213 protein-coding genes, 1 pseudogene, 1 riboswitch and 1 other annotated feature (1 of these 216 only partly in view) are annotated in these 230,686 nt (G+C 43.0%); of the genes and pseudogenes, 167 read left to right on the forward strand and 47 right to left on the reverse strand.

Annotated features, from left to right (window positions below; genetic code table 11):
• Positions 1-53 precede the first annotated feature (53 nt).
• Entirely contained in the window at positions 54-1,076 is a 1,023-nt protein-coding gene (locus ABFV83_RS03075) for an ABC transporter ATP-binding protein (protein WP_349947476.1), read from the forward strand.
• A gap of 97 nt (positions 1,077-1,173) precedes the next feature.
• Here ABFV83_RS03075 and ABFV83_RS03080 read toward each other — a convergent pair whose 3' ends face one another.
• The 5 genes from ABFV83_RS03080 to fixA are packed head-to-tail and all read right to left on the reverse strand — an operon-like array spanning position 1,174 to position 6,324.
• On the reverse strand, positions 1,174-2,178 hold the full coding sequence (locus ABFV83_RS03080; protein ID WP_349947477.1) for an electron transfer flavoprotein subunit alpha/FixB family protein: 1,005 nt from the start codon (positions 2,176-2,178) through the stop codon (positions 1,174-1,176).
• Positions 2,179-2,191: 13 nt separating this feature from the next.
• Positions 2,192-2,995, reverse strand: a complete 804-nt coding sequence (locus ABFV83_RS03085; RefSeq protein WP_349947478.1) for an electron transfer flavoprotein subunit beta/FixA family protein — start codon at positions 2,993-2,995, stop codon at positions 2,192-2,194.
• 14 nt (positions 2,996-3,009) lie between these two features.
• On the reverse strand, positions 3,010-4,575 hold the full coding sequence (locus tag ABFV83_RS03090; protein ID WP_349947479.1) for an AMP-binding protein: 1,566 nt from the start codon (positions 4,573-4,575) through the stop codon (positions 3,010-3,012).
• 31 nt (positions 4,576-4,606) lie between these two features.
• Positions 4,607-5,533, reverse strand: coding sequence for an FAD-binding protein (locus tag ABFV83_RS03095; RefSeq protein WP_349947480.1), 927 nt, complete (start codon positions 5,531-5,533; stop codon positions 4,607-4,609).
• A gap of 29 nt (positions 5,534-5,562) precedes the next feature.
• Positions 5,563-6,324: a putative electron transfer flavoprotein FixA gene (gene fixA, locus ABFV83_RS03100; protein ID WP_349947481.1), complete on the reverse strand. Its 762-nt coding sequence runs from the start codon at positions 6,322-6,324 to the stop codon at positions 5,563-5,565.
• A gap of 363 nt (positions 6,325-6,687) precedes the next feature.
• On the opposite strand from fixA, the gene ABFV83_RS03105 reads away from it, so the two are divergent.
• The 10 genes from ABFV83_RS03105 (at position 6,688) to ABFV83_RS03150 (ending at position 17,406) form a co-directional block, all read left to right on the forward strand.
• Positions 6,688-7,872: a CoA transferase gene (locus ABFV83_RS03105; protein WP_349947482.1), complete on the forward strand. Its 1,185-nt coding sequence runs from the start codon at positions 6,688-6,690 to the stop codon at positions 7,870-7,872.
• Positions 7,873-7,905: 33 nt separating this feature from the next.
• A complete protein-coding gene (locus ABFV83_RS03110) occupies positions 7,906-9,120 on the forward strand; it encodes a CaiB/BaiF CoA-transferase family protein (RefSeq protein ID WP_349947483.1) in 1,215 nt (404 codons plus the stop codon).
• 33 nt (positions 9,121-9,153) lie between these two features.
• Positions 9,154-9,801, forward strand: coding sequence for an MBL fold metallo-hydrolase (locus tag ABFV83_RS03115; RefSeq protein WP_349947484.1), 648 nt, complete (start codon positions 9,154-9,156; stop codon positions 9,799-9,801).
• A gap of 16 nt (positions 9,802-9,817) precedes the next feature.
• Positions 9,818-10,591: an enoyl-CoA hydratase-related protein gene (locus tag ABFV83_RS03120; protein WP_349947485.1), complete on the forward strand. Its 774-nt coding sequence runs from the start codon at positions 9,818-9,820 to the stop codon at positions 10,589-10,591.
• 61 nt (positions 10,592-10,652) lie between these two features.
• Positions 10,653-11,789, forward strand: a complete 1,137-nt coding sequence (locus ABFV83_RS03125) for an acyl-CoA dehydrogenase family protein (protein ID WP_349947486.1) — start codon at positions 10,653-10,655, stop codon at positions 11,787-11,789.
• 34 nt (positions 11,790-11,823) lie between these two features.
• Positions 11,824-12,966 carry an acyl-CoA dehydrogenase gene (locus ABFV83_RS03130; RefSeq protein WP_349947487.1) on the forward strand — a complete coding sequence of 381 codons (1,143 nt, stop codon included), beginning with the start codon at positions 11,824-11,826 and terminating at the stop codon, positions 12,964-12,966.
• A 208-nt stretch (positions 12,967-13,174) separates the two neighbouring features.
• A complete protein-coding gene (locus ABFV83_RS03135; protein WP_349947488.1) occupies positions 13,175-14,788 on the forward strand; it encodes a sodium:solute symporter family protein in 1,614 nt (537 codons plus the stop codon).
• 106 nt (positions 14,789-14,894) lie between these two features.
• On the forward strand, positions 14,895-16,181 hold the full coding sequence (locus ABFV83_RS03140; protein ID WP_349947489.1) for an MFS transporter: 1,287 nt from the start codon (positions 14,895-14,897) through the stop codon (positions 16,179-16,181).
• A gap of 183 nt (positions 16,182-16,364) precedes the next feature.
• The gene (locus ABFV83_RS03145; RefSeq protein WP_349947490.1) at positions 16,365-16,799 is read left to right on the forward strand and encodes a LacI family DNA-binding transcriptional regulator; all 435 of its coding nucleotides are present in this window, start codon (positions 16,365-16,367) and stop codon (positions 16,797-16,799) included.
• The gene (locus tag ABFV83_RS03150; protein ID WP_349947491.1) at positions 16,783-17,406 is read left to right on the forward strand and encodes a hypothetical protein; all 624 of its coding nucleotides are present in this window, start codon (positions 16,783-16,785) and stop codon (positions 17,404-17,406) included. Before ABFV83_RS03145 ends, ABFV83_RS03150 begins: the two co-directional genes overlap by 17 nt.
• Positions 17,407-17,514: 108 nt before the next feature.
• Here the strand turns inward: ABFV83_RS03150 and ABFV83_RS03155 are convergent, their stop codons facing one another.
• Both ABFV83_RS03155 and ABFV83_RS03160 read right to left on the reverse strand, forming a co-directional pair.
• Positions 17,515-18,315 carry an alpha/beta hydrolase fold domain-containing protein gene (locus ABFV83_RS03155; protein ID WP_349948851.1) on the reverse strand — a complete coding sequence of 267 codons (801 nt, stop codon included), beginning with the start codon at positions 18,313-18,315 and terminating at the stop codon, positions 17,515-17,517.
• Positions 18,222-18,521: a hypothetical protein gene (locus tag ABFV83_RS03160; protein WP_349947492.1), complete on the reverse strand. Its 300-nt coding sequence runs from the start codon at positions 18,519-18,521 to the stop codon at positions 18,222-18,224. The genes ABFV83_RS03155 and ABFV83_RS03160 overlap by 94 nt, the downstream gene beginning before the upstream one ends.
• A 1,001-nt stretch (positions 18,522-19,522) precedes the next feature.
• On the opposite strand from ABFV83_RS03160, the gene ABFV83_RS03165 reads away from it, so the two are divergent.
• The 16 genes and pseudogenes from ABFV83_RS03165 (at position 19,523) to ABFV83_RS03240 (ending at position 33,655) form a co-directional block, all read left to right on the forward strand.
• Positions 19,523-20,017, forward strand: coding sequence for a hypothetical protein (locus tag ABFV83_RS03165; RefSeq protein ID WP_349947493.1), 495 nt, complete (start codon positions 19,523-19,525; stop codon positions 20,015-20,017).
• Between the two features lie 266 nt (positions 20,018-20,283).
• On the forward strand, positions 20,284-21,180 hold the full coding sequence (locus tag ABFV83_RS03170; RefSeq protein WP_349947494.1) for a DUF4304 domain-containing protein: 897 nt from the start codon (positions 20,284-20,286) through the stop codon (positions 21,178-21,180).
• A 120-nt stretch (positions 21,181-21,300) separates the two neighbouring features.
• On the forward strand, positions 21,301-21,690 hold the full coding sequence (locus ABFV83_RS03175) for a hypothetical protein (protein WP_349947495.1): 390 nt from the start codon (positions 21,301-21,303) through the stop codon (positions 21,688-21,690).
• A gap of 343 nt (positions 21,691-22,033) precedes the next feature.
• Positions 22,034-22,708 carry a CPCC family cysteine-rich protein gene (locus ABFV83_RS03180; protein ID WP_349947496.1) on the forward strand — a complete coding sequence of 225 codons (675 nt, stop codon included), beginning with the start codon at positions 22,034-22,036 and terminating at the stop codon, positions 22,706-22,708.
• A gap of 62 nt (positions 22,709-22,770) precedes the next feature.
• On the forward strand, positions 22,771-24,186 hold the full coding sequence (locus tag ABFV83_RS03185) for a DEAD/DEAH box helicase (RefSeq protein WP_349947497.1): 1,416 nt from the start codon (positions 22,771-22,773) through the stop codon (positions 24,184-24,186).
• Between the two features lie 219 nt (positions 24,187-24,405).
• Positions 24,406-24,744 carry an AraC family transcriptional regulator gene (locus tag ABFV83_RS03190; protein WP_349947498.1) on the forward strand — a complete coding sequence of 113 codons (339 nt, stop codon included), beginning with the start codon at positions 24,406-24,408 and terminating at the stop codon, positions 24,742-24,744.
• Positions 24,745-24,827: 83 nt separating this feature from the next.
• The gene (locus ABFV83_RS03195) at positions 24,828-25,364 is read left to right on the forward strand and encodes an RNA 2'-phosphotransferase (RefSeq protein WP_349948852.1); all 537 of its coding nucleotides are present in this window, start codon (positions 24,828-24,830) and stop codon (positions 25,362-25,364) included.
• A 37-nt stretch (positions 25,365-25,401) separates the two neighbouring features.
• The gene (locus ABFV83_RS03200; RefSeq protein ID WP_349947499.1) at positions 25,402-25,851 is read left to right on the forward strand and encodes a YaiI/YqxD family protein; all 450 of its coding nucleotides are present in this window, start codon (positions 25,402-25,404) and stop codon (positions 25,849-25,851) included.
• 311 nt (positions 25,852-26,162) lie between these two features.
• Positions 26,163-27,029 carry an AraC family transcriptional regulator gene (locus tag ABFV83_RS03205; RefSeq protein WP_349947500.1) on the forward strand — a complete coding sequence of 289 codons (867 nt, stop codon included), beginning with the start codon at positions 26,163-26,165 and terminating at the stop codon, positions 27,027-27,029.
• Between the two features lie 3 nt (positions 27,030-27,032).
• A complete protein-coding gene (locus ABFV83_RS03210) occupies positions 27,033-27,509 on the forward strand; it encodes a GyrI-like domain-containing protein (protein ID WP_349947501.1) in 477 nt (158 codons plus the stop codon).
• Positions 27,490-28,440: an ABC transporter ATP-binding protein gene (locus ABFV83_RS03215; RefSeq protein WP_349947502.1), complete on the forward strand. Its 951-nt coding sequence runs from the start codon at positions 27,490-27,492 to the stop codon at positions 28,438-28,440. Before ABFV83_RS03210 ends, ABFV83_RS03215 begins: the two co-directional genes overlap by 20 nt.
• Entirely contained in the window at positions 28,440-29,177 is a 738-nt protein-coding gene (locus ABFV83_RS03220; protein ID WP_349947503.1) for an ABC transporter permease, read from the forward strand. Before ABFV83_RS03215 ends, ABFV83_RS03220 begins: the two co-directional genes overlap by 1 nt.
• A gap of 378 nt (positions 29,178-29,555) precedes the next feature.
• Complete coding sequence (locus tag ABFV83_RS03225) at positions 29,556-29,993, forward strand: MarR family transcriptional regulator (protein ID WP_349947504.1); 438 nt, start codon at positions 29,556-29,558, stop codon at positions 29,991-29,993.
• Positions 29,994-30,010: 17 nt separating this feature from the next.
• Entirely contained in the window at positions 30,011-31,384 is a 1,374-nt protein-coding gene (locus ABFV83_RS03230; protein ID WP_349947505.1) for an MATE family efflux transporter, read from the forward strand.
• Between the two features lie 703 nt (positions 31,385-32,087).
• A pseudogene (locus ABFV83_RS03235) lies at positions 32,088-33,053 on the forward strand (collagen-binding domain-containing protein); the annotation flags it as partial.
• Between the two features lie 20 nt (positions 33,054-33,073).
• The gene (locus ABFV83_RS03240) at positions 33,074-33,655 is read left to right on the forward strand and encodes a hypothetical protein (RefSeq protein ID WP_349948966.1); all 582 of its coding nucleotides are present in this window, start codon (positions 33,074-33,076) and stop codon (positions 33,653-33,655) included.
• A 346-nt stretch (positions 33,656-34,001) separates the two neighbouring features.
• Here the strand turns inward: ABFV83_RS03240 and rsmH are convergent, their stop codons facing one another.
• Positions 34,002-35,051, reverse strand: a complete 1,050-nt coding sequence (gene rsmH, locus ABFV83_RS03245) for a 16S rRNA (cytosine(1402)-N(4))-methyltransferase RsmH (protein WP_349947506.1) — start codon at positions 35,049-35,051, stop codon at positions 34,002-34,004.
• 236 nt (positions 35,052-35,287) lie between these two features.
• On the opposite strand from rsmH, the gene ABFV83_RS03250 reads away from it, so the two are divergent.
• The 6 genes from ABFV83_RS03250 (at position 35,288) to ABFV83_RS03275 (ending at position 39,966) form a co-directional block, all read left to right on the forward strand.
• Positions 35,288-36,733, forward strand: a complete 1,446-nt coding sequence (locus ABFV83_RS03250; protein ID WP_349947507.1) for a DEAD/DEAH box helicase — start codon at positions 35,288-35,290, stop codon at positions 36,731-36,733.
• 119 nt (positions 36,734-36,852) lie between these two features.
• The gene (locus ABFV83_RS03255) at positions 36,853-37,467 is read left to right on the forward strand and encodes a helix-turn-helix transcriptional regulator (protein ID WP_349947508.1); all 615 of its coding nucleotides are present in this window, start codon (positions 36,853-36,855) and stop codon (positions 37,465-37,467) included.
• A gap of 152 nt (positions 37,468-37,619) precedes the next feature.
• The gene (locus ABFV83_RS03260; protein ID WP_349947509.1) at positions 37,620-37,907 is read left to right on the forward strand and encodes an ATP-binding cassette domain-containing protein; all 288 of its coding nucleotides are present in this window, start codon (positions 37,620-37,622) and stop codon (positions 37,905-37,907) included.
• Between the two features lie 16 nt (positions 37,908-37,923).
• A complete protein-coding gene (locus tag ABFV83_RS03265; RefSeq protein ID WP_349948853.1) occupies positions 37,924-38,394 on the forward strand; it encodes an ATP-binding cassette domain-containing protein in 471 nt (156 codons plus the stop codon).
• Positions 38,357-39,136 (forward strand): ABC transporter permease, encoded by a 780-nt coding sequence (locus tag ABFV83_RS03270; RefSeq protein ID WP_349947510.1) that lies wholly within the window; start codon positions 38,357-38,359, stop codon positions 39,134-39,136. Before ABFV83_RS03265 ends, ABFV83_RS03270 begins: the two co-directional genes overlap by 38 nt.
• Positions 39,136-39,966, forward strand: coding sequence for an undecaprenyl-diphosphate phosphatase (locus tag ABFV83_RS03275; protein ID WP_349947511.1), 831 nt, complete (start codon positions 39,136-39,138; stop codon positions 39,964-39,966). Before ABFV83_RS03270 ends, ABFV83_RS03275 begins: the two co-directional genes overlap by 1 nt.
• Here the strand turns inward: ABFV83_RS03275 and ABFV83_RS03280 are convergent.
• Both ABFV83_RS03280 and ABFV83_RS03285 read right to left on the reverse strand, forming a co-directional pair.
• Positions 39,946-40,254, reverse strand: coding sequence for a GNAT family N-acetyltransferase (locus ABFV83_RS03280; RefSeq protein ID WP_349947512.1), 309 nt, complete (start codon positions 40,252-40,254; stop codon positions 39,946-39,948). The genes ABFV83_RS03275 and ABFV83_RS03280 overlap by 21 nt on opposite strands.
• 2 nt (positions 40,255-40,256) lie before the next feature.
• A complete protein-coding gene (locus ABFV83_RS03285; protein ID WP_349947513.1) occupies positions 40,257-40,565 on the reverse strand; it encodes a hypothetical protein in 309 nt (102 codons plus the stop codon).
• Between the two features lie 102 nt (positions 40,566-40,667).
• On the opposite strand from ABFV83_RS03285, the gene ABFV83_RS03290 reads away from it, so the two are divergent.
• The 7 genes from ABFV83_RS03290 (at position 40,668) to ABFV83_RS03320 (ending at position 47,016) form a co-directional block, all read left to right on the forward strand.
• On the forward strand, positions 40,668-40,826 hold the full coding sequence (locus tag ABFV83_RS03290) for a MerR family transcriptional regulator (RefSeq protein ID WP_349947514.1): 159 nt from the start codon (positions 40,668-40,670) through the stop codon (positions 40,824-40,826).
• A gap of 115 nt (positions 40,827-40,941) precedes the next feature.
• Positions 40,942-41,280, forward strand: a complete 339-nt coding sequence (locus tag ABFV83_RS03295) for a GNAT family N-acetyltransferase (RefSeq protein ID WP_349947515.1) — start codon at positions 40,942-40,944, stop codon at positions 41,278-41,280.
• A gap of 230 nt (positions 41,281-41,510) precedes the next feature.
• A complete protein-coding gene (locus ABFV83_RS03300; protein ID WP_349947516.1) occupies positions 41,511-42,551 on the forward strand; it encodes an AraC family transcriptional regulator in 1,041 nt (346 codons plus the stop codon).
• A 191-nt stretch (positions 42,552-42,742) separates the two neighbouring features.
• Positions 42,743-43,777 (forward strand): ABC transporter substrate-binding protein, encoded by a 1,035-nt coding sequence (locus tag ABFV83_RS03305; RefSeq protein WP_349947517.1) that lies wholly within the window; start codon positions 42,743-42,745, stop codon positions 43,775-43,777.
• A 2-nt stretch (positions 43,778-43,779) separates the two neighbouring features.
• The gene (locus tag ABFV83_RS03310; RefSeq protein ID WP_349947518.1) at positions 43,780-44,895 is read left to right on the forward strand and encodes an iron ABC transporter permease; all 1,116 of its coding nucleotides are present in this window, start codon (positions 43,780-43,782) and stop codon (positions 44,893-44,895) included.
• 1 nt (position 44,896) lies between these two features.
• A complete protein-coding gene (locus tag ABFV83_RS03315; RefSeq protein WP_349947519.1) occupies positions 44,897-45,703 on the forward strand; it encodes an ABC transporter ATP-binding protein in 807 nt (268 codons plus the stop codon).
• Positions 45,688-47,016: an MATE family efflux transporter gene (locus ABFV83_RS03320; RefSeq protein ID WP_349947520.1), complete on the forward strand. Its 1,329-nt coding sequence runs from the start codon at positions 45,688-45,690 to the stop codon at positions 47,014-47,016. Before ABFV83_RS03315 ends, ABFV83_RS03320 begins: the two co-directional genes overlap by 16 nt.
• A gap of 208 nt (positions 47,017-47,224) precedes the next feature.
• Here the strand turns inward: ABFV83_RS03320 and ABFV83_RS03325 are convergent, their stop codons facing one another.
• Together ABFV83_RS03325 and ABFV83_RS03330 are read right to left on the reverse strand one after the other, a co-directional pair.
• On the reverse strand, positions 47,225-47,725 hold the full coding sequence (locus ABFV83_RS03325) for a cupin domain-containing protein (RefSeq protein WP_349947521.1): 501 nt from the start codon (positions 47,723-47,725) through the stop codon (positions 47,225-47,227).
• A gap of 404 nt (positions 47,726-48,129) precedes the next feature.
• Complete coding sequence (locus ABFV83_RS03330) at positions 48,130-49,020, reverse strand: AraC family transcriptional regulator (protein WP_349947522.1); 891 nt, start codon at positions 49,018-49,020, stop codon at positions 48,130-48,132.
• A gap of 129 nt (positions 49,021-49,149) precedes the next feature.
• On the opposite strand from ABFV83_RS03330, the gene ABFV83_RS03335 reads away from it, so the two are divergent.
• Entirely contained in the window at positions 49,150-49,671 is a 522-nt protein-coding gene (locus ABFV83_RS03335; protein ID WP_349947523.1) for a nitroreductase family protein, read from the forward strand.
• 210 nt (positions 49,672-49,881) lie between these two features.
• Here ABFV83_RS03335 and ribE read toward each other — a convergent pair whose 3' ends face one another.
• The 4 genes from ribE to ribD are packed head-to-tail and all read right to left on the reverse strand — an operon-like array spanning position 49,882 to position 53,308.
• Positions 49,882-50,352 (reverse strand): 6,7-dimethyl-8-ribityllumazine synthase, encoded by a 471-nt coding sequence (gene ribE / locus ABFV83_RS03340; RefSeq protein WP_349947524.1) that lies wholly within the window; start codon positions 50,350-50,352, stop codon positions 49,882-49,884.
• 24 nt (positions 50,353-50,376) lie between these two features.
• Positions 50,377-51,576, reverse strand: coding sequence for a bifunctional 3,4-dihydroxy-2-butanone-4-phosphate synthase/GTP cyclohydrolase II (locus tag ABFV83_RS03345; protein ID WP_349947525.1), 1,200 nt, complete (start codon positions 51,574-51,576; stop codon positions 50,377-50,379).
• Between the two features lie 11 nt (positions 51,577-51,587).
• The gene (locus ABFV83_RS03350) at positions 51,588-52,226 is read right to left on the reverse strand and encodes a riboflavin synthase (RefSeq protein ID WP_349947526.1); all 639 of its coding nucleotides are present in this window, start codon (positions 52,224-52,226) and stop codon (positions 51,588-51,590) included.
• The gene (ribD, locus tag ABFV83_RS03355) at positions 52,208-53,308 is read right to left on the reverse strand and encodes a bifunctional diaminohydroxyphosphoribosylaminopyrimidine deaminase/5-amino-6-(5-phosphoribosylamino)uracil reductase RibD (RefSeq protein WP_349947527.1); all 1,101 of its coding nucleotides are present in this window, start codon (positions 53,306-53,308) and stop codon (positions 52,208-52,210) included. The genes ABFV83_RS03350 and ribD overlap by 19 nt, the downstream gene beginning before the upstream one ends.
• Before the next feature lie 154 nt (positions 53,309-53,462).
• Positions 53,463-53,577: riboswitch (FMN riboswitch) on the reverse strand.
• 417 nt (positions 53,578-53,994) lie between these two features.
• Between ribD and ABFV83_RS03360 the strand changes: the two genes are divergently transcribed.
• The 3 genes from ABFV83_RS03360 (at position 53,995) to ABFV83_RS03370 (ending at position 56,522) form a co-directional block, all read left to right on the forward strand.
• The gene (locus ABFV83_RS03360) at positions 53,995-54,393 is read left to right on the forward strand and encodes a GNAT family N-acetyltransferase (RefSeq protein ID WP_349948854.1); all 399 of its coding nucleotides are present in this window, start codon (positions 53,995-53,997) and stop codon (positions 54,391-54,393) included.
• A 115-nt stretch (positions 54,394-54,508) separates the two neighbouring features.
• Positions 54,509-55,678 (forward strand): GGDEF domain-containing protein, encoded by a 1,170-nt coding sequence (locus ABFV83_RS03365; protein WP_349947528.1) that lies wholly within the window; start codon positions 54,509-54,511, stop codon positions 55,676-55,678.
• Positions 55,679-55,895: 217 nt separating this feature from the next.
• Positions 55,896-56,522, forward strand: coding sequence for a type 1 glutamine amidotransferase family protein (locus tag ABFV83_RS03370; protein ID WP_349947529.1), 627 nt, complete (start codon positions 55,896-55,898; stop codon positions 56,520-56,522).
• Positions 56,523-56,611: 89 nt separating this feature from the next.
• On the opposite strand, the gene ABFV83_RS03375 is transcribed toward ABFV83_RS03370, so the two are convergent.
• Positions 56,612-57,541, reverse strand: a complete 930-nt coding sequence (locus ABFV83_RS03375; RefSeq protein WP_349947530.1) for a LysR family transcriptional regulator — start codon at positions 57,539-57,541, stop codon at positions 56,612-56,614.
• Between the two features lie 686 nt (positions 57,542-58,227).
• Between ABFV83_RS03375 and ABFV83_RS03380 the strand changes: the two genes are divergently transcribed.
• The 3 genes from ABFV83_RS03380 to ABFV83_RS03390 are packed head-to-tail and all read left to right on the forward strand — an operon-like array spanning position 58,228 to position 67,640.
• Entirely contained in the window at positions 58,228-64,146 is a 5,919-nt protein-coding gene (locus ABFV83_RS03380; protein WP_349947531.1) for a glucoamylase family protein, read from the forward strand.
• A 19-nt stretch (positions 64,147-64,165) separates the two neighbouring features.
• Positions 64,166-66,598 (forward strand): hypothetical protein, encoded by a 2,433-nt coding sequence (locus ABFV83_RS03385; protein ID WP_349947532.1) that lies wholly within the window; start codon positions 64,166-64,168, stop codon positions 66,596-66,598.
• A 34-nt stretch (positions 66,599-66,632) separates the two neighbouring features.
• Entirely contained in the window at positions 66,633-67,640 is a 1,008-nt protein-coding gene (locus tag ABFV83_RS03390) for a metallophosphoesterase (RefSeq protein WP_349947533.1), read from the forward strand.
• A 143-nt stretch (positions 67,641-67,783) separates the two neighbouring features.
• Here the strand turns inward: ABFV83_RS03390 and ABFV83_RS03395 are convergent, their stop codons facing one another.
• Together ABFV83_RS03395 and ABFV83_RS03400 are read right to left on the reverse strand one after the other, a co-directional pair.
• Entirely contained in the window at positions 67,784-68,023 is a 240-nt protein-coding gene (locus ABFV83_RS03395; protein WP_349947534.1) for a hypothetical protein, read from the reverse strand.
• A gap of 30 nt (positions 68,024-68,053) precedes the next feature.
• A complete protein-coding gene (locus tag ABFV83_RS03400) occupies positions 68,054-68,203 on the reverse strand; it encodes a hypothetical protein (RefSeq protein WP_349947535.1) in 150 nt (49 codons plus the stop codon).
• 356 nt (positions 68,204-68,559) lie between these two features.
• On the opposite strand from ABFV83_RS03400, the gene ABFV83_RS03405 reads away from it, so the two are divergent.
• The gene (locus tag ABFV83_RS03405; RefSeq protein WP_349947536.1) at positions 68,560-68,706 is read left to right on the forward strand and encodes a hypothetical protein; all 147 of its coding nucleotides are present in this window, start codon (positions 68,560-68,562) and stop codon (positions 68,704-68,706) included.
• 126 nt (positions 68,707-68,832) lie between these two features.
• On the opposite strand, the gene ABFV83_RS03410 is transcribed toward ABFV83_RS03405, so the two are convergent.
• A complete protein-coding gene (locus ABFV83_RS03410) occupies positions 68,833-69,219 on the reverse strand; it encodes a MerR family transcriptional regulator (RefSeq protein WP_349947537.1) in 387 nt (128 codons plus the stop codon).
• A 156-nt stretch (positions 69,220-69,375) separates the two neighbouring features.
• Between ABFV83_RS03410 and ABFV83_RS03415 the strand changes: the two genes are divergently transcribed.
• The 3 genes from ABFV83_RS03415 (at position 69,376) to ABFV83_RS03425 (ending at position 71,825) form a co-directional block, all read left to right on the forward strand.
• Positions 69,376-69,537, forward strand: a complete 162-nt coding sequence (locus ABFV83_RS03415) for a hypothetical protein (protein ID WP_349947538.1) — start codon at positions 69,376-69,378, stop codon at positions 69,535-69,537.
• Positions 69,538-69,584: 47 nt separating this feature from the next.
• Complete coding sequence (locus ABFV83_RS03420) at positions 69,585-70,763, forward strand: iron-containing alcohol dehydrogenase (RefSeq protein WP_349947539.1); 1,179 nt, start codon at positions 69,585-69,587, stop codon at positions 70,761-70,763.
• Between the two features lie 147 nt (positions 70,764-70,910).
• Positions 70,911-71,825 carry an aldo/keto reductase gene (locus ABFV83_RS03425; RefSeq protein ID WP_349947540.1) on the forward strand — a complete coding sequence of 305 codons (915 nt, stop codon included), beginning with the start codon at positions 70,911-70,913 and terminating at the stop codon, positions 71,823-71,825.
• Positions 71,826-71,940: 115 nt separating this feature from the next.
• On the opposite strand, the gene ABFV83_RS03430 is transcribed toward ABFV83_RS03425, so the two are convergent.
• A complete protein-coding gene (locus ABFV83_RS03430; RefSeq protein WP_349947541.1) occupies positions 71,941-72,771 on the reverse strand; it encodes a class I SAM-dependent methyltransferase in 831 nt (276 codons plus the stop codon).
• 444 nt (positions 72,772-73,215) lie between these two features.
• On the opposite strand from ABFV83_RS03430, the gene ABFV83_RS03435 reads away from it, so the two are divergent.
• The 4 genes from ABFV83_RS03435 to ABFV83_RS03450 all read left to right on the forward strand — a co-directional run bounded on the left by ABFV83_RS03435 (position 73,216) and on the right by ABFV83_RS03450 (position 76,280).
• Positions 73,216-73,971, forward strand: coding sequence for a MerR family transcriptional regulator (locus ABFV83_RS03435; protein WP_349947542.1), 756 nt, complete (start codon positions 73,216-73,218; stop codon positions 73,969-73,971).
• A gap of 175 nt (positions 73,972-74,146) precedes the next feature.
• On the forward strand, positions 74,147-74,710 hold the full coding sequence (locus tag ABFV83_RS03440) for a PadR family transcriptional regulator (RefSeq protein ID WP_349947543.1): 564 nt from the start codon (positions 74,147-74,149) through the stop codon (positions 74,708-74,710).
• Between the two features lie 164 nt (positions 74,711-74,874).
• A complete protein-coding gene (locus ABFV83_RS03445) occupies positions 74,875-75,354 on the forward strand; it encodes a flavodoxin (RefSeq protein ID WP_349947544.1) in 480 nt (159 codons plus the stop codon).
• A gap of 464 nt (positions 75,355-75,818) precedes the next feature.
• Positions 75,819-76,280, forward strand: coding sequence for a GNAT family N-acetyltransferase (locus ABFV83_RS03450; protein ID WP_349947545.1), 462 nt, complete (start codon positions 75,819-75,821; stop codon positions 76,278-76,280).
• A 323-nt stretch (positions 76,281-76,603) separates the two neighbouring features.
• On the opposite strand, the gene ABFV83_RS03455 is transcribed toward ABFV83_RS03450, so the two are convergent.
• From ABFV83_RS03455 to ABFV83_RS03475, 5 genes are all read right to left on the reverse strand, one after another.
• Positions 76,604-78,103, reverse strand: coding sequence for an energy-coupling factor ABC transporter ATP-binding protein (locus ABFV83_RS03455; protein WP_349947546.1), 1,500 nt, complete (start codon positions 78,101-78,103; stop codon positions 76,604-76,606).
• A 12-nt stretch (positions 78,104-78,115) separates the two neighbouring features.
• A complete protein-coding gene (locus ABFV83_RS03460) occupies positions 78,116-78,847 on the reverse strand; it encodes an energy-coupling factor transporter transmembrane component T (RefSeq protein WP_349947547.1) in 732 nt (243 codons plus the stop codon).
• Positions 78,847-79,434 (reverse strand): MptD family putative ECF transporter S component, encoded by a 588-nt coding sequence (locus ABFV83_RS03465; protein ID WP_349947548.1) that lies wholly within the window; start codon positions 79,432-79,434, stop codon positions 78,847-78,849. The genes ABFV83_RS03460 and ABFV83_RS03465 overlap by 1 nt, the downstream gene beginning before the upstream one ends.
• 121 nt (positions 79,435-79,555) lie before the next feature.
• Positions 79,556-80,173, reverse strand: coding sequence for a TetR/AcrR family transcriptional regulator (locus ABFV83_RS03470; protein WP_349947549.1), 618 nt, complete (start codon positions 80,171-80,173; stop codon positions 79,556-79,558).
• A gap of 261 nt (positions 80,174-80,434) precedes the next feature.
• Complete coding sequence (locus tag ABFV83_RS03475; RefSeq protein ID WP_349947550.1) at positions 80,435-81,625, reverse strand: coenzyme F420-0:L-glutamate ligase; 1,191 nt, start codon at positions 81,623-81,625, stop codon at positions 80,435-80,437.
• Positions 81,626-81,919: 294 nt separating this feature from the next.
• Here ABFV83_RS03475 and ABFV83_RS03480 point away from each other — a divergent pair, with 294 nt between their 5' ends.
• The 12 genes from ABFV83_RS03480 (at position 81,920) to ABFV83_RS03535 (ending at position 92,300) form a co-directional block, all read left to right on the forward strand.
• Positions 81,920-82,738, forward strand: coding sequence for an effector binding domain-containing protein (locus ABFV83_RS03480; protein ID WP_349947551.1), 819 nt, complete (start codon positions 81,920-81,922; stop codon positions 82,736-82,738).
• A 23-nt stretch (positions 82,739-82,761) separates the two neighbouring features.
• Entirely contained in the window at positions 82,762-83,520 is a 759-nt protein-coding gene (locus ABFV83_RS03485) for a class I SAM-dependent methyltransferase (RefSeq protein ID WP_349947552.1), read from the forward strand.
• Between the two features lie 248 nt (positions 83,521-83,768).
• Positions 83,769-84,026 (forward strand): DUF6506 family protein, encoded by a 258-nt coding sequence (locus tag ABFV83_RS03490; protein WP_349948855.1) that lies wholly within the window; start codon positions 83,769-83,771, stop codon positions 84,024-84,026.
• A 70-nt stretch (positions 84,027-84,096) separates the two neighbouring features.
• Entirely contained in the window at positions 84,097-84,597 is a 501-nt protein-coding gene (locus tag ABFV83_RS03495) for a GNAT family protein (protein ID WP_349947553.1), read from the forward strand.
• Positions 84,598-84,650: 53 nt separating this feature from the next.
• Positions 84,651-85,313, forward strand: a complete 663-nt coding sequence (locus tag ABFV83_RS03500) for a response regulator transcription factor (protein ID WP_349947554.1) — start codon at positions 84,651-84,653, stop codon at positions 85,311-85,313.
• The gene (locus tag ABFV83_RS03505) at positions 85,310-86,320 is read left to right on the forward strand and encodes a sensor histidine kinase (RefSeq protein WP_349947555.1); all 1,011 of its coding nucleotides are present in this window, start codon (positions 85,310-85,312) and stop codon (positions 86,318-86,320) included. The genes ABFV83_RS03500 and ABFV83_RS03505 overlap by 4 nt, the downstream gene beginning before the upstream one ends.
• A 131-nt stretch (positions 86,321-86,451) precedes the next feature.
• Positions 86,452-87,081: a biosynthetic peptidoglycan transglycosylase gene (locus tag ABFV83_RS03510; protein ID WP_349947556.1), complete on the forward strand. Its 630-nt coding sequence runs from the start codon at positions 86,452-86,454 to the stop codon at positions 87,079-87,081.
• A gap of 185 nt (positions 87,082-87,266) precedes the next feature.
• On the forward strand, positions 87,267-88,073 hold the full coding sequence (locus ABFV83_RS03515) for a TraX family protein (RefSeq protein ID WP_349947557.1): 807 nt from the start codon (positions 87,267-87,269) through the stop codon (positions 88,071-88,073).
• A 24-nt stretch (positions 88,074-88,097) separates the two neighbouring features.
• On the forward strand, positions 88,098-88,862 hold the full coding sequence (locus ABFV83_RS03520) for an ABC transporter ATP-binding protein (RefSeq protein ID WP_349947558.1): 765 nt from the start codon (positions 88,098-88,100) through the stop codon (positions 88,860-88,862).
• A complete protein-coding gene (locus ABFV83_RS03525) occupies positions 88,852-90,828 on the forward strand; it encodes an FtsX-like permease family protein (RefSeq protein WP_349947559.1) in 1,977 nt (658 codons plus the stop codon). The genes ABFV83_RS03520 and ABFV83_RS03525 overlap by 11 nt, the downstream gene beginning before the upstream one ends.
• A 191-nt stretch (positions 90,829-91,019) precedes the next feature.
• Positions 91,020-91,499, forward strand: a complete 480-nt coding sequence (locus ABFV83_RS03530; RefSeq protein ID WP_349947560.1) for a hypothetical protein — start codon at positions 91,020-91,022, stop codon at positions 91,497-91,499.
• A gap of 276 nt (positions 91,500-91,775) precedes the next feature.
• Positions 91,776-92,300, forward strand: a complete 525-nt coding sequence (locus tag ABFV83_RS03535; protein WP_349947561.1) for a GNAT family N-acetyltransferase — start codon at positions 91,776-91,778, stop codon at positions 92,298-92,300.
• 90 nt (positions 92,301-92,390) lie between these two features.
• Here the strand turns inward: ABFV83_RS03535 and ABFV83_RS03540 are convergent, their stop codons facing one another.
• Complete coding sequence (locus ABFV83_RS03540; protein WP_349947562.1) at positions 92,391-94,073, reverse strand: FAD-dependent oxidoreductase; 1,683 nt, start codon at positions 94,071-94,073, stop codon at positions 92,391-92,393.
• A gap of 217 nt (positions 94,074-94,290) precedes the next feature.
• On the opposite strand from ABFV83_RS03540, the gene ABFV83_RS03545 reads away from it, so the two are divergent.
• From ABFV83_RS03545 to ABFV83_RS03615, 15 genes are all read left to right on the forward strand, one after another.
• On the forward strand, positions 94,291-95,268 hold the full coding sequence (locus tag ABFV83_RS03545) for a YafY family protein (protein ID WP_349947563.1): 978 nt from the start codon (positions 94,291-94,293) through the stop codon (positions 95,266-95,268).
• A gap of 47 nt (positions 95,269-95,315) precedes the next feature.
• Complete coding sequence (locus tag ABFV83_RS03550; protein ID WP_349947564.1) at positions 95,316-95,615, forward strand: GNAT family N-acetyltransferase; 300 nt, start codon at positions 95,316-95,318, stop codon at positions 95,613-95,615.
• Between the two features lie 127 nt (positions 95,616-95,742).
• Entirely contained in the window at positions 95,743-96,102 is a 360-nt protein-coding gene (locus ABFV83_RS03555; protein WP_349947565.1) for a hypothetical protein, read from the forward strand.
• A 76-nt stretch (positions 96,103-96,178) separates the two neighbouring features.
• On the forward strand, positions 96,179-96,934 hold the full coding sequence (locus tag ABFV83_RS03560; RefSeq protein WP_349947566.1) for a FlxA-like family protein: 756 nt from the start codon (positions 96,179-96,181) through the stop codon (positions 96,932-96,934).
• A 16-nt stretch (positions 96,935-96,950) separates the two neighbouring features.
• Positions 96,951-97,679: an MBL fold metallo-hydrolase gene (locus ABFV83_RS03565; RefSeq protein ID WP_349947567.1), complete on the forward strand. Its 729-nt coding sequence runs from the start codon at positions 96,951-96,953 to the stop codon at positions 97,677-97,679.
• Positions 97,680-97,850: 171 nt separating this feature from the next.
• Positions 97,851-98,255 (forward strand): VOC family protein, encoded by a 405-nt coding sequence (locus ABFV83_RS03570; protein WP_349947568.1) that lies wholly within the window; start codon positions 97,851-97,853, stop codon positions 98,253-98,255.
• 238 nt (positions 98,256-98,493) lie between these two features.
• Positions 98,494-99,036: a hypothetical protein gene (locus ABFV83_RS03575; protein ID WP_349947569.1), complete on the forward strand. Its 543-nt coding sequence runs from the start codon at positions 98,494-98,496 to the stop codon at positions 99,034-99,036.
• Between the two features lie 174 nt (positions 99,037-99,210).
• Complete coding sequence (locus ABFV83_RS03580; protein ID WP_349947570.1) at positions 99,211-100,536, forward strand: MBOAT family O-acyltransferase; 1,326 nt, start codon at positions 99,211-99,213, stop codon at positions 100,534-100,536.
• 11 nt (positions 100,537-100,547) lie between these two features.
• Positions 100,548-101,654 (forward strand): DHHW family protein, encoded by a 1,107-nt coding sequence (locus tag ABFV83_RS03585; RefSeq protein ID WP_349947571.1) that lies wholly within the window; start codon positions 100,548-100,550, stop codon positions 101,652-101,654.
• Positions 101,655-101,715: 61 nt separating this feature from the next.
• Positions 101,716-102,312 carry a DNA-3-methyladenine glycosylase gene (locus tag ABFV83_RS03590; RefSeq protein ID WP_349947572.1) on the forward strand — a complete coding sequence of 199 codons (597 nt, stop codon included), beginning with the start codon at positions 101,716-101,718 and terminating at the stop codon, positions 102,310-102,312.
• Between the two features lie 190 nt (positions 102,313-102,502).
• A complete protein-coding gene (locus tag ABFV83_RS03595) occupies positions 102,503-103,114 on the forward strand; it encodes a CoA pyrophosphatase (protein ID WP_349947573.1) in 612 nt (203 codons plus the stop codon).
• Positions 103,115-103,168: 54 nt separating this feature from the next.
• Complete coding sequence (gene msrB / locus ABFV83_RS03600; protein ID WP_349947574.1) at positions 103,169-104,131, forward strand: peptide-methionine (R)-S-oxide reductase MsrB; 963 nt, start codon at positions 103,169-103,171, stop codon at positions 104,129-104,131.
• 27 nt (positions 104,132-104,158) lie between these two features.
• Entirely contained in the window at positions 104,159-104,701 is a 543-nt protein-coding gene (locus tag ABFV83_RS03605) for a carbonic anhydrase (protein ID WP_349947575.1), read from the forward strand.
• A 95-nt stretch (positions 104,702-104,796) separates the two neighbouring features.
• Positions 104,797-105,786, forward strand: a complete 990-nt coding sequence (locus ABFV83_RS03610; protein ID WP_349947576.1) for a Gfo/Idh/MocA family oxidoreductase — start codon at positions 104,797-104,799, stop codon at positions 105,784-105,786.
• 81 nt (positions 105,787-105,867) lie between these two features.
• Positions 105,868-106,122 (forward strand) — a binding site (T-box leader).
• Between the two features lie 68 nt (positions 106,123-106,190).
• A complete protein-coding gene (locus ABFV83_RS03615; protein WP_349947577.1) occupies positions 106,191-107,408 on the forward strand; it encodes a pyridoxal phosphate-dependent aminotransferase in 1,218 nt (405 codons plus the stop codon).
• A 56-nt stretch (positions 107,409-107,464) separates the two neighbouring features.
• Here ABFV83_RS03615 and ABFV83_RS03620 read toward each other — a convergent pair whose 3' ends face one another.
• The 8 genes from ABFV83_RS03620 to ABFV83_RS03655 all read right to left on the reverse strand — a co-directional run bounded on the left by ABFV83_RS03620 (position 107,465) and on the right by ABFV83_RS03655 (position 115,757).
• Positions 107,465-108,430, reverse strand: a complete 966-nt coding sequence (locus ABFV83_RS03620; protein ID WP_349947578.1) for a hypothetical protein — start codon at positions 108,428-108,430, stop codon at positions 107,465-107,467.
• Positions 108,431-108,441: 11 nt separating this feature from the next.
• Positions 108,442-110,028 carry an MBOAT family O-acyltransferase gene (locus ABFV83_RS03625; protein ID WP_349947579.1) on the reverse strand — a complete coding sequence of 529 codons (1,587 nt, stop codon included), beginning with the start codon at positions 110,026-110,028 and terminating at the stop codon, positions 108,442-108,444.
• Entirely contained in the window at positions 110,029-110,256 is a 228-nt protein-coding gene (locus tag ABFV83_RS03630) for a phosphopantetheine-binding protein (RefSeq protein ID WP_349947580.1), read from the reverse strand.
• On the reverse strand, positions 110,241-111,440 hold the full coding sequence (locus tag ABFV83_RS03635) for an alanine racemase (RefSeq protein ID WP_349947581.1): 1,200 nt from the start codon (positions 111,438-111,440) through the stop codon (positions 110,241-110,243). Before ABFV83_RS03635 ends, ABFV83_RS03630 begins: the two co-directional genes overlap by 16 nt.
• Positions 111,437-112,954 carry an amino acid adenylation domain-containing protein gene (locus ABFV83_RS03640; RefSeq protein WP_349947582.1) on the reverse strand — a complete coding sequence of 506 codons (1,518 nt, stop codon included), beginning with the start codon at positions 112,952-112,954 and terminating at the stop codon, positions 111,437-111,439. The genes ABFV83_RS03635 and ABFV83_RS03640 overlap by 4 nt, the downstream gene beginning before the upstream one ends.
• Before the next feature lie 15 nt (positions 112,955-112,969).
• On the reverse strand, positions 112,970-114,289 hold the full coding sequence (locus ABFV83_RS03645) for a HAMP domain-containing sensor histidine kinase (protein WP_349947583.1): 1,320 nt from the start codon (positions 114,287-114,289) through the stop codon (positions 112,970-112,972).
• On the reverse strand, positions 114,279-114,992 hold the full coding sequence (locus ABFV83_RS03650; protein WP_349947584.1) for a response regulator transcription factor: 714 nt from the start codon (positions 114,990-114,992) through the stop codon (positions 114,279-114,281). The genes ABFV83_RS03645 and ABFV83_RS03650 overlap by 11 nt, the downstream gene beginning before the upstream one ends.
• Before the next feature lie 126 nt (positions 114,993-115,118).
• Positions 115,119-115,757, reverse strand: a complete 639-nt coding sequence (locus ABFV83_RS03655) for a DUF1801 domain-containing protein (RefSeq protein ID WP_349947585.1) — start codon at positions 115,755-115,757, stop codon at positions 115,119-115,121.
• Positions 115,758-116,037: 280 nt separating this feature from the next.
• Between ABFV83_RS03655 and ABFV83_RS03660 the strand changes: the two genes are divergently transcribed.
• The 6 genes from ABFV83_RS03660 (at position 116,038) to ABFV83_RS03685 (ending at position 121,473) form a co-directional block, all read left to right on the forward strand.
• Positions 116,038-116,223, forward strand: coding sequence for a hypothetical protein (locus ABFV83_RS03660; RefSeq protein ID WP_349947586.1), 186 nt, complete (start codon positions 116,038-116,040; stop codon positions 116,221-116,223).
• Positions 116,184-118,556, forward strand: a complete 2,373-nt coding sequence (hypF, locus tag ABFV83_RS03665; RefSeq protein WP_349947587.1) for a carbamoyltransferase HypF — start codon at positions 116,184-116,186, stop codon at positions 118,554-118,556. The genes ABFV83_RS03660 and hypF overlap by 40 nt, the downstream gene beginning before the upstream one ends.
• Positions 118,513-118,728, forward strand: a complete 216-nt coding sequence (locus ABFV83_RS03670) for a HypC/HybG/HupF family hydrogenase formation chaperone (RefSeq protein ID WP_349947588.1) — start codon at positions 118,513-118,515, stop codon at positions 118,726-118,728. The genes hypF and ABFV83_RS03670 overlap by 44 nt, the downstream gene beginning before the upstream one ends.
• A 3-nt stretch (positions 118,729-118,731) precedes the next feature.
• Positions 118,732-119,769 (forward strand): hydrogenase formation protein HypD, encoded by a 1,038-nt coding sequence (gene hypD, locus ABFV83_RS03675; protein WP_349947589.1) that lies wholly within the window; start codon positions 118,732-118,734, stop codon positions 119,767-119,769.
• A 45-nt stretch (positions 119,770-119,814) separates the two neighbouring features.
• Positions 119,815-120,792, forward strand: coding sequence for a hydrogenase expression/formation protein HypE (hypE, locus tag ABFV83_RS03680; RefSeq protein WP_349947590.1), 978 nt, complete (start codon positions 119,815-119,817; stop codon positions 120,790-120,792).
• Between the two features lie 111 nt (positions 120,793-120,903).
• Complete coding sequence (locus tag ABFV83_RS03685; protein WP_349947591.1) at positions 120,904-121,473, forward strand: N-acetylmuramoyl-L-alanine amidase; 570 nt, start codon at positions 120,904-120,906, stop codon at positions 121,471-121,473.
• Positions 121,474-121,597: 124 nt separating this feature from the next.
• Here ABFV83_RS03685 and ABFV83_RS03690 read toward each other — a convergent pair whose 3' ends face one another.
• Complete coding sequence (locus tag ABFV83_RS03690; RefSeq protein ID WP_349947592.1) at positions 121,598-122,560, reverse strand: aromatic acid exporter family protein; 963 nt, start codon at positions 122,558-122,560, stop codon at positions 121,598-121,600.
• A 129-nt stretch (positions 122,561-122,689) separates the two neighbouring features.
• On the opposite strand from ABFV83_RS03690, the gene ABFV83_RS03695 reads away from it, so the two are divergent.
• The 17 genes from ABFV83_RS03695 to ABFV83_RS03775 all read left to right on the forward strand — a co-directional run bounded on the left by ABFV83_RS03695 (position 122,690) and on the right by ABFV83_RS03775 (position 148,749).
• On the forward strand, positions 122,690-123,241 hold the full coding sequence (locus ABFV83_RS03695) for a DUF1456 family protein (RefSeq protein WP_349947593.1): 552 nt from the start codon (positions 122,690-122,692) through the stop codon (positions 123,239-123,241).
• A 230-nt stretch (positions 123,242-123,471) separates the two neighbouring features.
• On the forward strand, positions 123,472-124,251 hold the full coding sequence (locus ABFV83_RS03700) for a hypothetical protein (RefSeq protein WP_349947594.1): 780 nt from the start codon (positions 123,472-123,474) through the stop codon (positions 124,249-124,251).
• Positions 124,252-124,409: 158 nt separating this feature from the next.
• The gene (locus ABFV83_RS03705; RefSeq protein ID WP_349947595.1) at positions 124,410-124,733 is read left to right on the forward strand and encodes an RNHCP domain-containing protein; all 324 of its coding nucleotides are present in this window, start codon (positions 124,410-124,412) and stop codon (positions 124,731-124,733) included.
• A gap of 14 nt (positions 124,734-124,747) precedes the next feature.
• Positions 124,748-125,434, forward strand: a complete 687-nt coding sequence (locus tag ABFV83_RS03710; RefSeq protein ID WP_349947596.1) for an MgtC/SapB family protein — start codon at positions 124,748-124,750, stop codon at positions 125,432-125,434.
• A gap of 129 nt (positions 125,435-125,563) precedes the next feature.
• The gene (locus tag ABFV83_RS03715; RefSeq protein ID WP_349947597.1) at positions 125,564-126,241 is read left to right on the forward strand and encodes a DUF554 domain-containing protein; all 678 of its coding nucleotides are present in this window, start codon (positions 125,564-125,566) and stop codon (positions 126,239-126,241) included.
• Positions 126,214-126,402, forward strand: coding sequence for a hypothetical protein (locus ABFV83_RS03720; protein ID WP_349947598.1), 189 nt, complete (start codon positions 126,214-126,216; stop codon positions 126,400-126,402). Before ABFV83_RS03715 ends, ABFV83_RS03720 begins: the two co-directional genes overlap by 28 nt.
• A 15-nt stretch (positions 126,403-126,417) precedes the next feature.
• On the forward strand, positions 126,418-127,287 hold the full coding sequence (locus ABFV83_RS03725; protein WP_349947599.1) for a shikimate dehydrogenase: 870 nt from the start codon (positions 126,418-126,420) through the stop codon (positions 127,285-127,287).
• Between the two features lie 195 nt (positions 127,288-127,482).
• On the forward strand, positions 127,483-128,472 hold the full coding sequence (locus tag ABFV83_RS03730; protein WP_349947600.1) for a LacI family DNA-binding transcriptional regulator: 990 nt from the start codon (positions 127,483-127,485) through the stop codon (positions 128,470-128,472).
• 328 nt (positions 128,473-128,800) lie between these two features.
• Entirely contained in the window at positions 128,801-129,808 is a 1,008-nt protein-coding gene (gene yiaK / locus ABFV83_RS03735; protein ID WP_349948856.1) for a 3-dehydro-L-gulonate 2-dehydrogenase, read from the forward strand.
• Positions 129,809-129,859: 51 nt separating this feature from the next.
• Entirely contained in the window at positions 129,860-131,206 is a 1,347-nt protein-coding gene (locus ABFV83_RS03740) for a citrate transporter (protein WP_349947601.1), read from the forward strand.
• A gap of 16 nt (positions 131,207-131,222) precedes the next feature.
• A complete protein-coding gene (locus ABFV83_RS03745) occupies positions 131,223-133,352 on the forward strand; it encodes a hydantoinase/oxoprolinase family protein (RefSeq protein ID WP_349947602.1) in 2,130 nt (709 codons plus the stop codon).
• A 52-nt stretch (positions 133,353-133,404) separates the two neighbouring features.
• The gene (locus tag ABFV83_RS03750) at positions 133,405-134,160 is read left to right on the forward strand and encodes a hypothetical protein (protein ID WP_349947603.1); all 756 of its coding nucleotides are present in this window, start codon (positions 133,405-133,407) and stop codon (positions 134,158-134,160) included.
• Between the two features lie 462 nt (positions 134,161-134,622).
• Positions 134,623-134,841, forward strand: coding sequence for a hypothetical protein (locus tag ABFV83_RS03755; protein WP_349947604.1), 219 nt, complete (start codon positions 134,623-134,625; stop codon positions 134,839-134,841).
• Between the two features lie 163 nt (positions 134,842-135,004).
• On the forward strand, positions 135,005-139,720 hold the full coding sequence (locus ABFV83_RS03760; RefSeq protein WP_349947605.1) for an Ig-like domain-containing protein: 4,716 nt from the start codon (positions 135,005-135,007) through the stop codon (positions 139,718-139,720).
• Positions 139,721-139,792: 72 nt separating this feature from the next.
• Entirely contained in the window at positions 139,793-145,864 is a 6,072-nt protein-coding gene (locus tag ABFV83_RS03765) for a polysaccharide lyase family 8 super-sandwich domain-containing protein (RefSeq protein WP_349947606.1), read from the forward strand.
• Between the two features lie 16 nt (positions 145,865-145,880).
• Positions 145,881-146,906 (forward strand): hypothetical protein, encoded by a 1,026-nt coding sequence (locus ABFV83_RS03770; RefSeq protein ID WP_349947607.1) that lies wholly within the window; start codon positions 145,881-145,883, stop codon positions 146,904-146,906.
• A gap of 232 nt (positions 146,907-147,138) precedes the next feature.
• Positions 147,139-148,749 (forward strand): response regulator, encoded by a 1,611-nt coding sequence (locus ABFV83_RS03775; RefSeq protein ID WP_349947608.1) that lies wholly within the window; start codon positions 147,139-147,141, stop codon positions 148,747-148,749.
• A 134-nt stretch (positions 148,750-148,883) separates the two neighbouring features.
• Here ABFV83_RS03775 and ABFV83_RS03780 read toward each other — a convergent pair whose 3' ends face one another.
• Together ABFV83_RS03780 and ABFV83_RS03785 are read right to left on the reverse strand one after the other, a co-directional pair.
• Positions 148,884-149,468 (reverse strand): methyltransferase domain-containing protein, encoded by a 585-nt coding sequence (locus tag ABFV83_RS03780; protein ID WP_349947609.1) that lies wholly within the window; start codon positions 149,466-149,468, stop codon positions 148,884-148,886.
• A gap of 84 nt (positions 149,469-149,552) precedes the next feature.
• Positions 149,553-151,361: an aminotransferase class I/II-fold pyridoxal phosphate-dependent enzyme gene (locus ABFV83_RS03785; RefSeq protein WP_349947610.1), complete on the reverse strand. Its 1,809-nt coding sequence runs from the start codon at positions 151,359-151,361 to the stop codon at positions 149,553-149,555.
• A gap of 203 nt (positions 151,362-151,564) precedes the next feature.
• Here ABFV83_RS03785 and ABFV83_RS03790 point away from each other — a divergent pair, with 203 nt between their 5' ends.
• The 9 genes from ABFV83_RS03790 (at position 151,565) to ABFV83_RS03830 (ending at position 162,885) form a co-directional block, all read left to right on the forward strand.
• The gene (locus tag ABFV83_RS03790) at positions 151,565-152,176 is read left to right on the forward strand and encodes a sugar O-acetyltransferase (RefSeq protein ID WP_349947611.1); all 612 of its coding nucleotides are present in this window, start codon (positions 151,565-151,567) and stop codon (positions 152,174-152,176) included.
• Positions 152,177-152,305: 129 nt separating this feature from the next.
• On the forward strand, positions 152,306-152,527 hold the full coding sequence (locus ABFV83_RS03795) for a permease of phosphate ABC transporter (protein WP_349947612.1): 222 nt from the start codon (positions 152,306-152,308) through the stop codon (positions 152,525-152,527).
• Between the two features lie 319 nt (positions 152,528-152,846).
• Entirely contained in the window at positions 152,847-154,478 is a 1,632-nt protein-coding gene (hcp, locus tag ABFV83_RS03800; protein WP_349947613.1) for a hydroxylamine reductase, read from the forward strand.
• Between the two features lie 348 nt (positions 154,479-154,826).
• Positions 154,827-155,015, forward strand: a complete 189-nt coding sequence (locus ABFV83_RS03805) for a ferredoxin (RefSeq protein ID WP_054738812.1) — start codon at positions 154,827-154,829, stop codon at positions 155,013-155,015.
• 173 nt (positions 155,016-155,188) lie between these two features.
• Positions 155,189-156,403, forward strand: coding sequence for a DUF438 domain-containing protein (locus ABFV83_RS03810; RefSeq protein WP_349947614.1), 1,215 nt, complete (start codon positions 155,189-155,191; stop codon positions 156,401-156,403).
• An 870-nt stretch (positions 156,404-157,273) separates the two neighbouring features.
• On the forward strand, positions 157,274-158,980 hold the full coding sequence (locus ABFV83_RS03815) for a HAMP domain-containing methyl-accepting chemotaxis protein (protein ID WP_349947615.1): 1,707 nt from the start codon (positions 157,274-157,276) through the stop codon (positions 158,978-158,980).
• A gap of 145 nt (positions 158,981-159,125) precedes the next feature.
• Entirely contained in the window at positions 159,126-159,905 is a 780-nt protein-coding gene (locus tag ABFV83_RS03820; RefSeq protein WP_349947616.1) for a shikimate kinase, read from the forward strand.
• Between the two features lie 337 nt (positions 159,906-160,242).
• Positions 160,243-162,120 (forward strand): sulfite exporter TauE/SafE family protein, encoded by a 1,878-nt coding sequence (locus ABFV83_RS03825; RefSeq protein WP_349947617.1) that lies wholly within the window; start codon positions 160,243-160,245, stop codon positions 162,118-162,120.
• 210 nt (positions 162,121-162,330) lie between these two features.
• Positions 162,331-162,885: a DUF2318 domain-containing protein gene (locus ABFV83_RS03830; RefSeq protein ID WP_349947618.1), complete on the forward strand. Its 555-nt coding sequence runs from the start codon at positions 162,331-162,333 to the stop codon at positions 162,883-162,885.
• Here ABFV83_RS03830 and ABFV83_RS03835 read toward each other — a convergent pair whose 3' ends face one another.
• The gene (locus ABFV83_RS03835) at positions 162,886-163,254 is read right to left on the reverse strand and encodes a helix-turn-helix domain-containing protein (protein WP_349947619.1); all 369 of its coding nucleotides are present in this window, start codon (positions 163,252-163,254) and stop codon (positions 162,886-162,888) included.
• A gap of 230 nt (positions 163,255-163,484) precedes the next feature.
• Here ABFV83_RS03835 and ABFV83_RS03840 point away from each other — a divergent pair, with 230 nt between their 5' ends.
• From ABFV83_RS03840 to ABFV83_RS03875, 8 genes are all read left to right on the forward strand, one after another.
• Entirely contained in the window at positions 163,485-165,965 is a 2,481-nt protein-coding gene (locus tag ABFV83_RS03840) for a heavy metal translocating P-type ATPase (RefSeq protein WP_349947620.1), read from the forward strand.
• Between the two features lie 7 nt (positions 165,966-165,972).
• The gene (locus tag ABFV83_RS03845) at positions 165,973-166,695 is read left to right on the forward strand and encodes a hypothetical protein (RefSeq protein WP_349947621.1); all 723 of its coding nucleotides are present in this window, start codon (positions 165,973-165,975) and stop codon (positions 166,693-166,695) included.
• A 24-nt stretch (positions 166,696-166,719) separates the two neighbouring features.
• Positions 166,720-166,929, forward strand: a complete 210-nt coding sequence (gene copZ, locus ABFV83_RS03850) for a copper chaperone CopZ (RefSeq protein ID WP_349947622.1) — start codon at positions 166,720-166,722, stop codon at positions 166,927-166,929.
• Between the two features lie 159 nt (positions 166,930-167,088).
• The gene (locus ABFV83_RS03855) at positions 167,089-167,796 is read left to right on the forward strand and encodes a response regulator transcription factor (protein ID WP_349947623.1); all 708 of its coding nucleotides are present in this window, start codon (positions 167,089-167,091) and stop codon (positions 167,794-167,796) included.
• Positions 167,793-169,178 (forward strand): HAMP domain-containing sensor histidine kinase, encoded by a 1,386-nt coding sequence (locus ABFV83_RS03860; RefSeq protein WP_349947624.1) that lies wholly within the window; start codon positions 167,793-167,795, stop codon positions 169,176-169,178. The genes ABFV83_RS03855 and ABFV83_RS03860 overlap by 4 nt, the downstream gene beginning before the upstream one ends.
• Before the next feature lie 174 nt (positions 169,179-169,352).
• Entirely contained in the window at positions 169,353-170,330 is a 978-nt protein-coding gene (gene pta / locus ABFV83_RS03865) for a phosphate acetyltransferase (RefSeq protein WP_349947625.1), read from the forward strand.
• A 247-nt stretch (positions 170,331-170,577) separates the two neighbouring features.
• Positions 170,578-170,994, forward strand: coding sequence for a YbaN family protein (locus tag ABFV83_RS03870; RefSeq protein WP_349947626.1), 417 nt, complete (start codon positions 170,578-170,580; stop codon positions 170,992-170,994).
• Positions 170,984-171,268, forward strand: coding sequence for a DUF4491 family protein (locus tag ABFV83_RS03875; protein WP_349947627.1), 285 nt, complete (start codon positions 170,984-170,986; stop codon positions 171,266-171,268). The genes ABFV83_RS03870 and ABFV83_RS03875 overlap by 11 nt, the downstream gene beginning before the upstream one ends.
• A 698-nt stretch (positions 171,269-171,966) precedes the next feature.
• On the opposite strand, the gene ABFV83_RS03880 is transcribed toward ABFV83_RS03875, so the two are convergent.
• Positions 171,967-172,641, reverse strand: coding sequence for a DUF5680 domain-containing protein (locus ABFV83_RS03880; RefSeq protein ID WP_349947628.1), 675 nt, complete (start codon positions 172,639-172,641; stop codon positions 171,967-171,969).
• Between the two features lie 124 nt (positions 172,642-172,765).
• Here ABFV83_RS03880 and ABFV83_RS03885 point away from each other — a divergent pair, with 124 nt between their 5' ends.
• The 5 genes from ABFV83_RS03885 (at position 172,766) to ABFV83_RS03905 (ending at position 176,086) form a co-directional block, all read left to right on the forward strand.
• Complete coding sequence (locus tag ABFV83_RS03885; protein WP_349947629.1) at positions 172,766-172,912, forward strand: hypothetical protein; 147 nt, start codon at positions 172,766-172,768, stop codon at positions 172,910-172,912.
• A 121-nt stretch (positions 172,913-173,033) separates the two neighbouring features.
• Positions 173,034-173,687: a class I SAM-dependent methyltransferase gene (locus ABFV83_RS03890; RefSeq protein WP_349947630.1), complete on the forward strand. Its 654-nt coding sequence runs from the start codon at positions 173,034-173,036 to the stop codon at positions 173,685-173,687.
• Positions 173,688-173,989: 302 nt separating this feature from the next.
• Positions 173,990-174,256, forward strand: coding sequence for a zinc ribbon domain-containing protein (locus tag ABFV83_RS03895; protein ID WP_349947631.1), 267 nt, complete (start codon positions 173,990-173,992; stop codon positions 174,254-174,256).
• 60 nt (positions 174,257-174,316) lie between these two features.
• Positions 174,317-174,871, forward strand: coding sequence for a ClbS/DfsB family four-helix bundle protein (locus ABFV83_RS03900; protein WP_349947632.1), 555 nt, complete (start codon positions 174,317-174,319; stop codon positions 174,869-174,871).
• Between the two features lie 276 nt (positions 174,872-175,147).
• On the forward strand, positions 175,148-176,086 hold the full coding sequence (locus tag ABFV83_RS03905) for a UbiA family prenyltransferase (RefSeq protein WP_349947633.1): 939 nt from the start codon (positions 175,148-175,150) through the stop codon (positions 176,084-176,086).
• A gap of 187 nt (positions 176,087-176,273) precedes the next feature.
• Here the strand turns inward: ABFV83_RS03905 and ABFV83_RS03910 are convergent, their stop codons facing one another.
• The gene (locus ABFV83_RS03910; protein WP_349947634.1) at positions 176,274-176,813 is read right to left on the reverse strand and encodes a methyltransferase domain-containing protein; all 540 of its coding nucleotides are present in this window, start codon (positions 176,811-176,813) and stop codon (positions 176,274-176,276) included.
• Positions 176,814-177,139: 326 nt separating this feature from the next.
• On the opposite strand from ABFV83_RS03910, the gene ABFV83_RS03915 reads away from it, so the two are divergent.
• The 9 genes from ABFV83_RS03915 to ABFV83_RS03955 all read left to right on the forward strand — a co-directional run bounded on the left by ABFV83_RS03915 (position 177,140) and on the right by ABFV83_RS03955 (position 189,618).
• Positions 177,140-179,176: a PTS sugar transporter subunit IIA gene (locus ABFV83_RS03915; protein ID WP_349947635.1), complete on the forward strand. Its 2,037-nt coding sequence runs from the start codon at positions 177,140-177,142 to the stop codon at positions 179,174-179,176.
• Positions 179,170-179,445 carry a PTS sugar transporter subunit IIB gene (locus ABFV83_RS03920; protein WP_349947636.1) on the forward strand — a complete coding sequence of 92 codons (276 nt, stop codon included), beginning with the start codon at positions 179,170-179,172 and terminating at the stop codon, positions 179,443-179,445. Before ABFV83_RS03915 ends, ABFV83_RS03920 begins: the two co-directional genes overlap by 7 nt.
• 37 nt (positions 179,446-179,482) lie before the next feature.
• The gene (locus ABFV83_RS03925; RefSeq protein ID WP_349947637.1) at positions 179,483-180,763 is read left to right on the forward strand and encodes a PTS ascorbate transporter subunit IIC; all 1,281 of its coding nucleotides are present in this window, start codon (positions 179,483-179,485) and stop codon (positions 180,761-180,763) included.
• The gene (locus tag ABFV83_RS03930; RefSeq protein ID WP_349947638.1) at positions 180,763-181,461 is read left to right on the forward strand and encodes a tryptophan synthase subunit alpha; all 699 of its coding nucleotides are present in this window, start codon (positions 180,763-180,765) and stop codon (positions 181,459-181,461) included. The genes ABFV83_RS03925 and ABFV83_RS03930 overlap by 1 nt, the downstream gene beginning before the upstream one ends.
• 466 nt (positions 181,462-181,927) lie before the next feature.
• Entirely contained in the window at positions 181,928-182,941 is a 1,014-nt protein-coding gene (locus ABFV83_RS03935) for a LacI family DNA-binding transcriptional regulator (RefSeq protein ID WP_349947639.1), read from the forward strand.
• 38 nt (positions 182,942-182,979) lie between these two features.
• The gene (locus ABFV83_RS03940) at positions 182,980-183,939 is read left to right on the forward strand and encodes an ABC transporter permease subunit (protein WP_349947640.1); all 960 of its coding nucleotides are present in this window, start codon (positions 182,980-182,982) and stop codon (positions 183,937-183,939) included.
• Positions 183,940-184,045: 106 nt separating this feature from the next.
• Positions 184,046-184,972, forward strand: coding sequence for a carbohydrate ABC transporter permease (locus tag ABFV83_RS03945; RefSeq protein ID WP_349947641.1), 927 nt, complete (start codon positions 184,046-184,048; stop codon positions 184,970-184,972).
• A 41-nt stretch (positions 184,973-185,013) separates the two neighbouring features.
• Positions 185,014-186,474, forward strand: coding sequence for an ABC transporter substrate-binding protein (locus ABFV83_RS03950; protein WP_349947642.1), 1,461 nt, complete (start codon positions 185,014-185,016; stop codon positions 186,472-186,474).
• A 15-nt stretch (positions 186,475-186,489) separates the two neighbouring features.
• Positions 186,490-189,618 carry an alpha-mannosidase gene (locus ABFV83_RS03955; protein WP_349947643.1) on the forward strand — a complete coding sequence of 1,043 codons (3,129 nt, stop codon included), beginning with the start codon at positions 186,490-186,492 and terminating at the stop codon, positions 189,616-189,618.
• 154 nt (positions 189,619-189,772) lie between these two features.
• On the opposite strand, the gene ABFV83_RS03960 is transcribed toward ABFV83_RS03955, so the two are convergent.
• Positions 189,773-190,156, reverse strand: a complete 384-nt coding sequence (locus ABFV83_RS03960; protein ID WP_349947644.1) for a DUF6483 family protein — start codon at positions 190,154-190,156, stop codon at positions 189,773-189,775.
• 277 nt (positions 190,157-190,433) lie between these two features.
• Between ABFV83_RS03960 and ABFV83_RS03965 the strand changes: the two genes are divergently transcribed.
• The 3 genes from ABFV83_RS03965 to ABFV83_RS03975 all read left to right on the forward strand — a co-directional run bounded on the left by ABFV83_RS03965 (position 190,434) and on the right by ABFV83_RS03975 (position 194,286).
• Positions 190,434-191,558: a sugar diacid recognition domain-containing protein gene (locus tag ABFV83_RS03965; RefSeq protein WP_349947645.1), complete on the forward strand. Its 1,125-nt coding sequence runs from the start codon at positions 190,434-190,436 to the stop codon at positions 191,556-191,558.
• A 128-nt stretch (positions 191,559-191,686) separates the two neighbouring features.
• Positions 191,687-193,078: a GntP family permease gene (locus tag ABFV83_RS03970; protein ID WP_349947646.1), complete on the forward strand. Its 1,392-nt coding sequence runs from the start codon at positions 191,687-191,689 to the stop codon at positions 193,076-193,078.
• 50 nt (positions 193,079-193,128) lie between these two features.
• Positions 193,129-194,286, forward strand: a complete 1,158-nt coding sequence (locus ABFV83_RS03975; protein ID WP_349947647.1) for a glycerate kinase — start codon at positions 193,129-193,131, stop codon at positions 194,284-194,286.
• A gap of 52 nt (positions 194,287-194,338) precedes the next feature.
• Here ABFV83_RS03975 and ABFV83_RS03980 read toward each other — a convergent pair whose 3' ends face one another.
• Entirely contained in the window at positions 194,339-196,540 is a 2,202-nt protein-coding gene (locus ABFV83_RS03980; protein ID WP_349947648.1) for a methyl-accepting chemotaxis protein, read from the reverse strand.
• 405 nt (positions 196,541-196,945) lie between these two features.
• On the opposite strand from ABFV83_RS03980, the gene ABFV83_RS03985 reads away from it, so the two are divergent.
• Entirely contained in the window at positions 196,946-197,647 is a 702-nt protein-coding gene (locus ABFV83_RS03985; protein ID WP_349947649.1) for a 4Fe-4S binding protein, read from the forward strand.
• A gap of 87 nt (positions 197,648-197,734) precedes the next feature.
• Here ABFV83_RS03985 and ABFV83_RS03990 read toward each other — a convergent pair whose 3' ends face one another.
• Positions 197,735-198,412 carry a Crp/Fnr family transcriptional regulator gene (locus tag ABFV83_RS03990; RefSeq protein ID WP_349947650.1) on the reverse strand — a complete coding sequence of 226 codons (678 nt, stop codon included), beginning with the start codon at positions 198,410-198,412 and terminating at the stop codon, positions 197,735-197,737.
• 112 nt (positions 198,413-198,524) lie between these two features.
• Here ABFV83_RS03990 and ABFV83_RS03995 point away from each other — a divergent pair, with 112 nt between their 5' ends.
• The 11 genes from ABFV83_RS03995 to ABFV83_RS04045 all read left to right on the forward strand — a co-directional run bounded on the left by ABFV83_RS03995 (position 198,525) and on the right by ABFV83_RS04045 (position 209,082).
• Complete coding sequence (locus tag ABFV83_RS03995) at positions 198,525-198,860, forward strand: cupin domain-containing protein (protein WP_349947651.1); 336 nt, start codon at positions 198,525-198,527, stop codon at positions 198,858-198,860.
• Positions 198,861-198,904: 44 nt separating this feature from the next.
• Positions 198,905-200,497, forward strand: a complete 1,593-nt coding sequence (gene hcp, locus ABFV83_RS04000) for a hydroxylamine reductase (RefSeq protein WP_349947652.1) — start codon at positions 198,905-198,907, stop codon at positions 200,495-200,497.
• A 36-nt stretch (positions 200,498-200,533) separates the two neighbouring features.
• Positions 200,534-200,716: a DUF1858 domain-containing protein gene (locus ABFV83_RS04005; protein ID WP_349947653.1), complete on the forward strand. Its 183-nt coding sequence runs from the start codon at positions 200,534-200,536 to the stop codon at positions 200,714-200,716.
• 79 nt (positions 200,717-200,795) lie between these two features.
• The gene (locus ABFV83_RS04010; RefSeq protein ID WP_349947654.1) at positions 200,796-201,341 is read left to right on the forward strand and encodes a hypothetical protein; all 546 of its coding nucleotides are present in this window, start codon (positions 200,796-200,798) and stop codon (positions 201,339-201,341) included.
• A complete protein-coding gene (locus tag ABFV83_RS04015; protein ID WP_349947655.1) occupies positions 201,341-201,889 on the forward strand; it encodes a hemerythrin domain-containing protein in 549 nt (182 codons plus the stop codon). The genes ABFV83_RS04010 and ABFV83_RS04015 overlap by 1 nt, the downstream gene beginning before the upstream one ends.
• Positions 201,890-201,968: 79 nt before the next feature.
• Positions 201,969-202,376 carry a hemerythrin domain-containing protein gene (locus ABFV83_RS04020; protein WP_349947656.1) on the forward strand — a complete coding sequence of 136 codons (408 nt, stop codon included), beginning with the start codon at positions 201,969-201,971 and terminating at the stop codon, positions 202,374-202,376.
• A gap of 437 nt (positions 202,377-202,813) precedes the next feature.
• Positions 202,814-205,513, forward strand: a complete 2,700-nt coding sequence (locus tag ABFV83_RS04025) for a cation-translocating P-type ATPase (protein WP_349947657.1) — start codon at positions 202,814-202,816, stop codon at positions 205,511-205,513.
• A 248-nt stretch (positions 205,514-205,761) separates the two neighbouring features.
• Positions 205,762-206,532, forward strand: a complete 771-nt coding sequence (locus ABFV83_RS04030) for a ThiF family adenylyltransferase (protein WP_054738491.1) — start codon at positions 205,762-205,764, stop codon at positions 206,530-206,532.
• A gap of 4 nt (positions 206,533-206,536) precedes the next feature.
• Positions 206,537-207,709 carry a rhodanese-like domain-containing protein gene (locus ABFV83_RS04035; protein WP_349947658.1) on the forward strand — a complete coding sequence of 391 codons (1,173 nt, stop codon included), beginning with the start codon at positions 206,537-206,539 and terminating at the stop codon, positions 207,707-207,709.
• A gap of 21 nt (positions 207,710-207,730) precedes the next feature.
• The gene (locus ABFV83_RS04040) at positions 207,731-208,162 is read left to right on the forward strand and encodes an RrF2 family transcriptional regulator (protein ID WP_349947659.1); all 432 of its coding nucleotides are present in this window, start codon (positions 207,731-207,733) and stop codon (positions 208,160-208,162) included.
• A gap of 128 nt (positions 208,163-208,290) precedes the next feature.
• Positions 208,291-209,082, forward strand: a complete 792-nt coding sequence (locus ABFV83_RS04045) for a CAP domain-containing protein (RefSeq protein WP_349947660.1) — start codon at positions 208,291-208,293, stop codon at positions 209,080-209,082.
• A 185-nt stretch (positions 209,083-209,267) separates the two neighbouring features.
• Here the strand turns inward: ABFV83_RS04045 and ABFV83_RS04050 are convergent, their stop codons facing one another.
• Positions 209,268-210,281 (reverse strand): DUF4489 domain-containing protein, encoded by a 1,014-nt coding sequence (locus ABFV83_RS04050; RefSeq protein WP_349947661.1) that lies wholly within the window; start codon positions 210,279-210,281, stop codon positions 209,268-209,270.
• Positions 210,282-210,595: 314 nt separating this feature from the next.
• Here ABFV83_RS04050 and ABFV83_RS04055 point away from each other — a divergent pair, with 314 nt between their 5' ends.
• A complete protein-coding gene (locus tag ABFV83_RS04055; RefSeq protein ID WP_349947662.1) occupies positions 210,596-210,856 on the forward strand; it encodes a hypothetical protein in 261 nt (86 codons plus the stop codon).
• Between the two features lie 102 nt (positions 210,857-210,958).
• Here the strand turns inward: ABFV83_RS04055 and ABFV83_RS04060 are convergent, their stop codons facing one another.
• Entirely contained in the window at positions 210,959-212,257 is a 1,299-nt protein-coding gene (locus ABFV83_RS04060; RefSeq protein ID WP_349947663.1) for a LysM peptidoglycan-binding domain-containing protein, read from the reverse strand.
• Positions 212,258-212,628: 371 nt separating this feature from the next.
• Here ABFV83_RS04060 and ABFV83_RS04065 point away from each other — a divergent pair, with 371 nt between their 5' ends.
• From ABFV83_RS04065 to ABFV83_RS04115, 11 genes are all read left to right on the forward strand, one after another.
• Entirely contained in the window at positions 212,629-215,265 is a 2,637-nt protein-coding gene (locus ABFV83_RS04065) for a diguanylate cyclase (protein WP_349947664.1), read from the forward strand.
• Positions 215,266-215,272: 7 nt separating this feature from the next.
• Positions 215,273-215,470, forward strand: a complete 198-nt coding sequence (locus ABFV83_RS04070) for a hypothetical protein (RefSeq protein ID WP_349947665.1) — start codon at positions 215,273-215,275, stop codon at positions 215,468-215,470.
• 409 nt (positions 215,471-215,879) lie between these two features.
• On the forward strand, positions 215,880-216,539 hold the full coding sequence (locus ABFV83_RS04075; RefSeq protein ID WP_349947666.1) for an amino acid ABC transporter permease: 660 nt from the start codon (positions 215,880-215,882) through the stop codon (positions 216,537-216,539).
• Positions 216,520-217,197, forward strand: a complete 678-nt coding sequence (locus tag ABFV83_RS04080; protein ID WP_349947667.1) for an amino acid ABC transporter permease — start codon at positions 216,520-216,522, stop codon at positions 217,195-217,197. The genes ABFV83_RS04075 and ABFV83_RS04080 overlap by 20 nt, the downstream gene beginning before the upstream one ends.
• Before the next feature lie 5 nt (positions 217,198-217,202).
• On the forward strand, positions 217,203-217,955 hold the full coding sequence (locus ABFV83_RS04085; protein ID WP_349947668.1) for an amino acid ABC transporter ATP-binding protein: 753 nt from the start codon (positions 217,203-217,205) through the stop codon (positions 217,953-217,955).
• 28 nt (positions 217,956-217,983) lie between these two features.
• Positions 217,984-218,853, forward strand: a complete 870-nt coding sequence (locus tag ABFV83_RS04090; protein ID WP_349947669.1) for a cysteine ABC transporter substrate-binding protein — start codon at positions 217,984-217,986, stop codon at positions 218,851-218,853.
• A 238-nt stretch (positions 218,854-219,091) separates the two neighbouring features.
• Positions 219,092-219,913: a class I SAM-dependent methyltransferase gene (locus ABFV83_RS04095; RefSeq protein ID WP_349947670.1), complete on the forward strand. Its 822-nt coding sequence runs from the start codon at positions 219,092-219,094 to the stop codon at positions 219,911-219,913.
• Between the two features lie 452 nt (positions 219,914-220,365).
• Entirely contained in the window at positions 220,366-221,484 is a 1,119-nt protein-coding gene (locus ABFV83_RS04100) for an ABC transporter substrate-binding protein (RefSeq protein ID WP_349947671.1), read from the forward strand.
• A 114-nt stretch (positions 221,485-221,598) separates the two neighbouring features.
• Positions 221,599-222,678, forward strand: coding sequence for an ABC transporter ATP-binding protein (locus ABFV83_RS04105; protein ID WP_349947672.1), 1,080 nt, complete (start codon positions 221,599-221,601; stop codon positions 222,676-222,678).
• A complete protein-coding gene (locus tag ABFV83_RS04110; RefSeq protein WP_349947673.1) occupies positions 222,672-224,324 on the forward strand; it encodes an iron ABC transporter permease in 1,653 nt (550 codons plus the stop codon). Before ABFV83_RS04105 ends, ABFV83_RS04110 begins: the two co-directional genes overlap by 7 nt.
• A gap of 91 nt (positions 224,325-224,415) precedes the next feature.
• A complete protein-coding gene (locus ABFV83_RS04115) occupies positions 224,416-225,864 on the forward strand; it encodes a phosphoglucomutase/phosphomannomutase family protein (RefSeq protein ID WP_349947674.1) in 1,449 nt (482 codons plus the stop codon).
• Between the two features lie 63 nt (positions 225,865-225,927).
• On the opposite strand, the gene ABFV83_RS04120 is transcribed toward ABFV83_RS04115, so the two are convergent.
• The gene (locus ABFV83_RS04120; protein WP_349947675.1) at positions 225,928-226,773 is read right to left on the reverse strand and encodes a hypothetical protein; all 846 of its coding nucleotides are present in this window, start codon (positions 226,771-226,773) and stop codon (positions 225,928-225,930) included.
• A 130-nt stretch (positions 226,774-226,903) separates the two neighbouring features.
• Here ABFV83_RS04120 and ABFV83_RS04125 point away from each other — a divergent pair, with 130 nt between their 5' ends.
• The 4 genes from ABFV83_RS04125 to ABFV83_RS04140 form a co-directional block, all read left to right on the forward strand.
• A complete protein-coding gene (locus ABFV83_RS04125) occupies positions 226,904-227,965 on the forward strand; it encodes an extracellular solute-binding protein (RefSeq protein ID WP_349947676.1) in 1,062 nt (353 codons plus the stop codon).
• Positions 227,962-229,680: a histidine kinase gene (locus ABFV83_RS04130; protein ID WP_349947677.1), complete on the forward strand. Its 1,719-nt coding sequence runs from the start codon at positions 227,962-227,964 to the stop codon at positions 229,678-229,680. The genes ABFV83_RS04125 and ABFV83_RS04130 overlap by 4 nt, the downstream gene beginning before the upstream one ends.
• A complete protein-coding gene (locus ABFV83_RS04135) occupies positions 229,673-230,428 on the forward strand; it encodes a response regulator (protein WP_349947678.1) in 756 nt (251 codons plus the stop codon). The genes ABFV83_RS04130 and ABFV83_RS04135 overlap by 8 nt, the downstream gene beginning before the upstream one ends.
• A 104-nt stretch (positions 230,429-230,532) precedes the next feature.
• On the forward strand, positions 230,533-230,686 hold the beginning of the coding sequence (locus tag ABFV83_RS04140) for a desulfoferrodoxin family protein (protein ID WP_349947679.1). 221 nt of this gene lie beyond the right edge of the window; the window shows 154 of its 375 coding nt (coding positions 1-154); its start codon is at positions 230,533-230,535; its stop codon lies beyond the right edge, outside the window.

Genomic DNA, 230,686 nt, shown 5'->3' on the forward strand with positions numbered 1-230,686 from the left:
ACATTATACGAGGGTATATACTGATGCCATCTTATAAGAATGGAGGTATAAAAATGAACGCTATATCAATTAAAAACTTAACCAAAGCATATAAAGACGGTAAAATAGCGCTTAATGAGATGTCTCTTGATATTAAAAAGGGAGAAATATTCTCTTTGTTAGGAACAAATGGAGCAGGTAAAACCACACTTATTAATATCTTAACTACCTTTTCGGAGCCAACGTCCGGTACAATAAATATTTTGGACAAGGATATAAAAAAGGATAGAGACTTTGTACGTTCAAAAATTGCTTGTGTTGCACAATCACTTTCTATTGATGATTATTTAACATTAAAAGAAAATATGATTTTTCAAAGCCGATTGTATGGTATCGATAAAACAACAGCGCTCCAAAGAATTGATACCCTTATTACAATATTCGATTTAAAAGATTATATAAATAAGAAGGTAGCGTTATGTTCTGGAGGAATAAAACGGCGATTAGATATTGCAATGAGTATGATACCCTTTCCACAAATACTTTTCCTTGATGAACCAACAGTAGGCATGGATATCCAGTCTCGTATGGCTATGTGGGAAATGTTAAAGAGAATAAAAAAAGAGTTGCATACAACAATTATCTTAACAACACATTATCTTGAGGAAGCTGATATATTAAGTGATACCATCTGTTTTATAAAAGATGGAAATAGGATACTTCAAGATTCTCCATCAAATTTAAAACATTACACAAAGCAGAATCTGATTAAAATTTATTTGGGCAATCAAAATGATACGGAAAAAATACAGAAAAATTTGGCAAGTGTGGAGTGTGTAGATTCAAGTTCTCTGGAAGGAAATGTTATAAATCTATATGTAGCAGATTGTCATAAGAACCTGCCCGAAATCAATCCATCTTTAGCTTTTGGAACGTTTAATAAGCTATCTATATGCATTATAAAAGTCCCCCACTTCAAATGCGAAAGCAGTAAGTGGGGGACTTGCTTGTGTCAGGGTGGTTTTAAAACGATTTTGAGGCTTAAAAACAGGGGGAAAAGTGCTGTTTTTGAGCCTCAAAAAATAGCAAAAAATTAGATGACATAAATTGGCTTATCTAAAAGATATTGGTTCAAAACTCCTTCACTGCATAAAACTGATTTACTTTTTCTATGATAATTTGTTAAAAATAAAATTATGCCTTAGCCTTACGGATTTCTTCGGTGAGCACAGGAAGAACCTCAAATAAATCTCCAACAATGCCATAATCAGCAACACCAAAGATCGGTGCATCAGGGTCTTTGTTGATGGCAATCACGACATCCGAACTGCTCATTCCGGCAAGATGCTGAATTGCGCCGGAGATACCACAAGCAATATAAAGTTTGGGCCCAACCGTTTTTCCGGTCTGTCCTACCTGATGCGGGTGAGAAATCCAGCCTGCGTCAACTGCTGCACGGGAAGCACCGACTGTGGCACCGAGAACTTCGGCAAGCGCTTTAATTGGAGCAAACCCTTCCGGTCCTTTCACACCGCGTCCACCGGATACAATAATCTGTGCACCTTCTAAGTCGATTGTTTCTGCATCCATTTCTTTGATCAGTTCAAGAATCTGTGTGCGGATATCAGATTTGGGGATATGGATATTTTCCCGGATAATTTCGGCATGAGAGATTGCCTCGTCGGGCATTTTAAACACACCGGGCCGTACGGTACCAAGCTGAGGACGGTGGTCCGGACACATGATCGTGGCCATTAAGTTCCCGCCAAATGCAGGACGTGTCCATGCAACGTTTCCGGTTTGTTCATCAATATCCAATGAAGTACAGTCTGCGGTCAGACCGGTTTTTAAACGGCATGCAATACGTGGACCGAGATCGCGTCCATTGTTTGTGGCTCCAATCAGCATACTGGTCGGACCATATTTTTTCACTAATTGTTCTATAACGGCGGTGTAGGCGTCCGTAGAGTAATTCTGATATTCTTCTCCCTCGACCACAATGATTTTATCGGCACCGTGTGCGGAGACGGCTTCAATAGCCGGGGTGACATGATTGCCAATAATGATGGCAGCAAGGTTGCCGCCCTGTTTTCCGGCCATGTCTTTACCCGGACTTAAGAGCTCAAGACCGACTTTTTTTGCGGAACCATCCTCTTTTGTTTCGATAAATACCCAAAGATCTTTGCTTTTGACTTCCATGAATGTTTCCTCCTTAAATGATACCAGCGTCGCTCATAAGAGAGAACAGCTTTTTAGCTGCATCTGCGCCGGATTCTTCTTCGATTTTGACACCGCCGCTTTTTCTGGGCGGCACGAAAGTTTTCTTGACTTTTGTAGGAGAACCTTTTAGACCGGCGTGCTCCAGATTGAGGTCAGGAAGATCTGCTGCTGTGATATTTGGAATCTCAGCTTTGTTTGCTGCCATTTTACGCTTAATGGTAGGATGTCTTAAATCCCAGGAAGGCTTTGTATATGTGACGACGCAGGGAAGGGCAGAAGCAATAATCTGAATGCCTTCTTCGGTTTCCTTTTTAACTTTAATCCGGTCGCCGTCAAGTTCTGCTTCCAGGGCATAAGTAATCTGCGAATAGCCAAGATGCTCCGCAATTTCAGGACCTACCTGTGCAGTATCGCCATCAATTGCCTGCTTGCCGCAGAAGATAAGATCAAAAGCTCCTTCGGTTTCTTCGATTTTTTTTATGGCCTCAGAAAGAATGTAGCTTGTGGCAAGGGTATCGGAACCGCCGAATGCACGGTCAGTTACCAGATAGGCGGTGTCAGCGGCAATGGACAGACATTCTTTCAGTGCATTCTTTGCCTGTTCCGGTCCCATGGAAAGAACGGTGATCTTGGTGTCAGGATTGGCATCTTTTATTCGTGCAGCCGCCTCTAAGGCATATCCGTCAAATGGATTAACGATGGATGGCACACCTTCGCGGATCAGTGTATTTTTTACGGGATCAATCTTGATCTCGGTAGTATCGGGTACTTGTTTTACGCATACAAGTATATTCATGGTCATTCCTCCTGTTATTGTTTGTCTGCTGCTTGCAGCTCTCTTTTCTTTATTTTACCTGTGGCAGTGCGGGGGAAATCCTTTACGAATGCCACAAATTCGGGGACTTTAAAGCAAGCAAGGCGGCTTTGGCAATAAGCGGTGATTTCATTCGCTGTCAATGCGGCGCCATCTGCCAACTTCACGTACGCTTTTACTGCCTGATTCCGGATGGAATCAGGTACCCCGATCACAGCGGCATCCTCAATCAGAGGGTGGGAGGTGAGGACACATTCCACTTCCGCACAACTGATATTTTCGCCGGAACGTTTGATCATATCTCCGCAGCGGCCAAGAAAGAAGAGCCAGCCATCATTGTCTAAATACCCCCAGTCCCCGGAATGAAGCCAGTTGTCTTTATCAATGAGCCGCTTGGTAGCCTCTTCGTCCTTAAAGTATCCGGGTATGATGGAGCGTCCGGGAGTGCCATGTATGCAAATTTCACCCTCCGAACCGGCGGGGAGTGTATTGCCGTTTTCGTCTACGATTTTTATTTCATAGGAGACGGCTGGGCGGCCAACGGAGGGCCAATGCTGGTCTCCGTACAGTGGAACGCAGGTTACGGCGGAAACAGTTTCTGTCATGCCATAGGAGTTTAGCAGCCGTACATGGAAACGTTCCTCAAAAGCTTCTTTTTCCTCCGTTCTTAAACCCATGGAAAAGTAGATTTCCTTTAGATGATGGTTCTTTTCCCAGGGCTGCACGGGTTGCAGCAGCATAGTCCGGTTCATGATGGACATGGTATCTGTAAAGTTTGCTTTATGGTCACAAATCTGACGCCAGAATCGGCGTGCACTGTAATGCTCTACCATAACAAGAGTTGCACCGGCGCAGATAACGGGAGCCGCAGCCATTTCCTGAAAATCCATATGATAACATGGCATAGAAGTTAAAAAGATATCTCCTGTGCGCATGCCTATTTGTGCACAGTGGAAGAGTCCGCCATAAATGACATTGCAGTGGGTGTAAAGTGCGCCTTTGGGATGTTTTGTGGTGCCGGAAGTAAATAGTATCACAGCGGTTTCTTCGGCAGAGACGGAAACTTGTGCCTTTAATGAAACCGGCTGAAGCGCCATCTCTTTTTCCAGAAGATGAACGCGGGAATCTTCGCTGAAACCATCGGTTAAAATAAGAGTGTCAAGTTTCAGCTCGTTATAGTGCTCTGTGTAAATATTCAAACAGCATGGTTCTGTAATCACACGGGAAATATCGCCTTTTTGAAGTATGTATCTGCACTCATCAATTTGAAAGTGTTCATTTATAGGGACGGATACAGCCCCGATTTGAGCCAGAGCCAGCCAGCAGATCAAATACTCAGGTTTATTGTGAAGATGAAGGGCAACTAATTCCTGTTTACGAATGCCCAAAGCCAAAAAAACATTGGCAGCCTGTTTTACCTTCAGGTCAAATTCATGATAGGTAAAGCAGCTTACCTCGTCATTGACAGAAATATACTTTAAAAAAGTGTGGTCTCCGTAATAAGAAACTGTTTCATTCCATTGGCTTTGTACCGTTTTACTACCTACCATATCTGCGACCATAGTGACACTCCTTGCGTTTGTCAAATGTTATTTAGGAAAGTTTATCGATTAATGCCGGAACAATTTTGTACATGTCCCCTACAAGTCCAAAATCTGCATTCTTAAAGATCGGTGCAGCTTTGTCCTTGTTGATGGCAATGATGACCTTGGATTTATTAATGCCGCCAATGTGCTGCACCTGCCCGGATAAACCTAAGGTTACGATTAAGTCCGGTTTTACCTGTACACCGGTAATTCCCAGGTAGCATGCTTTTGGCATCCATTTATTATTTTCGGCTATTGGACGGGAACATCCAACCTCTGCATCGAGTAATTTAGCCAGCTTGCGGCACATGTCCAAATCTTCTTCAGCAGCAAGTCCGCGGCCTATATCTATAATCCGTTTTGCGGCTGCCAGATTCACGGCACCTTCCTTTTTTTCATTGCGGGAGATACGTGGGATGGAACCTTCCGGTGCGCCTTCAATGGCCCTTATATCTGTGGTTTCCCCTCCGGCAGGCGCCACATCGAAGATACCGCCTGCGATGGTCACTATGCCGTAAGGCTTTGTAAATATCTCTTTACGCTGTGCGGTGCCGCCATACACCATGCGGCTGCAGATAAATTTATCTTCTTCGACGGAAAGATTATTGGCACCGCTGATGACAGCGGTATCTAAATATACGGAAATTTTTCCGGCTAACAGGTGTCCGCGTATGCTGTTGTTCACCAGCACAATGGCATTTGGAACCGCCTTTATTTCGGCAGCGATGGCAGACGCGTAATCCTCCGGTGCACCTTCTTCGGCAACGGGACAGAAAATGATTTTGTCCGCCGAGCAGTTTGCAGCAGCTTTTGCAGCAGTCTCATCGCCGAAAACAATGGCAGTAACACTGTCAGCCAGAGTTTTTGCTCCGCAGCAGAACTCGGGAAGCACAGAGTAATTATCACTTACAATAAAAATAGATGGAATAGCCATATCAATGATCCTCCTTTACTAGATTGATTTTAGAAACCTTCTTTCTTTAAGAACTGAACCAGTGCGCTCACTGCTTCCTCACCATCTCCCTCAATAATCTCCTGGCGGCGGTCCTGCGCGGCAGGAGCCAGCTGTTCTAATGTCTGGGTCGATGCATCGGTTTTTGCTTCAATGGTCAACTCATTAACAGGCTTTTTGCCAGCTTTCATAATGTCACGCATACTCGGTACGGCCGGGATGTTGATTTCAGAAGAAACGGATAATACTGCGGGAAGGGGAATTTCCAATGCCTCCACCCCGTTTTCTAAGGTGCGTTCCACTAAAAGCGTGGACTCTGATAATACTTTAATGCCGGTGATATTGTTCATAACAGGAATACCAAGCAAAGTGCCGGCCTGGATGCCGACTTCCTGCGCATAGAGATCACTGGAACCTGCTCCGCATATTACAACATCGTATTCCATGAGCTTTAATGCCCCGGCGATTGCCTTGGCAGTCTGCAGAGAATCAAAACATTCATCGGAGTCATCCGGTACAAGGCTTAATTCGTCTGCGCCTCTGGATAAAATATCTTTTCGGATTTTTGAATTTGCTAAAGAGGCTGCCGGACCAATGCTGAGTGCAGTCATAGTTCCGTTAGTTTCTGATGCTAACTGCTTTCCGGTTTCAAGGGCATTCAAATCATACTGGCTGATTTTTAAGGAAGCGCCAGTCATGGACAATTCACGATTTGGAAGGATGCTGATTTCTTCTTCGTTTGGAACAATTTTACAACATGCAATTATTTTCATAGTAATCACCCATCTGTCCTTTCTTTACATTGTAATTTATTTTGTCTGTAAGAACAAGTACTTTCTCGTGAAAGCAATGTGCTTGTTTTTATATTAACAAAAAGATTTATTTTGTCAACAGGTGAAAAGAAAAAATGTTAACTTTTGTGAGAAATATTAAAAAAAGCGTTGGGTAAAAATGCGAAAAAAAAGTGGTTTATAACCTAAAAATGTAAAATGTGCATGAAAAACATAGTTAAAAATTAGACGAAATATAGTTTGACTTATGATTTATGTGCATGTTATACTAAAACACACAACTTGAAAAGGATGTCGATTTTCCTTGATTTCACGTAAAAGTAAAACGGAAAGGGAGTGCAGATCATGAAGCCACTTTGTTCATTGAAGGTTTTGGATATGACAGATGGTAACCCGTATACAGGCAGCATGTTTGCTGATTATGGTGCGGAGGTTCTAAAGATTGAGAAACCGGATGGAGGAGATTCTGTTCGCAGACGCGGTGCAGCTGATGCTGGTGAGGGAATTTACCAGGCTTTTTACAATCGCGGCAAAAAGAGCATGACGCTGGATATCAATAAGGAGGCAGGTCAGGAGATTATAAGGCGTCTGATACCACAATTTGATATGCTGATTGTCAATAAAAAAGAAGAGGATATGAAAGCACTGGGACTTGGATTTGAATCGTTAAAAGAAAAAAACCCTAAATTGATTTACGGAGTTCTCACACCGTATGGAGAAAGCGGGCCGTGGAAGGATATGCCGGATTATGATTTGCTGATTAATTCCCGTTCCGGTTTACAGGAAAAGACGGGATTTCCTGAAAAGCCTACGAAATTTGGTTTCCCCTTGGGATATATTTATGCAGGCTGGCATTTAAGTGCCGGAATGCTGGCGGCTTATATGAACATGCAGAAAACAGGGGAAGGGATAAAGGTTTCTGTCAGCGTGTGGCATACGCTGATGTCACTGGATGATACGTTTGCAGAAGGCCTTCTTGGCATGAATGCACTGCCAAAGAGAATTGGAAATGGTTTCCCAACGACTAATCCCACCGATACATTCCGGTGTAAGGATGGCTGGTTTTCTTTGAGTATCGGCAGCGATGCACAGTGGATCTCTTTTGCACAGTGTGCGGGCCGAAAGGACTGGGCGGAAGATCCCCGTTATGCACATGATCCTGCCCGTTCCATGGAAAATTATTTTGGAGATCTGGACCAGCAGTTAAAAGATTATTTTGCCACAATTACCATCCAGGAGGCAGACATGATTTGCCGGGAGGCAATGGTACCAGGTGGTCCGTGCAATACGGTGATGGAACTGGCACATGATGAACAGGTTGCAGACAGAGAGATGCTGCTTCATATTCAGGATAAAAAGCTTGGCGATACGCTGCAGATTGGAAAAGCGGCAAAGTTTTCATGGGATGGAAAAGAGGACCATGTGATTGATTCCGCACCGTTGCTTGGAGAAGATACCGATGATTATCTGGCGGGAATTAATATAGAGCAGGTTGAGATTGCACGTTTGCGGGCAGACGGCGTGATCTGACAGGAATGAAATATATGGAAAGGGGTAGAAAAAATGGCCAAATGGGAATCAAAGGGCGTATTTAAGGGCATGAAAGTTTTAGACTTTACCATTGCATTGGCGGGAGTCTTTACGGCGTGGCAGTTTGCTGATTTAGGAGCAGAGGTGTGGAAGGTAGAGAGATACAACGCCGGTGATCAATCCAGAACATGGGATCCATTTGTAAATGGCATGAGTACGCTTTACTGCGCCTATAACAAAAATAAGCAAAGCATTGAACTGGATCTTTCCTCAGAGGAAGGGAAAAACGTCATTTATGAGATGGTAAAACAATGCGATGTGGTATTGGAAAATTTTAAGAGCGGTTCGATCGACCGGCTGGGACTTGGGTATGACAAATTAAAGGAAATCAATCCCGGGATTGTGTTTATGTCGCTGAGCGGTTTTGGTGCCAGCGGGCCGCTGATGAAATATCCCTGCTATGATGCGATCGCGGCTGCGCGTGGTGGTTTTGCGGCCAGCAATGGTGAGGCAGAGGGGGCTCCGGTGAAAGCGGGAAATGCAAACTGTGATACGCTTACCGGAATCTATGGGTTTAATGCGGTGCTTATGGCATTGATCGAAGCCCGCAGGACTGGAAAGGGATGCAGAATTGACATTGGAATGTCGGATGTTGTAATGGAGGCATGTGCAGAAACAGTAATGGATTACGGTATGGAAGGAAAGGCCCAGGCACGTTTTGGGAATCATGATCGTTTTACTGCACCCTATGGGATCTTTGAGGCAAGGGATGGCTGGGTATCCATCATTGCCGATACCCAGGAAAAGTGGAAAGCCCTTGCCAATACTTTGGAGCTGACAGACTTGCTTTCAGACTCCCGGTTTGCAACAAATGAAGCACGCATTGCAAACAGGGAAGTACTTATCGAAAAGATAGAAGGGGTGACCCGTACCATGTTCCGCAAAGAAGCAGAAGAAAAGCTTTTGGCGGTGAACGTCGGAGCATCGGAGGTTCTGCCATTTATTGAAGCTTATACATCGGACCATGCGAACCAGACAGATGTCACGGCTCTGGCATGGCAGGACAACATTGGTTCCATCCGCTTTTACAATAATCCCATCCGGTTCAATGATGAGATATGCCCGATTCACAGGGGCTCGCCGCTGCTGGGGCAGGATTCAAGGGATATACTGGAGAAAGCAGGATATTCAAGGGAAGGGATTCAAAAATTAATTGATGATGGCGTTGTTGGTGAACACATGTTTTAAAAAACAACGAAAGAGAATGCAGGGAGGTGAGTGATGGAAGTACAGAGATTTGTTTTGGGAATATTTAAGACAAATTGTTATATTATTTCAGGCAAGAGTTTGGGCAAATGTATTTTAATTGATCCGGCAGATGATGCAGAGATAATCAGGAAATGGCTTATGCAGCAGAATCTGGTTCCGGAGGCCATTCTTCTTACCCATGGACATTATGACCACTTTCTGGCAGTTCCCAAGCTGCAGGCGTTGTGGAAGGAACTTCCTGTGTACTGTCATTTGCTGGACTGCCCCAAGGAAAAAGAGGAGCATGACATGGGCATGGTGTTTCCCACTGTAGCTGCGTTTTCAAATGTCAAAGGAATCAAAGAAGGTCAGAAGCTTTGGTTGGCGGGTTTTGAGATTACCGTGTACCACACGCCGGGGCATACAAAAGGGTCTGTACTGTTTTTGGTGGAGGATGGACTATTTACGGGAGATACACTGTTTTGCAATAGCATTGGACGTACGGACTTTCCAGGAGGTGATGATGCCCAGATGCATTTGTCATTGCGCCGGATTTCAGAAATGAAAGGAGGTTATAACGTGTATCCGGGGCATGATGGGCTTACGACACTTTCGGCAGAAAAAAGAAATAACCCGTATTTACAATGTTTCTGCAAAGATTCAGGCAGATTACATAAATAACAGGAGGTAAAGAAGCATGGAGAATCAAAAGGTACTTACAGAATTAAGGGATGAGGTGTTGATTGTAACGATCAACCGCAACGAGAAGAGGAATGCCATTGATCCGGAAACATCTGAAAGGCTGGAAGAAATTTTTAATGATGCGGAAAATGATTCAAAGGTACGCTGTATTATCATAACAGGCGCCGGAGAAAGAAGCTTCTGTGCGGGAGAAGATTTAAGTGCATACGATGAAAATGGCGGTTGTCAGACGATTATGGCCCATGGTTTCGCTGGAATCACAGAAAGGGTGTCCACAAAACCGATTATCTGCGCGGCAAATGGAACAGCAGTTGCAGGGGGACTTGAAATTGCAGTGTCATGTGATCTGATCGTGGCGGCAGAACATGCAAAATTTGGACTTTCTGAGGTGAAGGTAGGTCTTTTGGCAACCAGCGGCGGACTGATTCGCCTTCCCAAGCTGGTGCCGCCTAAAATTGCGGCGGAGATGTGCCTGACTGGAAAATTAATTTCGGCGTCCCGCGCATATGAGATTGGCCTGGTGAATTATGTGGTGCCTTCAGACCAGGTACTTGAAAAGGCATTGGAGCTTGCCCATATTATCGCTGCAAATGCGCCGATTTCTCTGAAGCTGACGAAAGAAATTTTACACATTGCTCCCCAGGTATCGCAGGAGGATGCGCAGCGCTTCTGTAACCGCTGCTGGGATTATATAGAAAAAACAGAAGATTCAGTAGAAGGACCAAGAGCATTTCTGGAAAAACGAAAACCTGACTGGCAGGGAAAATGATTGAAAACCGGGGAGTCTCCCGTAAGGGATAATAATAGATAGAATAATGGAGGAAAGAAATATGGATTTTAGAATTACAGAGGAACAGGAATTAATGGTACAGGCAATTGAAGAGGCATTGGCACGTGAAAATTTAGAAAGCTATTTTCAGGAATGTGATAAGAATCACGAGCATCCCCACAAGTTCTGGGATATTTTAAAAGAATTGGGATGCTTTAGCATGTTCTTGCCGGAGGAGGCAGGCGGAGACGGTGAGGGTGCGATTACCATGCTCCTTGTGATGGAAGCCCTGGGAAGATGCGGAACGCCGGTATACTTATTCTGGGATCATGTGAAAGCAGATGCATTACTGGAGAACGGAACAAAAGAGCAGATTGAAAAATTCATGCCATTGTTTTTTGAGGGGAATCCGGCATATGCACAGGGCTTTTCGGAACCGACTGCAGGTACGGATCTTTCCAGTGGCACAATTTTGACCACCTATACACGCAGAAATGGAAAAGTATATATCAATGGACACAAGCACTTTATCTCCGGTGCGCAGGGAAGTGATTACTGCCTGACACTTGCAAAGAACAGTGAAAACCCAGAGCAGCTGACCTTATGGTTTGTTCCTACCAATGGCCCCGGCTGTAAGAAGGAGCCTATGGAGACCATGGGTCTGAATATGGAGAATGTAAATGATATCTGGTTTGACGATGTAGAAATCGAAGAAAAGGATATGTTCAGCACAGAAGGAAACGGTCTGCTGGCGACCTCAAAGGGATTTGATTATGAGCGTCTCATTGATGCGTTTAACGCATACGCACAGGCTTTGTGTGCATACGAAGATGCATGCAGATATGCAAACCAGAGAATCGCTTTTGGCAAAGAAATCGGAAGATTACAGCTGATTCAAAACCATATTATGGAGATGGCAATGAGAATTGAAGCAATGCGTGATATGCTGCTGCACTTTGCATGGAATAAGGATAATGGCATCCTAAGAAGAGAAGAAGCATCCATTGCAAAGCAGTTCTGCTCCGAATCTGCCAACATTGTGGTAGATCACGCCATGCAGGTAATGGCAGGCATCGGATTCTGCGGAAGCCGTGTAAGCCGTATTTACCGTGATCTTAGAATCACACGTATCTCTGGAGGTACTGGCGAGATTCAGACAGTGATAGCAAGCAGGCAGATTTTGAAAAAATATCGATAAGGCCGGCAGATACTAGAGGTAAAAGGAGATAATTATGGAATTTAAGTTAAATGATGAGCAGGAGTTATTGCGTGACACAATTCGGGAATTTGTAGAAGCGGAAATTGCGCCCATTGCAGCAGAACTTGACAGGGAGGAGAGATTTCCAGAAGAGTTGATACCGCAGCTTGGGGAAATCGGCGTAATGGGTATTCCGATTCCGGAGGAGTATGGCGGAGTCGGAATGGGAGACTTAGAATGTGCCATGGCGGTGGAAGAGATTTCAAAAGCATGTGCAAGCACAGGTGTTACCGTATCGATCCATACCTCTTTTTGCTGCTGGCCCATTCTTGCTTTTGGGACAGAAGAGCAGAAGCAGAAGTATCTGCCGGATTTGGCCGCAGGCGAAAAGCTTGGTGCCTTTGGCCTGACCGAGCCGAACGCCGGTACGGATGCTGCCATGCAGGCAACAACGGCTTCCGATGAAGGGGATCATTATCTGTTAAATGGAAGTAAGATTTTTATTACCAATGGGTCTTACGCTGATGTATATATCATCTTTGCAGTGACAGATAAGAAATTGGGAAAGAAAGGGATCAGCGCATTCATTCTTGAAAAAGGGATGGACGGATTTACCTTTGGAAGCAAGGAGCATAAAATGGGAATCCGCGGCTCAGCTACCTATGAGCTGGTATTTGACAACGTTAAGGTTCCAAAGGAAAATTTACTTGGTGAAGCCGGAAAAGGCTTCAAGATTGCCATGGCCACACTTGATGGGGGCCGTATTGGGATTGCAGCACAGGCACTTGGCATTGCCCAGGGGGCAATTGACGCAGCCACGGCATATGTAAAAGAGCGTGTCCAGTTCGGAAAGCCGATTTCTGCTTTCCAGAACACACAGTTTACGTTGGCGGATATGCAGACACGTGTCGACGCGGCTCGTTTGCTGGTCTACCGTGCCGCATGTATGAAGACGGCAGGAGAAAAATATACTGCACAGGCATCAATGGCAAAATTATATGCGTCTGAAACTGCCGGGTATGTGACCAGCAAAGCGGTTCAGATGTTTGGAGGATACGGCTATACCAGAGAGTATCCGGTGGAAAGAATGATGCGTGATGCAAAGATTACGGAAATCTATGGCGGGACCAGCGAGGTTCAGAAGATAGTTATAGCCGCGGATATGGGAATGAAATAGTCCTGTGAAAGGAGTGCTTGTGTCCGAATCTGCATGAGGCGAAAGGAGCATATTTTACCATGGGAGAAATCATTTTTTCAATTTGCGTTGGCGGATGTCTGGTTGCATCAGGTATCATCATGATTGTTGTTCTGAAAAAGGAAGAGAAACGAAATGATATACGATAAAAATACCGTTTTGTTTTTGCAAAGTGGAGAGGGGTGACCCGGTGAGCATTTATTTTTGGGGTGTTATTATAAGTATTATAATATATATGGCGGTTGGCTTATATGCCGGCCGCCAGGTAAAAGATGCCAATGACTACTATGTCAGTGGAAGAAATGCTCCCACTTTTTTGATTACTGGTACATTGATTGCCTCCATGTTGTCTGTAAACGGATTTATGGGGGATCAGGGCTGGTGTTACACTGGAAATATTACTTCTTTAGTGCTTTTAAATTCCATGTGCGCCTGCGGTTATGTGTTTGGTCCTCTTGTGTTTGGAAGATATTTAAGACGCTCTGAATGTACTACGATGCCAGAGTATTTTGGCGTGCGCTATCATGACCGGAAAATCAGACGTGTGGCAGGAATCATTACCATTATTTCCTTGACGGCATATCTGTTGGCATGTATTACGGGTGTAGGTATTCTGATACAGGAACTGACCGGACTGCCTCATGAATTGACATTGTTTTTGGCATGGCTTTGTTTTACGGTATTCACCTTTTACTCTGGCTCAAAAGGAGTGGTTTTAACAGATACGCTGATGTTTTTAGTATTTCTGTTTGGGGTAATCCTTGCAGGACCGGTTATTTTCAAAGCTCAAGGCGGGATTGGTGAACTACTGACGAATCTGATGAACAATCCGGCCGCGCCCCAGGGACTGTTGGATTATCATGGAAATATTGCCGGTACGGGAGCGAAGGATGTGTTTGGAGCGGTGATGTATGCGGTTACCATGGGCATTATCTGGTTAATCACTGTGGCGGTATCACCGTGGCAGGCGGGACGAAATCTTATGGCTAAAAGTGAACATGTGACATTCCGTTCCGGTGCTGTCGCAGCAATCTGTACGGTCGTATTTCTGCTGTTTCTGAATTTGCAGTCGGTGGCTGTGCTAAATTTAAATGGAGCCCTGGAAGATCCGCAGCGTGTATTGATATGGGCATCCTTTGAAGTGCTTCCCAAACTGATTGGGACATTAATGCTGGCCGGCATTACAGCCGCAGGCCTGTCAAGTGCCTCCACGTTCCTGTCGGTCATCGGGTTTTCGGTAACGTCGGATATTATTGACAGGAAATTTAATTCGGAAGCAGAAAAGCTTAAGCACAGCCGTATCATGATGCTGACGGTAGGGATTCTGGCACTTGTGCTGGCTTATCTTGGAATGGGCGGCGTGCGTGTGATTTCCTGGTTTGCATCCACAATTATTGCAGCCAGCTGGGTAGTGCCGGGGGTTGGCGGCATTGTGTGCAAAAAGTTATCTGCAACCGGTGCCAGATGGGCGATGATTTCCGGCTTTTTGGGATTTGTCATTCCAAAATGTCTTGTAGGGCTTGGGATCAGTCCTTTTGCAGGTGTTTTTGTGAATTTCCTGGATCCGTTTTTTATCGGAATCTATTTAAGCTTATTCTTTGCGCTGATTGGCACAAAACTGCACCAGGCAGGAACAGAGGAGATGGAATACCACCAGAAATTAATGATATTGCCGGAAAAAGAAAAAGTGGTGTCCGAATATAAGCAGGATCTCCGCTATGGATATATTCTGATTATTGCAGGCGTCATAACGACGCTGGTGCTGCTGTTTGGCTGGGCGCTGCCTTATAATGGTATTATATAATAAAAAATGTGGACAAATGAAAACCTTGTTATACATATGCGGCGGAAATTCCAAATGCATTTGTTATTGTTGCTACTGAAAAAAATAAAACAAAAGAGGTAGAAAAATGGGGAAAGAAAAAAAAACCGGAAAAGTTATAACCCTTATTTTGATGATGTTGTCGTTGAACACGATTTATGTTTTGCCATATCTGATGTATACATATTATGCACCGCTTCAGGAAGCAATGGGGCTGGTCGGAAGGGATGCGGATTATGGTAAATTGTTGAATGTGTATGGCATTGCCAATATTATTCTTTATATTCCCGGAGGGATGATTGCGGATAAGTTTGATGCAAAAAAGCTTTTGATTTTTTCCATGATAGGAACAGGAGCCCTTGGATTATGGGAAGCAACATGGCCAAGCTACACAATACTGATGATCATCCATGTTGCATGGGCATTTACGACAGTACTGACTTACTGGTCGGCATCGATTAAATGTATCAACGTGATTGCTGGGGCAGATGAGCAGGGGAGTATGTATGGCTCACTGGAAGCAGGGCGCGGGATTGTAGGTATTATTCTTACGACCATTTTTGTAGGCATATTTACAAAATTTTCAGCCGATAGTTCAAAGGCAATGAGTTATGTAGTTATCACCTGCAGCGTGGTTATGATTCTGGTTGGTATTGCAATGGTTTTCCTGATGCCTGTAACAAATGTTGAGGGCGCTACAAATAAAGGATTGCTTGACAGTGTCAAAGCAATGGGCCAGGCGCTTAGGAGGCCGGTTACCTATTTGCTTTCCGGAATGATTTTTGGCGCTTGTATTGCACAGGCAGGAATCTCTTATCTGGCGCCATATCTGGCGAATGTATGTGGTATGGATCAGAATATGACCGTTATTTTTGCGAATTATAACCGGACAATCTGTACGTTAATCGGTGCTTCAATCGCAGCGTTTGCCGCGAAAAAGATGGGACGCTCAAGTAAGTTTATGATTTATGCGGGATTTGGTTCTATAGTCAGTTACGTATTGCTGGTGCTGATACCAGGATCTGCGGCAATGATGTTTCCGATTCTGGTTATTATGGTTTTCTCTACCTTGTGCTATCCGGTATTCCGCGCATTATACTATGCAGTTGTGGATGAACTTGGAACACAGAAAAATGTGGTGGGAAGTGTTATCGGAATTGCATCTATTTTGGGATTCCTTCCGGATACCTTTTACACTTCCATGTGCGGTGCAAGATTAGAGGCAGACCCGGTTGGCGGATACAAATTCGTATTTATTACTTGTATGGCGGCTATGGCCCTCGGTTTAATCTGTGCCTTTATCAGTGACCGTAAAATTTTAAAATACAGGGAAACGGATGAGTACAAAGCTTCGATAAAGCAGGCAGATATGTAAAATCCCGGAACGGGGAAAGGCGGCACCTTGATAGAAAATAGCGGGCAGTACTTTTGTTTTATATTATAGGAAATTATGCTATTTACATAAGAGGAATAGTTTAGTATAATTCAGACAAATGCAAATTTTTCAGAGAAGAGACCGATACCTACTGCATGATGCAATGATAAGGAGAATGTTTTTATGCAAAGAATAACAATTAAAGATATTGCAGCAGAGGTAGGGGTTTCACATACCACAGTATCTTATGTCCTAAATAATAATATAAATCAGAGAATATCAGATAAAACACGTGAAGCGGTGTTAGACGCAGCGAGGCGTTTGAAGTATATACCGAATGAAACTGCACGTTCTCTTCGTAAGGACAGTACGGAATGTATCGCAGTGGCATTGGAAAAATCTGTGGCTCAGAGCCGGTTCGGCAGGCTGCTGCAGGGAATACGGGAAGAGCTTGGGGCAGAAGGATATGGTCTTATGCTGATGGATTTCCAGATGAAGAAAGAAAGCAAGTGTCCGGAGTATGTGGAAAGCGTGCTGCAGCGGCGGACGGATGGGGGTTATTTTTATTTCTTCAGATGGTCTGCCGCCGGTCTGCAGCAGGATGATCGACAACTATAAAATTCCCTTTGTTGCCTGTGACTGCTGTCCTGATGAAGAGGGGCTGGCTTCTGTAAGCTTTGATTATGAAGATGGGGCTTTTGAAGTAGCATGTTGTCTTTTGGGAGAGGGCGCAAAGCGGATTCTGTACTGGCAGCCGGGCGTAGACAGTCTGCAGGAGGAATATCGGTTATGCGGATTGAAAAAAGCCATGGAGTTGTATCCGGATGCTGAGCTTACCGTGTGCAAGGTCCCCGTTATGCAAGGTACATCTTCGAACGACCGGCATACGGCATTTGATGATATGTGCAAGCGCTCTCTTACCCAGAATGTTCTGCCAAGACTCAGAGTATTTGAACAGAATGACGCTGTGATTTGTGGCTGGGGAGTGATGATAAAGTATTTATGTGCTGCTTTATATCAGAGAAAAGAATTAGAGATCAAGATTGCCGTGCTTTCTGATTCAGATGTTCCGGTGGTTCCTGGCATGAATATCATGGTCAGCAGACCGGAATATATACGAGGGGGGATGGAGAGTGCAAGACTGCTTCTTTCCCAGATTCATAAAGAACCCTACGAGAGCAGAATTGTAATTGCACCGACACCGCCTACTTATGTAAAAATATGAAACCTGAATGCAAATAACGAAAAGGAGTGCCGTACCTGTGATTTATATTCGCAGGTGCGGCATTCTTTATAAATATATTCGGCAGGTGGTCATAGCCGGCGAGTTTTTTTATTCTTCTAAGATGGAAGCATAAAATTCACCGCTATGCTTTAAACAGTCAAGGGCTTCGTCCATCATACGCCCGTAATGCATGAATGCATGCAGTACACCAGGAACCAGCTCAAATTCCGTGTGTACGCCATGGAGAGCTAATATGTTATGTAAGGCCTGAGAATCGCCTAAGAGTGGATCCAGGCTGCCACAGCATAAATAAACAGCAGGTATTCCGTGGGTCAGGTCATTATTTAAGGTAGCAAAATATGGATTTTCTCCATCTAATGAGGGATTTTCCAGATAATAGCTGATGTAAGCAGACATATCACTTTTGCGCATACCGTCTAATGCGGTTCCGTTCAAACGCCAGGAAGGACCGTCCATCAGACCGTAGGAACCATAATAGAGCAGTAGTGCGCAGATATAATCGTTATCGCCAAATACGTCACGCAGGTAAAGCGTTGTCCCCAAAGCCAGATTTGCTCCGCCGGAGTCGCCGCCAATTGCCATCTTATCCGGAAGAATACCATATTTAGATCCATGCTCATGGAAATAACGGATGACGGCAGTGCATTCAAACAGGGGAACCGGGAATTTCGTTTCCGGAGCAAGATGATAATCCACACCGATTACGGCACATTTGCTGGAAGCCATGACACTTCGCATCATGCGGTCGTGAGTATCAATACTTCCTACGGTAAATCCGCCGCCGTGAATGAATACTAAAGCATGATGCTGTGGTTTATCATCAGGGTAATAAATGCGTACAGGGATGGGCCGATCGGACCTTCGACCGTTAATTCCACTGTTTTGCAGGGATTTGGCCCTCCCTCATTCCAAAAACGGCGTTCTTTTATATATTTCGTTCTCAATTCATCCCAAGAACAATTGGTATCAAAGGCATCGGCAGAGTGTTCTGCCTGATAATCAATGACCTTCTTCATTCCCTCAGAAAGAAGTGGATATGGATCGGGCTTGTTTACTTCGTGGTCGATTTTGTATTCTGGCATGTAAAATTTCATTTAGTTTACCTCCTGATCTGGGATTGGTTCTCGTTTCGTGCCGCGGATTGTACCATGCTCTTCTGAGCGGAAGGACGTATGTTAAATTGTAATAATAGTGAGAACTGCGCTGTAATATTACTGTCAGAGCGCATATATTATGACTAAACCTAAGGCTCAGTCAGTAATTCAAACCGATGATGACGGGGGATACTAGGAGCGCTTATTATTCGGCTTTACGGCTTCATAATAATCAAATCCCTATTTTCAATTCTACATCAAATTCCTATTTTTTGAAACCGGAAATTCTATCTTTTTCTAATAAAATTTCCAACCCTGACAGAAAATTTTCCACTGACATGATTTGTGGGCTCCCGGGTTTTGGACCAGTCCTTCATTCTTTTCAGAAAAACGATTCCTTGCGGACACCTTTTACACTTCCATATCTTTATCAGTGACCGCAAGATTTTAAAATACAGAGAAACGGCTGAGTACAAAGCTTTGTTAAAGCAGGCAGATATGTAAAAAGTCCTGAAATTAGGAACGGCGCCACCTTGATAGAAACTGGTGGGCGGTACTTTTGTTTTATATTATATGAAATTATGCTATTTACATAAGAGGAATAGTTCAGTATAATCAGACGAATGCAATTTTTTCAGAGGAGAAACCGATACCTGCTGCATGAGGCAAGTGCAATGATATGTAATTTAAGAAATCGGAATCCAGTTTAGTCGTTGTAACATTAATTTAAAGGCTGTGGTGATAGTTATGTTATTTAGACAAATAAGACATGCAACATGCATAATAGAATTTGAGAGAATACGTTTCCTAGTAGATCCTATATTGTATAAAAGGAATACATTAGACCCTGTTAAGGGTGGGGTGAACATCAAGAATCCTTTAGTTGATATTAATGTACCAGAAGAGATTTTAAAGAATATAGATGTGATACTTTTGACCCATACCCATCGTGACCATTTTGATCCGAGTATAATTGCGTTTTGGGGCAAAATATTCCAATTGTGTGTAGCAGTGAATACGAAAAACAATTACTGGAGTCAGGTTTCAGTCAGTTATATTTAATAACGGACAAAATACAATTCAACAATATTGAAATCATTTTGGTTAAAGGGCAGTATGGAACGGGTATTGTAGGAAAAATGATGGGCAATTCTCATGGATTTATATTGAAAAATCAAAAAAAGGGTGTGGTCTATATTACGGGCGATAAGGTCTGGTGCAAATGCGTTGATAAAGCAATGGAGCAATATAATCCTAATTATGTCATTGCTTTTGCAGGTTCGGCTATGATAAATAATAAACATATCACGCTAGATGCAAATGACCTAAATAAAATATTGAGTAAAAATGCGGCCACCAAAGTTATCGCTATTCACATGGAAGCCTGGAACCATTGTCTGCTTACACGCTCTAATTTAAAAGAAGCGATTGACAATGATAATTTGTTTATACCTGATGATGGTGAGGTCATAACATTAGAAGATATATATAATTGATTTTACCCCACTTGTGACTGAAAGGAACCCTTTTGCTATGTAGTATAAAATTTCCGTCCAGGGGAACGTTGAACCCGTTTGTCTGCTTTCCAGGAAACCTTGATGTAGTGCAGGTTATGAGGACTATCTTGCAATTATGTACCTGTGTTATTTTAATATATTTTTGTCAAATATCCTAATGTACATTGCAGAGGATGAAAATACGAAAGTTGCATTAGATAATCTCTATGATATCAACGGTGACAAAAAAATGGAGGAATTCGAACATGGAAAGAGATTGGGATAAAAATAGTAATGAGTTAAAGGCGCTGCGAGAACAGTCTCAAGATATGCGCCTGGAATATTATTTTAAAGCGGCGGCGCAGCCCAATGGTCCGAGTGCTGAGAAATTGCGTGAAATGCTGGATATAACTGAAGAAGATGGGCGTGAATATCAGATCAGGAAAGAAAAAGAAGTCAATATGAAGCCAGTAAAAAAGCGTGACTGCGTCGTTCGTGAAGTCGTGAAACCACTGTTAAAAGCCTCGGGGTTTAAAACCAGGCGGCAAGACTGGTGGAAGGAGTTGGAGGATTCCTGGCTGTTGATTCATATGCAGTATTCGCAGTGGAACAGCAGTTTAACAGGTGCTTGCTTTGGTTTTTATATCAGCGTTACTGCGAAAGCTGATATCAGAACGGAAATAGCAGAGCAGTGGATCTATAATCGGGTCGAGGATTTAAACCAGTTTGATTTTCTACCCCATTGGGGGCTGCTTTCACCCTATTGCAGTGGCGATATGTATAAGATTGACGGGTATCAGAATTATTTGCCGACTGATGAACCAGTTAAGAACATATTGGCTCAGATTAGGGGGGATTTCGAAGACTATGTGATTCCTGCACTTTTAGATGTACATAATATCGATGAATGGAAATTGCTGTACCAAAGGAAAAAGAATCGTTATGCGCAGAAGGAAAATTATATTCTGAGATTTTTTAGTATAGCAATTTTGATGCAGTCAGCAGTGGAATGGCCGCGATGGCAGGAGAAATACGGTTTGACTCAGGAGGATATTCTGGCGCACTTAGACTGGCTTGCTATTATGGAACAGCATTCGGCATTTCCGGATGGCGATATGAGGTCGCGGATCGTCCGCTATTTTACGCCAGCAGATAGTGATTAATGTTTAAACACGAAATGCTGCTTGATTTGGTTAATTGACGGCTGTATGGAAGGGAGATATTTGAATTTTTTTGATTGAGTGGTAATTTGGAAGTTTTATATTTTCGGGAGGTGGGTATTAATGAATAACGATAGGGGCTTTTTGAAATTTGATTTTTGTTTTTCATTGGTCCTTGCTTTTGTGGAATGTGCAGTCATCACTGCACTTATGTATGCCGGTTTTAATGGCTTTGGTGGAGTGGCTATGGAGTATACAAAGAACGGGGAGGCCGCCGTTACTGCGATGCTAACCTCTACTATCTCCAGACCTAAAAAGGTCGATGACTTCACTGCTGATAGACATTATAAGAGGTTTTGGCTGGGTCGACTATCCTATCAGTTAAATCTTATATTAAAAAAGGCAGAAATAATGAGCATTCGTTCCTGCAGGCGATTTAAAACAAAGCTACTGGGAAATTATATAACATGTAGATTAGCAAAAATTTGTAGTACATATATTTGTATTTTTTAGGGTGTGAGTAAAATGAAAAACAAAAACAAGATTACAGCAGTCTGTTGAAATATAAATTATTGCCGTTACATTATCAACATAACGCGAAGCAGAAAAAAACAATTTACAAAGAGAAATGATTAGTAGGAACTTTATTTAATGGTGGATCACATCAAACAACTACTATTCCGATGCGCCCATTCAGTATAAGCTTTATGGGATGCTTGCAGAAATAAAAGACAAAGAAGTTGAAAATTTCTTTATAGATTATCTTATAGAGGACGATAAAGAGCATCTAGAGATTAAGAAGAATATCGATAAGTGTTTTTCGACATGACCATATATGGACTTTGTGAGGTGAAAAATGAAATATAAATGCCCGTGTTGCGGCTGCTATACTTTTGATAATAAACCAGATGGCAGCTATGACATTTGTCAAGTCTGTTTCTGGGAAGATGATCCGATTCAGTTGGAAGATCCAACCTGTGAAGGCGGAGCCAATAAGGTCAGCTTAATCCAAGCACAAAAGAATTATAAAAAATTTGGTGCATGTGAGCGTGAAATGATTCCGCATGTAAGAAAGCCGACTGAGAATGAGTATTTAATCAAATACTTCTATGAAGAACTGATAATGTCATTAATAACAATGTCATTACCAGCCGAAGAGCAAAATGATATGATAGGAATAGGATGCACAGGCGACGAGATTCTCCAAGACTTTAGCAATTCCTACATTGATAGGAAGCAGTTTTATTTAGATAACAATGTATTTGACGATAAGCGAATACAGATATTAGACGAATTTGATAGATTCCTTAACAAGTATGATGGGCATGATGAGAATTTTTATTGGGATATCGAGCAATTAAAGAGTAATCCACTTTGGGAAGAATTAAGGGTACAAGCTAAAATAGTTATATCCCAGGTATTTGGTATGATTTACAGGATTGAAATAGAAAGAAAGAACGAATTGGTTGACGGTAAACTCATAGAGCATACCAGGCGGAAACTGATAGAAGTAAAGGATGAAGTCCCTTGACAGTTTTGGCTAAACATCAGATAAGACATAAAATTAAACAATACAGATTAATAGGAGAGCTTATGCAATTTAAAGATTTAGATATTATGCCTGATATCATAAAGGCATTGGAAAAAGAAAGTTACGATATTCCTACACCGATACAGGAAGAGGCAATACCTGTTATATTAAGCGGCAGGGATTTACTTGGTTGTGCCCAGACTGGTACCGGAAAAACAGCAGCATTTGCCATACCAACGATTCAGTTGCTCAGCGAAGAAAAAGTGCCTCATCGGGCAAAACAAAATATAAGGGCTCTAATCGTAACGCCAACTAGAGAGCTGGCTCTACAAATTTATGAAAGTTTTAACACCTATGGGAAATTTACTGATTTAAAATGTTGTGTAGTCTTTGGGGGAGTATCTCAAAAGCCGCAGGAGGAAAATTTAAAGCAAAAGGTAGATATACTTGTGGCAACACCAGGAAGACTACTGGCTTTAATTGATCAAAAAATTATAAATATAGAACATATTAAAATATTTATATTGGACGAAGCTGACCGTATGCTGGATATGGGATTTATTCATGATGTTAGAAAGATCATTGCTAAAACACCTTTAAAAAAGCAAACATTACTTTTCTCGGCTACGATGCCGCCAGACATCGCCAAGCTGGCGAGTACGATTCTGAAGACTCCTGCGAAAATAGAAATCACTCCGGTATCATCAACAGTGGATACCATTGATCAGTATCTGTACTTTGTTGATAAAAGTAATAAAAAGGATTTGCTTCTGCACATTCTAAAAGATAAGAACATAGTTTCAGCACTGGTATTTATTCGTACCAAGCATGGGGCGGATCGACTTATTAAGCAATTATCAAAGAATAACGTAATTGCCCAGGCAATCCATGGTGATAAATCACAAGGAGCACGTCAGAAGGCATTAAACAATTTTAAAAACAAAACATTGCGAATATTGCTTGCAACAGATATCGCGGCAAGAGGAATAGACATAGATGAACTGACCCATGTTATTAATTATGACCTGCCAGATACACCAGAGACGTATGTACATCGTATTGGTCGAACAGGCAGGGCAGGACTTGGCGGAACAGCAATATCTTTCTGCGATTTTGATGAAAAGGGACAACTAAATGATATTGAAAAGTTGATTGGGAAGAAATTAACAGAAATAAAAGATCATCCCTACCCATTAAAGAACAACTTTCCGGCGATAAAGGCTGTGCAGCCAAGAAGAGATACAGCAAAAACAGCGAAATCTCAAGCCAAACATCCGAAGAAAGCAATTTTAAGGTCAAAAACATCACCTCAAACTACCTTACAAAAATCGAGTGTATCATCTAAGAGAGAGTCATTGCATACAGCTTCCATAGATGGCATTTCATCAACAAAGAAAAAGTATCGAATGACAGCAGATGGAACATTGAAAGAAAAACGGAGTTTTAATAAAATCTCAATGAAGGACAAAAAACGGTAAATTTTGACTTGCTGCCAAGGGACCACCAGATCCCGACGGTATCATTATTATCGGCTCAAGTCCTGTAGAGATGATTTGTCTGCTTGAATATGGTAAAAGAATTGAAAAACAGATAGTAATATATTTCAAAAGAGCATTGTGTGACAAGCGGTCAGATTATATCTGTGCTATTCTTTTATCCAGGAGGTGTAATATGCATGGGAAGCAATACAAAATTCATTGAATTATATTGAAGACCATTTGTCAGAAAATATAAAGATGGAAGCTCTTGCAAATGTAGCGTCATTATCACCGTATTATTATCAGCGCTTGTTTGGGCGTTTAGTGAAAAAATCAGTAAATGAATATGTGAGGCTGCGCAGGCTGGCAAAAGCTTCAGAAGTTCTTAAATGCAAGAAAAAGCGAATCATTGATGTGACAATTGATTATGGATTTTCAGATCATGCCAACTTTACTCGTACATTTAAAGATGCATATAGCATTACGCCAGATGAATATCGTGCTTGTCCTGTTATGCTCAATCCCATCAGTCGCACCAGTCACACAGTATATAAATGAAATAGAGTATCTGCTGGCTTCTTCGGACCTCCTGAAGTTCAAGCCAGTAAAGATTTTGAATTTGATAAGGATGTGATATTAGAATAAATTTAACTGATACAAGCAGATACATTAGCCTGATCCTAAGGCATAAGCCGGACGTCATAGACATTACAGTGGATGAGCATGGATGGGCAAATGTAAATGAATTAATTGAGGGTGTGAACAGGACGCATCCTATAAATATGGAAATACTGAAAAAAATTGTACGGACGGACAACAAGAAGCGGTATTCTTTCAATGATGATATGTCCCTGATTCGTGCAAATCAGGGCCATTCCATTCCTGTTGATGTAGAATTGAAAGAAAAAGTCCCACCTGAATATTTATGGCATGGAACAGGTGAAAAATATGTGGAATCCATTGATAAAATAGGGCTAATACCAAAGAGTCGGCTATATGTTCATTTATCAACAGATATAGAAACTGCCGTTAAAGTAGGTAACAGACATGGAAGGTCCGTTGTATATCAGGTTAATGCCGGTGCCATGGCAAAGGCTGGTTATAAATTCTATTGTTCTGTAAACAATGTGTGGCTTATAAAAAAGGTGCCTGCAGAATTCCTTGAGAAAGTAGAATGATTCTTTTTTTGCCGGCATAATGAGGAGGAAAAAGTAAATGAAGATTTATGTGGATGCAGACGCCTGTCCGGTAGTTCGTATCGTTGAAAGGGTAGCTAAAGAATATAAGATAAAGGTATGTCTCCTATGTGATACAAATCATGTGTTACAGTCTGATTACAGCGAAATAAAGATTATCGGTGCAGGAGCAGATGCAGTTGATTTTGCATTGGTAAATCTGTGTAAATCTGGAGATATTGTAGTGACACAGGATTATGGTGTGGCAGCAATGGCACTGGGGAAAAATGCATATGCAATTCATCAATCTGGAAAATGGTATACCAATGACAACATAAATCAGCTTCTCATGGAGCGGCACATTGCAAAAGCCGCAAGGAGAGCAAAATCTAAAAATCATCTAAGCGGACCAAGAAAAAGAACTCTGGAAGATGACAAGCATTTTGAAGAATCGTTCCGAAAATTAATTACCCATGCTGAAGAAAAATAACGATCAGATTTTTGATTAAAAAGAATTTAAAAAAGTTTCTGCTACAAAAGTAGAGGTTACGTGTTTCAGGATTGAAGGCGTAACCTTTTTATTAGTATGGCAGGCTTCCCCAAATTCTTTCCAAGCTAAAAAGCTCAATAAAGATACAGCCCAGCAGCAAGCAGCGCCCACACTTATATTATAAAAAAGTGTGGGCGTTTATTGTTGATATATAAATTATATTACGGTAAAGTAGAGTTTACAAAAGAGGACATAAAAAGCGAGGAATAAATTTATTTTAAATCGTATGATTTATACATGGAGGTGAAGAAATGGAGTGGCTAAAGAAGTTAAGCAGTGCGATTGACTATATCGAAAAGAACCTGGATAACGAGCTTTCATGTGAGGAAGCGGCAAACATAGCGTGTTGTTCGCCTTATTATTTCGGACGTATGTTCGCCTATGTAGCCGGTATTCCTTTGTCTGAATATATACGCCGCCGGAGAATGACACAGGCCGCTTTTGAATTGCAGTCCACAGATACAAAGGTATTGGATGTTGCACTGAAATACGGATATAATTCTCCCACATCTTTTAACCGGGCGTTTCAGAGCGTTCATGGAATTTCCCCTTCAGCCGCTAAATTCAGGGGGAATGTGCTCCATGCGTATCCGCCCATTAAATTTTCCGTTAAAGTTACAGGAGGTGATGCTATGCCATATCGTATGGAAGAAAAAGAGTCTATGAGAATTGTAGGTATCCGCATTCCATTAACAGAGGACATGGAGGAAAACCAAAAGCTGGTTCCGCCTTTTTGGAACAGAGCTTTACAGGATAACCGATTCACAGAAATCTGTGAACTGTCGGATAAAATCCCAGGTACAGTGCTGGGAGTCACTATTTATCAAAATCCAGATGCTATTTATTATTATATTGCGGCTGCAACAGATCAGCCTGTTCCAGCGGGAATGTTTGAGTATGAAATTCCGGCAGCAACATGGGTGGTATTTGAAAGTGACGGACATTTCAAAGAATCCATTCAAAATATTTTCAAACGTTTTCTTACAGAATGGCTTCCGTTCTCAGGGTACGCTTATGCAGAATTGCCGGATATAGAAGTATATCCGATCAGTGAGGAAAAGCCGCAAGAGGGGCATTCCGAAGTATGGATTGCTGTAAAAAGGGAAAAGGGGAATTAAAAAATGGAATACCAAATTGAAATCAGAGATATTGAACCGATTCGGGTTGCTTTTCTTAGTTACAAGGGAATTGTAACCGGAGCCAACAAGGTTTTTCCCAGCGTTTTTCAGTCTATTAAGGGAAAAACAAACGGAGCACCGTTCTTTTGCTATTATGTGATGGACCCGGAAACAAAAATGGGCGAAATGGATTTGTGCGTACCCACCGAGGAAGTACCCATAAAAAATGGAATTGAAATAAAAGAAATTCCGCGAATCAAAGCAGTCAGCGTTACCCATATTGGCCCTTATGAAACCTTGCATAATGCTTATTCAGCAATTGACCGGTATGCTGCTGAGCATCATCTGCAGCTTAGTCCCCCATTTAGGGAGGTTTTCATCAAAGGTCCCGGAATGTTCTTAAAAGGGAATCCTGCCGGATATGTTACGGAAGTTCTGTTCCCGATCAAGGAGGAATCATATGACTGCTATTCGAACTGAAAATTTAATCAAAAAGTATAAGAACGGCGTACAGGCATTAAATGGCCTGAACTTAGAAGTAAAGGAGGGGGAAATTTTCTCCCTCTTAGGACATAATGGTGCAGGGAAATCAACCCTTATTCATATACTAACCACTTATCTGGCTCCTACCTCCGGTCTTGTTACCATGTTCGGAAAAGATATTTACCGGGAAACGTCTGAAATTCGCAGACAAATATCCTGTGTGGCACAGCAGACATCCATTGATACACACTTGTCTCTTACGGAAAATATGATGTTTCAAAGCAAGCTCTATAAGGTGCCTAAACTGGAAGCGCAAAAACGTATGAAAACACTAATTTCCTGCTTTGGGTTAGATCGATACTTGAAATATCCTGTTTCATCCTATTCCGGCGGGGTAAAGAGGCGGCTTGATATTGCACTTAATATGATGTCAAATCCCAAAGTATTATTCCTGGATGAGCCAACTGTTGGTATGGACATTCAATCCCGCATGGCGATGTGGGACATGATGAGAAAAATCAGAAATGATTTTGGAACCACGATTTTTTTGACAACTCATTATTTAGAGGAAGCTGACCAGTTAAGCGATACCATATGTATTATGAAAAGTGGGAAAGAGATACTTCAAGGTACGCCTCATGCTCTCAGAGAATACCTGCGGCAGGATATGCTTAAAATCAGCTTTGCATCAAAAGAACAGGCCCAAAATTGTTTTGAGCCGTTAAAAAGTATTGTTGGGCTGAAAGAATCTGACTTGTGCCATGATAAAATCATTACAGACTTAAAAAATGGACATATAGATTTAGAAAAAGCGAATCGCTGGCTTCTGGAACATGAAATTCCATTCCTGGGGATAGAAATTATGCAGCCTACCTTAGAAGACGTTTTTATCAGGCTCACAAATGAAAATGGAAAGGAGGCGTGCTAATGGAAGTTCTTACTTTGCTTCAGCGGAATATAAAGTGGCGTTTTCATAATGCTTTCACGATTGTAATGACAATTCTACAGCCTATACTTTGGCTGGTTTTATATAGTGCCGTTGCCGGACAGTCCATGCAGGGCATTGGGATTGAAAACTATACGGCCTTTATTCTTCCCGGACTTGTTGTCCTTGTAAGCTTTGGAGCCTGCAGCAGCAGCGGTATTATGAATTATCTGATGAAAACCGATGGGAGTTTTTACAGGGTGTTGATTGCCCCGGTTCGAAGAAGCTCAATTGTACTTGGCCAGGTATTAGAAGCAGTATTATGTACTTTTATTGAAGTTGCAATCATGTGCATTGTCAGCCTGTTCTTTTCTGTAAAAATTACTTCCGGGTTTATAGGAGGGCTTCTGATTGCTTTGCTGATATTCATGACTGCATTTTTTATGGCAGGGCTTACTTATGCGATTAGCCTTTGCCTTCCCAATGAGGTCATTTACGAAACTGTGATGAACGCAATTGTTCTGCCGGTCTTCTTTCTGAGCACGGCATTATTTCCGGCAGAAAGATTATCCGGGGGATTGGCAATTGCAGTTAATCTAAACCCGTTTACTCATGTAATTAACACCTTACGGGCTTTGATTTTACAGGGAAATATTGCTGCCCGTGATGTTACGCTTGTTTTTCTTTTACTGGCGGTTATGTGTTTTATCAGTTTTTCGTGGGCACTGCGCAGATTATAAAAAGAAATAAGCTTATTTACCCAGAGCAGCTGCAGGCTAAAAAAATCTGCCTAAGCAAAAACTTTATGAAAATTAGTTTCAGTGTATAGCCCCCTCACTTTTTCTTTTATAGAAGTGAGGGGGATTTTTCTAATTCACTTGTGTATCCTGACAACATCGATATCATTCGTTCATATCCAGCAGCTTAAATACGTTAGCGTCCTTATCCTTGTTGTATAATAACAAGTTTACGTAAAGGAGGAATATGAAATGCTTATTTGCAAATTTATGAACTCATTATCAACGTTTTTTTATAACTTGACATTTTAACTGGATTCCTATAATATAGTTCTTTATAGAACTGTTCTGAAATGGAACTAAAGGAAGGTGGATGAATTTATGAATAAACGGGCTGCAATGCTGATTAATGGACAACGCGTGAAACGACTCTATGAAAAGCAGTTTGAAGAAACTCGTATGAAGTACCAAATCAGTCAGTCTGAACTTGATATTCTTGCATTTCTTGCAAACAATCCAGAGTATGATACGGCAAGCGATATCGTCGAAATCAGAATGATTGCAAAAAGCTATGTCTCAACATCCGTTGAAAGCCTTATCACGAAAGGCCTTCTGGAAAGAGTCCAGGATCAAAATGACAGGCGGGTCATTCATCTTAATTTGACAGAGAAAACCACTCCTATCATTACAGATATCAGGCTTGGACAGGCGCAGGTATTGAAATTGCTTTTTGCCGGAATGACAAATGACGAAATCGAATTATTTGAAAAGCTGCTTGAGAGAATTTTTGATAATGCCGATGCAGCGTTAGAAAGATAGACAAAAGGAGTTTGGATATGGAAAAAGATACTGCCTTTTTAGGTGAAGAAAAAATAGGAAAATTAATTTTTAAACTCTCATTGCCTGCTATTACAGCACAACTTGTGAATATGTTCTACAACCTTGTTGACCGTATTTATATTGGACATATACCTGAAGTAGGACCACTGGCGCTGACAGGCGTAGGTGTGTGTATGCCCATTATCATGATTATAACGGCTTTTGCAGCTTTTGTCAGTATGGGTAGTGCGCCTCGTGCCTCTATTTATATGGGAAAAGACGATAACAAAACTGCTGAACAAATACTTGGCAATTCATTTGCCCTGCTTTTGATCATAAGCGCTATTTTGACTTTGGTTGTTTACATTTGGCAAAAGGATCTTTTAATGCTCTTCGGTGCGAGCGAAAATACGATTGGATATTCAATTAGTTATATGGGTATCTATGCAATCGGTACGATATTTGTTCAGCTTACAGTCGGCCTTAACGCTTTTATTTCAGCACAGGGCTTTGCCAAAACCAGTATGTATTCCGTTCTGATTGGTGCGGTTTTTAATACTATACTTGATCCGATCTTCATTTTCGGATTGAATATGGGGGTTGCCGGTGCGGCGTTGGCGACGGTCTTGTCACAGGCTATTTCCGCAGTTTGGGTCATACATTTCCTTTGCGGCAAAAAAACGATACTGAAACTGAAAAAAGAAAATTGTCGAATTGAGGTAAAAGTGATATTGCCCTGTATTGCACTTGGGCTTGCTCCGTTTATCATGTATGCTACGGAAAGTCTGATTGCTGTTTGTTTTAATGCGTCACTTCTGAGATATGGCGGAGATATTGCTGTCGGTGCCATGACAATTCTCACAAGCGTCATGCAATTTTCAATGCTGCCGCTTTTGGGTCTTACCCAGGGGACACAGCCTATTATCAGTTATAATTTTGGCGCGAAAAACGTTCAGCGTGTTAAGGAAGCCTTTTTTATACTGCTGAAATTTAGTGTGATATTTTCAGTTTCATTATGGCTTTTTATCATGCTTTTCCCGCAATGGTTCGCCGGTATTTTTACGTCTGATGCCTCACTCATCCAGTTTACGGCAGGTGCTATGCGTATTTATTTTTCAGTATCGCTTGTGTTTGGAGTTCAGGTTGCTTGTCAACAAACTTTTATTGCAATTGGAGACGCCAAAACCTCGCTTTTCCTTGCGCTGCTTAGAAAAGTGATCCTTCTGATTCCGTTAATTTACATTCTGCCTTTGATACTTACAAATCAAACAATGGCAATCTATCTGGCTGAACCAATTGCCGATATTATAGCTGTGACCGTAACAGGGACGATGTTTGTTGTTCAATTTAGGAAAACGTTGAAACGCTTGATTGACCCGAAGTCTAATTAGAATTAAGGTAATAAATTCTATAGAGTTAACTGAAAAGTTTATCAACCGTTTGAACGACCTATAGAATTTAATGATTTTTTAAAATAAAGAAATATCATTAAGAAAATAAGCTTATAACCATGGAACTTTTACTCAGTTTAGGACTAGATGGTAATTAACAATAGATAGTACTGGCGTTATGATCATTTATCCAGGGTTTGTAAGAACCGGGTTATTAATGAAGTCAGCAAAATCCGTTAGATAATAATTTTCTTAATAAAATCATCAATTTGTTATACCTATCGTTGATTATGCAGAAGAAATAGAAGAATTATGGTTGTCTGACATGATTCTTGATAATACGGATTTCAGGGCTATAGGAATACAGAAATCAGTAATTTATTCCTTAGATTTTAATGCAATAATTAATATTATTGATAAATTCACAAGGAGTAATGAAAAGCTCATTAAACCAAGAAATACTTTAGGGATATTCTTACGGAATATGATGACGATGAAAGACAGAAATGCTTAATTTGTCCAATACTTTGGAAGATAATTTATATGAATTTCAAAAAAAATTCATATAAATTTAGTCTGATTGCATAAAAAACTGCACAGAACTATTTCCATTAGAATAAACTGAATTGAGAATAAAAATGCGTTGCAATTCAAGCAATTGGCAGGAGTTTATATGGACAATATCAGTTATAATGAGGAAGCAATGGCAAGTGCAGGATTACCTTATGATGATATTAACTGGTATACGATTGCAGGTCAGCCTTTTGGTGCTGCATCCAGATTCAATGTTATTGTATTTAACGATGCCAATAACATTATAGATATTGAAGGGCCTGTAGCTATAGGTGGAAGTTTTTACAGTCCGAGGGGGTTGAGTGTTGGCTTTGTCAATAGAGGTAATGGCGAAGTCGGCTACTCACCGGATTTAGTACGCTTTTTAGTTGGCGGTAATGTATCTATGGCCGGCCCTTTGGTTGTTATCGGTCATGTGGTTGTCGGCGGTGGATTCCGTGCAGCCAAGGGAAGTACTTATTTCATTGGAAAAGATGGGCTGACTGATGGGATACAAGAACTAAAATTTTTGTACCAGGCCAATGGGGGCAGTCAATATTGGACGCCATCGGATAAAGGTGATCATTATTTGATCCCCAGTTATGATGTACCAAGATATATACCTGCAAGCAGGATAGGCGCTGACATACCTGGATTTTTTAATGATGCAAGGGAAAGCATCGGATATTACAAAGATTGTATTGAAACTTTAACTCCCAATGGAATTATAGTGGATAATAATTACGAATGGATTTTAAGGGGAAATGATCCTGTACAGAATGTATTTCTTATTGATGTAAGGCCAAATGGTTTGATCAACAAAGGAATACGTGCAGAAGTTCCACAAGGAAGTACAGTTATTGTAAGGCTGAGAACGGGAGCCAATGCTCATTTGCAATACGGTGTTTATGGGGAAAGAAGTAAGGCTAACCAGACATTGTATGTGTTTGAGGATGCAACTAATATCTATATGGAAAAGTCTTCCGATATCTGGGGAAGTATTCTGGCGCCGCAGGCTATGTACCATGCACATCCTACAGGCGGCCATGTAAGCGGTAATGCGGCCTTGAGAGCTTTTGCTGTAAATGCTAACAGCGGCTTTGAATTTCATTATTTTCCATTTGTTGGAGGAGTGACATGTCAAGCCATAGCACCAGCCCCCGTGGTTCCGGCTCCGGAAGTACCTCAAATATCACCGGGAGAGGAGGAACAGCCTGCTCAGGTGTGCCCGGAATGCCCAACGTGTCCGGCACCAACACCTTGCCCTCCGCAGGAACCGTGTCCGGCACCAACACCGTGCCCTCCGCAGGAACCATGCCCGGCGTGCCCGGAACCAAGACCTTGTCCTCCGCAGGAACCATGCCCGGCGTGCCCGGAACCAAGGCCGTGTCCTCCGCAGGAACCATGCCCGGCGTGCCCGGAACCAAGGCCGTGTCCTCCGCAGGAACCGTGCCCGGCGTACCCGGAACCAAGGCCGTGTCCTCCACAGAAACCCTGTCCGGCGTGCCCGGAATGCCCAAAACCGGAAAAAGAGTATATTCCCATTCCAATACCAATTCCAGCAGAATGCCCAAAACCGAAGCCATGCCCGGCCTGTCCAGAATGCCCCGTGTGCCCGGAATCGGAAAAGGAATACATTCCCATTCCTATTCCAATACCAATTCCTGCAGAGTGCCCGGAACCGGAACCCTGCCCTGTTTGCCAGGACTGCCTGATTAAACCCTGTATAATAATGGGTTGTATCTGGGGCTGCCGATGCCAGGATTTCCATGATTGGGATGTGAAATTATACCAGAGATGCAACGACACCGATACTTTTCTGTTCTGTATACAGATTAATGGTTGTGGCTGTTTTGAATTTACAGTTCCTTATGAAGGCCATTATATCTTAAAAGTAAGGATGTCTGATAGCTGCTGTAAGACATTCTGGTGCAAACCAATCATTACTTTGAATAATATTGGCGTAGCCAGTTTTATGGTTGAATAATTTCAGATCGATTTGCCATGTACTAATTTTATCAGGGCTGCTGCAAGTAGGGGATACCTTAATTGTAGCAGCTTTTTATTAAGCTTTTACAGCCCAGCGTAATTTTGCACATCGGGCCCGGCCATTGGAATTACATTCGGCTGCTGATGGGCGAATCGCCTCAGGCGCTATTTCTTTGTAGATTCCTTCACGATGGAAGCGTTGAAAAGACTTTTTCACGAGACGATCTTCACCAGAATGAAAAGTAAGGATAGCAACTCGTCCGCCCTCAGCCAGGGCAGCAGGAAGTTTTTCTAAAAACTCATATAGCACTTCAAATTCATTATTTACATCAATCCGCAACGCCTGAAAGCATCTTTGACAGGACTTCTTGATTTCATTATTTCTATCTTTTTCCGGAATGAATTTCAGAGTATCTTTGATAATTTGCTGAAGCTGATTTGTTGTTGTAATGTCTGTTCCTTTTTTTATTGTAGAAATAATGGCATGAGCGATTTCTGCGGAATGAGGCTCGTCCGCATTTTCTAACAACATACCGCATAATTCATTCTGCGAAATAGTTTTAAGACGATCAGCGGCAGAGATGCCTTTTAGTGGATTCAGCCGTAAGTCTAATGGTCCTTCTGCCTTAAAGGAAAATCCTCTTTCAGGATTGTCTATTTGCATGGAAGAAACACCCAAATCCGCCAATATAAAATCTAATGGTCCTGATTCGGAAGTGATTTGATCTATATTGGAAAAGTTTGTTTGCTTAATCGTTAAAATTTCGGGGCCATAACCTAAGCGCTCTAAACGTTCCCTTGTCCGAGGTAATTCGATAGAATCTACATCAGTAGCATACAAGTGCCCCTTTGAATTTAAACATTTAAGCATCTCTAAAGTATGACCACCATAGCCTAGAGTTGCATCTAATCCAGTTTGTCCAGGGGTAATTTGTAAGAATTCCAATATTTCTTTCACGCAAATGGAACGATGCATACCAGCAGGAGTATTGCCCTTTTGAATAACCTTTGCCACAGCATCAGCATATAGTTCTGGCTGCAGTTCTTTATATTTATCTTTAAAAGCTTTTGGGTGAGTACCTTTATACCTGGTACGACGCTGATGTTTTTGTTCTTGATTATCCATTCTTGCTACCACCTTTTTAAATATCTATTTTTTATATGATTCAAAGTGTCTGCGAAGCTGACGGTTTTGAATATTTCTATATAACATGATATCAAAAGCATGTCATAATAGCAAATGAAACCGTTTTTATTGCATTGAACGGTATCCTCATGTAAAATGGGTTAGTACGTGATTTATAAAAAATAAGTAATTCATTTTATAATTATACATTTTTTCAATTAATGAGAGGTTTAGATATGGATATTAAAGGTTTTCACAATTATACAATCAGCGAGGATATCGTAAAGGCACTTAATGGTCTGGAATATGATATACCTACAGAAGTACAGGCTAAAGTCATTCCAGCCGCTTTAGAAAAAAATGATCTTATCGTCAAAGCGAAGACGGGCAGCGGCAAGACGGCTGCATACGCAATTCCCATATGTGAATTAGTTGAATGGCTTGAAAATAAACCACAAGCACTAATCCTGACTCCTACAAGGGAACTTGCTGTTCAAGTAAAAGAGGATTTTACCAATATAGGAAGATTTAAACGAATAAAGGCAGCGGCAATCTATGGGGGACACCAGTTTTCTATTGAGAAAGCAGAGTTAAAGCAGAAAACACATGTAGTCGTTGGTACGCCGGGGCGTGTTATGGATCACATAAAGAAAGGTACGTTGACCTTAAATAAAATTAACTGCTTGGTAATTGATGAAGCAGACAGAATGCTGGATATGGGGTTTATTGAACAGGTAGAAACAATTATAAAAGAACTGCCCGGGGAACGGATGACAATGTTATTTTCTGCGACCATGTCCGATGAAGTAAAAAGTATATCATCGAATTATATGAGAGACCCTGTCAATATAGATGTCAGCGAGGCCAGTATCATGACAGCTGATATTAATCATTTTCTTTATATTACAAATGAAGAAGATAAGTTTGGACTGCTTACCGATGTTATGATTATTGAAAAACCGGATAGCGGTATCATCTTTTGCAGTACAAAGGATCGGGTGGATATGGTATGTGATAGCCTGAATGATTTAGGCTATCCCTGTATTAAAATGCATGGAGGTATGGAACAGGCTGATCGATTATCTGCAATGATGCGTTTTAGAAGGGGAGAGTACCGCTATTTAATTGCTACAGATGTAGCGGCAAGAGGTATCGATATAGAGAACATTTCTCTGGTCATTAACTATGACATTCCCCTGGATGAGGAAAACTATGTCCATCGTACCGGAAGAACAGGGCGTGCAGGGCAAAAAGGGAAAGCCATCTCCTTTGTGGTTTCCACACAAACCAGATATTTACATGACATCGAAGAACTGATCGGGTTTAAAATTCAGGAAATAACGAAACCTGCCAAAGAGGAAGTGGCCAGGCTGAAACCTTCTTTTGATAAAAAAATGAATATGGTTCCTCAGATTAAAAAGCTGAAAAGTGATCAGTTAAATAAGGATATAATGAAATTGCGTTTCAATGGCGGAAAGAAAAAGAAGCTTAGGGCAACTAATTTTGTTGGAGTCATATCCAATCTGGAAGGTGTGGGAGCAGAGGACATCGGAATAATAACTATACAAGATACCCTTACCTATATAGAAATACTAAACGGTAAAGGCCCATTGGTACTGGAAGCAATGAAACATACAATGGTCTGCGGTAAGCAATTGAAGGTGACGGAGGCGAGAATTTAAACGTATGGGAATAAATGATATTATCATGAATGTCCGTTTTACAGGCTGAGGAGAAGACAAAACAAGCCAGATTAGTACTTGTAGATTTGGTACAAAGTCTAATGGAGAGGAGTTTTAAGTTGGAATTCAATGAAAAATTACAACAACTTAGAAAACAAAGGAATCTGACTCAGGAACAACTTGCAGAACAATTATACGTTTCAAGAACTGCAATCTCAAAATGGGAAAGTGGTAAGGGTTATCCCAATATTGAGTCACTAAAAGGTATATCAAAGCTTTTTGATGTTTCTATTGATGAGCTGCTTTCTGGTGATGAACTCATTAGTATAGCAGCAACTGAAAATCGTTCTAATTTGAGTAAAGTCTTCGGATTCATCTATGCGGTGCTGGATATAATGGCAATTGCCTTTATCCTTTTACCTCTTTACGGACAACCGGTGGGGACTCATATCCAGGCGGTTAATCTGCTTATGTACACTAATAATACTCAGGCAATTCTTACATGTTATTGGGTCATTTTTATTACCTTGACAGGGCTTGGGATCACGCAGTTTGTTTTTTCATATTTAGAAAAAGAAAAATTAAGGGGTATCATTTCCAAGACTTCCTTTGCCATAGATGCAATAGCGATTATTTCCTTTTTTGCAACAAGAGAGCCATATGCAGGGGCCTTGCTGTTTTTCTTTTTTGTTATTAAGGTATTCACCTTGTTAAAAGAAAAACAAATCAAATAAATACTGAAAAGCTTGAAAACAGGCCTTTGACACGAAACGTGTCGGGGCTTTTTTCCATTGTGACGACAGGTTTCTTGTTCAACTCATGTTAGATATGAATAATAAAGCTATCATTCATACAGGACTTGAATGAAAAGAAAGGACATATGGAGATGGAATATCTTATTGAAACAAGAAATCTGAAAAAACAGTATGGAAAATCAATTGTGGTAAACGATGTCAGCGTCCATGTACCGAAAGGGAAAATCTACGCCTTGCTCGGCAGAAATGGTGCAGGAAAAACAACCTTAATGAAAATGCTTCTTAAACTCATTCAATCAACAAGCGGAGAAATTTATTTGTTTGGTACAAGGTGTGAGAAGACAGACCGCAGCATTTACCGGCAAATCGGATCTATCATTGAGACGCCTGGTATTTTACGAAAATCTTACCGCGTCTGACAACTTAAACCTTTTGATGCGCTTGCGTGGTCAGGGAAAAAAGGAGGACATAATGAAGGCTTTGGAAATGGTCGGTCTGCATCATGAATTTTCAAAGCCCTTTTCGGATTATTCATTAGGTATGAAACAACGGCTTGGAATTGCAGCGGCACTGATGCATGAACCCAAATTGCTCATACTGGATGAGCAGATCAACGGACTTGATCCAATCGGAATCTCAGAAATCCGCACATTACTTACATCACTTTGCCGGGACAAAGGAACGACTATATTTGTATCCAGCCATGTGCTTAGTGAAATTGAGCAAATTGCGGATGTCATTGGAGTGATGCATGAGGGACAGTTGATTGAAGAAATCAAAATGGAGGACCTTCAAAATCGCAGACATGAGTATATTGAATTTGAAGTTTCAGATATGACGAAAGCATTGGAAATTCTGGAAAAAAGCTATGGGATTACAGACTTCCAGGTACAGGGCATTGCTTAATCTGGTTTACTGTGAAATCTTAAAATTGAAACGCTCTAAAATCGTCTTATTCAGTATCTTAGGCGTTTTGTCCACTCCTTTTATGATGTTAGTCGAAGCGTTGCAAACCCATTTTGACCATCCGGAGCAGGTTTTTACATTAAATGACATATTCGACAGCAGCTTGTTATATGTCATGTTATTGATGAATATGATGGTTTATGTGGCGATTACCTCTTACTTATTCAGCAGGGAGTATACGGAAAAGACATTGAAAATGATATTGCCTGCACCTGTTTCGCGAATTGACTTTATAACTGGCAAGTTTCTCATGCTGTATATTTGGACTACGGTACTGACTGTTTTGACCTGGGCAGCAATCTTTGTTTTAATGTCAGTTTATCATGTCATCTTTGGTTTAGATGGGTTTCGTTTTAATGTTGCAGGCGAATGGCTGATCAAGTTTTTATTGGGGCGTGTATTAATGTTTTTGACCATATCTCCATTTGCATATATAGCCGAAAAAACAAAAGGATTTGTTATACCTGTGATTGTGTCAGCAGCCGTTGTTATGGGGAGTGCAGCAATTAGTAATCATAAATTTGGCGCTTTCTATCCTTGGACAGCTAACTTATTTTTAGTAAATGGCAGAATTCAAAGTAGGGATTATCCAATTTCCGTAGTCATAGGGATCATTTTATTTGTTTCACTCTCAGGCTTTTATTCAACATTTAGATATTTTTATAAGGAGGATTTAAAATAATGCCATTTGATTTCATGGAAGTTATAAAAGTTATAATTCTTGGTATTGTAGAGGGCATTACAGAGTGGCTGCCCATCAGCAGCACAGGCCATATGCTCTTGGTCGATGAGTTCTTACAGCTTAATATGAGCGAATCATTTAAAGAAATGTTTTTTGTTGTTATTCAGCTTGGCGCAATCTTAGCGGTGGTGGTGATATTTTGGAACAGAATGATTCCTATTACATTCAAAGAAAACAGGCAGGTGGTTGTCGATAAGGATATTCTTTCCCTATGGTTTAAGGTTGTAATTGCCTGTATTCCGGGTGCTGTCGTGACAGTTTTCTTCGATGATTATATTGAAGCACATTTGCATACCCCTGTTGTCATTGCAATTACATTGATTTTTTATGGTATTGCATTTATTCTAATTGAAAATTGGAATCAAAAACGGCCCTCTGAGGAGTGTGGGGTGTTGGACATCACTTATAAAACAGCATTGATGATTGGCTTCTTTCAGGTACTGTCTATTATACCTGGTACATCGCGTTCCGGTTCAACAATTATCGGAGCTTTATTGATCGGAGTACCCAGGCTTGCAGCAGCGGAGTTTACATTCTTTCTTGCTGTACCGGTCATGTTCGGATTAAGCGCATTAAAGCTTTTAAAGTTCGGTATTGCTTTTACAGGGCTGGAATTAATGACGTTAGGGATTGGAATGGCGGCAGCATTTATTGTGTCATTGCTCGTTATTAAGTTCTTGATGAGCTATATTAAAAAACATGATTTTAAAATATTCGGCTGGTATCGCATTGCACTGGGCATCCTTGTGTTACTCTATTTTTCCATATAACCTTTGGGATAAAAAAAATTGCATAAAGGTCCACTGAAATGTTCCGACAAAAAATCCTTTTAAGAGACTTTTTATCTTTTTTATTTCTTTAAATCTTAACTTGGAATAAAGGTGTTTTGCAGAGTTTTCTTCAGCAACCGCTAATGACCAGGAGGTATAACCCTGATCCAATAAGGCTTGTTCGGCATGCTGAAGCAGCATGCCAATTCCTTTTCCACGTAATGCTTCATTAATTGCGATATGTTCTATATAGCATTCATTTGGCGTGTTAACATCTAACAGCAACATTTTTAAAAACAGCGGTAAGATGTTAATGACGCCATACCTTTGGCATAAGGAAATAATTGGTATTCTTTCATTTCTTTTTTACTGCAGTGTATTAAAATTACTCCAACTATATTCTGATTTTGTTTTGCAACAAAATGGATATAGGCGGGGGCACCGGCTTTCAAATCCCAGGAAGCAGATATAATATCTTTTATATCATGAACGCTTAAATTCTGACGATGGCAAAACTTACTTTTAAAAGAATGCACTAATAAAGCTATTACGCTTTCAAAATCTTTGTTTTGATACTCTTCAATCGTAATATGGTCCATGGCAAGCCTTCCTTTACAAACTATTATTTAGGTTCTATACTTACAATAAACCCTTGAGCAGCTCAAGAGTCAATGGTTCGATTTTATTTTTGGGAGGATCAAATGCACGGATTGTTACGGATTGGACAAGTAAGCAAATGGTATGGAATATCCTTGGATACTTTACGGCACTATGATAGAAAGGGGCTGCTTGAACCAATCGTTGATGCACAAGTGGTTATCGGTATTATTCCCTGGAACATCTGGACATTCTGGAAATGATTCTGGTAGGAAAATTTACTGAGATTCCTCTGGATCAAATGAAGGAAAAAATAAGAAGAGTTCATAATGGAGTATCTTTTCTAGGATGAGTTCCAATTTGACGGGAGGTATTTAAGTGGGGTGTAAAATACGGGAATGGCAGGTAGAGGATGCTGAAAATTTAGCATTAGCGATAAATAACAAGAAAATCCAGGATAATTTAAGAGATGGATTGCCTTATCCCTACACAGTTGAAGATGCAAAAGAATATATTACCTCTATGTTGTCAGCGAACAAGGATGTGACATATGCTTTTGCTGTTACGGTATATGATAAAGTGATTGGAAGCATTGGAGTGTTCCGCTGTAACAACATTCATTTCAGAAGTGCTGAAATGGGTTATTATATAGCGGAATCATATTGGGGAAAAGGAATTGGAACAAGTGCAGTGAAACAGACTTGCTACCGCTTTTAAAGCAGATGATGGCCAGCAAACAGTTTAAATCTACATATTTGGATAAATTGCTGTTAAATAAAAAATCTAAAAAACAATAAAAGGTTTGCAGCCCCGCCAGGTTCAATCAGCCTCTTTTTTGGCTGTTTGAAACTTGACTGGTAATAAACAAGGCAGTATAGTATAGCTTATACTAACAGCTTGCTGAACTATATTTTTTGATAGTATTAAGACGAGAGAGGAGCTTGTAAATGGAGCATAAATTCTATATAAATTCAAGAAATGGATATGCCGCTATGTTAGAGCAATATAGAGCTATGCATGAGCAAATTGGGGAAGCTCGTTTCTTGCCTAACCACGATAAGAGTAAGGGCATCGTTTATGATATAAAGCCGGAGTATGGCAAAGGCACCATACAAATATATAATTTGCTCGGCAATGTTATGCTGCTCATCTATAACTTTGTGTTTTATAAGGATATGGTGACAGTATTTGATTTAGCAGGCAATTATTTTGAAATTGAATACTGCATCGATGGATGCATGTATATAGAAGAAGAAAAAGCAGGAGATACCTGTTTTGAAGCAAACAATTTATCCCTCTCTTTATCCCAGGATATGAAAGGCATCATCAGGCGCTTTGCGGGGCAAAAGTATCAGGGAGTTTCTATAACAGCAGACAGGCAAGCACTTTCCTCTTATTTTGGAAGTACCGGAGCCGGTTTATGGAATGATACAATAGAAAAACTGGAAGATCAGTTCCGCTCAGAGTACTATTTAGGTTTAAACGCTCCCCCTGAAATAGCTGCTGCTTTTCTGCAAATATTTAATTGCCGCCTTCCTGAAAAGACCCGTACTTTATTTTACGAGAGTAAGGTTATGGAAACATTATCAATGATTATATCCAACGAAGTTATGAAGCGTGAAACATGTGAGCTGACAGCACTCACTCCTTATGAATTGCAAAAAATCAAGGAAATTCCTCAAATCTTACTTGAACAGCCATTTGAATTACCAAGTATCCTTTCCCTGTCTAAAAGGTTGGTCATTAATCCTAAAAAACTTACAAAGGGTTTCAAGCTGGTCTATGGAGATACTATTTTTAGCTATCACAGGAAATTTTCATTACAGCGGGCATCTTCCATGTTGCTGAATACGGAGAAATCAATTAACGAAATCGCCTATGAGATTGGCTATTCAAGCTCCAGCAATTTTTGTGCAGCATTTAAAAAGCAATATGGTATTACCCCATTAAAATATCGGGAGTCCTCTGTGCTGCGTAATGCAGAATAAGTTCTCCTTATAAAATTTTTTTGAATTTCGTATTTAACCACAGGCTGATACCTGTGGTTTTTTATTTATTAATATAGGCATTCTCTCAACATAAATCGGCATCGTAAGCAGTATAGTCCTTAAGCATTTATGATGTACAATACACTGTGAGTTAGCAATGACTAACTAATTATAATACAGGAGTGATCTATATGCTTAAAAAAACAACATCTATTTTATTGGCAATCATCTTTTGCCTTACCGCATTGACTGCTTGTTCACAACCATCAACAAAAGAAAATGGGGATTCCAACCAAGTATCAGCCAGCCAGACCAGCCCCACGCAACAGGCCGGTTATTATCCTTTAAAATTTACTGTTTATGATGATAAAGGAAATGAAGTCCAGCAGACCGTTCCTGAGGAGCCAAAGAGAGTTGTCGTAATTGGGCAGGGCCTTGCAGAGTTGATGATTCATTTTGGGGAAAAAGAAAAGATTGTGGGACTGGCCTATTTAGACAAATCTTATTCCAAATATGAGGAGCAGGTGGAACAGCTTCCACTGCTCACGGATACTTGGCCCTCAAAGGAGTCTGTTATCGCTCTAAAGCCTGATTTAATTGTTGCGATGTCTTCAGCATTTACCGACGAACGCCTTGGCGATATTTCATTTTGGAATAAAAGGGGAATTCCTGTACTTCCAGGTATTAACTACACCATGGGCCGTACAATTGACAGTTTTTTTGACGACATCAATAATTTGGGAGTAGTACTAAATATGAAAGATAAAACAGATGCTTTTGTAGAGGATCAGAAAGCACGAATTAAAGGTATTCAGGACAAAGCTTCCCGGGCAACTAATAAACCAAGGGTTTTGCTGTTTGCCGGCGGTCAGAATGATACTTATTATTATTATGGTCCCAGCCTCTGTGTCATTGATGAAATGGTGGAAGGCGCAGGCGGTGAGTACATAGAAGTATCACAGGATACTTATGTGGAAATGTCGGCCGAATCCATTCTTTCCATTAATCCTGACAAAATGATTGTCACTGAGTTCCAAAAATCCGATAGCAATGCGGCAGAGCATTTGTTGTTTGAGAATTCAAGCCTGAAAAATGTTACCGCAATTAAAAAAGGGAATGTAATGGTGGTTGATTATACGAATGCAATTCGCGGAAGCCTTGATCTTGCGGACTTATATGAGGATGTTGCCGAGTTTGTTCATCCCGAACTGTTTAAGGAGGGATGAGCATGGTTTCAACATACAAAGAAGAACAAAAGAACCCCTCCCGAATGTTTAACGGCAGTTTACAAAAGCGGCCTGCATTCTCAATTATTCTTGCAATTTTACTCGTCGCTGTCGTTATGTCAGTTGTAATTTCACTATCCATTGGACAGGTAAATATACCCTTTCAACAATCCTTTCAAATATTGGTACATCAACTGACCGGGTATCAGATCCATGATGCCGGTGAGCAGCTAAACGGTATGTTTGTGGATATTATCTGGCAAATCCGTTTTCCAAGGGTTTTGCTGGCAATGATTACGGGGGCTGGGCTGGCACTTTGCGGAGTAGTAATGCAGGCTTCCGTACAAAACCCATTGGCAGACCCCTATATTTTAGGAATTTCATCTGGAGGTGTCTTAGGAGCAACCTTTTCAATTATGCTTGGGTTTGGGGCCGGAGGAATACTCGGAGAATTCGGAGTAGCATCATGGGCATTTATTGGTGCGCTGATTGCGGCAGCACTTGTCCTGGTCCTTGCCAGTATTGGGGAAAAAACATCTTCTGTCAAGCTGGTTTTAGCGGGAACTATAATTAATGCCATATGCAGTGCATCTTCAAACTTTATCATTTATTTTGCTAAAAACTCAGAGGGTATCCGTTCCGTATCCTTTTGGACAATGGGAAGTCTGGCATCAGCAGAGTGGGATACTTTGCCTCTTGTGACTGCGTCGGTAGTTATGGCAACAGCCTTTTTCCTGTCTCAATCAAGAGTGATGAACACGATGTTAATGGGAGAAGAAGCCGCAATCACCCTGGGTGTTAATTTGAATTTTTACAGACGGTTATACATGGTGATTTCTTCCGTAGTAACAGGCGTTTTAGTTTCCACTTGTGGAATTATTGGGTTTGTAGGCCTTATTATTCCTCATATTGTCCGAGGTGTCGTGGGAGCGGATCATAAACGGCTGGTCCCTGCGTCGATTCTTTCCGGATCTTTATTTATGATGTGGACAGATGTTTTTGCACGGACAGTAATTCCAAATGGAGAACTGCCAATTGGCATCGTTACTTCACTTCTTGGTGCACCTGTGTTTATGTATATGCTGATTAAAAAAGGCTACAGGTTTGGAGGGAGATAAATTGAATTTAAAAGCAGATCACATATCAGTCACCTTATCGGGGACAGATATTGTAAAAAATATCAGCATTCAAGTGGATCATAAACAGTTTGTTGGGATCATTGGACCCAATGGATGCGGAAAGTCCACTTTGCTGAAAAGTATTTATAAAGTTATCAAACCGCAAGAGGGAACTGTCTTTTTAGGGGATAAGGATGTTTTAAAATCATCTGCGCGTGCCATTTCAAAAGATATGGGTGTGGTAGGCCAATTTAATGAATTGGATTTCGATTTTACTGTCCATGAGATGGTAATGATGGGGAGAACGCCCCATAAACACTTAATGGAATCTGACAATATGGAGGATTATAAAATCGCAGCCAATGCCTTAGAACGAGTTAACTTGACAGAGTATGGGGACAGAAGCTATTTAACATTATCTGGCGGTGAAAAACAACGGGTAATATTGGCAAGAGCAATCGCTCAACAGCCTGAATTCCTGATTCTTGATGAGCCGACCAACCATTTGGACATTAAATACCAGCTTCAGATTTTATCAGTTGTCAAATCATTAAATATTGGTGTTCTTGCAGCTCTCCATGATCTTTCCATGGCATCTGTTTACTGCGATTTTCTTTATGTAGTGAAAGACGGACGGATCATAGCTTCAGGAAGTCCAAAAGCAGTGCTGACAAAGGAGCTTATAAGGCAGGTTTATGAAATCGATTGTGAAATTTACTCTAATCCGGTTACCGGAGATTTAGCAATTGCATATCTGTCTCAAAATAACAGGCGTCAGGAGGGAAGAAATACATGGAACTTGATATGACCAAAGGAAATCCTTCAAGGATTATTCTGAAATTTTTCATTCCGTTGTTTATAGGAGACTTGCTTCAACAATTTTATGGGATTATTGATGCAATTGTAATAGGAAAATTCGTAGGCACAGATGCATTTGCAGCAGTTGGCTCCTCGGGTGCTGTAATTGTGTTTATTACTTCTATTTTAATAGGACTTGCTATGGGAGCTTCGGCAATTTTCTCTCAACTCTATGGCGGCAGGCAGTACGATGAACTGAAACAAACGATTTCTACTGCTTTAATATTTTTATTTTGTATCAGTGTGTTGATTACAATTGTAACATCAGTCTTTTTACCGCAGATCATTAACCTTTATCAAATGCCAAAGGAAACTGCTGCCTATGCTGCAGACTATTTAAAATATGTTTTTTACGGTTTTATTTTTGTTGGTATGTATAATGCATTTGCTTTTTTATTACGGGCATTCGGAGATTCAAGAACACCGTTGTACTTTTTGATCCTCTCATGTATATCAAATCTCATTTTAGACTTGCTCTTTATTGTGGTACTGCACATGGGGACTGCCGGCGCAGCCATTGCCACCCTCCTTACGCAAGCTTTCGCTGCGGTAGGATGCGGCATTTATACAATAAAACGAATGCAATTTTTGAATTTTCAGAGGAAAGACTTTCGATTCAGCGCCTCTGTTTTTAATAAAATCGCTGCGTTTTCCGTATTGACAGCGCTGCAACAGTCAATTTCCAGCTTTGGAATGATGCTTATTCAAGGGTTAGTCAATACCTTTGGCTCAACTGTTATGGCTGCATTTGCAGCCTGCTCCAAAATCGACTCTGTTGCCAATGCTCCTTTGCAGGATCTGGGTAATTCTTTTTCTACTTATACTGCGCAGAATGAAGGTGCTGGAGAAATAAAAAGAATCCGGCAGGGATTTCGGTCGACTTCAAGGATTATCATAATCCTGTCGGCAGTAATCAGCATTACCGCATTTGTTTTCGCCCCAAATTTAATAACACTCTTCGTAAATAAAGATGCAACAGAGGTAATAGCAGTCGGTGTTGGTTATCTTAGAATTGTCTCCGTATTTTATGTATTGCTGGGCTTTATCGTTATGTTTTATGGTTTTTTCAGGGGCCTTGGAACCATTAAAATATCAATCCTTCTGACCATAGTGTCACAGGGATTAAGAGTAGTGCTGGCCTATTCATTTGCTCCTGTTAAAGGATTTTCGGGTATTTGCTGGGCGATTGTTGTGGGATGGTTTTTGTCAGACTTATTAGGATTTTACATGTACAAAAAAGTTATGCCGCAGAAGGCGGCTTAGATGAATCAAAAGTATTTTGTATGCAAACCAAGGCTTCACCAGCATCAAACGGCATGGTTCAGCCACCAGAATCTAAAAGTTGAAAGCTGCAGCGTATTGCCGGGTCAGAACATTAAGTCTGAATCAGAGGTGCAGCCTTGGTAAGCAAATGAAATCGTATATAAAGTGGCTTTAAATCAATAAATATGATTATCAAGACAGATGTTTACTAATTGGAAGTCAATTTTTGAATGATCTGCTGATGCTGAGGATATTTTTCTAATAAATCATTTCTTTTAAATAACTCAAAGTCTCTGAATTCAAATCCTGGCGATACCATGCAGCCAACTAATGCATAGCCTTTATTATTCATAGCGGAACCAAATATATAATCTTTTGGCACCAATACTTGAGGTTTCTCGCCATTTTCAATATCAAGTCCAAGCTGTTCCGTGATAAATTCCCCTTTTGGGCTAATCATATAAATAGTCAGGGGAGAACCTGAATGATAGTACCACATTTCATCAGATTTCAATCTGTGGAAATTAGATACTTCTCCGTCCCTAAGTAAAAAGTAGATACTTGTCCAAAGGATTCGTGAACCTTCAAAGTCAACCTTTAAATCGTTTGAGGTTATATTTTCTTCAGACGCATAAATCTCCTTATAAAATCCACCTTCCGGATGGGGTGTCATGTCCAAGTTTTTAATAAAGTAATCTGCTGTATTCATTGTGATACTCCTTTCAATTTTTCCTTATTTTATTATATCTTATTATTTGGATATGTAAATTTAATTCCACAAATTTCATACAATTTAAAGTATTTTTTTATTTCGCTGCACCAGTATTTAAAAGGTGGCTGATACTTTTTATGAAAAAACATGGTATAATAAGGACAAATCGTTAATCTGCGACCCGATTTTAATTCTTGATGAAGCAACATGCAGTGTTGATACAAAGATGGAGAAAGAGATACAAAAGGCTTTGGTCAGACTCATGCAGACCACATTATGGCGATCGGTGACGGGCAGATCCTTGAAAATGGAAATCACCAAAGCCAGATGAAAGAGGGGGCGGTTATTATGAAATGGCCATGAGCCAGAAGGGAAGGGCATTCCAGGAAATAAGTATAATGTTACTTAACCGCCTTATCCATAAGCTTTGATTGAATGTATTCGCTGGGAGTCAGAGTCGTATATTTTTTAAAAACAGTGGAGAAATAGCTGCTGGTATTAAAATTGAGCTTCATGGCCACCTCTGTTACAGGAATATTCTGGAGAAGCAGTAATTTTGAACATTTCACTTTTTTCTTGTTGATGTAATTCCGCGGAGAGACGCCTACGATCCGCCTGAATTTCTGCTTAAACTGTGAAACGGACAGATTACAGATCCCGGCCAGGGTATGAAGCGATAATTCTTCCGTGACATGTTCCTCAATGTACTGGACTGCTGCTTCAATATCATTGGTCAGATAATATCTCTCCTCTTTGGCGGCTGCGATCATCAATTGGAAGAAGATAATCAGATATCCGGCAATCAACAGGCGGTTTCCATTGGATAAGGCCAGCTCAAAGGCTTTTTCAATCACAGGACGGGTTTCCTTGATATCTGTTGATACAATATGTCTTTTTATGCTTTTTAAATCTTCAATCAGTTGTTTGGCAGTCTCTTCATTTAAAAATAACAGGTTTTTCGGATCGCTGATATCGACCTGGAACCAGTACTGTTCATTGAGGGTAATGGGAGCTTCGTTTGTGCTGTGTACCTCGTCAGGAAAAGAGACAAAGATATTCCCTCCGGAAACTTCATATTCCGTTTCCTGGGTATAGAAGGAAATGGTTCCCTTGGATACAAAGGTAAATTCAAACGTATTTTCATGATAATGGGGTATATGAGGAAAGATTGCGTTGCGGATATTATGAGTGGCAAACAGACGTATGCCCGGTAAGTCCAGTTCCTGTTTTGTCAGAACGATGCGGTCTTTTGAATGAAAATATTCATCATACCAGTTGATTGGTGAATCCATGGTTATACCTCCCGGTAATTTAAAATTGTACAGTGTATAAATTAAATTGTAATATAAAACTGCAATTGTTACAATACCGATATGGAAGAATAGGGATGGAATGCAATGGAAATCAGAAAGGAGCAATTTATGTTATTTAATCTTTTAAAATCCAGAAGAAGCATTAGAAAGTTTCAAACCAGAGAAGTTGAAAAAGAGAAGATGGATGTAATTCTTAAAAGTGCCCTGCTATCACCTTCATCAAAGTCCATAAGACCCTGGCAGTTTATTGCCGTCACCGATAGGGAACTGATTCAGCGGCTCTCTCTGTGCCGGGAACCTGCTTCTAAATTTTTAGCAGGTGCTCCTTTTGCAATTGTAGTAATAGCGGATAAAGATTCAAGTGATGTATGGGTTGAGGATGCATCCATAGCGGCGACCATGATTCAATTGGCGGCGCAGGATTTAAGCCTTGGGTCATGCTGGATTCAGGTAAGAGAAAGATTTCATACCGGGCAAGAGACTGCGGGGGAATATATTAGAGAAGTTCTGGAGATACCGGAGCAATACAGTGTTGAATGTATGATTGCCATTGGTTATCCTGCAGAGGAAAAAAAGCCGTATGAAGAAGATGCGCTGCCATATCAAAAGCTCCATTACAACAAATTTTGAATTTAACCGAATCGAGCAGGGGGCGGATCATTGTAAGAAAAGACCTCTTGCCGCAGGACTAAAATGATGTGCCCCTAATAAGTTAGACTTTATTAGGGGCACATCGTAGGCTTGTATACATCTTCCTTTTTATATGACTGCCCTGACAATGATAGGAATCAGTGCTTTTACCCGCCGCATTTTCTATGAAATGGATCATTTACTCTTGGCTTAAATACTTTCAATTTCACGGATCAGGTTGACCATTTCAATGGCCCCCACAGCGCAGTCAAAGCCTTTGTTGCCGGCCTTGGTGCCTGCTCGTTCAATGGCCTGCTCAATATTTTCTGTGGTCAGTACGCCAAACATAACCGGAATATCACTGTTTAAGGATATACTGGCAATGCCTTTGGATACCTCATTGCACACATAATCGTAGTGGGTTGTGCTGCCGCGAATGACTGCACCAAGGCAGATCACCGCATCGTATTTTCCGCTTTTTGCCATTTTAGAGGCAATCAGAGGAATTTCAAATGCTCCGGGAACCCATGCAATGTCTATGCAGTCATCCCTGACCTCATGACGCCTTAGTCCGTCCAAGGCGCCGCTTAGCAGTTTGGAAGTTATAAATTCATTGAATCGTGCGGCGACAATGCCGATTTTAATATCCTTTGATACGAGCTTTCCTTCAAATGTTTTCATTGTAAATTCTCCTTTAAAAATATGTTAATAATTCAAAATATGGCCCATTTTTCTTTGCTTGGTTTTTAGGTAAAACAGATCATGTGCAGTAGCATCCATCTGGATTGGAATTCTCTCTGTAATCTCAATACCAAAACCAGAAAGCTGATAGACTTTATCCGGGTTGTTCGTGAGCAGATGCAATGTTTTTACCCCAAGGTCACGGAGAATCTGGGCACCGATAAAATACTCCCGCATATCCCCGTCAAAGCCAAGGGCGAGATTAGCCTCTAAAGTATCCAGCCCTTTATCTTGAAGGGCATAGGCACGCAGTTTATTGATCAGGCCGATTCCGCGGCCTTCCTGACGCATATATAGCAGGATCCCGCGGCCTTCTTTCTCGATTTGTGTCATTGCTGCCGCAAACTGCTGCCCGCAATCACAGCGCTCTGAGCCGAAAGCGTCTCCGGTAAGGCACTCGGAATGAACCCGGCATAAAAGATTTTGACCATCACCGATCTCACCCTTTACCAACGCCACATGATGTTCCACGTTTAGCTTGCTGATATATCCATAAACCTTGAAATCACCGTATTTTGTCGGAAGATCTGTGCAGGTAACCTGTTCAACAAGCTTATCATTTCTTTTGCGGTATTCCTGTAAGTCTTTTATGGTGATTATCTTAAGCTCCCATTTCTTCGCCAGTTCCATTAATTCCGTGGTGCGCATCATGGTTCCGTCCTCCCGCATAATCTCGCAGCACAGGCCGCATTCCTTTAAGCCGGCCAGCCGCATCAGATCCACAGTGGCTTCCGTATGTCCGTTGCGTTCCAGTACGCCGTTTTTTCTTGCCAGCAGAGGAAACATATGACCGGGCCGGCGGAAATCCTCTGGCCTTGCATTTTCCTCCACACATTTCATGGCAGTGAGACTGCGTTCTGCTGCTGAGATTCCGGTGGTGGTATCCACATGATCAATGGATACAGTAAAGGCTGTTTCGTGGTTATCGCTGTTATCAGAGACCATCTGAGGGAGCCTCAGCTTTTTGCAAAACTCTGCGCTCATTGGCATGCAGATGAGACCTTTGCCGTACATTGCCATAAAATTAACATTTTCCGTGGTAGCAAACTCAGCGGCACAAATAAAATCCCCTTCATTTTCACGGTCTTTATCGTCTGTCACAAGAACAATTCTTCCTTGCTGCAGCTCATTCAGTGCTTCTTCAATGGTGTTGTATTGAAACATATCGATTCCTCCTAAAAGCCGTATTTCTTAAGAAAGCCGGCTGTGATATTATTTTCAGGCTGCTGAATGGCCATCAGCCGTTCCACGTATTTACCGATACAGTCGTTTTCAAGATTGACCGTATCTCCAATGCGTCTGCCTGGCAAAATGGTCATTGATGCTGTGTGGGGGATGACAGAAACGCTGAAGCTATCCCTTTTAACTTTTGCTACAGTAAGGCTGATTCCGTCAATAGCGACAGATCCTTTTTCAATGATATATCTCAGAATATCAGGGGTGGTTTTAATCGTGTACCAAACGGCATTATCGTCCTTTTGAACGGCAGATACCGTTCCGGTGCCATCGATATGGCCTGAAACAATATGTCCCCCGAATCTTCCGTTTGCCGGCATTGCCCGTTCTAAATTGACAGGACTCCCCGTTGATAAATTTCCAAGAGAGGAACGGTTAAAGGTCTCGTTCATAACATCGGCAGTAAATCCGCCTTGAGAAAAGGCTGTAACCGTGAGACAGACACCGTTCACAGCGATACTGTCTCCCAGGCGGACATCCTCCATGATTTTCTTTGCCTGAACAGAGATAAAAGAAGATTCTGGGCCTTTGCGGATGGTTTGAATTTTGCCGATTTCTTCTATGATTCCTGTGAACACCGGATCACCTCGCTTTCCAATAGAATATCCTCCTCAACCCATGAAATAGTCGGTTTGCCCAGATGAAACGCCTGATCAGGGCTATCTACGCCAATGCCCATTACCGGAGTTTTTCCGCTGCCGCCAAATAGCTTAGGGGCAATGTAGGTCTGTACTTTGTGGACGATTCCGCTTTGCAGGGCAGACCAGTTTAAGGTGCCGCCGCCCTCCAGCAAAACACTGTCGATTTTTCTTTCACCAAGAGCTGTCATAAGGCAGTTCAGATCCATATGACCTTCTTTCGGGGGAAGTACCAAAATGCCGCAGCCTGCTTCCAGATAAGGGCGGTGTTTGTCTTTGTCCGTAATTACCGTTGCAAGGAGGGTGGAGGCAGTACCGGTGGTAGTAACAATCCTTGCGCTTAAAGGCGTTTTAAGATGGGTATCGCAGACAATACGGAGCGGATTTTTGCTGTTTTCCAGCCGGCAGGTCAGCAGCGGGTCGTCCGCAAGGACAGTGCCAACCCCCACCATAATGGCAGAATAGCGGTGCCGGTCCTCATGAACACGGTGACGCGCCGCTTCACCGGTTATCCATTGGGATTTTCCAGTGTGTGTCGCAATTTTTCCGTCCAAAGTCATGGCGTACTTCATGATCACATAGGGTGTTTTGTTTTGGATGTAGTGAAAGAAACTCTGGTTCAGTGCGTCACATTCCTCTTTTAAAACTCCTTTTGTCACCTCGATTCCACAGGAACGTAACAGCTCAATGCCTTTTCCTGCTACCAACGGGTTCGGGTCACAAGAACCGATTACCACATGGCGGATCCCGCGTTCCAGGATCGCGTCAGTGCAGGGGGGTGTCTTGCCGGAATGGCAGCAAGGTTCCAGTGTCACATACATGGTTGCTCCCTCTGGCGATGTGTGACAGCTTGCCAGGGCGTTGCGTTCCGCATGGAGCTCCCCGTATTTCCGGTGATATCCATGTCCGATAATCTTACCGTCTTTTACGATAACCGCTCCAACCATGGGATTTGGATTTGTCCAGCCACAGCCTTTCTTTGCAAGCTGTAAAGCAAATCTCATATATTCTGTGTCAGTCATGCAGCACCTCCTAAAAAACAAAATACCTTGAACAAAGTCGTTCAAGGCATTTAAGGTATCACACGTATTGACAGGTATGTACTGCAATAAAAAAAACTCCGGAACAAAAAATAGTTCCAGAGCAAATTTACATATACAAAGAAATACTGTGACTTATCATCTTCTTTTATCCAGACTATACTGTCGGCTTCGGAATTGCACCGAATCATGCCTTGCGGCTCGTGGGCTTTACCACCGGTAGGGAATTTAACCCTGCCCTGAAGATATTATTCAATTAAAATCATTATACTCCTTGTTTTGTATTTGTCAACTAAAAATATTGTGTTTACAATAAAAAGGATATAATGGCTGTTTTTTGGTTCATATGATAAGCGCAGCTAAACTGTTTTTACAGGCAGTAATGGACATCAGGGGTAAAATAGCCTTCTTAATATTTGGTGGTTTCATGCATAAGCCGGATACATGAATGCTTTTATTGCAATAGAATGTTGACACCAACCGTTATGTCTGCTTTAATTTTATTATAAACAAGTTGTTATTCAGGTAAAGTATGTACATTGTGCATAAAATTAGAGGAGCGGGTTATTTATTCAGTGAAGTGAAGGGGTGGAGTGGTGGATATTCAATTTAAAGAAGGGACTGTAGAATATTTAGACTGTTGTATGAAGGCAATGGAAAATTCGGCAATGTGTACGTCTTATTTTCAATCGGAGAAAAGCAGAAAAAATGCAGTGATGGAAGGAATAAATAAAGGAACTCTGTATGTTGCTTTGTGTGATGGTGAATGCGCTGGTTTTGCATATTTTATTTCAGAAGGCGCCTTTCACGCATATCATTATCTGCATTTAATTGCTGTTAAAGAGGAATACAGGGGGAATGGGGTAGGAAAGAAATTACTGGAATTTATAGAAGATATGCTTTTTAAAACCAGAGATAAAATATTTTTAGTGGTTGGAGATTACAATCCGGGTGCAAAGATTTTTTATGAGAAATCAGGATATAAGTACATAGGAACGATTCCAGGCCTTTATCGCAAAGGAATTGATGAATATTTAATGATGAAGGTATATGATGGGGGAGATTAGTTTAGGCAGAACCGCTCACCATAGAAACCCACTTTAACTTTTAGTAAATGCATTTATAGATTGATAGCTTATAATTTCACCATGGAACATCACCATGAAGTTGGGGAGTAATAAAATGAGTTTAGATTTCAACATAAAGACCCTTATATTCACAGTTGTTATAGGGCATCTTTTTTCTGGAATATTAGGTATCGCCTACATGGTCCAACATAAAAAGGATTCTTCTTTATATATTTTTTTATTTGCAAGGCTGTTTGATACCTTAGCATGGGTTTTTCTTGGGTTACGGGGCATCATCAATTCATTTATTTCAATATCGGTGGGTAATTCCTTTTTAATTATTGCCCATACCACGCAGATTATTGCCTTTTTAATTATTAAAGAATGCTATAACAAATTGATAAGACGGGCGTATTTTATTGCTGCCGCCATTTCTATTGTTATGATCCATCTGGCCTTATTTTTGCATAATGTGGAGGGTGTGCGGGTTTCAATTATGTCCATCAGCATGATTATACTGTGGTGCTTCCCAATTTATGTATTATTAATGGATAAAAATTCCTCGGTTTTACAGAAGACGGTTGCTTTTATTTATTTAACAGAATTCGTTTTGCTTATTTTAAGAGCTTTTGTGGGAATAAGTTTAAGGGAATCCATGTCTTTGACATCAAATAATATATATAATGTTTTGTTTTTCGTTTGCTTATATCTGATTATGTTGATCGGGAATATTGGTTTTATCCTTATGGCAAAGGAAAAGTCGGATTTGGAATTAACTAAGGTTGCTGCATATGACGAACTGACTGATATATTTAACCGCAGAGCGTTCTTATTGCGGGCAAAAGAAAACATTTCATTATTTACGAGAAGAAAGGAGCCTGTTTCATTCTTTCTTATTGATCTGGATAACTTTAAAAAGATAAATGATGTTCATGGCCATTATGCAGGAGATATGGTACTTAAAGATTTTGCAGTGAATATAAAAAGTCAATTACGGGATTATGACCTGTTCGGCAGAATTGGCGGCGAAGAGTTTACGGTGCTGCTTCCAGGAACCAATGAAAAGGAGGCTTTAGAAGTTGCAGAAAGATTAAGAAGGATTGCAGAGAATGCTTCTGTTAACGTTGGCAGAGATCATGCTGTAAAATATACTATTAGCATAGGAATCATTACAGTTATTCCAGATGAAAACACTTCCATATACACACTGTATAAAATAAGTGATGATGCTTTGTATGCGGCGAAAAGGAATGGGCGAAACCGGATAGAAGTAATTAAATTATGACAGTACATTGGATATTATAAATGTAATATTCAATGTAGAAGAAAAGCTAAACTGCTTCCTTAAAATAGATAAGGAATTAATAGAATATCATTATTTATAATAGCTTCACTGACAGTAGTTGTCAGTGAAGTTGTTTTATTATAAAGATAAGATCACTTTTTCTCGCGGCTGGTTATTTAATCAACGCTTGAAAAATTAACAAATGGAGGATATGTGTATGAATAAAAACGTTGTATATCTTTATGTGTTTGATACAATGGCTGATTGGGAAATAGGTTATTTAACTGGGGAACTGAACTCGGGAAGATATTATAAAAAAGGCTTAGCCCCATCTAAAATCGTTACGGTGGGAATTAAAAAGACTCCTGTTATTACAATGGGAGGCCTGAAAATATTACCGGATATAGAACTTGATGAGTGCACCATGGAAAACGCAGACGCTTTGATTTTGCCTGGCGGAGATACATGGACAGAAACGGTCCATGATCCCATTTTGTCTATGGCAGAACAGTGCTTAAAGGAAGGTATTGCTGTAGCGGCGATTTGTGGAGCTACAATAGGTCTTGCCCGGAAAGGATTGCTGGATTCAAACTGGCATACAAGCAATGACCTGGAATACCTTAAAATGATCTGCCCAGGCTATAGGGGAGAACAGTATTATAAGCAGGAATCTGCCGTAACTGACGGGAACTTGATAACTGCTTCCGGAATAGCCCCGTTGGAATTTTCCCTGCATGTCCTTAAAGCTCTGAATGTGTTTTCTGTAAAGACATTAGATGCCTGGTATAATCTTTATAGGACACGTAAATCTGAATATTTTTATGAGTTAATGTGCGAAAGATGAATACCGGTATAAAATGATTCAGAGTATCAGGAACCGACAGAAAAATATTCCGGTTCCTGATATTCCTATGTCTGTTCAGCTAAGAATTGCTATAGCTCATTTTTAAGGTCAACCCCATATTCAGCCACAACCGTTTTCAATTCCTCAAGGTACATTGCTGCCTGCCTTGTCAACTGAATATCCTTATGGGAGATCCAGCCAACCTCAATCGAATCGTTAACGCGGAGGGGGATTGCCGTGATATTATTACCGTTTAAGTCTGCGCTCACAATTCCAGTGGAAATTGTATAACCGTTAAGCCCGATCATAAGGTTAAATATCGTGGCCCTGTCACCGACATGAATATCTTTTTTGGCGTATTCCGTGCTGAGTATTTCCTCTGAAAAATAGAAAGAGTTGTAATCCCCCTGTTCAAAGGACAAGCGTGGGTAATCGGCCAGATCTTTAAGTGTCACATATTTTTTCCTGGCAAGAGGATTGGAGGTACTTATAAAAACATGAGGAACGGCGGAGAAGAGCGGATGAAATGTCAGATTGTTTTCCCTCAGCAGCTTTTCTAACACCTGGCGGTTAAAAGTGTTCATGTAGAGTATGCCGAGTTCGCTGCGCAGGTTTTTAACATCCTCCACAATCTCAAAAGTCCTTGCTTCCCGTAATGTGTACTCGTATTCATCGGCATCGGTTTTTTTCACCATATTAACAAACGCATTCACAGCAAACGCGTAGTGCTGGGTAGATATGGAGCACAGCCGACGGGAAGGTTTCTTGTTCAGCCATCGTTGCTCTAAGAGGCTGGCTTGTTCAACCACCTGACGGGCGTAGCCCAGAAACTCCGTACCGTCAGTGGTCAGAGATATGCCTTTCGGAGTCCGGGTGACAAGTTCGTGTCCAATTTCCGTTTCCAAGTCCCGAAGAGCGTTTGAAAGGCTTGGCTGGGCAATAAACAATCGTTCGGCGGCTTTGTTAATGGAACCGCAATTTGCTGCTTCGATGAAATATTTTAACTGTTGTAATGTCATTTCATTTTCCTCTCTTACACAACCGGCTGTATCAACGCCCAAGAAATATTCTGGGCTGGAACAGTTCTCCGTTCTCACAGGTCAAAAGGATCATCATCATCCGGCTCATGTTGGCCTCATCATAATTTCCCGAACTGTAATTTGCCAATAGCTGTAGTGAATTTATTGTACTGAAAAATGTTGAAAGAATCAAGGGACAATCAAGGAGGGCAGATCATGTTAAAGAATATAAGTGACTTATTTGCCGGAATTGTAATGACCATTTTTTCGCTGGTTTTATGGATAGATAGTTAGGATAAGGAAAAAATTACCAATTAAGAACAGGAAATTCCTATAAATTTTATAAATCTGACAGGAAATTAATAAAAAGGCATAAAAAGTGCTACAATATAATATTGCGCTATTTTTTATAGAAAAACAGACAAACTATCTGTAAAGAGATTTCGTTATGTCGGAAGGATTTCTTAAATAAGGAGGAGCTTCAATTGCAGAGCTTGTTGGAAAAAACTAATTTTTATATAAATTCACCTTTTCTTCTGAATATTTTATTGATCCTGGCTGTATTGATCTGTTTTGTACTATCCTTGTTGTATTACCGGCGTTATCATTTTAGTAAGAAAGTGCATTTCCCAGCCTGTTTTCAGGGAGAAGAAAATAAACTTGATCCAAGTGAGTGGGAGAAGCAGATGCTTGATCTGGCAGAAAGCCATAGCCAGGTCAAGTTGGTGGGACATAGCTTTGTTCTTAATGATTATAATCAGGCCGCCTACAAAAAGCTGAATAAAATAAGAGACAGCATCTCTTCCGTATCCACCGATATCATTTCCCTGATTCCGGCAGCGCGATGGCTCTTTGACAATTTCCAGATGCTGTACCGGGAAATTAAAAAGGTCCGTACCTCGGGAACCAGCTATGCCGTATTGCCGGTCCTGGAGTCAAAAGAATACCGGAACTTTCCACGAATTTATGTTGTGGCAAAAAAAATGGTGGCTCTTTCCGGCGGCCACTTAAGTGAAGAAAACATTTCTGTGATGTTGAATGCTTATCAGCAGAAAATTCCGCTTACGGATAAGGAGATCTGGGTTTTGCCGGAAGTGCTGGGCTTTTGTATTCTTGAAGAAATTATTGTTATTGCGGATGAAATACTTCATATGATTGATGTGAAGTCAAAGGCAGAAAGGTTTCTCCGGGATAAGCTGGCAGATAAGAAGGGACCGGCCGATATATCAGCGCTCCTTTGTAAAACAGAGGATAACTTAAGGCAGAACTACTCCTTCCATGCTCATGTAATATACCTGTTAAGAAACATGTCTTTTGATGAGGCTTCCATTCAAAAATACCTGGAGCATCATTTTTCTTCCCTGGAAAGGCAGGTGAAGACCTCCGGCATATTCATGGAGGAAGGTAAAATTGAATCATTTCTTGAGACAAATATCAGGACTTTGATTGTCAGCCTGAGGGATATCAATGAAGTGGATGAGGAAAAATTCTTTGAGGAATATTCTTGTCTGGAGCAGATTTTATCACAGGATCCGGATGGGATATATCCAAAGATGGATTTGGAATCCAGGGGAATGTACCGTGGGGTCATTGTTAAATTATCCCACCGTTATCATCTGCCGGAGGAAAAGATAGCTAAAGACTGTCTGGAGTTGGCAGTTCAGGGAAGGGATGACCTTCATTGCTCTCATCATGTGGGAGCCTGGCTTTTGGGTAAGGGTTATCCGGTTTTAAAAGCAAAGACGTTAGGAAAACCGGTCTCTCAAAAAATAAAGAAAAGGCTGAATGTAAATGGCTTCCTTTATTTCCTTACCCTGTTCCTTATTATTCCGGCACTTTGTGCCTGCCTGCTCTATGCTTTCCGGACCCTTGGCGGACTTGAGAATACCAGCCGGCAAGTAATGATCCTTTTGGCAGCAATGCCGCTTTTAATGGGTATTTCCATAGAGATTACAAATTTTATATTTACCAGAAGAATTAAGGTCAGGAAGATTCCTTCCCTCAACTATTTAGAGGAAATACGGCCGGAAGCAAGAACCTTTGTGGTCATGCCGGTTATTGTCTCCTCAAAGGAACAGGGCCTGGGGTACATGGACCGCCTTCAAAAGCATTATCTGGCAAACCGGCAGTCCAACCTTTTTTTTGCACTGCTTCTTGATTTTGAGGATTCTAAAGAACAGTTCATGGCAAAGGACCAGGTAATTGAAAGCGCCCTTGTTGCCCGTATGAAGGAACTCAATGAGCTCTATCCGTCGGAACACCAACGTTTTTCTCTGTTCTTCCGCTGCCGCAAATGGAATAAAGCGGAGAATTGTTATATGGGCTGGGAGCGTAAAAGAGGAAAGCTGGAAGAGTTTAATAACCTTTTAAATGGAGCGGGAAAGGAGAATACCACCTTTTCCTCTATTTACTGCGACGAAAAGCTTCTTACCACCTTCCAGTACGTGATTACACTGGATGCGGATACAAACCTGCTTCGTGACAATGCCGCAAAACTGGTGGGACTGATCGATCATCCCTTAAACAAACCGATTCTGGATTCCGCAGGTCAAAAGGTAGAAGAGGGCTATGTCATTATTCAGCCCTCGGTAAGAAATCATATTGTGGATAAGAACGGCAGCAGGTTTACGAAAATCTTCGGAGGGGAATCAGGCCTTGCTCATTATGGGACTGTAATATCAGATATTTACCAGGATATTTTTAATAAAGGAATCTATACCGGGAAGGGCATTTATGATAGGAAAGCCTTCCATAAGGTGCTGCAAAACAAGGTGCCGGAAAACAGGATTCTCAGCCATGACCTTTTTGAAAGCTGCTATGCACGAACGGCTTTTTCCAGTACAGTTAAGATTATGGACAATTTTCCAACCAGTGTTTTATCCTTTACCAAAAGGGAGCACCGATGGCTGCGGGGGGACTGGCAGCTTTTACCCTGGCTGTTTTTAAAAAAGACCAGGGGCGGAAAGAACTTATGCGCGCTGTCAAAATGGAAGATCTTTGACAACTTAAGAAGAAGCATGGTTCCTTTAAGTAAGACACTGTTTGTACTGTTAAATCTGGCATGGATGCCAAAGGCATATTATCTTTGGTTACCCATTGTTTTCTTTAATGATATATTTACCCTGGTGATCCTGTTACTTGCAGTGATTACCCAGAAGCTGATCCGTCCAAAGCTTGCCCTTGTTTATAAAAGCTTTTTTAGGGAGCTTGCTGCCATGCTTTATAGGGCATTTCTGGAGTTTACAATCACTCCTTACCGTGCCTATGTGGCATGTGATGCAATGATCAGGACTCTGTACCGGATCTTTATCAGCAAGAAAAACCTGCTAAGGTGGAATACGGCGGAAGCAGTGGACGCCTCCATTGTCAACACCAGAAGAGGATATTTTCTTACGATGTGGAGTTCTCTTCTTCCGGCCATTGCCCTTTTAATCATTTTATTTATGGGATATTTAAACCCGGCAGGAATGGTTTTGACGGCAGTCGTAATTGCTGACTGGTGCTTTGCCTCCCAAATCGCTTACCAAATCAGCCAGCCGGAAAAGAAGCATCAGCTAAGCAATAAAGCCCAGGATAAAGAACTGCTTCTGGATACTGCACGCAGAACTTGGCAGTTTTTTAAGGAGCTTTCCACTAAGGAAAACAACTGGCTCTGTCCGGATAATTACCAGATCGGGGTGGTCGAAAAAATCAGCGATAAAACATCGCCCACCAATATGGGACTTCAGTTTCTGGCAACCCTGTCAGCCCGGGATTTTGGATTTGAGACTTTAAGCTCTACGGTTGAAGCCGTAGAAAACCTGATGGAAACGGTTCAGAAAATGCAGAAGTTTAATGGGCATCTCTATAACTGGTATCACATTCAGACCCTGGAGGTATTAAATCCTGCCTATATATCAACCGTTGACAGCGGCAATTTCCTGGGACATCTGGTTGCTTTGAAAAACGGCCTTTTAGAGCAGATCGACAAGCCGGTTTATCCGGAGAACTTTCTGTCTGAACTTAAGATCGCGGTTGAAAACAGCAATGAAGAAATTCAAATGAGGACAGGAAGTCCTGCCGGAAATGAACTTAAGACTAGCTACCAAAGGATAGGGGAACTGATCGATGATATTGGGGTAATCCGGGAAGACTTAAACGAGAGGAACCTTACACCGCTTAAAGATTACCCCTGGACCAGACAGCTAAAGAATCTCATTGACAGCACGGTAAAGGAAGCCGAGGCATTAAATTTGAAGGAAGAGGCATTGTCTTCTTATCCTTCCCTTCGCAGTATTGGGCTGGGGGACAATAAATTTGCGGATAGCATGATGGAACGGATCGGAGCCATCAGTAATAAGATAGACAGTATTTTAACAAATGTTGATTTCCGTTTTTTATTTAATGAAAAGAGAATGCTGTTTCATATCGGATATCATGTTTCATCCCATACACTGGATGAAGGCTGTTATGACCTGATGGCGTCAGAATCAGCACTTACAAGCCTTCTTGCCATAGCCATGGGAGAAGTGCCGTTAAAGCACTGGCATAAACTGGGAAGACCGCTGACCATTGTGGGGGGAATTCCCTGCTTTGTGTCTTGGAGCGGTACGATGTTTGAATATCTGATGCCAAATCTGGTATTCAAGGAATACGAAGACTCCGTCTACGCCCAGACCTCCAGGGCAGCGGTACTCCAGCATATGAAGTATGCAAAGGAGTCGGAGATACCCTGGGGAATATCGGAATCCCAGTATTACCGGTTTGACTTAAACTCGAATTACCAGTACAAAGCCTTTGGTGTTCCAAAGATAAGACTCCAGCCGGTCCGTAAAAATTCCCTGGTGGTTGCGCCCTATGCAACCATGCTGGCACTGGATATTGCAGAAGAGGAGTGCCTTAATAATTTAAAACGGCTGAAGGAATTAGGGGCTTACGGCATTTACGGTTTCTATGAGTCCGTTGATTTTAACGTACCGAATTCTGTGGATCTGACCCCTTATTGTATTGTGAAATCCTATATGGCCCATCATCAGGGGATGAATCTGGCTGCAATTAATAATTACCTGAATGAGGGGATTCTTCGGGAGAGGTTCCACGGGGAGATGATGATAAAAGCCACAGAAGTACTGCTGGAGGAAAAACGCCAGTCCTATTTGATTTCCATTGCCAAGCAGGGATATACAATAAAGATCGGAAAGCCGCTTTTTAAAGAAGACAGTTACAGTAACCGGTATATTAACCATACCGGCGTCAATTCACCAGTTGTGAATTATTTATCAAATGGCAAGTATTCCCTGATGATAACCACCGATGGGGATGGCTTCAGCAAATATGAGGACCGGATGCTTTACCGTTTCCGGTCGGATATTTATGCGAATACAGGTAATTATATCTATATCAAAGACATGAAAAAGGGGAAGGTCTGGAGTGCCGCCTACCATCCGACCAAAAAGCCGCCGGAGGATTACCAGGTGGTGTTCAGTCCCCACCAGGCGGAATTTAAACGAAGAGATGGGGATATTTCATCACACATGATTGTCAGTTTGAATGCGGACCATAACTATGAGATACGCAAGATCACTTTTACCAATCATGGAAATGAGGAAAAGCAGCTGGAAGTGACCAGCTATTTGGAGGTGGTGGATGATACCCATCTGGCGGAGTTAAGCCATCCGGCATTTAATAAGCTCTTTCTGGAAAGCGAGTACCTGGAAGAGCAGGATATCTTCCTTGCAAAAAGGCGGCGTAAGAAGGAGGATGATAATCCTTATGTAATGCACATGGTAAGAACAGGTACAAAGCTATGCAAAAAATTAGAATATGAAAACGACAGAAAACGTTTTATCGGAAGAAACAACACCCTGGAGAATCCGGATTCTGTGGTTAACAGCATTGCATTTTTAAATAATTCAGGCTTTTGTAATGATCCGATTATGAGCCTCCGGGCGCAGCTCAGCATAGGCGCTGGTGAAACCGCCTGCATTTCTTTCATAACCGGAGTGTGCAGCAGTAAGGAGGAAGCAATAAAAATTGCAGGGGAATTGAATGTAAGCTACCGGATCGATGATATCCTGGAGAAATTCCGGCTTCAAACCAATCTGGAGCTAAAGTATCTGGAGATTACAAGAACCCAGTTAAACGCCTTTCAGGATTTAATCAGCCCGGTCTTCTATTCTTCGTATATTTACAGGGGGCCGGATGAAAATATAAGGCGGAATTTTATGAATCAGAGCTTTTTATGGAAATTCGGAATATCCGGCGATAATCCTATTCTGCTTTTAATGGTCCGGTCCATGAAAGAGGAGAGAATTGTAAAGGATGCACTAAAGGCTTACGAATATATGAGAATCAACCGTGTTATGGTAGATTTAATCATCCTGATTGATTCCAGGCCTGGTTATCTGCAGGAGGTGGATGAACTCATCAACGATATGACAAGCTCTCTTCGAATTTATGATTCCAGAAGTGAGAAGCCAAGCTTTTTTACGCTGCATACCTATGAGCTGAAACCGGCAGAGCTTGATTTGCTGTACACGGTAGCACGGGTTGTATTTTCAGAGAAGACGGGGATTTATTTTACCAATGTTAAAGAAAACCAGTATGAATTACTTGAGGAATATTAGGCTTTAAGGAGGAAGGGCTTTGGACACAGCATATGCACCAACAACACAGGAGAAGGAAACAGAGAATTATGAATTTTTTAACGGCTTCGGGGCATTTGCCTGTGAAGGCAGGGAATATGAAATTCTGCTGGAAGGTAATAACAGGCCGCCGGTACCCTGGATTAATGTTGTCTCAAACAAGAACTTTGGATTCCAGATATCGGAGTCAGGTGCCGGCTTTACCTGGAGTATCAACAGCAGGGAGAATAAGCTGACTCCCTGGTCCAATGACCCTGTAAGTGACAGAGCTTCTGAGGTTATCTATGTTCTGGATGAAATGACCGGTGAGGTAATGACTCCCATGTCTTTAGGAAGGTCTGACCGGGGCACTTACCGGGTAAGGCATGGTTTTGGTTACAGCAGGTTCCTTCATGAGGAGTCGCTGGTTGACCAGGAGCTGACTGTTTTTACTCCTTTGGATGAGTCATTGAAGCTATGGAGCCTTACTCTAACAAACCGTTCGGATAAAGTGAAATATTTAAGCCTGACCTATTATGTGGAATGGGTTCTGGGCACCCAGGGGGAGCAGACCAATCCTTATATTCTGACCACCTACGACAATGAGCATGAATGTTTATATGCAAAGAACATCTATACCATGAACTTTCAAAACACCTATTCCTATTTGTTTTCCAGTGAAACCATAATCGGTTATACCGGCGACAGGAAGGAGTTTCTGGGGCAGAAGGGCAGTGTCCGGGAGCCCCGGGGAGCGGAGGTCAAGCTATCCTGCAATACGGGGGTATGCTATGATCCCTGCGGAGCGATCCAGGTATCCGTTGCATTACAGCCCCAAGAGAGCAAGACGGTGCTGTTCGGGATGGGGCAGAGCACCAGCCTTGAAGAGATATATAAGATCAGAAATAAATACAGGGAGGCCGCCGCTTCTAATAAGGAGCTTGACAGGGTGAGAGGCTATTGGGACGGATTATTGGGAACGGTACAGGTAAAGACAAAGGACAGGGCGGTGGATATCCTTGTCAATGGCTGGCTGCTCTATCAGACCGTGTCCTGCCGCATTCAGGCAAGAGCAGGCTTTTATCAGTGCGGCGGAGCTTATGGATACCGGGACCAGCTTCAGGATGCGCTTTCCCTTCTCTTTGCAGATTCAAGCATTCTGCGAAGGCAGATTATGATTGCCTGCAGCAGGCAGTTTGAAGAAGGAGATGTCCAGCATTGGTGGCATCCTCCCATGGGGATCGGAGTAAGGACCAGAATATCCGATGATTTACTGTGGCTGCCTTATTGCACTGCTGCCTACCTAAAAAGCACCGGAGATACCACGATTTTAAAAGAGCAGGTCCCTTATATCAAGGGTCCGGTGCTAAAGCCGGATGAGCATGATGTGATGTTTACCCCGGAAATATCCCAGATCTGCGAGACGGTTTATGAGCATTGCAAAAAAGCCATTGACAGGACCGGCTTCGGAGAACACGGACTTCCCCTTATGGGCGGAGGCGACTGGAATGACGGTATGAATGAGGTAGGAATGATGGGAAAGGGGGAGAGTGTTTGGCTGGCCTGGTTTTTGTATACTGTAATGGGTGACTTCATTCCCTTGTGCCGTCAGGCAGGCGATGAAGCTTATGGCCGGGAGCTGGAGCAGAAACGGGAAAACCTGCTTCAAAGCATCGAAGAGCACGCCTGGGATGGGGAGTGGTATCTTCGAGCCTTTTACGATGACGGTTCCAAACTGGGATCAAAGGAAAATGATGAATGCAGGATCGATTCCATCAGCCAGTCCTGGAGCGTGATATCAAAGGGGGCGAAAGAGGAGCGGGCAAAAACAGCCATGCAGTCAGCATGGCGTTATCTGGTAAGAGAAGAGGATGCTCTTTCCCTTCTTTTAACGCCTCCCTTTAATAAGACAAGCAAAAACCCAGGTTATATTAAAAATTATATCCCCGGCATGAGGGAAAACGGAGGCCAGTATACCCATGCAGCGGTCTGGCTGGCAATCGCCACATCAATGCTCGGTGACTATCACATGACCCAGACCCTGTTCACCATACTTAACCCGATTCACGTGACGCAAAACAGGAAGGATGTGCTTAAGTACGAGAAGGAGCCCTATGTAATGACAGCGGATATATCCTTAAGCCCGCCCTATACGGGAAGAGGCGGCTGGAGCTGGTATACCGGTTCTGCAGGCTGGATGTACCAGGGGCTGTTAAGCTGGTTTCTGGGTATCCGGAAGGAGGGGAATGAGCTGGTCATTGATCCGGCCACACCGGCAAGCTTCGGCGATTTTTCCATTGAATATAAGTATGGGAGGTCCCTCTATGAAATCAGGGTTGAAAGCAGAAGCAAGGGACCCCTGACAACCGATGGGATCACAGTGGATGACAGGTCCATTGAGGGGAACAGGGTTTTGCTTTCGGATGATGGGGAAAAGCATCTGATTATCGTATAGTACCTTGTTTGCTGCTCAAGAGAAACAGGGTACTATGGCAAAAGAATGGAAAAATCGGACAGCAGTTAACGGTAAAATTACAGTAATAGATTATAAGTTTGATAGGAATGGAGGTAAAATGAAGATTGACAGACGATTGAATCATGCTTATAAAAATGCTGATACTGTATATTTTGATGATAATTCAAAATATATATTTTTTAGTGATATCCATAGGGGTGATGACAGCATTTCAGATGAATTCACCAGAAATCAGAATCTTTTTTTGCATGCATTAAATTACTATTATAAAGAAGGATATGAATATATAGAAGTCGGGGATGGAGACGAGCTTTGGGAATACAAGAATTTTAGTGTTATTCGTTTAGCCCATAGTGACGTTTTTACAGTAATAAAAAAGTTCTATGATGAAGGCCGCTTTATTATGTTATATGGGAATCATAATATTTATTTAAAATCAAAGCGATTTATCAAAGAGAATTATTATCAGTATTATGATGAATACAATCAAATACGAGTGGACCTATATAGGGGATTAAAGCCAAAGGAGGCTATTATTCTTAAGCATAAGGAAACGAAGCAGAAGATTTTTGTGCTCCATGGCCATCAGGGTGACATTATTAATGATCAGTTATGGTTTTTTTCTATGCTATTGCTTCGATATTTTTGGAGGTATCTGCATATTGTTGGATTCGGTAATCCAACCAGCCCGGCTCGCAATTTATATAAAAGGCATAAAGTGGAAAAGGTTTATGACAGGTGGATAGAAAAAAATAAAATGATGCTCATCTGCGGACATACTCACAGACCAAAGTTTCCGAAAGCAAATGACCTTCCATACTTTAATACTGGATGCTGTATACGTACTCGTGGGCTTAATGGAATTGAAATTGTTAATGGTAAAATACAAATGGTTGACTGGAGAATTGCCGCCAATGAAGATGGAGATTTGCGTGTTCACAGGACAGTAGTCAGGGGACCGGTACCGCTTGAAAATTATGATTTTAAGAAAAATCCATATTCGACTCATTATAATAACTAAGAAGGGATAAAATCCCTGAACTGTCGTAAAGGCCGGAACCTTGCCTTGATTACATTTCAGGGGTTTTTCATTTATAGCTTTAATGTTATATTGAAAACCGCAATCCTCTTATGAAGGACTGCGGTTTTCATTTGCGGTTAAAGTTACTTCCAATCAGAAAGCCAGGACTTGTCATTTGCAATAGCATTTACTATTTCTTCCCCTGACTTAAAATTGTCAAAGGTTCCTCTGCCGATTTCACTGATGGCTTTGCTTAACAGATTTTCATAGTATGCTTCCGGTGTTAATTCGGTTGTGGTCTGATGGAAATGCTGTTGGGATTCAGCAGAGGCGATTCGTGCATATTCATTTTTTACCTGGGAGATGAGCTCGTCACGGTTCATATCATTTGCTCCTTTGCATAAAAAAGTAGATTATTTATCATTGCCGGGTTTGTGACGGCTGCCGGACTGCTTTTTCGTATTTCGGCTTTCTCCATCTAATGCGCTCTCAGCCATGGTAGGGCCTCCATTGGCTTTTTTCTTACGGACCGATTTTGGGTCAAGTTGTGAATCTTTTGCCATAATTATTCTCCTTAATGTTAATAGCATTATTATTTGCAGGTAAATGGATATTATTCGCTTTTGGATTTTGCATCCGGCAAAATTCCGGTTGAATCAGCGAAAGCCTTAAGAAACGTCCAGATGAGGCATGAATGAAAACTTATTTCGGTAGAGTGCAGCAAAGAAATGTACCGGGCCATATCGATTATTTTAAATATACGAAATCACCCAAAAAACGTTTATTATTTAACAGAAAATACAATATGAACTTTATGATTTCTTTATGTTTATAATATTTTCATTACAATTTGTTTATGTTATCCTCGGTTTGTAGCAAAAACAACCAAAGGAAGTATTGAAAGGGAAGGGGATTCATAATGAATTATTTTGAAGAAAGCTTAAAATTACATGAACGTCATGCAGGAAAAATTGAAATCAGGTCTAAGATTTCTGTAGTTACCAGAGAGGATCTAAGCCTTGCTTATACTCCGGGAGTAGCTAAAGCATTTATGCCAAAAAGATAGGGAATAGTTATCAGCGGCCGCAAGTTTAGAATCTAAGGCGCTTATATACGATGCCAATCTGTCTTTCAGACTGCAAGAGCCTGTCCCGTATAAAAAGGGCAGGCTCTTGCTATAAAAATGTCATGGTCATTGCTGAGATTCGTCATGGTTATATTTATTATACTGCTTTGTATAATAGTCAATTTTATGGGATACCTTTTCAAGATGTTTATTCATTTCCTGAATCTGGGCTTCCACATTCTTTTTATGTTCGATCAAAATATGGCACCGCTGTTTGAGTGTGTCTCTGCCTTCTGCACTTAGCTCCACAAATTCCTTGATTTGTTTTAAGGACATGCCCGTGTTCTTAAGACAGCAAATAAGTCCCAGCCATTCCAGATCATCTTCGGTATAACTGCGGATACCGCTTTTGCTTCTGTTGATGTTGAATAAAAGACCTTCTTTTTCATAATAACGCAGTACGTGTGCGCTTAGATTTGTGCGTTCCGATACCTGCTTGATTGTATAACCCATGTGGATTTCCTCTCCTTATTTTGGAATTGCCTGTTATTGTTTAAAATAGTGAAATTATTGCATTTTCATATTGACTTAGAGTTAAGGTTAAGGTTTATGATACCAATATACTATCAAAGCAGCAGTTTGTCAAATTGCAGATTGGGGGAGAATATAGTGAAAACATTAACAGATTATTATGAACTTTCAGACGGTGTTAAAATTCCATGCATTGGCTTTGGAACTTGGCAGATACATAACGGAGATATGGCTGCTGCATCGGTGAAGGAAGCTCTGAAATGCGGATATTCGGCTGATCCTGATACGACCACATGGTAAAGCAAAAAACGAAGTTAAAAGAAACCCAATAGAAAGGAAGAAAACAAATGCTTAATTTTGACTTTTATTCACCGGCACGTATACTCTTTGGAAAAGGTATGGAAAATCGGATTGGCAGGCTTTTAAAACCCCATGCAGGCAAGGTCCTGCTGCATTACGGCGGAGGAAGCATCAAAAAGAGCGGGCTATATGATACCGTGATCACTTCACTGAAGGAGAGAGGACTCTCTTATGTAGAGCTTGGGGGCGTGATGCCAAATCCCCGTCTTTCCCTGGTTCAGGAAGGAATTGCCCTGTGCAGAGAAGAAAAGGTGGATTTAGTCCTGGCTGTGGGCGGAGGAAGCGTTATTGATTCTGCCAAGGCCATTGCAATGGGAGTATATTATGATGGTGATGTCTGGGAGATTTATGAACAGGGCAAAACAATTAAAAAGGCGCTGCCGGTAGCCACGATTCTTACCATTCCTGCAGCCGGAAGCGAAGCAAGCGGCGATACCGTGATCACCAATGAGGAAAAACAATTGAAATACGGCTATGGCAGCCCCCACCTTCGGCCTTTGCTCAGTGTTGTGAATCCGGAATTGTTCTATACTCTGCCAAAGAATCAGATCGCCAATGGTGTGGCTGACATGATGAGCCATGTCTTTGAACGCTATTTTACCAATACGACGCATACCGATTTAACAGATGGCTTATGCGAAACAGTATTAAGAACCATCATAAAGAACGCCCCTCTTGTCCTTGAAAATCCGCAAAACTATAATGCCTGGTGCGAGGTGGGTTTCGGAGGTACCGTTGCCCATAACGGTTTAGTGGGTATGGGCCGTGAACAGGACTGGGCCTGCCATGGCATGGAGCATGAGCTCAGTGCCATCTACGACGTGGCCCACGGAGCCGGTCTGGCCGTGCTGACACCTGCGTGGATGCAGTATGTTTATAAGGACAATACTAACATGTTCGTGCAGTTTGCAGTCAATGTCATGGGTGTGAAGGGCAGCTACCGGGATCCGGATGCAATGATTCAGGAAGCCATTTTGCGTCTGAGGGAGTTTTTCAACAAGATGGGGCTTCCGGCAACCCTTGGAGAGCTTGGCATCGACGCCGGCCAGCTTGAATTAATGGCCAAAAAGGCCACAGGGGCTGCATTTGGAAATGAGCAGCCAATTGGCGGATTGAAAAAGCTGTACTGGCAGGATGTGCTGGAGATTTACAGACTGGCGCAATAGAAAAAAGTCTGAAATGATATGTGAGGACCCGGGAAGAGAGTGTTTGATCGGTCCTGACGAAGCGGTTATCGGTTATTTTCAGACAAAGTAATAGTTATAGTGGGATTTGTTTTATAGAATTTAAATCTGTTAAGGAGGTTCAATGTCATGAGAACAGTTAAGTTAGGGAATTTGCAGGTACCGTCGATTGCGGTCGGCTGCATGCGCATCAATAAACTGGATAAGTCCGGAGCGGAGCGTTTCGTAAAGGCAGCACTGGATATGGGTACTAATTTTTTTGATCATGCGGATATATATGGCGGCGGCGTTTGTGAGGAGATATTTGCAGATGCAGTACAAATGAACGCTGCCGTGCGTGAAAAAATGTTCCTGCAATCCAAATGCGGTATCCGTCCAGGGATTGCTTTCGATTTCTCTAAAAAGCATATTTTAGAAGCAGTGGATGGCAGCTTAAAAAGGCTTAAAACGGATTATCTGGATGCATTATTGCTCCATCGCCCGGATGCGCTGATGGAGCCGGAAGAGGTTGCCCAGGCCTTTGACATCCTGCAAAGCACAGGTAAGGTGCGTAATTTTGGCGTTTCCAACCAAAACCCCATGCAGATACAGCTGCTGAAGAAATTTGTTAAACAGCCGATTGTCGCGAATCAGCTTCAGTTAAGCATTACTAACGCCAACATGATCTCCCAGGGGCTTCATGTCAATATGCTTGATGAACCGGCAGTGAACCGGGATGGCAGCATAATTGATTTCTGCCGTATCAATGATATCACCATTCAGCCCTGGTCTCCGTTCCAGTACGGATTTTTTGAGGGTGTATTCCTGGGCAATGAAAAGTTCCCAAAACTCAATGCCAAGATTGATGAAATAGCCGCTAACTATGAGGTTAGCAATACGACCATCGCAATGGCGTGGCTGCTGCGCCATCCAGCCCATATGCAGCCTGTGACCGGGACCATGAATATAGAGCGTTTAAAAGATTGTGCCAAGGCTGTTGATATTCAGTTGACCCGGGAGGAATGGTACGGGATTTATCTTAGTGCCGGGAATATTTTACCTTAAGCAAACAGATGCATATATATGCGGTTATCTTCAGGCCGCCATTCATAAATCACCCTGCCGATTCACAGTTTTTTTGCTCGGCAGGGTGCCGCTTAAGAAATGATGGGATAGGATATTATTTTTCCAGCAGTATAGAAATAGTTGTGTTATCTGTATGATAAGTGCTGCCTGCAACATCTCCAAACACTTCACATACTTTAAAACCTGCATTTATTGCTTCTTTAATCAGTGCTTCCCTGGTAAAGTAGGTATTCCATAAATAGTAAGAGATAGCCCCTGCATCATAAACAATAGAAGTTTGTTCTAATGTTACATTATCCGGATACTTATAGCAGCCGTTAAATGCAATATATTTTTCTTTACGCCAAAATCCGCCGTTTTGACAAATCTCCCATGTTTGTTTTTCGTCAAAATTGTTATACTTAACCATTGAAAAGACATCCAATAAGAACCTTCCCCCGGATTTTAGATGATGATATACCGTAGTCATTACAATTTGCCTATCTACTGTTGACAGCGCACCGTAGTCACAATAAATCATTATCGAAAAATCATATTTACTATTTAAATTCATGTTTAAATAATTTTGATACAAGTATCGAATATCTAAATCTCTTTTTTTCGCAGACTCAATGGCGTAATTTATAGATCGTTTGGAAAAATCAATTCCCGTCACCTGATAGCCCATTTGTGTAAATTTTTCAGCATATATTCCAGGACCACAGCCCAGGTCAAGAAGCTGCCTGTATCTTGACGGAGGTGCAATCCCTTTTATCCAAGCAGCAGATTTATCTATGAACGCTAACTTCCTGCTTGCACCTTCAAAGATAGGATCTAGATGGGCTTTGAGCATTTGTTTCGATATATGTTCATCATCCCAAAAAGGAACCTCTGTTTTAGTGTATAGTGGCGGCCTTTCTAAAATTGGAATTAAGCTTTTGAACATAATGTTATCTCCTTTCGAAATTGAGCAAAAGAAATAGCCCTAGATTTTACTCTACGACTAATCTTCCTAAGATAGAAGAGAAGCAGAGAGTAAAATAAAATCAAAAATCAGGCACAAAAACAAAACTGTGAAGACAGCCTGTTCTTAAACCTGTTGAATTGATTTTATCTACTCTTTTCCAGTTATATCCATGCCACCGATTATGTGGCATCAGATATGCCGGACTTCCATCACCTTTTCTGTTAAATTTTATGTTATCATTTTATAGTGCAGAGTCTATTTTGTCAACAGTGTCTGTCAGACGCATAGGCTCTCAAAGAGGTACTAAACCAGGTAAAGAAAGTTTGAACATCAGCCTGAATCTTTTATAGGAATTTTTTTATAAAACGGTTGACATTAACGCGGCGTAATAGTTTATAGTTGTTTTTGCAAGGGGGTGAAAAGATGGAATACACCATCAACAAGCTGGCGAAATTGGCGGGTGTCAGTACAAGAACTCTGCGGTATTATGATGAGTTGGGATTGCTTTCCCCCGCCCGTGTCAGCTCCAATGGATACCGGATTTACGGACAAAAGGAGATCGATCGGCTGCAGCAAATCCTTTTTTACCGTGAATTGGGCGTATCGCTGGAAGAAATCCGAAATATTCTTGCTTCAAAGGATTTTGACGGGCTTTTGGCGCTGGAGAGCCATTTATCTGCCCTGCTTGCCAGGCGGGAGCAATTAAATTTGCTGGTCGCCAATGTCGAGAAGACCATCAAGACCATGAAAGGAGAAATGATAATGAGTGATCAGGAGAAGTTTGAAGGCTTTCTTCAAAAACTGGTAGACAATAACGAGCGTCAATATGGAGAGGAGGCCCGGGCAAAATACGGGGATGAAACCATTGACCGCTCCAACACCAGGGTTTTAAACATGAGCAAGGAACAGTATATTGAATTGGAAGAGCTGACAGAAGATTTGAATCAAACATTAAAGGCAGCTATTGAGCAAGGCGACCCTGCCGACGAATTGGCGCAGAAAGCCTGCGGGCTGCATAAAAAATGGCTCTGCTTTTATTGGGAGGCTTACAGCGAAGAAGCCCATAAAGGCGTAACCCAGATGTATGTAGATGATCCGCGCTTTACTGCTTATTACGATAAGATCGCACCTGGCTGTGCAGTATTTCTGCGGGATGCGGTAGAAATATACTGCAAATAATTCTATGTGATGTCTGAAGGATAAAAAGCTCACTTGCTTTTCTGCAAGTGGGCTTTTTCAGTTGACTGGAGGCTGATTAGAGAACAGCAATAAATTTTTACAATCAAAAAGTCTTGACACAACATATCATAATGATATATTATTATAATATGTTAAGCAGACAGAAGGTGTACAGATGAAAGAAAATACAGGAAAATCAAAATATGTAATGCTGGGTATGCTTGCACGCATGCCTCAGACCGGTTATACCATTAAGAAATGGATAGAGAACGAATACAGCCATTTCTGGCAGGAGAGCTACGGTCAGATCTATCCGACTCTCAAGAAACTGGTGGCTGAGGGGCTCGCCGTCACCTCTAAGAATACGCAGACTGGTAATGGGCGTGGACAGATCCTATACAGCATCACTGACGCAGGCAGGAAAGAGCTTTCTGATTGGCTCCGGGAAGAGCCGGAGATCGAGAAGATAAGGTACGAATTATTGCTCAAGGTTTCCTTTGGTGAGAACACAGAACCAGAGGTGCTGCTTGGTCATCTGGACAATTTTATCAGAAGGAATGATAAGCTGGTCAAAGAAATGAACGGCTATATTGAACTTTGCGGGCAGCTAAAGGAGCAGGATATTGACTGTTCCTACAGCCGGCTGACCGCACTTTGCGGCGTTTACATTTATTCTGCAATGAGGGATTGGGCTGTTGAGGCAAAGAAAATTATAAATGAGAAAGAAGATGATAAATAACAGGACAATTTTAAATTTTATTTGATAGGTAACTATTAACCGCATAGATGAGATAAGGGAGAAAGTTGTACCTCATGAAGCTGCCCATTCATCTATATCACAAGAAGAATAAGCCTATAACCAATATTTCCTGGTTATAAACTTATTATATAAGGAGAATAGCTATGAGCACTCTGGTTGTATATTTTTCGTTTACCGGGAGCACGAAATTCATTGCAGAAAAGATTGCAGAAACAACAGGCGCCGACATTACGGAGTTAAGAATAAGCAAGAACTATCCGGCAGAAGGATTTGGAAAGTACTTCTGGGGAGGAAAGAGCGTTATTTTTGGTGAGAAGCCAAAACTGATAAATAAACCCATTGATTTAAACAAGTATGATACGATTATAATCGGCACCCCTATCTGGGCCGGGTCGTTTACGCCGCCGATAAAAAGCCTGATCAGCCAATATAAAATCCAGGGCAAACGGATCGCGCTGTTTGCCAGCCATGGAGGAGGCGGAGCTCAAAAGTGCTTTACAAAACTAAAGAAAGAGCTTTCCGGGAATGAGTTCCTCAGTGAAATAGATTTTGTAGAACCTAAGAAAAGCTTAGAGGAGAACTTGTCTAAAGCAGTGAAATGGTCTCAAAACCTGGCCATCTGATAAACCATGCGCTGCTGCCCGCCATAGATCTGACGGATCCTGTGACAAAAAATATCTTGCAAAGTTTAGAAAAATTCGTTATGCTGATCTTAATTATGGAAAGGGAGGTGGCTTGATGTCGTCTATTCGCTAAGATAATGAACAATAAAATTTAGCTCTCATATCACGAGGGTTTTTTTGCTGTACTTATTTTGCGGATATATGAAGCTCAGGCTGCCTTTAATTTGATTGAAAAAAATTATAGGTTTTATTTACGCAGGCGATGAGTCAGATGAACATAAATCCATGTTCACCTGGTGACTGCCGCAATAACCAGGGAAACCAGCAAAGCTTGTTTCTTTGTGTTAGTGTAAAATAAGTAAGCAGATATCTCTAAGTGACAGAGTTACCTGCTTTTTTATTGTTCAGAATATTACACTGTTAAAATAAATTATTTTGATCAAAAGGAGAAAGCATATTTTATTATGATCAGAGATTTTAAAGAAACCGATATCGGACAAATTATGAAAATATGGCTTAATACCAATATCAATGCCCATCATTTCATTGACAGCAGCTATTGGATAAACAGCTATGCTGCAGTAGGGAAAATTCTGCCTCAGGCAACCGTTTATGTGTATGATTCCAATGATCAGATCCAGGGGTTCCTTGGAATGAATGGAGATTACATTGAGGGGATTTTTGTAGATGCCAAATATCAATCCAAAGGAATTGGCAGTGAACTGCTTGGTTATGCCAAAGAGAGACATAACAGACTTTTTTTAAATGTTTATAAAAGAAATGAGCGGGCAGTCAGATTTTATTTGAGAGAGGGATTCGCGGTCCTGACAGAGCAGATTGAAGAGGAAACAAAAGAAAGTGAGCTTACGATGGCATGGGAGCCCCTTACTATGACCCCATTTCCATTCAGCAAAGGCCGGGCATAAAGTTGATGCGATCACAAAATATCCAAAGGTATCTTTTTCGGTATTTGATGAAGATACGATTGTAAGTAAGTATTCAGGCGATCAGCCGGAAGATGCCGGGAACAAGGAAATAGCCGGATGCACACATGCTTATATTATTGCTATTGACATTGAACATATAACCGGTAAGGAAGCAATGGCGTATGCCAAAGCAAAATCCGAACTACCTGTTTGAACAGAAACCGCATGCACAGATGATTGCAGATGATATTTGTTACAGACCAATTAATCGGTAGAGAAACAAAGAACGCCGGCCACAGTCAAGTGTCTGGCGTTCTCCTTGTTTAGACGGGCGGGAGCGGCGGGTTAGCTTCATGGGAAAAGAAGGTTTGCAAAAGTGTAACCGCTTCATGATCCATGGTCCGGTGCCACAGCACCTTGCCATTCTCAATAAACAACAAATAGGTACAACATTTATAAATCAGTTCCGGATCATGGGTAATCAAAAACAGACTTTTCCCCATTGCTTTCAAGCGATTCAGATTTTCGGAAACCTCAATCATGTGCCGATAATCAAGGCCGCTGGTAGGCTCGTCAAACACCATAACTTCTTTGCTGGAGGCGATGGCACTGCCAATAGCTACCCGCTGTTTTTCACCGCCAGACAAAGACATAGGATGCAGCTTTACTTTATCCAGCAAATCGAGACTGGATAAAATCTTATTGGCTTGTGCAGTGTCCCTTTCCTCATCTTTACCATCCATGCTCAACAACAGTTCGTCCAGCACATCCTCTGTGAACAGTTGGTGGTTCACATCCTGCATAACCATATAGGAAGCATGGAGGCGCTTTTTCCTGTCATACACAGTGCCGTTTAGTTCCAGAGTTCCTTTCGCCTTTTTATCCAGGCCGCATAAGCACCGGGCAAAGGTTGATTTGCCCGCACCGTTGTTCCCAATGATGCCGATAATCTCGCCTTGGGGCAGGATTAAAGCGGGAATATCTACATTAGCAGGGCTATGCTTTTCATAAGTAAAAAAGAAATTCCTGATGAGCAGAGTTGGCGCATCTGGTTTTGCAGCAGCTTCAGGTTGAAGGTGAAATGGATCAAGCGCCCGCAGCCCCATCGCCTGCAATTCCTCTGGTCTTAATGTCTGGAGTTCCTGCCGGGTGAACTCCCGGCAGATGGTCCCATGTTTCATGTAAATAATGCGGTCAGCATATGGGACAAGGTAATATAGGCGGTGTTCTGCCACGATGATCGTCTTTTTCTTAGCTTGCCAATGCTGAATAACACCAATTAAATCTTCTATGGCACCAATATCCAAATTGGAAGATGGTTCATCCAAAACAAAAATTTCAGGGTGAATTGTGTCTGCTGATGCACAAGCGATTTTTTGCTTTTCGCCACCGGAAAGGGCAAACAGGCTCCGATCTAATAGTTTCTCCAGCTTGAGGTTTCTCGTGGTTTCTTTCAGCCTCTTTAGCATATCCGAAACTGGCAAAGCCATGTTCTCGCAGCCGAACACGATTTCATTGGTAGTCTCCACATTGTAAAACTGGGTCCGGGGATTTTGAAATACCGACCCCACCCGCTTGGCAATTTCATACAGAGGATATTCTTTTAATTCCTGTCCATCCAGCAGCACTTCCCCGATTAGGTTTCCCTGGTAGTAATGTGGAATTAACCCGTTTACCAGCCGGGTCAGGGTCGTTTTACCGCAGCCGGATTCCCCGCAGAGCAGGATTGTTTCCCCGTCCTTGACCGTCAAGTCGATATTTTGGAGGCTGTTTCCAGATTCTCCATTTTCGTATGTAAAAGAAACATTCTTTAGTTCTATCATCTTCTGGCCTCCTTACCACTTGATTACAAAAAATGTGAGAAACAACATAACAGCAACCATCAATAGGGTAAGTACATCCCAGAGTGTAAAGCCGATTTTTGTGATGTTTGTCCGTTTTACCGGATTGTCCAGCCCACGCGTCAATGCTGCCGCTGAAAGATCTTCTCCTATTTTAACTACAGAAATCATCAGCGGGATAAAGCGGTACTCGATTAGGGCAGTTGGGTTATTCCAGAATTTTTGAGTGCCAAACTGTACCTCCCGCATTCGCATGGCATCCTTGATGGCTGCGGATTCTTCCTGCATGGTGGGGATAAAACGGAACAGAACAGACAGTGGAATGGTAATCTGCCGTCCGATGTGCATCCGGCCCAGCGATGCAACGCATTCGCTGGCTGTGGTGGATTTTATGAAATACGCCCCCATCATAAAGGCAGGAAATAGCCGTAGAACCAGTCCAACCAGAAGCACAATGATCATATTGATGACCATAGGAAATTGGATGTTATTTTGAACCGCCTGCACCACCAGTCCCGTAGTGAACAGGACAAAAAAGGTAATAGCGGTCTTATACTGCCGGTTTGTAAGTAAAAGCACAAAAGGAATTAATGCCACCGCAATCATAAAGGCGGTATGATTATACAAAAATTCAGCGGTAGCAACGACGGCCATCAGCAGCAGCTTCGTCCGGGGATCAAGGTAAAGGCCTTTTTTTGTGCTTGCAACTGCTTGAAGCTGTTCCATCAGACAATCCCAGCTCTCTCAAAATGCTTTTTCAGCATTTTGCGTCCAAGTAATGCGCCCAGGATACCGCCCACAAACAACAGCGCAAAACCTACATACAACATCCAGGAGGGCATCAGCGACTGTAAGGTACTTGCATACTGATCCCCCATAGAGCTGTGAATGTTCTCCCAATATGACTCACCGGCAAGCCAGAGGTTAGCAGGGCAGCCCATGATTCCAAGACAAAAGCACGCATAGCTCAGTGCGGTAACCTTAAAGCTCTGATAGTGACCGGCTTTCAGAACAAGATCGCTTAGAATGCCGCCCAAAATCCAGCCAACCAAGCCAATCCAACCGTAGCCAATAAGGTAAAAGAAAATTCCACTTATAATTCCGGTGATGGTCAACATACCAATTTTTTTGATTTTAGTATAGTACAGCATCATTGGAATACCACAAACAACCGGCCAAATGATAAACAGGAACGGGTAGACTACCGGTAGAGCTGTCAGTAGTCCAATAACAAAGAATATTACAAGGGTCATTGCGGTATAAATACCGACATTGATTAAATCCTTACCTGTAAGTTTGTTGCTTTTTTCCATTTTAATTTTGTCCTCTCTTTTGAAAAATTTATATCCCTGGCAAGGGGAGAATAGAGCCGATATTACTTCTGTTACATCACACAGTTAGGATAAACTAACTTGTGGCCAAAAATTTTGGGGATCAGATCCCCAAAACGGTTTGCCAGCCGGAACTGAAAAATGCAGCTAAGGTATGAGCGTATTTAAGGGCTGCCGGCATTGGGTAGTTGTGCATAACGACTTCAGCGATGGAAGAATAGTAAGAGTGAATCAGCATATGCCACTCATCTTCCTCCAAGTCATGGATTGGAACACCTCTTGCTTTTAGCTCATCAACCAATTTCCTTGTTTCCCGCACTTCAGCACGCACCATATTGTCCAAAAAATCCGCATATTTTGTGCCATCTGAACACATCAGCAACAACTGAAAGACATCAAAATGAGTATAGATATACTCAATAATTTCCAGAATCGTTTCTTCTGATAATTTCCACAGTTGTTTCAACTCATCAGTTCTTGCCATTTCAAAATGCTTTTCCACAGAATCAGAATAGATTTTGGAAACGGCCAGGACGACCGGGTCTACCAGAGCGCCGAACAACGCCTCCTTATCTGCGAAGTGATTGTAGAAAGCCCCGTTGGTCACATGGGCATCTTTGCAGATCTCCCGGATGCTGGCTCGCTCAAAGCCAAACTCTAAGAAGTGTTTCTTTGCACAAACCAATAGATTTTCGTGAGTTTGCTGAAAGTCCCTTGACATGTTCTATCACCTCACTTATGTTAAATTACAGTGTAATATTACAGCGTAATTTAAATTTTATCACGACACGAATCAAAATGCAATACCGCGTCTGCATTTTTTGAAGCATGGTAAGGAGACTCATTATGAAAACAAAAGAACCTAGTGATTGGGGCAGGGTATAAGGCAAAAGAAAAGCCGCAGGACGTAAAATCCTGCGGCAAATCTCAAAAACTAAAAATATCCATATTAGACCGGGGCATTGAGCCACTGCCTTTTGATTTATTTGGTGTAATTATCGAAGTAGCCCTGCACTAATACGATAGGTGTTCCTTTGTCACCGCTTCCGGAAGTAAGGTCACAGAGGGAGCCGATTAAGTCAGTTAAGCGGCGGGGGGTAGTTCCCTGAGATACCATGCTGCCGACTAAATTGTTGTCCTTGCTCTGAATATAATTTGAAATGGCAGCCTTTAATTCCGCTCCGCTTAAATCAGCAAAATCGTTATCAGCAAGATATTTTAATTTCACTTCATTGGGCTGGCCTTCCAGACCTTCTGTATATGCCGGAGAAACCACCGGATCAGCCAATTCCCAAATTTTACCCATAGGATCTTTGAAAGCGCCGTCACCATAAATCATAACTTCAATATGCCTTCCAGTCCTTTCAAGAAGGCCATCCTGAATCCTTTTAACAATTGGGTCGCAATTGCGGGGGAACAGCTTAACAGTGTCTTCGGTCGCTTTATTGCTGCCAAGCAAGCCATAATTTTCATTGTATCCACTGCCATCAACAGATGCGGTTAAGATATCATCAAGACCAAACACGGTCTCTGCATTGGCAGCTTTTAATAAACGTTTTGTTCTAAAACGGGTATGAATATCGCAGCTAAGAACATGCTTTGTATAATTTAAGATTGTCCGGCAGTCATTTGCAAGAATAACTTCTACCTCGCAGCCTTCCTTTTGGATAAGCTCCTTATAGTATTCAATATAATCAACTCCGGTAAAGGTGTGCTTACGGTAGCCAAAAAGTTCACGGTATTGTGCCTCTGTTAAAATATCAGTCCAGGGATTAATGCCCTTTTCATCCAAAGCATCAAGATCGATCAGGTGATTGCCTACCTCATCGGAAGGATAGCTTAACATGATCACGATCTTTTTAGCCCCTCTTGCAATGCCCTTAAGACAAATGGAAAAACGGTTACGGCTTAAAATAGGGAATACAATACCAATGGTTTCATTACCGAATTTATTTTTAATATCAGCAGCTATTTGATCAACAGTAGCATAGTTTCCCTGAGCGCGGGCAACAATGGCCTCGGTAGCAGCGACAACATCTCGGTCACGCAATTCAAAATTTTCACTTTTTGCTGCATTAATTACACTTGAAATAACTATTTCAGCAATGTCGTCTCCCTGCCGGATAATGGGAGCACGTACACCTCTTGAAACAGTTCCTATTAATCTTTCCATATGCATGATTCTCCTTTAAACCCATGACAAATACTGATGGGATGTATTTAATTCACTTTATTATAACATGATAATTGGTATTGGTAAACTTAATGCTTTTTATATATAACATAACTTCTACTTATATTAGTTGTGATTATTAATCGAATCTATATTGATATTCAGCAATGCAGGAACATCTTTCTTTAAAAATTAATGCTATAATAAAATCATGATCAAATAAATGTCAGGTAGGGTTAAGCATTGAATTACAGAGAACATATAGAAAAAAGTATTCAGTTCATGGAAGACCATATGAAAGAAAATATTACTATAGAAGAAATTGCGAATCAATCCGGATACTCTCTTTACCATTTTTGCAGGGTTTTCAATCTGTGCATGGGTGTATCTGTCATGGAATATATACGAGAGCGCAGGTTGTCCTTAGCAGCCACGGAACTATTTAAGGGAAGGAAAGTCGTTGATGTTGCTGTGGATTATGGGTTTGAGACCTCCAGCGGCTTTACAAAAGCTTTCCGTAAAGCGTTTGGCTATACTCCCACACAGTATGTGGAACGGAGGTCAGGATATTCTGATGCAAAAGGCGGGGGTCCTGTTATTGTAAAAAAACCTGGATTTAAGGTTGCAGGCTATGGAATTAAAACGGATATTACCGGAGCAGCTTATACAAAGGATATTGCTTCTTTCTGGAGCAACTATAACGGTGAAAATTTAGAAAGTAAAATGTACAAAATTTTAAATCCTGCAAAGCACGGGGAAGTGGGGGTGTATGTTCCTTTATCAGAAGATGGCAAAGCAATCTATCTGTTGGGTGTGATTGTAGATGATTTTTCAAATGCCGGGGAAGATATGCTGACAGTAGAAATTCCAAGTGCCGAGTACGCTGTTTTTACAACCAATCCTGTGGATACTACCGGTGATTGGGAGCAGAAGGAATTTGCAAAGGTTATCGCAGGAACGTGGAAATATATTTTTGAAGATTGGTTTAGAGACAGCGGTTATGTTTACGATGAAAGGAAACTTGATTTTGAATTCTACGATGAACGCTGTCATCATAGGCAGGATACGGTCATGGATATTTATATCCCTGTTAAAAATATAATAACAGAATAATCAGGAAGGAAAGGTGATAAAGAATGTTAAGCTATTATGGAAGATTGTCTTCAGAAGTGTATGATATGGATAAGCCTGTGGGCCGATCTTTTGGAGATATAGAATTTTATGCGGATAGGTTAAAGTCGTGTAGGGGGCCGGTTCTTGAACCTGCAACCGGAACCGGACGCATATTGATTCCTCTTTTGGAAAAAGGCTTCCATGTTGAAGGCTTTGACAGTTCAAAGGATATGCTGCGTATCTGTCATGAGAACTGTAAAAAAAGGGGCCTGAATCCTAAACTTTTTGAGGCAAAGATGGAATCTTTTTCACTGGATACAAAATATGGGGCTATTATTGTGCCGACGGGAACATTTCTGTTATTATATAAAAGGGAAGACTCCATAAAAGCGTTACAAAACTTTTATGAGCATCTATCCGACGGCGGCCGTTTAATCGTTGATATCTTTTTGCAAAAGGATATCTCAACAGAGATTGTTTCCACAAGAACCTGGGAGTGCCCCAGTGGAGACATCATTACATTAGAAAATAAAATTGTAGAGGTTGATTATATCAATCAATATACAATTTCCCATGGACGATATGAAAAGTGGCGTGAGGGTACCCTTGTACAGACGGAATTAGAGTGTTTTCCGTTACGGTGGTATGGAGTAGAAGAGTTTCGATTAGTACTTGAAAGCATTGGATTTAAAGATATTGTGATTTCTTCTGATTATAAATTGGGAACATATCCATCAGCTTCCGAAGAAATCATCACTTTTGAGGCTGCAGTTGCTAAATAAAAATAAACGGATTATAAATAAAAGTTGTGTTGGAAACAAAGAGACTGATTGTTAAAGAATAAACAATGAAGAATATGCCTTATAAAAGGGTGTTTGCCAGAACTATATCCAAAGAATATTGACGAATAACCTAAGAAAATATATAATAATAACCAGTTTAAAATGTTAACCGGTCTATGACCAGGTGAGAACTCACATTTTTATAATTGGGTGCGGAAGGATGAAAGCCTGGGAGATATCAAGATGATATCTTTCAGGCTTGTTTTGAAACAGAGAAACAAATCAGCTATGTTTTTACAGTTGGAAATTTTAAAGAGGCATGCGATAAAATTACTTTCTTAGAAAGTGAAGGTGTTGGAGCAGTTGAATTATGCGGAGCCTTTGGTGAAGAAGGCGCGCAAAAATTAATAGAACTGACAAACAATAAAATCGCAATAGGCTATGTTACCCATAAGCCTGAACAGGATCAGTTGTTTTCTGATTTCTTTTCAAGCTTTGGTTCATGAAACGGAGGCTGTGGTAAGGGTATCTGTAGGAACGCAATGTGCAATAACAAAACAGGAGGTGTAAAGCTTTATGAATGTTATCATCAGACCGATTGAAGCAAAGGACGCAGAATCCCTTTGGCAAATGATGTCCGCACTTGATGCTGAGACGAAATTTATGATGTACGAGCCAAATGAACGAAAGAAAAATATAGATAGAATAAAATCCACCATCAATGATGCCATAACAGAGGATAATCTGTTTTTAGCTGCCGAAGCAGATCATGAAATTGTTGGATATATATCTGCACAAAAAGGCATTTTAAGAAGGGTAAAACATTCTGCTTATATCGTTGTTGGGATTCGTGCATCCTATCAACGGCAGGGGATCGGTACCTCATTTTTCAAGCAGCTTGATAAGTGGGCCAATGAGAAAGGGGTCACCAGACTTCAATTAACGGTAATGTGTAACAATGATGCTGCGAAACACCTTTACGAAAAAAATGGATTTACAGTTGAAGGAATAAAGAAAAATTCCATGATTGTGGATGGAACATATGTAGACGAATATTATATGGCTAAACTATTATAAGCAACGGGTATAATACCAATAAGATAAATAGGAGTTTGGGAGGTAAATTCAATTTGAAGCTGTTTATCATAGAAGATGATATCGTTCTGAGAACAGAATTGATTTCGCTGCTTGAAAGCTATAATTATTCTTGTGAAACAAGCGATAACTTTAAAGATATTATTTCGGAAGCAACGGGATCCAATGCTGATTTGATTCTGCTTGATATCAATCTTCCTTATTATGATGGGTATCACGTGTGCCGGGAGATCCGCAAGATATCAGACGTGCCGATCATGGTTGTGACAAGCCGTAACAATGATATGGATGAACTGATGAGCATGAACCTGGGGGCAGATGATTTTATTACAAAGCCCTATAACATTCAGATCCTGCTTGCCAGGATCGGGGCAATACTCAAACGCACCAACCGGATAAATAATTCATCAGAAATAGAATATAAGGGTTTCACATTGTCAATGGCAAAAAGTACAGTTTATTACGAAACCAAAGAGGCCGAGCTTACGAAAAATGAATTGCGTATTCTCTCTGTTTTAATGCAAAACGCAAACAGCATCATTTCACGGGATGAATTGATGGATGAGCTCTGGCAGTCGGATGAATTTGTGGATGACAATACACTGACGGTTAATGTCAACCGTCTGCGCAAAAAACTGGAAGAAATAGGCGCTGCAGATTTAATAAAGACCAAACGTGGTCAAGGGTATATGATATGAAGTTTTCAGGCTTTTTAAAAGATAAGATTTTGTTTTTACTGGCGCAAGGCTTTATCATTGTTTTTTTAGTGCTGCTGTTAGATATCTACCATATCAGCCATTATGCCATTATACTTATCAGCATGACCGTTGTTATAATTTCCATCGGTGCGCTGGCATACGAATACCTGGTCCGCAGCAGATATTACAATAGATTAAATAAAACACTGGAGTCAATGGATCAGAAGCAGTATATTGCCTCCCTGTTAGAAGTACCTAATTTTGCTGAAGCAGAAGTACTATGTGCGGTTCTTAAACAGGTTACAAAAGCCATGAACGATGAGCTTGCCTCCTATAAGATATCCCAGGATGAATACCGGGAATATATTGAAACATGGATCCACGAGATAAAGATTCCAATTTCCTGCATTGATCTTATCTGTAAAAATAACCGCAATGACATAACAAAGAGAATATCCGAGGAAACGGTACGGGTGGACTCTTATATAGAACAGGCACTTTATTATGCCCGAAGCAAAAATGTAGCGTCCGACTACAGCATTAAAAGGCTTTCCCTTGATAGCTTGGTGAAGGCTGCTGTAAAGAAACATTCCAAACAACTGATAGGGTGCGGCGCACAGGTGAAACTGGACAATCTTGATCATACGGTTTATGCCGATGAAAAGTGGCTTGATTTCATTATTGGACAGATTATTGCAAACAGTATCAAATATAAAAAGGATGCTTTGACTCTATGTTTTTTTGCTTCAGAAAACCAGGAAAATATTATTCTTTTTATCCGGGATAACGGAATTGGTATTTCTGAAAGCGACCTTTTAAGGGTATTTGAAAAGGGATTTACGGGAGAAAACGGAAGAGCATTCGCAAAGTCTACGGGGATCGGGCTATATCTGTGCAGGGAACTCTGTAAAAAGATGTATCTGGGATTAGAAGCCCAGTCATCCGTTGGCTGCGGTACAACAATTAAAATAACATTTCCAAAAGACAGACAGTCTTTCCTGCAGTAAAGGGTTCCGCTTTTTTTGAAGCGGAGCCCTTTTATCTTACAAATTTGTTCGTTTACCGTAAGTAAAATCTATGGTTCCATAATTCTTTCCCTGCTATACTGAGGAAGCAAACCAAGAAAGGAGTAATTTTGATGAAAAATAAAATAATCATGATCAGTATATTGTCACTTGCTGTCATCAGCTTCCTTATGGGTATTGTAAAAATATCTCCTATGGTTTCTGCCGGATATGAAATGTACAAGGCTGCAACTGAAACCATAAGTGTGCCAGATAGAATTGAGGAACTTAAACAGCAGGATGGTTATATCACATTTGATGAGATACCGGAAGAATACAAAGCGCAGGTGTTACAATCCGAAGACAAACGTTTTTATTATCATTTTGGCTTTGATCCCATTGCCACGGCAAGGGCCATGGCAAATAATATAATTGCGGGAAGCTTTGTGCAAGGGGGGAGCACCATTACCCAGCAGCTTGCAAAAAATATGTACTTTTCTTTTGAAAAGAAATATGAACGGAAGGTGGCAGAGCTATTTGTTTCTGTTCATCTTGAAAGAGAACTTACAAAAGATGAAATTCTGGAACTCTATTGTAATATCGCTTACTATGGGGAGGGTTGTTATGGACTGAAACAGGCGGCCAATCATTATTACGGTGTTGAGCCTTTCGAGCTGACAAACACCCAGATCAAAGCACTTGTATGGACGATTAAAAGTCCAAATAACTACAACCCTAATGCTTATAAAGGAATCCCGGTATAATGGAAGTAAGGGTCTGTTATCGTGGGGCATTGGCCAAATGCCGCTTTACGGCGCCTTGCTCATTGCTTTTATGGAATAATGAAAAGTGACAAAAATGTTCGTTTCCTGTAAGCAAAATCAATGGCGCTGCAGCGGCGGATGAAATTATAATAAATATAAGTTAAACAAAGAAAAGGAGATCATAAATGATACAAAAAGGATTCAATAGTTTTCAGATTAAAATAATAGCTTTGGTGCTGATGGTATTCGACCATATTCACTATACTTTTGTAGGTGTTTTACCCATTCCCATGTGGTTTACAATACTGGGCAGACTATCAGCCCCTCTGTTTATTTTTGCCACGGCCAATGGTATGAGGTATACAAGAAATCCGGTAAAATATTTAATGCGTTTGTGGGCCGGATCTGTATTTATGATTTTTGGCAATACGCTGATTGAGAGTTACTTCCCATTGCCAAATGGCGGGGCTATCATGAATAATATTTTTTCTACGTTATTTATAATATGCCTGATCATATTCAGTATTCAGCGGATTTCCATATGCAGGAAAGAGAACCGTCCGTTTTTGCAATATATATTTTTAATGCTTGTTCCTGTTTTCAGCAGTATCATAATTTTTATGACCATATCTAATCCAGACTTATTCTTTATAGGAAAATGGATAATGACCTTTGTTCCCTCCATCGTATTCTGTGAAGGCGGTTTTGTGCTGGTAGGTTTAGGCGTTGGATTATATTTATGCAACCAGGATAAAAAGAAAATAGGTATCTTTTATTTTCTGCTCAGCCTTTTGCTCTTTGTAATGGGATATAATCCCGAGGTCGGTGTGGAAAGTATGTTTTTGCATAATATTCAGTGGTATATGGTATTTGCTTTGCCGTTTATGCTGCTTTACAATAAGCAGAAGGGCCGTGGAATGAAATATTTCTTTTATGGCTTTTATCCGGCCCATATTTATATTTTAGCGATTTTAGCCAATATTATTTTTTAAATACCAGAGGAGAGGATGGACACTATGAATACAATCTTAAAGGTTCAAAACCTTCAGAAATATTACGGTAACAAAGGGAATGTTACAAAGGCTGTTGACAATATCAGCTTTACTGTTACGGAAGGGGAGTATATCGGGATCATGGGGGCGTCGGGAAGCGGAAAAACCACCATTCTTAATTGCGTTTCCACCATTGATGATGCGACTTCCGGTCATATTTATATTGACGGAACGGATGTGACTGAGATGAAAGCGGAAGCCTTGTCAAAGTTCAGACGTGAAAAGCTTGGCTTTATTTTTCAGGACTTTAATCTTCTGGACACCTTAACTGCCCATGAAAACATTGCCCTGGCCCTGGCAATAATGAAAGCTCCGGCAGGAGATATGGATGAGCGGATCCACCAGGCTGCCTCCCTTTTAAACATCACAGAGGTATTGCATAAATATCCGTATCAGATGTCAGGAGGCCAAAAGCAGCGTGTAGCCGCAGCAAGAGCCATCATTACCAATCCAAGCCTGATTCTTGCTGATGAACCTACCGGGGCCTTGGACTCCAGGTCAGCTAAGATGCTTTTGGAAAGCTTTAAAAATCTTAATGAACAGATCAATGCCGCTATTTTGATGGTGACCCATGATGCTTTTACCGCCAGCTATTGCAAACGCATTTTGTTCATCAAAGACGGCAGGCTGTTTAATGAGCTGATCCGGGGAAAGGAATCGCGCAAGGAATTTTTTGACCGGATTATGGAGGTTATGGCCCTTCTTGGAGGTGATTTAAGTGCTGAGTAAGCTTGTTTTTAAAAATGTCGGAAAAAGCATGCAGGATTACACGGTATATTTTTTTACTCTTGTATTTGGCGTTTCTATTTTTTATATGTTTAACTCCATCTATGCACAGCAGGAGATTATGGTAGTGACGGAAATAGTGACCGATTCCATGGTTGCACTTAGAAAGATATTATCCGTCATTTCCGTATTCGTTGCAGTAATCCTGGGTTTTTTGATCGTGTATGCAAATAGTTTTTTCATCAGGCGCCGTAAAAAGGAAATGGGTATTTACATGACCCTGGGCATGAGCAAAAGTAAAATATCTTCCATTTTTGTATTTGAAACATTTCTCATGGGACTCCTTGCTTTAATTGCCGGCCTGGTAATTGGTGTTTTCGGCTCCCAGTTTATGTCTGTGTTTACTGCTAAAATATTTGAGGCGGATATGACCGCCTATAAATTCATATTTTCACCAGATGCAGCGGTAAAAAGCACCCTTTACTTCGCAGTTATTTTTTTAACGGTAATTATTTTCAATACAATTGCAGTAAGCAAGTATAAACTGATTGACTTAATTTATGGCGGACGAAAAAATGAAAGCTTTAAAATCAGAAGTACCAGAGTATCTGTGCTGGTTTTCCTGGTATCCATTGTTTTCTTAGGAACCGCATATGTACTGGTTTTGAAAAATGGAATTATCAATATTAACCGTATTTTCCTTTGCTCTATCATTTTAGGAACGGTTGGTTCGTTACTGTTTTTCTTTTCTCTTTCGGGAATCCTTACAAAGCTGGTACAATCAAATAAGAAGCTGTATTATAAAGACCTGACCATGTTTGTGACCCGTCAGCTTACCAGTAAGATCAACACAAATTTCATATCCATATCCGTGGTCAGCATTGTATTGCTTTTGGTAATCGGTATTTTTTCAACCGGTTACAGCATGAAAAATATTCTGTCGGCAGATTTAAAAAATACTGCGCCTTATGATGTCAGCTTTTATGGCAGCAATGAGGAAGGGAATCATGGGACCATATATGAAAGCCTGCCTTGGGAAATAAAAGATATTGATGCAATTAGCCATGAATATAGTATTTACCGCGGTGACCTTCGTTTCAGGGATCTTCCGGTAGATTTTTCTTCCCTGTCCTTTGATATGGGCAAGCGTGCTCTTAATTTTGTTACGTTTTCTGATTATCAGAAGTTTTTAGAAATGCAGGGAAAGGAAAAAAACGATCTTCCTGGAAATGAGTATTTCATCATTGCTTCCGGTGACATTTACCAGCATATTGCACAGGAATTTCTTGATAAAAATGTAACAATTACTCTTGGAGATAAAACTCTCCAGCCAAAGGGGGAAGTACAAAACATAAAGCTTTCCAACAGTGATTCCGGTATCACATTTGTTGTAAACGATGCGTTCTCTGAAATCCTTGAAAAGTCTGAGGAGCAAGTGCTTAACATGACATGCAAAACAGGGGAAGGATCAAAGGAACTTCAGGAAAAGCTAAATCAATATAGTAACAGCGAGGATTATCAGGAAAAAGGCTTTTGGTACTATTCAAGCAGGGAAGAAATCTACGCCTCATCCATTGCCATGAAAGCCATTATATCCTTTTTAGCCATTTATCTTGGCATTGTGTTTATGGTTGCCTGCGCGGCAATTCTTGCAATCCAGCAGCTTGCCCAGGCAGCGGATAATAAGGAACGTTATGCATTGTTAAGGAAGCTGGGGGCTGAAAAGAAAATGCTGGACAGAGCATTGTTTGTACAAATACTAAGTTACTTTTTACTGCCTCTTATGCTTGGCATAGCTCATTCCATTGTTGGGCTTACGGCTGTAAATGATTTAATGAAGGGCTTCGAACATGTGAATGTGATGGACAGCGTCCTTATTCCGGCAATATTTGTCCTTGTCATCTATGGCGTTTATTTTGGATTGACTTATATCGGGTGTAAACATATTTTAAGAAGGGATCATTATTAAATGTGTTTTTCCTTTGATAAACATGGACTTTTTATATTGCCTGGAATATCAACTGCATGTCCCATGTAGTCTGCAATGCTGCTATTTCCGCAGTCTGTGCAGTGATTTATCTGTAAAACATTGTTTTTCTTTACGAAACATAATACTGGTACTATAATTCTTCTATAGTATAAATTAAGTAAGGAGAAAAGATGAAGAAAGAATTGCCCTATTTTAGAGTCGGAGATTCCTTTGGCGGAAATCAGGATTGGTTCCGGGACCCAATGATGCATCTGGGAGGCTGTGGGGCTGCGGCAGCATGCGATGCCTGCATCAATATGGCACTCCATGACAATAAAGCCCATCTGTATCCCTATGATATACAAAGACTTGATAAAGAAGATTATATAAATTTTTCCAAGCAAATGAAGCCCTATCTAAAGCCCCGCTTTAAGGGAATCAATACGCTGGAATTGTTTATGGACGGGTTTAATAAATATTTAAAAGATGTGGCTGATCAGGATATACAGCTGACAGGCTGCCCGGGAAAGGTTCCTGCAAAGGAAGCAGCCATGGAGATCATAAACCGGATTGACAAGGGAGTCCCAATCCCTTTCTTGCTGCTGCGGCATAAAAATGTTAATTTTAAGGATCTGGTCTGGCATTGGTTCATGCTTGTGGGGTATGAGTAATTCGAAGATGAATTTTATGTAAAAATTGCAACCTATGGAGGATTTCGCTGGCTCTCTTTTTATGAGCTTTGGGAGACTGGTTTTGAGCACAAAGGTGGAATGGTACTGATAAAGGCTTCATGCCGGCAGTTTTGACCGGCATGATACTGCCTGATCAATGCACATGGAATGCTGTGCCCTGCCTTCGGATGCTTCCAATAAAATGCACATTTTTTATATCCCTGAAACATAACAAAGACCTGTTTTTTGTTGAAATATAGGAAAGGATGGTTACTTTTGATAGGAAATAAAATAATAGGACAACATGAATACAATATCCGTTTATTGACGGGAAAGGATGAGTCTGAAGTACAAGATTTTTGCGAAAGATGTTCGGATTTCTTTGAATTAACGGAAGGCAGGCCTCCTGAAAAAGATGCAGGAAACAGCATTTTGTTTGATTTGCCGCCGGGTAAAACACCAAAGGATAAGTATGATTTTGGAGTTTATAATAAGAATGGTGTTTTAATTGCGGTAATTGATATAGTTAAAGATTATAAAGCAGCCGGGGAATGGATCATAGGTTTACTTATGCTGGACCCAAATGTAAGAGAAAGCGGTTTGGGAAGAAGATTGCATGATTTTATAAAAGACTGGGTTTTAGAAGAACATGGCAGAGCGTTACGGATTGGGGTGGTAGAAGAGAACCACAGAGGATATAAGTTTTGGTGTAAGATGGGATATATTGAAGTAAACAGGGTAAAAATGACCTATGGAAATAAAGAACAAACGGTAAAAGTTATGATTCTGTTTCTTAAGTGACAACTTAATCGTTCGATGGAGCAGGGAAAGGTTGTGCTGCAAAACAAACTCACCCTGGTTTTGCAGCATGACCTCTGCCAATTCATAATTTTATGAAAACTGGCTATGAAACGAATTTGCCAGCTGATTAGCGGCTTCCTTACCGGTATACAATGCCCCCTGCATCCAGCCATGCTTTGTGGACAGGTGTTCACCGGCAAAGTAGATCCTTTGATTGAATTCAGGTTTCAGCATTTCATAGGCAAATAATTTTTTCTGACCTGGAAGCGTAGCGGCAAAAGCGCCCCGGTTATAGGGCTGATTATCCCACACCACTGTCTTATGGTCTTCTACAATGGAATCTAAGAATCCCCTTGGCACTCCGTGAACTTCTTCCACATTTTCCTTTATAAGTTCATACCGGAGTGATTCTTCCATGTTCCCCACTCTTGTTGCATTTAAATGATAATTATAGGAAGCTGCCAGCACCCCGGGTTCATATGGCGAGCAGGAGGAAGCATCGGGGCAGAGAATATGATCTCCCGGATAGAAGATGGCCTGAATCGGCAGGTCTGTCTGGGAAAAGCCTCCCACCATTCGTCCGTAATCCGTATCCTGTTCCCAAAAACGTTTGTTACACATGAAAAGTGTTTTTTGTGAATTAATATAGTTGAACTCTAAAATGGCCTGCATCTTAGGGTTACTGAAAAATGGCTTGATTTCAACTTCCCTCAGGGTGGAGTAGGGAATCGTACATACAACGTAATCAAAAGCATCGGCAGTTCTCTTAAGACTCCTCACATTACGGTGTGCCAGGATTATTTGACTGCTGTTCAGTGGCTGATAAATGCCTGTAACCGTCTGGCCGGGACGATAAGTAACCGTGCCAAGCTGGGAAACCGGAATATCCTGATACTGGGGCGGATTGTCTGCCAGAAAGGATTGGAGAAAGGCATATGGCAGGTTTACGATTCCGCCTTCAATGGTATAGGTGTTGCGGTAATCAAGGGTGTATTCCTCTTGGGTGATTTCATCATAACTGATATTCAGCAGAGCACCGGTACCTGGACTGACCCCTGAAATCAGATTGATGGCTCCCTGGCTTAATCCCAGATTTTCTAAAGTCTGCCGGACCGTATAGTTTGTGAGAGCCAGATATTCCGGAGAATATTCCGGTAAAATCTGTATCAGCTCTGATCTGATATCAGGCGGGAGCTGCATCATCAGATACAAAAAGGCATAATCATCAAGCTCTGCCCAGGGAGTGCTTCTTTCCTGAGGAGTCAAGTCATATAAGGGATAAAGCATCTGCTGGATGGAGTCTGATGTTCTCAAACGGGTATTATGTACGTATAAAAAATTGTTGCGCTGCCTTACAGACAGAGGCAGGGTGTTAAGTCCAAACAAATTCATATAGTGCCAGGTTGTTTCATGAGTTACCGGAATTCTGTGAGCACCGAATTCATTGTAGTATTTTCCTTCCACATCAAAATAATAGGTATAAACTCTTCCTCCGATTCTATTGTCATTGGCTTCCAGAATTGTAATGTCGGCTCCCAGCTTACGAAGCTCGAATGCAGCGGATAAGCCGGCAAGACCTCCTCCCATGACGCCGATTCTTACTCCTTTCAGTTCTCCCGGCGCTGCATAGCTTGTGATATCCGAGGGAGGACTCAGTAAATTAACAATATATTCGTAATCTTCCGGCCGGCCAGCCGTTTTTAATGAATTTCTGATCATTTCGTGCCTTTGTTCATTCGTAGGGTTTACTACTTGATTTAATGGAACAGCCATTGATTATACCTCGTGATATCATTACAGTAGTAATATATTGGAAACCTTCCCTTAATATAACAAAATAGGGCGGCCATGAGCTGTAAGCCGGGGCAAAGATCATTGATTTTCTATTTGTAATTTTAATATTTATTGTGTAAATTAATAACAGAGGATAAATACCGGGGCTGTGATTCTAATGACGAATTGTAAAAAAGGGAGTAGAAGAGGTTAGGTTATGTCTAAAAACGATAATATGCTGGCAATTCTCTGGATGCTGAATTCAGGAGCAAAAATTACTGCAAAACAAATAGCGGAAAGGCTGGAGATCAATATACGGACTGTTTACCGTTATATTGACTCGCTTTGTGCCAGCGGAGTACCGATTGTATCCGATGCAGGTCAGAATGGCGGGTATAGCCTGCTCAATGATTTTATCAATGCGCCTTTATTTTTTGATGTTGAAGAACAAAAGGCAATTCTCCATGCCGCCGTATTTGCAAAAGAAGCGGGATACCCTTTCAATGAGGCATTAAGCAGGGCAACCGAAAAACTGAAAATGTATTCAAACCGGGAACAGGAAAGTATTCTCAAGCGGCATTTAACCGGTTTTGAAGTGATAAACCGTGATATCGATTCTTCTGTTAAGCTGAAATTGGTAGAATTGGAGAGGGCTGTGGCAAACGAGTATTCCGTGGAAATTGAATATCGTACAAGCCGTGAGGAAAAATCCAGGCAAAGGGTGATTGATCCTTACGGCATGATCTATTGGAACAATAAATGGTATACCATCGGATTTTGCCACTTAAGGAATGAAATCCGCAGCTTCCGGGCTGAACGGATTTTGCAGATAAAGGGGACGGAAATGACTTTTAAACGGCCGGAAGGCTTTTCCGCCAGGGAATTCTTTTTACGGAATCTTCTGCCTGACCTGGCGGATAAGGACAAGGCAGTTTCAGTCGTGATCAAGGGCAGGTCAGAGGCCCTGGACGATTTGTGCATTCACTGGTTTTTAGGCCATCATCTGAAAGAGAGGACTTCAAATCAGGCTGTTTTTTTATTTGATGACAGAGTAATGAATGGATATGTGCCATATTTTCTTTTATCCTATGGGAAGGCCATTCAGGTCATAGAACCTGAGAGCCTGAAAAAAAGACTGGCAGCCATTGCGTCGGAGCTAATGGAGTATTATCAAATTATACCTAAAATGGAATAAATCGGGGAGTGCAAACTGCAGGCAAAGTTAAATGATATCTTGCAGCAATGTTTATGAAGAGAATAATCGTTTGGGACCCACGCAATATGCCTGCATATGCAGAAATCGGCCATAACTGCATCAGAACAAAACACAAAGGAAATGGCTATGGAAAGCTGCAACTTGAGGAAGCAATAAACAGGATATGTAAAATAGGAGCAAAGAAAATCATTGTCACGACCAATGAAAGTCTGATTCCAGCACAGAAAAATTATGAAAGTTTGGGTTTTCAACTTATACGAAAAAGGATTAATCCTGATAATCCTGAAGTGGCAGGAGAATATATGGATTATGAATTTATGGCCTAGCTATGTATTAAGTTCTAATTTATCGGTGGGGTTACGCGCATTCGTTTTTTATTAGAAACAAAACAAAGACATAAGAAGGTTATATTATAAAAAAGAAAGCCGATATTGGTTTAGAGGTATATATATTATGGGATTATTTGATAGATTTAAACAGAAAAGGAATGCAAAACCGGATTTTTCAGAAATTGATTCTAATGAAAAAGCAATAGAATTAACAAACCAGGGAGTTTTACGGCCACTGTATTTAATGCCATTGCGTTTTAATGGAGAAGAATCTGCAAGAAACAGACTTTTTGTGCCGCCCGTTGTAGTAGAAATAAAAGATAGATACGACAATATGGTTGAAGATTTATTGAGACAACATAAGATAAATGGATATGCCTGTACCCCTGAATATAAAGGGAAAAGTTTTATTCCATCAAAGCTGACGATTGTAGCGGGAAAAGACGGAAATGATGTTTTCACAGAGAACATAAACATTTGGTAAACGATGGAGTTTTACAAGCCGGCAGGGATTAATTAATGAGCAATACTTACAAAAGAATATATAGGGGGATTTTATCATGACAGTTACAAACATTACATCAGGTTATTCAGCCAATTATGGTCAGGTGCAGAAGATCAATAGCGGAAATCAGGACAGCAGGCTGAAGTCCATTCAGGATCAAATTGATGAGGTGCAAAAGCAGCTACAAAGCCTGTCCAATAATGAAAAAATATCTGTGGAACAGAAAATGACCAGACAAAAGGAATTGCAGCAGCAGCTTCAGGATTTGAATAAACAGCTATCCCAAAGAAAAGTGGAAATTCAACAGGAAAAGCGGGAAAAGGCAACTGCTAAGGTTAATAAGCAGGAAACGGTTTCTCCCAATATGGATAAGCAGGATTTCCAGATGGTGGGAGCCGATTTCATGCAAAGCATGGTTCGTGCTGATACTTCAATAAAGCAGGCAAACGTAACTCAATCCGTGAAAAACGGTATGGAAGGCAGAGCCGGTGTATTGGAGAGAGAAATAATAACGGATCGAGGAAGAGGCTCTACAGAAAAAAAAGAGGCTGAACTTGCAAAGGTGAATGAACACATAAAAGATGCCTCTTATAATATGTTGAAGCGGGCTTCTGATATTAATACAACATTGGAAAAAACAAAAGAAAAGGAAACAAAGGCCGAAGAAAATGAACAGGGGACGGAAGAAGTAAATCATGGAGTTTTCATAGAGGAGGCAAATGGCGAAAAGCCGTTGGATAACACAAACTCAATGTATTTACAATCGTCTGAATATCAGGTGAAAGGCCAGTACATAGATGTAAGGCGTTGATGCTCAGGAGGATTTTATGGAGTTCAGACAACTGACAAATCGTGTTTTTTACAGCATATTTGATAAAGAGGCCGACAGGCCGGTTCTTGGATATATAAATGGACAAAAATATTCTTTCATGATAGACGCAGGCAATTCCCAAAAACATGTTGAATTATTTTATGAAGCTCTGTGTAAGGAAGGCTTAAAAAAACCAGGCATTACAGCAGTTACCCATTGGCATTGGGATCATACATTTGGTATGCATGCAGTGGAAGGGATCACGATTGCTCATAAAAACACAAATGTTAAATTAGAGGAAATGGCAAAGTGGGGATGGACGGATACTGAAATGAAAAAAAGACTGGAAGAAAAGGTTGAGATAGAATTTGCTGATACCTGTATCCGCAAAGAATATCCACAGCTTTCGGATATACGTGTGGTAACCTCCGATTTTTCATTTGGTGAATCCATGGAAATAGATCTGGGAGATGTAACTGCAGAGCTTCATTATGTGGAATCTCCCCATAGTGAGGATTGCGTATGTATATTGATTCCTCAGGAAAGAGTATTATTTATTGGAGATGCGGTCGGGGTGGATTATTACAATAACTGCTGCTTAGATAAAGAGAAACTTCGTTCCTTAATTACGTCGATGGAAGGATTTGATTTTGATATTTGCGTGATGGGACATGCTGAACCAATGAGTAAACAAAATATCCTTAATATCATGCATTCTCTTATGGACCGCCAGGAGAACCAATGATCATAGAACCCAGCATATGAACCGCATATGCTGGGTTTTTCATATCAAGGGAAATCCGGCCGGAAAATTTTTTGCTATGCTGGATTCTGCTTTCATGGTATATTTAAAGCGGGAAAGTAAAAAATAACAAGGATTAAAGTTGCATGATGCAGATAAAACAGGAGGTTTTTTATGATAGGTCATTATCTGATGTTTAACAGAAACTGTGATGAGGCAGTTAAAACTTATGAAAAAGCTTTTAACGGTAAAATTGTTGAGATGAGAAAATATAGTGACATGCCGCCAAATCCCGCCTTTCCTATTCCCGATGAAGATAAAAATCTGGTTCTCCATGCCCGTCTGCAGATTGACGGTATGGAAATCATGTGTGCCGACAGCTCTGAGAAAAGCACAAAAGGCGATAATATGTATGTTTCCATTACAACAAAGGATGGGGAGCTTGTGGAAAAAGCCTGGAATCTTCTAAAGCAAGATGGTGAAGTCTATATGGACCTTAGCCCGTCATTTTTTGCAGCACTCCACGGATCCTTGCGGGATAAATATGGCATTAACTGGATGTTTACGGCATTGAAGTAGAGGGCTTTGTTATGGAAAAACAGTCTTCTGAGGACATGAGATTCCCATCCCGGCTCACCGTGTTATCTGAGCCGATGAGGAGGTAAGAGTTTCTGGTGCAGTGCTTTTTAAAAAAATCAGGTTCGTCCTCAAAAGGGATGATTTTCATTTAAGGGAAATAGAATTTAATCTGCAATGGAGTTTATGGGGACTTGATGAGAAATTCATACTAATTTAATGTTAGATAAAGGAGATAATTATGAAGACGAGAATTAAGATATCAGCAATTTTTATATTAGCGGCCATGCTTATGGTTTTAGTTACCGGATGCAAGAAGTCAGAGGGAAGCGGCAAGGAGCCGGAGGCCCTGAAAGGAGATTTGACCTCAATCATTGAAACGATTTACGAAAAAGCAAAGGTTGATCTGAATGTGGAAAATACGGCCATTGATTTAACAAACAAGGACATGGTGAAATACAACATGGGCCTGGAGGATGCTTCTAAAGTAAAGGAAGCCGTTGTATCCGAGGCGCTTATCAGTTCACAGGCATATTCCCTGGTGCTCGTCCGTGTAAATGATGCTGCAGATGCGGAAGCTGTTGCAAAGGGAATGCGGGATGGAATTGATCAGAGAAAGTGGATTTGTGTCATGGCAGATGACCTTCAGATTGTTACCCACAATGATCTGGTAATGCTTGTTATGGTCGCTTCCACTATGAAGGATACCGTAACCTCCCAGCAGATTGTGGATGCCTTCAGGGAAATGTGCGGTACGGATTTTGGTTTAACATTAACAAAATAATATCAGTTAAAATAAAGCAGTGTGATTAACAGTGTGATCAGCCGCAGAAGAAGTATTGAAAGACAAAAGAAATTAGAAGGGCCGCCGGGTGAGAGCATGGTATTTTCAAGCATAACATTTTTATATTATTTTTTGCCTTTGGTCATAGGTGTGTACTTTGTATGCCCGAAGAAGATGAAAAACGGTGTGTTGCTTTTTTCTTCCCTCATATTTTACGGCTGGGGAGAGCCGGAATACATTATATGTATGGTCATATCCATACTGGTGAATTACATTCTTGGTTTGCTCATAGAGCGGTACTCCGGTTCGGTATGGGGAAGGAGATGGCTGATTGTTTCAGTGGTCTTTTCTCTGGGAATGCTGGGGTATTTTAAATATGCCGATTTTTTTATTGCAAACGTCAATTCCCTGACCGGATTTTCGGCCCCAATGTTAAAAGTTGTTCTTCCTATTGGCATCAGCTTTTATACTTTTCAAATTCTTAGCTATACCATAGATGTTTACCGTAAAGACACAAAAGCCCAGAAGAACCTGTTATCATTGGCTACCTATGTGGCATTTTTTCCTCAACTGATCGCAGGCCCCATTGTAAGATATACTGATATAGCACAGGCTCTTGATAAAAGGGAACACAGCCTTTTAAAAGTTCGCATAGGAATCCGCAGGTTTTTATTTGGAATTTCAAAAAAGGTCCTGATCGCAAATTCCCTTGGAGAATTGTGCAAAATCTTTGCAGATTCCCAGGAACGAAACGTTTTATTTTACTGGCTTTATGCAGGAGCCTTTACCTTACAGATTTATTTTGATTTTTCCGGATACAGTGATATGGCAATTGGCTTAGGCAAGGTGTTTGGCTTTGATTTTCAGGAAAATTTCAATTATCCGTTTATTTCCAAAAGTATTACTGAATTCTGGCGCAGGTGGCATATGTCTCTGGGAACCTGGTTTAGGGATTATCTGTATATTCCCTTAGGGGGAAACCGTGTTGGCAGAATGCGCTGGCTCTTTAATATCTTTCTGGTATGGATGCTGACCGGTTTATGGCACGGTGCCGCATGGAATTTTGTCATATGGGGATTGTTCTTTGCCTTTCTCCTGATGATTGAGAAGCTGTGGTCTGGCAGTTTCCTTAAGAAAATGCCGGATAGTATTTCTCACGTGTATGTCATGCTTCTTGTTATAATAAGCTTTGTCATATTTGACGCTCCTGATCTGAGTACATCAGCGGAACGGCTTCGTTCCATGTTCGGAATGAGCGGGCTGCCCCTGACAGGAATCCAGTCAGCCTATTACTTAAGAAGCTATTTTGTCATATTTGTCATAGCTATAACAGGAAGCACTGATTTGCCAAGAAGGGTCATAGGCCGTATTCGTGAAACGCCATTTGGAGGGATTTTCCTTACTGGGGCAGAGCCTTTGGTATGCGTGCTGCTGCTTTTGCTGACAACGGCATACTTGATCGATGCTTCTTTTAATCCATTTCTGTATTTTCGCTTTTAAGGAGGGCAGGAATGAAAGATAAAAAAACGAATCGGATTATAGTGACTCTGACAGGAACCCTATGGTTTCTTCTGTCGCTTTCATCATGGCTTTCACCAACCCATGAGATATCCGCCAGTGAAAGAAGAAAGCTGGCAGGTTTTCCGGAATTTACACTTAAAAGCCTGGTTACGGCAGATTTTATGGAGGGTTTTGAGCAATACGCCAAAGACCAGTTTCCCTGCCGGTTCTTATTTCGTACCATAAAGGCATACGTCAGGTTTTATCCATTGGGGCAGAAGGATAATAACGGCATCTATATTCAGGATGGGTACGCCGTAAAAATGGAATACCCGTTGAATGAAGCCTCCATTGAAAGAGCGGAGGATAAGTTTCGGTATCTTTATGAAAAATACATGGAGGGCAGGAATGTAAACGCTTATCTTACCATTGTTCCTGATAAGGGATATTTTCTTTCAAATGCAAATGGTTATCCCTCTATGGATTATTCGAAGCTGTTTGAAATGATGAAAACAAATACAGACTTTGCGGAGTATATCGATATATCAGATCTTCTGGAAATTGATGATTATTATAAGACGGATATTCACTGGAAGCAGGAGAGGCTTACCGGGGTGGCGGATAAAATCAGGAGTATTTTAGGAGAAGAGAAAGAAAGAACCGGAGAATATACGGAAATAGAAGTGGAACGGCCTTTTTACGGAGTATACTATGGGCATTCCGCCCTGCCGATGAAGCCGGATAAACTAAAATACCTTACCAGTGATCTTATAGATGACTGTACCGTATATAATTGGGAGACAGGAAAAACCACAGCAGTGTATGATATGGAAAAGCTTTCGGGAAATGATCCCTATAATGTGTATTTATCCGGCGCAGCGGCCCTTTTGGAAATCAGCAATCCTGCCGTAAAAGACGGGAAAGAACTGGTGATATTCCGGGATTCCTTTGGCAGCAGCCTGGCACCCCTTTTGCTTGACGGGTATTCAAAAGTGACTATGATTGATATACGTTACATTTCCAGTGACCTGATCGGTGATTATATAACCTTTGACGATCAGGACGTGCTTTTTGTATACAGTACTTCAGTATTAAATTCCAGCGCAATGTTCAAATAGGAGGATCATAACCTGCTTTCAAAATTCATCATCACTAACATTCGAAAGGAAGGCCAATGGAATGAAAAAACTAGACAGAGAATTCTATAACAGGGATTCGGTCCTGGTTGCCAGGGAAATATTGGGAAAGGTGCTTGTCCACGAATGGGAAGGCCAGAGGATCGCAGCTAAGATTGTGGAGGCAGAGGCGTATATGGGCATTGAAGATAAGGCTGCCCATTCTTACGGCGGAAGGAGGACAAAAAGGGTGGAAGTAATGTATGGAGATCCCGGTTTTGTCTATATGTTTCTTATCTATGGGATGTACAGCTGCTTCAATGTGGTGACAAGGGAGAAGGGGATTCCGCAGGCAGTTTTAATAAGGGCTGCCGAACCAGTAGAGGGAATCCAGCTGATGGCCCAAAAGAGATTTGGAAAGGAGTATGAGCAGCTTTCTAAAAGCCAGAGAAAGGGTCTCATAAACGGGCCGGGAAAGCTGTGTATCGCATTATCATTGGATAGAAGCTTTAACGGCATAGACTTATGCGGCGATCAGGTATATTTTGAGGAAGGTACAGACGAAAATTTCAATATCATAGCAACAAAACGTGTAGGAATTGACTATGCCGGGGAAGCAAAAGACTACCTTTGGCGGTTTTGTATAGAAGGGAACGAATAGGCTCATAGGTTTGATCTGCATTCGATTACCGGTCAATGATATGGAGAAATAGGATGATCATATAGCGCATAAGTAGGAATAATGATTGTTATTATATAAAAATTAATGTAAAATTTATATAGCATTTATCACATGATTTATGGATTAATCCATGCCCGGACCGATCTACAAGTGGAAGGAGGCCATTATTTTGGAGAAAGAACAATTTTCAATCCGGCGTCCTGGAATTATCGGAGAAGAAAAATTCAGAAAGTATGCGGTGTTGATTCCCCTGATCCGTATTTCAGGGGGCACTTATTTGTTATTTGAAAAAAGGTCCAATGAGCTAAAACGCCAGCCGGGAGAGGTTTGTTTTCCAGGCGGAAAGCTTGAAGCCGGGGAATCCCTCAAAGAATGTGCGGTACGTGAGACCGTTGAAGAGCTGAACATATTGCCACGGCAGATTGAGGTGATGGGACCGGGAGATATTTATCTGTCCCCCTTTAACCTGATGATCCATCCTTTCATTGGCGTTATAAGCGATTATCAGGATACGTTCAGCAGGGATGAAGTAGATGAGATCATAAAAATACCACTGGATTTTTTCCGCAGTCAGGAGCCTGAGAGATTTGTGAGCAAATTGATCTCAGAGCCGCCGGAGGATTTTCCGTATGAATGGATTCCGGGAGGGGAAAAATACCCTTGGGTAAAAGGAACTTATGACGTCTTATTTTACAAATATGAAGATTGGATCATATGGGGTATGACGGCACAGATCATTAAGTCGGCGGTGAATCTGATGGAGCAATATCATATCAGATGATTCCATGACAGAGAAACCGGCGGTTTTATATATTTTTCAAGAGAGGTGATTCCTATGAAGAAAGAAATTTATCTGGCAGGCGGCTGCTTTTGGGGAACAGAAAAGTACCTGGAAAATATTCTGGGCATCCTGTTTACGGAGGTGGGATATGCCAATGGAAATACTGAGAATCCAACTTATAAGGAAGTGTGCAGCCACGATACCGGACATGCGGAAACGGTGAAGGTGGAATATAACGACAGCATAATAGGACTGCCCTATCTGCTGCAGCTTTATTATGACGTGATCAATCCGGTAAATGTGAACCGCCAGGGCGGCGATGTTGGTTCACAGTACCGGACAGGAATCTATTTCACGGATGACAGAGATGAGGCGGTGATCCGGGATTCCATAAATGGGCTTCAGAAAAAATATGAAGAGAAAATAGCGATTGAAGTTAAGCCCCTTACCTGCTATTACAGGGCTGAGGAGTACCACCAGAAATATCTGGATAAAAACCCGGGCGGATACTGCCATATTGGTGTGGATAAATTTGAAAAGGCAAGGATGGCAGAGGATAAAAGCAAAAAATACGAAATACAAACCAGGAGTGAATTGAGAGAAAGTCTGACTGACCAGCAGTTTGATGTAACGCAGAACAGTGCTACGGAGCCTCCCTTTAAAAATGAATACTTTGATAAATTCGAAGATGGAATTTATGTGGATATTACAACAGGAGAACCGCTTTTTATGTCAACCGATAAGTTTGAGTCAGGCTGCGGCTGGCCAAGCTTTTCAAAGCCAATTGATTTAGAGTCCATTAAGGACGTTGAAGACCGGAGCTATGGAAGGCTTCGCACAGAGGTGAGAAGCAAGCTGGGAGATGCCCATTTAGGCCATGTATTTGAAGATGGTCCCATAGACCGGGGAGGACTACGCTATTGCATTAACAGCGCTTCTTTAAGATTTATTCCCAAAGAAAATATGGAGAAAGAAGGATACGGGGATTATCTGAAGCTGTTTTCATGCCAGGACTGAATAAATAATACACAAGAAGGATGAAAGATGATTAATGAAATACTGCAATATAATAAAGATTTTGTAGAAAACAAAGGATATGTAAAATATATTACCGACAAGTTCCCGGATAAAAAGATCGCAATCGTATCCTGTATGGATACAAGATTAACGGAATTATTGCCCACAGCCCTGGGGATTAGAAACGGGGATGCAAAAATCATTAAAAATGCCGGAGGAATTATTTCCCATCCATTTGGAAGTGCCATGAGAAGCCTGCTGATCGGAATTTATGAACTGGATGTAAAGGAAATCCTTGTAATTGGACATACTGATTGCGGAGCCAGATATACGGACAGCAAGAAAATCGTAGAAAAAATGAAACATCGGGGAATCGTACAAAAGGATATTGACATGGTAAAATACTATGGCATTGATTTTGATTCATGGCTGGGAGGATTTAAAGATTTGGATTTATCCATCAAAAAGTCCGTAGAGCTGATACGCAACCATCCCTTTGTCCCGGAGGAGGTCATGGTATACGGATTGGTAATAGATTCTGTAACAGGAGAATTAAGAAGGGTCATTTAAGCTGCCTCCGGCTGTTCCCATATGTGTCCGGTGGGCATTGGACGGCAAGGCAAAAGGGGATAAAAACTTTTGATTGTACTTGAGAGGTGATAAGTATGAAATTAGGTATCGTTGGATCAGGAATGATTGTGAAGGAGTTTCTGCCGATCGTTCATTGTTTCCATAAAGTGGAGCTGGCTGCCATTTGCTGTACGAAAAGAAGTGAGGCTGTGGGAAGGGAGCTTGGAGAAAAATATGATATAAAGCATATTTTTACGGATTATCAGGACTTCCTAAACAGCGATGTGGATACGGTTTATGTGGCTCTGCCCAATCATTTGCATTTCCAGTATACGAAAGAGGCACTGGAGGCAGGCAAGCATGTGATTGTTGAAAAGCCCTTTACAACAACCTTTAAGGAGGCCCAGATATTAAGCGGGCTGGCAAGAGAGAAGAAGCTGTTTTTATTTGAAGCGGTCACAACTCTTTATCTGCCAAATTATAAAAGAATAAAAGAGCTGCTGCCGTCCCTGGGAAATATAAAAATCGTGCAGTTAAACTATTCCCAGTATTCCAGAAGATATGACAGCTTTAAAGAAGGCCGTATTTTGCCTGCCTTTGATCCCGGGTGTTCCGGCGGTGCGCTCATGGACATTAATATTTATAACATCCATTACGTTGCAGGGTTATTCGGCAGGCCGCTTAAGGTGGAATATTTCCCAAATGTGGAGAGAGGGATCGATACTTCCGGGATACTGATATTGGATTACGGTACTTTTAAATGCACCTGCGTCGGCGCAAAGGACTGCAAAGTTCCTGTTGCAAATTATATCCAGGGGGAGAAAGGGGTCATCCATCAGGATACGCCTGCCAGCATCTGCAGAAGCTTTGAAATCATCATGAATGATGATACAAAATCCTTTGTAAATGAAGACAGCTTTGATCACCGGATGATAAATGAATTCATGGAATTTCAGGATATGATCTGCGGCAATGAGCTGGAAAAATGCTATCAGCTTCTGGACCACACCCTGCTTGTAAGTGAGATCCAGACAACTGCAAGGCACAGGGGAGGAATCCTGTTCCCGGCAGACGAGGAAATTTGAGACAGGGTTGATCTATGGGGATGCTAAAATATTTTAGTAATTGACAATTCCTCCTGCCTGTGTTATTATTGCGGAAATAGTGAAAAGGCAATGAAGAGAAATAGTACATATACAATGAATTTCAGAGAGAAGATGGTTGGTGCGAATCTTTATTTTAGTATATCGAAGCAGTCTCGGAGCTTTGGACCGAATAACGATGTTCCTGATTCCAGGGACATGGTTTAGTAGGCTTCAACGTATTCCCACGTTACAGGGACACGATATGATGGTATCGTAGAGAGTGCAGAGATTTCTCTGAATTTAGGTGGTAACACGGATTGTATATTCGCCCTAAACGTTTCGACGTTTAGGGCGTTTTTTTATTACCTTCATCTATTAAATTACTTAGAAAGAGGAGAGCAGTGATGAGGAATTTTGAAAAATCCAGTAAGTTAGATCATGTGTGTTATGATATCAGAGGTCCGGTTATGGATGAAGCGAACCGGATGATTGACCAGGGAATTGATATATTAAAGTTAAATATCGGGAATCCGGCCCCTTTTGGTTTTCGTGCTCCGGAGGAGCTGCTTAAACAAATGAATGAAAATTTGTCCCATACAGAAGGGTACTCGGATTCCAAGGGGCTTCTTTCTGCCAGAAGGGCAATCGTCAAATACTGTAAGAAAAAAGGGATTGAGCAGGTCACTGTGGATGATGTATACACGGGAAACGGCGTAAGCGAGCTGATCACGTTAAGCATGCAGGGGCTGTTAAACTGCGGGGATGAGATTTTAGTCCCTTCTCCCGACTATCCGTTATGGACTGCATCCGTAACTCTTTCAGGCGGAACTGCTGTCCATTATACGTGCGACGAAGGGGCAGACTGGTACCCGGATATCAATGATATAAAAAGCAAAATTACAAGCAGGACCAAGGGGATCGTCATCATCAACCCCAACAATCCTACGGGGACCCTGTATCCAAAGGAAGTTCTGGAGGAGATCGTGGAAATAAGCCGGAAGCATGGGCTGATCATTTTTGCAGATGAAATTTATGACAGGCTTGTCTTTGACGGCTTAAAGCATGTATCCATTGCCTCCCTTGCACCGGACCTTTTGACCATTACCTTCAATGGCCTTTCTAAATCCCATTTAATCGCAGGATACCGCTGTGGCTGGATGAGTCTTTGCGGCGATAAATCTTTTGCAAAAGGTTATGTGGAAGGGATAAACTTATTATCCTCCATGCGGCTTTGCTCCAATGTCCCGGCCCAGTCCGTGATCCAGGCTGCACTGGAGATGGAAGAGGAAACTGAAAAATTGATGGTACCGGGCGGGAGAATATACGAACAGAGAGAATACACGTATCAGGCGTTAAATGAGATTCCGGGAATTTCGGTGGTAAAGCCAAAAGCAGCCTTTTACATGTTCCCGAAGATCGATACCGGTAAATTTAACATTTATGATGATGAAAGGTTTGTATTAGACTTTTTAAAGGATAAGAAGATCCTGCTGACTCATGGAGGCGGGTTCCACTGGGAAAAACCGGATCATTTCCGGGTCGTTTATCTTCCGGAGTTAAACCAGCTGAAACTGGCATGTGACAAGCTGGCGGATTTCATGTCCTGCTACATACAGAAATAGTGACAAAAGAGCATTGGAAACAGCCTGTTTTTTGGCCGCCCAATGCTCTTTAAGAATTAATTCTGCTCCGTAAGCTTAAGATAGTTTTTCAGTTCTCTGTTCCAGCCTGCAAACCGTTCCTCCTTCCGGTGATCAGCCAGGTCTGTGTGTTCTGACAAGAATTTACCCATATAGTCCGATACTTTTTTTGCTCCAAAGTAGTTTAGGTGATCCCCGTCATCACGGGAGTCTTTTGCCCAGTCAATGCCCAGGGTATCAATATCCAAATTTAAGTCAATGTAAGTCAGCTGGTTTTCGTTTGCAAAGGCTGCGGCTGCATTGTGCTTGGCGTAGGACCAGCACTTTGGCGACGGTGCGCTGTACAGGATCAGCTGGATATCCTTATCCCTGCACAGGTTTACGATTTTATTTAAGTATAGCAAAGGCTGTTCGTCGATCACATAAACATCCTCTGTTTCCGTAACATATGGCCCGCTCTTGTAAGGATTCACGATTGCGCTGTATTGATATCCCTTATAAACCGTGGCAGAATCTGGTTTTATCTTATGGCTTATGGTTTTCAGCATATAAAAGTGAAAATATTTCCAGTTGTCATGGTATTTGTAAATGGGAAATATTTTTTTCACTGTTTCTTCAATGGAAGTTTCAAGGGAGTTGATATATTTAAAATCCCGGTAAAATGCATTGGTTTCTAAAAAAACAAGGTTTGGGTGCTGGCTTTTAAGCAGCCGTTCCAGCAAGTAGTAAGTATCCTGCAATTGCTGGCTTGGGACACCGCAGTTATATCCGGAATAGCCGTAAGCATTCCAGACTTCCATGGGGGAAATGCTGGCACTGCATTCGCTGTCCCCGATTGCCACATAATCTATGGTGTCTTTTGGCTCCTTTAGAATGCCGTTTGCTTTTTTATAAAGGTTATCCCCCATGTTATTGTAGGGAAGGAGCAGGTAGGAGGTAATGTACAATAGAATAAAAAGTCCGGTTAAAAATAAAATTGATTTAATTCTGTTTTTGCTTTTCATCTCATCACCTCTTAAAATCCGGCATAAATAAGTTTTGCAGGTAAATATCCGTCGCCGTAAGCTCCTAAAACAATGATAAGAAGGATAGCAGCGTAAAGAAAGCTCCAGCGGGCAAACATATTCCAGCCGGAAATCCTGTCACGGATGGAGATCCCCTGTTCATGGATCAATCCCACTGTGTATACCGCTATAAAACCTAAAAATACGGCAATGAAATCAGGAAGGGACAGTCCTAACTTAAGCAATGAGCCGTCTGTGACCGCCGACCAGTGAAAGCCGGTGAAAATGGACTGAAACATATTCATTCCTGCGGTCAGGCTATTCGCCCGGAAGAACAGTTCTCCTGTAAACACAATTACAAGCAGTTTAACCGTCTGAAAGCTCCTGTACAAGGCGGAGGTCCGGCTGATCCTTAAAGCATTAACCATCCTTTGAATCACCGGTTCCAGCAGATTCCCCAATAGAATGAGAACAAAATAATACATTCCAAAGAAAATATAATTCCACCCGGTTCCATGCCACAGCCCGTTTAAGATCCATACGCCAAACAGGGCGGCAGAAGAGGAAATGATCTGCCCTAAATGCTTTCCCAATTTGGCCCGGGATTTCTTTCCCAGATTCTTGACAAATTTGGTTAAGGATATGGGATAAAAAATATAATCCTTTAACCAGGCGCCAAGAGTGATATGCCAGCGTCTCCAGAATTCCGATGCAGTTTTGGAGAAAAAAGGCTGACGGAAATTTTCGGGGATGGCGATCCCAAACATTTCTCCGGTTCCGATGGTCATGTCAATGCAGCCTGAAAAATCCGCATATAGCTGAAAGGTATATAAAACGGCTCCGGCAATAACGATGATCCCGCCGTAATGATTGGCGGTATCGAAGATCGTTTCCACAAGCAGATTAAGACGGTCTGCAATAACAAGCTTTTTAAATAATCCCCACATGATCCGCTGAAGGCCGTAGGTAAGGTTCTTGTATTCCAATGGCTTCCCCTGGCAGAGGGCTTTTGCAGTCTGAGAGTAACGGCAGATCGGGCCTTCCAAAAGGGTTGGAAAAAAGGAGAGGTACAAAGCCAGTCTGCCTAAATTGTCGTCAGCCTCTATTTTTTCATAATAAACATCAATCAGGTATGAAATCGCCTGCAGGGTGTAAAAAGAAATCCCAATGGGCAGGGCGAATTTCATGGAAGGCAGAAGCCTTGGAAAGGATATTGCTTTTAATGCCAGGTTGAAGTTTTCAAAAAAGAAACCAGAGTATTTTAAAATCAATAAAATGCTAAGCTGCAATCCGATCCCAAGCCATAAGATCCTGCGGCGTTTGGAATCATAGGCTGCTTTTTTTGCCTTTTTATCCTCCGGGGCGTAAGCTGCCGGCATATAGTCTTTTTTGCAGGAAGCAAGCCATAGACCCATGTGGTGAATGGAAAGGGTAGAAAAAAGCAGATATGCCAGCAGTTTTCCGCTAAAGGAAAGGAAGAAAACATAACTGGCAATCAGCAGTACTTTATAACGGAAGCTTTGGGGCGCAAGCTGGTAGGCCAGCAATACCACCGGCAAAAAGATGAAAAGGTACAGGAGTGAATTGTAAGCCATCATTTATTCCTCTTTTAATCGATGGATCATATCCCACATTGCCTTTGCGGAGTTAAAATTAGCGGGTACCATATCCATGGGAGTGATCTCGATGCCAAATGCATCTTCAAGCTCCGGAATGAGGGAGAGAATGGAAAACGAGTCTAAAAGCCCTCCGTCAATGAGCCTTGTTTCTGTTTCATAGTCAATACTTGGGTTGATGTCATTTAAGATTTCTAATAATTGTTCCATGGTTTCGTCTCCTTAGGTTTAAAATAATTTAAAACATCCGTTTGAACGTGCGGTCTTGCAACCCGGAAATTTTCTTTTGCAGAATAGAGAAGGATCTGAGGCAAATCCCGGCTTAAAAATAAGGACATGCCTTCAGTTACCGAATAGGCGCCGGTCTTTTGGAAAATAAGCCGGTCTCCTGACTGAAGGTTCTGGAAGGGGTATTGTTTTACAAGCACATCATTTACCGTGCAAAGAGAGCCGCAGACCGTCCATTCCCTTCTTTCTCCTTCCCGCTGATTAAAATGAAAGATGGGCGGTTTTTTCATGGCCAGCATTTGCCCGTAATAATTTAGCTGGTGGATACCGCCGTCAACGATACAGTAAGGCTCTTCTTTGTTTATCTTCCTATCCACCACGCTGGTCACATAAGAACCGCAGGGAGCAGCGAGGAACCGGCCCATCTCCAGTGCGACCCTGCCGCCGAAGGCCAGCTTTTTGATAAACCCGGCAAGGCCGGTTAACATCTGCTCCTCTTCATTTTTCTCTTCTTCAAAGTAGCAGATGGGAAGTCCGGGCCCATACTCCAGTTTTTTGACGATAAAGCCGTAATCCTGGTTTAATTCCAGGCAAAATTGGTCCAGCATATGAAGTTCGTTTTCCAATTTGGTTATGGATTTCTTTTGTGTACCGGAAAAGTACTGGATCCCTTCAATGGTTATAAATTCATGGGTGCCGTCTGCAATGATTTGCCGGATCAGGCTTTCATCCATTCCGAACTGGTTTCCGGAGGTCAGGCGGAGGAGGACCCGTATGGGGATATGAAGGTTTTCTGAATAAGCAGTAAGAATCTGCCAGTGGGAGAGAGATTCGGCAGTATAAATGATCTCATCTCCATAGTGTTTTAAGGCATATTCTATGTCCTCAGGCTTCTTATGTACGCCAGACATAACGACTTTCCCCATGTTAATTCCGGCTCTTTCGCAGATGGCGAATTCGCCGGGAGAGCAGACCTCAAAGGAATCCACCATTTCTTCTAAATCCTTGATGACAAATGGATTGGCCTTCATGGCATAGCATAATTCTACGTCCTCTCCAAGAACATCTCTGATTTTTTCCACCTGCATGGCCAGGATATCCGTATCAAAAATGTAGAAGGGGGTTTTATACTCATGAATGGCGTGTTCAAACATTTTTTCGTTCATGGCTGTTTTCCTTTACACAGTTCCAATAATTTTTTTCTGTCTATTTTGCCGTTTGCAGTAACCGGTAAATCCGGCAGGGGATAAAAGGCAGACGGAATCATATAAATTGGCAGGGATTCCCTCATCCGCACTGAAATTTCCCTTCCTTCCATATCACCCACATAAAATGCGGCGATCCGGTTCTTTTCTTCATCAAAGACGCAGCAGGCCCGCTGAATAAGGGGATAGCTGTTTATGACGGCTTCGATCTCTTCCAGTTCTATGCGGTGTCCCATATGCTTGATCTGGAAGTCCTTGCGCCCGGCAAAGCAAAGCTCCCCGTTCTCATGATAGAAAGCCAGATCACCGGTCCGGTAAATCGTTTCCAGGCAGTGAGTGTTAAGGGGATTTTGGACAAATGCCCGTTTGGTCTGCTCCGGATTGTTATAATACCCCAACGCCAGAGCTGTTCCAGATACGCAAAGCTCTCCGATCCGGTCTTTTTCGGTAACCAGTTTGTCATCCTCATCCAGAAGGAAGACTTTTTCATTGGGAAATGCCTTTCCGATGGGAAGAGTTTCATGTGCTTCAAATTTCCGGTCCACAGGGTAGTAGGTACAGTTGCATGTGATTTCCGTAGGTCCGTACAGGTTTACGTAACGTGCATCAGGAAGGTATTTCTGCCAGATCGTTAAATGCTTCACAGGCATTGCCTCGCCGCTGAATAAGACCTTATTGATTCTGGAGGGAACCTTATAGGTGAACCCCTTTAATTGGGTGATCAGGCACAGAGCGGAGACCGCCCAGATCAGGGTTGTTACCTGGCGTTCCCACAGGAAGTCAAGAAGTTCCATGGGAATGGAGAATAATTTCTTTGGGATGATGACCATGGTGGCTCCCACTTTAAGAGTGGAATAAATATCCTTAACAGACACATCAAAGTCAAAGGGGGCCTGGTTCCCGATAATGTCCTGGCCGGTTATGCCGAACATGGAAGGGAAATATTCCATAAAATCAATGACCGACCGGTGGCTGACCAATACGCCCTTTGGAACGCCGGTAGAACCGGAGGTAAAGTTGCAGTACAGAGGATCGATATCCAGGGACAGGCCGCGGATAAGCTTCAAGGGTTCCTCTTTTATTTCGCTTTTTACAATCTCATGGTAGTCAAACAGATTACCGGAAAAATCCACGCCTTTCAGCAGGTTCCCGGTATCTCCCATGGTAATGATGGAACCGGTATTCAGTACATGAAGAATCTGCCGGATTCGGGCAGCCGGCTGTGCCGGACTGATCAGGACATAGAAGCATCCGGCATATACAATTCCCATGAATGCGGTCAATGCCTCTACACTTTTGTCCATAAAAACCACAACAGGGCTTCCTGGTGACTCAAAACCGGAAAGAAAGCTGCCGATCCCTTTGGCGTTTAATAACAGTTCCTTATAAGAGCAGCTTTTATCCAGGTCTTGTGCAGCAATTTTTTCCGGATAAATGCTTGCAGAGTGTTCAAGATACTCCAGTACGTTTTTCATAGGTTTTTACTCCTCTCAGACTGGTTCGATTGGAAAGGTTATACGGGCTTTGAAATTTGTCCGGTTTTTCTGTATCTCAAAGGTACCGTTCATTTGTTCTGCTATTTTCTGACAGGTTTTTAGTCCGATGTTGGTGCTTTCCAAAAACACGCTGTCCTTGCGGATCTCATTGGAAATGGTGATGATCAGGTCATTGCCGTTTATATAGCTTTTAACAATGACCGGCCCATCCCCACCGGCATATTTTTTAACATTGGAAAACAGGTTATCAAACAACCGCCTTAGATATTGGATATCAGCAGTTATGCTGCATGGCTGCTCTGCAAATTCTGTTTTTACATCAAATCCCAGATTGCCAAGGTCAAACACGTACTCCATAAATAGCTGCTGGAGCAGGATCTTTGCGTCGAATGTCTCCATCTGCATGAATATCCGTTCCTTGCCAAACACAAGAAAATACTGGAACAGCCGGTCGGATAAGTCTTTTAACTGAATGGATTTTTCACGGCAGCTTTTTATGTATTTGTCAAGCTGTTCTTCCGAATGGTAGCTTTTTGAATCCAGTATTTCCAGGTAGCCGATCAGGGAGGTAAGAGGCGTTCGTATGTCATGGGATATGGAAGTAATCAGCTCACTGTTTGCTTCCCAGGCTTCCTTTTCACTTTTATACCTTGTAATAATGGAATTTCTCATGTTATCCGCGTTTCTTGCCAGAAGGGAAATCTCATCATTTCCTTTATAATAAATCGGCTGCTCCAGATCCCCTTTTTCAATCAGGGACACCTCTTTTGACAGAAGCATGATCCTGGCGATGATCTGATGGTTATAGATGATCAGGATCACAAACAGAAATAGGAAAAACACTCCCCATGAAACATAGAATACCAGGTTATACCATTTTATTTCCGAAGAATCGATGATGGATACGGAATAGATGCCGTCGCTGAATGTGATATCCCGGGTGGCCTCCCAGATGTTTTCCTCAATGGAGCCGGCAGGCTCATAGGATGTATAGGCATCATTCCAGAAGCCGGATTCGTAGATGATCTCATCGCCGTTAAAAATAGTTAAGTAAACATATTTATGGTTCTTCACCCATTTGGAAATGGAACTTACGTTTTTCACGGATATCTGGTATTTATTGATGTAATGTTCAAAAGAGTTTTGATAATTGGTCAGCCGTTTCCATGCGGCATCTTCATTCATATGGTTTCTGGATACCAGATAATCACCAAAGGCCTGGGCAGCAAAGTACATCCCAAAGCTGATGATTGCTCCCAAGATCAATACAAATATTTGTTTATACCTTAAAGATGAGATCCATTTATGCTTCATCGATCTGATAGCCCTTTCCCCAAACGGTTCGTATGATGGCAGGATTATTAAAATCCAGTTCCAGTTTTTTCCTCAGCTTTAAAATATGTACCATGACTGTATTGGTGGAGGAAGGGAGGAATTTATCGTTCCATACGCCCTCATAGATTGCCTGTGCATCTTTGGCTTTTCCCCTGTTCCTGACCAGATACATCAAAACCTGGAACTCTGTGTCCGTAAGATCAATTTTTTGATTTTCCCGGTAAACAAAATGGCCTGCTGTGTCGATCAGAATATCCTGCAGACGGATTTCCGAAATGCCGGAGAGGGGTGTTCCTTTCCCTTTATAGACAACATATCTTCTTAAAAGAGACCGGACCTTCATGAGCAGCTCTGCCTGTGAAAATGGTTTTACAAGATAATCATCGCCCCCGTTTTCATAGGCCGCTGTTTTATCACTTTCCTTTGATTTTGCGGTTAAAAACAACACAGGAGCAGAGGATATCCGACGGATCTGGGTACAGGCATCGATCCCTGATAAACCGGGCATCATGATGTCTAAAATAATAAGATCAATATCAGGATTGCCTGTGACGGCTGCGACCGCATCATTTCCATTTGCTGCTGACCATACGGAATAGCCATTGTTTTCCAGCTGAATGCGAAGGACCTCCCGGATGTCTGCATCGTCATCCACTACCAATATCTGCTGTGATGTATTCATGGATCTGCAGCCTCCTTTTTTATTATTTTAATAAGAAAAATTATATCATTTATGGATAGAATAACAATGAAATTCAGGGGAATTAAGAATTATTAAGAAATGGTCCGAGAGTTAAAAAAAGACCGGTCAGGAAGAACCGGTCTTTGTACTTTTTTTAGGGGAATAAGCCATGCCCATATAGGCATCACCGGAACGCAGTTCATCAAGCATCTGGTCGATCCGCTTCCTGCGGGTTTCCGGACGTCTGGCTCTTGTGATCCAGCTGATATAATCATTTCTCTGATAAGGAGGACGGGCATCATAAGCCTCAGTTAAATTTTCCTTATGAAGCTCCGCCATTACATCATCGGGCATGGGATAGCGGGGCCGCAATGTTTTTTCCTTTGTTTTTCCCGCTTTTTTCTCTTTTAAAAGAGCTGCCTGTTCGGCTGTCCGAAATCGGACCATTCTTTCTATGAGTGTAAGGGGAAGGGGCTTGTCATAGGGAAACTGAACCGTGCCCTTTGAGTAACGGTATTCCTTCAGCTCTTCCTGAAAGGCAATGATAGCGGATGGTGCCGGATGAAATCCAATATGCTTTTTTTCTGCGGAGAAATGTACCAGATTTCCGTGATAGACAAATGTGGCCATTCCCCAGCTGATTTTTTCCGCAGCTTCCGGTGCGGCCTCTTTTATGGTCTGGTACAGCTTTCCCAGAATGGGCTGTATTTCCGGGCGTTGGCCGGCGATGTATTCATCAATGGTGGCCGGGAGTTTCTGTTCCATATTCTGCCTCCTTCTGTGGTTTGTCTTATTTTACCACAAAAAATCCGTTTTAAAATAAATAATAAAATTCTTTCTCCCCTTTTTAATTCCTGTAGAAATAATATCATAGTTTCAATTATTTTGCTTTAAACCAGCACTGGCCATGGGGAAATACCATAGAATATGGAAAGAATCCTAATAGGAGATTGTAAAATTATCATGATTATGGATTTAACGCCTCTGATTTATCTTGATATGGTATAAGCCGTATAAATATCCTCTGGTATTTGAGAAGGCCGATTTGATTTTATTGAATAAATGTGATCTTTTGCCATATATTGATTTTGACGAGGACTTTTCTATGAAGAGAGTCCGGGCTTTGAATCAAAAGGCTCCGGTGATTAAGGTATCCGGAAAGACAGATGAAGGTTACGAAAAGGCAGTGAAATGGATCGTGGAAAAAGCAAGGTCATTACAAAAAAAATAAAGGTTTACGGCATTGTACAAGGGGTTGGATTCCGGCCTCTTGTTTATCGTGCAGCCATGCAATATGGGATAAAAGGAACCGTTCGCAATGTGGGCGGCTGCGTTGAGATTGTGGTACAGTCTGAAAGAAAGATTCTTGACCGGTTTCTCTCTGACCTTAAGGAAAACAAAAGGGGCGGCTATGAAATCATAAAGATGGAAGCCGAAGAACTTCCTTACATGGAGCTTGAAGATTTTGTCATTGTAAAGAGCGGGTCCAGTGGGGAAATATCAGTGATTCCGCCTGATCTGCCGGTCTGTCCGGAATGCTTGAGAGAGCTTTCCCATGCATCGGACAGAAGATACCGGAATCCCTTTACAAGCTGCATGTCCTGCGGTCCCAGATATACCATGATCGAGGATCTTCCTTATGACAGAAACCGTACCTCAATGAAGGATTTTTCCATGTGCGGCGCTTGCCGGGAAGAATATACCTCGCCTGAAAGCAGGCGTTTTCACGCCCAGACCATATCATGCAATGACTGTGGTCCTTATCTGATCTATCAGGATAAGGAAGATGGCCCTGGTGAACTGCTGGAAAAAGAAGCATTTGAAAAGACGGTAAAGGTGCTGTCACAGGGAGGGATTGTTGCGGTTAAGGGTATCGGAGGCTATCATCTGGTTTGTTCCCCTTTTCTGGAAGATACCGTAAACAGGCTTCGTAAATTAAAGGGCAGGGAGGAAAAGCCTTTTGCGGTCATGTTTCCGGAGATTTCGGAGATAAGAAAGTACTGTCTGGTCTCAGAGGAAGAAACAACATTGCTGGAATCAAAAGCAAGGCCAATCGTGCTGCTGTCCGTGAAACAGGATTCTATGGCACCTTCTACGGGAAACGGGAGTATTTATTGCGGCGCTTTTCTGCCTTATACTCCCCTTCAATATATGCTGACTGAAAAACAGGGTCCTCTTATCATGACAAGTGCCAATATTTCCGGACAACCTATCATTCGGGAGGATGGACACATGCTGTCCCTCTCATCGCCTTATTTAAACGGGGTGCTATATAATAAAAGAAGGATCGTCCGTTCCGTAGATGATTCGGTTGCCAGGATTATACAGGGTAAAACCCAGATGATCCGAAGAAGCAGGGGCTATGTCCCTTATCCTGTTTTCCTTTCTAAGGAAGAGAGAAAAGGAGAGGAAGGGAGAGACTGGACAAACACCGGAATCTTTGCGGCAGGAGGAGATTTAAAGGCCGCGTTCTGCCTCTGCCAAAAGGAACGTGCAGTGGTATCCCAGTATTTCGGGGACCTGGAAGAAGCCGCGGTTATAGAGGAATTTCAAAGATCCTTTAAAGATCTTACCAGGCTGTTTCAAATGGCTCCAGGGCTGGCGGTCTGTGATCTTCATCCCAACTACCATTCCGCGCGTTTTGCAGAAGCGTTAGGGCTCCCTGTCCTTAAGGTACAGCACCACCATGCTCATATTGCGTCGGTCCTGGCGGAGCACGATCTAAAGGGACCTGTGATTGGAGCAGCCTTTGACGGGACCGGTTATGGCACAGACGGGAACATATGGGGCGGAGAATTTCTTGTCTGTGAAGAAAGTGATTTCATACGGGCAGCCCATGTAAGCATGTTTCCCGTTCTGGGAGGAGACGGGTCTATGAGGGATGCCAGGAAAACAGCGTCCTGCTATTTGCTTTTTGCAGGTCTTGAAGCTTACGTTCAGGATGAAAGAATGGGTGTGATAAAAGCCGCCCTGCAGCATAATGTCAACACAGTCCTGACCTCCAGCATGGGGCGTCTGTTCGATGCGGCAGCGTCCGTTTTAAACATTAGGCATGAGAACCATTATGAAGGGGAATGCGCCGTATTGCTGGAAAAAGAGGCAGTGCTTGCAGAAAGAAATGTAGTAAAGCCGGCTGATCTGTGTTTCGGCATAAAGGAAAAGGAGGATATCCTGGAATTAGATCCCCGGCCGGTCTTTGAGGCTCTTTGCAGCATGAGAAATAAAGCGGAGACAGGTTCCCTGGCACTTGGCTTTCATCTCGCCCTGGCACAAGCGGCCGCAGCGATCTGCGAAAGGCTGGGGAGCAAATACTTAAGCAATGCCGTGGCCTTAAGCGGCGGCGTATTTCAGAATGCCCTGCTGACAGGGCATACGGTCAGGCTTTTAAGGGAAAAAGGATTTAATGTCTATTTGAATCAGGCTGTTCCCCCAAATGATGGAGGCGTGAGCCTGGGCCAGGCTTACCTGGGAAATAAATATTTAAAATCCGGTATTATGGATTTGGAAAGGACAGGATGCCATGTGTGTTGCAGTACCGGGAAAAATAATTCAGATAAAAGGTGATTACGCAAGGGTCAACATTATGGACAACATAACCGATGCCAATATAAAGCTGGTGGATGCCAAAATCGGAGATTATGTTCTCATACATGCCGGTTGTGTCATTGATGTCTTAAAGGAAGACGTAGCTGAGGAAATTCTCACTATATTTTCCCAGCTTCAGGAGGAGCAGTAGCATATGATTGACCAGGTGATCAGAGAACTGAAACATTATGACGGCAGGCCGGTAAAGATCATGGAGGTATGCGGGACCCATACGTCCAGCATCTTTAAAAACGGAATCCGTACCATGATCTCCCCTAAGATCCAGCTGATTTCAGGTCCGGGCTGTCCGGTCTGCGTTACCTCTCCCGCCTATATTGATAAGCTGACGGAATATTCCTTAAAGGAGAACCATTGTGTGCTCACATTTGGAGATATGATGAAGGTCAAAGGAAGCAGAATGACCCTGACAGAAGCAAGAGCGGCCGGAGGAAGGGTAAAGATCCTGTATTCTCCCCTTATGGCAGTGGCGGAAGCGGAGCAAAACAGAGAGATCCGGTATATCTTTGCGGCAGTGGGGTTTGAAACCACGGCTCCTGTTTATTCCCTGCTACTTGAGGAAATCCGGCAGAAGAAGCTTAAAAATCTGAAATTACTTACTTCCTTAAAGACCATTATGCCGGCTCTTTCCTTTCTCTGTAAAAAAGAGAAGAGTATTGACGGTTTTTTAAGTCCCGGACATGTCAGCGTGATCACCGGAAGCGGAGTATACCGGGAGCTGGCAGCCAGATACCGGAAGCCTTTTGTTATAGCAGGCTTTGAGGGGGAGCATATTCTGGCCGCCATATACGAGATCATGAACCAGCTAAAGAAGCAGCGTTTTGAAGTGAAGAATATGTATGCCAGCGCTGTGACCGAGGAGGGAAACCAGAAGGCGGCCTCCCTTATTAAGGAGTATTTTGAAGCCGGGGATGGCTTTTGGCGGGGAATCGGGACCATAGAACAATCCGCTTTAAGGCTTAAGAAAGAATTCAGTGCCTATGATGCCGGGAGCGGGGAAGAAGAGGTTGAGGAGGATATGCCAAGTGGCTGCAAGTGTACGGATGTGATACTTGGGCGGATCAATCCAACCGATTGCCCGCTGTTTAAGACAGTCTGCACCCCGTTTCACCCAATCGGTCCCTGTATGGTGTCTCAGGAAGGATCCTGCGGCATCTGGTATCAGAATTCTTGATCCTGTATAACTTTGAGTAAGAGCATGACAAGAGGAGGCGCAGCCATGAAAATCGATATGTCTTACGGCAGCGGAGGAAAGCAGACCGGCAATCTCATCAATGAGGTGTTTTTAAAACATTTTAATAATAAGACCTTAAATAAACTGGAAGATTCCGCAGTACTGAATATAAAAGGGAAAATTGCCTATACCACGGATTCCTTTGTAGTCACTCCCCTGTTTTTTAAAGGCGGGAATATCGGAAAGCTTGCCGTATGCGGGACCGTGAACGACCTTTCCGTGATGGGGGCTGTCCCTAAGTTTCTGACTGCAGGCTTTATTATAGAAGAAGGTGCGGAGCTTGAGAGCATCGAACAGATCGCCGCTTCCATGGCCCTGGCAGCAAAAGAGGCGGCAATAAGGATTGTAGCCGGTGACACAAAAGTGGTGGAAGGAAACGGCGGAATTTATATCAATACCTCTGGAATCGGAGAAATCCGGAAGGAAGGGATCAGTATCTCAAACTGCAGGCCAAAGGATGCCATCATTCTTTCCGGCAATCTGGGAGAGCATCATGCGGCCATTCTGTCTCACCGGATGGGAATCGAAAATCAGATCGCAAGTGATTGCGCTCCCCTTTCCTTCATCGTAAAAAACCTTCTTGATGAAAACATCCGGGTCCATTGTATGAGAGATGTTACCAGGGGAGGACTTGCTACAGTCCTTAATGAAGCAGCGGATCAATCCTCCTGCCGGATGGAGATATGGGAGGAAACTCTTCCGGTCAGCCCCCAGGTCCGTGGTTTCTGTGATATTCTGGGCCTTGACCCTCTTTACATGGCAAATGAAGGAAAAATGATAGCGGTCGTTCCGGAAAACCAGGCGCAAAAGGCTTTAGAGGCAGTTTGGAAAAGCAAATACGGGAAAAACGCCAGAATTATCGGAACGGTTCTTGAGGGCAGGGGCGTGACCATGAAAACCAGGCTGCAGGGAAGCAGAACCATTGATGTATTGTATGGGGAGGGATTGCCCAGGATCTGCTAGGGGAAATTCGTGTTTTTGTATGTAAAAGTAACCAAAAAGTTGAATGTAAGGTGGCATTTGCAGAATCAGGTCATATATTTATTATAGTTAAGTATGAAAGGAAATGCTGATATGGCTATTAAAATATTTATTGACCAAGGACATAATCCCAGCGGATTTTTTAACAGTGGGGCAGAGGCCAATGGTTTAAGTGAGTCAGAAATCAACTTTCAGGTTGGAATTTATCTGCAAAATCTGTTAAATAGTGACCCAAGGTTTGAGGCACGTGTATCCAGACCGGAACCCGATACCGTATTAGGAACTAATAATGCTACCAGTTTGGCAGCAAGGGTTGCCATGGCAAATGAATGGCCGGCCGACTATTTTATCAGCATACATTGTAATCTGAATCCCAATCCGGCAATTCGTGGTACGGAGGTATACATTTATCAATTTTACACCCAGGCTCAGTGGCTGGCAGAACAGATCATGGAAGGAGTAAACCAGGTAGCAGGAACCATAAACAACGGAATCAGGGAGAATCCATCCCTGTATGTATTAAGAAATGCCAATATGCCGGCCAACCTTGTTGAATTAGCCTACTTAAGCAACTTATCGGATGCTGAGAAGCTGCGGGATGACCAGTATGGATTTGCTTATGGCATTTTTTTAGGTATTATGAGATATTTTGGTTTTGCATAATTATTTTTAAGCAGGATACAATCATATGCTCCCTTTGTGGTAAATAGGACGAGAACTCCATCTATTTGCTGCAAGGAGGGCATTTTTAGCGGGAGTGGTATTCGTGGAAGGGAGAAGCCGGCTCTTATCCGCGGTGAGCCATAATAAATTCCCTTTTTATCATCAGCAGTTTTTTTATCTGCTTTAAAATATAAAACAGAATTGCCCTGACTTCAAATTCCTCCCGGTCAGAAGGCAGCTCATGGCTTTTTAAATCCTGAAATAACAGGTCTAAATCCCTTAAAAGCCCTTCTGCCGTATTTTCCCTGTGATACCCCTGTTCAATACCCTTAAGAAGCAGTGCCACCTCCTTTGCCTGTCTTGGCAGGCAGGTGATGCTTTTAATATTTTCATAGATTTCCTGAAGCACCATACTTTGCTGCTGGCGCATCTGTATATAATCCACTTCGTAGGAATCCTTTTTCCAAAGTGCATTGTTATAATTATTGAGCGCGCATGTTCTTGCCAGGTCCAGACTTTCCTTAAGCTGTATAAGACAATCAGGGCCATATCCGCTTTTATCCTCCTCCATCAGCCAAAGAGACATGCGGCATAAGATCCCCTTTATCTGTGAATCCACATCATCTGCCAGTTTCTTAAATACTTTTTCCTTCCTTCGAAGATGCATATTGACCAGAATCCCAACGGTGGTGCCGATCAGAAACAAAGCGATCTCATTTCCTATGAGAGGAGCAGACATGGATCTCTCGGACAGAAAATGAGTGATCAATACGGAATCCATGGCAATTGCCTCTCCCCAGTCCGCATACAGGCAAAGCAGGGCAAATAATAGAAGGTACCAGGCAAATGCAAAAAGAGTAAAGCCCAAAAGCCGGAAGGAGACGGCAGCCAGTATTAACGCGCATAGAAAGGCCAGCGTCCGGTTTCTGGCGCTTTTAATGGTTTCTCTTTTGGTATTTTGTATGCTGAGCACTGTGATGATGCCGGCCGTAGCAGAATACTTTAAACCAAGCTCAGCGGCAATGGTAATCGCCAGCACTGCGGCAGCGGCAATTTTAATACTTTTAATGATTTTTTCTTTATCCATGTGTATTACCTCTTAAAAAGCAGTTTATATTTACAGTATACCATATTTTTTTATAAACATCCCATCAGAAAGATTGCTATTTCCTTCACAAATTAGTATAATTTTTTTATTACAGTTTTCATTTAGAAAATGTATTTCCTAAGGAGGAACAGAGTGGATAACAACGATATATTAATAAGACTGCGGTATGCCATGGATATCAAGGATTCTGATATGGTAGAAATATTTAAACTGGGCGGAATCAAAACTACAAAGGAAGGGATCCGAAGGCTTTTGACAAAGCCTCAAACCGATACAGGTGTTTCCGGGGAAGAAAAGGCCATTGCTGATAAAAACAGGGATATCTGTAATGATTTTATGCTGGAGTCTTTTTTAAACGGTTATATTATTTTTAAACGGGGAAAGCAGGAGTCAAAGCCGGGAGAGCCGGAAAAACCGCTGCTCATGGTGAAAGACCACAGATCAGTCAATAATGTCCTGCTTAAGAAAATTAAAATCGCCCTGTCCCTTACCGGTGATGATATGCTTGCTATTTTCAAGTCTGTTGGAATCAATCTGTCCAACGGTGAATTAAGTGCGCTTTTGCGAAGGGAAGGCCAGCGCAATTATAAGGAGTGCCAGGACAGGTATATCAGAAATTTCTTAAAGGGCCTGGCAATCAAATACAGATCAGACCAATGATAAAAGGCGGGTAAAACCGTCTAAAGATCCAGGGAGAGGGGTCTTGCTTATTATTTTTTTTGTGGTATAATGTAATTAGACGTTATATCCTGATGTGTTGAGGGATTTGATGTTTCATGAACAATCTTATAATTGACATGTAAAGAACCGTCTTTTTAAGAAGGGCTTTTAGTATTGTGCCAATGGCATGGATATGAAAAGCCCTTCTTTTTTTTGAAAGGAGGAACATTATGCATTTGGAAGGAATGGAAGTCAGCCATATGAAGTTTGGAGAGGGGAAGGTTAAGGAGCTTGAGGAAAAATATATCACCATACTTTTTCCACAGGGTGAAAAAAAGTTCTTATATCCCAATTCCTTTAAGAAATTTCTTACACTCAAGGATAAAAAGGTACAAACAGAAATGAACAATATGCTGAAGCATATCATGGAGGAAGAGGAAATCAGACGGGCGGAGGAGATCAGCGAGCAGGAACGTATGGAGGAAATACAAAACCTAAAGATCCGTCCAGATTCCCAGGCAGCCTTTGGATTTGTGGAGAATGACAGGGAAAATGTTTTTTCCAATTGGGCAGTCTATGCAGGTTCCTATCAGAGCGGTGCTTCCAAAGGAAAACCCAAGATTCCGGTAAGGCTCAAACTGAATTCAGCCTGTCTCCTTACGGTATGCCCTAAGGGGGTCGCAGAAAAGAGGCGGCGAATCATAGGGACCTTTATGCTGCAGGACAATTTTGAAAGCTCTGCCTGCAAGGATGGGATCATTCAAAGCCACGAAAAATACAGGATTCAGCTAAACGACAAAGAAACTCTATTTTACTGGGATTATTTTTCCGATGGAGCGGAGATTACAAAATGGGGAAATGTGGAGCTTAAATATTTTTCCAATTCAATCATGCAAAAGATCCTTTATGATATGAAAGGCGGGCTCGTTGATGAGGAGCGCCGGAAAGAAGCAGAGGAATTTTACCAGTACTTCTGCCTGGTAAACAGGTTAAAGCCCTTGGGCCAGTAAAGAAATGGGGAAAGAAGAGGAGTGATGCGTATGGAATATGAGAGGAACAGAAGAAAAGAATATGAAAAAACGGAGGCTGCATAGATATTAGTATGCGGCTCATTGTGTTAGGATCATGAGATATCGCCTCCGTTTTTCGGAAAACGGAGGTGATTTTCATGCAAAAAAGAAAACTGAATGCAGCATTTGTCTGTCAAAATTGTAAAAGACAGGTACTGTCCATACCAAATGGCAGCTACAGAAACCATTGTCCCTTTTGCCTGTATTCTCTCCATGTAGATGGCGAAGTTCCGGGTGACAGAAAAAACAGCTGCAGGAGGCTTATGGAACCAACAGGAATTCGATATCATACGAAAAAGGGATTTCAACTGATCCACCGGTGCACCAGGTGTGGGACATACAGGCACAATGTCATTTGTGAAGGTAATTGCCAGCCAGATAATAGAGAATTGATTCGGGAACTTATGTATCTGATTACATAGAGCGGGAGAGGTGATTGATTCATTATATGTTATCACAGGTAAATATGGCCTCTATTGCATTCCGGCTTATTTTGTCCATTATTTTATGCGGGGCAATCGGAATGGAAAGGGGGTTAAGAAACCGACCGGCAGGTTTTATGACTTACCTTCTGGTAGGGTGCGGCTCAGCACTTATTATGATTACCAATCAGTATATTGCAACAATCTATACCAATGTGGATCCTACCCGGATGGCATCCCAGGTGGTAAGCGGAATTGGCTTTTTAGGAGCCGGGACCATTATCACCACTTCTAAAAACGAGATCAGGGGCCTGACAACTGCGGCAGGTCTCTGGGCCGCTGCAGCGGTTGGGCTGGCGGTTGGAATCGGTTTTTACGGCGGAGCCATTTTGGGGAGTATTTTTATTATTTTTTCACTGATGTATTTAAAGAAGATTGACCTTTACATAAAAACTCATGCAAAAACCATGGAAATATATCTGGAATACAACGAAGAATTTTCCATGCAGAATTTATCCCTGTACACGGAGCAGTCCCACTACGAAATTTTTGATATGGAAGCCGGCAAAATAAAGACCTTGAACGGGGAATTTGGCACCCTGACCTTTGATGTCAATTTCCGCCATAAGGTAAACCATGCAAAGATTATAGAAGAAATCAGGCAATTGCCCGGTATTCTTTATGTAAGAGAGGTGGCATAGGCCGGCAAAGAATCGAAAAGCTGTCCTGATATAATGTCTTGCAAAATAAAAGGAATCTGTTATACTGTTTTTCATAGGAAAAACATGAAGGTTTTGGAAGACTTGTTGTTTCAGGGAGGAAGAAGGACCGTGATAGGGATTATTGTAAATACAGCTGCGATTCTGACCGGCAGTGTAATAGGAACTTGTGTTAAAAAGGGGATCAATGACAAATATCAGGATGCATTATATCATGCCATGGGACTTTCCGCCTGCGGACTCGGCATCAATGCAGTCGTACAGAATATGCCAAAAAGCAGCTTTCCTGTGCTTTTTATCATCAGCCTTGCAACAGGCAGCCTCCTTGGCGCCAGATTGAATCTGGTGGAAAGGTTTGATAAGATTGTAGCCCGCTTTTCAAAAGGAGATTTGGGCCAGGGGCTGTCTACGGCTATATTGCTGTTTTGCATCGGAACGCTTTCGATTTTAGGTCCCATGGAAAGCGCTCTTTATGGAAACAATACCTATCTGTTTACAAATGCAACTCTGGACTTTGTTACATCCATGGTCCTGGCATCGACCTATGGGATCGGGATTGCATTGTCTGCAGTAATTCTATTTTTGTGGCAGGGAAGCATTTATCTTTTTTCCGGCCGCTTATCTGTTTTTTTAACTTCCGAGCTATTAACCGAGATTTCACTTGTAGGCGGTTTTTTAATTCTTAGTTCCGGCCTTTCCATATTGAAAATCAAGGACTGTAAGGCGCTTAACATGCTTCCGTCTTTATTGGTGCCTGTCTTATGGTTTATAATAAAAGCCATCCTCTGATTGGAAGGGGACTGGCAAAAAAGGGGGACTGGCTTCTGGTCTGCCAAAAGGAAAATGTTGACAAGCCGGTGAAAGAAGTGTATCTTATCGGTAATACAGGCATGCCTTTATACCCGGAAAACGGGGTGGATCCTGCCCGGAAAAGATGGGCAATCGCGTGAGAAGGAGAAAAAACGATGGAAAAAAGAATTTCGGGAAAAACAGGTTTGTTAGGTCTGATTGGTTCGCCGGTAGGGCATTCCGGTTCACCGGCCATGTATAATTACTGCTTTGAGAAGCTGGGACTGGATTACGCATATCTTGCTTTTGATATCAAGGTGGATGAGGTTGAAAAGGCGATGGATGCCATAAAAACACTTCGCATGAGGGGCTGCAACGTGACCATGCCCTGTAAAAACGAAGCCGTGAAATACATGGATGAGCTTTCACCCGCCGCCCGGATCATCGGTGCGGTCAATACCATAGTAAATGAAGATGGAAAGCTGATCGGGCATATTACGGATGGCCAGGGCTTTGTAGATAATCTGCGGGATCACGGAGTAGAAATTAGGGGTAAGAAGATCATTGTCTGCGGCGGAGGCGGAGCAGCTGCCGCAATCCAGGTGCAGTGCGCGCTGGAGGGGGCCAGGGAAATTTCCATCTTTAACATAAAGGATGCATTCTTTGAAAGAACCCTTCAAACTGCCGAAAAGATCAGGCAGGAAAAGCCGGAATGCATTGTAAATGTCTATGACATTGCGGATATGGAAAAGATGAGGGAAGAGATAGCTGCCAGTGATATTCTGGCGAATGCTACCATTGTGGGTATGAAGCCAATGGATCATGAGAGCGTTGTAAAGGATACTGCCATGTTCCGCCCTGGCTTAGTCGTGGTTGATGCAGTTTACAATCCAAAGGAAACAAAGATGCTTCGGGAGGCAAAGGCTGCCGGCTGCACATGCATTGATGGGCAGGGAATGCTTGTATGGCAGGGAGCTGAGGCATTTAAGCTTTATACAGGACAGGAAATGCCTGTAGAGGAAGTGAAGGAACTGTTTTTCAGTTAATAAAAATAAAAATTGCAGGCTAAGTCCGGGGCGGCGGAAACGACCTCCTGGCTTAGCCTGTTTTAAACCCAGCTGCAAAGCCGGTCACAAGACCAGGAAAGACGGATTTGTCTATAAAAATAATAAAAATCCGTGACAAACCTTGGGAAATCGGATAAAATAAGTTTAAGAAAGGGCTTTCAAGGGTGATAACTGATGAATATTTATGATATTGCGGCAGAAGCAAAGACCTCCATATCTACGGTTTCCCGTGTCTTGAACAATAAGGGAAATGTGAATCCGGAGATACGCGGGCGGGTGGAAGAGGTACTTAAGAAATATGATTATAAACCCAGCGCCATTGCAAGGGGACTGGTCTCAAAGACCATGAAAAGCATTGCCATCCTGACCGTGGATGTAAGAGTGACCCATTATGCCCGCATGATTTATGTGATCGAGCAGGAGTTCAGCAACAGAGGGTATAACGTAACGGTGTGCAACACAGGAGGCTCCATAGAAGAATGTGAAAAATACATGGAAATCCTGTCAGAAAAGCAGGTTGACGGGATGGTGCTCATTGGTTCCGTTTTCAATGAACTGATTAACTATCCTGACATTACCTCCAAAATAAAGGATATTCCGGTGGTTATGGCCAACGGCAAAGTGAACCTGCCTGATTTTTATTCTGTCCTGGTGGATGATACAAAGGGGATCAGGACTGCGGTGGACTATTTATATGAAAAGGGACACCGGGAGCTGGTTTATGTTTATGACATGGAAACCGACAGCGGCTGGGCGAAGCGGCAGGGATTTTTGGAAGCCATGAAGCTTCATGACCTCCTTGAGGCGGAAAAAAGGGTGATACCCAGCAAATTCGGCCTGGAAGGCGGGCTGAAAGCGGCGGAGACGCTGTGTTCCTCTGGCATCAGTTTTACCGGTGTGGTGTGCGGGGAAGACAGTACTGCCATTGGCATGATGAAGGGCTTAAAAAAACAGGGCTTTTCCATTCCGGATCAGGTGGCGATCATCGGATACAACAATTCTCCGGATTCCCTGATCTGCGAGCCGGAGCTTACGACTATTGACAATAAACCGGAATTGCTGGGCGGGCTGTGTGCTCAGCTTTTGCAGGAGGTTTTGGAAGGAAAGGCGTCGGCTCCCAACCTGGCAATCCAGCCGGAACTGGTTGCGCGGGGAACCACATGACAGGAGTGAAATTTTAGACAGGACAGGCAGGAATAGTAAAAAAGCTTTTTGTTATACGGCAGCTTATTTTCTGAGAATATTTGAAGATAAGCGCCGCTTTTTTTATCATAACGAGAAAACGCTTTTTTGATGTTAAAGTTTATATAACTATTTTACAAAAATGCGTTCCAAAATATGTGTAAAACTTACTAATTTAAGCTGTTGAATCAGGTTTATATTGACATGTAAGTCAAGAATGTTATAATGATACTCAAGAAAGCGCTTTCTCAAATCGAGAAAGATTAAATAAGGAACCTGGTGTACAGGAAGGAAAAGGAGAATGAAGAGCATGAGAGTGCAGTATGAGGACTTATTAAAGAAATTTCAAAGGATTTTGGAGAGCAGAGGATTTTCAGCGGATCATGCAGAGGGAGCGGCCACTGTATTTGCGAAGAACAGCCTGGATGGTGTTTACTCCCACGGCGTAAACCGTTTTTCAAGAGTGGTCAGCTACCTGGACAAGGGAGAGATCAATCCGGCAGCCATTGCCACCTGTGAATCTTCTATGGGGAACATAGAGCGCTGGAATGGGCATCGGGGATTTGGCCCCTTAAACGCCAAGCTTGCCATGGACCGGGCATGTGAACTGGCAAAAGAGCATGGTGTAGGCGTTGTGGCTCTGGGCAATAATAACCACTGGATGCGGGGAGGCAGCTATGGATGGCAGGCTGCTGATGCAGGCTGTATCGGAATCTGCTGGTCCAACACCATGCCCAACATGCCTGCATGGGGCGGCAAGGACAGAAAGATTGGAAATAACCCCTTCATCATGGCAATTCCCAGAAGCAATGGAAAGCATGCAGTCATTGACTGTGCGGTATCCCAGTTTTCTTATGGAAAGATCGAAGAGACCAGGTTAAAGGGACAGAAGCTTCCGGTTCCGGGAGGCTATGATACAAACGGAAATATTACCACGGATCCGGCTGAGATTGAAAAAACCTGGAGAGTCCTTCCCATGGGCTACTGGAAGGGAAGCGGGATATCCATTGCCCTTGATTTAATTGCAACCGTACTGACCAATGGAAACTCCGTGAGAAAGATCGGCACCTTTGGGGATGAAGTGGGGCTGTCCCAGGTGATGATCGCCATTGATCCGGGAAAATTCAATTCCGTGGAAGAGACAGATTCCATAGTTGATGAGATCTTAAAGGACATCAAGTCCTCAGAACCGGCGGCAGAAGGCGGAGAAGTATTCTATCCAGGCGAACTGGAATTAAAGACAAGAGAAGACAATTTAAAGAACGGTATCCCGGTGATTGAAGAAGTGTGGGAAACCTTAAATTCCCTGGAGAGATAAGGAACTGTTCACCGTATGAGAAAAAGAGTGTAAAGAGGGAGAGGTAAATCAATGGAATATATCATAGGGATTCTGATTTTGGTTTCATTCTTTGGCCTGGCATTTTATGCCGCAAGGGGCGGCAACTTAATGATGGGAATGCTGGTCATGGCAATTCTCTGGACAATACTTCCCATGCTTGGCAATACATTTGCAACAAATCCGGAGTTTATAGCAGCCAATGCAGACAGGATTCAGATCACCTGGATCCAGGCATTTGCAAAAGTATTTCAAAGCGGCCCTGAAGGCTGGGGCAATGTTCTTGTCAACGTAGTTTTTGGTGCATGGTTTGGCCGTGTTCTTTTAGAAACGGGCATTGCCGCCACCCTGATCCGCAAGACAACAGAGCTTGGAGGCGATAAGCCGGCTGTGACCTGCATCCTGTTATGCATCGTTACCACTGCCATCTTCTCCTCCCTGTTTGGAGCCGGTGCGGTGGTTGCAATCGGCGTTATCGTTCTTCCTATCCTCATGTCCCTTGGCATTCCCAAGGTGCTTTCCGTGGTTTCTTTCATGCTGAGCATTGGAGCGGGGATGTTCTTGAATCCGGTATTGTTCGGACAGTATACGGCATTTTTCCTGGATGCAGAGGGAAAGACGGTTTACCCTTACGACCAGTATGTACGGTGGGGCGGAATTGCTCTGACTGTCCAGCTTGTTTTCACCATCTGCCTTGTGCTGTTCTTCATGAGAAAAAAGAAAACAGTCCATCCATGGGCTGCCAGAAGACCTATGAGGCAAACCATCGATTTTGCGCCTGGCAGATCCCTGCTGACGCCGTTTATTCCTGTTTTCCTGCTGATCGCATTCAAGGTTCCCATTATTATGGGCTTTTTGATCGGCGGCTTTTATGCCCTGTTCGTATGCGGAAAGCTTAAGGATTTCAGGACCGCATGCCGCACCTTTAATAAGGATTTCTTTGATGGTGTTGTGGATACGGCTCCTTTGGTTGGCTTTTTGCTGATGGTACCTATGTTTAATAAGGCTGCGGAGCTTTGCATTCCATATTTTAATGCGCTGTTAGGAAATATCATTCCACACAGCACCTTGTTCATCACCATCATTTTCTGTGTGCTTGCGCCTCTTGGCCTGTTCCGCGGACCATTTACCTTATATGGCTGCGGCGCTGCGACTCTGGGGATCTTAAAAGGAATCGGATTTTCCACAACCTTCCTGGCTCCTCTTATGATCGCTTCCACAACAGTCATGAACGTTTCCTGCTGTATTACCCAGTCCTGGATCGTGTGGGGAATCAGCTATGCCAAGGTTTCCACAAAGGATTTCTTAAAGATAAGCATTGTCTGCGGCTGGATCATCTGTATTATCCTGCAGATCATTACATTTGTCATGTTCGGTTAATGGAGGGAGAAAACACATGGGAAAAAGATTGGTAAGAATGGGGATCGATGTAGGAGGCACCCATACAAAAGCGGTTGCTATTGATAATGCGACCCATGAAATTATCGGAAAGTCCTCCGTTAAGACAACTCATGATGACTGCAGCGGCGTTGCGGCAGGTGTTGTGGCTGCGTTTCAGAACTGTTTAAGGGAAAATGACATTGATCCTGAGGACGTGATCTTTGTGGCCCACAGTACGACCCAGGCGACCAATGCCCTGATCGAAGGGGATGTTGCAACGGTGGGAGTGATCGGAATGGGGCCAAAAGGGCTGGAAGGATTTTTATCCAGATGCCAGACAAAGTTAAAGGACATTGACTTAGGCTCAGGAAGAAACATCGCCATAAAGAACCGCTATATCAAGGATATGGATGTGGATGAAAATACGGTAAGAAAAGCGGTGGAGGAGTTAAAAGCAGAAGGGGCGCAGGTGATGGTGGCTTCGGACACATACGGCGTGGATGACATTGGGGGAGAGCAGTTTGTCTTTGAAATCGCCCATGATGAGATGGGGCTGGAGACTACCCTGGCTTCCGACATCACCAAGTTGTATGGACTTACCAGAAGGACCAGGACAGCAGCCATCAACGCAAGTATTCTGCCTAAAATGTTAAATACCGCAAACTCCACGGAGCAAAGTGTCCGGGGTGCAGGCGTAGAGGTACCGCTTATGATCATGCGCGGGGACGGCGGCGTTATGGAAATCAATGAGATGAAGAAACGGCCGGTCCTGACCATGCTGTCCGGTCCGGCAGCCAGTGTCATGGGTTCCCTCATGTACTTAAGGGCTTCCAATGGCGTCTACTTTGAGGTGGGCGGAACCACTACCAACATAGGAGTCATTAAAAACGGCCGTCCGGCCATTGATTATTCCATCGTAGGAGGACATAGGACTTACATCAGCTCCTTAGATGTACGGGTCCTGGGCGTTGCCGGAGGAAGCATGATCCGGGCAAATAAAAACGGAATTCATGATGTAGGACCTCGTTCTGCCCATATTGCGGGCCTGGATTATGCGGTATTTACTGATGAAGCGGAAATCGTTGATCCTAAGCTGGAATTTTTCTCTCCGAAAGAAGGAGATCCGGATGACTATGTAGCCATCCGCCTTGCAAGCGGAAAGAGGATTACTCTCACAAACAGTTGCGCAGCCAATGTGCTGGGCCTGGTAACTCCAAAGGATTTCTCCTACGGAAACGTCAATGCGGCAAGAAAAGCCATGCAGCCGGTTGCGGATTATCTGGGAGTGACGGTGGAAGAAGTGGCAAAGCAGATTCTCACAAGGGCTTATGAGAAGATCCAGCCCATCATTATGGAACTGGCTGAAAAATACCGTCTGGAGCATGACCAGATATCCCTGGTTGGCGTAGGCGGAGGAGCCACCTCCCTGATCGGGTTTTGTGCGGAAAAGATGAACATCAAATACAGTGTACCTGAGAATGCAGAGGTAATCTCCTCCATTGGAGTTGCTCTTGCCATGGTTCGCGATGTGGTAGAGCGGGTGATTCCCAATCCAACGCCGGAGGATATTAAAAGCATTAAAAGAGAAGCCATTGATAAGGCGGTGGAAAGCGGCGCTTCTCCTGACACAGTAGAGGTCCATATTGAGATTGATCCCCAGACCTCCAAGCTGACAGCCATTGCATTAGGCTCTACAGAGGTTAAGACCACTGATCTGTTAAAGGAATGTACGGAAGAAGAGGCAAGGTCCCTGGCAGCAGAGGATATGCGGGCCAGACCGGCCGACATCACTCTTGTGGGCCAGACACCGAATTTCTATGTATACAACATGGAGGCAAAAGGAAAAGAGCCGCTCCGTATTTTGGATAAAAAGGGCTTTATCAAGGTTCAGAGAACTGACGGAAAGGTGGTGCTTGCAAAAGCGTCCTCCTACCGGAGCGTTGTGTCTAAGATGTGGGAGGAACTGGCCTTATTTAAAGCCGATGCAATCCTGCGGCCTGATTACTATCTCTGTGTAGGCGCCCGGGTCATGGATTTTAACGGGACCGGGGAGCTGGAACAGATCCTTATGCTGATGGATGTGGAGATGCAGATGATCGATACAGCAGATGATATCATCATTGTTGGTGCAAAGAACCAGTTATAGGCAATAGCTGAGGCAGATCATAAAGCAGGAATGGGAAAGGAGAGCAATGCCAATGAACAGGGAAGATACAAAAAGGCTGGTTCAGGGATTGATTGGAAAACAGCAGATACCTGATTTTGGGCTGGAGGAAACAGGAAAAACACTCCCTCTCCGCCCTATGATCGAAAAGCTGGTAAAGCTGTCTGAGACAGAGTTTGGCATGTACGCATGGTCCAGAGAGCCTTTGGAGAGGAAGTTTGACCAGGGGCAGAAACTTCGCTATATCCTGGAAGCGGGCCGGTGCGGAAGGAAAGAGGCTGCTCTTTTAAAAGAGAAGTATAAAACGGGAGACCCGGACATCATAGCCCGTAAAATGGGACTTAAGGTATTGACCCCTGATATTCCCATAGGAGGCGGTCATGTGATCTTTGCCCAGTACGTGGAGCCGGATGAAGTGACCATCTTCATGGATGGGGTGGAAAGGGCCGAAAGGCTGATTGCAGATCATTTTCTTGGCGGACTTTTAGAACATGTGGATGTCTATAGCATTCTCCTTGCCCATGAGATTTTTCACGGAGTAGAATATCGCAAGGAGGATTCCATTTATACAAAGACGGAGAAGGTGGAACTTTGGAAGGGCCCCTTTTCCAACAAGTCCAGGCTGGTGTGCTTAGGGGAGATTGCAGGCATGGAATTTGCCAGGGAAATGCTGGGGATCTCGTTTTCTCCTTATGTGCTTGACGTCCTTCTGATGTATGGATACCAGGAAGATGCGGCAACAGCTCTGTATGAGGAGATTATGGATATCACTCAAAAGGCGGCAGATTAGAAAGAGGCATGGGGAAAGGTTCAAAGGACCGGAAACGGTTCTTTGGGCCTTTTTTCCTAAGTCGGAATGCGATTTTACCTATGATACGGAGCTGGTGCAGACACTGGCTGCTTTTTCCAGCAGATCGTCATATAAGCAGGAACAGAAAGCTGTCTGAAAATGGCAGAAAGGGTATTGCTAATTATGTTTTTGTGCTATAATAGACGCAAGCGTCTACTATTGTGCTATATTCGCCAAATTCCCCTTTGCAGCGATTGGCTCATTGCTTTCATGGCATCATGTGATTGGAAGTCAGTTCCAGATATTGGGGGAATTGATATGAGTTGGAAGGATTGAAAGATAGTCATGTGAAAACGGGATTTCAGCTCATTTGGGAGGGGGACAGCATGGCAGCGGCGGAATCAATCAGAGACAGGTACAAACGATAAAAATGCATTTTTAAAATACGGCAGCTTATTTTCTGTGGATATTGAAGATAACGCTGTTTTTTTGTGCAAATCGGAAATGCTTTTTAATTCTGAGAAAATCATGTACAAGCTTATAAAAACAGGTGCAGTAAAATGTATTTGTTTCAGAGGGATTTCAGCAGAGCATACAGGTTTTTTTGCCGCCTTTAAACAGAAAGATGATGAAATTGTAAAAATCGTAAAATTCTATATGAAAAGAATTGGGAAAAGATGAAGATATTGCTATAAACCTTAAGATGATTTATTTTTACGCCGGTCCATAAATGCTATACTTTTTATATAAGCAGACGCTTTTGTTCCGCTCTTTTTGGAAAAATGCCGCTGTTTTCAGAAGGAACGGATAAGGGCGTAATAAAAAGTAAGGGGGATCTTTTCTTATGTTTAAAAGCAGCAGGCTTTTCAAAAGAAAAGCGGCTGGCATGATGGCAGCAGTCATGATGATCGGCATTTTGCCCGTGAACATGATCGGATTTGCTGATGTCTTTGAAATGCCGCCGGACAGCTATGATAACATGGCTGAACATACGGCGACAAGGTCCAATGCCAGTCTGGCCACTGCATCCGATGCACAGAAAGCACAGAACCTGCAAGAAGAGGGGACTGTGTATTATGTGGATGCCAAAAACGGCAATGACAGTGGGGACGGAAAAACAGAAGAGACTGCGTGGAAGACCTTTGACAGGGTCAATTCCAAAACCTTTCTGCCGGGAGACAAGATACTGCTGAAAGCGGATTGCATCTGGAACCAGGCATTAAATCCCAAAGGAAGCGGCCGGGAGGGCGCACCCATCATCATTGATACATATGGAGAAGGCAGCCGCCCTGTGATTAATGGCAATGGAACCTCTGGTCCTTCCATTACCGGCGCGGTGACGATCTATAATGAAGAGTACTGGGAGATTTACAATCTGGAAGTGACGAATCTGGAAAATACGGATAAAATGGGGGAAGCCATGGACAGCGGTACCAGTGAACGAGCCGGGATCCTGATCTATTCCTCCAACCAGAAAAAAATATACAAACACATTACCGTGAAGAATTGTTATGTACACGATGTCAACTCAAACTTTAAAGGCGGAAAAACATCCGGCGGTATTATCGTGATGGGCCATTACCTGGACAAAGACGGAAAACGGGTCACCATCGATGACAGCGGAAATCTGACTGCAAAGGCCATGGGGCGGGCAGCCTTTGAGGATGTGCTTATTGAAGGAAATTATGTAAAGAACGTGGCGATTGAAGGAATCCGGAATAAATGCAATACGGATATTTCCGGTTCCGGCTGGGGGAAAAATGAATTCCTTAAAAACTATTCCAATGTGACCATCCGCAATAATTATCTGGAAAATGTTGTAGGCGACGGCATTGTTTTGACGGAAACAAAAGGCGGACTGATCGAGGGGAATATGGTGAATTCTTCCTGCGGCTTTGACAGGGGTGCAGTAAACTATGCCCAGTGCTGGACCATGTTTGCCGATGATGTTACCGTACAGTATAATGAAGTTTACGGTAACCGGTACGGATACGATGACGGCGAGGCCTTTGACTCCGATATGATGAATGTGGACAATATTTTCCAGTACAATTTAAGCCATGACTGCGGCGGCGGTGTCATGCTGTTCATGGCAAGCCAGAAAAATACCATATTCCGTTATAATTTAAGCATTAATGACGGTACAGGCACCTATCCCGGTGAAAGCAGGATGCAGCAGCAGACCTTCCATTATGACAATACAACTTCTGCGGGACCCGGCGTAGGAAAAATTTATAACAACACCATTGTTCTCTTTGGAGAAGGTAAAAAAACCTCTCTGTTTGGCGGAAAGAGCAAAAGAACCTGCTTTGTGGATTTCAAAAATAACATTGTTCTGGCTAAAGACGGAGCAACCATAGACTTTGCGGTCCTGGAGCAGGGATCTGCCATCCATAATGACAGCCTGATAGAAAATAACTGTTTCTATCCGGATACCATTGCCAACACCAGTGCGGGTTCTGTTTTGAATAAGGGGAGCCTGCAGACCAAAGGAAATATATTTAAGGATCCCATGCTGGTCGATTATAAGGCGGGAAAGGATTATTCCAAATATAAATATCCTTTGGAGGAACTGGAAGATCTTATGGATTCCGATTTTACAAAAGACAGAATTAAAAAGCTGGCAGAGCCGTATCAGCTGACAGAAGGGTCCCCTTGTATCCGTGCCGGGCAGAGGATCGACGGCATGCCTACCGAAGATATCATGAGCAATACCATTGCCGGGCGTGTGGATATGGGCGCTTTGGAATATTCCAGTGAGGATGAGCTGGCAGAGGAAGTGGAGGAGGTTCATATTGTAACGACTCCCGGAGTTGTGCCGAAACTGCCGGCAACCTTAAAAATCGTTCTGAATGGGAAATCCTATGATTATCCGGTTAAGTGGGATGAACTGACAAAGGAAGACTGTATGCAGGCGGGAGTAATCGAACTTTCAGGAGTCCTGCCGGGATTGTCCAATCAGGTTGCGGCTTCCATAATTATAGCAGATGCACCGGAACGCTTTGAGCCGGTTGAGGTTTCCACCTTTGCAGGAATTTACCCGGTACTTCCTGATAAAATTACAGCGGAATTTACCGGGGGGCTGACCCTGGAGCTGGGGGTGGTATGGAAAACGCTTAACCTGGAACAGTATTCCCATGAAGGTGAGATTACGGTAGAAGGCATTGTTTCGGGCTTAAAGGAAAAATGTCAGGCAAAGGTAACGGTCATCGGTGAGCTGGGGGATGGAATAAGTGTCAAGGAAAAGGTGGCTTCAAAGGATGCCTATACCCAGCAAAGCGACGGAAATAAGGCCTACGGAAGCTCTGACCCCAATGTCATTAAGGTCAAAACAGCCAATAATTCGCCTGCCTACACAAGAAATGGGTTGATTGGCTTTGACTTAAGCGGTGAGGAGCAGATGTTAAGATCTGCCTCCGGCATTACCGTAAAGCTGCAAATGACAAGGCCGGTTACGGAATCAGATTATAAAACCATTAACAATCATTTTTACCTCAAGGTTTATGAGGTAAATGACAGCTGGAAAGAAGGAACGGTAACCTGGAATTCTTCTCCGGGTATTTCCAGTGATAACCTGGTGATCCGTGATAAAAAAATAGTCTATACCAATATCCGGGATGCCCATGAGAATATTGTGGAACTGGATGTAACTGATTGGGTGAAGAGTGCCTATGCAAAAAAAGGACAGACAAAGTTTTCTTTCTTAATGACAACGGATTATTTCGGTGAGTATGCAAATGGCGACAACGGCGGCATTGATTTTGCTTCCAAAGAGTCAGGGGGAAAGATGGCTCCCACCATAGTATTAAGCAATGTTTACGAAACAGAGGTGGAAGCTGTTTCCGTATCAACACCGGCAGGGAAAATGCCTGTTCTGCCGGAGACGGTATCAGTCAGTTATTCCAACGGAGAACAAAAAAATGTGACCGTGGAGTGGAACAGCATTGATTCTGCAAATTACCAGGGCGAGGGGAATTTTGTGGTGTATGGGAAGGCAGATGGGGTGAAGCTTCCCATCAGGTGTACCGTATATGTCATGGAAGCGATGCATAAAGTCGTTTCAGTCAGGGATATTCCTCCCCTCATCCAGCTGGTTGGAACAACCTGGGAGGAACTGGGACTTCCAAAAACAGCAGCAGCGCTGCTGGATAATGGGAAGGAAGCGAAAGTGCCCATTGAATACTGGTTCCCTGATAATGCCTATGACCCGGAAAAGGTATTTTCCTATACTTGCATCGGATATCTGGAACTTACGGGCCATGAGACCATTGAAAACCCCAATCAGAAGTTTGCCACGGTAACGGTAAACGTGATTGAACCGGAAGACAAGAATGCCCTTCTTGTTCTCTATACGGAAGCAGCGGATTTAATCAATCAGTGTGCATTGGAACGGCTGACCGATGTGGCAAAAGGCCGTTTTATGAAGGCATTCAGCCAGGCCGCTTCTGTACTGATCAATACAAAGGCATCGGAATCAGAAGTACATAATGCTTATGTCAATTTGATGGAAGCAATCTGGAATCTGGATTCAGAAGAAAATTTAAAGCCTGATATTTTAGCCCTTAAGGATCTGGTGCTCATAGGGGAATCAAAGAACAAGAAGGATTATACTGAAGAGTCCTATGAGGTGTTAAAGGCTGCTCTTTCAGAAGCCAGGTCTGTGTTAAAGGATAAGACTCTTACAAAAGAGGACCAGGACCGGGTAGACCAGGCATACGACTCTTTGAAGGAGGCTATTGACGGTCTGGAGTTTAATGGAAACCCGGGAACGGAAAACAAAATTGTCACAGGAATAAAAATTATTGCACTGCCAAATCAAACAGAATACAAAACAGGAGAACGGATCAGCCATTCCGGCTTAAGCGTGGCTGCCGTATACAGCGATGGCTCATTAAAGCTTATAAACGGCTATGAAATATCGGATGTAAGCACTTTAGTGCCGGGCGTAAAGGATGTGGTCATTACTTATCGGACAGCGGTAAATAACGCCGTTAAAGTGTTCACAGATGGATTCCAGATAACGGTTAAAAAAGAAAATTCTCAGGGAAGCGGTTCCGGCAGCTCGGGAGTTGGCACGTCCTCTCAAAGGACTGGATCCGGTATAAGCGGACAATGGAAGAAGGCCAGCGGAACGGCTTGGAGATTCTTAAAGTCAGACAAAACCTATGCTGCCAATGAATGGGCAAAGATAAGTGGAAAGTGGTACCGGTTCAACGAAGATGGAATGATGCAGACCGGATGGATCGTGGATCAGGGCATGTGGTATAGGCTTGGCGCGGAAGGTTCCATGGAGTCGGGCTGGGTAAAAGAAGAATCAGACGGGTACTGGTATTTCCTTGATGAATCCGGTGCCATGAGAACCGGCTGGGTCCTTATTAATGGTATGTGGTATTACTTTAATCCTGTTACTCAGGGGAATACGGGCTGGCAGAAAACAGAAGACGGCAAATGGGGGCATCAGACTGGAGAAAGCGGAAGCAGGCCAATGGGAGCCCTTTGTACCAATACCACAACGGCTGACGGGTATCGGGTGGATGAAAACGGCGCCTGGATCCGGTGATCAATTTAGCCTGAAAGAGGGATGGAAAGAGGGATTTCCCTCTTTCAGGGACCATTTGGGGGAAGCGGTCTTATGAAGGTGAAATGGAAAAAAATATGGGGGGCAGTGCTGATTTGTTCTATGGTTATGGGAAACCTTGTTTACGCAGCTCCTTTACCCGGGAGCTTTGGATCTGATACGGATCAAAACGCCCTGGAAACGATTTTAAATGACGGGCTGGTCATGCATTCTTCTTTTGACGAAAGCAGTATCTCCGGGAACAAGGTAAAGGACCAGACCGGAAGAGGAAATGACGGGACGATTTACGGTCAGCCAGCCTTTGTAAAGGGGATTCGTGGCAATGGCGTTTTAGTGGATAACGGAAGCAAAGCCGGTCAGCCCGACACAAAAGCCGATCAGTATATTACCTATGGCCAGACCGCTGATTTAAAGTTTGGAACGGAAGATTTTTCCCTGTCCTTCTGGATGAAAACGGAAAATCACGGACAGAATAACGGTACCATCCTTTCCAATAAAAATTATATCAGCGGCAGCAATATTGGCTGGGCCTTTGGTAATTTCAATAATGTCAGCAACGTGGATATGAGAATGAACTTTTCCGGAACAGGAAACAGCCGGGTAGAATTAAAAGGAATACCTGCCAACGATGACAAATGGCATCATGTGGCAGGCAGTTTTGACAGGGATGGAGATATGACGGTTTATCTTGATGGAGAGAAATATTCGTCTGTTTCCATGACAGGACATAAAGGAAAATCTGTTGATACGGGACTGAACTTCATTTTAGGCGGCGACGGCAGAGGGTGTTATGGCATGAGCGGCTGTATGATTGATGAACTCAGGGTGTATAAGAAGGCGGTTAATGCCTTGACCGTAAAAACAATTTATGAAACGGAAGGAGTAATGGAAGCTTTGGAACAGATGAAAAATCAGCTGGCTTTAATAAAGCCGGGGGCACAGTATCCCATGGACCGGATCCATGCTATGGGACTGGAAATTGAACATGTAAAGAATGGGCTGGAGGGCATGACGGCAGCCGCAGCGGTGGCAGCCGTCAGAAACCTTAAAGAAAGGTTCAATGAATTTCTGGAAGGCAGCGAGCCGCTTTGCAGCTTCCAGGTGGTTGCCGATGTCCATATTAAGTCCGACAACTTATGGGATACCAATGCGGTGAATTTCATAGCCGGGTTAAAGGACATGAAAACCCTTGACCCTGATTCTATGGGAGTGCTGAATTTAGGTGATTTTACACAGAGCGGCACAGAAGCCCAGTATAACGGGATCTATAACATCATGGACCAGTATTCTCCGGTTTCTGATGATAAGGTTATCATGGCACTTGGAAATCACGATGTCAGGGGATACAATTCCGCTGACTGGAACAAGGATGAAACCGTTATCAGTGCATACTGGCCTACGGCAAAAGCCCTTTATCTGAAAAAGAACAAAAGATACATGCCAAACAACGGGGAAGCGCTCTATTTTGACCGGTGGCTGGGTGGGTATCATTTTATCGTAATCAATACGGAAAACGGCTTAAAAGATACCATGTATCTTTCCGGAGAACAGTTAAACTGGCTGGAAGAGACTCTGGCTGAAAATGCCAGCCCGGATAAGCCGATTTTTGTCATGGGACACAATGCATTAAAGGATACCCACTGGAGAAGCAATATCCTGCTGGATTTCGGGAAACAGGATTTAAGGGTAAAGGAGATATTTTCCAAATACCCTCAGGTGATTTACATGTCCGGCCACATTCATAACGGATTTGGCGTGGCGGAAGCCATTGACAGGGAATACGGAACCTTGATTGATGTTCCCTCTTATAATGAGTCTGAAAACGGTGTAAAGGAAACCGGAATAGGCTACCATGTAAAGATTTATAAAGACAGTGTGGTATTTAAGGCAAGAAACTTTAAAACCGCTGCCTGGCTGCCGGAGTACGATATAACAGTGGATATTCCCAGCCTTCCTTCTGTATACAAAAAGGCAGGGAGCTTAAATCCCGATGCTTATACGGCTGGGTCTTATGAGAAAGTATTGAAGCTTATGGAAGAGGGAAAAGAAATTTTTCGGAAGGAATATGATCAGAGCAAGCTGACCTATGAAAATGTGGCTCCTCCTGCGGTCAGCCTGTTTACCAGAGAGGTAAGGGAACGGATCAATGAACTGGCATCAAGACTTACCGCTGCCATAGAAGAACTGGAATCCAACGAAAAAATCACGGTTCCCACTGAGGAAGTTTACCTCCAGGGAGGAACTGATGCCGGTAAAACAAACAGCCAGTACAGCAATTACGATGCTTCCAAGCTAAGAGTTAAATTCTCTGACGGCCAGCAGAATTATACCAGAAGAACGGTTATGACATTTGATTTATCGGGAGTGGAAAGAGAAACCAGAGAGGCTGATCTTGTACTTGAACTGACCGGAGGAATCAGCAATACCAATCCTGCGAAAGATTTTGTTTCTGCGGAAATTTATGAAGTGAAAAGCGGCTGGAATTCCAGTACGGTGACGTGGAATACAAAGCCGGAAAGAATAAGAGCCAAGGCGGATGGAATGATCTCAAAGGATAATATATCCGGTGGGATCGTAACTGCAGATGTCAGCCAAAGCGTAAGGAATGCGCTGAATGAAGGGAAAACGGAAATTTCCTTTGAAATCAGCTGTCCTGTGGCGGCTAATGACAATATGATTGACTTTTATTCCACTAAGGCAGAAGGAAAGAAAGGGCCAAGGCTCATTACCCGCACAACCGGGACAATAAAACCGGTTGATCCCCAGTTTCAGGAATTGAGGGAAAAGTGGCTGGCCACGCTGTTAGGCGGAGAACTGGATACCAACAATGAAGCGGTCCGCACCTACATCAAAGGGCTTAATGAAAAGTCCAGGGAATACTGGAATACCATGATAAAGGGAAGGGATGAGTCCAGGACAAATCTCTGGAACGATCTTGATATGAGCTATATTAAAGGGACCGGCGCAGAGGCCAAGGTCCATTCCGGAAATGTTGCACAGACCTTTTACCGGTTAAAGGATATCGCAATCGCATGGGCAACAAAGGGATGCCAGTTGTACCAGAACGAAGACGTGAAAAAAGAACTGATCCTGGCCCTGGATTTTATGAATGAACACCACTATAGCAGCAGTGATGAAAAGACCCCGGTGTTCGGAAACTGGTGGCACTGGGAAATCGGAGGTCCCATTGCATTTCTGGATACTGCCCTGATTCTTTATGGGGATCTGACACCGGATCAAATCAGCCGTTATGGGGCGGCAGTCAACCGGTTTACAAATGTATGCGACCGTCCCTCCGGTTATCCGGGGTCTCCGGCCATGACAGGGGCAAATCTGATCGACAAAGGCATGGTAGTAGTCCAGACCGGTCTTTTGACCGACAGCAGGGAGAAACTGGATCATGTGAAAAAGGCATATAAAACCGTGTTTGAATATGTGACTACTGGAGACGGATTCTATGAGGACGGATCCTTTATCCAGCATCAGGCCCTTGCCTATATGGGCGGATACGGTTCCCAGCTGTATGAGAAACTGAGCATTCTGTTTTCCGTATTTTCTGGCACTGATTTTGAACTGACCTATGAGGACCACGCAGAGCAGCTGATCTTTGATATGGTATTTGAAGGAATCGAGCCGTTTATCTATAACGGCCTGTGCATGGATATGGTAGCAGGAAGAGATATTACAAGAAAAACCTCAAATGACAAGGCAAGGGGCGCAGGAATCATGGATGCCATGATGCTGATGGGGGATGCCATGCCTGCAGATCAGCAGGAGCGGTTTAACCGCATGATGAAATATTTCATTGGGCTGGATGAAAATTATTATTACAGCCGCAGCACTCATATTGCTTCCTTAATGAAGGCAAATCAGATCATGAACGATGCTTCTGTTGAACCGAGAGGCGAGTATGTGCTTCACAAGCTGTTTGCAGGCATGGATAAGCTGGTACATATTATGCCGGAATTCGGATTCGCTTTATCCATGCATTCCAGCCGTACCTATGGCCACGAACTGATCAATGATGAAGGCAAGCGCACCTGGAATGTTTCCGATGGCATGACATACCTCTATAACCGTGACAGAGACCAGTACGGGGAAGGCTATTGGGCCACCGTAGATCCAAAGCGTCTGGCAGGAACGACTACGGAATATGTGACCCGTCCCAACGGTGCCGGTGACCGCACAAAGAATATTTACAGCTGGGTGGGCGGTTCCAGCCTTGGCAATTACGGCGGAGCAGGAATGCATTATAAGACTCTGGGCAACAGCGGCAGTACCAGGTCAGGCACTGACGCCAAAAAGTCCTGGTTCATGTTTGACGACGAGATCGCAGCACTGGGAAGCGGAATCACCTCCTCCACAGGCAATTACGTGGAGACCATTATTGACAACAGGAAGCTGAATAAGGATGGAAGCAATGCAGTGCTGATCAATGGGGAAGCAAAGGATATCAGGGACGATGGTGAGGAAAGTGCATCAAAAGGAACAAAAATAGCCGGTACCTCCTGGATCCATCTGGAGGGCAATACGGCTGGCTCTGATATCGGATATTATTTTCCTGAAAAAGCGGATGTCATGGCCCTGAAAGAAAAGAGGACCGGTAATTGGAATGCCCAGGGAACCACCGAGGGCGAGGCAACAAACCTTTTTGCCACCTTTTGGTTCGACCATGGGAAAAAGCCGTCTAATGCAGATTATTCCTATGTGATACTTCCTGGAAAAACCGCAGAAGAAACGGCACAGTACTGCGAAAATTCGGACATTGAAGTCCTGGAGTGCAGCGAAGATGCTCATGGGGTAAGAGAAAAGTCCCTGAGAATAACGGCAGTGAATTTCTGGAACAACAAGGTAACGACTGTGGCGGGAATCACATCAAATAAAGCCGCATCCATAACCATGCAGATAAATGGGGATGAGGTAACTCTGGGGGTATCGGATCCGACCCAGGAGAACAATGGCACCATTGAGATTTCCCTTCCATATACAGGGGGAGAGACGAAAGAATTTGACGCCAATGTGGAAGTGCTTCAGAAAACTCCGTTTATCAAACTGGCTGTAAGGACGGCAGGGCTGGCAGGCCAGACCAGCAGGATCACGCTAAAGGTGCTGGAACCTGAAAAATGTGAAATCATTGGACTTTCCGGAGAGTTCAGCCAAATCAAGGCAGACCCCGGAACAAAGTTCACGGATTTGCAGCTTCCTGAGACAGTGGAAGTTTATGACAATGCCGGAAGCACTCACACACTGGATATTTTGTGGGAGAGAGGGGATTATCAGAAGGATGTATTGGGGACCTATGATTTAACCGGACAGCTGATACTGCCTGAGGGACTTTACAATACGGCAGGGTTTTCTGCCTTAATCCAGGTTCAGGTCGGCAATGAATATAATCCAGTTATGGATAATGTTTATGTGCAGGGCGGATCGGACAGCGATAAAAATTTCAACGGTTCTGCTTACCTGATTGTAAAAAATGATGCCGGAGCGCAGAATTACACCAGAAAGTCCCTTATGAAGTTCAGTCTGGAACAGATGCCGGAATCTGCTCAGGGAATTTATCTGACCTTTGAACTGACAGGTACGCCAAGTGGGGATTTTACCAGTGCAGATATTTATCAGGTGGAAAATGACTGGGAAGGGCCAACAGTAACCTTCAACAGCTTCCCAGCCCGCATTGGGGAAGAACCGGTATCTTCCTTTACAAAAGCCATGGCATCGGAGAGTCTGATACAGAAGCTTAATGTGACGGAAGCCGTCTGCAAGGCTAAAAAGAACGGGGAGACTGAAATTTCCTTTGAGATCAGTATACCAACCGCAGCAAAAAACAACTACCTGGATATTCACTCTTCCAGAACTGCCAAAGAAGAAGCGCTGAAGCCATCCCTGGTGTGGAAATCCGATTATACAGCGGAAAAGGTAATAAAAAAGAATTTAAGCTTTATTATTGATCTGGCTTCCAATGTCAACGCAGAGGATTACAGCAATGTGGATGAGACAGGTCTGGCACAGCTGGTTGAAGAAGCAAAACGGGTTCTTCAGGATCCGGATGCAGCAATGGAAGAAATTCATGAAATGGAGAAACGTCTGACTCAGGAACTGGCAAAATATAGAAGAAAGCTGTAAGGAGCAGGAGGAAACGATGAAACAGAAAGCGCGCAGATGGATGATGGTAATGGGAGCTGCTGCAATCCTGGCTTTATTTATGACGGGAATCTGGTGGCTGAAAAGTCCTTCCAATGGAGTGCTGAAACTTGGAAGTCACACCATCACTCAGGACCATCTGGCGCTTTATGAAAATGACTGCCGGGCAGAAGTCACATCTTATTTTTACAATAAATATCAGCTGGACCCTAATGAAGACGGATTCTGGGAGACAAAAATCCAAGGCGAGATTCCAGGGGAGGTATTAAAGCAAAAAGCCATGGACCGTCTTGTCCGGGATACTGTAGAACGGATAAAGGCTTCCCAATATGGGATACCTGCGGATATAACTCTGAAAGATATAAAAAGGTCCCTGGAGAAAGAGAACAAAAAACGGCAGTCCTCTGACGGCATTTCTTACGGCCCCGGCCAGTACGGACTGATGGAATATATATCCAGGACACAGATGGAAGTGAGAGACGAACTAAAGGGAAAACTTCTGGAGGAAAGACTGAAACCTTCCGGGGAGCAGTTAGAGGAGCTTTACGCCAGTGCAGATCCCTCCCTGTTTGATAAGGGGGGCAGATCCAGGATCGGAATCTATATGTATTACGGCATGAAGGCAGGAGAGTATCCGGAGGAACTGAAAAAAGTCTGGGGCCTTGTGGAGAAAGGCTTTGCCGAAGGAAAGGAGCCTGCGGATATTGTCAATGGGATCAATGAAGGGTCAAGGGTTAAAATCGAATACGAGGAAGTGGAATATGATACGGCTGATTTTCCCAGAGACAACCAGGAAATGACCTGGCTGGCAGAACAGACCCGGTTTATGGAACCGGGGCAAAGCAGCGGAGTCTTGGACTATGGAGCCTCCCAGGGAATCTTAAAGGTACTGGATAAGCATGACTACGGTAAAGCAGGTCATGAGGAATCTGAAACACTTTTAAGGAATCTGTGGCTGGAGGGAGCCTATCAGGAGTACATAAAACAGTGTATGGAAGAGTATGGCTATTTCCTGAAGCAATGAAAAAAGCTGTTTTAAATGGCAATAAGCTGGAAGGAAGCGGCAGGATAAAAGAGCGAAACGATGGAGAGATACGCATTTATTTGATAAATATCTGTTTATTACGATGCAGGATAATGGAACCGGAATACCAGAAGAGAAAATACCTCAGCCCATAAATCATTGGGAAAAGCTGAAAGAATACTGGGGCAGGGTATATATAGGTAACCATAAAAAGTCCTATGGAGTATTAAATATGTATCGGATCATGATCGTAGACGACGAACCGCTGATTCTGGCAGGGGTCACTTCCCTTCTTAACTGGGAAGAACATCAATGTAAAATAGTGAGAAAGGTCTCTGGCGGCCGCCAGGCTCTGGCCCAGATGGAGACCCTTCGGCCGGATATTGTGATAACGGATATTGAGATGCCTGCCATGGATGGGATCAGCTTTATGAAGGCATCTGTAGAGAACGGATATGGGGCAGCCTTTATTTTCCTGACCAATCTTGAGGAATATTCTCTGGTGAAAGAGGCCCTGCGTCTGGGAGCCGTTGATTATCTTGTGAAGCTGGAGCTTGATAAGGAGGCGTTAATCGCAGCGCTTAAAAGGGCTAAGGACAGATGCAATCTAACCCACCGCAGGATACGGGCGATGGAAGACGGAGAGGCCACCGCAGATGAACGCATTCAGAATTATTTCAGACGTGTTTTGATTTGCGATACGGATACGCAGCCGGATGAAAGGCTGGCTTTGATGATCCGGGAGCGTTATCCGGTGCTTCTTTTGATGTTACTTCATTTTAACTACAAATTTGAGGAATTTTCCGAAAAAATTACCAGGGCAGATCAGAAGAGAATCATGAATTATGCAGAAAATATCATTCATGAAATGGTGAAGGGTTTTTTTGACAGAAGCTGTCTTCTGAGAAAGGATCAAAATGGTTTTATCCTTGTTCTTTCACTGGAGGGAATGAATGAGTATAAAGAACAGGCCGAAGCCATGAGCATCAGGTTTTGTAAGGTGATGAAGGATACTTTTGGGATTCCCGTGTCCATTGCTGTCAGCCGGCCCGTAAGACAGGCAGAGGGGGTTCAGGATCTTCTTTACCAGGCCATGAGTGCTATGAATGATACCTATTATGACAATTCCGGCACGATAGCTTTTTATCCGGAAAATTGTAAAGAAAATTTCAGTCACAGCAGAAGCTTTAATATTAATTTTTTGAAGAAGGAATTAACAGGCATTATCCGTCAAAACGACCGGAAGGGCTTTTCCAATATCATGAATCAGATCATACAGCTGTTTGTCCAGTGTAAGCCATCCCGTTCACAGGCGGTAAATGCGTGTTGTAACCTTTATTGCTTTATCACATTCCTTTTGGAAGAGAGAGAGGGCCAGGACTTTCCCTATATTTTAGACGTGGCAGGGCAGTTAAACCGGCTGTTTGACTTAAACTCTGTGATTGCCTGGCTGGAGCGGTTCCGGGATCAGGTGGCAGAAGCCCTGGAGTCTTATAAGGAAAGCAGGAAGGACAAGTATATTGAGCTGGTTCTGGAGTATATACGGGAGCATTACCGGGAAAAAATAACCTTAAATCAGATGTCCGCCTTATTAAATATCAGCCAGGGACATTTAAGCTGTATTTTTAAAAAACAGACTGGAAAAAACTTTTCAGATTACGTAACTGAGGTTAAGATTGAAAAGGCAAAGGAGCTGATAGAAACGTATCAATATATGATGTATGAAATTTCGGATATGCTTGGTTTTGATACGCAGTACTATTTCAGCGCCGTATTTAAAAAGATCACGGGTTATACTCCAAAAGAATATGAGAGTATGACAATAAAAAAGAGCTGCTCCTGATTCAAATGTGCCTTTTTAGCTGAAACCAGCAGATACCCGCCTGTATTTGCAAAGAACGGAAGAATGGAAAGAAAAGGGCTGCCGCTTAAGGCGGCAGCCCGATCTGACCAGGATTCGTCTCAATAAAACATTGGTCAGGAGAAGATGTAAACGGCATTAAAACGGTCGCTTCTGTAAGGGTCATAAAAACCATCGCTGATATCCCAGCCGCGAAAATCTTCCTTGGAAAACAATAAGTGCTCATCCCGGTGGGAACGCATGGGGATTTCTCCGATCAGCACGCCTTTTTTAGCAACCCTAAGAAGCTCCTTTGTTGCTCTCTCTGCATACTCCTTATTATCAAAATAAAGATAAACGCCGTAACAGATCACTTTATCAAAGGATTTATCCTTAAAGGGCAGGTCTGCGGCTTCACCGGTCAGGACCGAATTCTGCAGAATTTCGATATGCTTTTGAACCAGGGTAGGGGAATAGTCAATGCCAACGTAATCACAGTCCAGATACTGGGCCAGGGCACCTGCGCCGCAGCCGACTTCAAGGACCCTGTCATTTTTATGTATATCCAACCGCCCGATGATCTGACGGGCAACCTCTTCCATATCCACCTTAGTGGCCTCATAGCCGTCGTATGCCAGCAGGTCCGTTACGGAGCCGTCTGCCCGGCCTTTCCGGGTCCAGATCTGCTGCCAGGTTTCTTTTGATGCATTTTGTGTATTCATAATGATTACCTCCTTTTATTTTTGCGGAGGCAACAAGCCAAAGTCAAGTTCCCTTGACCCTGGCCGCTGCCCGCGGGTATTTAACTAGCGTAATATATGTTTCAGCGCATCTGCCAGACGTTCGTTGTCTGCCTCTGTTCTGACTGCAATGCGGATGAATTCCCTGCTTTCCATTCCCGGCTTATGGGATAGATCCTTTACAAGAATGTTGTAACGGTTTAACAACAACTCCGCAATCTGGGAAGCGGAACAGCCATCAATGATTTCACACATAATGAAGTTGGCCTGTGAGGGGTAAAGCTTCAACTGCCTGATGGACTCAAGGGACTGGTATAATTTTTCTCTGGTCCTTTTAAAATGCTCCAGAGCTTCCTGGTAGTCTGACTGGTATTTTTCAAAGATCTGAAGAAAATATTCTGCCAGAGAATTGATATTCCATATGGGCAGCTCTTTCCGCACCTGATCTATAATTTCAGAGTCGCTGCAGGTGAGAAGCCCCAGCCGAAGTCCGGGAACCCCGTATGACTTTGAAATGCTTTTGATTAGGACCAGGTTCTTATACTCATCCAATATTTCCTGACACATAAGCGACGGCGATTCCTCCGCAGAGGAGAAGTCAATAAAGGATTCATCCAGAATGAATATAATATTCCTGGCCTTGCAGTATTGGGCAAGGGAAAGGACTTCCTGCTTTGGGATATAATTTCCCGTGGGATTATCCGGGTTAACTAAGACCAGTGCCTCCAGTTCCTTATCTTTGTAATAATCCATGATATCCTGGGCGGTGTATGTATAATTCGGAGTTGAAACGTTGAAGTAGACGGCATTTTGCGAACAGATCCCATATTCTTCAAAGGATGGGCGCAGAACGCCGACTGCATTTTTAAAGCTGCGGATCAAAGGCTTGATTAATTCTGCTGCTCCGTTTCCGGTGAGAATCTGGTTCCTGTCCAGACCCAGGGATTTTGCAGCCAGCAGGTTATTCACATCAAGGCCGGAGGGATAGCTGGTGGTAAGGATTTCAAAGCTGGCCTTGATCTCTCCCATGAAACGGCTGTTTGGAAAATAGGGATTAACCAGGTAACAGAAATCCAAAAGGCCGGGATACCGCCAGTAGCCGCCGAAACGTTTCGATAGCCGGGACAGCCTGCTTTGGGAATCTGTAAAAATGGATTCCGCAATGTCCAGATCCTGCTCATCGTCAATTTCATACCAGAAGCCGTTTTCCAGCCTGGTGGCTTTTAAATCGTGGTCATCTAAAAGTGAAATGACCTTTAATACCTGTTCATAATATTCATTGTTTCCCAAGGCCCTGCTGTAAGCTTCCAGAAAGGGAACATAGTGGGTTGTGGAAAAATTACGGCTGAATTTATAGATGTTGACAGTCTTGTAGTAGGAATGAATATCCTCAAAACGGAAATCCTTCCGTGTAAGGAATTTCATTATATTGTCCTGTTTATCCAGCAGAACCACTGTCCCGTCCATCCAGCTTTCAAAATGGGCCACAAGAGCCAGATTGGGATAAGGATCATTTATGATCTGGTTCAGGACTTCCTGTTCGAAAATCAGGTCTGATTCCAGCAAAATGGTATCATCCATGAGAAGCTGGTCCTTTGCAAGATAAAGGGAGTAAATATTGTTTGTTGTTTTGTAGACCGGATTGTCTATGTACGTGACCGGAGTGGAAAGAGGGAGAGAGGATACAAAGGATTGCAGCTCTTCGCCCTTATGGCCGGTTACTATGATGATTCGGTTCAAATGGCAGTGATCCAGCTGTTTCAGCATGCGCTCGATCATAGGAACTCCATTTACGGTTATCATGCATTTCGGCTGGTTTTCAGTTAGCTTTTTTAAACGCCGTCCCATTCCGGCGGCCAGGATTATTGCCTGCATAATACACTCCTTTGTTCAAAAATGTAATATTTTATAAATTAATGAACATAATACCAGTTTGCTAATGATCTGTCAATAGATTTGAAATAAAAAAATAATAAGAGTTCCCCTTTTTAGCTGTAACAGTTGATATCCGGTTACTCTTGGTTTATCATTGTAATATCTGTTTCGATTATAATAAAAGATGGCGGGGTGGAAGAATCATGAACCAAAAGGAAAGAATGCTGGCTGGCCTGCCTTACAAGGCATGGCTGGATGGGTTAAGCGAGGAACGAATGGCGAACAAGCTTAAGATTTACCAGTATAATCAGCTGCGCCCGGATGAAGAAGAAAAAATGGAAGGGTTGATCCGCAGTATCCTTGGAAAGGCGGGAAAGGATGTTCATATGGAAGCGCCGTTTCACTGCGATTACGGTACTAATATTGAGGTAGGGGATTACTTTTTTGCAAATTATAATTGCGTGATCCTTGATGTAGGGAAGGTGATAATCGGGGACAATGTAATGTTTGCGCCCAATGTTTCTATTTATACCGCAGGCCATCCCATTCATCCGGATTCCAGAAATTCAGGATATGAATATGGGATTCCTGTGACAATAGGAAATAACGTATGGATCGGCGGCAATGTCATCATCAACCCGGGAGTTACCATAGGAAACGATGTGGTGATCGGTGCTGGAAGCGTTGTGACAAAGGACATCCCGGACCGGGTGGTGGCCCTGGGAAATCCATGCAGAGTGGTCCGCCAGATTGTAGAGGAAGACAGGAAATATTATTATAAAAATAAGGAATTTGATGTGCAGGATTATAAATGATCCCGGCTTGAGCCATGCCGTCAAAATTTATACAGGTATTTTGTTTCAGAATATAATAATATTTTACCAATAGCGTATACTAACCTGAAAGGAACCAGGGAAGAAAATTCATGAAAGGAGACGGTGTGGATGAAAGGGATGTGTGATTGCGCCGATGCATTTGTCCAGAAATGCAGCATAAAGGATTTTGCACTATTAAAGATATGCCTGTGTGCGGTAGGGGTCATGGTTGGATTATTGATCCCGGAAAAGAAGAGAAAAATGCCTCTTATGGCAGCAGGTTTAGTTTTCGTATTCAGCTATATTTTATTAATGGCGAAATTTGTGAAGGTTTGTATGGAAGAAGGTTAGGGCAGCTCATAAAGGCTGCCGCAGATAAAATCTGTGTTCCGGGATATGACCGGCTGTATCAGCATTTTAAGTAGGACTAAATGCTGATGCAGCCATTTTTTTGTCTTAATTTCAGTGGGAAAATGTGCCCGGAAATAATCATGCCATGCTTTAACTGATGATGATCCATGATCTCTTTCTAATAAAAAATAAAAAAATTAAACTATGTTGTAATAACAACGGACATAAATTCTTTCCAATGGTATCCTTTTAAAAGAAAGCAGGAGCGCTGAAAGAATGGTGCCATGCATAGATAATATACAATAGGAGGTAATGGAATATGAGCATGTTTTGCTATCAGTGTCAGGAGACGGCAAAAAACACAGGCTGTACCATCAAAGGTGTCTGTGGTAAGAATGAGGAGGTTGCAAAGCTTCAGGACCTGCTCGTTTATGCGGTAAAGGGGATTTCTGAAATTGTTGTAAAGACAAAAACCAATGCTGCAGAGATTCATACAATCAATCATGAGGTACTTACAAGTCTCTTTATCACGATCACAAACGCAAACTTTGATGCGGATGCAATTGAAAAGCAGATCGTAAAGGTTCTTGGATTAAGAGACCAGCTTGCAAAGGATACAGGATACAAGGGAAACCAGGATGCAGCAGTATTTACTGTGGACTCCAGGGAATCCATGCTTTCCAAGGCTTCTTCAGTAGGCGTTCTTGCTACGGAAAATGAAGATATCCGTTCCTTAAGGGAGCTGATCATCTACGGAATCAAGGGCTTGGCTGCTTACACAGAGCATGCGTTCAACATTGGAAAAGAGGATGTGTCCATTTATTCCTTTATCTACGAAGGACTTGCTGCAACTCTTGACGACAGCCTTACAGCTGATGATCTGGTTGCCCTGACTTTAAAGACCGGTGAATACGGAGTAAAGGGAATGGCACTTCTTGATGAGGCCAATACAACACGCTATGGAAATCCGGAAATCACTTCCGTTAATATCGGTGTCAGAAAGAACCCGGCCATTCTTATCTCCGGTCATGATCTGACAGATATGGAACAGCTTTTAGAGCAGACAAAGGGAACAGGAGTGGATGTTTATACTCATGGGGAAATGCTTCCTGCTCACTATTATCCGGCATTTAAGAAATATGACAACTTTGTAGGCAACTACGGAAACGCCTGGTGGATGCAGGTTGGCGAGTTTGAATCCTTCCACGGACCGATTCTCTTTACCACAAACTGTATTGTTCCTCCAAAAACTCCTGAAGTTGCAGGCCGGATATTTACAACAGGCGCTGCAGGCTTCCCAGGATGTCCTAACATTCCTGCGGATGAAAACGGAAAAAAGGATTTTTCCGCTGTCATTGAGATGGCAAAGAAGCTTCCTGCTCCGGATGAGATTGAAACAGGCAGTATTGTAGGCGGTTTCGCCCATAATCAGGTACTGGCACTTGCGGATAAGGTGGTTGATGCTGTGAAGTCCGGAGCCATTAAAAAGTTCTTTGTTATGGCAGGATGCGATGGCAGAATGAAATCCAGAGAGTACTACACAGAGTTTGCAAAGCAGCTTCCAAGCGATACCATCATTCTTACTGCCGGCTGTGCAAAATACAGATATAATAAGCTGGAACTGGGCGACATCGGCGGAATTCCAAGAGTTCTTGATGCGGGACAGTGTAATGACTCCTATTCCCTGGCAGTCATTGCCCTGAAATTAAAAGAAGTGTTTGGCCTTGACGATATCAATGAGCTTCCTATCGCTTATAACATCGCCTGGTATGAGCAGAAAGCGGTTATCGTACTTCTTGCCCTGCTTTACTTGGGAGTAAAGAATATTCACTTAGGACCGACATTACCTGGATTCTTATCTCCAAACGTTGCCAAGGTTCTTGTTGATACATTTGGAATCGCAGGAATTGGTACCGTAGAAGATGACATTGAATTATTCATGAATGCATAATAACCGGATACCGGCATAACAAAAGGGATGCTGAATTACTAACGAGAGTTGGTTTTTCAGCACCCCTGTTTTTTATTATCATCAAAACCAATCATTGAGACCCCATCAAATCCGTCTGCTGCGTTGTTATAATTCCATTTAAAATACAATATCCCATTATACAATTATAGAAACTAACTCAACACTTTACAGACCATTGCTAATAAAAAATGGAAAATGTTGTAACTCCAACAGACATGCAGCCAAGTCAATGGTATTCTGAAAAAAATAAAACATATCTTTGGAAAATGGATAATTTATAAAGAAATTACCAACAATAAAGATATCTTTGGGAAAGGAGTTATTGATATGAAAGCAACGGTAGATAGAGAGGGTTGTATTGAATGCGGACTGTGTGCATCAGTCTGTCCTGAAGTATTTCGAATGGGAGATGACGGACCTGCAGAAGCATACGTTGATGAAGTGCCGGAATCTGCGGAGCAATCAGCAGTTGAAGCGCAGGAAGGCTGTCCTGTTTCGGTAATAACAGTAGAATAATCAGGAAGAGCGCCTCCTTCTGAGGGGAATGATCCAATCAGACGGGGGCGTTTTTTATACAGCGGGGAGAAGATACAGTCCGAGGAAAACAGGCTGGGGTTTATGAGAGCGTGGGGAGAAGAAAAGTGATATGATAAGGAGAAAAGGTTTTCTGTTTCATAAGGAGGAATTCTATGAGTGAATATATTAACAATCGTGAAATGAGGCAAAATGCAATAAAAGAGATCATTAAAAAGCTTCATGAAGGAAAATCAGTGGAAGATGTAAAGCAGCAGTTTGACGAGGCCTTCCATGGGGTGTCTGCTTCTGAAATTTCTGCGGCTGAGACTGCCCTGATTGCAGATGGCCTGCCGGTAGAGGAGGTGCAGAAGCTTTGTGATGTTCATGCAGCAGTTTTTAAAGGCTCTATTGAGGAAATCCACCACCCGGACGATCCAACCTTAATTCCCGGACATCCTTTGAATGTGCTGGTCGGAGAAAATAAGAAAATTGCCCATATTATTGAAAATGAAATCCGCCCCTATCTCGTTCTGACAAAAAAGGATGATAAAGAGGAATTTTCAAAGCTTAAGGAAGGCATAAACCAACTAAAAGACTTATCCCTTCATTACGGAAAAAAGGAAAATCTGCTGTTTCCATATATGGAGAAATACGGAATCACGGCGCCTCCAAAGGTCATGTGGGGCGTGGATGATGAGATCAGAAGTCAGGTAAAAGAAATAATGGAAATCCTTAAAAAGAACGTGAAAATCGATGAACCCCTGGTGCAGAAGATAGAAAAATTACTGGATAAGATTACGGAAATGATATTTAAAGAGGAAAATATCATGGTGCCCATGCTTTTGGAGCAGCTGACCCAGGAAGAGTGGAAAACAATCGCTGATGGAAGCGGAGAAATAGGTTTCATGATTGACCATGTGCCCCAATGGAATCCTGCCGCAGCTGATAAGGAAAAGGAGAAGACGGAGACAAAGAAGGAACCAGGTCTTATAAGACTTCCTTCCGGAGAATTTAAGGTGGAAGAGCTGACAGCTATGTTAAATACCCTTCCCTTTGACATTACCTTTGTAAACAAGGAGGATGTGGTAGGGTACTTTTCAGAAGGAAAGGAGCGGGCTTTCCCAAGAACAAGAGCCATTATCGGCAGAAATGTCTCCAACTGCCATCCACCGGCCAGTGTCCACATTGTTGAAAAGATTGTTGAGGATTTCAAAACCGGAAGAAAAGACCAGGAAGATTTTTGGATCAAAATGGCTGGAAAGTATATTTTGATCCGCTATTATGCGGTGAGAAGCAATGAAGGGGAGTATCTTGGCGTTTTGGAGGTGACCCAGGACATAGGACCCATACAAGAGATCACCGGGGAAAAGAGGCTGCTGTCAGAATAGAAAATTCATATGTATAGCCATCCGGCCAGAGGGATTTACGCTCTGGCCTTTTTTAGTTCAGATTGTGGTTGGATTTGAAAAATGTTTTTCCGGAATGTATTAAAATATATACAAAAAATCAGGTGAAAACCATAAAGAAATTGTTTGATTTGTATGATAAATAAAATAAAAAGACGCAGTATATTTGATACTGCGGTTCAGGGAAAAATATGGTATTTCAAGGATTTTATATATTTGACGGGGAATAACGGCTATTATTTTCAGATTTCAGAGTACTTAATAAAATTGCGGAAACGGAATTAGACTTTTGTGTGAATTATCGTACAGCATAGAAACAGTGCATTTTTTGAACCAAGTAAATAAAAGACGCAATCCCATCGTCTTTTAAAGTGACTATGGATTGACGTCTTTTCTTTATCTTGGTTAAAAAAGTACTGTCTTCTGTGCGATTATTCAGACAGAAATTTTAATTCCGTTTCAGGGAATTTTATTAATTTACTCTGAAATTGGAAATAATAGCGTCACATTTCTCGTAAACATTATAAAATTGTTGAAATACATACTTTTTCCCCTGTAACCGCAGTATCAAATATACTGCGAATCCATTCTGTATACTATGATATCTATAACTTACTTTGTATATTTTTTTAATTCAGGACCAATCCATTATCAAAAACTGTGTTTTAAGGTCTGGAATTAAAAGGGTATTGTGAGGACGGTTAAGTTATACCATATCATTGTTAATAAAAAGACATACTTCTTTTTACAGAATGAGTTTAAGTTATGCAATAAGGACAGAACTGCACTTCCGGATGGGGGAGTGGATTGTCCTATTTTTCATCATACCTAAGAGAACAGGGAGGAAATAAAATGAAGAGCTTTAAGGATTTCAGTATTTCTCGAAAGCTGTTGACAGGTTTTTTAGGCCTGACACTTATTATGTTGCTGGTAGGAGGCGCAGGAATAGCCGGACTTGCCAGGATCAGTCAAATGGATACTTACTTGTACAAAGGGCAGACAGCCCCAATGAAAGATTTGTTTCGGGCGGTTGAAAGCCTGTATCAGTTCCGGGTGGATTCCAGAGCCATGGTAATCTATGCGGGAGATGCCAAGAAAATTGATGAACTAAAGCTTAGCTTTGACCAGGAATCCGAGAAGTTTTTGACCAGCGCAGAGGCCTACCGCAAGACAATAAACATTCCGGAATCCTTTACCCTTTTAGATGAGTCTGTTTCGCTGTTTAACGGCTCTTTTAAGCCGGCTGTAGAGAAGTGTACGGAAGAGGCAAAGGCCGGTAATGAAACTGCCGCATGGGAGGCGCTTTATCAGGAAACCGATAACATTCAGAAGATGTTTGATAATTTCAACAAATTAATTGATAACCGGCTGGCTGAAGCCGGAAAGACAAATGATGCCAATCATGCTACTGCATTGTGGCTGACCGCTGTTCTGGTTCTTTTTGTTACATTTGGAGCCGGAGTGGCAGTATATTTGGGAATAAGAATCTCAAAAATGATCAGTCAGCCGATTGATCAGGTAGTGGATGCGGCCAATCGGATCGCCTTAGGGCACGTGGATGTGGAGCTTGGTAATATTGATACAAAGGATGAAACCGGGCAGCTTGCCAATGCCTTTACTAAGATGATCGGCAGCATTAGAAAACAGGTAGACGCTGCGAACCGGATCAGCAACGGCGATTTTACCAATGAAGTGCCCCTTCGTTCCGATCAGGATATCCTTGGGCTTGCACTGCAGAAAATCAGAAAAGATCTAAATCACACACTCTCATTAATAAGTATTGCTTCCGAACAAGTCAATGCAGGGGCAGAACAGGTTTCTTCCGGGGCACAGGCTCTGGCTTCCGGTACCGCCGAGCAGGCGGCTACGATTGAGGAACTGAATGCTTCCGTCAGCAGTGTGGCGGAGCAGGCGGAAGAAAATGCAAAAAATGTGCAAAGAGCTGCGGACTATGTTGGGCAGGCCGGAGTCGGGGTGAATGAGAGCAACCAGTATATGAGGAAGCTAAATGAGGCCATGAAGGAGATCGGGTCGGCCTCTGATAAGATATCAAGCATCACAAAGGTAATTGAAGATATTGCATTCCAGACGAACATTCTTGCCCTTAATGCGGCTGTGGAATCGGCCCGCGCGGGAGAGGCTGGTAAGGGATTTGCAGTGGTTGCAGATGAAGTCAGGAATCTTGCCGGAAAATCTGCGGAAGCAGCCAAGCAGACAGCCGATTTGATCAGACATTCGGTGACCAGCGTTGCAGAGGGTGAGAAATTAGCAGATGAGACGGCAAGGATACTTATGGAAGTGGCAGAACAGGCGGCGTTTGTAGACCAGGCCATCAGGGGGATCGAAGAGTCCTCTTCTCAGCAGGTACAGGTGATAGAGCAGATCAACCAGGGATTGTCCCAGGTATCTGCCGTTATACAGACAAACGCTGCGACTGCAGAAGAAAGCTCTTCTTCCAGTGAAGAACTGGCTGCCCAGGCGCAGATGCTTCAACAGGAGGTGGGCAGATTCAAGCTTTTAAAGGAAGATATTCATTTTGCCAATTCCTATCTGGGTTAATAAAACACCCTTTAGGTGTACCTGTATGCCTAAAAGGCATGGCAGGAAAGAAAAAAGAAACGGAAAGAATCGCTTTACAGCTTGCCTCCATATTATGTATAATGTAAAAAATATAGAAGACATAGGATAATTGTGGAGAGACGGTATGAAAGAGCTGAATAAAATTAGAGAAGATTTGAACCGCTGTGATAAGGAAATTTTAGACCTTTTGATGAAACGCCTTGGTTACGCAGCAGAAATCATGGAATATAAAAAGGAACAAGGTCTGCCCATATTTCAGCCGGAGGAGGAAAACCGGCATGAAGATTTCCTTAAGGCAGTGGGAAGCCATACTTATTGCACCGAATTATCAAGGATATTTAAACAGATCCAGGAGGAAAGCAAACGCGTACAGAGCAAAAGTCTGTTTGACCATAATATTGCCTTGATCGGATTTATGGGAACAGGAAAGAGTACAGTTTCCAAGTACTTAAGGGATATGCTGGCCATGAAGGAAGTGGATGTGGATGCCATGATCGTGGAAGACCAGAAGATGCCTATCAAGGACATATTTGAAGAATATGGAGAAGAGTACTTCAGGGACTGCGAAAGCAATGCCATTCTTAACTTGCAGAACTGCCGCCAGACTATTATTTCCTGCGGCGGCGGCGCGGTAATACGTGAGAAAAATGTTGAAAACCTTAAAAAGGGCAGCCGCATCGTACTTCTCACTGCCAGCCCTGAGACCATATTGGATCGGGTAAAGGATGATGGCGGCCGGCCAATCTTAAATGGAAATATGAACGTGGAGTTCATAAAAGAGCTTATGGCAAAACGTAAGGACTTTTATGAAAGAGCGGCGGATATTATCGTAGAAACGGATCATAAAAGCGTACAGCAGATAGGCGAAGAGCTGGTCGCTTCCCTGATGCAATTTGAACGTTGAGTTGTATCTGGAACATGCTATTATACAGGTAAGAGCAAAGACTTAAAACGAATGCTAAAAGACATACCGGCCTGACGAGCCGGTATATCGAATGGGCTTGATCAGGAGATTGATTTTTAATACATAATTAACACGTGTATATCATTTGAAAGAAGGATATACACGTGTTTTTTTAATGATACTCCTTGTTACAAATCTTTTCCGGCCGTCTTCTTAATCGCTGGAAAGGTACCTGAGAATTTTAGACGGATTTTATTTGTAAAAAAGTCTCATCTACACAACTTCTACAAATCGCTCTGTTATTCTTTATTCCAGAAATTAAAAAGGAGGACAGACGATGGGATCTGCTATAAGAACTAAAAAGATACGGATCGGCGGGATGACCTGCATAAGCTGTCAAAATAAAATTGAAAAAAAACTGCGTAATACGGCTGGAATCGAAAAAGTGGAGGTAAGCTACAGCGCCGGAACTGCTGTCATTACCTTTGATACAGATATCATTTCCTACAAAAGCATTGTAGGGATTATTGAGAGTCTGGATTACCAGGTATTAACAGAGCATGAACAGCAGAAACCGGATACCAGCCGGGCCATAGGAATTCTGATCATCATTGCTTCCCTGTACATGCTGATCCAGCAGTCCGGGCTTTTAAATCTGCTTGTGCCCAGCCAGCTGGCAGACGAAAAGATGGGCTATGGAATGCTGTTTGTCATCGGCGTTGTTACCTCTGTTCATTGCGTGGCAATGTGCGGCGGCATCAATCTGTCCCAGTGCATTCCAGGAAGCGGAGATGCTGTTTCAGAAAAAAGCCGTTTTTCTACATTCCGGCCTACCTTTCTTTATAATCTGGGACGGGTGATCTCTTACACCGCAGTAGGTTTCCTGGTGGGAGCCCTGGGCTCGGTGGTTACATTCTCTAATACCCTTCAAGGTGTTTTGAAGCTGGCTGCCGGAGTGTTCATGGTCATTATGGGCATAAACATGCTGGGGATTTTTCCGTGGCTTCGCAGGCTGAACCCGAGAATGCCCCAAATTTTTGCGAGAAAAATTGACAAGGAAAAATCAAAAAGCAGCAGTCCCCTGATCGTTGGCCTGTTAAACGGACTCATGCCATGCGGTCCCTTACAGGCAATGCAGATCTATGCATTGTCGACCGGAAACCCCTTTTCCGGCGCCCTGTCCATGTTCCTGTTCAGCCTTGGTACCGTACCTCTTATGTTCGGACTTGGTGCCCTTTCCTCAGCACTGGGGAAAAGGTTTACCAGCAAGGTCATGACAGTGGGAGCGGTGCTGGTTGTGGTACTTGGAATGTCCATGTTTTCCCAGGGAATGAGCCTGTCGGGATTCCAGGCGCCTGACTTATTCTATAAAGCAGGAAACAACGCCTATGCAGCCGGAGAGCAGGAGAAAAAGAATGATACAAAAATAGAAGACGGAGTACAGATCATAAACAGTACTCTTTCTCCCGGAAGGTATCCAAACATCAATGTCCAGAAAGGGATTCCGGTAAAATGGATCATTGATGCGCCAAAGGGAAGCATAAACGGCTGCAACAACCGGATGATCATCCGGGATCTTGGCATTGAATATGCCTTTAAGACCGGAGAAAACGTCATTGAATTCACCCCTGAAAAAACAGGGAAGATTTCATACAGCTGCTGGATGGGAATGATCCGTGGGTCCATCTATGTGACAGAAGAAGGAGATGCAAGGAATGGCACAGATTCTGATGGGGAAGGCGTATTAAAAGAATATGCACCGGAGGAACCGGCAGCAGCCGGCTATAGGATTCCAACGGATGAGATTGCCATAGCGGAAGACGCTGTGGATGAATACGGAAACAGCATTCAGAGAATTAACATGGAGCTTACGGACGACGGCTTTAAGCCGGCAGCGGCAGTGGTGAAATCCGGTGTGGATGTGGAATGGAATATCATTGACAATACTTCTGATTCCACCTATGGAACCCAGCTTCTTGTTCCGGATTTTGCAACCCAGCTTCCTCTTGACCAGGGGGAAAACAGCTTTTATTTCACACCCGCAGGAAGCTTTGATTTTTCCACCGGGGACAATGCATTTTATGGGTATATCAAGATTGTGGATGATTTAAATAACTTAGATATGGATGCCATTAAGAAAGAAATAAGCAGCTTTAAGACCCTTATCTGGCCCGAAGATACCTTCCAGGGAGCAGGCGGTTCCTGCTGCGGATAAATTGGGAATTTGTCTGTTTAATCGAATCCAAGTAGGGTCGCGAATTGCAAATATCCGCTTAACGTGAGAAAAGGAGAACTGATTGATGAGTTTGTTATTAAGTCACTGGCACTGCATACTTCCGGTTTTTGGTATTATCTTAGCAATGTTTTTTATGAGAGACAAACAGAAAAAGGATTAAGAAAGTATAAATTCAGGAGGTGTATTTTAGTGTTACAGAAATTTCAGAATGGATATGAAAAGAAAAACGGAAAGCAGCGCAGCGGGCTTCCAATGAGGCTGGCAGTGCTGATGATCGCTGCAGCGGCCCTTACCGCATGCTCTTCCAGGGAAAAGGCGGAAGAATCAGAACCAGCCAGGGCAGCGGCAGAAAGTACCCAAAAGGCAGGGAATGGAGAGGCACTTGTAATTCCTGTAAAGGATATTTCAAGTACGGCACAATTTTATTCAGTTGATGTAGACGGCACCCAGATGGAGGTCGTTGCAGTCAAGGCTCCGGATGGAACCATCCGGACAGCATTTAACACCTGCCAGGTATGCTATGATTCAGGAAGAGGATACTATAAGCAGGAAGGAGATGTTCTTGTGTGCCAGAACTGCAGGAACCGTTTTCCTATGGACCGGGTAGAAGTGGAGGCAGGCGGATGCAATCCCTGGCCTATTTTTGACAAGGAAAAGACCGTGACAGACGAGTCCATCACGATCTCTTATGATTTCCTTAAGGAATCCAAGGAGATATTTGCCAACTGGAAAGCTTCTTATTAATTAAATATCTTTTGTAGGGAATTTCATGGAGCAGCTTACAGTAAGGCCATTCTGCCTTAAGTAATCTGCTCCCCAATCATACATGGTCTCCAGAATGGGACGGATACTGTTTCCCAGATCTGAAAGTGCATACTCCACCTTTGGCGGCACTACCGGATATACGGTACGGATGATCAGCTGATCTTCCTCCAGTTCCCGAAGCTGCTGGGTGAGCATTTTTGGTGTTGCCTGGGGGATGAGCTTGCGAAGCTCTCCAAACCGAAGGGTATTGTTAATTAAGTGCCATAAGATGAGGGCTTTGTATTTCCCTCCGATCATATCCAATGTGGCATCTACCGGGCAATGATAAGTTGTGCAGCCATTTTTCATTTAAGGTCTCCTCCCTTAGTATCGTTTTGGGTACTATAACACAAAAAAGTGCATACTTGCAAATTTCACAATTAGTGCCATAATAATAACATGAGTGCTCGAAAAATACAAGATAACAGGATAGCATATTTTTGGAGGCCATGGAAAAATTAGTATTACAGTGATCTTTGCCAATGCCGGAGGGGACGCCTGAAGGAAGAGGCAGTAAATAAATAGTGAGGTGAATAAGAATGGAAAGTCAGATTTTAAATATAAGAGGAATGACCTGTGCAGCCTGTGCGCAGAGAATTGAAAAAACAGTGCGGAAGCTTTCCGGTATCAGCCAGGCTAATGTAAATCTGGCCAGTGAAAAGCTTTTTGTAGAATATGACAGCAGTGCTCTTGAGCTTTCCGCTATTAAGGCAGCAGTATCTAAAATCGGATATGAGGTGGTGGAAAAATCCGACGATGCCAAAGTGACCATACCCATCGGCGGAATGACCTGCGCGGCCTGTGCCAAGCGTATAGAAAAAGTCGTTGGGAAGCTGGATGGCGTGGTAAGCACAGCGGTGAATTTTGCAACGGAAAAAGCTACAGTTACCTATGATCCCCAGAAGATCAGAATGTCAGCCATAAAGGCAGCCATTGAAAAGGCAGGCTATAAGGCCCTGGAAGTGAACAAGGCAGATTCAGCGGATGAGGACAGAGCCCGCAAGCAGCGGGAGATCAAGACCCTTTGGGCGAAGTTCATCGTGTCTGCGGTGTTCTCTGTTCCCCTTCTCTACATTGCCATGGCGCCCATGATCAATATCATACAGCTGCCCTTCCCGGCAGGGATCGCCCCCATGGAGTACCCCCTGACCTATGCTCTGGTGGAACTTCTTCTGGTGGCTCCGGTCATAGGTGTTGGCTATAAATTCTATACCATTGGTTTTAAAGCCCTGTTTCAGAGAAGTCCAAACATGGATTCCCTGATTGCCATAGGAACTACCGCTGCTGTTCTTTACAGCATCTACAACACGTTCCAGATTGCAGAAGGACATTTTATGGCAGTGGATTCCCTGTATTTTGAATCGGCGGGAGTCATTATCACCCTTATCCTGCTGGGAAAATCTCTGGAAGCTGTTTCAAAGGGCAGAACCAGTGAAGCCATCAAAAAGCTGATGGGCCTTGCGCCCAAGACAGCCATCATTCTTGAAGACGGTGTGGAAAAGGAAATTCCTATTGACGAAGTGGAAATCGGTGATATGATTTTAGTAAAGCCCGGCGAAAAGATTCCTGTAGACGGGACTGTGTTAGGCGGCCACACTGCCATTGATGAATCCATGCTGACCGGTGAAAGCATGCCGGTGGATAAAAAAGAAGGGGATCAGGTCTATGCTGCTTCCTTAAATACAACGGGAACCATCCGTTTCAGAGCGGAAAAGATCGGCAGCGATACTGCCCTGGCTCAGATTATCAAGCTGGTGGAGGACGCCCAGGGTTCAAAGGCGCCTATAGCCCAGATGGCTGACATTGTTTCCGGATACTTTGTTCCGGTCGTTTGTGTGATCGCCCTGCTTTCCGGTATTGCCTGGTATATCGGCACCTCCGGAGACTTAAAGTTTGCCCTTACCATATTCATTTCAGTTCTTGTTATCGCCTGCCCCTGTGCTTTAGGTCTTGCAACACCTACTGCCATTATGGTGGGAACCGGAAAGGGTGCGGAAAACGGTATTTTAATCAAGGGCGGAGAAGCTCTTGAGACAGCCCATAAGATCAGCACCATTGTATTTGATAAAACAGGTACCATTACCGAAGGGAAACCAACGGTGACCGATGTTCTGACCATAGAAGGGCTTACCAAAGAGCTGCTGCTGCAGCTTACGGCTTCTGCGGAAAAAGGCTCTGAGCACCCTCTGGGTCAGGCAATTGTCCACGGTGCGGAAGATGCCGGACTTACCTTATTGGCAGCAGAGCATTTTGAGTCCTTAACCGGACGGGGGATAGAAGCGAAGATAGGCGGAGAAGATATCCTTGCCGGAAACCGGAAGCTTATGGTTGAACGCAGCATTTCCTTAACAGGAATGGAGGAAGCATCGGACCGGCTGGCCGGAGAAGGAAAAACTCCTATGTATGTGGCCATTAACGGCAAGCTGGCGGGTATTGTAGCCGTTGCGGACGTTGTAAAGGAATCCAGCAGGGCGGCTATTGAACAGCTCCATAAGATGGGCATAGAAGTAGCCATGATTACCGGAGACAATAAGAGAACTGCAGAGGCTATTGCAAAACAGGTAGGAATCGACCGGGTTCTGTCTGAGGTGCTTCCTCAGGATAAATCCGATGAGGTCAGGAAGCTCCAGGCCGAAGGCCGCAAGGTAGCCATGGTTGGTGACGGGATCAATGATGCTCCGGCTCTTGCCCAGGCTGATATCGGTATTGCAATCGGTTCCGGTACGGACGTAGCCATGGAATCCGCTGATATTGTTCTCATGCGTTCTGATTTAATGGATGTGCCAACGGCAATCAACTTAAGTAAGCAGACCATCCGAAACATCAAGCAAAACCTTTTCTGGGCCTTTGGTTATAATGTGATCGGAATCCCCATCGCTGCAGGGCTTTTGCATCTGCTCTTTAACGGGCCGCTTCTTAACCCGATTTTTGCGGCAGCAGCCATGAGTTTAAGCTCAGTTTCCGTGCTGACCAATGCATTGCGGCTGAAACGATTTAAACCAACCACAGGAATGAGGTGAACCGGGTATGAATAGAAATGGAAAATTAATTGCAGCAGTGGGAGCGACCGTAGTATTGGTGGGAGCAATCGTTATAGCGGTTGTACGGACAGCTGGAGGAAATCTGGATGTAGTCGGAAAACAATCCATTACATCTTTTGAAGCAGTTTTAAATACGATCCCTGACAATGTGAAAGCGGATGAAATCAATGGAGGCTGGTCCTTAAATGCCCCTGATAACAGTATACGATTTATCTGGAGCGAAGATTACAGCCAGAGCCCTTTGCATGACGCCATGCTGGAGCTTGATGCGGCCCCGTTTGTGAGCGCAGGACTTGATGTTAATAAGCTGCCGGATAACTACGCGGCCTATGACGGAATGCTGATGGTAGGAACCAAGCTGGGAACGGAAAAGCCGGTTTATAAGGGAGATGTAACGCCTCTTGCAGCCTATGAGCAGATCGTAAATAAGCACCGCAGCTTTATCAACTACCACATGGACCTTGACCACTACGGGGTAAAGCTGGGAGACGGCAACATGTTTGAATGGGCAAAAGATATGGAAACAAATACAATTAACCACCAAAATCAGGATAAGGACATTGTCTTTGTATTGAATCCCGAACCTCTCATTGCAGCCGGTGTTGATCCGGAGAAAGCGGAAGGCTGGGTATATGCGCCGGTTACTGTAATGGAAGGCGGAAAGACTTTAGAGGTCTATAAATTTTTAAAGCCCTTTAATTTAAAATAATCAATCATAACGGAGGTAACTCAAATGGCAAAATCAGTAATAAAGGTAGATGGTATGGCATGTGAACACTGTGTAAAGGCGATTACAAATGCGGTAGGAGCTTTAGCCGGTGTATCCGGTGTATCCGTGGATCTGGCGGCAAATACCGTAACCGTGGATCATGATCAGGATCAGGCATCCCTCCAGACAATCAAATCTGAGATTGAAGACCAGGGATATGATATCATGGAATAACAAATAGAGAGGACGGGAACCGCACAATGGACGGTTCCCGCCTTTCGCGTTTTAATTTATAATGGCGTTAGGGAGCGAAGATGAATTTGCTCATCGGCGCGAAGGCTGAATGTGTATCATGAACCGCAGGTTCATGATACAACGGATTGAGGTGCTAAAATGCTTAAAAGCAGCAAAAATGTACTGGTCGTGGATGATGAACCTAAAATAGTGGAGGTTGTCTGCCTGCTTTTGGAAAGCAAGGGATTTTGCACATTCCCTGCCGAAAACGGAAGGAAGGCCCTGGAGATATTTGATTCGGAAAATATTTCTCTTGTCATTCTGGATCTTATGATGCCGGATATTTCAGGAGAAGAGGTGTGCATTGCCATCCGAAAGAAATCCCGGGTTCCCATCATCATGCTGACTGCCAAGGTGGATGAAAGCGATGTGGTGGAAGGGCTGGGTCTTGGGGCAGATGATTACGTTGTAAAGCCCTTTGGTTTAAAAGAACTGTATGCCAGGGTTGAGGCTGTTCTCCGCAGGGCAGAAAGGGACTTGGTACCTCTTGTTAAGAGGAATTCCTGGAGAAACGGGGATCTGGTGATTGACTTTGAGAAGAATGAAGTTCGAAAAAAGGGAAACAGCCTGGCCCTGACGCCCAGCGAATTAAAAATCCTGTCGGTGCTCATCAAATACCCTGGAAAAGTCTTTACCCGGGAGGAGCTTATTGAGGCAGCTCTGGACAAGGGCTTTGCCGGATATGACAGGGCAATAGACAGCCACATTAAAAATATCAGGAAAAAGGTTGAGGATGATCCAAAAAAACCGGTGTATGTGCGGACCATACCGGGACTGGGATATAAATTCGGAGGGGATGGAGAGTGAAGAGCTTAAGAAAACAGCTTTCTCTTTCAATTTTACTGACGCTTCTGATTACCATTGGGCTTATTGGCCTTCTTTCCAACTGGTTTATAAACCGGGAGTTTGAGAAGTATATCACCGAACTTGGACGGGAGCGCAGGGAAAATATCGTAGATGATTTAAGCAGGCAGTACGATGGGTTCAAACGGAACTGGAAGCTTGACTATGTTCATGCCATCGGCATGAATTCTCTGTATGACGGATATATTTTGAAGCTGTATGACGCAGGGGGAAATATGGTATGGGATGCGGAAAACCATGACATGAGCCTTTGCGGACAGATTATGGATGAAATTTCAGCGCGAATGGAAGAGAGGGGCGCTGAGGGCGGCTTTGTGGACAACACCTATGAGATTGATCAGAATGGGAAAAAGGCAGGAACTGTTTCCATTAAGTATTACGGCCCGTTTTTTATGAACGAAGCTGATTTTAACTTCATCAATGTCATGAATACAGTACTTCTGGTCATCGGAATCTTATCCAGCGCCTGTTCGGTGGCAGTAGGCTGTCTCCTTGCCCGCAGGATATCCCGTCCTGTCACAAAAACGGCCTATATCGCCAAACAGATATCAAAGGGCAATTATAACATCCGGTTCGAGCCTGGAACAAGGATACGGGAGCTTGATGATCTTGCTGATGCAATCAATCATCTTTCTGATGCACTTAATTGTCAGGAAAAGCTGCGAAAACAGATGACTGCAGATGTGGCTCACGAGCTGCGGACGCCTCTGACTGCTCTTGGTTCCCATTTGGAAGCCATGATAGAAGGTTTGTGGGAGGCAACTCCTGAACGGCTGAAAAGCTGCCATGATGAGGTAAAGCGCCTTGGAACCCTGGTTGAGGATTTGGGGCAGCTGGCAAAGATTGAAGGTGAAAACCTGGTTTTAAATAAATCCCGGATCGATTTGCTGGAAATTGTGGGCACGGTGTCAGATACGATGAAGGGAGAAATCCGCAAGAAGAATTTATCCCTTTCCATAGAGGGCAGTCCGGTTTTTGCTAAGGCGGATAAAAACAGATTCAGTCAGGTTATCGCCAATCTGCTTTCCAATGCCGTCAAATACACGCCAGAGGGCGGAGCCATAGGGATTTTAGTATATGAAACGGAACGGTGGGGGATTGTTAAGGTAAAGGATACTGGGATCGGGATTCCTGAAAATGAGCTGCCCTTGATCTTTGAACGGTTTTACAGGACCGACAAATCCAGGAACCGGAAATCAGGAGGCGCCGGAATCGGACTTGCCATTGTCAGATCCATTGTTACCGCCCATAACGGAACTGTAACAGCGGAAAGTGTAAAGGAGCAGGGAAGCTGCTTTACGGTAAGCATTCCAAAGGAAGGCTAAATGTGTGGCTTCCTCTTTTTAAATGTTTTTTTATGCAGTCCTTCTTTTGCATAGAAATTCGTGGCATGAGGGATTATATTGATAAGTTTTGGGATATAAGGGAAACTTTATTGATTTATTCATATCATTGGGTTTATACTTTATTATATATGTATTATTTAACCAGAGGAGGAAATGAATATGTTCGAAAATATGGTTGACGCATTGAAAGCACAAAAAAGAAAGATCGTATTTACCGAAGGCACTGATCCGAGAATTCTGGAAGCAGCCAGCCGCCTTTACAAAGAAGGTGTTCTTACGCCGATCCTTCTTGGCAATCCTGGTGAAATAGAAGCAGCTGCAAGAGAATACGGCTGGCCCGTAGACGGCATTGAAAAAATTGATCCCCTTAACTATGAGGAATCCGAAGAAATGACAGCCAAAATGTTAGAATTGAGAAAGGGCAAAATGGATGAAGCAGCCTGCCGGGCAGCCCTTGAAAAATCCAATTATTTCGGTACCATGCTGGTTAAAATGGGAAAAGCAGACTGCCTGTTAGGCGGAGCCACCTATTCCACTGCTGATACGGTAAGACCGGCTTTGCAGCTGATTAAAGCCAGACCTGGCAGCAAAATTGTTTCCAGCTGTTTTATTCTATACCGGCAGACGGAAAGCGGCAATGAAATGTATGCAATGTCTGATTGTGCCATTAATGTTAATCCTGACGAAAACGAACTGGTGGAAATTGCATTAGAGACAGCCAGAACAACTAGAACATTTTCCATGGATCCCATTGTTGCACTGCTTTCTTACAGCACCCTGGGTTCCGGTAAAGGCGAATCCGTTGATAAAGTGCACAATGCGGCTGAAAAACTGAAAGCCATGGATTTAGACTTCCCTGTAGAAGGAGAACTGCAGTTTGATGCCGCTTTTTCCCCAACAGTGGCTAAAGTAAAGGCGCCGGACTCCCAGGTCGCCGGGCATGCAAACACATTTATTTTCCCGAATATTGATGCCGGAAATATCGGCTATAAAATAGCACAGCGCTTAGGAGGCTTTGAAGCTTTCGGGCCTATTCTGCAGGGACTAAATGCTCCGATCAATGATCTTTCAAGAGGGTGTAATGCAGATGAGGTTTATAAAATGTCGATTATTACAGCGGCTCTGATATAAGCCTGCTTTAGAATTTTGAAAATATTATGAAGAACGAAAAGCATCAGAATGGAATATTTTGATGCTTTTGTTATTTATAATCGGAAAAACTGTTTTACATATCCACGATTAAGTAAAACATAAAAGACTGTGTTTTTATTGAAATCGAATAATCATACCATAGTCCCAATACTATTATATAAATAATGATAAATACAGCCGGACTACGGTAAGCATTAACGGGGAATGAACAGGGAGGCTTATATAATTGAAGAAAGTCATGTATATTTGTATTGGAATTGCGGCCATGGTCCTGGGAGCCGTGGGAACGGTGGTGCCGGGCCTGCCTACCACGCCGTTCTTACTGCTGGCTTTACTCTGTTTTACAAAAGGCTCGGAAAAACTTAATTGTTGGTTTAAAGGCACAGCCCTGTATGCAAAATACGTAAAAGATTATGAATACGACCGGTCGCTGACAAGAAAGCAGAAGCTTACCATTCAGGCTTCTGCAGGACTGATGATGTTTATTGCCTTTCTATTGACCGGAAATCTGGTTATACGTCTGCTTCTTATAGGAGCGTTCATTTTGCATAATTATGTTTTTATTTTTGTTATTAAAACGCGTCAGGCCGGCAGGCCGGAAACAACTATAAATGGATTGGGCGGTGACAAATATGAATTATGATGGAATTTTTATCGGTGTTGGAACGTTCCTTATCATCGGATTATTACATCCAGTTGTTATTAAAGCAGAATATTACTTTGGCGGGAAAATCTGGCCGGTTTTTCTGATTGCGGGAGCACTGTGCATCGGCTTTTCCCTTGCCTGCCCTGGAGGAATTCTGTCCGCACTTTTGGCAGTACTTGGCTTCTCACTTTTATGGAGTATAAAGGAGATTGCAGAACAAAAGAAAAGAGTAGAAAAGGGCTGGTTCCCTAAAAATCCCAAGAGAAAATAACTATGATATATAAAAACGATCCCATAAGGATCGCTTTTTGAGCTGAGAGGAAACGGCAGCTTACAACAGCGCTGAAAGAGAAGAATCCCGCTGCCGGGATTCTTTTTTTCTCCTTAATTATCAGACGCAGGTAAACATATCGATCCTGTTCAGTGAAATTCCGGTATATGACCAGCCAAATCTACGATCCCAACGGAACCCTGCAACGGTATTTGCCCAGATCTGGACAGGAAAAAACCAAAACTCCTGTCCATTGCTTAACCAGACATAAGTAAATCGTCCGATGCAGTTTCTCATGGATCCAGGACTGACCATTTTGGTTCCGGCGCGTGCTTGAGCAGGCTTTTGAGGAGCACTGGACGGCGGAGGCCCCATAGGTACCGGACCACCTCCACTTGGGGGCCTGTTATCAGGAGGTGATGGAGGCCTGTTATTAGGAGGCGATGGGGGCCGATTATTAGGAGGTGACGGAGGTCTGTCATTAGGTGGGAATGGGGGCATAATTTTACTTCCTTTCCGAATGTTGATAGTAATATTATATGAGATATAGGAAAAGGAATTGACATGAACCGGAAGTAAAATCAGGATTGCACTAAATCGGATATAGTTATAGGCTGTTCTCATCTTAAAACATTATTCGGTATTTGTGAGGGCAGTTATACCGACAGGCTGCAGATATAGGCATGATGCTCATTATCTTACTTAATGATTCCCCCATGGAAATAGCACTCATAAACCTGTAAATCTTTATAGTATATTTCTTCGTATCCCTGATACCATTTGAAGTCTCCACATACCTTGCAGTTATAAAAGTAATCATTTTCCTGATAAAAAGCAGGACCGCGGAAGGGTTTATCCTGAGGGACGGCCAATAAAGCTGCTTTTAAAAAATCACCGCTAAAATGACTGTTTGTTACCCGCCCGGAGTAATTCATTGCATAGATCGGAATGCTGTTTTTCCACACAGCCTCTTCTCCGGAAAAACACTCGCCGCCGATATACGTGTCTAAATATAAGAAAACGCCTTCTTCATATCGTAAATCATGGGAATTTGGCCTTGAAGAAGCGCATTCCGCGCCTTTTGCAGCATAAGTTCTGCATTTTGCCTTAATTAGAAAATCAATTATTTCTTTGCTGTTGCAGGAATCCTGAGTTACGATTGAAGTAATGCAGGAATCATTGTCTTTTACCAGATGGTCAATGGTAGTTTTAAAAAATTCTGAAATACTGATGAGATTGGAAATATCAGGATATGCCTGGCCGGATTCCCATTTTGCTATGGCTTGACGGGATACGGATATTTTTTCGGCTAATTCTTCCTGTGTTAAGCCTTTGCTTTTTCTTAGAAGCAACAATTTTTCTGGAAAAATCATGGAAATTCACCTCCGTGTTTTTTACTATCTTACCACATTTATATAGTTGTTTTGTATCCCCTTTTGGTTGCTTTTTTGCTACTTTTATTTGCTTAAACCTCATGGAACTATTTTTGAAGATGATATGGACGAATTAGAGGAGGCGCTAAGAGAAATTATTATCAATCAACGGCAAAATAAGCTGGCAATTGAAATGAGCAAAAGGCTGAGTAATGCTTTATTATTCAATTTTGAGTCTTTAGGGATTATACCTATTCCTGTTATGACATAATTAGTAAGAATAAATAAGTTAAGAGTTAACGTACATTGAAAAGCTATATTGATAGTTCGTGTGTTAGGTGCTAGTATATTTATGAGAACTATTTATTTTTGATCAAGCAAAGGGGGCTATAATGAAACTCGAAAAAATGGGAGATTTTTTTGATCGTCGTTTAGATGGATATGAGGACCACCAACTTAATTGTATTGATTCAGCAAAGATATTTTATCCCTATACAGCATCGCAGCTGCCTATGACTAAAGGCTGCAAAGTGCTTGATTTGGGCTGTGGAACGGGTCTGGAATTGAATGAATATTTCAAGGTTAATCCACATGCAGTAATAACAGGGATTGATTTGGCAAGTGGCATGTTAAAGGCTCTGAAGGCTAAATTTCCGGACAAACAGCTTATTCTTATCAATGGCTCATATTTTGAGGTTCCGTTTGGAGAAAATGTATATGACGCTGCTGTTTCTGTGGAATCTTTGCATCATTTCACTTTGGAGCAGAAAATTCTGCTCTATAAAAAGCTGCATGGTTCTTTAAAAGAGGGCGGCTATTTCATTTTAACGGACTACATGGCGGAAAATGATGAGGAAGAAGAGAAGAGCTTTTTGGAACTTTCCCGGCTGAAAAAAGAATTAGGAATAAGTGACGATGAATTCTATCACTATGATACGCCGTTTACAAGGGAGCATGAAACAGAAGCTTTGCTCTCCGGAGGATTTTCAAAAGTCGAATTTCTGAATAATTGGCATAGTACGAATATTCTGAAAGCATATAAATGAGTTTTCCTTTGGATTAGGATTATGGCATAATGGAAGCCGATAAATAGAACATGCAAGAAGAGAATTACGGGCTTAAGATATGTAAAAGCTTATAAGAAAGATGCAGATTTGTTAATAAATTTTTATAATACCCTTTCCATGCAGACTATGTAAAGTATGGAGAGTGTCCTGCAACGGACTCGCTGAATGGAGCTATAAATTTTCATAAAACTCATGAAACATGACATGCTGTTGTCATGTTACCTATGGTACAATGAAAATATAGCGGACAATAGCCGCCAATATCGAAAGGAGCAAAGGCAATGGAAGAAAGATACTGCCAGAGCTGTGCCATGCCCATGGGCACGACTGACGAGATGTACGGAACCAACTCAGACAGGAGCAAGAGCGGGGATTACTGCAAGTATTGTTTTGAAAATGGAGCGTTTACGGCGAACTGCACTATGGATGAAATGATAGAGTTTTGCGTTCCTCACATGGCTGCCGCCGATTCGGGAATGAGCGCGGACGAAGCGAGGAAAATGATGCGCGGGTTTTTCCCCAGGCTCAAGCGTTGGAAACTAAACTAACGGCGGCGTGTATAGAATGGTTTACTATGCACGCAAGCCATTTTCAAGGAGGATTAAACCGTGTCCAGACCCACAACAAAGCCTGACCTTATGGCAGCGGCGAACACGCAATTCGAAAAACTGTGGCAAATGATAGGCTCCATGACGAAAGAAGAACAGAACGCGGCGTTCAATTTCGGAGAGGATTTTCTGCAAAAGCAAAAAGAGACGCATTGGAGGCGCGATAAAAATTTACGCGACGTGCTAATCCACTTGTACGAGTGGCACCAGTTATTGCTGAATTGGATAAAAGCCAACAAACTAGGAGAGCCTAAGCCGTTTTTGCCGGAGCCGTACAACTGGAAAACCTACCCGCAGATGAATGTTGGTTTTTGGGAGAAGCACCAAACCACTGCCTACTCGCAATCACTGGAAATGCTGAAAAAAAGCCATGCCGAAGTAATGGCTCTGATTGAAACATTCTCCAATGATGAATTATTTTCAAAAAGGTATTTTTCCTGGACAGGAACGAGTACGCTGGGCAGCTATTGCGTTTCAGCGACTTCGAGCCATTACGACTGGGCAATGAAGAAAATGAAACAGCACATCAGATCCCAAAGAAATTCAAAGTCCTAAGGATCAGACGGCCGCCAACCTCCGCAAAGCTCAAAAATTGGGCTCTGTGGAGGTTTTTAATTTTCGCACACGGAAATACCAGGCAAGCCTTTGATTGCATATAAAACCATCTTGCTTATTAATTTGACTATTTTTTTCTGTATTGTTATAATATGATCGATTATAATTTTAGCTATGATCAAAAGCAGGTTTTCCCGATCCGGACATAATATGTTTGGTATTGAGCAGAAGGCCCCATTTTTGCCATTTGAACTAAAAAGATGAAAGAGGATTGCAATGCAAACTAAGACTGTTGTAGTAAATAATCATTCTAATACGAGAAAATTTCTTGAATTCGTTGAGATACGTACCAAGATCACAAGTCTGTTTCCGTTTCTCATGTCCCTGGCTTACTTATTTTACCGCAGACAGCCGGTGAATACGGAGTGTACGCTTTTGTTTTTTAGCTCCATGTTTTTGTTCGATTTAACGACAACTGCGATCAATAATTATATTGATACCAAAACGAACGGTCAGAAGCTGTCTTTTTCACGAGGCACGGCAAAGCTTATTATTTATCTGTTGTTCGGTGTGAGCACTGCTTTGGGACTTACTTTGGCGTACCGCACAGATCTGGTGGTGCTGCTGTTAGGCGGGCTGTGTTTTCTCTGCGGAGTGTTCTATACCTGGGGACCGGTTCCGATTTCCCGTTTACCCTTGGGAGAGATTTTTTCAGGTCTGTTTTATGGCCTGTTTATCCCTTTTCTGATGCTTTATATGAACCTGCCGTCAGGAACGTTTCTGACATTGATGGTGGATTGGCATACGATCCGGTTCGACCTAAATATTGCGCCTGCGTTATCCCTGCTTTTGCTTTCGGCCGGTCCGATCTGTGCGACTGCCAATATTATGCTGGCTAATAATATCTGCGATCTGGAAAAGGATATTACGGTAGGGCGATATACGCTGCCTTACTTTTTTGGTAAAAATGCGCTGAATGTTTTTGCCGGGTTGTATTATGTTACTTATTTGACATGGGCAACGGCTATTGCGCTTGGGATTCTGTCCCCTGTGTGTCTGCCGGCACTGATTACCATAATTCCTGTGCATAAGAACATCTGCCGCTTCAGAGCGGAACATATCAAAGAAAAGACCTTTGTTCTTTCGGTCCAGAATTATATCATTATTGTGGGAGCGCAAACGATAATGATCTTTTTAAGTGGTCTATTTATTTGACGGGAACTGCACTCGTAATCTTTTCTTCTTATTTAAATTTCTGATTTCCTGACCGGAGCTGCGGCTCCGGTCAATTGTTTTTTTGCCAGAATAATTGTAAGAAAAAACTACCAGGTCAATACTGGCAGTTAGAAGCCTTTTTCATAATTACTAACTTAAAATTAAAGGTGTGCTGCAAAATTGCAGGTTATTTTATTGCATCTATGATGATAGATACCATTCCGAGTTTACCATTATAATTTCTTGTATCAAATCGCAATGACCTTCCTATCATTCCTTGTTCGGGATTCCAATAGTTAAAATGAAATCTTCCATTTTCATCACAGTATTCCAACAAATCAACTTCAAATCCTGCTTTTTTAAATACAGTTGTTAATGTCTTATAATCATAAAATACTTTATGCGTATATGCCGGATGTTCTATTGGCCCAGGACCACCTGGTTTGCACATATCATGATACCATTGATTTTTAAAATACACATCGGGAACTGCTATTCTTGCATATCCTCCTTTCTTTAAAAATGCATACAGGTTTTCTGCCGCTTTAATGCCCTCATCAATTGTTAAATGCTCAAATACATGCTCTGCAAGAAATGTATCCACACTTTCTTCAGATTGAAACCATTTATCGAAATCTCTTTTATTTAATAAATTTAAATCTTTTTCTTGCGTTGGAAGCCAGCCATGATAATGTGTATTACCTGCTCCAAGTATTATCTTTTTCATAAACGTTCCCCTTCTTTAAATGTATTTCATAATAGCAGACCTTGGCCATATATAAATTATTTTCAAATATCTATCCAATAATGAACAGCCAGACAAATTCATTTTCCATCATATTACAGGAAAATCCCCTAACTATCAATATTAATCTTTCAATTGCATAAGCCGAATACTAATTCATATAATAGGCAGAATCCGGACATATGCTGTTTCATTTCCCATTGCTGATACCAACCGCCATGTACCTATCCATTCAAAATAAGTGAAGCAAATTGGATTTGTCTGCGGATTCATTGGAATGCTATACTTATCACATAAAGGAGGAAACCATGGATAACCGACTTTTAGAAATATTTCGTCTTGTCTGCCAAAGTAACCGTGAGTTTACCGTACGGGAGCTGGCACAGCAGTTTTCTGTAAGCAGCAGGACTATTTACAGCGATATAAAAAAATTAAATGAATTACTGGAGGCTTCCGGATATCCTGAAATCAATGCGGATAAGGGGAAGATGTTTTATAGATCACCGCTGATGATCGAATTTAAAAGCCTGATCCACTCAACCCCGGCCTTTGTTCTATCAAATCCCAGAATACGGCGGCTGCGGATCACCACGTCCATCCTTTTGTCCGGCGATCAGTTTACGGTGGATGACCTTTTGAAGGAGCTTGATATTTCAAGAAATACTCTCATCGGTGATTTAAAGGAAGTAAGGGAAATGCTCAGCTTTCATTCCATCGCAGTTGAGGCCGCACCTTTTAAAGGGTACCGGGTATCCGGAAAGGAACAAAACATCAGAAATCTTCTGATTATTTCAATCAGTGAAGATCCGCTGTTTTTTGAGGACAGGACAGGAAAAGAAGATATGCAGATACTGTATTCCTGTGAAGCCTTTCTCGATGATGCAGCCAGACGGCTTAATGTAGAATTAAGCGATGTATCATTTAACCGTATGCTGATTGCCTTTTATGTCACTTATGCAAGGATCTCTATTGGAAAAGCGTTTACCGGGGGACCTAAGGATATTTTAACGAGAGAAGAAAAGGCTTTTGTAGAACGGCATAAGGAAATCGAGGCAATATTCGGAAGGGAAGTATCCCTGGATGACTGCTTTTATCTGGCAAATAAACTGGCAGAAGCATCTGTAGTCAAATCCGAGGAGCTGCTGTCTGAAAAATGGCTGCCTTTTAATCTGGTAACGAATCAGTTTATCGACGCCGTGGCACAGGAATACTCCTTTGAAGCTTTTCGCAGCGATTCCAAGCTTTATGAGGGACTGCTTAATCATCTGCGTCCTGCCTATAAGAGGGCTTTGGCTGGGGAATGGGCGGAAAATCCATTATTGAGCTATGTTCTTGAAAATTTCTTCCAGCTTAACAAGGCGGTGGAAAAGGGGGTAAAAGTGCTTGAAGAAAAGCTTAAAGTGCATTTTAACGAGCATGAAATATCTTACTTCACATTGTTTTTTGCTTCGGTGATAGAAAGAAATGAAAAACAGATCCGCAGGACGCCCAATGTCATCATTGTCTGCAATGCAGGAATCAGCACTTCTGAGATATTAAAAAGCAGGCTGCAGGCCATTTTCCATGTGAATATATTGGGAACATTCAGCGTGAGAAATGCGTCACTGTGGTTAAAGGAGCGCACTCCGGACCTGATCATATCAACGGTGCCTTTTAAATGGAAGGACACAAAGGTGCTGAAGGTAAGCCCTTATTTATCGGATTATGACATAAAGGAAATACAGAGCCAATTATCGTTTCTCACCGCCCGGATCCATATGTCTGATGTAATGAACATTATCGGCAAATATGCGGAGATTGAGGATCAAAAGCTGGCACCTTTAAAAAATGAATTGAGTATATATTTGGGAATTACAGAAAATTCGGAACCAAAGAAAGGAATTTATCAACCGATGTTAAAAGAAATTTTGACCACAGATTTAATTAAAGCAAAATTTGAGGCAGCCAGCCGGGATGAAGCCGTTAAGGAAAGCGGCAGGCTCCTTGTGGACAAGGGGCTGGCAGATGAGTCCTACATCCAGGCAATGCTTAAAAATGTTGAGGTGAACGGAACCTATATCGTAATCTCACCAGGAATCGCCATGCCCCACGCCAGACCTGAGGAAGGTGCCCTGGATATCGGCCTTAGCATTGTAACATTAAAGGAACCCGTTGTATTCGGACATCCGAAAAACGACCCGGTTAAAATCGTGGTGGGCCTTTGCGCCATTGACCATCAGTCCCATTTAAAAGCGCTTACCGAGCTTGCGGACATTTTAATGGACGAAAAAAAGGTAAAGGAAATAACAAGTGCAGATTCCGCAGAGGAAATATTACAGATCATAAAGGGGGATTCATTATGTTAAAAATTGTTACCGTATGTGGTGCAGGAGTAGGAAGTTCCATGATGCTTCGCCTGTTTACCCAGCAGATTCTTGAGGCTGAAAAGATTGAAGCAACCGTGGATGCTTCCGATATTGGTTCCGTCAGCCCGGATTTTTATGATATTTTAATCACAACTTCTGACTTTGCAGATGTTCTAAGAGATTCTAAGGCGTACATTATCCGCATCGACAACATGATGGATAAGCAGTATTTAAAAGAACAGCTTCTTGAAGCAATAAACAAGAGATAATGGGAAGGCTGATGGGGGCCTTGGAAGGGAGAGAAAAATGGGAGTAGTAATGTATTTGATTAATAATGTTTTCAGCCAGGCTGTTTTCATTATAGGTATTGTTGTGATCGCCGGTATGGCTGCCCAGAAGAAAACCTGGGACCAGATCCTTCCCAGCGTGATCAAGACCATGATCGGTTTTACCATGATCAATGTAGGAGGACAGACCCTTGGTATGTCTCTGCTGCCTTTGCAGGGAATGATCTCAAAGATATTCCACATGCCGTCTGTGTCAGTGGACATCGGTGCGGCCCAAAGCGAAAGCCTTTCCGGGATCGGTACGGAAATGGCATTGATCTTTGCACTTGGTTTTGTTGTGAACCTTTTGCTGGCAAGATTTACACGCTTTAAATATGTGCATTTGTCAGCTCATGTATCCTTCTTTTATGCCGGGTTGATTGCGGCGCTGTTAAAGTTCGGAACAAATCTGTCTTTTGTACCTCTGGTAATGACCGGTTCTGTTTTATTAGGTCTTTATATGACCTTTTCCTGTGCCTATGTGGCGGTATTTATGAAGGAAGTAAAGGGAGGAGAGGGCTTTACCCTTGCTCATTCCAGTTCCATCGGTATCCTGATTTCTTCCCTGCTGGCTAAAACCTTTGGGAACAAGGAAAATGACCTTGAAAACTTAAATGTACCGAAAAGGCTTAACTTCTTAAGGGAGATGACCATTTCCCTGACCATTGTTATGACGATTCTCTTTTTGGTCATAAGCCTGATTTCCGGCCCGGCCTGGGTGCGTGAAACTATTACAGGCGGACAGGATATTGTTGTATTCAGCTTTTTACGGGGCTTATCCTTCGGTATGTGGATCACAGTTATTATAACAGGTGTAAGAATGATGCTTTCTGAGATCATTTCCGCATTCCATGGTATTGCCAATAAGATCATACCAAATTCTGTACCCGGACTTGATATCCCTCTGCTTTTCCCCAATTATCCCAACTCCGTGATATTGGGCTTCCTGACCAGCTTAATTGCAGGTCTGATGGGTATGATGATCCTTGGATTTATCAATTATCCGGTTGTGGTATTCCCGGCTCTGATCCCCACCTTTTTCACCGGTGCGGTAACAGCCATCTTCGGCAATGCCCATGGCGGACGCAGGGGTGCGATCATAGGCTCCTTTGTAAATGGTCTGATCCTTATTTTCGGACAGGCCCTGCTTCTTCCCATGATCGGGACTTATGCGCCGATCATGCGTATTTTAAGCGAGACAGATTATTCCTTCTATGGTCCGATCTTAGGCTGGGTGCTTAAGCTGTTTGGAGGCATATAATGAAAAATCTTGTGTTTTATCTTACTTTGCATTATCCGGACAGGGAAACCTTTTTTCAGATCCTGGAATTATTGGATAAGGAAAAGGCGGGGTATGTTGAAATCGGCATACCGGTTTCCAATCCTTATATAGACGGTGCCGTAATCGGGCAGACCCATAAGGACGTTCTGGAGCAGGAAATAAGGTCAGGTGATGTGATAAACACCCTGGAAGAAATCCGCAGGCGTTTTACTTTTAAAGTTGTGTTAATGACTTATAAGGAAGGGGTAGAGCATTTTCACCTTTCTGATGTGCCAAAAGATTTATATGACGGTTTTCTCTGTGTGGATGGAGAATATCCAGCCGGTTCTTTTCCGAACCAGATTGCTGTGCTGGGACAGTCTCTTGATGAAGAAGGCCTGGCAAAGGCTCTTGAACATAATGAGCTGTTTGCCTATGTGGTTTCCGGGGAAGGGAAAACAGGCTCTTTTGATCAGCTTCCCAGGTCGTACATTGAAGTTGTAAAAAAGGTAAAATCTGTTTCAAAGATACCGGCCTACGTAGGCTTTGGGATAAAATCCGCTGAGGACGTGAAGGAAGTCATGAAAAATGGTGCTGACGGCGCCATCATAGGTACTGAGTTCATAAAGCGTTACCAGGCTGGAGGCATGGAAGCTTTAAATGCCTATCTGGAACAGCTGAAAAAGGCAGACGCATAAGCTGGCTACAATCTGCTTAAAATGACAAGGGGAGTGTTCTGATATAGCAGAGAAGAGGGCAGGCATGATTTAATATCTGGCTTTGCCTGCATAATAATGATACACAAAAAGACAGAGGGCTGTAACATGGCCCGGTTAAAAGCAATAAACGAAAAATAAGTCTTGATTGGCCTAAAAAGTCATTTTCAAGGCTTATTTTTTATATCATCCATTATTGGGTATCCATCACAATTACTTTAAATATCCAATGATGGAAAGTATCCACTCTAATAGGATTAAAATCCTGTACTTTTGTGGATTTTTATAAGGCTTATCATTTGCATTTATATAAAGTTACTATAAAAATAAAAATATATACGAAAAAAAATATAAAAATATCCAATGAGTGATTGCCAAATAACAAAATATATGTTAAGTTAATAGTATAAAATGTAAGCTAACAAATGACTTGTAAAAGGAGGCAGCTGTGGCAGGTAAAAAAACGGTATCCATGCAGAATATCGCGGATGAGCTGGGAATCAGCAAGGTGACAGTTTCCAAGGCTTTGAATGGAAAAGATGGTGTAAGTGAGGAATTGAAGGAGAAAATCTACCAGGCGGCGCAGCAGAAGGGTTATATTTTGCCCAGCTACGGGCAGAGAAAAACAAGAAAAGCAGGCATTATTATGAGCAGCCGGTTTTCCACTCTGTCGGACAGCGGGAAATTTTACATGGGAATGTATGAAAAGATTATCAATGAGCTTAGAAAAATCTCCTGTTCCGGTGTTATGATTACTCCTGATAAAGAGAGCATTGCAGAGGATTTGGAAACCATTGAAAAAAAGGGGATGTTTGATGGGTTGATTCTTTTGGGAATTTTGGATAAGGAAGTCAGGGACAGGGTGGCTGACGTTTCTTTGCCTAAGGTATACGTGGATGTGTATGATGAAACCCATAAGTCCGATTCCGTAGTGACAGAAAATATTTACAGCACTTATGAAATGACTCAATACCTGGTGCAAATGGGGCACAGAGAAATCGGATTCGTAGGTACGGTGGGAGCAACCACCAGCATTACGGACCGTTATTTGGGATATAAGCGGGCTTTGATTGAACAAAAGCTTCCTTATGTTGTGGAATGGGAGATACCGGACCGGACCATGAAAGGGGAGGCGGTGGAGATAAAGCTCCCTTCCGCCATACCGGGAGCTTTTATCTGCAACTGTGATGAAACAGCTTTCCGTCTTGTCCGAGCCTTAAAAGAAAGAGGGCTTATGGTTCCGGATGATGTTTCCGTTGTGGGTTTTGATAACGATATTTATGCCGAGCTTTGTGAACCCAGGCTGACGACGGTTGCGGTGAACATGGAAGAAATAGGCAAAATGGTAGCAAAAAGGTTTGCAATAAATATGGAACACCCATTCAAGAAAGAAGGGGAGATTTACAGGGTGGAAGGGAAGAGTGTTTTCAGGGATTCCGTAAGGAATCAAAAGGGGAAATGATAAAGTAAAATCTAATTGCAGTAAAAGGAGGGGAACAAGTGAAAAAAAAGACGATTCTGAAAAAAAGAGAGGGACGGCGGTGGAGCAGAAACGATACGGAACTTTCCTTGCTGGCGCTGCCTACGGTGGCATGGTATTTGCTTTTTAGCTTTCTGCCCATGTTCGGACTTGTGATTGCGTTTAAAAATTACAAGGTTACGGGGGGAAAGAGCTTTCTTTATAATGTAGTTCACAGTGAGTGGGCGGGATTTAAGAATTTTGAATTCTTAATAAAATCCAATGATCTTTTTGTCATACTGCGTAATACCATTTGCTATAACCTGGTATTTATTGTGCTGGGAATGACGATTTCCGTCAGTCTGGCGATTATGATCAGTCTGCTTCACAGCAAAAGGAAATCCAAGGTTTACCAAACCCTGATGTTTTTTCCGTATTTTATGTCATGGGTAGTTGCTGCATATTTTCTGGACGCATTTTTAAACCAGGATAACGGGCTGATAAACGGAATGTTAAGGGATTTGGGCAGGGCGCCCGTCCAATGGTATATGAAGCCGGGAAAGTGGCCGTTTATTCTGGTTTTTATGTACTTATGGAAATCCTGCGGTTACAATATGGTAATTTACTTATCCGCCATTACCGGCATCGACACCACTCTATATGAGGCGGCTGTGGTGGATGGGGCAGGCAAGGGTCAGCAGGTGCGGTATATTACACTGCCTTGTTTGAAAAATGTGATTCTCATGATGTTCATATTAAACGTGGGGAAGATTTTTTATTCGGATTTTGGATTGTTTTACCAGCTTTCCCAGGGGGCAGGAGGTTCGATCTTCAATACCACGGCAACCATTGATACATACGTATTTAATGCCCTTCAATTCTCCACACCCATTGGGATGACGTCTGCTGCTACATTTTTTCAATCTGTGTCATGCTGTATTACAATTCTTGCGGCCAATGCTCTGATAAAAAGGATTGATTCCAGCAGTGCTATATTATGAAAACAAAAAGATGTTTTCATAATCGGATGGACGGCAGCAGAGAACGCTGCCTTTTATCAGAAGCTGCGTTGCATCTTCTGATAACCTATTATAGGAGGTAAAAACGATGGGAAAGAACAAAAGGGAAGAAGAGGAAGGATTCGGCTTGAACCGGATATCAGGAAAGGTAAACGCGCTTTTTCATGGGATTTTTATTTTGGTGACAAGTTTATGCATACTTCCCATGATATTTGTTTTTATGATTTCCATTTCTTCCGAACAGTCTATCAAGATGAACGGGTACCGCTTTTGGCCGGAAGTCTTTTCTCTGGAAGCCTATAGGTTTTTATTGCGGGAAGGGAAAATGATTTTGCACGCGTTAGGAGTTTCCTGCTTTGTTACGGTGGTGGGGACGGTAGTGGGGGTGCTGCTTACAACCTTGATGGGGTATGTGCTTTCACGAAGGGAATACAGGCTAAACGGGCTTTGCACCATGATTGTGTTTATTCCTATGATTTTTAATGGAGGAATGATTTCTTCTTATGTGGTGAATACTCAGTTTTTGCACTTGAAAAACTCCATATGGGCTTTGATTTTGCCTTTGTGTGTTTCCTCCTTTAACGTAGTCATTTGCAAGACATTTTTTAGGATCAATATTCCGGATTCTGTGATTGAATCGGCGCAAATGGACGGCGCGTCTCATTTTACCATCTTCGGAAGGATTGCGCTGCCTTTGTCAAAGCCTTTGATTGCCACTGTGGCTTTGTTTTTGACTTTTGGCTTTTGGAATGACTGGTTTCAGTCCTCTTTGTACATTACCAATACAAAACTGTTTTCCCTGCAGGCCCTTTTGGACCATGTGCAGAGAAACATTGCAATGATGGCAAATAATCCTTCTTTGGGAGTGAACTTAAAACAGTACATGAATACCATGCCCAAGGAAGGCGCAAGAATGGCAATGGCAATGATTATTATCGTGCCGATTGCCTGTACCTATCCGTTTTTCCAGAGATATTTTGTCACTGGGCTTACGGTGGGAGCAGTGAAGGGATAATGGAAACTATTATTAATATATAGATAAGGAGAACAGGTACTATGAAAAAGAAAACACTTATTGGAATGGCATGTGTAATGGGAATGGCCCTTTTGGCAGGTTGCCAAAGTGCCGGTACAAAAGGCGGGGCAGAAGAAGCCAAGGGGGTGGAAAAATCCGGAAAGGAAGATACGGTGACTTTAAAATGGATCCAGGTAGGGAACGGAATGCCTGACAATTACGATGCCTGGCTGGCACAAATCAACCCCTATCTGGAGGAAAAAATCGGCGTCAACCTGGATATGGAAGTAGTGCCCTGGGGTGATTGGGAAAACCGCCGCAGTGTAATCGTGAACTCGGGAGAATATTTTGACATTCTTTTTACAGATCAGACAAGGTACAATGCGGAAGCAGCTACAGGCGCTCTTTATGACATGACCGATCTTTTAAAAACCAAGGCCCCACAGTTGTATGACATGATTCCGGAGGACTACTGGCGGGCTGCTTCCATCGGAGGGAAAATATACGCAGTTCCTACATATAAGGATAGTTCTGTCACTGAGTATTTTATATGGGATAAAACAAAGGCGGATCAATACGGCATTGATATCCAGACGGTGAACAGCTTTGAGACGCTGCATGAAGCTCTTGAAAAAATGAAGGCCGGCGGGGAGAAGACACCTTATTTCATGTCCAAGTCAGGGGCGGACTTCCTTGTAAAGGATTATTATGACCAGTTAGGCTCCGGGCTTGCCGCTTTGGGAATCCGCTATGACGACAATACCAAAACAGTGGTAAATCCCATGGAGCAGGAAGATGTATTAAAACAGCTTGATATTGTTCATAAAATGTATCAGGAAGGGATCATTAACGGAGATGCGCCTACTGCAGACGATTCTAACAAATACAGAACCTTTTTCACCTGTCAGGGCTGGAGCGGAGCGGCAGCATCTACCTGGGGTCCCATCAATGGAATTGATAATTGTGTGGCAGTGCAGTACGGGAATACGGTAGTTTCCAATACTTCGGTGCGTGGCTCTTTAAATGCTGTTTACTCCGGTTGTAAAAATCCGGAAAAAGCCATTTTGTTTTTGCAGCTGGTGAATACAGATTCTAAGGTACGGGACCTTTTGTATTATGGGGTAGAAGGAGAGAATTTTGTATACACACAGGACGGAAAAGTAGACAAAAAGAATTCAGACTGGAGTCTGGCAGGCTATACCCAGGGTACCTTTTTCCAGGTTTCCCAGCTTGCTACCGATGAATTTAACCAATGGGATGAGGTAAGGGAATTAAATGCCAGCGCTTCCCCGTCTGTTATGTTAGGCTTTGACATGGATACCAGCAACGTGGAAACAGAGCTGGCCAGCTGCAGGGCGGTCTATGAGAAATACAGAGCAGAGTTTTTTACCGGCGCTAGAGACCCGCGGGAATTAATAGAAGTGATAAAAAAGGAGCTTTCTGCCGCAGGCTGGGAAAGAATCAGGGAGGAAGCCCAAAAACAGGTGGATGACTGGAAATAGGAGCGAGGAAAGTTTATGTGGTTTATTGACAAACGGATACAGGTAATCTGTGAGGAATTAAAAAGGCTGTCAGTGGTAAAAAAGCTGCCGATCAGAAACCTGCAGTATAAAAAAGGGCAGTATTTTTATCCATGGGAAGCAGAACAGGCCCTGGCTCCCTGGGAGGATTTTATCCCAGGGAATATGAAATGGTACGGGCCGGACCAGCATTACTGGTTCCGGACAACGTACACTGTACCGGAAGAATTGGACGGAAAGACCCTGCGTCTTCATGTGAAGACCCAGATTGAGGAATGGGACGATGCCAAAAACCCCCAGTTTCTTTTGTTTGCCGGCGGCAAAATCCTCCAGGGAATGGATATGAACCACAGAAGCGTCCAGCTGACAGGAAAAGCCCAGGCAGGGGAATGCTGGGAGTTGGATATGCAAGCTTATACAGGAACGCTGCATTCTGAATTTGATATGATTGCGGAGATATGGCAGGTGGATGTAAGGCTTGAAAAGCTGTACTATGATCTGGTGGTTCCCCTGCAGGCATTTGGACGCATGGAAAAAGAGGATAAGGTAAGGCTTGATTTGGAAACGGTGCTGAATGAGACGGTGAACCTGCTGGATTTGCGCAATCCTTATTCGTCTGCATTTTACGAAAGCGTGGAACGTGCGTCTGCTTACTTAAAAGAGGCCTTGTATGAAGCCATGGGCGGTTACGAAGAGGTGATTGCCACCTGTATTGGCCATACCCATATTGATGTGGCGTGGTGGTGGACCGTGGAGCAGACAAGGGAAAAGGTGGCCAGAAGTTTTGCCACCGTACTAAAGCTGATGGAAGAATATCCCAATTATAAATTTATGTCCAGTCAGCCCCAGCTCTATCTGTTTTTAAAGGAACGCTATCCGGAGCTTTACGAGAAGATAAAGGACAGAGTCAGGGAAGGACGCTGGGAGCCGGAAGGGGGGATGTGGCTGGAAGCAGACACCAATTTGACTTCCGGTGAATCTCTGGTACGCCAGTTCCTTTACGGGAAGAAATTCTTTCAGGAAGAGTTCGGAACAGACAACCGGATTTTGTGGCTTCCGGATGTATTTGGTTATTCCGGAGCATTGCCTCAGATCATGAAGAAATGCGGCATTGACTATTTTATGACTACGAAACTGTCGTGGAACCAGGTGGATCAAATGCCCTATGATACATTCCTCTGGAAAGGGATTGATGGTACGGAGGTTTTTACCCATTTGGTGACCACCCTGGGAGTGGGACAAAGCACGGACGATTTTTTTACCACTTATAACGGAGTCCTTCATCCGGATTCTATTATGGGCGGGTGGAAGCGGTATCAGAATAAGGATATTAACAACGATATTTTGATTTCCTACGGCTATGGAGACGGCGGCGGAGGACCTACCAGGGAAATGCTGGAGACTTCTTTGAGAATGGAGAAGGGGATTCAGGGAATTCCCAGGGTGCGCCAGGAGTTTTCCGGGACTTATTTTAAAGAGTTATTTGACAGGGTAAAGGGAAAACGCAGGCTTCCTACCTGGGAAGGTGAGCTGTATTTTGAGTATCACAGGGGAACCTATACCTCCATGGCAAGAAATAAGCGGGCTAACAGAAAATGCGAATTTCTGATGATGAATCTGGAATTTTTCAGCCTTCTTGCCTCATGGAAGGGCATTGCATATCCCAAAGAAGAAATAGACAGAATGTGGAAAGTGATTCTTTTGAATCAATTCCACGACATTTTGCCCGGAACGTCTATTCACCAGGTGTATGAGGTAACGAAAAGGGAGTATGAAGAACTGGAAGAAACCGGAAGTAAGCTGGTGAAAAAAGGGATGGAGGTTCTCGCAGACGGAGGAAATGCCATTACGGTGTTTAATACTCTGGGCTTTGACAGGGACGATCTGCTGCATTTGCCTAAGGGAATGAAGGGTGTGCTAAAAGACAGGGAAGGCAATATTTATCCGGTGCAGGAACTTCAGGACTGTTCCATTGCCTATGTGAAAGGCATTCCGTCCAAGGGCCTAAAAAGCTTTGAAACAGAAAGGGAGGAAGCTTCCGGCTGTGCCAGGGAAACAGGCAGTCCCTTTGTGAGAAAGGGAAACCAGCTGGAAACGCCTTATTACATCGTAAAACTGGATGAAAATGGACTGTTTGCCTCTGTCTATGATAAGAAAAACAAAAGGGAAGTCCTGAAAGAGGGGACAAAAGGGAACCTGTTCCGTATGTACGAGGATAAGCCCATTTACTATGACAATTGGGACATTGATATTTATCATACGGAGAAGAGCTGGGATGTAACAGAACTGTCCCATATGGTATGGAAAGAGGAAGGTCCGGTCTGCATTGTTCTGGAAATGGAACGTCCTGTGAGTAAGTCCCTGATCCGGCAGAAAATTTATTTTTATGGAAACAGCCCCAGAATTGATTTTGAAACCTATGTGGACTGGAAGGAGCACCAGCACCTTTTAAAGGTTCATTTCCCTGTGGACATTCATTCGGACGAAGCGTCATTTGATATTCAGTTTGGAAATCTGACGAGAAAGGTACATACGAATACTTCCTGGGATATGGCCCGGTTTGAATCCTGCGGGCAGAAATGGATGGATTTTTCCGAAGGACATTACGGGGTAAGTCTTTTAAACGACTGTAAGTACGGACATTCTGTGAAGGATTCGGTTATGGGGCTTACTTTGATTAAATCGGGAATTGAACCGAATCCGGTGACGGATCAGGAGGAGCATTTGTTCACTTATTCTTTGTATCCTCACGCAGGAAATTTAAGAGAATGTGACGTTGTGAAGGAGGGCTATAAACTAAATGTGCCCCTGCTTTTCCTGGAAGCAGGCGAACCAGGGCGGCAGGAATCCCTTTTGCAGGTGGATGCTTCCAATGTGATGGTGGAAACCGTTAAGGAGGCAGAAAACGGAGAAGGAATGATAATTCGCATGTATGAATATGAAAATGCAAAAACCCACGCCACACTTACCCTGGGAATGGGAAAGAGGATTAAACGGGTCTATGAATGCAATCTGCTTGAGACACGGGAACGAGAAGTGACAGAGCATAGGTCTCAGGAGTTTGAATTTGTAATAAAACCTTTTGAAATTAAGACTTATGAGGTTGTGTTTGAAAGCCTTTCTTAAAGGTAAAATGCGATCCCCCCTGCAAATGTTGGCAATAACAGCATTTGCGGGGGGGATCGCATTTTTTTCAGCAGTCCATAAAAGATTGGATTTTCTACAATTGGCTGGAATATCAGCTTGGGGACCGGACAGACGGTTTCTAATTGATGACTTATTAACCTCTGCCCAGAAGGGCTTCTGCCATGCTGTCATAGCCATAAATTGATGATACGTATCTTAAGCCGTCGGTAATTTCATTTTTGGAAAAATCATGCTCTTCAAGAAAACTGTAATCTACCTGATTTAAATGATAATAAAACATGAGTGCCATTTTAAAATGCTCCATATCTTCCAAATCCAGCTCATCCAATAATTTGTTTTCCGCCTCATTGATGTTTCCCGCCTGGATGAGAGCTAAAAGCTCCTGATATTTAGATGCTGTCTCCTGATCTTTAAAATTCAGTTCATCATTTTCCCCTAATTCAATATGAAAAATCAGCTTCAGCAATGTTGTTACCATTTCGTGGATCATGCGCATGATAAAATCTTCTTCCAGCATAAAATTCTCCTTTTTCAACCGTAATTAATGATAAGCATGTAAATGTTTTTCATAAAAAATAATTTACCACAAATCATAAAAAAAGTAAAATATATATTTGGCAGATGCTTTGGACAGGTTGATGAATGGAAACTGATTCGGCTTCCCTGTTTTAGGGAAAGATGGTAAGAAAAAGGATAAAATCCTCAGCTATTGAAGGAGATAGCAAAATATGGTAAGCTGTTTCTTAAAATGATGCTGGAAAATAAGACAAACTATAAGCTCCGGGAGGCCGCAGATGATAGAAACGGAATTGGCAAAGAAATTCATTGAACAGGTCACACAATATACAGAATACAATATCAACATTATGAATGAGCAGGGAGTCATCATCGCCAGCCGGGATCCGAAACGGGTGGGATCCTTTCATGAGGTTGCCTACTATATTGTAACCGGAAATGAGGACATAGTGGTCACTTCCACGGAGGAGGATTATCCCGGTGTAAAGCCTGGAATCAATATGGTCATTAACATTGACGGCAGGCGTGAGAGAGTGGTGGGAATCACCGGAGATCCGGGAGAGATAAAGCCTGTCGCCTTAATCACCAAAATGGCCATCGAAGCCATGCTGAAATATGAGAAACAGCAGGAGGAACTGAGGCGGAGGAGGAACCGGAAGGAGCATTTTACAAACCTTTTGATCCATGTGGAGTATCCGGACCCCGGGGAGCTTCGGAGCATGGCAAAGCAGCTTAATTATTCGGAGAACATAATCCGCATCCCCATATTGTGTAAACTGGATGACATCAGGCCGGAGCCGTTTCTGGACATGATCAAGAAAAGCCCCAGGCACGGGTCGGAGGATATCAGTATTGTCTTGGACAGTAACCATATCCTCATATTCAAAACAATGCCGGAACAGACGCGAAAAGTATTTGCAGATTATAAATACATTATTGCGGAATATTTAAGCACTGCTTTAAAATGGCTCCGGGAGCAGGAGAGGAACTGTAAATTTTACATCGGCTCCTTTCAGGGAAGCTTTACCCAGTATTATAATGCCTACCGTCACTGCAAGTGGCTGGAAGAAAATGCAGATTCCGGTTCTGCCGCCTTTTTTTATGACTATACGGGAAATTATGTACGTTCCATTGTACCCATGAATGAGCTGCAATGGATGTTCAATATTTATGAAAGGGAGCTGGGGGAAGAATTTAAAAAGACATTTATTGAGATTGCCGGAGCTCTCATAAAGACAAATTATAATCTGGTAACAGCATCAAAAGAGCTTTTCGTGCACAAAAATACCCTTTTGTACCGTTATAATAAAGTGAAGGGCATCTTGAATATTAATCCAATAGAATCTTCGTCAGACCGGTTTTTTCTGGAAACCTTTTATAGTTTTTTAAGAAAAGAACACTAGTTTTGTAATGGCGACACAAAAATCAGGGTCATATTGATACTCACGGCAGTAGAAATCCTGGGGGCAATGGTGTTATGATACCATAAAACAGCATATACTATTGTCATTGTTTAGAAGGGGGTCATTTTATGACAGGTTTACCACTGATTTTTATTTTTGTATTGGCAATTATCCTGATGATCGTTGCAATCTCCAAGTTTAACATTCATCCATTTATTGCCATCATGAGCATCTCACTGCTCTTAGGACTTATTGCAGGGATTCCGCTGGTCGATAGGACATTAGAAGATGGGACCAAGGTAAGCGGCCTTGCAAGCGTAATCGGGGCCGGATTTTCCGGCACATTCTCAAGCATCGGTATTGTTATCATCCTTGGAGCCCTGATCGGGACCATATTGGAGAAAACAGGGGCAGCCCTTAAGCTTGCTGATATGGTGATCAGGCTTGTGGGGAAAAACAATCCGGTCCTGGCCATGGAGATGATGGGCTGGGTGGTATCCATTCCCGTGTTCTGTGATTCCGGTTTTGTAATTTTAAACCCTATCCGGAAAGCTCTGGTAAACAGAACTGCCGCATCATCTGTAGCCATGACTGTGGGTCTTTCCTCAGGGCTTTACATTTCCCACGTTTTCATTCCTCCAACACCAGGCCCAATTGCCGCAGCTTCTACCCTTGGCATTGGAGAAAATCTGCTTCTTGTTATGGGAATGGGCGTGTTGTGCTCTATCTTTCCTCTGATTGCCGGGTTCTTTTACGCAAAATACATTGGAGGAAAGGTACGGTCTGACGATGAAGCCGATATGGGCGAGATAACAAAAACCTATGAGGAGCTGGTTGCCGAATACGGCAGACTTCCCGGCGGTTTCAATGCCCTTGCTCCTATTATTGTTCCAATCCTTTTTATGGCTTTTTCCTCTGTTGCGGCCATGGCCAATATGCAGGGTTTTGGGGCTGATGTTATTAAATTTTTAGGAACTCCCATCATCGCTCTGGCAGTTGGTACTGTATGCGGCATCCTTCAGCTGAAGGGAGCAGGTAAGATGGAAACGTTTTATGAGATAACCAATGATACCTTAAAGACTGTGGGACCGATATTGTTTGTAACGGCTGCCGGCGGCGTGCTGGGTAAGGTAATTTCTTCCACTGATATGGTGAATTATATCAAAGATCATGCTTCAGTACTGAGCACCATGGGTATTTTCTTCCCCTTCTTTTTGGCAGCTATTTTAAAGAGTGCCCAGGGTTCCTCTACTGTGGCTTTAACCACCACCGCAGGAATTATAGCTCCGCTGCTTCCAATGCTGGGCCTTGAAAGCCCTGTCCGGGTAACTCTTGCCTGCATGGCAATCGGCGCGGGAGCCATGACCGTTTCCCACGCAAACGATTCCTATTTCTGGGTGGTGACGAATTTTGGGGCCATGACTCCGGAAAAGGGGTATAAGACACAGACCATGGTAACACTGATTTTGGGAATTGCAGGAATCCTGGAAATCTTTATTCTGACTTTAATCCTGCATTAATTAAGAACCAACGAGAATTAAACTTCACTGGTCAAAGGAGGACTTTGTATATGAAATTACTGTTTGCATCTGACTCGTTTAAGGGGACTCTTTCCAGTGAACAGACCATAGAACTGCTTAAAAAGGCTGCGGCAAAAGTATTTGATCAAGTGGAATGTACCGGAATCCCCGTAGCCGATGGAGGAGAGGGAACCACGGATGCCGTGATCGCAGCCATTCAGGGAGAACGGGTACCGGTAACTGTCTGCGGGCCCCTTCTTGCTCCTGTTCATGCTTATTACGGAAAACTGGATGAGAAACGCGCCATTCTTGAGATGGCAGCGGCTTCCGGGCTTCCCCTGGTTCCAATGGATTTAAGGGATCCAAGAAACACCACCACCTATGGAACCGGGGAGCTGATAAAGGATGCTTTAGACCGGGGATTTACCGAGATTTCCATTGCAATCGGCGGTTCGGCAACCAATGACGGCGGAATGGGCTGTATGAGGGCGCTGGGAGTAAAATTCCTGGATCCAGAGGGAAGAGAGCTGGAAGGAACGGGAAAGGATCTGGGAAATGTGGCACATATTGATATTTCCGGCCTTCATCCCAGGGTCTCTGAAGTAAAACTGACTGCAATGTGTGACGTCAATAATCCATTATGCGGTAAAGACGGAGCCACCTATACCTTTGGAGAGCAGAAGGGCGGTACGCCACAGGTCCTTGATGAACTGGAAAAAGGTATGCAGAACTACCGGGATGTGTTGATACGGGAACTTGGGATCGATCCAGATAACATGCCTGGTTCCGGAGCGGCAGGAGGCCTGGGTGCGGCGCTTTTGGTATTCCTCCGTGCGGAGTTAAAATCAGGAATTGAAACGGTTCTGGATTTAATTGATTTTGATTCCCGTTTAGAAAATGTGTCCATGGTCGTGACCGGAGAGGGACGGACGGACTGGCAGTCCTGTTTTGGAAAGGTGATACAGGGCATTGGAATGCGGTGTAAAAGAAAAGGTATCCCGGCTGTTGCTCTGGTAGGAGCTATGGGAGAAGGTGCAGAGAAGATATATGACTTTGGGATCTGCTCTATTATGACAACGGTCAATGGGGTCATGGAACTGGATAAGGCCCTTGAACATGCTGAGGACTTATATTATCAGGGAGCCTTACGGATGTTCCGTTTTATAAAAACTGGCATGGCAATACAGGAAAAGGCTGCGGGAATTTGAAACCCGCAGCCTTTTTATGGACACTTGCTAAAAGACAGAAATCCTGTAACGATTAATATTTATAATTATCTTCTTCCGGAGCAGAAACCTCCAATGGGGCAGTTGGCTGGCCGGACGCAGAAGGTGCTTTATCCATCAGCTGGAATTTTTCTACCAGGTATTTTAAATTAAGGGCCTGGGCGGTCAGCTCTTCGGAAGTGGCCGCACTTTCTTCCGATGTTGCGGAGGTGGTCTGTACAACTGCAGAAATCTGGTCAATGCCTGCTGTGATCTGCACCAAAGCATCGGACTGGGCGGCGGATGCTTCCGCAATTTCTGCTACCCTGACGGAAGAAATGTTTGATTTTTCAACCACGAGCCGCAGGGCTTTAGCTGTTTCATCTGCAATTTTAGTTCCGTTTCCAATGGCTGAAATAGAGCTTTCAATAAGAACTGTGGTATTTTTAGCAGCTTCTGCGGACTTGCTGGCCAGATTGCGGACTTCATCGGCAACGACTGCAAACCCCTTTCCAGCAGAACCGGCCCTTGCTGCTTCTACGGCTGCATTTAACGCCAGGATATTGGTCTGGAACGCGATATCGTCTATGGTTTTGATGATCTTGCTTATTTCGCCGGAGGTGCTTGCGATTTCATTCATTGCAGAAATCATATCTTCCATCTTCTGATTGCTGCTCAGTATGCCCTCACTCGCTTCCAGGGACAGGGAATTTGCCTCTAAGGCGTTGGACGCATTTTCCTTTACCCGTTCTGAAATTTCGTTAATGGCTGCGGATAACTCTTCAATGGAAGATGCCTGTTCCGTGGCTCCCTGGCTGAGAGACTGGGAAGCATCGGAAACCTGGGACGCGCCGGAGGAAACCTGTTCAGAAGCCTGGTCGATCTCTGAAAGCGTATTGCTTAATGTGAGACGGATGTTCTGCATTGCTTCTAAGATATGCCGGTATGCTCCGGTGTATTTTTCTTCGTTTTTGGTCATTGCCTTAAAGTTGCCATTGCTCATTTCACCCAGAACATCATTGATATCCTGAATAATGAAATTTAAGTTTTCTGCCATGTCCATGAATGTCCTGGACAGTACCCCGATTTCATCATTAGACTTGGCCTCCATCTGGGTATCCAGGTTGCCTGACGCGATGCCGGCAGCAGCGGCCACAACGCCGCCAATAGGGCGGAGAGTCTTTTTTAAGAAAACCGGAATGACGATATTAATAAAGGTCAGTGCAATGACTGCAAGAAGGATCATTGATTCAATGATCTTTGTTACATCCTTTGTTAGATCTCTCTTTTCCAGACAACTGGAAGCCCACCAGGTCTGTGAGCCGCAGGTGATCGGGTAATAATGTCTGGATTCTACGGTTCCGCTGGATTTTTTTATATCAATATGGAATTCGGTTTTAGCCTGCTGTAAAGCTGTAATTTTTGCATATTCGGAAGACGGAATCATTTCCTTTAAGTTTTTCCCGATGTGGTCACTGGATTGGCTGTCAAAGACGGTTATGTTATCTTCCGTGTAAATATTAGCATACATGGTGGGATATTTTGAATCCGAAGTTTTTATTTTGGAGAAGTTTGATACGTTGATATCGGCCATAATAACTCCAATGACATCATCTCCCTTCATGATGGGAAATGCTATGGTACTCATCATAGTTCCTCCGAAAACATAAGGATCCGTAATATAAGGAGCTTTTGTTTCCTTGGCAACACGGTAATAATCCTTTATGGAATAGTCACTGTATGCTCCAATGGACTGGGCTGTTTTGTTTTGTGCATCATTCTTGTCCACAAAGAGAGTATAGTCTTTGACCGCAGGATCAAATTTTCCAGATTCAAAAAATGCACCGATTCCACTGATATCAGGATTGTTGCCCACGGTTGACCAGGCTGAATTTAAGATATAATCCTCGACCGCATAAGTAGTTTCCTTTAACTGAACATTGTATATCTTGCTCTTTAAGTCCGTGCTGTTCAAATCGCTGACAGTGTCCTTGGCGTTATATGCACGGTTTAAGTAATCCTGCAAATTCCTGGCAGCTCCGGTGGCATCATTGATTACGGCTTGTACCATAAGGCCGTTCTGGGCGGATATTCCGGAAAATTCACCGTTGATTGCCTTTGAAACTGCTTTGCTTGCCAGTAACGCTGAGATCGTAATCAGCAATGTCATGCTTACTGCCAGAATGATTCCCGTAGTAAGGGAAGTTTTTGCAGCAAGTTTTAAATTGCTTAACTTCAGTTTTTTCATTTTCTTCATAATTGCATTATACTCCCTTTAATTTATTGATCAGTAAAAATAAGCCCCAAATGGAGAAAGTGGGAAACAATGGAGGAACCTCCTTTCCTGTTTAAAGGCATATATGTACTATCTGTATAACCACTATATATTCGACATGAAATGACAAAAAATAATAGTAAAACATTATTTTTCTAAGAATTGTAACAATTGCTGTATCAATGCTCAATGTTCATAGAAAGACTCTGGGCCATCCATTATTCATGGAAGCGGTTATTTTAAGAGGACAGGGGACTCACCCCGTTTTATAAACAGATGCAAATAAGCAAAAAATTCTTTTGGGAAATTCGTTGTAAATACAACGGACAGAATCCCGGCAGCATAGTATGATAACTCCAGAAAGCAAACAACAGGAGGATATGAGGGATGGTTCGTAGAATTATTCAGATTGATAAAGAAAAATGCAATGGATGTGGTCTTTGTGCGGCGGCATGTCATGAGGGAGCCATTGGAATGGTAAATGGAAAAGCAGAGCTTATGCGGGATGATTACTGCGATGGATTAGGGGATTGCCTTCCTGCATGTCCTACCGGGGCCATCACATTTATAGAAAGAGAAGCAGCCGCTTATGATGAAGAGGCGGTGGCATTGAATAAGAAAAAGGCTGGGGGAAAAGGAAATGCTTCCTTTAGCAGATGTCCTGGAAGCCGGGCCATGAAGATCGAGCGCGGGGCTGAAGCTAAGAAGACGGAAGAGGTCCCTATTCAGTCCCAGTTAAGACAGTGGCCGGTGCAGATCAAGCTGGTTCCTGTGAAAGCGCCTTATTTTGAAGAGGCAGATTTATTGATCGCAGCGGATTGCAGCGCCTATGCTTATGGAGACTTTCATCAGAAATTCTTAAAGGGAAAGGTCGTTCTTGTAGGATGTCCCAAGCTTGACCAGGTGGATTACAGCGAAAAGCTGGCAGAGATCATAAGGAACAACGCCATTCAAAGCATTACGGTCGTCCGGATGGAGGTACCATGCTGCGGCGGTCTGGAACATGCGGCTTTAAGAGCTCTTGAGGACAGCGGAAAAGAAATTCCCTGCCAGGTCGTTACCATCTCTGTTGATGGAAATATTATATAAAATTAAAAACGGAATCCGGCAGGTAATGATGCCGGATTCCGTTTTTTATACAGGCTTTAAAGGCTGGGACGGACAGGAAGATAGAAATTATCCTTCATGGAAATCTTCTTTTAAGGTGAACCGGTTCTTCTTATAGGTTAAAATTCCTTCGTCCTGTAATTTGCTCATTTCATTGGACAGGGCGCTGCGGTCAATGGACAGGTAATCCGCCAGCTGCTGCCTGTTAAATGGAATATCAAAGGTAGAGGAATTGTTTTTTAAGGATTCGGCGGAAAGGTAGGAGAGCAGTTTTTCCCTGATGGTCTTTTTGGACATATGCTGCATTTTTTTTGTGAGGGTCAAATTCCTTCTGGCAATGGAAGATAAAAAATTTTGTAACAGACGTGTATGAAAGGTGCATGCGGAAGTGCACACATGCAGAATCTTGTTAAAGTCCATAAACAGCACATCGCATTCAGAGTCGGAGATAACACTCATTTCAATCGGTATGGAGGGGATGCAGGCATAGGTTTCCGCAAAAATAGTGCCTGGCATAACATCGGAAATAATGGTCCGTTTGCCCCAGAAATCCTCCTGTATGATAAGAGCGGACCCTGAGAGAAGCATTCCAACGGAACGGATGTAGTCCCCGCTTCTTATGATAAATTCTTCTTTTTTAAAATGCCTGATCCGGGCCGACAGGCAATTTAACATTGCGCTGATCTCCTCTGGCTGGACTCCGGAAAACAGGTTAGATTTTTTTAATACGGATAAGTATTCCTCCATTTGCCGTCTCCTTTTAAATTATTTTTATAATGTTGTAATTACAACAGAAATGTTGAAATTATTATATTATAATCTGTTTATAAAAGCAAGAGAAAAACAAGGAGGCAGACAAATGTCAGAGAAATTTATTAAAAATATAAAGCATGAAGAAATCGTAATGTTATCTGATCTGGTTCAGGCAAATGAAGGCCAGATCGTCAGCAAGACCCTTGCACAGAATGAAGCTCTCAGCATTACGTTATTTGCATTTGATAAAGGGGAAGAAATCAGTACCCACGAATCCAACGGGGATGCCATGGTGACTGTTTTGGAAGGAACCGGAAAATTTACGGTAGATGGTAAGGAGTATCTGTTAAATGCAGGAGAGACCCTTATCATGCCTGCTAAAAAGCCACATGCAGTTTATGCACAAGAACGCTTTAAGATGGAATTGGTCGTGGTATTTTAACCAGTTGGAATGAAAAGGACAAAATAGAAAGGTTGAATAAATATATGGATAGTAAGATGTTTTGCTTTCAGTGTGAACAGACGGCAGGCTGCAGCGGCTGTACGGGCAGCGCAGGAGTGTGCGGCAAGTCAGCCAGCACTGCAAATTTGCAGGATGAACTGACAGGCGCCCTGATCGGTCTGGCAAAGGCCTGCGGCAATAATTCTCCTTTGGAGACAACCACAAGAATCCTTGTGGAAGGGCTGTTCACCACCATTACAAATGTAAACTTTAATGATGAAGTTTTAATAAAGATGATCAAAAGGGTGCGGGAAGAAAAAGAAAGAATCGTGCCGGATTGCAGCAAATGCACCTCTGTCTGCGGAAATACTTCTGATTATGATATGAAGAACATCTGGGATGCACAGGAAGATATCCGTTCCTTAAAGTCTTTGATTTTATTCGGACTTCGCGGCGTTGCGGCCTATGCCTACCATGCCATGGTGCTTGGATATGAAGATGAAGGGGTCAATCATTTCTTCTATAAGGCTCTGTCAATCATCAGCTATGATCTGACCATGGAGCAGCTTCTTCCGGTGGCCCTTGAAGTGGGAGAGGTAAATTTAAAATGCATGGAACTTCTGGATAAAGCAAACACCACTGCATTTGGGACTCCTAAGCCGGCCAAAGTACCTCTTACCATTGAAAAAGGTCCGTTTATTGTAATCACCGGACATGATTTATATGATTTAAAACAACTCCTTGAGCAGACGAAGGATAAGGGAATCAATATCTATACTCACGGAGAGATGCTTCCGGCCCATGGCTATCCGGAATTAAAGAAGTATCCTCATTTAAAGGGGAATTTCGGAACTGCATGGCAGAATCAGCAAAAAGAGTTTGATGATCTTCCAGCACCGATCCTCTTTACCACAAACTGCCTGATGCCGGTAAAGAAGAGCTATGCTGACCGTGTATTCACCACAGAAGTGGTTTCCTATCCGGAAATGGTCCACATAGGAGAAGACAAAGACTTTACTCCTGTAATCGAAAAGGCGCTGGAGCTTGGCGGATATGAGGAAGACCATGAAATGACCGGAATCAACGGCGGTAAGGAAGTCATGACAGGATTTTCCCATGGAACTGTATTGGGAGTTGCGGATCAGGTCATTGACGCAGTAAAGCAGGGAGCGATCAGCCACTTCTTCTTAGTAGGCGGCTGTGACGGCGCTAAGACAGGAAGAAATTATTATACGGAATTTGTAAAGCAGTCTCCTAAGGATTCCATCATCTTAACCCTGGCCTGCGGAAAATACCGTTTTAATGACCTTGACCTTGGAACCATTGGAGGGCTTCCAAGAATCATGGATATGGGACAGTGTAATGATGCATTCAGTGCCATCAAGGTAGCGGTGGCTCTGGCGGAAGCCTTTGAATGCGGGGTCAATGAGCTCCCATTGTCCATGGTATTATCCTGGTATGAGCAGAAGGCAGTATGCATTCTTCTTACCTTGCTGCACCTTGGAATCAAGAACATTTATCTGGGGCCATCTTTACCGGCATTCTTATCACAGAATGTATTAACGTTCCTTGTTGAGAACTATGGAATATCACCCATCAGCACACCGGAAGAGGATTTAAAGAAAATTCTTGGATAATATAAATCATAAATAACAAATCAGGAGGAAAATTATATGATAACGAAAGAAATGTATATTGGAGAAATTTTAAGAAGCAATCCAAAGGCAGCGGAGATTTTAATGGGCTGCGGCATGCACTGTCTGGGATGTCCGTCATCCCAGATGGAATCCTTAGAGGATGCATGTATGGTTCACGGGCTTGATACAGACACAGTTCTGGACAAGCTGAACCAGTAAAGGAAAGAGGTGTAAAATGAGTGCCTTTTTAGGACCAATCCACACTTGGTTATACAACAAAATAAAATTTCAGGATGCAATGACTGATGCAATTTTAGATTTTGCAGAAGAAACCGGTTGCAGCAAAGACCTTAGAGCCAGGACCGACGGCAGATATGGAGTGCTTGAAAAGGGAAATCTGGAGGATATGATCGATACGGGCAATATCCATGGCTGGCTTCAGGAAAAAGTGAGCCTGGTGGAAAACAGACTGGCTTATGTGGTCACTGAGCTTATAGAAACGGATCAGGAAAGATTGTCCCATATTTCTGATGCAGTCCGGAACTTTGGAAAAAGAAATTCTGCGGATAAAAACATTACGGTCCGCAAAGGCTATGATTATCTTGAAAGCACCCTGCTAAACGGCATGCCTTGTGACAGAGTAAACGAGCTGGTTCAGGAAACGGAAGACAAACTGGTATGGAGACAGACCCAGGATATCCATGGCGCTTATTGGAACATGATCCATGGAGATGTAACACATTATTATACCTTGAGAGAATCTCTGATAAAAGGAATGTTTGAGGATTCCGAACTGGAATTTCATCAGATAGAAGATCAGGTATATGAATTGAGGAGGCGCTAATGTACGGAATAGATATTTTAATGAAAGAGCATGAAAACATTCTGGCTTTTACCGGCTTTTTAAGAAGTATCAGCTCCGATATTCTGGAGGGGAAGCCGGTGGATGCCCCCCTGCTGCGGGAGTGCCTTGAATTTGCAAGAAATTACGCAGATAAGCATCATCACGGAAAGGAAGAAAAGATCTTGTTCCGGATCATGATGGAAAATATGGGACCTGTTGCGGAAAAGCTTATCAGGAATGGTATGCTTGTGGAACATGATCTTGGAAGATTATATCTTTCTGAGCTGGAAAAAGCCATAGATGAATATGAGAAAAATCCGGGAACAGAGCCAAAGCTGGATATCATCTCCAATGCGGTTGGCTATGGCGCCTTATTAAAGCGCCATATTGAAAAAGAGGATGAGGCTGCCTATTCATTTGCAGTACGTGCATTGGCAGAGGATAAGTTAAAAGCTGTGGATGATGAGACGGAATCATTTGAAAGACAGGCAAAGGACCAGGGCGTACAGGATAAGTACGAATCCTGGATCCGCGAAAAAACAAGGTAACAGGGACGGGACGGCCTGGAGGGGAAACAGGCCGTCCCATCTGCTATATGGAAGATACAAAAGAAAGGGGCGTACAGGAATGGAGTTAAAAAATTATATGGAGCAGCATGATCGGATACGGGAAGAATTAGAGATCTTGAAAAGGCTGTGCAAAAACAGGGACTTAGAACAAACATCATCGGAAATCGCCTTACATATAAGCAGTCTTGCAGGAAAGCTGAAAATACATTTATCCTCAGAGGATCAGTACCTTTACCCATCCTTTTTAAGATCCGGTGATTCAAGGCTGGTGAATCAGGCGGAGGAATATCAAAAGGAAATGGGAAACCTGCTTGCCCTGTTTACGGAATTTAAGGATAAATATAATACAAAAATAAAAATCCTTTCAGAAAGGGAAAGCTTTTTCGGCGAGGCTGAAAAAATCATGAGAAGCATTGAAGTGAGAATGCAAAAAGAGGAAAGGGGTCTATACCGTCTGGTGAGATAAGGAAGTATAATGGCTGGATATTGCAATGGATTTTTGGCTTATGCAGCAATTAAAGATGATAGTTGGAAATGTTACAGAAAAGCTGGAGGCTGTACACGAATACTTCGTGCAACAGTCTCTTTTTTTGTTATAAAACCGTAAAAATGGGAAGGCTATTTTTAAATTCCTCCGTATAAAGAAAGCATACAGATTTGATAATATTCCGTATCATGGATTTACATTGTTATCATTTTTACTTATACTTTTTCAGGTGATCCCGTTTCTTATTCAGACCCTGAAAAAGTCCGCAGAGCTGGATATGACTGACGAAATTGCACATGAGATAAATCTTTTCTGTGTGCAGGTCCGCAGGCTGGAGCTTAAGGACTTATCGGCCACGGAAGAGAAATTTAAGGAACCAGTGAATGAAACATTTTAATTGAAAGGAGGAGGATTAAGTGGAAAATTGTTATGTAGCGAGCATAACAGAGACACTTGAGAACTTTAACACGAACGAAAATACTGGATTATCAGATCAAGAGGTGGCAAACCGGCAAAGCAGCTATGGAAAAAACGAGTTTGCAAAGCAGGAAAAAACAAGTCTGATTAAAGAAATACTGCACCAGCTGAAAGACATTTCTACGATAATACTGCTTCTGGCTGCTTTGCTGTCTTTAGGCATGGCATTGAGGGAAGGCCATGGCTTCTTAGAGCCAGTAGTCATCGTGTCTATTGTTATCTTAAATCTGATACTGGCAATTACCCAGGAGCGGGGCGCTGAAAAAGCCCTGGAGGCATTGTCAAGCTTAAATTCTCCAAACTGTATTGTATTACGGGAAGGCGTACAAAAAGAGATGGATACCAGTGAATTGGTACCGGGTGATATCATTCTTCTTCATCTGGGAAGCATTGTTCCTGCCGACGCACGTCTGCTTTCCAGCACCAATTTACAGGTGGATGAGTCGGCACTCACAGGAGAGAGCGAGCCGTCGGAAAAAGATGCAAATATCCTGCTGCAGGGAAGTGTTCCCCTGGGAGATCAGCTTAACATGGTATTTTCCAGCTGTCATGTTACCTCCGGACATGGCACAGCCGTTGTTACTGCTACCGGAATGCAGACGGAGATGGGGAAGATTGCAGGATACTTAAATAATTCACAGAAAATTAAGACACCGTTACAGCAGCGTCTGGAGCGTGTTGCAAAGTCCATCAGCATGATCGCTGTTCTGGCAGCTGTATTGCTCTTAGCCATCGGTCTTTTACAGGGAGAGTCCATTTGGGTTATGGTTATGCTTGCGGCCACCCTGGCTGTAGCCGCTGTACCGGAAACTCTAAATTTAATTGTAACCTTATCCCTTTCCCAGGGCGTTAAAAATATGGTCAATAAAAATGCGCTGATCCGAAAGCTGTCTGCAGTAGAAACCCTTGGAAATACCTCGGTCATTTGCTCGGATAAGACCGGAACCCTGACGCAGAACCAAATGACCATTGAAAAGCTTTGGATTCCTGGAAATGAGCCGTTTGAAGGGGGAGGCGAATTTGCAGCAGGTCAGACAGAACTTCTGACGCTGTTTGCTCTTGCAAGTAATGCTTCTGTCCAGGAAGAAGAGGATGGTACCTTAACCATCATGGGAAATCCGACGGAGAAAGCCATCATGCGTCTTCTCCATGAAAAGGGATTATCCAAAGAACGCATTTCTGAGCAATACCGTATTGTAGGAGAAATCCCATTTTCTTCCGAGCGTAAGATGATGACCATTGTTTTGGAGACTTCTTCGGGAGAATATTTAATTATTACCAAAGGTGCTCTTGACCGGTTGCCTCTCAAGGCATTTGATGAGGAAAGGGAAAAAGAAGTTGACCGGGTTCATAAGTATTTTGCCGGGGAGGCACTTCGTGTCCTGTCCCTTGGAATCCGGTATATGAATGAGGTTCCTTCCATGGATAAGCCGGAGGAAATTGAACGGGATCTGGAGCTGTGCGGGCTTATTGGTTTAATTGATCCGGCTCGCCCGGAAGCAGCCCAAGCGGTAGAAAAAGCAAAGCTGGCAGGAATCCGTACCATCATGATCACCGGCGACCACGCGGCAACAGCCAGTGCGATCGCAAGAAATATTGGAATTCTTGGTGAAAATGAAAAGGTTCTCACCGGACAACAGCTGAAAACCATGTCAGATGAAGAGCTTTGCAGGAATATCCATCATTACTCTGTTTATGCCCGGGTATCCCCTGAGGATAAGATCCGCATTGTTGAGGCATGGCAGGAAAATGGAGAAGTTGTTTCCATGACCGGGGACGGTGTTAATGATACACCGGCACTAAAGGCAGCAGATGTGGGGATCTCCATGGGCCAAAGCGGGACTGAGGTGGCAAAAAGTGCGTCTGACATGGTTTTAACGGATGACAACTTTGCCACGATCATTGATGCGATATCAGAAGGAAGGAATGTTTTCTCGAATATCAGAAAGACTATTTACTTTCTTCTGGTATGCAATATTTCGGAAATTGTCATTATGCTGGTTGCCCAGTTAAAGGGCTGGGGTATTCCTGTAACACCGATCATGCTGCTGCTGGTCAATGTGCTGGGTGACGGCATTCCGGGACTTTGCTTGTCCAGGGAAACCTCGGATCCTCGCCTTATGGACCGGGAGCCTATACGCAGAGACGAAGGATTTTTAGGGGGAGGCCTTCTTACGGTAATTATACAGCAGACCATAGCATGTTCGGTTGTGGTTCTGATTGGATATTACATCAGTACGTTCCGGGCATTTCCAGGAATGCCGGGACCCTCTCCTGCAATCGGGCAGACCGTTGCCTTTCTGGTTTTGGGCTGGACCTCCATCCTTCATTTATTTACGGTCCGCAGCAGAAAGTCCATTTTCAAGCGGTCGATTATAGATAATCCGCCTGTAATATACAGTACCATTGCCATGATCGGATTATTCGGCCTTCTTGTGGCTTTCCCGCCCGTTGGAAAAATCTTTGGCCTGACTGCCATAGGAAGCTATCACTGGCTGCTTGCATTGGGCCTTTCCCTAATACCGACGGCAGTAGCTGAGATTGGAAAATTCATCGATAACCAGACAAACATTCGTGAAAATCGTAAATATCAGAATCGTTTGATCCGCCACCAGACAAGAAGGGATGATAGCTTTTAATATTTTTCTTCATATAGTCAATAAAGATTATAAGTAGTTAGTTAAGACCCTAAAATAGCAGGCAATGAAAAGCCACTGAGAAATCAGAGGTTCAGTAATTGTCTGCTATTTTTTCTCTGTCCGTAAATCTGGAATGAAAAAGAACTATAAAATCAATTGCCCAAATAAGCATTTAGAAGTATAATAATTTGAAGTGTTTTTTTATTCCTACTAAATTGATAGAAAATTAAAGAAAGAGGTAGAATCAATTGTTAAACCAGTTTTCAAGAACCCAGTTGTTGTTGGGTGAAGATGCCATGGAAAAATTGATGAGTGCAAAGGTTGCTGTTTTTGGCATCGGCGGTGTGGGCGGATATGTGGTAGAAGCTCTGGTAAGAAGCGGGGTCCGTTCCTTTGTGCTTGTTGATGATGATAAGGTTTGTCTTACCAATTTAAACAGGCAGATCATAGCCACCAGAAAAACGGTAGGCAAATATAAAGTTGAAGTAATGAAAGACAGAATATTGGAAATCAATCCTGATGCCCAGGTGGAAATGCACCAGTGCTTTTACCTGCCGGAAAATGCGGATGATTTTGACTTTAAAAATTATGATTATGTGGTGGATGCAGTAGATACCGTAACTGCAAAGCTTGAACTGATCATGCGGGCAAAAGAGGCAGGCGTGCCGGTCATCAGCTGTATGGGTGCAGGCAATAAGCTGGATCCTACAAAATTTCAGGTTGCGGATATTTATAAAACCACCATGTGCCCCCTTGCAAAGGTCATGCGCAGAGAACTTAAGAAAAGAGGCGTAAAGAAGCTTAAGGTGGTTTATTCCACAGAAAAGCCTACAAGGCCACTGGAAGATATGTCCATCAGCTGCAGGACAAACTGTATCTGCCCGCCGGGAGCCAAGCATAAGTGTACGGAGCGGAGAGATATTCCCGGCAGCGTAGCCTTTGTTCCTTCTGTGGCAGGGCTTATCATAGCAGGAGAAGTGATCAAGGATCTGTCTCTAAATGGAAGGATTGGGAGGTAATCACATGTTTGACGGCAATATGGCTCATGAGCAGGATCTGTCATTGGAGCAAATGAAGCAAATGAACCCGGAGGAATATGTGCTTGTAGACGTCAGAGACCAGACTGCGTATAACCATGGATTTATACCGGGAGCCATAAATATAGAAAAAGAGGCATTGTTAAACGGGGAGGCCTCCCTTCCCAGGGACAAAAAGATCATATTATACTGCTTAAAGGGGATCATCAGTGAAGAGGCTGCAGGTCATTTAAATGAAAAGGGATATGAAGCATATAATCTTCGCGGCGGCTATGGGGAATGGCTGCTTCGTGCCATGGAAAAAGAGGACAAGGGAAAAGAACGCCTGGAAGAGATAGAAAAGAGCATCCGAAAGAAATTCCATAAGGTGCTTTTCAGCAGATTTGCAAAGGCTGTCAATGAGTATGAGCTGGTAAAGGAAAACGACAGGATCGCCGTCTGTATTTCAGGGGGTAAGGATTCCATGCTCATGGCAAAGCTGTTTCAGGAGCTAAGACGGCACAATAAATTTCCTTTTGAGCTGGTCTTTCTTGTCATGGATCCAGGCTACAATGAGACCAACCGGCAGGTAATCGAAAGCAATGCAAAGCTTTTGGATATTCCCATCACCGTATTTGAAACCCAGATTTTTGACGCAGTTTATGACGTGGAGAAATCCCCGTGCTATTTGTGCGCCAGAATGAGGCGGGGATATTTGTACAGCAAGGCAAAGGAACTGGGATGTAATAAGATCGCCCTGGGACATCACTATGACGATGTCATTGAGACAATTCTCATGGGAATGATGTATGGAGCCCAGATCCAGACCATGATGCCCAAGCTGCACAGCACGAATTTTGAAGGAATGGAACTCATCCGTCCCATGTATCTCATACGGGAGGAAGACATTAAGGGCTGGAGAGATTACAATGATCTGCACTTCATTCAATGCGCATGCCGGTTTACGGATACCTGTACGACCTGCAGGACCGATGGCAGCACCGGATCAAAGAGAATGGAGATAAAGGACCTGATCAGGCAGTTAAAGGAAGTCAACCCGTATATTGAAAGCAATATTTTTAAGAGTGTGGAAAATGTAAATTTAAATACCATCATTGCTTACAAAGAAAATGGAACCGTGCATCATTTCCTGGACGGTTATGATTTGGATACAAAATAATGAATCTGGAGGCGGTGTCTTATGAAGATTTCAACAAAAGGCCGCTATGCGGTCAGGCTCATGATAGACCTGGCTGAACATAACCATGGAGAATATATTCCTCTCATGGATATTGCAAAGAGACAGGAGATATCGGAAAAATACTTAGAATCCATTGTTTCGGTTCTGAGTAAGAGCAATCTGCTCATTTCCCTGAGAGGAAAAGGCGGCGGTTATAAGCTGGCGAAAAAACCGGAGGATTATACCGTAGGCAGTATATTAAGGCTTACGGAAGGATCTCTTGCTCCGGTTTCCTGTCTGGAAGGGGAGGTAAATGACTGCGCAAGGGCCTGTCATTGCCGGACCCTTCCCATGTGGGAGGGTTTCAATAAGCTGATTAATGATTATTTTGACGGAATCACCATTGCTGATCTGGTTTCCGGCGGTGATTATTCAGACGATTACATGATATAAAATCAACCTGAGGAGACTTCCAGAAAATTCCCAATTATTTCCACTGGAAAAATGGAAACAAGAGTGTTATCATATATTTGTAACATAAATGTAACACAAATGTAACAATTTCAAAGGAGGCAAATGAATTGAGAAAACTAACAGCACTTGGAATGATTACACTTACTTTAACGAGTATGATACCATTGACAGCGAATGCGGCGGTGGCAAGACCTTACAGCCAATGCAACAATGGAAGAAATGTGATAACAGTGAGCAGGAACTGTAATTTAGATGATTTAAAGGCTAGATTACAGCGATCAGGGGTTGATTGTAATAACATTGACTGGTCTAAGCTCATCAATAACGGATATGCAGGCAAGAATTGTAATAATGGCAATAATGGTAACACTGGTAATACAGGAAATACAGAAAATACAGGTAATACAGGAAATACAGAAAATACAGGTAATACAGGTAATACAGGCAACACTGGAAATACCGGAAACAACGGCGATACAAATACAGATACCACACCAGATGAGTCAACAGACAATACAGCCAATAAGTCTTATACCCAGCAGGTAGTTGACCTTGTAAATGCTGAAAGAGCAAAAGAAGGACTTGCACCTCTTACCATTGATCCTAATGTGGAGAAGGCTGCAACTGTAAGAGCCAAAGAAATACAATCAAATTTTGACCATACACGTCCAAACGGAAGCTCATTCTCAACTGCTTTAAAGGAGCAGGGTGTGAATTACCGCGGAGCAGGCGAGAATATTGCATGGGGACAGAAAACTCCTCAGGAGGTGGTGAATGCCTGGATGAACAGCGCAGGCCACCGTGCAAACATCATGAATAAGAGCTATACACATATCGGTGTAGGCAATACTCAGAACGGTTCCGGAACACAGTACTGGGTACAGTTATTTACATATTAACAGTAGGAATGCCTTGTAAATCAAGATAAAATAAGGGTTTATCAGGATTCTATTAATGAAAGAGATTGGCGGCGGCCTCCATTTGACAACCCTTTTTGGGAAGTTGTCAAACGGAGGCCGCCTTTTTGAATAGGCTCAGATAATTATTAGAGCCTTTTATAGCAGTAAAGTTATTAAATTTTGTATTAACAGCATCTGCCGTTATTATCTACAGCTATTGCGGAAAGTCTTGCGTTGGTAATAGTAACAGAAGCATCAGTTGTAGCTGTAGTTGCTACTATTGAATAGGTGCAGCATTCATCAGGGCAAATGTCACAATCACAAACAAAGAAAGAAAATGTTGAAGTACCAGAAAATCCAGGTGTTGCAGGTGGAAGTATTAGGTTTGTAAATGGAACTGAAAAAGCCAACTGTGGCCCTACTGGTATTGGGTTGCGCTGATTGTCGCAAAGTTTAAATACCTGAAAGTTTACAACTGTGCTATCAATAGTGGTAGGACTTGAATAAGCTAAAGTGCTTGTAAATTCAAGCTTTACGCATGGATCACATAAGCAGGAAGTATTTAAAGAGAGAGTACTGACGGTAAAAGCAGTGCCAGCCAAAGTACTTGGAGTTATTGATATTGCACTGCCGGATGTTCCGCATTTTAAAATAGTCTTATTATCTTTACAGCTAAGTTTATTACATGGGCAACAGTCATCATCATATTTCGGATTATCTGCAACAATTGCGGCCAGCCTTGCTGCAAAAATGCCAACATTACCATTAACAGGATCAGATCCACCAGCTGAAACAACAACACTATAGGTGCAGCATTCATTTGAACATAAATTACAATCACAAACAAAAAATGTAAATACATTAGCAAAAACAGCTTGTATCGATTGTGTAAAATAGAACTGTGGACCAATAGGGATTGGCAGCTGATCATTACAAGATTTATATAATTGAAAATTTAAAGTTCCTTGAAAAAGCGTTCCAATTATATTAGATGTAAATTCGAATATTATACATGGGTGACTAAATTCAGAGGTATCCAGGGTGATAGTAGCGGCAGGTACAGATGTTCCTATACTCGTACCATTAAATAACAATGCTTGACTAACTTCGCCGCATTTTAGTATTTGTCCGCATGAGTCACTGCTCTTATTACTGCTTTCATAATCATCCATAAAATTAGCGTTTGATGATAAATTCATATTATTTACTCCTTCACATTGAGCGTTTAAAAAATTCTACTTAAAGTACTATGTACTTATAAAGAACAGGTTAATGGAGTAAGCTGTTTATTCATTTATTTAATATAGAATATGAGATTAATGAATAGAGGTGATTATTTCTTTAGACATTTACAAGTTTGAGAAAGTTTTTCTGTAAAACGGAGTTTTATAGGGCCTTCTATGATAAAATAATTGCTTTAGCTGTCCTTAGTGTGCTTTGCATTGCACCTACACATCTTATCTGCCTGTCCCATATAATATAGTGTAGTACGACAAGAGAAGGGGCAAAGTATATGAGTAGTAATACTTTTAAATGGAGATGCGAATGTTCTAAGTGGTGTGAACCCAAACGTGAATGTGAATGCTATCGCGAGTGTGATCGTGGTAAGGACTGCGAATGGTTCAGAAAAGCATTAAAAGAAGTTTACTGGAGAGGCTTTAAAGACGGTTGCAGAAAATGCAGACGGAAAGAAAATGAATATGACGAATGTGAAAAGTATGAAAAGCATGAAGAATATGAAGAATATGAAGAATATGAAGAGTATGAAAGATAGTCTATAACAAGAGCGGGCTTCGGTATCCCGGGCCCGCCTATAAAAAATACTTTACAATCTGTCAGTTGCATAGGTGTTTTAATCCTTCTGGCATTGGCATTATCATATCTGAATATCGGACAACTTCTGGATGTAATATTGAGTATTAATAATAAACCACATTTGGGCATCAAATCTCATAATGGTCCAGATCGATAAGCCCTGGAGATCATATTCTGCTACCAGTGCAGCCCTTGCGTCAAAGCTTCTTGCATCTTTAAACCATACTAAATGCAAAATCCCATCACTGCCCACATAGTAGAAATAAGATGACTGTGCTGCTTCATTAAATTGTATTGGTATACCGTTTGCCGATGCAATTTCAACCGCATTATTAAAGTTTATCGCGGTAGCTTCTGTGGCCCCGGGAACATAGGGAAGTGTCCAATCATAGCCCAGAGTGGTGATTCCTAGAAGAACTTTTTCAGGTGGAATAATACTAACCCCGTAACCTAATAATTCTCTTAAGACATTAACCGGAAAGATTGAGCTGGGATAGCTGTAATACCTTGCCCATTCATAAGAAGAAAATGTGATTCCATCCACAAGTTCAGATAATTTTGAATAGTCTATTTTTTCAAAACTTACGTTAGGGGTATCAATATACATAACTGGTGTTATGGTAATTACTATCCTGTAACCTTCTGAATGAAATATCGCAGAGGCTTTTTTAAAATATTCTGCAATGCTATCTATGTTGTCATAGGTGATGTTTTCAACATATATGTTTATACCATAAAAGCCTTTCATTTTCAGGGTGTGAAGAGCATTATCAATAAGGAGATCCTGCACAGAAGGATTATTTAAAATATTATAGGCCACTTCACGGCTGACTATTCCTTCTTCCGTAATAGTTGAAACAAACATCATGGGTGCTACACCATAAATTTTAGCCAGATTGACAAGTTCCGTGTCATCGGCACTGGAGACAATTTCCCCTTCACTTGTCGCTCTATAATTGAATATGTCCAGATAAGATAAAAATGGAAGCGTTTTTATTAAAACAGATTTATCTATATATGGAAAGGCATAACCACTGGTGGCAATTGTTCTTGTTTTATTCGTTTGATAGCTTATGACTATGGTTTCACCGGCGTACATAAATTCTCTATCGGAAAGATAGGGGTTATTTCTTAATAATTCCATTGGCGTAGTACCATGCTGCTCTGCAATACTCCCCAAAGTGTCACCAGCCTGGACCGTATAGAGTGTTTCCGGCTGTACAATCACAATAGTTTGGCCTATTGCTAAATTGCCAGGGTTTATAATTCCGTTTTCCAATATTAATCTGTTAACAGGGATTTTGTAATAATCTGATATTGAATTTATGGTTTCACCGGGTTGGACAACGTGTATGATCATGGATTCCCTCAAATGATCTTATTAATACTATTATATGCTAATCTTACATGTTCATAACATCATAGTATAATAATATGTATCTCAATAATTTTACGCAATAACTGGCTTAGGCAGCTGCAATAGATAGTCAATGATAAAGACGGGTATCCGGAAAATTCCGGACCGCCCTTAATGATAAATATTTAACCGAATGAAAAAATCCAAATTTCTTGCGATGAATGATAAGGGATTTGGATTTTTTATGTGCAAAGATTTTCAGGTTGAACTTTGTAAGAGAAATAGTTATACTTAATTTATGCGGGGCCAGCCAGCATGTAATACAGCAATGAGCCATGCAGGAAAGGGTATGTTTAACCGAAGCGATCAGGAAGATGAGATTACGAAGACCACGAAAATGCATGTCGATTCAGAATGTGACTATTGTCACATTTATCTGTCTGTTCCTCTTGTCCATTGTAACCATTGAAAGACTTGTGCTGAACAATTGGCAATCCTCTATAATCAGAGAGACTGCCGGGATGTCTGAAAAGATGAACCATGATACCATAGAAAAGGTGAATTTATTTTTCAGAGTTCCAGTTACGGCAAATGAACTAGGGAAAAAACTGATTGAAAATAACACCATTAATTTTACTGATGAAAAGAGCCGCAACTCTTTTTTTCTTGGCATATTAAACTCTTATGAGAAAGAGATTTATAGTTTTGCTTATGCATCGGTTGATGGAGAATACTATGGTGCTCTCAGAAATAAAAAAGGGGAACTTGAACTGATAAAGAACACAGGCGCCTTTGATCCAAGGCAGCAGGAATGGTATCAGGCGGCTGAAAAAGAGGGGGAACCTGTCTTTTCGCCTGTATACAAAGACTTCATCGTAAATGACCTGGCAGTATCTGTTTCATGCCCTGTATATGATGAAGAAGGAAAGCTTAAGGGCGTTTTAGGATCCCATATACTTCTTTCCGATATGGGTGATTATCTGAAAAACGAGACCGCTGGTTCGGGCGGCTATGTATCTGTTATAGAGGAGGATACCCGGTATTTAATTGCAAATTCCATGGGAGAAAATAATTATTCCATAACTGGTGACGGGTCACTGAAAAGAAGTACCATCGATGACCTTTCCCTTCCGGCCGTAAAGAACAGTTATGAGAAATATCTTAAATCCCATGAGGCAGAATTCTCATTGAAGATGGGAGATGTGGACTGGTATGGGAACGTACAGGAATACCGGGAAACAGGTCTAGACTGGATCATTATTTCTGTGATTCCGGGAAGACTTCTGACTGCGGAACTGAACCGGAATATCGGGGTTTCAGCGGAGCTGGCTTTTATTGCCGGCCTTCTTTCCATAGGTATTTTTTCCCTTATCATCCAAAGGCTCTATAAGCCCATCAATGGCCTGCTGACCATTGCGGAGAATATTTCTGCGGGAAATTTAGAGCAAAGGGTAAAGATCGTAAGGAATGACGAAATCGGAAGGATATCCCATGTATTTAACCGTCTGGCGGATAATCTGCTGGATATGGTCAAGCATCTGGAAAGTATTGTTGAAATGCGGACCATGGAGTTAAATAAGGCAAATGAAATTTTAAAGGAGAATCAGTCCCAGCTTCATCTCATACTGGATACGGCGGCGGAAGCCATATTTGGCACGGATTTAAACGGCAGATGTACATTCTGCAACAAAAGCTGTCTTCGTCTTCTGGGATATACAGAGCCTGAGGAATTGCTGGGAATCGATATGTGGTCTGCTTTAGGCTGCAAAGGGCAGGCTGAGGGGACAAGCTTGAATGGAAAGCAGTTTTTTGCCGATTTTCTCAGTCCGGATAAGGCTGGAGTGGAAAAGACCGGCTTGCTGAAACGGGCCGACGGAACATGCTTTGATGCGGAATACCGCGCCCTGCCCCAATTAAGGGAGGGGAGGCATGTTGGATATGTCATAACCTTTGCGGATATTACCGAACGAAAGAAGGGGGAGGAAAAGATCCGCTTTTTGAGCTATCATGATCCTCTGACCGGACTGGTAAACCGAAGATGTTTTGAGAAGGAGATGAAGCAGGCGGATACCCAGCAGAACCATCCGGTTTCCCTGATATTTCTCGATTTAAACGGATTAAAGCTCATCAATGATACCTTTGGGCATACGGACGGGGATGAATTCATTGTTAAAGTCGCTCAGGTCTTAAAAAATAACTGCCGGGAAAGGGATGTTGCCGCACGGATCGGCGGAGATGAATTTACGGTTTTGCTTCCGCGCACTTCCAGGGAAGAGGCAGAGACCATCGCTGCAAGGATAAAAGATCAGGTTGCCGGGGAAAAGGTCAACATGGTATCATGCAGCGTTGCAGTGGGAATTGCTGCAAAGGTCAGGCACTGGCAGAAGATTGAACAGATACTGGAGGCAGCAGAGAACGAGATGTATAAGGAAAAGAGCATTTCTTCCATAAACTTTGGAATTCATGCGATTAATGGCATCATCACCTCTCTTCATATGAAAAGCCCCTGGGAGAAAAAACACTCGGAAGAAGTCAGTAAGCTGTGCGAAAAGATCGGTACAGCCATGGGGCTTCCTGAAACAGATATCAAGAAGCTGCGGGATGGGGCATATCTTCACGACATCGGCAAGATAACCCTAAGCGAGTCGATTCTTGAGAAAACTCCGGAGCAGCTGAATGAAGTTGAAAATGAGATGATAAGGCAGCATCCTGCCATCGGATACCGCATCCTGAATCTGTCCCAGGAAACCCTGGACCTTGCCAACGGGGTGTACGGGCACCACGAATGCTGGGATGGTTCCGGGTATCCTAAGGGCTTAAAAGGGGAGGAAATCCCGCTTAATTCACGTATTTTAGCTGTTGCAGAAGTGTATGAGCGGATCTTAAACCGGGAAAAGGACCGGAGAGTGGGAAAGAAAAAGGCGCTGCAGGCCATTTCAATGGGTTCCGGACAGAAATATGATCCAGCTATTGCTGAGTTATTCATCCGTATCATGAAGGATAGAAGGTAATGCCGCTTTGGGAAAACAGAACACAGAGCAGACTGCCGATGTGTTTAAAAAGATCGTAGAACAGACTGATTCCGTTAATACGCTGGTGTCAAAGATATCCGAATCATTGAAGAGCCAGGCAAACAGTGTCTCTGAACTGGGAGATGGAATGCAGAAGATTTCCATGGTAACCCAGGTTAACGCAGTCAGTCTGATGTTACAATGATAAACATACTTTAAGGGACAAATGCTTTCAGATGGAAAGAAAGGGGATAGAGGTATCCAGATAAAAAGAAGTTAATAAAAAAAGATTGACAAATAGTCAAGATGACAGTATATTAAACATATAGGTTTAGTATGAATAAGGAGAAACAGAAAAAATGAAAACGAGCTGCAAGAGAAACATGAATCATATGATGAAATGTTGTTGCTGTAGATGCTTCCATGAAACAGATACAGTTTATTTGTGTGCGCGTCTTGGCTTCTGATTTCCAATTGTTATCTTGTGACACTGAGAAAATAAATGGAAGGGAGCAGGTATATGCGTATACCTGCTCCTTTCCATTTATTAATAGAAAAGGGAGGAAGGTAATTGATGAACCATATAAGAAAGAAGGAGGGGGAAAAGAAAAATCATGGATTTTGAGTTTATCCGTGCCTATACGCCACTGTATGCAGAGGCGGCGGGTCTGACACTTCGAATATCTTTTCTGGGAATCCTGCTGTCAGCAGCCATTGGACTTTTGTGCAGCCTGGTCAAAATTTTTAAGATACCAGTGTTAAGGAGTATTGTGAATGGCTATATTGAGGTATCCAGGAATACGCCTCTTTTGATCCAGTTGTTCTTTTTATACTTCGGACTCCCTAAAATCGGTGTTGTTTTAAGCTCTGAAAGCTGCGCCGTAACAGGGCTGGCATTTTTAGGAGGAAGCTACATGGCGGAAGCGTTCCGCACGGGAATTGAACAGGTACCGGTCATCCAGTCAGAATCGGGTCTAAGCCTGGGTCTTACAAAATGGCAGGTATTCCGGTATATCATCCTTCCTCAGGCGGTCACCACCTCGGTTCCTGTATTTTGTGCCAATATCATATTTCTAATAAAAGAAACATCGGTGTTCAGTGCGGTGGCCCTGGCTGACTTAATGTTTGTGGCAAAGGATCTGATAGGAATCTATTATAAAACAGATGAGGCCCTCCTGATGCTGGTGGCGGCATACTTAATCATTCTGCTGCCAATATCCTTACTCTGTTCCTGGATAGAAAGGAGGGTCCGCTATGCAGAATTTGGGAATTAGGATACTGTTTGAGGGAAATAATTTTTTACGGCTATTTGGCGGACTCCTGGTATCTCTCAGGATTGCGGTCATATCCATGGTTTTATCCGTGGTACTTGGAATACTCCTTGGAATGGTGATGACCAGCAAAAAAAGGCCGGTTAAGTTTTTTACAAGGTTTTATCTGGAGACGGTCCGGATCATGCCTCAGCTGGTTCTTTTGTTTCTTGTTTATTTTGGGGCTGCAAAGCATTTGAACGTGAATTTCTCCGGGCAAATGGCTGCGGTCATTGTATTCACCTTTTGGGGGACGGCTGAAATGGGGGATTTGGTCCGAAGCGCTCTGGAATCCATTCCGGTCCACCAGTATCAGAGCGGCTTTGGCCTTGGCATGACGGAGCTTCAAGTCTACCGGTACATTGTGATTCCCCAGACCATAAGGAGGCTTCTGCCGTCAGTTATGAATCTTTTGACGAGAATGATCAAGACCACGTCTCTTGTTGTATTGATCGGCGTGATTGAGGTGGTCAAGGTTGGAAAACAGATCATTGATGCTTCCAGGTACACGGTCCCTGATGCGGCCCTCTGGATATATGGAGTGATTTTCATCCTGTACTTTGTAATCTGTTACCCGTTTTCCAGGGCAGCTGCCCTGCTAGATAAAAAATTAAAGGATTGATAAAAATGAGTCAGGAAATGATATTAAAGACAGAGAATCTTAGGAAGTCCTATGAAAACGGGCAGCCGGTTTTAAAGGATATTTCATTTACCTTGGAAAAAGGAGAGGTAGTCGTGGTGGTAGGACCTTCCGGCTGCGGTAAGAGCACCTTTTTGCGATGTCTCAACATGCTGGAGCCCATTGATTCCGGTACGATTCAGTTTAAGGACCGGATCATTGACAGGAGCAAGCGGGATGTTTATGAAATAAGACAGAAGATCGGCATGGTATTCCAGAGCTACGATCTATTCCCCCATAAGACCATTCTGGGGAATATTCTTCTGGCCCCTTTAAAGGTGCAGAAAAGAGATAAAAAAGAGGTGGAAAAGGAAGCGGAGCAGCTTCTGGCCCGGGTAGGGCTTCTGGACAAAAAGGATTCTTACCCAAGGCAGCTGTCCGGCGGACAGAAGCAAAGAGTGGCCATTGTAAGGGCGCTTATCATGCATCCGGAAATCCTTCTCTTAGATGAGATTACGGCAGCCCTGGACCCGGAGATGGTGCGGGAGGTTTTACAGGTGGTGCTGGAGCTGGCAAAGGACGGAATGACCATGGTCATCGTCACCCATGAAATGGAATTTGCCAGGGCAGTGGCTGACCGTGTCCTGTTCATGGATCAGGGCGTGGTAGTGGAAGAGAGCCTGCCGGGAGAGTTTTTCACCTCTCCGCGGACAGAGCGGGCAAAGCAGTTTTTAAATACGTTTCATTATGAAGCGTTATAAAATAAAAAATTAAAAGGAGGATGTAATTATGAAAAAGAAATTACTGGGTGCATTATTAGGAATTACCATGGCGGCAGGTATTTTGGCAGGCTGCGGCCAGGCAAAGGACAATGGAGGAAACACAGGAGGAGCAGTTGCAAAGGCAAGAACCTTATCTGAAATCAAGGATGCCGGAACCATTAAGATTGGCGTATTCAGTGATAAGAATCCATTTGGATATGTGGATTCCAACGGAAAAATCCAGGGCTATGATGTGTATTTTGCAAAGCGCCTGGCAAAGGATTTATTTGGAAGTGAGGATAAGGTTGAATTTGTATACGTAGAGGCTGCCAGCCGGGTGGAATATTTAAAGTCAGCAAAGGTGGATGTGATTCTTGCTAATTTTACTGTTACAGATGAGAGAAAGGAACAGGTGGATTTTGCACTTCCTTACATGAAGGTGGCTCTTGGAGTGGTATCCCCTGATGCTGCTTTGATTACTGATGTGGCACAGTTAAAGGATAAGACCCTGATTGTGGTAAAGGGTACTACGGCGGAAACTTATTTTTCAGAAAACCATCAGTCAGTCAAGCTGTTAAAGTTTGATGAGTATCAGGAAGCCTATGACGCACTTCTGGACGGAAGAGGAGATGCTTTCTCCACCGATAACACAGAGGTTCTTGCCTGGGCCATTCAGAACAAGGGATTTGCCGTAGGAATCGAATCCATCGGAAATCTGGATACCATTGCTCCGGCTGTTCAGAAAGGAAACAAAGAGCTTTTAGACTGGATCAACAGTGAGATCGAGACTCTTGGCAAGGAAGAGTTTTTCCACAAGGATTTTGAGGAAACCTTAAAGCCTGTGTATGGAGATGAAATTGATCCGGAAAATCTGGTGGTGGAAGGCGGTCAGGTTTAGGAAACAGGATCTGAGAAAAAACATCAACAGCTGTCTTGAAATGACTTAATGAGAAAAAAAACCGGCAGGGCGTATTGACGTCCTGCCTTTTTCATTCCATAATAAATAGCAATATTATATAACAGTGTTATAAAAGGGGAAAGAATGAGTGTTCAAATAAATGATACACGTCTGGCTATTTGGGTGGCAGGAAAACATGGCTGGAGCGTCTAAGGGGAAAATGGAGGAGGTATATTAAATGAAATCGGAATTAAATTCTCAAACAGTACAAAACACCATGCTTTTACCGTTGTGGGGCCGTGCCACGGCCAGTGCGAAAAACCTTGAGATATTAAATGATAAGGAAGCCATAGAAATCATCAAAAACTGCGATTATGATTTCAGTACCGTTGCAAAGACCTTCGGTGAATTCGGCGGAATCTGTTATATCGTCCGTGCCAGGAAAATTGATGATACAATCCGTAAATTCATCCGAAAACATCCCCGTGCTTCTATTGTAAATATCGGGGCAGGGCTGGATACTACCTTTTCCAGGGTGGATAACGGAAGTATCAACTGGTATAATCTTGACCTGCCTGATGCCATTGCTTTCCGGCAGAAATTCCTTCCGGATTCTCCCCGTAACACAAGCATTGCCAAATCCCTGTTTGACACTTCCTGGTTTGATGATGTTATTTTTAACCGCGGGGACGGTATTTTATTTGTGTCGGCCGGAGTTTTTTATTATTTCAGGGAAGAGCAGCTAAAAGCCATCTTTGAAGCGATGGCTCACCGTTTTCCCGGAGGAGAAATTTATTTTGATGCGGAATCAAGGCAGGCGGTTAAGAAGTCAAACCGTATGGTTGAAAAAACCGGGAATAAAGGCGCCATGATGTATTTTTACGTCAATGATTTAAAAGATCTGGAAAACTGGTCCCCGGTTATCCGGGCCGTTGCCTGTGAAAAATACTTTAAGGGCATACCGGTTAACAGGCAGTGGAGCTTTGGTATCCGCTTTATGATGAAAATCATGGACCGGATAAATATGATGAAATTCATACACCTGCGTTTTTCGGAATAATTAATCATAGCCCTAAAACGGATAGGAGGAGCTGCTTGCTTTAACCGGAATGCCGAAATTCATGAAGAGCTGATACCTATTATCAAGGAACTATGTGACGATCCTGTATTGACTCTGTTTAAAGGAAACGGAATCAAGGATCTGGATTTTGAATATGCAGTTAAAGAAATTTAAAGATGTTTATCAGGTATTACCGAAATAACTTTTTCATTTTCAGGCCGCCATTTTTTGGCGGCCTGATTGTTTTGCAACAAGATGCCTTGAAAATTGTAAAATATGTACATGTATATTGGGTATTGCAATAAAAAATAGTGCAAAAGTTCAGGATGACAAAAGAAATGTAAGAATATTAAATGGAAAAATGCACATTAAAACCTTATAATTAGGTCATGGGAATTAAACATTTCCATATAAGCGTGAACTCAAATAATTTTATAAAGGAGAGGTTATTTATGAAAAAAAGATTATTAACAGCTTCACTGGCAGCATTGGCAGCATTAAGCTTATCCGCCTGCAGCGGCGGAGGAAAGCCTGCGGAAACCACAGCAGCTCCTCAGACTACTGCAGAGGCGGCATCTGACGAAACAAAGGCAGAGGAGTCCAAGGACGGAGCCGAGGCAGCAGCAAAAGCACCGGAGGAGTACAAAGGAACCGTTGTCGTATATTCTCCTCATGATGCAGACCCGCTCAATGCAGGCGTGAACTTATTCATGCAGAAGTATCCCAATGTGAAGGTGGAGGTCGTGGCGGCCGGTACAGGAGAACTGTGCAACCGTATTGCAGCCGAGTCCGCAAATCCTATTGCAGACGTATTGTGGGGCGGAGGAGCAGACTCTCTGGCAGCCTTTAAGGAATATTTCGCTCCTTATGTATGTGCCAATGACGAGTTCATCGGCGACGCTTATAAGGATTCCGAGGACATGTGGATCGGAGAAAGCCCTCTGCCCATGGTCATTTTCTACAACAAGGATTTGATTCAGAAGGATGGCCTTGCAATTCCCGAGACATGGGAGGATTTGACAAAGCCTGAATGGAAAGGTAAGATCGCATACTGTCTGCCCTCCAAGTCCGGTTCCGCCTACACTCAGCTATGTACCATGATCCTTGGCCATGGCGGCAAGGAAGCCGGCTGGGATTTCATTAAGAAATTATATGACAATCTGGACGGCAAGATTGTAGACTCTTCCGGCAAGTGCCACAAGATGGTTGCAGACGGTGAGTTCTACGCAGGCCTGACTCTGGAGAAATCCGCAGTCCAGTATAAGGAGGATCCGTCCGTTGGATTCGTATATCCAAAAGACGGAACCAGCGCAGTGCCGGATGGCGTAGCTCTTGTAAAGGGCGGTCCTAACGAGGAAAACGCAAAGCTGTTTATTGATTTTGTTACATCAAAGGAATGCCAGACAGAGCAGAGTAAGAACTGGGGACGCCGCCCAGTAAGAAGCGACATGGAAGTGGGAGAAGGAATGGCGAAGTTACAGGATATCGTACTGGTGGATTATGATTTTGACTGGGCGGCAAATGAAAAAGAAGCCATTATTGAGAAATTCAACGACATTATGGTCGATTAATAAAAGGATAGGAATACATTCTGACAAAAAAGACTGTCCCGGCCCCTTGGGGACAGGACAGTCTTTTCAGTAAGAGACAGGAAGACAGCCGATGGTATAAGGAGAGCAAAACATATGAGCCATGCAGTAATTATTAAACAGGCCGTGAAAAAGTACGGTGATTTTACAGCCCTGAATGGGGTGGATTTAGAGATGAAGCCGGGGGAATTTTTCACATTGCTTGGTCCCTCCGGATGCGGCAAGACGACCCTCCTTCGTATGATCGCAGGATTTAATTCTGTGGATGGCGGGGAGATCTGCTTTGATGACAGGGTAATCAACAACCTGGAGGCCCACAAGAGGGATATTGGCATGGTGTTCCAGAACTACGCCATCTTTCCCCATCTGACTGTGGCGGAGAATGTGGCTTATGGCCTGAAAGCAAAAAAGTATCCCAAAGACCAGATTTCAGGCAAGGTGGAAGAAGCCCTTGACTTAGTGCAGATCAGAAACCTAAAAGACAGGAAACCAAATGAGCTGTCCGGCGGTCAGCAGCAGCGGGTGGCTCTTGCAAGGGCGTTTGTTATTGAGCCAGGGGTGCTTCTCATGGATGAGCCCTTATCCAACCTGGATGCAAAGCTTAGAGTACAGATGAGAACAGTTATTAAAAAGCTGCAAAGACGGCTTGGAATCACCACCATTTATGTTACCCACGATCAGGAGGAGGCTCTGGCTATTTCCGACCGGATCGCAGTTATGAAGGAAGGCAACATCATGCAGGTAGGTTCGCCGGAAGAGATTTACAAGAAGCCGGGAAACACCTTTGTGGCCGGATTCATCGGCGTATCAAACTTCATTGAATGTGAGGTGGATGGAAGCGTTCCGGACAGAGCTGTTTTAAATATCAAGGATGAATGCAGTTTGACCTGCAGGCTGAAATCCGCCTACAAGGGTAAGGGAATCATTTCCGCAAGACCGGAGCAGCTGTTCTTCGATGAAAAGGAAGGGCTTCCTGGCCGGATCGTCATTTCCACGTTCCTGGGAGATTTCATTGAGTATGAGATCCAGCTGAACAATGGTCAGACCATTCAGCTAAATGAATACACAAAGGATGCAAGCGACCTGCGGCCAGACGGACAGGAGGTGCGGGTGAACTTTGATATCAGCGCGGTAGGTGTATACGATGCCCAGACCCAGGAGGTGATATCATGGTAAAGAAAGGCTGGAAGCCGGATTTCTGGTTTTGGGTGAAGGTGGCGGTGGTAGGCTTTATGCTGCTGTTTCTGATTTATCCTTTCTGTACCCTGATCACCCGAAGCTTCTTCTCCGGTAAGGTGGAAGGCTTCACCCTTGAAAACTACATCCGGTTCTTCACGAAAAAGTATTATTATTCCTCTCTTGGGCGAAGCCTGTTCGTCTCCATTGTCACCACAGCCACAACTTTGGCCGTAGGGGTGCCCATGGCCTATCTGATGTCCAGATACAATGTTTTTGGAAAACGTTTTATCCATATATTCATCATTATGAGCCTTATGAGCCCCCCGTTTATCGGCGCTTACAGCTGGATCATGCTGTTTGGGCGCGCCGGCTTTGTCACACGGTTTTTTGCAGGCATGGGAATCCATCTTCCCAGCATTTATGGAAAGCTTGGCATTATTCTTGTGTTTACGTTCAAGCTGTTTCCCTATGTATATTTATATACGTCAGGGGCAATGGGAAGCATTGATTCAAGCCTTGAGGAGGCGGCGGAAAATCTGGGAAGCAATAAGCTGCGCAGGCTTTTGACCATTACTATACCGGTCATCCTGCCCTCCATTGCAGCGGGAGCCATTATGGTATTTATGACCAGCCTTGCGGACTTTGGCACGCCCATGCTTATTGGTGAGGGTTATATGGTCCTTCCCGTCCTGGTATATAACGAATATATGAGTGAGATCGGTGGAAATGCTCATTTAGCCAGCGCGTTGTCCGTGATTGTGGTGCTTTGCTCTACTACGGTGCTTTTGGTTCAGAAATATTTTGTGACCAGAAAAAATTATGTCATGACAGCCATGAGACCGCCTAAGGAAGAAAAACTTCACGGACTGAAACGCTTCCTGGTAACCTTGCCGGTTCTGCTGGTAACCTTTATTGGAATTCTTCCCCAGATCGTGGTGGTGGTCAGCAGCTTTGTAAAAAGCGATTTTACAGGGTTTAAAAAAGGCTTTAGCATAGAAAGCTATGTGACGATTTTTAACAGGCTGTGGACCAATATCCGCAATACCTTCGTGTTCTCTGCTGCAGCCATTGTGTTCATTATCGTGCTGGGCATGCTGATATCCTATATTGTGGTACGCCAGAGAGGGATAGCAGGACAGCTGATGGATCTTCTCATTATGTTTCCCTTTGTCATTCCGGGCGCGGTACTGGGCATCAGCCTGATTGTGGCGTTTAATAAACAGCCCATGATCCTTACAGGTACTGCCGCTATTATGATCATAGCCTTTGTAGTCAGGAAGCTGCCCTATACGGTGCGGTCGGGAAGCGCATTCCTGCAGCAGATGGATCCCAGTGTGGAGGAAGCCTCCATCAGTCTGGGGGTATCACCCATGAAAACCTTTGCCAAGGTGACGGCAAGGCTTATGGCCCCGGGTATCCTCTCAGGAGCCATATTAAGCTGGATCACCTGTATCAACGAGCTGTCTTCCAGCGTTATGCTTTACGGGGGCAAGACAAGTACCATATCCGTGGCCATCTATACGGAGGTCGTCCGAAACAGCTATGGTACGGCGGCAGCACTGGCTTCCATATTGACTGTCAGTACGGTCATATCCCTGCTTATTTTCTTAAAGGTAAGCAAGGGGAAGGTTTCGGTTGTATGAGCTGCACTGCGGACACATGGCATAATAATCCGCCCAAGGTTTTTGGTGGAAAGCTTTGGGCATTTCCAGAAAACATGGAGGGATACAAAGGATGGTAACATTTGGTACCGGTGGCTGGAGAGCCATCATCGGAGAGGAATTTACAAAAGAAAATATCCAAAAACTGGCTCTTGCCCTTAGCCTTAAGATGAAAGCAGAAAAAAAAGAAGGAGAAGGAATCGTCATAGGCTATGACAGGCGTTTCCTGTCCAAGGAAGCGGTCATATGGGCCTGTGAGATCTTTGGGAAGCAGGGAATTAAGGTGTTTTTTATAAACCGCAGTTCCCCCACGCCTCTTATCATGTTTTATGTGATGAAGCACCGTTTAAGCTACGGCATGATGGTGACGGCCAGCCATAATCCGGCCATTTATAATGGAATCAAGGTGTTTACTTATGGAGGGCGTGATGCGGATGAGGGACAGACCGGGGATATTGAAAAATATCTTTTAGAAGCGGAGAAGATATACCAGCCAGACGATGAGGAGGCTGGACAGATGCCCCCAGCCTCGTATCTTCAACTTGTAAAAAAAGGAGTGGTAGAGGAAATCAACCCCTTAAATGAATATCTGGACAATATCATATCCGTCATTGACATGGATGCCATACGCGCCCGGGATTTCCGGGTTGCCATTGACCCCATGTACGGAGTGAGCCTTACGGCCTTAAGCACCATCCTTTCCGTTGCCAGATGTACCATTGAAACTATCAACGACCAGCATGACACTTTGTTTGGCGGAAAGATGCCTGCGCCTACGGAGCAGACCTTGCGGAGCTTACAAAATTATGTACTGGACCGGTACTGCGATATCGGTATTGCCACGGATGGGGATGCGGACAGACTGGGAGTCATTGACGATCAGGGCCGTTACCTCCATGCCAACAACATTCTGGTGATGCTGTATTATTATCTTCTGAAGTACAAGGGCTGGCGGGGGCCGGTGGTCCGAAGTCTTTCCACTACCCATGTGCTGGACCGGGTAGCGGAGAGCTTTGGGCAGAAATGTTATGAAGTCCCCGTTGGATTTAAGTTCGTATCCGCAAAAATGCAGGAGATGGATGCCATCATTGGCGGAGAGTCATCAGGCGGCCTGACGGTGAAGGGGCATATTCACGGCAAGGATGGAATTTATGCTGCCTCCCTTCTGGTAGAAATGATGGCAGTATCCGGGAAAAAGCTGTCTGAGATTGCAGCGGACATCCGCAGGGAGTACGGGGCAATCCATATGACAGAGCGGGATTACCGTTTTACAGCCGAGGAAAAGGAAAGAATCCACCGGATTCTGATGATTGACAGGAAGATTCCCCAACTGCCTTTTGAGATTGAAAAGATCTCCTATGAGGATGGCTGTAAGGTTTACTTTAAAAACGGCGGCTGGGTGATCGCAAGGTTCTCCGGTACGGAACCGCTGCTGCGGATCTTCTGTGAGATGAAGGCAGAGGCAGATTCTGTAAGCGTGTGCAGTTTGTTTGAGGAATATCTGGGACTGCAGGAGGGATAGGAAAATGAAAAGGCTGCTGCAAAAGGAATGATTTCCTTTTGCAGCAGCCACTCTGCGCTTTATTTATAAAGTATCAAAGCGGATATAGGTGCGGTCATCAAAGCTGTTATTTCCCTTGACCAGCCCTTTTGTGCCCATGTTTTCCCGAAAGCAAAGGGGGTCATTTTTAATCAGCTCCCTAAGGGCAGCCTCACTTTCCGACAGAGTTTCCTTAAGGACGGGATACCCGTCGCTTGCCAGGACTATCCGTGAGTGAGGAGGAACGGGCTGGATGATGACATGACCCGGGTGAATGGGGAAACCGTTCAATACGTCATATCCGTAGGGAGAATCCTCATTGGCGAAAAGGAGCTGGCGGCGCAGGAGGGGAAGGATATATTCCCGTCCGGTGTCGTGGCCGGAAAGAGACGCTTCCGTACGGCCTAAAAGCAGCTCCGTCTGAATATAAAGGCTTCTGACCTGGGATAGGAGGCTGTCGACGGCTTTGGCGTGCTGGTGATGGATGCCGTTAATGAGACACTGGCAGTCGCCAAAGGCCCATACCTCTCTGCGGCGGAGGCTGTAGAGGATGATGACTGCCTGCAGGCGTTCTTCGGGCTTCTCCTTCAGGATAGAGCGGCGTGTAGGGCAGGCCCGGGCCAGGGATTCGTTTAAATAGTCCATGGCACCGGCTCCGTCAATGCCGGGGGGCATGGTGCTTAAGGCCTCTGACAGCACTTCTTTTGCATAGCATCCGCTGGTCATGTTTCCAGCGCCTTTCTCCAGGTCTTCGGGCCAGGTAAGTGCTCCCTTGCTTGTCACTCCGTCGATTACGGCGATGAAGTTTTCATTTACAAACAGCCCATCCTCACACAGGCTGCTTTCCGTGTGCTTTGGAATAATGGATTGTTCTATGATTTGTACGGCCATTGCAGGCACCTCCAATTATTTATTAGGTAAAGTTTACCATAAATAAGGCCTTCTGCCCATGGAAAAACGAACATATTTTTGATATAATGAATAATATGAAGCCATATTTCGGACAGGAGAGGAGGCGTCTATGAGACTTACTAACAGCACCAGAGGAAAATGGCCGGAGGTCTGCGCTCTGTCTCTTATTTGCTGCGTTCTCCTGTCTTCCTGCCGGCCGGAAACGGGAGAGCCGCCCATGCTTTCCCAGGCTGATCTGGTGGTTTACACGGTCCAGGAGAAAGGGATCTGTGAGCCGGTGGTCAAGGAGTTCGAGGAGCGCACAGGCTTGAATGTAAAGGTGGAAGCCGGGTCTTTGGAGGAACTTTTAAAGACTTTAGAGGACGGCGGCGGCCCCTGCAGCGATGACGGAGAAACATGGGATGTGGTATTTGGGGTAGGAATCAGGACTCTGGAAGAGAAAAAGGAGTACTGGCAGGCTTACGAAAGTCCTGAAACCCCATTCATAGCCGGGGCGTTCCGCTGCAGCGATCATAAATGGACCAGCTTTTCCGCCTGCCCCTTAGTCATCATGTACAACACCAATGTGGTCACATACCGGGAGGTGCCTGCTGGCTGGACCAGCCTGCTGGAACCAAGATGGAAAGGCCGGGTAGCCTTTATGGATCCCGGCATGTCGGATATCTATTCCTCGGCTCTGGCTGCGGCTGTTTATACGTACCGGGGAAAAGACTATATGGAGCAGCTGGCAGCTAACTTGGAATACAGCAGCCTTTCCAGCTTATCGGAGGTGAATTCCGGAATTCTGGACGGCAGGTATTCCCTGGGAGTCACCATAGAAGGGACGGCACAGGCTCTGCGCTCCGGTGGTGCAGATGTGGACTACATTTATCCGAAAGAAGGGACCACAGTGCTGCCCGATGGTACTGCCATTGTAAATGGCTGCTCACGGCCGGAGGCTGCCAGACGGTTTTTGGATTTCACGGTCAGTAAGGATGCCCAGAAAATCCTTGTTTCAGATTTAAACAGGCGCTCCGTGCGGATGGACGTCCCCCCTCTGCCCGGACTTTCCCCTGTCAGCAGGCTTTCCATCATTGACATGGATTTAAAGGAACTGTCCAGAGAAAAAGAGGAAATTCTGAAACAATGGAACGGGATCCTGTCCCTGCACAAAAGGAGGGCCGGAGAATGAAGTGGTACGGCCGGTTTTCTTTCAAAACACGGGTGTTTTTGGGATGTCTTCTGGTAGCACTGGTTCCTCTGACCTTTTCGAGCGTGGTAGTGACCAGGCTTTTTACTGCTTCCATTAACCGGCAGATGGCGGTGGAGGGGAACCGGCAGCTGGACGAGGCAAGCAAAAAGCTGACCCAGCTATTTGAAAACTGTGAGAAGGCCTGCCAGGCTTTTACAGCAGACGGTACGGCAGCCAGGGTGATGATCGACAAGGATGCCATTGAGATGCAGAAGGATTTGTACCTGTCTTTGTATCAGGCGGTTCAGGAAATATACAGCAGCGCCCAGTTCAGCATTTATGATTCTGGCGGAAAGCTGCGTTTTACAACGGATACTGGTTCCAAAAACAGTTTTCTTCCCGTCCATTGGGGGCTTTTAAGAAAGGTTCAGGGGGTGAAGGGGATCACCTATTACAGGACCGATCCCTATCTTCCGGAAACGGATAAAAATATCCTGATGCAGGGAGCCTATTCCCTGGAAAATCCCCAGGGAGCCAGGACTGGTTATGTGGTTCTTGATTTTTCCAGGGAGAATTTTGACAATCTGTTAAATGGTTTTTATTCCTCAGGGGATACCTTACTGCTGCTGGATTCCCATCAAAGACCCATTTACTGCTCAAGGCCGGAGTATGGAGAAGAGGAGATGGACGATATCATTCTCCATGGAATGACGGGACAGGAGGGAGAAAAAGGGAAGGGAGTATATACCAGGTATTTGTGGACCAGGGAGCCCTCCCATGGAATCTATGTCCTCTTAAGACGCTCCTCACCAATCAGTGTCGGTGCCATCCATACCATGAGGACCGTAAGCTTTCTTTTATCCGCTCTGGGGCTGATCCTCTGCCTGCTGATTTCCGGCGCTCTTTCCAAAGGAATTGCCCAGCCGGTGAGCCAGTTAGATAAGGCGATGGCAAAGGTAAAAAAAGGGGATTTATCCATCCGCATTCATACGAACCGGCAGGATGAGCTGGGAAGGCTGACGGAAAGCTTTAACCAGATGACAGGGGACTTACAGAAATACTTAGAGGACACGGTTCAGAAGCAGAAGGATTTAAATAAGACCACCATTAAACTGTATCAGACCCAGTTAAACCCTCATTTTCTCTATAATACCCTGGACACCATTAAATGGAATGCAAGGATTAACCAGATTCCGGAAATCGCCATATTGGCGGAGAATCTTGCAGTGATCCTGCGGAGAAGCATTTCCAGCCGCCCTTTTATCACCTTGAGGGAGGAGCTGGAAACCATTGAAAGCTATATACAGATCCAAAAGATCCGTTTTACAGGACGTTTCCTTTATGAGACCGAGATACCGGACCAGCTTGAGGACTGCATGGTGCCCAAAATGTTTTTGCAGCCATTGGTGGAAAACGCCATCATCCATGGGCTTTATGGATGCGAGAACGGGTACATATGCATTTTTGCAGTTGAGAAAGATGGCGTGTTAAGCATTTCCATCACGGATGACGGGTGCGGGATGAACAAGGAAATGGTGGACTGGATCAACAGTGACAATCCTTTCAAAAGGGATGGGCACCTGGGGCTTTACAATGTGATCCGTATATTGAAGATTTATTACGGGCAGGAATACGGGATCAGGGCGGAGGTAACAAAGGAGGGAACCACCATTGCCTTAAGGCTGCCGGCCCAGAGGGAGGTGACGGATGTATAAGGTCATAGTTGTGGAAGATGAGACGATGGTCCGCCGGGGAATCATTTTGACCATCAACTGGGCGGCTCTGGACTGTGTCATAGCGGGCGAGGCTGCCAACGGGGAAGAAGGGGCCCGTCTGGCAGAACGGCTCTCCCCGGATATTATCGTGACGGATGTGAAGATGCCCCGCATGGACGGGGTAGAGATGATCACCAGGCTGAGGGAAGAAGGGTGCACTGCCAGGTTCATTATCCTGACTGCTTACGGGGATTTTAAGTACGCACAAAGCGCATTGCGCTTAGGGGTCAGTGATTACCTCTTAAAGCCCTTAAAGGATGGAGATCTGGAGCAGGCCATCCTTCACATCAGGAGCCAGATTGAGAAAGGCACGGAAAAAGAGGCTGCGGCGCCGGTGCTCCGTTTTCATGCAGATAAGAAATCCAAAAACAAATATGTGGCTGAGGCCATCCGGTACATCCGGAGGCATTATCAGGAGAACATCACCATCAGCACGGTGGCGGAATATTTAGAAATCAGCGAGGGATATTTAAGCCGGGTGTTAAAAAAGGAAACGGATTATACATTTACCAGCTATCTCACCTTTTACCGGATGCAGGTAGCCATGTCCCTGCTTAAGGACTGCCGGGTCAAGGTTTATGAAGTGGCGGACCAGGTGGGATATTCGGACACGGCCTATTTCAGTGCGCAGTTTAAAAAGCTTTTGGGAGTGTCTCCCTCGGAATACCAGGAAAGATGCGGGAAGTAAAATGGTATTGTCTGCCGGCTGGAATCTATTGTAAATTATTGGTATTTATGTTATACTGAGAATATAATTCAATAAGGATTCAAAAGACGAAGGAGGTTATTACTATGAAATTTTTAAAGTGTAACCGTTGCGGTAATATTGTGGCGGTTGTAGAAGAAAAAGGCGGTACAATTACGTGTTGCGGAGAAGATATGCACGAATTGGCAGCCAATACAACAGATGCTGCAACTGAGAAGCACGTTCCGGTTATTGAGATTG

It is taken from the genome of Lacrimispora sp. BS-2 (assembly GCF_040207125.1).
Taxonomy (GTDB): domain Bacteria; phylum Bacillota; class Clostridia; order Lachnospirales; family Lachnospiraceae; genus Lacrimispora.

Coding starts and splice junctions, on each gene's coding strand:
- ABFV83_RS03320 (WP_349947520.1), top strand. CDS start 45,688: ATGGAACTTGATATGACCAAAGGAAATCCTTCAAGGATTATTCTGAAA.
- ABFV83_RS03855 (WP_349947623.1), top strand. CDS start 167,089: ATGCTTAAAAGCAGCAAAAATGTACTGGTCGTGGATGATGAACCTAAA.
- ABFV83_RS04120 (WP_349947675.1), bottom strand. CDS start 226,773: ATGGCCGTACAAATCATAGAACAATCCATTATTCCAAAGCACACGGAA.
- ABFV83_RS03345 (WP_349947525.1), bottom strand. CDS start 51,576: ATGTTTCAATACAACACCATTGAAGAAGCACTGAATGAGCTGCAGCAA.
- ABFV83_RS03835 (WP_349947619.1), bottom strand. CDS start 163,254: ATGAAAAATGGCTGCACAACTTATCATTGCCCGGTAGATGCCACATTG.
- ABFV83_RS03620 (WP_349947578.1), bottom strand. CDS start 108,430: ATGAAAAGCAAAAACAGAATTAAATCAATTTTATTTTTAACCGGACTT.
- hcp (WP_349947652.1), top strand. CDS start 198,905: ATGGATAGTAAGATGTTTTGCTTTCAGTGTGAACAGACGGCAGGCTGC.
- ABFV83_RS03805 (WP_054738812.1), top strand. CDS start 154,827: ATGAAAGCAACGGTAGATAGAGAGGGTTGTATTGAATGCGGACTGTGT.
- ABFV83_RS03780 (WP_349947609.1), bottom strand. CDS start 149,468: ATGAATACACAAAATGCATCAAAAGAAACCTGGCAGCAGATCTGGACC.
- ABFV83_RS03530 (WP_349947560.1), top strand. CDS start 91,020: ATGAAGAAAGAATTGCCCTATTTTAGAGTCGGAGATTCCTTTGGCGGA.
- ABFV83_RS03990 (WP_349947650.1), bottom strand. CDS start 198,412: ATGGAGGAATACTTATCCGTATTAAAAAAATCTAACCTGTTTTCCGGA.
- ABFV83_RS03085 (WP_349947478.1), bottom strand. CDS start 2,995: ATGAATATACTTGTATGCGTAAAACAAGTACCCGATACTACCGAGATC.
- ABFV83_RS03730 (WP_349947600.1), top strand. CDS start 127,483: ATGAATATTTATGATATTGCGGCAGAAGCAAAGACCTCCATATCTACG.
- ABFV83_RS03300 (WP_349947516.1), top strand. CDS start 41,511: ATGGAGCATAAATTCTATATAAATTCAAGAAATGGATATGCCGCTATG.
- ABFV83_RS03230 (WP_349947505.1), top strand. CDS start 30,011: ATGGAAAAAGATACTGCCTTTTTAGGTGAAGAAAAAATAGGAAAATTA.
- copZ (WP_349947622.1), top strand. CDS start 166,720: ATGGCAAAATCAGTAATAAAGGTAGATGGTATGGCATGTGAACACTGT.
- ABFV83_RS03150 (WP_349947491.1), top strand. CDS start 16,783: ATGATCGACAACTATAAAATTCCCTTTGTTGCCTGTGACTGCTGTCCT.
- ABFV83_RS03575 (WP_349947569.1), top strand. CDS start 98,494: ATGAAGACGAGAATTAAGATATCAGCAATTTTTATATTAGCGGCCATG.
- ABFV83_RS03305 (WP_349947517.1), top strand. CDS start 42,743: ATGCTTAAAAAAACAACATCTATTTTATTGGCAATCATCTTTTGCCTT.
- ABFV83_RS03685 (WP_349947591.1), top strand. CDS start 120,904: ATGGCTATTAAAATATTTATTGACCAAGGACATAATCCCAGCGGATTT.
- ABFV83_RS03205 (WP_349947500.1), top strand. CDS start 26,163: ATGGAGTGGCTAAAGAAGTTAAGCAGTGCGATTGACTATATCGAAAAG.
- ABFV83_RS03545 (WP_349947563.1), top strand. CDS start 94,291: ATGTCTAAAAACGATAATATGCTGGCAATTCTCTGGATGCTGAATTCA.
- ABFV83_RS03375 (WP_349947530.1), bottom strand. CDS start 57,541: ATGACATTACAACAGTTAAAATATTTCATCGAAGCAGCAAATTGCGGT.
- ABFV83_RS03200 (WP_349947499.1), top strand. CDS start 25,402: ATGAAGATTTATGTGGATGCAGACGCCTGTCCGGTAGTTCGTATCGTT.
- ABFV83_RS03080 (WP_349947477.1), bottom strand. CDS start 2,178: ATGGAAGTCAAAAGCAAAGATCTTTGGGTATTTATCGAAACAAAAGAG.
- ABFV83_RS03605 (WP_349947575.1), top strand. CDS start 104,159: ATGATTAATGAAATACTGCAATATAATAAAGATTTTGTAGAAAACAAA.
- ABFV83_RS04105 (WP_349947672.1), top strand. CDS start 221,599: ATGAGCCATGCAGTAATTATTAAACAGGCCGTGAAAAAGTACGGTGAT.
- ABFV83_RS03160 (WP_349947492.1), bottom strand. CDS start 18,521: ATGAAATTTTACATGCCAGAATACAAAATCGACCACGAAGTAAACAAG.
- ABFV83_RS03875 (WP_349947627.1), top strand. CDS start 170,984: ATGAATTATGATGGAATTTTTATCGGTGTTGGAACGTTCCTTATCATC.
- ABFV83_RS04065 (WP_349947664.1), top strand. CDS start 212,629: ATGAGATTACGAAGACCACGAAAATGCATGTCGATTCAGAATGTGACT.
- ABFV83_RS03745 (WP_349947602.1), top strand. CDS start 131,223: ATGGGAAAAAGATTGGTAAGAATGGGGATCGATGTAGGAGGCACCCAT.
- ABFV83_RS03480 (WP_349947551.1), top strand. CDS start 81,920: ATGAAAGAAAATATTACTATAGAAGAAATTGCGAATCAATCCGGATAC.
- ABFV83_RS04020 (WP_349947656.1), top strand. CDS start 201,969: ATGGAGTTAAAAAATTATATGGAGCAGCATGATCGGATACGGGAAGAA.
- ABFV83_RS03785 (WP_349947610.1), bottom strand. CDS start 151,361: ATGCAGGCAATAATCCTGGCCGCCGGAATGGGACGGCGTTTAAAAAAG.
- ABFV83_RS03770 (WP_349947607.1), top strand. CDS start 145,881: ATGAAACAGAAAGCGCGCAGATGGATGATGGTAATGGGAGCTGCTGCA.
- ABFV83_RS03495 (WP_349947553.1), top strand. CDS start 84,097: ATGAATGTTATCATCAGACCGATTGAAGCAAAGGACGCAGAATCCCTT.
- ABFV83_RS04005 (WP_349947653.1), top strand. CDS start 200,534: ATGATAACGAAAGAAATGTATATTGGAGAAATTTTAAGAAGCAATCCA.
- ABFV83_RS03980 (WP_349947648.1), bottom strand. CDS start 196,540: ATGAAGAAAATGAAAAAACTGAAGTTAAGCAATTTAAAACTTGCTGCA.
- fixA (WP_349947481.1), bottom strand. CDS start 6,324: ATGAAAATAATTGCATGTTGTAAAATTGTTCCAAACGAAGAAGAAATC.
- ABFV83_RS03750 (WP_349947603.1), top strand. CDS start 133,405: ATGAACAGGGAAGATACAAAAAGGCTGGTTCAGGGATTGATTGGAAAA.
- ABFV83_RS03945 (WP_349947641.1), top strand. CDS start 184,046: ATGGGAAAGAACAAAAGGGAAGAAGAGGAAGGATTCGGCTTGAACCGG.
- ABFV83_RS03615 (WP_349947577.1), top strand. CDS start 106,191: ATGAGGAATTTTGAAAAATCCAGTAAGTTAGATCATGTGTGTTATGAT.
- ABFV83_RS03975 (WP_349947647.1), top strand. CDS start 193,129: ATGAAATTACTGTTTGCATCTGACTCGTTTAAGGGGACTCTTTCCAGT.
- ABFV83_RS03820 (WP_349947616.1), top strand. CDS start 159,126: ATGAAAGAGCTGAATAAAATTAGAGAAGATTTGAACCGCTGTGATAAG.
- ABFV83_RS03720 (WP_349947598.1), top strand. CDS start 126,214: ATGGTTTATAATAAAAGCCATCCTCTGATTGGAAGGGGACTGGCAAAA.
- ABFV83_RS03970 (WP_349947646.1), top strand. CDS start 191,687: ATGACAGGTTTACCACTGATTTTTATTTTTGTATTGGCAATTATCCTG.
- ABFV83_RS03185 (WP_349947497.1), top strand. CDS start 22,771: ATGCAATTTAAAGATTTAGATATTATGCCTGATATCATAAAGGCATTG.
- hypF (WP_349947587.1), top strand. CDS start 116,184: ATGGATCGTGGAAAAAGCAAGGTCATTACAAAAAAAATAAAGGTTTAC.
- ABFV83_RS03885 (WP_349947629.1), top strand. CDS start 172,766: ATGGACGAATTAGAGGAGGCGCTAAGAGAAATTATTATCAATCAACGG.
- pta (WP_349947625.1), top strand. CDS start 169,353: ATGAATATGTTCGAAAATATGGTTGACGCATTGAAAGCACAAAAAAGA.
- ABFV83_RS03815 (WP_349947615.1), top strand. CDS start 157,274: ATGAAGAGCTTTAAGGATTTCAGTATTTCTCGAAAGCTGTTGACAGGT.
- ABFV83_RS03905 (WP_349947633.1), top strand. CDS start 175,148: ATGCAAACTAAGACTGTTGTAGTAAATAATCATTCTAATACGAGAAAA.
- ABFV83_RS03330 (WP_349947522.1), bottom strand. CDS start 49,020: ATGGATTCACCAATCAACTGGTATGATGAATATTTTCATTCAAAAGAC.
- ABFV83_RS03180 (WP_349947496.1), top strand. CDS start 22,034: ATGAAATATAAATGCCCGTGTTGCGGCTGCTATACTTTTGATAATAAA.
- hypE (WP_349947590.1), top strand. CDS start 119,815: ATGAAAATCGATATGTCTTACGGCAGCGGAGGAAAGCAGACCGGCAAT.
- ABFV83_RS03840 (WP_349947620.1), top strand. CDS start 163,485: ATGGAAAGTCAGATTTTAAATATAAGAGGAATGACCTGTGCAGCCTGT.
- ABFV83_RS04115 (WP_349947674.1), top strand. CDS start 224,416: ATGGTAACATTTGGTACCGGTGGCTGGAGAGCCATCATCGGAGAGGAA.
- ABFV83_RS03635 (WP_349947581.1), bottom strand. CDS start 111,440: ATGAACGAAAAAATGTTTGAACACGCCATTCATGAGTATAAAACCCCC.
- ABFV83_RS03475 (WP_349947550.1), bottom strand. CDS start 81,625: ATGGAAAGATTAATAGGAACTGTTTCAAGAGGTGTACGTGCTCCCATT.
- ABFV83_RS03580 (WP_349947570.1), top strand. CDS start 99,211: ATGAAAAACGGTGTGTTGCTTTTTTCTTCCCTCATATTTTACGGCTGG.
- ABFV83_RS04050 (WP_349947661.1), bottom strand. CDS start 210,281: ATGAATTTATCATCAAACGCTAATTTTATGGATGATTATGAAAGCAGT.
- ABFV83_RS03220 (WP_349947503.1), top strand. CDS start 28,440: ATGGAAGTTCTTACTTTGCTTCAGCGGAATATAAAGTGGCGTTTTCAT.
- ABFV83_RS03365 (WP_349947528.1), top strand. CDS start 54,509: ATGAGTTTAGATTTCAACATAAAGACCCTTATATTCACAGTTGTTATA.
- ABFV83_RS03845 (WP_349947621.1), top strand. CDS start 165,973: ATGAATAGAAATGGAAAATTAATTGCAGCAGTGGGAGCGACCGTAGTA.
- ABFV83_RS04130 (WP_349947677.1), top strand. CDS start 227,962: ATGAAGTGGTACGGCCGGTTTTCTTTCAAAACACGGGTGTTTTTGGGA.
- ABFV83_RS03645 (WP_349947583.1), bottom strand. CDS start 114,289: ATGAAGCATAAATGGATCTCATCTTTAAGGTATAAACAAATATTTGTA.
- ABFV83_RS04040 (WP_349947659.1), top strand. CDS start 207,731: ATGAAGATTTCAACAAAAGGCCGCTATGCGGTCAGGCTCATGATAGAC.
- ABFV83_RS03280 (WP_349947512.1), bottom strand. CDS start 40,254: ATGTTGCTGTTAGATGTTAACACGCCAAATGAATGCTATATAGAACAT.
- ribE (WP_349947524.1), bottom strand. CDS start 50,352: ATGAAAACATTTGAAGGAAAGCTCGTATCAAAGGATATTAAAATCGGC.
- ABFV83_RS03930 (WP_349947638.1), top strand. CDS start 180,763: ATGAAAAATCTTGTGTTTTATCTTACTTTGCATTATCCGGACAGGGAA.
- ABFV83_RS03225 (WP_349947504.1), top strand. CDS start 29,556: ATGAATAAACGGGCTGCAATGCTGATTAATGGACAACGCGTGAAACGA.
- ABFV83_RS03325 (WP_349947521.1), bottom strand. CDS start 47,725: ATGAATACAGCAGATTACTTTATTAAAAACTTGGACATGACACCCCAT.
- ABFV83_RS03955 (WP_349947643.1), top strand. CDS start 186,490: ATGTGGTTTATTGACAAACGGATACAGGTAATCTGTGAGGAATTAAAA.
- ABFV83_RS03995 (WP_349947651.1), top strand. CDS start 198,525: ATGTCAGAGAAATTTATTAAAAATATAAAGCATGAAGAAATCGTAATG.
- ABFV83_RS03965 (WP_349947645.1), top strand. CDS start 190,434: ATGATAGAAACGGAATTGGCAAAGAAATTCATTGAACAGGTCACACAA.
- ABFV83_RS03435 (WP_349947542.1), top strand. CDS start 73,216: ATGGAATACACCATCAACAAGCTGGCGAAATTGGCGGGTGTCAGTACA.
- ABFV83_RS03695 (WP_349947593.1), top strand. CDS start 122,690: ATGTATTTCCTAAGGAGGAACAGAGTGGATAACAACGATATATTAATA.
- ABFV83_RS03625 (WP_349947579.1), bottom strand. CDS start 110,028: ATGATGGCTTACAATTCACTCCTGTACCTTTTCATCTTTTTGCCGGTG.
- ABFV83_RS03690 (WP_349947592.1), bottom strand. CDS start 122,560: ATGGATAAAGAAAAAATCATTAAAAGTATTAAAATTGCCGCTGCCGCA.
- ABFV83_RS03470 (WP_349947549.1), bottom strand. CDS start 80,173: ATGTCAAGGGACTTTCAGCAAACTCACGAAAATCTATTGGTTTGTGCA.
- ABFV83_RS03520 (WP_349947558.1), top strand. CDS start 88,098: ATGAATACAATCTTAAAGGTTCAAAACCTTCAGAAATATTACGGTAAC.
- ABFV83_RS03460 (WP_349947547.1), bottom strand. CDS start 78,847: ATGGAACAGCTTCAAGCAGTTGCAAGCACAAAAAAAGGCCTTTACCTT.
- ABFV83_RS03670 (WP_349947588.1), top strand. CDS start 118,513: ATGTGTGTTGCAGTACCGGGAAAAATAATTCAGATAAAAGGTGATTAC.
- ABFV83_RS04010 (WP_349947654.1), top strand. CDS start 200,796: ATGACTGATGCAATTTTAGATTTTGCAGAAGAAACCGGTTGCAGCAAA.
- ABFV83_RS03130 (WP_349947487.1), top strand. CDS start 11,824: ATGGAATTTAAGTTAAATGATGAGCAGGAGTTATTGCGTGACACAATT.
- ABFV83_RS03125 (WP_349947486.1), top strand. CDS start 10,653: ATGGATTTTAGAATTACAGAGGAACAGGAATTAATGGTACAGGCAATT.
- ABFV83_RS03515 (WP_349947557.1), top strand. CDS start 87,267: ATGATACAAAAAGGATTCAATAGTTTTCAGATTAAAATAATAGCTTTG.
- ABFV83_RS04055 (WP_349947662.1), top strand. CDS start 210,596: ATGAGTAGTAATACTTTTAAATGGAGATGCGAATGTTCTAAGTGGTGT.
- ABFV83_RS04135 (WP_349947678.1), top strand. CDS start 229,673: ATGTATAAGGTCATAGTTGTGGAAGATGAGACGATGGTCCGCCGGGGA.
- ABFV83_RS03250 (WP_349947507.1), top strand. CDS start 35,288: ATGGATATTAAAGGTTTTCACAATTATACAATCAGCGAGGATATCGTA.
- ABFV83_RS03915 (WP_349947635.1), top strand. CDS start 177,140: ATGGATAACCGACTTTTAGAAATATTTCGTCTTGTCTGCCAAAGTAAC.
- ABFV83_RS03240 (WP_349948966.1), top strand. CDS start 33,074: ATGTCAAGCCATAGCACCAGCCCCCGTGGTTCCGGCTCCGGAAGTACC.
- ABFV83_RS03285 (WP_349947513.1), bottom strand. CDS start 40,565: ATGGACCATATTACGATTGAAGAGTATCAAAACAAAGATTTTGAAAGC.
- ABFV83_RS03440 (WP_349947543.1), top strand. CDS start 74,147: ATGAAAGAAAATACAGGAAAATCAAAATATGTAATGCTGGGTATGCTT.
- ABFV83_RS03585 (WP_349947571.1), top strand. CDS start 100,548: ATGAAAGATAAAAAAACGAATCGGATTATAGTGACTCTGACAGGAACC.
- ABFV83_RS03765 (WP_349947606.1), top strand. CDS start 139,793: ATGAAGGTGAAATGGAAAAAAATATGGGGGGCAGTGCTGATTTGTTCT.
- ABFV83_RS03560 (WP_349947566.1), top strand. CDS start 96,179: ATGACAGTTACAAACATTACATCAGGTTATTCAGCCAATTATGGTCAG.
- ABFV83_RS04035 (WP_349947658.1), top strand. CDS start 206,537: ATGTTTGACGGCAATATGGCTCATGAGCAGGATCTGTCATTGGAGCAA.
- ABFV83_RS03400 (WP_349947535.1), bottom strand. CDS start 68,203: ATGGCAAAAGATTCACAACTTGACCCAAAATCGGTCCGTAAGAAAAAA.
- ABFV83_RS03210 (WP_349947501.1), top strand. CDS start 27,033: ATGGAATACCAAATTGAAATCAGAGATATTGAACCGATTCGGGTTGCT.
- hypD (WP_349947589.1), top strand. CDS start 118,732: ATGATTGACCAGGTGATCAGAGAACTGAAACATTATGACGGCAGGCCG.
- ABFV83_RS03095 (WP_349947480.1), bottom strand. CDS start 5,533: ATGGCTATTCCATCTATTTTTATTGTAAGTGATAATTACTCTGTGCTT.
- ABFV83_RS04110 (WP_349947673.1), top strand. CDS start 222,672: ATGGTAAAGAAAGGCTGGAAGCCGGATTTCTGGTTTTGGGTGAAGGTG.
- ABFV83_RS04015 (WP_349947655.1), top strand. CDS start 201,341: ATGTACGGAATAGATATTTTAATGAAAGAGCATGAAAACATTCTGGCT.
- ABFV83_RS03290 (WP_349947514.1), top strand. CDS start 40,668: ATGCACGGATTGTTACGGATTGGACAAGTAAGCAAATGGTATGGAATA.
- ABFV83_RS03650 (WP_349947584.1), bottom strand. CDS start 114,992: ATGAATACATCACAGCAGATATTGGTAGTGGATGACGATGCAGACATC.
- ABFV83_RS03170 (WP_349947494.1), top strand. CDS start 20,284: ATGGAAAGAGATTGGGATAAAAATAGTAATGAGTTAAAGGCGCTGCGA.
- ABFV83_RS03505 (WP_349947555.1), top strand. CDS start 85,310: ATGAAGTTTTCAGGCTTTTTAAAAGATAAGATTTTGTTTTTACTGGCG.
- ABFV83_RS03265 (WP_349948853.1), top strand. CDS start 37,924: ATGCGCTTGCGTGGTCAGGGAAAAAAGGAGGACATAATGAAGGCTTTG.
- ABFV83_RS03950 (WP_349947642.1), top strand. CDS start 185,014: ATGAAAAAGAAAACACTTATTGGAATGGCATGTGTAATGGGAATGGCC.
- ABFV83_RS03145 (WP_349947490.1), top strand. CDS start 16,365: ATGCAAAGAATAACAATTAAAGATATTGCAGCAGAGGTAGGGGTTTCA.
- ABFV83_RS03960 (WP_349947644.1), bottom strand. CDS start 190,156: ATGCTGGAAGAAGATTTTATCATGCGCATGATCCACGAAATGGTAACA.
- ABFV83_RS03465 (WP_349947548.1), bottom strand. CDS start 79,434: ATGGAAAAAAGCAACAAACTTACAGGTAAGGATTTAATCAATGTCGGT.
- ABFV83_RS03985 (WP_349947649.1), top strand. CDS start 196,946: ATGGTTCGTAGAATTATTCAGATTGATAAAGAAAAATGCAATGGATGT.
- ABFV83_RS03395 (WP_349947534.1), bottom strand. CDS start 68,023: ATGAACCGTGACGAGCTCATCTCCCAGGTAAAAAATGAATATGCACGA.
- ABFV83_RS03380 (WP_349947531.1), top strand. CDS start 58,228: ATGCTTGATCTGGCAGAAAGCCATAGCCAGGTCAAGTTGGTGGGACAT.
- ABFV83_RS03910 (WP_349947634.1), bottom strand. CDS start 176,813: ATGAAAAAGATAATACTTGGAGCAGGTAATACACATTATCATGGCTGG.
- ABFV83_RS03420 (WP_349947539.1), top strand. CDS start 69,585: ATGCTTAATTTTGACTTTTATTCACCGGCACGTATACTCTTTGGAAAA.
- ABFV83_RS03175 (WP_349947495.1), top strand. CDS start 21,301: ATGAATAACGATAGGGGCTTTTTGAAATTTGATTTTTGTTTTTCATTG.
- ABFV83_RS04060 (WP_349947663.1), bottom strand. CDS start 212,257: ATGATCATACACGTTGTCCAACCCGGTGAAACCATAAATTCAATATCA.
- msrB (WP_349947574.1), top strand. CDS start 103,169: ATGAAGAAAGAAATTTATCTGGCAGGCGGCTGCTTTTGGGGAACAGAA.
- ABFV83_RS03725 (WP_349947599.1), top strand. CDS start 126,418: ATGGAAAAAAGAATTTCGGGAAAAACAGGTTTGTTAGGTCTGATTGGT.
- ABFV83_RS03550 (WP_349947564.1), top strand. CDS start 95,316: ATGTTTATGAAGAGAATAATCGTTTGGGACCCACGCAATATGCCTGCA.
- ABFV83_RS04095 (WP_349947670.1), top strand. CDS start 219,092: ATGAAATCGGAATTAAATTCTCAAACAGTACAAAACACCATGCTTTTA.
- ABFV83_RS04100 (WP_349947671.1), top strand. CDS start 220,366: ATGAAAAAAAGATTATTAACAGCTTCACTGGCAGCATTGGCAGCATTA.
- ABFV83_RS03485 (WP_349947552.1), top strand. CDS start 82,762: ATGTTAAGCTATTATGGAAGATTGTCTTCAGAAGTGTATGATATGGAT.
- ABFV83_RS03890 (WP_349947630.1), top strand. CDS start 173,034: ATGAAACTCGAAAAAATGGGAGATTTTTTTGATCGTCGTTTAGATGGA.
- ABFV83_RS03920 (WP_349947636.1), top strand. CDS start 179,170: ATGTTAAAAATTGTTACCGTATGTGGTGCAGGAGTAGGAAGTTCCATG.
- ribD (WP_349947527.1), bottom strand. CDS start 53,308: ATGACTGACACAGAATATATGAGATTTGCTTTACAGCTTGCAAAGAAA.
- ABFV83_RS03825 (WP_349947617.1), top strand. CDS start 160,243: ATGGGATCTGCTATAAGAACTAAAAAGATACGGATCGGCGGGATGACC.
- ABFV83_RS03640 (WP_349947582.1), bottom strand. CDS start 112,954: ATGAAAAACGTACTGGAGTATCTTGAACACTCTGCAAGCATTTATCCG.
- ABFV83_RS03555 (WP_349947565.1), top strand. CDS start 95,743: ATGGGATTATTTGATAGATTTAAACAGAAAAGGAATGCAAAACCGGAT.
- ABFV83_RS03450 (WP_349947545.1), top strand. CDS start 75,819: ATGATCAGAGATTTTAAAGAAACCGATATCGGACAAATTATGAAAATA.
- ABFV83_RS04075 (WP_349947666.1), top strand. CDS start 215,880: ATGGATTTTGAGTTTATCCGTGCCTATACGCCACTGTATGCAGAGGCG.
- ABFV83_RS04080 (WP_349947667.1), top strand. CDS start 216,520: ATGCAGAATTTGGGAATTAGGATACTGTTTGAGGGAAATAATTTTTTA.
- ABFV83_RS03540 (WP_349947562.1), bottom strand. CDS start 94,073: ATGGCTGTTCCATTAAATCAAGTAGTAAACCCTACGAATGAACAAAGG.
- ABFV83_RS03775 (WP_349947608.1), top strand. CDS start 147,139: ATGTATCGGATCATGATCGTAGACGACGAACCGCTGATTCTGGCAGGG.
- ABFV83_RS04125 (WP_349947676.1), top strand. CDS start 226,904: ATGAGACTTACTAACAGCACCAGAGGAAAATGGCCGGAGGTCTGCGCT.
- ABFV83_RS03310 (WP_349947518.1), top strand. CDS start 43,780: ATGGTTTCAACATACAAAGAAGAACAAAAGAACCCCTCCCGAATGTTT.
- ABFV83_RS03810 (WP_349947614.1), top strand. CDS start 155,189: ATGAGTGAATATATTAACAATCGTGAAATGAGGCAAAATGCAATAAAA.
- ABFV83_RS03110 (WP_349947483.1), top strand. CDS start 7,906: ATGGCCAAATGGGAATCAAAGGGCGTATTTAAGGGCATGAAAGTTTTA.
- ABFV83_RS03610 (WP_349947576.1), top strand. CDS start 104,797: ATGAAATTAGGTATCGTTGGATCAGGAATGATTGTGAAGGAGTTTCTG.
- ABFV83_RS03655 (WP_349947585.1), bottom strand. CDS start 115,757: ATGGAACAGAAACTCCCGGCCACCATTGATGAATACATCGCCGGCCAA.
- ABFV83_RS03570 (WP_349947568.1), top strand. CDS start 97,851: ATGATAGGTCATTATCTGATGTTTAACAGAAACTGTGATGAGGCAGTT.
- ABFV83_RS03740 (WP_349947601.1), top strand. CDS start 129,860: ATGGAATATATCATAGGGATTCTGATTTTGGTTTCATTCTTTGGCCTG.
- ABFV83_RS03705 (WP_349947595.1), top strand. CDS start 124,410: ATGCAAAAAAGAAAACTGAATGCAGCATTTGTCTGTCAAAATTGTAAA.
- ABFV83_RS03790 (WP_349947611.1), top strand. CDS start 151,565: ATGAACCAAAAGGAAAGAATGCTGGCTGGCCTGCCTTACAAGGCATGG.
- ABFV83_RS03140 (WP_349947489.1), top strand. CDS start 14,895: ATGGGGAAAGAAAAAAAAACCGGAAAAGTTATAACCCTTATTTTGATG.
- ABFV83_RS03700 (WP_349947594.1), top strand. CDS start 123,472: ATGCATTTGGAAGGAATGGAAGTCAGCCATATGAAGTTTGGAGAGGGG.
- ABFV83_RS03760 (WP_349947605.1), top strand. CDS start 135,005: ATGTTTAAAAGCAGCAGGCTTTTCAAAAGAAAAGCGGCTGGCATGATG.
- ABFV83_RS03925 (WP_349947637.1), top strand. CDS start 179,483: ATGGGAGTAGTAATGTATTTGATTAATAATGTTTTCAGCCAGGCTGTT.
- ABFV83_RS03275 (WP_349947511.1), top strand. CDS start 39,136: ATGCCATTTGATTTCATGGAAGTTATAAAAGTTATAATTCTTGGTATT.
- ABFV83_RS03105 (WP_349947482.1), top strand. CDS start 6,688: ATGAAGCCACTTTGTTCATTGAAGGTTTTGGATATGACAGATGGTAAC.
- ABFV83_RS03455 (WP_349947546.1), bottom strand. CDS start 78,103: ATGATAGAACTAAAGAATGTTTCTTTTACATACGAAAATGGAGAATCT.
- ABFV83_RS03115 (WP_349947484.1), top strand. CDS start 9,154: ATGGAAGTACAGAGATTTGTTTTGGGAATATTTAAGACAAATTGTTAT.
- ABFV83_RS03565 (WP_349947567.1), top strand. CDS start 96,951: ATGGAGTTCAGACAACTGACAAATCGTGTTTTTTACAGCATATTTGAT.
- ABFV83_RS03360 (WP_349948854.1), top strand. CDS start 53,995: ATGTGTACGTCTTATTTTCAATCGGAGAAAAGCAGAAAAAATGCAGTG.
- ABFV83_RS03090 (WP_349947479.1), bottom strand. CDS start 4,575: ATGGTCGCAGATATGGTAGGTAGTAAAACGGTACAAAGCCAATGGAAT.
- ABFV83_RS03390 (WP_349947533.1), top strand. CDS start 66,633: ATGGCAAAAGAATGGAAAAATCGGACAGCAGTTAACGGTAAAATTACA.
- ABFV83_RS03405 (WP_349947536.1), top strand. CDS start 68,560: ATGAATTATTTTGAAGAAAGCTTAAAATTACATGAACGTCATGCAGGA.
- ABFV83_RS03120 (WP_349947485.1), top strand. CDS start 9,818: ATGGAGAATCAAAAGGTACTTACAGAATTAAGGGATGAGGTGTTGATT.
- ABFV83_RS03270 (WP_349947510.1), top strand. CDS start 38,357: ATGGGATTACAGACTTCCAGGTACAGGGCATTGCTTAATCTGGTTTAC.
- ABFV83_RS03335 (WP_349947523.1), top strand. CDS start 49,150: ATGTTATTTAATCTTTTAAAATCCAGAAGAAGCATTAGAAAGTTTCAA.
- ABFV83_RS03215 (WP_349947502.1), top strand. CDS start 27,490: ATGACTGCTATTCGAACTGAAAATTTAATCAAAAAGTATAAGAACGGC.
- ABFV83_RS03075 (WP_349947476.1), top strand. CDS start 54: ATGAACGCTATATCAATTAAAAACTTAACCAAAGCATATAAAGACGGT.
- ABFV83_RS03630 (WP_349947580.1), bottom strand. CDS start 110,256: ATGGAACAATTATTAGAAATCTTAAATGACATCAACCCAAGTATTGAC.
- ABFV83_RS03590 (WP_349947572.1), top strand. CDS start 101,716: ATGAAAAAACTAGACAGAGAATTCTATAACAGGGATTCGGTCCTGGTT.
- yiaK (WP_349948856.1), top strand. CDS start 128,801: ATGAGAGTGCAGTATGAGGACTTATTAAAGAAATTTCAAAGGATTTTG.
- rsmH (WP_349947506.1), bottom strand. CDS start 35,051: ATGGATAATCAAGAACAAAAACATCAGCGTCGTACCAGGTATAAAGGT.
- ABFV83_RS03425 (WP_349947540.1), top strand. CDS start 70,911: ATGAGAACAGTTAAGTTAGGGAATTTGCAGGTACCGTCGATTGCGGTC.
- ABFV83_RS03430 (WP_349947541.1), bottom strand. CDS start 72,771: ATGTTCAAAAGCTTAATTCCAATTTTAGAAAGGCCGCCACTATACACT.
- ABFV83_RS03880 (WP_349947628.1), bottom strand. CDS start 172,641: ATGATTTTTCCAGAAAAATTGTTGCTTCTAAGAAAAAGCAAAGGCTTA.
- hcp (WP_349947613.1), top strand. CDS start 152,847: ATGAGCATGTTTTGCTATCAGTGTCAGGAGACGGCAAAAAACACAGGC.
- ABFV83_RS03510 (WP_349947556.1), top strand. CDS start 86,452: ATGAAAAATAAAATAATCATGATCAGTATATTGTCACTTGCTGTCATC.
- ABFV83_RS03895 (WP_349947631.1), top strand. CDS start 173,990: ATGGAAGAAAGATACTGCCAGAGCTGTGCCATGCCCATGGGCACGACT.
- ABFV83_RS03260 (WP_349947509.1), top strand. CDS start 37,620: ATGGAATATCTTATTGAAACAAGAAATCTGAAAAAACAGTATGGAAAA.
- ABFV83_RS03445 (WP_349947544.1), top strand. CDS start 74,875: ATGAGCACTCTGGTTGTATATTTTTCGTTTACCGGGAGCACGAAATTC.
- ABFV83_RS03370 (WP_349947529.1), top strand. CDS start 55,896: ATGAATAAAAACGTTGTATATCTTTATGTGTTTGATACAATGGCTGAT.
- ABFV83_RS04090 (WP_349947669.1), top strand. CDS start 217,984: ATGAAAAAGAAATTACTGGGTGCATTATTAGGAATTACCATGGCGGCA.
- ABFV83_RS03795 (WP_349947612.1), top strand. CDS start 152,306: ATGAAAGGGATGTGTGATTGCGCCGATGCATTTGTCCAGAAATGCAGC.
- ABFV83_RS04085 (WP_349947668.1), top strand. CDS start 217,203: ATGAGTCAGGAAATGATATTAAAGACAGAGAATCTTAGGAAGTCCTAT.
- ABFV83_RS03410 (WP_349947537.1), bottom strand. CDS start 69,219: ATGGGTTATACAATCAAGCAGGTATCGGAACGCACAAATCTAAGCGCA.